198 protein-coding genes, 1 other RNA gene and 4 pseudogenes are annotated in these 203096 nt (G+C 60.6%); 81 read left to right on the top strand and 122 right to left on the bottom strand.

Annotation, left to right across the window (positions count from 1 at the left end; genetic code table 11):
• The first annotated feature begins 181 nt into the window (after positions 1 to 181).
• Positions 182 to 1096, top strand: a complete 915-nt coding sequence (locus tag CKW21_RS24105) for a LysR substrate-binding domain-containing protein (protein ID WP_095196393.1) — start codon at positions 182 to 184, stop codon at positions 1094 to 1096.
• Between the two features lie 111 nt (positions 1097 to 1207).
• Here the strand turns inward: CKW21_RS24105 and madM are convergent, their stop codons facing one another.
• The 11 genes from madM to CKW21_RS24055 form a co-directional block, all read right to left on the bottom strand.
• A complete protein-coding gene (gene madM, locus CKW21_RS24100) occupies positions 1208 to 1972 on the bottom strand; it encodes a malonate transporter subunit MadM (RefSeq protein ID WP_095196392.1) in 765 nt (254 codons plus the stop codon).
• 1 nt (position 1973) lies between these two features.
• Positions 1974 to 2390: a malonate transporter subunit MadL gene (madL, locus tag CKW21_RS24095; protein WP_095196391.1), complete on the bottom strand. Its 417-nt coding sequence runs from the start codon at positions 2388 to 2390 to the stop codon at positions 1974 to 1976.
• 65 nt (positions 2391 to 2455) lie between these two features.
• Positions 2456 to 3367 carry a malonate decarboxylase subunit epsilon gene (mdcH, locus tag CKW21_RS24090; protein ID WP_095196390.1) on the bottom strand — a complete coding sequence of 304 codons (912 nt, stop codon included), beginning with the start codon at positions 3365 to 3367 and terminating at the stop codon, positions 2456 to 2458.
• Complete coding sequence (locus tag CKW21_RS24085) at positions 3364 to 3984, bottom strand: malonate decarboxylase holo-ACP synthase (protein WP_095196389.1); 621 nt, start codon at positions 3982 to 3984, stop codon at positions 3364 to 3366. Before CKW21_RS24085 ends, mdcH begins: the two co-directional genes overlap by 4 nt.
• Positions 3978 to 4781 (bottom strand): biotin-independent malonate decarboxylase subunit gamma, encoded by an 804-nt coding sequence (gene mdcE / locus CKW21_RS24080; RefSeq protein WP_095196388.1) that lies wholly within the window; start codon positions 4779 to 4781, stop codon positions 3978 to 3980. Before mdcE ends, CKW21_RS24085 begins: the two co-directional genes overlap by 7 nt.
• Complete coding sequence (locus CKW21_RS24075; RefSeq protein ID WP_095196387.1) at positions 4778 to 5629, bottom strand: biotin-independent malonate decarboxylase subunit beta; 852 nt, start codon at positions 5627 to 5629, stop codon at positions 4778 to 4780. The genes mdcE and CKW21_RS24075 overlap by 4 nt, the downstream gene beginning before the upstream one ends.
• A complete protein-coding gene (locus CKW21_RS24070) occupies positions 5622 to 5921 on the bottom strand; it encodes a malonate decarboxylase subunit delta (RefSeq protein WP_077048439.1) in 300 nt (99 codons plus the stop codon). Before CKW21_RS24070 ends, CKW21_RS24075 begins: the two co-directional genes overlap by 8 nt.
• Positions 5921 to 6796, bottom strand: a complete 876-nt coding sequence (locus CKW21_RS24065; RefSeq protein WP_095196386.1) for a triphosphoribosyl-dephospho-CoA synthase — start codon at positions 6794 to 6796, stop codon at positions 5921 to 5923. The genes CKW21_RS24070 and CKW21_RS24065 overlap by 1 nt, the downstream gene beginning before the upstream one ends.
• Complete coding sequence (gene mdcA / locus CKW21_RS24060) at positions 6796 to 8466, bottom strand: malonate decarboxylase subunit alpha (protein WP_095196385.1); 1671 nt, start codon at positions 8464 to 8466, stop codon at positions 6796 to 6798. The genes CKW21_RS24065 and mdcA overlap by 1 nt, the downstream gene beginning before the upstream one ends.
• A gap of 220 nt (positions 8467 to 8686) precedes the next feature.
• Positions 8687 to 8824, bottom strand: coding sequence for a hypothetical protein (locus CKW21_RS31560; RefSeq protein WP_170948712.1), 138 nt, complete (start codon positions 8822 to 8824; stop codon positions 8687 to 8689).
• Positions 8787 to 9416 (bottom strand): nucleotidyltransferase domain-containing protein, encoded by a 630-nt coding sequence (locus tag CKW21_RS24055; protein ID WP_095196384.1) that lies wholly within the window; start codon positions 9414 to 9416, stop codon positions 8787 to 8789. The genes CKW21_RS31560 and CKW21_RS24055 overlap by 38 nt, the downstream gene beginning before the upstream one ends.
• A gap of 424 nt (positions 9417 to 9840) precedes the next feature.
• On the opposite strand from CKW21_RS24055, the gene CKW21_RS24050 reads away from it, so the two are divergent.
• Positions 9841 to 10200 (top strand): DUF6124 family protein, encoded by a 360-nt coding sequence (locus CKW21_RS24050; RefSeq protein WP_095196383.1) that lies wholly within the window; start codon positions 9841 to 9843, stop codon positions 10198 to 10200.
• Between the two features lie 104 nt (positions 10201 to 10304).
• Here the strand turns inward: CKW21_RS24050 and CKW21_RS24045 are convergent, their stop codons facing one another.
• The 6 genes from CKW21_RS24045 to pilG form a co-directional block, all read right to left on the bottom strand.
• Positions 10305 to 10772: a chemotaxis protein CheW gene (locus CKW21_RS24045; RefSeq protein WP_095196382.1), complete on the bottom strand. Its 468-nt coding sequence runs from the start codon at positions 10770 to 10772 to the stop codon at positions 10305 to 10307.
• Positions 10765 to 16794, bottom strand: coding sequence for an Hpt domain-containing protein (locus tag CKW21_RS24040; protein WP_095196381.1), 6030 nt, complete (start codon positions 16792 to 16794; stop codon positions 10765 to 10767). Before CKW21_RS24040 ends, CKW21_RS24045 begins: the two co-directional genes overlap by 8 nt.
• A 63-nt stretch (positions 16795 to 16857) precedes the next feature.
• The gene (locus CKW21_RS24035) at positions 16858 to 18918 is read right to left on the bottom strand and encodes a methyl-accepting chemotaxis protein (RefSeq protein ID WP_095196380.1); all 2061 of its coding nucleotides are present in this window, start codon (positions 18916 to 18918) and stop codon (positions 16858 to 16860) included.
• 143 nt (positions 18919 to 19061) lie between these two features.
• On the bottom strand, positions 19062 to 19616 hold the full coding sequence (locus CKW21_RS24030; RefSeq protein WP_095196379.1) for a chemotaxis protein CheW: 555 nt from the start codon (positions 19614 to 19616) through the stop codon (positions 19062 to 19064).
• A 10-nt stretch (positions 19617 to 19626) separates the two neighbouring features.
• Positions 19627 to 19992 (bottom strand): twitching motility response regulator PilH, encoded by a 366-nt coding sequence (gene pilH, locus CKW21_RS24025; protein WP_095196378.1) that lies wholly within the window; start codon positions 19990 to 19992, stop codon positions 19627 to 19629.
• Positions 19993 to 20049: 57 nt separating this feature from the next.
• Complete coding sequence (gene pilG / locus CKW21_RS24020; RefSeq protein ID WP_046053663.1) at positions 20050 to 20454, bottom strand: twitching motility response regulator PilG; 405 nt, start codon at positions 20452 to 20454, stop codon at positions 20050 to 20052.
• A 354-nt stretch (positions 20455 to 20808) separates the two neighbouring features.
• On the opposite strand from pilG, the gene gshB reads away from it, so the two are divergent.
• From gshB to CKW21_RS23985, 7 genes are all read left to right on the top strand, one after another.
• The gene (gshB, locus tag CKW21_RS24015) at positions 20809 to 21762 is read left to right on the top strand and encodes a glutathione synthase (protein ID WP_095196377.1); all 954 of its coding nucleotides are present in this window, start codon (positions 20809 to 20811) and stop codon (positions 21760 to 21762) included.
• Positions 21763 to 21826: 64 nt separating this feature from the next.
• A complete protein-coding gene (locus tag CKW21_RS24010; protein WP_095196376.1) occupies positions 21827 to 22726 on the top strand; it encodes an energy transducer TonB in 900 nt (299 codons plus the stop codon).
• A gap of 193 nt (positions 22727 to 22919) precedes the next feature.
• A complete protein-coding gene (locus CKW21_RS24005; protein WP_095196375.1) occupies positions 22920 to 23492 on the top strand; it encodes a YqgE/AlgH family protein in 573 nt (190 codons plus the stop codon).
• Complete coding sequence (gene ruvX, locus CKW21_RS24000) at positions 23492 to 23929, top strand: Holliday junction resolvase RuvX (protein ID WP_095196374.1); 438 nt, start codon at positions 23492 to 23494, stop codon at positions 23927 to 23929. Before CKW21_RS24005 ends, ruvX begins: the two co-directional genes overlap by 1 nt.
• A gap of 94 nt (positions 23930 to 24023) precedes the next feature.
• Entirely contained in the window at positions 24024 to 24527 is a 504-nt protein-coding gene (gene pyrR / locus CKW21_RS23995; protein WP_095196373.1) for a bifunctional pyr operon transcriptional regulator/uracil phosphoribosyltransferase PyrR, read from the top strand.
• Positions 24528 to 24554: 27 nt separating this feature from the next.
• Complete coding sequence (locus CKW21_RS23990; protein ID WP_095196372.1) at positions 24555 to 25559, top strand: aspartate carbamoyltransferase catalytic subunit; 1005 nt, start codon at positions 24555 to 24557, stop codon at positions 25557 to 25559.
• The gene (locus CKW21_RS23985; protein WP_095196371.1) at positions 25556 to 26827 is read left to right on the top strand and encodes a dihydroorotase; all 1272 of its coding nucleotides are present in this window, start codon (positions 25556 to 25558) and stop codon (positions 26825 to 26827) included. The genes CKW21_RS23990 and CKW21_RS23985 overlap by 4 nt, the downstream gene beginning before the upstream one ends.
• Before the next feature lie 120 nt (positions 26828 to 26947).
• Here the strand turns inward: CKW21_RS23985 and CKW21_RS23980 are convergent, their stop codons facing one another.
• Positions 26948 to 27367: a TM2 domain-containing protein gene (locus tag CKW21_RS23980; protein ID WP_095196370.1), complete on the bottom strand. Its 420-nt coding sequence runs from the start codon at positions 27365 to 27367 to the stop codon at positions 26948 to 26950.
• Positions 27368 to 27616: 249 nt separating this feature from the next.
• Here CKW21_RS23980 and CKW21_RS23975 point away from each other — a divergent pair, with 249 nt between their 5' ends.
• Positions 27617 to 28234, top strand: coding sequence for a C40 family peptidase (locus CKW21_RS23975; protein WP_095196369.1), 618 nt, complete (start codon positions 27617 to 27619; stop codon positions 28232 to 28234).
• A gap of 129 nt (positions 28235 to 28363) precedes the next feature.
• Here CKW21_RS23975 and CKW21_RS23970 read toward each other — a convergent pair whose 3' ends face one another.
• Positions 28364 to 29398, bottom strand: a complete 1035-nt coding sequence (locus tag CKW21_RS23970; protein WP_095196368.1) for a type IV pilus twitching motility protein PilT — start codon at positions 29396 to 29398, stop codon at positions 28364 to 28366.
• 57 nt (positions 29399 to 29455) lie between these two features.
• Between CKW21_RS23970 and CKW21_RS23965 the strand changes: the two genes are divergently transcribed.
• From CKW21_RS23965 to CKW21_RS23925, 9 genes are all read left to right on the top strand, one after another.
• Positions 29456 to 30142 (top strand): YggS family pyridoxal phosphate-dependent enzyme, encoded by a 687-nt coding sequence (locus CKW21_RS23965; protein WP_095196367.1) that lies wholly within the window; start codon positions 29456 to 29458, stop codon positions 30140 to 30142.
• Between the two features lie 24 nt (positions 30143 to 30166).
• Positions 30167 to 30985, top strand: coding sequence for a pyrroline-5-carboxylate reductase (gene proC / locus CKW21_RS23960; RefSeq protein WP_095196366.1), 819 nt, complete (start codon positions 30167 to 30169; stop codon positions 30983 to 30985).
• Positions 30986 to 31009: 24 nt separating this feature from the next.
• Positions 31010 to 31597: a YggT family protein gene (locus tag CKW21_RS23955; RefSeq protein ID WP_095196365.1), complete on the top strand. Its 588-nt coding sequence runs from the start codon at positions 31010 to 31012 to the stop codon at positions 31595 to 31597.
• A 177-nt stretch (positions 31598 to 31774) separates the two neighbouring features.
• Positions 31775 to 32914 carry a homoserine O-acetyltransferase gene (locus CKW21_RS23950; RefSeq protein WP_095196364.1) on the top strand — a complete coding sequence of 380 codons (1140 nt, stop codon included), beginning with the start codon at positions 31775 to 31777 and terminating at the stop codon, positions 32912 to 32914.
• Between the two features lie 7 nt (positions 32915 to 32921).
• Positions 32922 to 33542, top strand: coding sequence for a methionine biosynthesis protein MetW (gene metW, locus CKW21_RS23945; protein WP_060542415.1), 621 nt, complete (start codon positions 32922 to 32924; stop codon positions 33540 to 33542).
• A gap of 25 nt (positions 33543 to 33567) precedes the next feature.
• The gene (locus tag CKW21_RS23940) at positions 33568 to 34002 is read left to right on the top strand and encodes a DUF4426 domain-containing protein (RefSeq protein ID WP_095196363.1); all 435 of its coding nucleotides are present in this window, start codon (positions 33568 to 33570) and stop codon (positions 34000 to 34002) included.
• The gene (rdgB, locus tag CKW21_RS23935) at positions 33999 to 34595 is read left to right on the top strand and encodes an RdgB/HAM1 family non-canonical purine NTP pyrophosphatase (RefSeq protein ID WP_095196362.1); all 597 of its coding nucleotides are present in this window, start codon (positions 33999 to 34001) and stop codon (positions 34593 to 34595) included. The genes CKW21_RS23940 and rdgB overlap by 4 nt, the downstream gene beginning before the upstream one ends.
• Complete coding sequence (gene hemW / locus CKW21_RS23930) at positions 34592 to 35794, top strand: radical SAM family heme chaperone HemW (protein WP_095196361.1); 1203 nt, start codon at positions 34592 to 34594, stop codon at positions 35792 to 35794. Before rdgB ends, hemW begins: the two co-directional genes overlap by 4 nt.
• A gap of 9 nt (positions 35795 to 35803) precedes the next feature.
• Positions 35804 to 36127: a DUF3392 domain-containing protein gene (locus tag CKW21_RS23925; protein ID WP_075946317.1), complete on the top strand. Its 324-nt coding sequence runs from the start codon at positions 35804 to 35806 to the stop codon at positions 36125 to 36127.
• A gap of 117 nt (positions 36128 to 36244) precedes the next feature.
• Here the strand turns inward: CKW21_RS23925 and trmB are convergent, their stop codons facing one another.
• From trmB to CKW21_RS23905, 4 genes are all read right to left on the bottom strand, one after another.
• Positions 36245 to 36970 (bottom strand): tRNA (guanosine(46)-N7)-methyltransferase TrmB, encoded by a 726-nt coding sequence (gene trmB / locus CKW21_RS23920; RefSeq protein ID WP_095196360.1) that lies wholly within the window; start codon positions 36968 to 36970, stop codon positions 36245 to 36247.
• A 9-nt stretch (positions 36971 to 36979) separates the two neighbouring features.
• On the bottom strand, positions 36980 to 37774 hold the full coding sequence (locus CKW21_RS23915) for a thiazole synthase (protein WP_095196359.1): 795 nt from the start codon (positions 37772 to 37774) through the stop codon (positions 36980 to 36982).
• Positions 37775 to 37834: 60 nt separating this feature from the next.
• A complete protein-coding gene (thiS, locus tag CKW21_RS23910; RefSeq protein WP_007953386.1) occupies positions 37835 to 38035 on the bottom strand; it encodes a sulfur carrier protein ThiS in 201 nt (66 codons plus the stop codon).
• Between the two features lie 90 nt (positions 38036 to 38125).
• Entirely contained in the window at positions 38126 to 38497 is a 372-nt protein-coding gene (locus CKW21_RS23905) for a DUF423 domain-containing protein (protein ID WP_095196358.1), read from the bottom strand.
• Between the two features lie 74 nt (positions 38498 to 38571).
• Here CKW21_RS23905 and mtgA point away from each other — a divergent pair, with 74 nt between their 5' ends.
• Positions 38572 to 39294 carry a monofunctional biosynthetic peptidoglycan transglycosylase gene (mtgA, locus tag CKW21_RS23900; protein WP_095196357.1) on the top strand — a complete coding sequence of 241 codons (723 nt, stop codon included), beginning with the start codon at positions 38572 to 38574 and terminating at the stop codon, positions 39292 to 39294.
• A gap of 197 nt (positions 39295 to 39491) precedes the next feature.
• Here mtgA and rpoH read toward each other — a convergent pair whose 3' ends face one another.
• From rpoH to ftsY, 4 genes are all read right to left on the bottom strand, one after another.
• On the bottom strand, positions 39492 to 40346 hold the full coding sequence (rpoH, locus tag CKW21_RS23895) for an RNA polymerase sigma factor RpoH (protein WP_056853991.1): 855 nt from the start codon (positions 40344 to 40346) through the stop codon (positions 39492 to 39494).
• Between the two features lie 113 nt (positions 40347 to 40459).
• A complete protein-coding gene (ftsX, locus tag CKW21_RS23890) occupies positions 40460 to 41482 on the bottom strand; it encodes a permease-like cell division protein FtsX (protein WP_095196356.1) in 1023 nt (340 codons plus the stop codon).
• A complete protein-coding gene (gene ftsE, locus CKW21_RS23885; RefSeq protein ID WP_077046069.1) occupies positions 41479 to 42150 on the bottom strand; it encodes a cell division ATP-binding protein FtsE in 672 nt (223 codons plus the stop codon). The genes ftsX and ftsE overlap by 4 nt, the downstream gene beginning before the upstream one ends.
• On the bottom strand, positions 42147 to 43682 hold the full coding sequence (ftsY, locus tag CKW21_RS23880) for a signal recognition particle-docking protein FtsY (RefSeq protein WP_095196355.1): 1536 nt from the start codon (positions 43680 to 43682) through the stop codon (positions 42147 to 42149). Before ftsY ends, ftsE begins: the two co-directional genes overlap by 4 nt.
• A gap of 343 nt (positions 43683 to 44025) precedes the next feature.
• Between ftsY and CKW21_RS23875 the strand changes: the two genes are divergently transcribed.
• From CKW21_RS23875 to CKW21_RS23855, 5 genes are read left to right on the top strand one after another with little or no spacing between them, the layout of a single operon-like run.
• On the top strand, positions 44026 to 45381 hold the full coding sequence (locus CKW21_RS23875; protein WP_095196354.1) for a pitrilysin family protein: 1356 nt from the start codon (positions 44026 to 44028) through the stop codon (positions 45379 to 45381).
• Positions 45374 to 46864, top strand: a complete 1491-nt coding sequence (locus tag CKW21_RS23870) for a pitrilysin family protein (protein ID WP_095196353.1) — start codon at positions 45374 to 45376, stop codon at positions 46862 to 46864. The genes CKW21_RS23875 and CKW21_RS23870 overlap by 8 nt, the downstream gene beginning before the upstream one ends.
• Complete coding sequence (gene rsmD, locus CKW21_RS23865; RefSeq protein WP_095196352.1) at positions 46864 to 47478, top strand: 16S rRNA (guanine(966)-N(2))-methyltransferase RsmD; 615 nt, start codon at positions 46864 to 46866, stop codon at positions 47476 to 47478. Before CKW21_RS23870 ends, rsmD begins: the two co-directional genes overlap by 1 nt.
• A gap of 30 nt (positions 47479 to 47508) precedes the next feature.
• The gene (locus CKW21_RS23860) at positions 47509 to 48540 is read left to right on the top strand and encodes a hydrolase (RefSeq protein WP_371917543.1); all 1032 of its coding nucleotides are present in this window, start codon (positions 47509 to 47511) and stop codon (positions 48538 to 48540) included.
• A gap of 3 nt (positions 48541 to 48543) precedes the next feature.
• The gene (locus tag CKW21_RS23855; protein ID WP_095196350.1) at positions 48544 to 49389 is read left to right on the top strand and encodes an AraC family transcriptional regulator; all 846 of its coding nucleotides are present in this window, start codon (positions 48544 to 48546) and stop codon (positions 49387 to 49389) included.
• A gap of 103 nt (positions 49390 to 49492) precedes the next feature.
• Here the strand turns inward: CKW21_RS23855 and CKW21_RS23850 are convergent, their stop codons facing one another.
• Both CKW21_RS23850 and CKW21_RS23845 read right to left on the bottom strand, forming a co-directional pair.
• Complete coding sequence (locus CKW21_RS23850) at positions 49493 to 50347, bottom strand: sulfurtransferase (protein ID WP_095196349.1); 855 nt, start codon at positions 50345 to 50347, stop codon at positions 49493 to 49495.
• A gap of 59 nt (positions 50348 to 50406) precedes the next feature.
• Complete coding sequence (locus tag CKW21_RS23845; RefSeq protein ID WP_095196348.1) at positions 50407 to 51081, bottom strand: TetR/AcrR family transcriptional regulator; 675 nt, start codon at positions 51079 to 51081, stop codon at positions 50407 to 50409.
• 147 nt (positions 51082 to 51228) lie between these two features.
• On the opposite strand from CKW21_RS23845, the gene CKW21_RS23840 reads away from it, so the two are divergent.
• From CKW21_RS23840 to CKW21_RS23820, 5 genes are all read left to right on the top strand, one after another.
• Entirely contained in the window at positions 51229 to 52659 is a 1431-nt protein-coding gene (locus tag CKW21_RS23840) for a coniferyl aldehyde dehydrogenase (protein ID WP_095196347.1), read from the top strand.
• Positions 52660 to 52687: 28 nt separating this feature from the next.
• On the top strand, positions 52688 to 53233 hold the full coding sequence (locus CKW21_RS23835; RefSeq protein WP_095196346.1) for a twin-arginine translocation pathway signal protein: 546 nt from the start codon (positions 52688 to 52690) through the stop codon (positions 53231 to 53233).
• A 134-nt stretch (positions 53234 to 53367) separates the two neighbouring features.
• Positions 53368 to 54963 carry a GMC family oxidoreductase gene (locus CKW21_RS23830; RefSeq protein ID WP_095196345.1) on the top strand — a complete coding sequence of 532 codons (1596 nt, stop codon included), beginning with the start codon at positions 53368 to 53370 and terminating at the stop codon, positions 54961 to 54963.
• A 115-nt stretch (positions 54964 to 55078) separates the two neighbouring features.
• On the top strand, positions 55079 to 55558 hold the full coding sequence (gene coaD / locus CKW21_RS23825) for a pantetheine-phosphate adenylyltransferase (protein ID WP_040071510.1): 480 nt from the start codon (positions 55079 to 55081) through the stop codon (positions 55556 to 55558).
• Between the two features lie 181 nt (positions 55559 to 55739).
• Positions 55740 to 55991 carry a YfhL family 4Fe-4S dicluster ferredoxin gene (locus CKW21_RS23820; protein ID WP_003176712.1) on the top strand — a complete coding sequence of 84 codons (252 nt, stop codon included), beginning with the start codon at positions 55740 to 55742 and terminating at the stop codon, positions 55989 to 55991.
• Positions 55992 to 56143: 152 nt separating this feature from the next.
• Here CKW21_RS23820 and CKW21_RS23815 read toward each other — a convergent pair.
• From CKW21_RS23815 to CKW21_RS23805, 3 genes and pseudogenes are all read right to left on the bottom strand, one after another.
• Positions 56144 to 56242: pseudogene (locus tag CKW21_RS23815) on the bottom strand (multidrug transporter); the annotation flags it as partial.
• Between the two features lie 17 nt (positions 56243 to 56259).
• Positions 56260 to 57072, bottom strand: a complete 813-nt coding sequence (mutM, locus tag CKW21_RS23810) for a bifunctional DNA-formamidopyrimidine glycosylase/DNA-(apurinic or apyrimidinic site) lyase (RefSeq protein ID WP_095196344.1) — start codon at positions 57070 to 57072, stop codon at positions 56260 to 56262.
• Positions 57065 to 57874 carry an HDOD domain-containing protein gene (locus CKW21_RS23805; protein WP_170948715.1) on the bottom strand — a complete coding sequence of 270 codons (810 nt, stop codon included), beginning with the start codon at positions 57872 to 57874 and terminating at the stop codon, positions 57065 to 57067. Before CKW21_RS23805 ends, mutM begins: the two co-directional genes overlap by 8 nt.
• A gap of 232 nt (positions 57875 to 58106) precedes the next feature.
• Here CKW21_RS23805 and CKW21_RS23800 point away from each other — a divergent pair, with 232 nt between their 5' ends.
• From CKW21_RS23800 to ilvD, 3 genes are all read left to right on the top strand, one after another.
• Complete coding sequence (locus CKW21_RS23800) at positions 58107 to 59303, top strand: class I SAM-dependent rRNA methyltransferase (protein WP_008065056.1); 1197 nt, start codon at positions 58107 to 58109, stop codon at positions 59301 to 59303.
• Positions 59304 to 59478: 175 nt separating this feature from the next.
• Positions 59479 to 60690, top strand: coding sequence for a multidrug effflux MFS transporter (locus CKW21_RS23795; protein ID WP_095196342.1), 1212 nt, complete (start codon positions 59479 to 59481; stop codon positions 60688 to 60690).
• Positions 60691 to 60948: 258 nt separating this feature from the next.
• Positions 60949 to 62790, top strand: coding sequence for a dihydroxy-acid dehydratase (gene ilvD, locus CKW21_RS23790; RefSeq protein WP_095196341.1), 1842 nt, complete (start codon positions 60949 to 60951; stop codon positions 62788 to 62790).
• Between the two features lie 260 nt (positions 62791 to 63050).
• Here the strand turns inward: ilvD and CKW21_RS23785 are convergent, their stop codons facing one another.
• Entirely contained in the window at positions 63051 to 64106 is a 1056-nt protein-coding gene (locus tag CKW21_RS23785) for a phosphorylcholine phosphatase (RefSeq protein ID WP_095196340.1), read from the bottom strand.
• 239 nt (positions 64107 to 64345) lie between these two features.
• Between CKW21_RS23785 and CKW21_RS23780 the strand changes: the two genes are divergently transcribed.
• Positions 64346 to 65737 carry an L-cystine transporter gene (locus CKW21_RS23780; protein ID WP_095196339.1) on the top strand — a complete coding sequence of 464 codons (1392 nt, stop codon included), beginning with the start codon at positions 64346 to 64348 and terminating at the stop codon, positions 65735 to 65737.
• Positions 65738 to 65852: 115 nt separating this feature from the next.
• Here CKW21_RS23780 and CKW21_RS23775 read toward each other — a convergent pair whose 3' ends face one another.
• Complete coding sequence (locus tag CKW21_RS23775; protein WP_095196338.1) at positions 65853 to 66365, bottom strand: dihydrofolate reductase; 513 nt, start codon at positions 66363 to 66365, stop codon at positions 65853 to 65855.
• An 85-nt stretch (positions 66366 to 66450) separates the two neighbouring features.
• Here CKW21_RS23775 and CKW21_RS23770 point away from each other — a divergent pair, with 85 nt between their 5' ends.
• Together CKW21_RS23770 and CKW21_RS23765 are read left to right on the top strand one after the other, a co-directional pair.
• Positions 66451 to 67821, top strand: coding sequence for a DUF2868 domain-containing protein (locus CKW21_RS23770; RefSeq protein ID WP_095196337.1), 1371 nt, complete (start codon positions 66451 to 66453; stop codon positions 67819 to 67821).
• Entirely contained in the window at positions 67814 to 69190 is a 1377-nt protein-coding gene (locus tag CKW21_RS23765) for a GTPase/DUF3482 domain-containing protein (protein ID WP_095196336.1), read from the top strand. Before CKW21_RS23770 ends, CKW21_RS23765 begins: the two co-directional genes overlap by 8 nt.
• 117 nt (positions 69191 to 69307) lie before the next feature.
• Here the strand turns inward: CKW21_RS23765 and CKW21_RS23760 are convergent, their stop codons facing one another.
• The 7 genes from CKW21_RS23760 to CKW21_RS23730 all read right to left on the bottom strand — a co-directional run bounded on the left by CKW21_RS23760 (position 69308) and on the right by CKW21_RS23730 (position 77732).
• Complete coding sequence (locus CKW21_RS23760; RefSeq protein WP_095196335.1) at positions 69308 to 69730, bottom strand: hypothetical protein; 423 nt, start codon at positions 69728 to 69730, stop codon at positions 69308 to 69310.
• Positions 69731 to 69815: 85 nt separating this feature from the next.
• Positions 69816 to 70382: a phosphonate degradation HD-domain oxygenase gene (locus tag CKW21_RS23755; RefSeq protein WP_095196334.1), complete on the bottom strand. Its 567-nt coding sequence runs from the start codon at positions 70380 to 70382 to the stop codon at positions 69816 to 69818.
• A gap of 136 nt (positions 70383 to 70518) precedes the next feature.
• Complete coding sequence (locus tag CKW21_RS23750; RefSeq protein WP_095196333.1) at positions 70519 to 71544, bottom strand: putative 2-aminoethylphosphonate ABC transporter substrate-binding protein; 1026 nt, start codon at positions 71542 to 71544, stop codon at positions 70519 to 70521.
• Positions 71545 to 71583: 39 nt separating this feature from the next.
• Positions 71584 to 73308: a putative 2-aminoethylphosphonate ABC transporter permease subunit gene (locus tag CKW21_RS23745; protein WP_095196332.1), complete on the bottom strand. Its 1725-nt coding sequence runs from the start codon at positions 73306 to 73308 to the stop codon at positions 71584 to 71586.
• Positions 73308 to 74375: a putative 2-aminoethylphosphonate ABC transporter ATP-binding protein gene (locus CKW21_RS23740; protein WP_095196331.1), complete on the bottom strand. Its 1068-nt coding sequence runs from the start codon at positions 74373 to 74375 to the stop codon at positions 73308 to 73310. The genes CKW21_RS23745 and CKW21_RS23740 overlap by 1 nt, the downstream gene beginning before the upstream one ends.
• A 221-nt stretch (positions 74376 to 74596) precedes the next feature.
• The gene (locus CKW21_RS23735; protein ID WP_095196395.1) at positions 74597 to 75460 is read right to left on the bottom strand and encodes a LysR family transcriptional regulator; all 864 of its coding nucleotides are present in this window, start codon (positions 75458 to 75460) and stop codon (positions 74597 to 74599) included.
• Between the two features lie 16 nt (positions 75461 to 75476).
• The gene (locus tag CKW21_RS23730; RefSeq protein WP_095196330.1) at positions 75477 to 77732 is read right to left on the bottom strand and encodes a heavy metal translocating P-type ATPase; all 2256 of its coding nucleotides are present in this window, start codon (positions 77730 to 77732) and stop codon (positions 75477 to 75479) included.
• An 85-nt stretch (positions 77733 to 77817) separates the two neighbouring features.
• On the opposite strand from CKW21_RS23730, the gene cadR reads away from it, so the two are divergent.
• Positions 77818 to 78267: a Cd(II)/Pb(II)-responsive transcriptional regulator gene (cadR, locus tag CKW21_RS23725; protein ID WP_007987649.1), complete on the top strand. Its 450-nt coding sequence runs from the start codon at positions 77818 to 77820 to the stop codon at positions 78265 to 78267.
• A 124-nt stretch (positions 78268 to 78391) separates the two neighbouring features.
• On the opposite strand, the gene CKW21_RS23720 is transcribed toward cadR, so the two are convergent.
• From CKW21_RS23720 to CKW21_RS23710, 3 genes are all read right to left on the bottom strand, one after another.
• The gene (locus tag CKW21_RS23720) at positions 78392 to 79363 is read right to left on the bottom strand and encodes a thymidylate synthase (RefSeq protein ID WP_095196329.1); all 972 of its coding nucleotides are present in this window, start codon (positions 79361 to 79363) and stop codon (positions 78392 to 78394) included.
• Between the two features lie 48 nt (positions 79364 to 79411).
• Entirely contained in the window at positions 79412 to 80224 is an 813-nt protein-coding gene (lgt, locus tag CKW21_RS23715) for a prolipoprotein diacylglyceryl transferase (RefSeq protein ID WP_095196328.1), read from the bottom strand.
• Between the two features lie 96 nt (positions 80225 to 80320).
• Entirely contained in the window at positions 80321 to 81103 is a 783-nt protein-coding gene (locus CKW21_RS23710; RefSeq protein ID WP_095196327.1) for a sulfite exporter TauE/SafE family protein, read from the bottom strand.
• 123 nt (positions 81104 to 81226) lie between these two features.
• Between CKW21_RS23710 and CKW21_RS23705 the strand changes: the two genes are divergently transcribed.
• On the top strand, positions 81227 to 81973 hold the full coding sequence (locus CKW21_RS23705) for an NRDE family protein (protein ID WP_095196326.1): 747 nt from the start codon (positions 81227 to 81229) through the stop codon (positions 81971 to 81973).
• Between the two features lie 131 nt (positions 81974 to 82104).
• Here the strand turns inward: CKW21_RS23705 and ptsP are convergent, their stop codons facing one another.
• Both ptsP and CKW21_RS23695 read right to left on the bottom strand, forming a co-directional pair.
• The gene (gene ptsP, locus CKW21_RS23700) at positions 82105 to 84384 is read right to left on the bottom strand and encodes a phosphoenolpyruvate--protein phosphotransferase (protein WP_095196325.1); all 2280 of its coding nucleotides are present in this window, start codon (positions 84382 to 84384) and stop codon (positions 82105 to 82107) included.
• Positions 84385 to 84406: 22 nt separating this feature from the next.
• Positions 84407 to 84886, bottom strand: coding sequence for an RNA pyrophosphohydrolase (locus tag CKW21_RS23695; protein WP_008064982.1), 480 nt, complete (start codon positions 84884 to 84886; stop codon positions 84407 to 84409).
• A 143-nt stretch (positions 84887 to 85029) separates the two neighbouring features.
• On the opposite strand from CKW21_RS23695, the gene CKW21_RS23690 reads away from it, so the two are divergent.
• The gene (locus CKW21_RS23690; protein WP_095196324.1) at positions 85030 to 85686 is read left to right on the top strand and encodes an HAD family phosphatase; all 657 of its coding nucleotides are present in this window, start codon (positions 85030 to 85032) and stop codon (positions 85684 to 85686) included.
• A gap of 105 nt (positions 85687 to 85791) precedes the next feature.
• Here CKW21_RS23690 and CKW21_RS23685 read toward each other — a convergent pair whose 3' ends face one another.
• Together CKW21_RS23685 and ilvA are read right to left on the bottom strand one after the other, a co-directional pair.
• Complete coding sequence (locus CKW21_RS23685) at positions 85792 to 86217, bottom strand: DUF2269 domain-containing protein (RefSeq protein WP_095196323.1); 426 nt, start codon at positions 86215 to 86217, stop codon at positions 85792 to 85794.
• Between the two features lie 39 nt (positions 86218 to 86256).
• Entirely contained in the window at positions 86257 to 87771 is a 1515-nt protein-coding gene (gene ilvA / locus CKW21_RS23680) for a threonine ammonia-lyase, biosynthetic (protein ID WP_095196322.1), read from the bottom strand.
• A 328-nt stretch (positions 87772 to 88099) separates the two neighbouring features.
• Between ilvA and rpiA the strand changes: the two genes are divergently transcribed.
• Positions 88100 to 88774, top strand: a complete 675-nt coding sequence (gene rpiA, locus CKW21_RS23675) for a ribose-5-phosphate isomerase RpiA (RefSeq protein ID WP_095196321.1) — start codon at positions 88100 to 88102, stop codon at positions 88772 to 88774.
• 128 nt (positions 88775 to 88902) lie between these two features.
• Here rpiA and CKW21_RS23670 read toward each other — a convergent pair whose 3' ends face one another.
• The 4 genes from CKW21_RS23670 to CKW21_RS23655 form a co-directional block, all read right to left on the bottom strand.
• Complete coding sequence (locus CKW21_RS23670; RefSeq protein ID WP_095196320.1) at positions 88903 to 89829, bottom strand: SdiA-regulated domain-containing protein; 927 nt, start codon at positions 89827 to 89829, stop codon at positions 88903 to 88905.
• 116 nt (positions 89830 to 89945) lie between these two features.
• Positions 89946 to 90872 carry an SdiA-regulated domain-containing protein gene (locus CKW21_RS23665; RefSeq protein ID WP_095196319.1) on the bottom strand — a complete coding sequence of 309 codons (927 nt, stop codon included), beginning with the start codon at positions 90870 to 90872 and terminating at the stop codon, positions 89946 to 89948.
• Positions 90873 to 91136: 264 nt separating this feature from the next.
• On the bottom strand, positions 91137 to 91802 hold the full coding sequence (locus CKW21_RS23660; protein ID WP_095196318.1) for a fumarylacetoacetate hydrolase family protein: 666 nt from the start codon (positions 91800 to 91802) through the stop codon (positions 91137 to 91139).
• Between the two features lie 37 nt (positions 91803 to 91839).
• Positions 91840 to 93234, bottom strand: a complete 1395-nt coding sequence (locus CKW21_RS23655) for an FAD-binding oxidoreductase (RefSeq protein WP_095196317.1) — start codon at positions 93232 to 93234, stop codon at positions 91840 to 91842.
• A 204-nt stretch (positions 93235 to 93438) separates the two neighbouring features.
• Here CKW21_RS23655 and serA point away from each other — a divergent pair, with 204 nt between their 5' ends.
• A complete protein-coding gene (gene serA, locus CKW21_RS23645; RefSeq protein ID WP_095196316.1) occupies positions 93439 to 94668 on the top strand; it encodes a phosphoglycerate dehydrogenase in 1230 nt (409 codons plus the stop codon).
• A 64-nt stretch (positions 94669 to 94732) separates the two neighbouring features.
• Here serA and CKW21_RS23640 read toward each other — a convergent pair whose 3' ends face one another.
• Positions 94733 to 95158 carry a DUF4399 domain-containing protein gene (locus CKW21_RS23640; protein ID WP_095196315.1) on the bottom strand — a complete coding sequence of 142 codons (426 nt, stop codon included), beginning with the start codon at positions 95156 to 95158 and terminating at the stop codon, positions 94733 to 94735.
• 135 nt (positions 95159 to 95293) lie between these two features.
• Between CKW21_RS23640 and CKW21_RS23635 the strand changes: the two genes are divergently transcribed.
• On the top strand, positions 95294 to 95881 hold the full coding sequence (locus CKW21_RS23635) for a transporter substrate-binding domain-containing protein (protein ID WP_095196314.1): 588 nt from the start codon (positions 95294 to 95296) through the stop codon (positions 95879 to 95881).
• Positions 95882 to 96006: 125 nt separating this feature from the next.
• Here CKW21_RS23635 and CKW21_RS23630 read toward each other — a convergent pair whose 3' ends face one another.
• Both CKW21_RS23630 and CKW21_RS23625 read right to left on the bottom strand, forming a co-directional pair.
• Positions 96007 to 96492: a DUF523 domain-containing protein gene (locus CKW21_RS23630; RefSeq protein WP_095196313.1), complete on the bottom strand. Its 486-nt coding sequence runs from the start codon at positions 96490 to 96492 to the stop codon at positions 96007 to 96009.
• A 2-nt stretch (positions 96493 to 96494) separates the two neighbouring features.
• Complete coding sequence (locus CKW21_RS23625) at positions 96495 to 97127, bottom strand: 2OG-Fe(II) oxygenase (protein WP_095196312.1); 633 nt, start codon at positions 97125 to 97127, stop codon at positions 96495 to 96497.
• 108 nt (positions 97128 to 97235) lie between these two features.
• On the opposite strand from CKW21_RS23625, the gene CKW21_RS23620 reads away from it, so the two are divergent.
• Entirely contained in the window at positions 97236 to 97988 is a 753-nt protein-coding gene (locus CKW21_RS23620; protein WP_095196311.1) for a DUF2059 domain-containing protein, read from the top strand.
• 101 nt (positions 97989 to 98089) lie between these two features.
• Here CKW21_RS23620 and CKW21_RS23615 read toward each other — a convergent pair whose 3' ends face one another.
• Entirely contained in the window at positions 98090 to 99037 is a 948-nt protein-coding gene (locus CKW21_RS23615; RefSeq protein WP_095196310.1) for an alpha/beta hydrolase, read from the bottom strand.
• 96 nt (positions 99038 to 99133) lie between these two features.
• Here CKW21_RS23615 and CKW21_RS23610 point away from each other — a divergent pair, with 96 nt between their 5' ends.
• Together CKW21_RS23610 and CKW21_RS23605 are read left to right on the top strand one after the other, a co-directional pair.
• Complete coding sequence (locus CKW21_RS23610; protein ID WP_095196309.1) at positions 99134 to 99715, top strand: DUF6436 domain-containing protein; 582 nt, start codon at positions 99134 to 99136, stop codon at positions 99713 to 99715.
• A 110-nt stretch (positions 99716 to 99825) separates the two neighbouring features.
• Complete coding sequence (locus CKW21_RS23605; RefSeq protein ID WP_095196308.1) at positions 99826 to 102228, top strand: penicillin acylase family protein; 2403 nt, start codon at positions 99826 to 99828, stop codon at positions 102226 to 102228.
• Positions 102229 to 102373: 145 nt separating this feature from the next.
• Here CKW21_RS23605 and CKW21_RS23600 read toward each other — a convergent pair whose 3' ends face one another.
• A complete protein-coding gene (locus tag CKW21_RS23600; RefSeq protein ID WP_095196307.1) occupies positions 102374 to 103339 on the bottom strand; it encodes a GlxA family transcriptional regulator in 966 nt (321 codons plus the stop codon).
• Positions 103340 to 103617: 278 nt separating this feature from the next.
• Between CKW21_RS23600 and CKW21_RS23595 the strand changes: the two genes are divergently transcribed.
• The gene (locus CKW21_RS23595; protein ID WP_095196306.1) at positions 103618 to 104259 is read left to right on the top strand and encodes an HD domain-containing protein; all 642 of its coding nucleotides are present in this window, start codon (positions 103618 to 103620) and stop codon (positions 104257 to 104259) included.
• Between the two features lie 148 nt (positions 104260 to 104407).
• Here CKW21_RS23595 and CKW21_RS23590 read toward each other — a convergent pair whose 3' ends face one another.
• The 7 genes from CKW21_RS23590 to CKW21_RS23560 form a co-directional block, all read right to left on the bottom strand.
• Positions 104408 to 105298, bottom strand: coding sequence for an ABC transporter permease subunit (locus CKW21_RS23590; protein ID WP_095196305.1), 891 nt, complete (start codon positions 105296 to 105298; stop codon positions 104408 to 104410).
• Positions 105295 to 106215, bottom strand: coding sequence for an ABC transporter permease subunit (locus CKW21_RS23585; protein WP_095196304.1), 921 nt, complete (start codon positions 106213 to 106215; stop codon positions 105295 to 105297). Before CKW21_RS23585 ends, CKW21_RS23590 begins: the two co-directional genes overlap by 4 nt.
• Entirely contained in the window at positions 106212 to 107354 is a 1143-nt protein-coding gene (locus CKW21_RS23580) for an ABC transporter ATP-binding protein (RefSeq protein ID WP_095196303.1), read from the bottom strand. Before CKW21_RS23580 ends, CKW21_RS23585 begins: the two co-directional genes overlap by 4 nt.
• A 72-nt stretch (positions 107355 to 107426) precedes the next feature.
• Positions 107427 to 108524: a polyamine ABC transporter substrate-binding protein gene (locus CKW21_RS23575; RefSeq protein WP_095196302.1), complete on the bottom strand. Its 1098-nt coding sequence runs from the start codon at positions 108522 to 108524 to the stop codon at positions 107427 to 107429.
• A 241-nt stretch (positions 108525 to 108765) separates the two neighbouring features.
• Positions 108766 to 109878 carry a polyamine ABC transporter substrate-binding protein gene (locus CKW21_RS23570; RefSeq protein WP_095196301.1) on the bottom strand — a complete coding sequence of 371 codons (1113 nt, stop codon included), beginning with the start codon at positions 109876 to 109878 and terminating at the stop codon, positions 108766 to 108768.
• Between the two features lie 169 nt (positions 109879 to 110047).
• The gene (locus CKW21_RS23565; RefSeq protein WP_095196300.1) at positions 110048 to 111412 is read right to left on the bottom strand and encodes an aspartate aminotransferase family protein; all 1365 of its coding nucleotides are present in this window, start codon (positions 111410 to 111412) and stop codon (positions 110048 to 110050) included.
• Between the two features lie 60 nt (positions 111413 to 111472).
• Complete coding sequence (locus tag CKW21_RS23560; RefSeq protein WP_095196299.1) at positions 111473 to 112831, bottom strand: glutamine synthetase family protein; 1359 nt, start codon at positions 112829 to 112831, stop codon at positions 111473 to 111475.
• A 678-nt stretch (positions 112832 to 113509) separates the two neighbouring features.
• Here CKW21_RS23560 and CKW21_RS23550 point away from each other — a divergent pair.
• Positions 113510 to 114886, top strand: a complete 1377-nt coding sequence (locus tag CKW21_RS23550) for a glutamine synthetase family protein (RefSeq protein ID WP_095196298.1) — start codon at positions 113510 to 113512, stop codon at positions 114884 to 114886.
• A gap of 240 nt (positions 114887 to 115126) precedes the next feature.
• Entirely contained in the window at positions 115127 to 115762 is a 636-nt protein-coding gene (locus tag CKW21_RS23545; protein ID WP_095196297.1) for a TetR/AcrR family transcriptional regulator, read from the top strand.
• Here CKW21_RS23545 and CKW21_RS23540 read toward each other — a convergent pair.
• From CKW21_RS23540 to argE, 13 genes are all read right to left on the bottom strand, one after another.
• Complete coding sequence (locus CKW21_RS23540; RefSeq protein WP_095196296.1) at positions 115759 to 116982, bottom strand: type II toxin-antitoxin system HipA family toxin; 1224 nt, start codon at positions 116980 to 116982, stop codon at positions 115759 to 115761. The genes CKW21_RS23545 and CKW21_RS23540 overlap by 4 nt on opposite strands.
• Positions 116982 to 117296 carry an XRE family transcriptional regulator gene (locus tag CKW21_RS23535; protein ID WP_095196295.1) on the bottom strand — a complete coding sequence of 105 codons (315 nt, stop codon included), beginning with the start codon at positions 117294 to 117296 and terminating at the stop codon, positions 116982 to 116984. The genes CKW21_RS23540 and CKW21_RS23535 overlap by 1 nt, the downstream gene beginning before the upstream one ends.
• 195 nt (positions 117297 to 117491) lie before the next feature.
• The gene (locus tag CKW21_RS23530; protein WP_007967989.1) at positions 117492 to 117707 is read right to left on the bottom strand and encodes a molybdopterin-binding protein; all 216 of its coding nucleotides are present in this window, start codon (positions 117705 to 117707) and stop codon (positions 117492 to 117494) included.
• Between the two features lie 108 nt (positions 117708 to 117815).
• Complete coding sequence (gene ssuB / locus CKW21_RS23525; protein WP_095196294.1) at positions 117816 to 118622, bottom strand: aliphatic sulfonates ABC transporter ATP-binding protein; 807 nt, start codon at positions 118620 to 118622, stop codon at positions 117816 to 117818.
• Positions 118619 to 119401, bottom strand: coding sequence for an aliphatic sulfonate ABC transporter permease SsuC (gene ssuC / locus CKW21_RS23520; protein ID WP_095196293.1), 783 nt, complete (start codon positions 119399 to 119401; stop codon positions 118619 to 118621). Before ssuC ends, ssuB begins: the two co-directional genes overlap by 4 nt.
• Before the next feature lie 8 nt (positions 119402 to 119409).
• Positions 119410 to 120558 (bottom strand): FMNH2-dependent alkanesulfonate monooxygenase, encoded by a 1149-nt coding sequence (ssuD, locus tag CKW21_RS23515; RefSeq protein ID WP_008026018.1) that lies wholly within the window; start codon positions 120556 to 120558, stop codon positions 119410 to 119412.
• Between the two features lie 53 nt (positions 120559 to 120611).
• Positions 120612 to 121577: a sulfonate ABC transporter substrate-binding protein gene (locus tag CKW21_RS23510; RefSeq protein WP_095196292.1), complete on the bottom strand. Its 966-nt coding sequence runs from the start codon at positions 121575 to 121577 to the stop codon at positions 120612 to 120614.
• Between the two features lie 105 nt (positions 121578 to 121682).
• A complete protein-coding gene (gene ssuE, locus CKW21_RS23505) occupies positions 121683 to 122276 on the bottom strand; it encodes an NADPH-dependent FMN reductase (protein ID WP_095196291.1) in 594 nt (197 codons plus the stop codon).
• Positions 122277 to 122607: 331 nt separating this feature from the next.
• Positions 122608 to 123246, bottom strand: a complete 639-nt coding sequence (locus tag CKW21_RS23500) for a peroxiredoxin (RefSeq protein ID WP_095196290.1) — start codon at positions 123244 to 123246, stop codon at positions 122608 to 122610.
• Positions 123247 to 123627: 381 nt separating this feature from the next.
• On the bottom strand, positions 123628 to 124989 hold the full coding sequence (locus tag CKW21_RS23495) for an OprD family porin (RefSeq protein WP_095196289.1): 1362 nt from the start codon (positions 124987 to 124989) through the stop codon (positions 123628 to 123630).
• A 383-nt stretch (positions 124990 to 125372) separates the two neighbouring features.
• A complete protein-coding gene (locus CKW21_RS23490) occupies positions 125373 to 126701 on the bottom strand; it encodes an OprD family porin (RefSeq protein ID WP_095196288.1) in 1329 nt (442 codons plus the stop codon).
• A 550-nt stretch (positions 126702 to 127251) separates the two neighbouring features.
• Positions 127252 to 128550, bottom strand: a complete 1299-nt coding sequence (argA, locus tag CKW21_RS23485) for an amino-acid N-acetyltransferase (RefSeq protein ID WP_095196287.1) — start codon at positions 128548 to 128550, stop codon at positions 127252 to 127254.
• A 265-nt stretch (positions 128551 to 128815) separates the two neighbouring features.
• On the bottom strand, positions 128816 to 129985 hold the full coding sequence (gene argE / locus CKW21_RS23480; RefSeq protein ID WP_095196286.1) for an acetylornithine deacetylase: 1170 nt from the start codon (positions 129983 to 129985) through the stop codon (positions 128816 to 128818).
• A 156-nt stretch (positions 129986 to 130141) separates the two neighbouring features.
• Between argE and CKW21_RS23475 the strand changes: the two genes are divergently transcribed.
• Positions 130142 to 131509 (top strand): inorganic triphosphatase, encoded by a 1368-nt coding sequence (locus tag CKW21_RS23475; RefSeq protein ID WP_095196285.1) that lies wholly within the window; start codon positions 130142 to 130144, stop codon positions 131507 to 131509.
• 97 nt (positions 131510 to 131606) lie between these two features.
• Here the strand turns inward: CKW21_RS23475 and CKW21_RS23470 are convergent, their stop codons facing one another.
• Positions 131607 to 132071 (bottom strand): Lrp/AsnC family transcriptional regulator, encoded by a 465-nt coding sequence (locus tag CKW21_RS23470; protein ID WP_095196284.1) that lies wholly within the window; start codon positions 132069 to 132071, stop codon positions 131607 to 131609.
• A gap of 126 nt (positions 132072 to 132197) precedes the next feature.
• Between CKW21_RS23470 and CKW21_RS23465 the strand changes: the two genes are divergently transcribed.
• The 3 genes from CKW21_RS23465 (at position 132198) to CKW21_RS23455 (ending at position 134792) form a co-directional block, all read left to right on the top strand.
• Positions 132198 to 132527 (top strand): hypothetical protein, encoded by a 330-nt coding sequence (locus CKW21_RS23465; RefSeq protein WP_095196283.1) that lies wholly within the window; start codon positions 132198 to 132200, stop codon positions 132525 to 132527.
• A gap of 90 nt (positions 132528 to 132617) precedes the next feature.
• Positions 132618 to 134402 (top strand): GspE/PulE family protein, encoded by a 1785-nt coding sequence (locus tag CKW21_RS23460; protein ID WP_095196282.1) that lies wholly within the window; start codon positions 132618 to 132620, stop codon positions 134400 to 134402.
• 72 nt (positions 134403 to 134474) lie between these two features.
• On the top strand, positions 134475 to 134792 hold the full coding sequence (locus CKW21_RS23455) for a DUF2388 domain-containing protein (protein WP_095196281.1): 318 nt from the start codon (positions 134475 to 134477) through the stop codon (positions 134790 to 134792).
• Between the two features lie 177 nt (positions 134793 to 134969).
• Here the strand turns inward: CKW21_RS23455 and gcvP are convergent, their stop codons facing one another.
• From gcvP to CKW21_RS23405, 10 genes and pseudogenes are all read right to left on the bottom strand, one after another.
• Complete coding sequence (gene gcvP / locus CKW21_RS23450; RefSeq protein ID WP_095196280.1) at positions 134970 to 137843, bottom strand: aminomethyl-transferring glycine dehydrogenase; 2874 nt, start codon at positions 137841 to 137843, stop codon at positions 134970 to 134972.
• A gap of 267 nt (positions 137844 to 138110) precedes the next feature.
• Positions 138111 to 138494, bottom strand: coding sequence for a glycine cleavage system protein GcvH (gene gcvH, locus CKW21_RS23445; RefSeq protein ID WP_095196279.1), 384 nt, complete (start codon positions 138492 to 138494; stop codon positions 138111 to 138113).
• A gap of 49 nt (positions 138495 to 138543) precedes the next feature.
• Positions 138544 to 139626 (bottom strand): glycine cleavage system aminomethyltransferase GcvT, encoded by a 1083-nt coding sequence (gene gcvT / locus CKW21_RS23440; RefSeq protein WP_095196278.1) that lies wholly within the window; start codon positions 139624 to 139626, stop codon positions 138544 to 138546.
• 156 nt (positions 139627 to 139782) lie between these two features.
• Entirely contained in the window at positions 139783 to 141399 is a 1617-nt protein-coding gene (locus CKW21_RS23435; protein WP_095196277.1) for an iron ABC transporter permease, read from the bottom strand.
• A gap of 212 nt (positions 141400 to 141611) precedes the next feature.
• Positions 141612 to 142616 carry an extracellular solute-binding protein gene (locus tag CKW21_RS23430; protein ID WP_095196276.1) on the bottom strand — a complete coding sequence of 335 codons (1005 nt, stop codon included), beginning with the start codon at positions 142614 to 142616 and terminating at the stop codon, positions 141612 to 141614.
• A 221-nt stretch (positions 142617 to 142837) separates the two neighbouring features.
• A complete protein-coding gene (locus CKW21_RS23425) occupies positions 142838 to 144055 on the bottom strand; it encodes a 2-octaprenyl-3-methyl-6-methoxy-1,4-benzoquinol hydroxylase (RefSeq protein ID WP_170948713.1) in 1218 nt (405 codons plus the stop codon).
• Positions 144056 to 144064: 9 nt separating this feature from the next.
• A pseudogene (locus CKW21_RS23420) lies at positions 144065 to 144202 on the bottom strand (tetrameric acyl-CoA thioesterase); the annotation flags it as partial.
• A gap of 7 nt (positions 144203 to 144209) precedes the next feature.
• On the bottom strand, positions 144210 to 145397 hold the full coding sequence (gene ubiH / locus CKW21_RS23415) for a 2-octaprenyl-6-methoxyphenyl hydroxylase (RefSeq protein ID WP_095196274.1): 1188 nt from the start codon (positions 145395 to 145397) through the stop codon (positions 144210 to 144212).
• Positions 145394 to 146728, bottom strand: a complete 1335-nt coding sequence (gene pepP, locus CKW21_RS23410; protein WP_095196273.1) for a Xaa-Pro aminopeptidase — start codon at positions 146726 to 146728, stop codon at positions 145394 to 145396. The genes ubiH and pepP overlap by 4 nt, the downstream gene beginning before the upstream one ends.
• Positions 146729 to 146754: 26 nt before the next feature.
• The gene (locus tag CKW21_RS23405) at positions 146755 to 147315 is read right to left on the bottom strand and encodes a YecA family protein (protein WP_095196272.1); all 561 of its coding nucleotides are present in this window, start codon (positions 147313 to 147315) and stop codon (positions 146755 to 146757) included.
• Positions 147316 to 147509: 194 nt separating this feature from the next.
• Between CKW21_RS23405 and CKW21_RS23395 the strand changes: the two genes are divergently transcribed.
• The 4 genes from CKW21_RS23395 to CKW21_RS23380 all read left to right on the top strand — a co-directional run bounded on the left by CKW21_RS23395 (position 147510) and on the right by CKW21_RS23380 (position 148952).
• Positions 147510 to 147719 carry a TIGR02449 family protein gene (locus CKW21_RS23395; RefSeq protein ID WP_007982902.1) on the top strand — a complete coding sequence of 70 codons (210 nt, stop codon included), beginning with the start codon at positions 147510 to 147512 and terminating at the stop codon, positions 147717 to 147719.
• Complete coding sequence (locus CKW21_RS23390) at positions 147716 to 148033, top strand: cell division protein ZapA (protein ID WP_008055229.1); 318 nt, start codon at positions 147716 to 147718, stop codon at positions 148031 to 148033. The genes CKW21_RS23395 and CKW21_RS23390 overlap by 4 nt, the downstream gene beginning before the upstream one ends.
• A gap of 30 nt (positions 148034 to 148063) precedes the next feature.
• A non-coding RNA gene (ssrS, locus tag CKW21_RS23385) (6S RNA) lies at positions 148064 to 148242 on the top strand.
• A gap of 104 nt (positions 148243 to 148346) precedes the next feature.
• Complete coding sequence (locus CKW21_RS23380; protein WP_095196271.1) at positions 148347 to 148952, top strand: 5-formyltetrahydrofolate cyclo-ligase; 606 nt, start codon at positions 148347 to 148349, stop codon at positions 148950 to 148952.
• A 35-nt stretch (positions 148953 to 148987) separates the two neighbouring features.
• On the opposite strand, the gene CKW21_RS31555 is transcribed toward CKW21_RS23380, so the two are convergent.
• Positions 148988 to 149143 carry a hypothetical protein gene (locus tag CKW21_RS31555; protein ID WP_095196270.1) on the bottom strand — a complete coding sequence of 52 codons (156 nt, stop codon included), beginning with the start codon at positions 149141 to 149143 and terminating at the stop codon, positions 148988 to 148990.
• Positions 149144 to 149338: 195 nt separating this feature from the next.
• Between CKW21_RS31555 and CKW21_RS23370 the strand changes: the two genes are divergently transcribed.
• On the top strand, positions 149339 to 149791 hold the full coding sequence (locus CKW21_RS23370) for an EVE domain-containing protein (RefSeq protein ID WP_095196269.1): 453 nt from the start codon (positions 149339 to 149341) through the stop codon (positions 149789 to 149791).
• 114 nt (positions 149792 to 149905) lie between these two features.
• On the opposite strand, the gene CKW21_RS23365 is transcribed toward CKW21_RS23370, so the two are convergent.
• Positions 149906 to 150313: a flagellar basal body-associated protein FliL gene (locus CKW21_RS23365; RefSeq protein ID WP_095196268.1), complete on the bottom strand. Its 408-nt coding sequence runs from the start codon at positions 150311 to 150313 to the stop codon at positions 149906 to 149908.
• 150 nt (positions 150314 to 150463) lie between these two features.
• Here CKW21_RS23365 and CKW21_RS23360 point away from each other — a divergent pair, with 150 nt between their 5' ends.
• Positions 150464 to 151441, top strand: coding sequence for an NADPH:quinone oxidoreductase family protein (locus tag CKW21_RS23360; RefSeq protein ID WP_095196267.1), 978 nt, complete (start codon positions 150464 to 150466; stop codon positions 151439 to 151441).
• A 54-nt stretch (positions 151442 to 151495) separates the two neighbouring features.
• Here the strand turns inward: CKW21_RS23360 and CKW21_RS23355 are convergent, their stop codons facing one another.
• The gene (locus CKW21_RS23355) at positions 151496 to 152113 is read right to left on the bottom strand and encodes an energy transducer TonB (RefSeq protein WP_095196266.1); all 618 of its coding nucleotides are present in this window, start codon (positions 152111 to 152113) and stop codon (positions 151496 to 151498) included.
• Between the two features lie 329 nt (positions 152114 to 152442).
• Between CKW21_RS23355 and glpT the strand changes: the two genes are divergently transcribed.
• On the top strand, positions 152443 to 153792 hold the full coding sequence (gene glpT, locus CKW21_RS23350) for a glycerol-3-phosphate transporter (protein WP_095196265.1): 1350 nt from the start codon (positions 152443 to 152445) through the stop codon (positions 153790 to 153792).
• Here glpT and CKW21_RS23345 read toward each other — a convergent pair.
• The 6 genes from CKW21_RS23345 to CKW21_RS23320 all read right to left on the bottom strand — a co-directional run bounded on the left by CKW21_RS23345 (position 153768) and on the right by CKW21_RS23320 (position 159999).
• Positions 153768 to 154436 (bottom strand): gamma-glutamylcyclotransferase, encoded by a 669-nt coding sequence (locus CKW21_RS23345; RefSeq protein WP_095196264.1) that lies wholly within the window; start codon positions 154434 to 154436, stop codon positions 153768 to 153770. The genes glpT and CKW21_RS23345 overlap by 25 nt on opposite strands.
• A gap of 319 nt (positions 154437 to 154755) precedes the next feature.
• The gene (locus tag CKW21_RS23340; RefSeq protein ID WP_095196263.1) at positions 154756 to 155724 is read right to left on the bottom strand and encodes a CDP-6-deoxy-delta-3,4-glucoseen reductase; all 969 of its coding nucleotides are present in this window, start codon (positions 155722 to 155724) and stop codon (positions 154756 to 154758) included.
• Positions 155724 to 157190 carry a 4-hydroxy-3-polyprenylbenzoate decarboxylase gene (ubiD, locus tag CKW21_RS23335; RefSeq protein ID WP_095196262.1) on the bottom strand — a complete coding sequence of 489 codons (1467 nt, stop codon included), beginning with the start codon at positions 157188 to 157190 and terminating at the stop codon, positions 155724 to 155726. The genes CKW21_RS23340 and ubiD overlap by 1 nt, the downstream gene beginning before the upstream one ends.
• Before the next feature lie 142 nt (positions 157191 to 157332).
• Positions 157333 to 158592, bottom strand: coding sequence for a transcription termination factor Rho (gene rho, locus CKW21_RS23330; protein ID WP_003206716.1), 1260 nt, complete (start codon positions 158590 to 158592; stop codon positions 157333 to 157335).
• Between the two features lie 248 nt (positions 158593 to 158840).
• Complete coding sequence (trxA, locus tag CKW21_RS23325) at positions 158841 to 159170, bottom strand: thioredoxin TrxA (RefSeq protein ID WP_003206727.1); 330 nt, start codon at positions 159168 to 159170, stop codon at positions 158841 to 158843.
• 121 nt (positions 159171 to 159291) lie between these two features.
• Positions 159292 to 159999 carry a FadR/GntR family transcriptional regulator gene (locus tag CKW21_RS23320; protein ID WP_095196261.1) on the bottom strand — a complete coding sequence of 236 codons (708 nt, stop codon included), beginning with the start codon at positions 159997 to 159999 and terminating at the stop codon, positions 159292 to 159294.
• Positions 160000 to 160255: 256 nt separating this feature from the next.
• Between CKW21_RS23320 and CKW21_RS23315 the strand changes: the two genes are divergently transcribed.
• The 5 genes from CKW21_RS23315 (at position 160256) to ppx (ending at position 164820) form a co-directional block, all read left to right on the top strand.
• The gene (locus CKW21_RS23315; protein ID WP_095196260.1) at positions 160256 to 161041 is read left to right on the top strand and encodes a transporter substrate-binding domain-containing protein; all 786 of its coding nucleotides are present in this window, start codon (positions 160256 to 160258) and stop codon (positions 161039 to 161041) included.
• A gap of 22 nt (positions 161042 to 161063) precedes the next feature.
• The gene (locus CKW21_RS23310; RefSeq protein ID WP_095196259.1) at positions 161064 to 161732 is read left to right on the top strand and encodes an amino acid ABC transporter permease; all 669 of its coding nucleotides are present in this window, start codon (positions 161064 to 161066) and stop codon (positions 161730 to 161732) included.
• Positions 161729 to 162379: an amino acid ABC transporter permease gene (locus tag CKW21_RS23305; protein ID WP_095196258.1), complete on the top strand. Its 651-nt coding sequence runs from the start codon at positions 161729 to 161731 to the stop codon at positions 162377 to 162379. Before CKW21_RS23310 ends, CKW21_RS23305 begins: the two co-directional genes overlap by 4 nt.
• The gene (locus CKW21_RS23300; RefSeq protein ID WP_095196257.1) at positions 162366 to 163103 is read left to right on the top strand and encodes an amino acid ABC transporter ATP-binding protein; all 738 of its coding nucleotides are present in this window, start codon (positions 162366 to 162368) and stop codon (positions 163101 to 163103) included. Before CKW21_RS23305 ends, CKW21_RS23300 begins: the two co-directional genes overlap by 14 nt.
• A gap of 208 nt (positions 163104 to 163311) precedes the next feature.
• On the top strand, positions 163312 to 164820 hold the full coding sequence (ppx, locus tag CKW21_RS23295; RefSeq protein WP_095196256.1) for an exopolyphosphatase: 1509 nt from the start codon (positions 163312 to 163314) through the stop codon (positions 164818 to 164820).
• A gap of 149 nt (positions 164821 to 164969) precedes the next feature.
• Here ppx and ppk1 read toward each other — a convergent pair whose 3' ends face one another.
• Together ppk1 and hemB are read right to left on the bottom strand one after the other, a co-directional pair.
• Entirely contained in the window at positions 164970 to 167192 is a 2223-nt protein-coding gene (gene ppk1, locus CKW21_RS23290) for a polyphosphate kinase 1 (protein ID WP_095196255.1), read from the bottom strand.
• 18 nt (positions 167193 to 167210) lie between these two features.
• Complete coding sequence (gene hemB / locus CKW21_RS23285) at positions 167211 to 168224, bottom strand: porphobilinogen synthase (protein WP_095196254.1); 1014 nt, start codon at positions 168222 to 168224, stop codon at positions 167211 to 167213.
• 207 nt (positions 168225 to 168431) lie between these two features.
• Here hemB and CKW21_RS23280 point away from each other — a divergent pair, with 207 nt between their 5' ends.
• Positions 168432 to 169064, top strand: coding sequence for a DedA family protein (locus CKW21_RS23280; protein ID WP_095196253.1), 633 nt, complete (start codon positions 168432 to 168434; stop codon positions 169062 to 169064).
• Here CKW21_RS23280 and CKW21_RS23275 read toward each other — a convergent pair.
• On the bottom strand, positions 169045 to 170280 hold the full coding sequence (locus CKW21_RS23275) for a sterol desaturase family protein (RefSeq protein ID WP_095196252.1): 1236 nt from the start codon (positions 170278 to 170280) through the stop codon (positions 169045 to 169047). The genes CKW21_RS23280 and CKW21_RS23275 overlap by 20 nt on opposite strands.
• Positions 170281 to 170395: 115 nt before the next feature.
• Between CKW21_RS23275 and elbB the strand changes: the two genes are divergently transcribed.
• The gene (gene elbB / locus CKW21_RS23270) at positions 170396 to 171064 is read left to right on the top strand and encodes an isoprenoid biosynthesis glyoxalase ElbB (RefSeq protein WP_095196251.1); all 669 of its coding nucleotides are present in this window, start codon (positions 170396 to 170398) and stop codon (positions 171062 to 171064) included.
• A 169-nt stretch (positions 171065 to 171233) separates the two neighbouring features.
• Here elbB and CKW21_RS23265 read toward each other — a convergent pair whose 3' ends face one another.
• Both CKW21_RS23265 and CKW21_RS23260 read right to left on the bottom strand, forming a co-directional pair.
• On the bottom strand, positions 171234 to 171689 hold the full coding sequence (locus tag CKW21_RS23265) for a YaiI/YqxD family protein (protein ID WP_095196250.1): 456 nt from the start codon (positions 171687 to 171689) through the stop codon (positions 171234 to 171236).
• A 106-nt stretch (positions 171690 to 171795) separates the two neighbouring features.
• Positions 171796 to 173691 carry an FTR1 family protein gene (locus CKW21_RS23260; RefSeq protein ID WP_095196249.1) on the bottom strand — a complete coding sequence of 632 codons (1896 nt, stop codon included), beginning with the start codon at positions 173689 to 173691 and terminating at the stop codon, positions 171796 to 171798.
• A gap of 135 nt (positions 173692 to 173826) precedes the next feature.
• Between CKW21_RS23260 and CKW21_RS23255 the strand changes: the two are divergent.
• Positions 173827 to 173961 (top strand): annotated as a pseudogene (locus tag CKW21_RS23255) (integrase core domain-containing protein); the annotation flags it as partial.
• 46 nt (positions 173962 to 174007) lie between these two features.
• On the opposite strand, the gene CKW21_RS23250 reads toward CKW21_RS23255, so the two are convergent.
• From CKW21_RS23250 to CKW21_RS23240, 3 genes are all read right to left on the bottom strand, one after another.
• Positions 174008 to 174640, bottom strand: coding sequence for a LysE family transporter (locus tag CKW21_RS23250; RefSeq protein ID WP_095196248.1), 633 nt, complete (start codon positions 174638 to 174640; stop codon positions 174008 to 174010).
• Positions 174641 to 174849: 209 nt separating this feature from the next.
• Positions 174850 to 175431: a mechanosensitive ion channel family protein gene (locus CKW21_RS23245; RefSeq protein ID WP_095196247.1), complete on the bottom strand. Its 582-nt coding sequence runs from the start codon at positions 175429 to 175431 to the stop codon at positions 174850 to 174852.
• Positions 175431 to 177341, bottom strand: coding sequence for an ATP-binding cassette domain-containing protein (locus CKW21_RS23240; protein ID WP_095196246.1), 1911 nt, complete (start codon positions 177339 to 177341; stop codon positions 175431 to 175433). The genes CKW21_RS23245 and CKW21_RS23240 overlap by 1 nt, the downstream gene beginning before the upstream one ends.
• A gap of 50 nt (positions 177342 to 177391) precedes the next feature.
• On the opposite strand from CKW21_RS23240, the gene CKW21_RS23235 reads away from it, so the two are divergent.
• Positions 177392 to 177856, top strand: coding sequence for a TIGR02444 family protein (locus tag CKW21_RS23235; RefSeq protein WP_095196245.1), 465 nt, complete (start codon positions 177392 to 177394; stop codon positions 177854 to 177856).
• Here CKW21_RS23235 and CKW21_RS23230 read toward each other — a convergent pair.
• Positions 177853 to 179028 carry an AlgP family protein gene (locus tag CKW21_RS23230; protein ID WP_095196244.1) on the bottom strand — a complete coding sequence of 392 codons (1176 nt, stop codon included), beginning with the start codon at positions 179026 to 179028 and terminating at the stop codon, positions 177853 to 177855. The genes CKW21_RS23235 and CKW21_RS23230 overlap by 4 nt on opposite strands.
• Before the next feature lie 192 nt (positions 179029 to 179220).
• Here CKW21_RS23230 and CKW21_RS23225 point away from each other — a divergent pair, with 192 nt between their 5' ends.
• Positions 179221 to 179886 (top strand): FKBP-type peptidyl-prolyl cis-trans isomerase, encoded by a 666-nt coding sequence (locus CKW21_RS23225; RefSeq protein WP_095196243.1) that lies wholly within the window; start codon positions 179221 to 179223, stop codon positions 179884 to 179886.
• A 60-nt stretch (positions 179887 to 179946) separates the two neighbouring features.
• Here CKW21_RS23225 and rsd read toward each other — a convergent pair whose 3' ends face one another.
• The 8 genes and pseudogenes from rsd to CKW21_RS32365 form a co-directional block, all read right to left on the bottom strand.
• Positions 179947 to 180405 (bottom strand): sigma D regulator, encoded by a 459-nt coding sequence (rsd, locus tag CKW21_RS23220; protein ID WP_095196242.1) that lies wholly within the window; start codon positions 180403 to 180405, stop codon positions 179947 to 179949.
• 177 nt (positions 180406 to 180582) lie between these two features.
• The gene (locus CKW21_RS23215) at positions 180583 to 181134 is read right to left on the bottom strand and encodes a disulfide bond formation protein B (protein WP_095196241.1); all 552 of its coding nucleotides are present in this window, start codon (positions 181132 to 181134) and stop codon (positions 180583 to 180585) included.
• Between the two features lie 296 nt (positions 181135 to 181430).
• Positions 181431 to 182669 (bottom strand): heme biosynthesis protein HemY, encoded by a 1239-nt coding sequence (locus CKW21_RS23210; protein ID WP_095196240.1) that lies wholly within the window; start codon positions 182667 to 182669, stop codon positions 181431 to 181433.
• Entirely contained in the window at positions 182666 to 183826 is a 1161-nt protein-coding gene (locus CKW21_RS23205) for a uroporphyrinogen-III C-methyltransferase (RefSeq protein WP_095196239.1), read from the bottom strand. The genes CKW21_RS23210 and CKW21_RS23205 overlap by 4 nt, the downstream gene beginning before the upstream one ends.
• Before the next feature lie 16 nt (positions 183827 to 183842).
• Positions 183843 to 184610 carry a uroporphyrinogen-III synthase gene (locus CKW21_RS23200; protein WP_095196238.1) on the bottom strand — a complete coding sequence of 256 codons (768 nt, stop codon included), beginning with the start codon at positions 184608 to 184610 and terminating at the stop codon, positions 183843 to 183845.
• Entirely contained in the window at positions 184607 to 185548 is a 942-nt protein-coding gene (hemC, locus tag CKW21_RS23195; protein ID WP_095196237.1) for a hydroxymethylbilane synthase, read from the bottom strand. Before hemC ends, CKW21_RS23200 begins: the two co-directional genes overlap by 4 nt.
• 138 nt (positions 185549 to 185686) lie before the next feature.
• Positions 185687 to 186433 carry a LytTR family DNA-binding domain-containing protein gene (locus CKW21_RS23190; RefSeq protein WP_095196236.1) on the bottom strand — a complete coding sequence of 249 codons (747 nt, stop codon included), beginning with the start codon at positions 186431 to 186433 and terminating at the stop codon, positions 185687 to 185689.
• Positions 186430 to 186546: pseudogene (locus tag CKW21_RS32365) on the bottom strand (sensor histidine kinase); the annotation flags it as partial. The pseudogene CKW21_RS32365 and the gene CKW21_RS23190, both read right to left, overlap by 4 nt.
• Positions 186547 to 186774: 228 nt before the next feature.
• On the opposite strand from CKW21_RS32365, the gene CKW21_RS31610 reads away from it, so the two are divergent.
• Both CKW21_RS31610 and argH read left to right on the top strand, forming a co-directional pair.
• Positions 186775 to 186960 carry a hypothetical protein gene (locus CKW21_RS31610; protein WP_095196235.1) on the top strand — a complete coding sequence of 62 codons (186 nt, stop codon included), beginning with the start codon at positions 186775 to 186777 and terminating at the stop codon, positions 186958 to 186960.
• The gene (argH, locus tag CKW21_RS23180; protein WP_095196234.1) at positions 186957 to 188351 is read left to right on the top strand and encodes an argininosuccinate lyase; all 1395 of its coding nucleotides are present in this window, start codon (positions 186957 to 186959) and stop codon (positions 188349 to 188351) included. Before CKW21_RS31610 ends, argH begins: the two co-directional genes overlap by 4 nt.
• A 118-nt stretch (positions 188352 to 188469) precedes the next feature.
• Here argH and CKW21_RS23175 read toward each other — a convergent pair whose 3' ends face one another.
• Complete coding sequence (locus tag CKW21_RS23175; protein ID WP_095196233.1) at positions 188470 to 189129, bottom strand: glutathione S-transferase; 660 nt, start codon at positions 189127 to 189129, stop codon at positions 188470 to 188472.
• Between the two features lie 124 nt (positions 189130 to 189253).
• Between CKW21_RS23175 and CKW21_RS23170 the strand changes: the two genes are divergently transcribed.
• From CKW21_RS23170 to CKW21_RS23160, 3 genes are all read left to right on the top strand, one after another.
• Entirely contained in the window at positions 189254 to 189550 is a 297-nt protein-coding gene (locus CKW21_RS23170) for a hypothetical protein (protein ID WP_095196232.1), read from the top strand.
• A 244-nt stretch (positions 189551 to 189794) separates the two neighbouring features.
• Positions 189795 to 190040, top strand: coding sequence for a TIGR02647 family protein (locus tag CKW21_RS23165; protein WP_095196231.1), 246 nt, complete (start codon positions 189795 to 189797; stop codon positions 190038 to 190040).
• Positions 190041 to 190232: 192 nt separating this feature from the next.
• A complete protein-coding gene (locus CKW21_RS23160; RefSeq protein WP_095196230.1) occupies positions 190233 to 193079 on the top strand; it encodes a class I adenylate cyclase in 2847 nt (948 codons plus the stop codon).
• Positions 193080 to 193086: 7 nt separating this feature from the next.
• On the opposite strand, the gene rnk is transcribed toward CKW21_RS23160, so the two are convergent.
• From rnk to cyaY, 3 genes are all read right to left on the bottom strand, one after another.
• The gene (gene rnk, locus CKW21_RS23155) at positions 193087 to 193497 is read right to left on the bottom strand and encodes a nucleoside diphosphate kinase regulator (RefSeq protein WP_095196229.1); all 411 of its coding nucleotides are present in this window, start codon (positions 193495 to 193497) and stop codon (positions 193087 to 193089) included.
• A 281-nt stretch (positions 193498 to 193778) separates the two neighbouring features.
• On the bottom strand, positions 193779 to 193997 hold the full coding sequence (locus CKW21_RS23145) for a DUF1289 domain-containing protein (RefSeq protein WP_095196394.1): 219 nt from the start codon (positions 193995 to 193997) through the stop codon (positions 193779 to 193781).
• A gap of 4 nt (positions 193998 to 194001) precedes the next feature.
• Positions 194002 to 194334, bottom strand: coding sequence for an iron donor protein CyaY (gene cyaY / locus CKW21_RS23140; protein ID WP_095196227.1), 333 nt, complete (start codon positions 194332 to 194334; stop codon positions 194002 to 194004).
• Positions 194335 to 194629: 295 nt separating this feature from the next.
• Here cyaY and CKW21_RS23135 point away from each other — a divergent pair, with 295 nt between their 5' ends.
• Genes CKW21_RS23135 through CKW21_RS23110 form a run of 6 tightly spaced genes read left to right on the top strand, consistent with a single transcriptional unit; the run spans position 194630 to position 199243 of the window.
• Entirely contained in the window at positions 194630 to 194806 is a 177-nt protein-coding gene (locus CKW21_RS23135) for a lipoprotein (RefSeq protein ID WP_095196226.1), read from the top strand.
• 9 nt (positions 194807 to 194815) lie between these two features.
• Positions 194816 to 196063: a diaminopimelate decarboxylase gene (gene lysA / locus CKW21_RS23130; protein ID WP_095196225.1), complete on the top strand. Its 1248-nt coding sequence runs from the start codon at positions 194816 to 194818 to the stop codon at positions 196061 to 196063.
• Between the two features lie 4 nt (positions 196064 to 196067).
• Positions 196068 to 196898, top strand: coding sequence for a diaminopimelate epimerase (dapF, locus tag CKW21_RS23125; protein WP_095196224.1), 831 nt, complete (start codon positions 196068 to 196070; stop codon positions 196896 to 196898).
• Between the two features lie 13 nt (positions 196899 to 196911).
• Positions 196912 to 197637, top strand: coding sequence for a DUF484 family protein (locus tag CKW21_RS23120; protein ID WP_095196223.1), 726 nt, complete (start codon positions 196912 to 196914; stop codon positions 197635 to 197637).
• Positions 197638 to 197639: 2 nt separating this feature from the next.
• Positions 197640 to 198539 carry a tyrosine recombinase XerC gene (gene xerC, locus CKW21_RS23115; RefSeq protein WP_095196222.1) on the top strand — a complete coding sequence of 300 codons (900 nt, stop codon included), beginning with the start codon at positions 197640 to 197642 and terminating at the stop codon, positions 198537 to 198539.
• Positions 198536 to 199243, top strand: coding sequence for an HAD family hydrolase (locus CKW21_RS23110; RefSeq protein WP_095196221.1), 708 nt, complete (start codon positions 198536 to 198538; stop codon positions 199241 to 199243). The genes xerC and CKW21_RS23110 overlap by 4 nt, the downstream gene beginning before the upstream one ends.
• Before the next feature lie 186 nt (positions 199244 to 199429).
• Here CKW21_RS23110 and sutA read toward each other — a convergent pair whose 3' ends face one another.
• The 4 genes from sutA to glnK form a co-directional block, all read right to left on the bottom strand.
• Complete coding sequence (sutA, locus tag CKW21_RS23105) at positions 199430 to 199750, bottom strand: transcriptional regulator SutA (RefSeq protein ID WP_060542536.1); 321 nt, start codon at positions 199748 to 199750, stop codon at positions 199430 to 199432.
• A 101-nt stretch (positions 199751 to 199851) separates the two neighbouring features.
• Entirely contained in the window at positions 199852 to 200277 is a 426-nt protein-coding gene (locus tag CKW21_RS23100; RefSeq protein WP_008030499.1) for a secondary thiamine-phosphate synthase enzyme YjbQ, read from the bottom strand.
• Between the two features lie 215 nt (positions 200278 to 200492).
• Positions 200493 to 201830 (bottom strand): ammonium transporter, encoded by a 1338-nt coding sequence (locus CKW21_RS23095; protein WP_095196220.1) that lies wholly within the window; start codon positions 201828 to 201830, stop codon positions 200493 to 200495.
• Between the two features lie 35 nt (positions 201831 to 201865).
• A complete protein-coding gene (glnK, locus tag CKW21_RS23090) occupies positions 201866 to 202204 on the bottom strand; it encodes a P-II family nitrogen regulator (RefSeq protein WP_002555808.1) in 339 nt (112 codons plus the stop codon).
• Positions 202205 to 202624: 420 nt separating this feature from the next.
• Between glnK and CKW21_RS23085 the strand changes: the two genes are divergently transcribed.
• A complete protein-coding gene (locus tag CKW21_RS23085; protein ID WP_095196219.1) occupies positions 202625 to 202885 on the top strand; it encodes an accessory factor UbiK family protein in 261 nt (86 codons plus the stop codon).
• Positions 202886 to 203096 lie beyond the last annotated feature (211 nt).

Below are 203096 nucleotides of genomic sequence, written 5' to 3'. Positions count from 1 at the left end.
GGCCCCCAAACAGATCATCTGTGCAGCAATGCGCAAGCTCCTACATTTTGTCTACGCCGTTCTTAAATCGGGCCAGCCATTTGACCCGAATTTTGCGCTTGCCCGATGAGGGACAAGACGGTATCTACAAAGGTCAGCCAATACCGGGCACAATCAGGTCATTCCAATAAGAGTCCGCCCCATGCTGATCGACGAAGAGTTGACCCTTAAAAAACTCGAGGTGTTCCTGGCCTTCATGCGCACCGGCAATCTGGCCCGGGCCGCCGCCGAGTTACAGACCAGCAATGTCAGCGTGCATCGGGCGATCCACTCCCTGGAAAGCGCCCTGCGCTGTCCGTTGTTCAAGCACGAAGGCCGCAACCTGACACCGCTGGAAAGCGCCTACGTGCTTGAGGAGCGGGCACAGAAGCTGATTCAGGATGTACTCGAAAGCGTACGCCTGACCCGCGAAGCCGCCGGGTTTTCCGCCGAGCGCTTCAAGTTGGGCTCGCTGTATTCGCTGACGGTGAAGACCGTTCCACAGCTGATCATGGGCCTGAAAATCCGCCGTAGCGAACTCAACATTGATCTGATTCTCGGCTCGAACTTCGACCTGTTGTACAAGCTCAAGAACATGGAGGTCGATGCGATTCTGGTGTCTCTGGACGACAGCATCAACGATCCGGACCTGGAGCACATCCCGCTGTTTTCCGACGATATCTTCCTGGCCACGCCGGCGGACTCGAAATTTGCTCAACGCTCTGAAGTCGACCTGGCCGAAGTCCGCGACGAAACCTTCATCACCCTGACCCAGGGCTTCGCCACCCATCAGGACGGCAATCGGGTATTCAGCCAGGCGGGGTTCGAGCCGAAGGTGGCGATGCAGGTCAACGACATCTTCACCCTGCTGAGCATGGTCAGCTCGGGGGTAGGATATGCGTTGTTGCCGGGGCGGATTGCGGCGGTGTACGAGAACCGGGTGAAGCTGATCCCGTTGCAGGAAAAGTATCGATTGCAGCAGCACATTGGCGTGGTGTTTCTCAAGGCCAAGGAGCGCGATCCGAACCTGCTGGCGCTGCTGGCGGAGTGCCGGATGTATGCCAACCGCCAGGCCTGAAACCGAGTCACCCCATTCGCGAGCAGGCTCGCTCCCACATTGGACTGTAATCCCCTGTGGGAGCGAGCCTGCTCGCGAAGGCGTCGGAACTGTCAAAGATAATCCAGCGGTTTAACCGACAATCCCGCGAACAATGAAGTACAACAACGATGGCCCCAACAAGCACCCAAGCCCGGTATGGAAAGTCGCGGTCAACGCGCCATAAGGCACCAGCCGCCGATCCGTCGCCGCCAACCCTGCCGTCACCCCGCTGACCGTCCCGGCCAACCCGCCAAACACCATCGCCGAACGCGGATTGTCCAGGCCCATCCAGCGTGCTGCCATCGGCGTGCCGACCATCACCAGAATCGCCTTGATCAATCCGGTGGCAATCGACAACGCCATCACGTCCGAGGTCGCGCCAATCGCCGCGCCGGTCACCGGGCCGACGATGTAAGTCACCGCCCCCGCGCCAATGGTGGTCATGCTTACGGCATCGCGATAGCCGAACGCCCAGGCCATGCAGGCACCGACAATGAACGGCAGCACCGTGCCCAGCAGCAGCGCGATCACACCGATCAACCCGGCCTTTTTCGCTTCGGTAGCCTGCACTTCGAACGCCGTGGCGACGATGGCGAAGTCCCGCAGCATGGCGCCGCCCATCAGACCGATGCCGGAGAACAGCGTCAGGTCCGCCAGGCCTTTTTGTCCGCCGGTCATCGTGCCGCCGACCCAGGCCAGCACCAGGCCGATGACGATGGCAATCGCCGAGCCGTGAATTCGCCCGAAGGTCAGGCGCTTCGAAAGAATCACTGACACCCACATGATCACGCCAACGAACGCGAACGCGGTGATCAAGCCGTTATGTTCCAGGCCTTTCTCAATGAGATCCCACATATCAGCGACCTCCTGCCGGTGCGCCAACCGAGGTTATTTCGGTCGGTTCGTCGGGCAAGGGTTCGCCCTTGTGGGTCCGGCTGATCAAGGCAATGGTGCAGCCGCACACCACCACCGAACCGATGGCCGCGAGCACCGCCACCGGGCCGCCGTGCAGGGCCGTGACCACGTTTTGTTGCGCCGCCATGGCGACTACCACCGGAATGTACATGGCGCCCCAGAAGCCGACGCCCATTTCGCAATCCCGGGTCATGCCGCCGCGTTTTTGCATCCACAACCGCGCGCAGATCAGCAGGATCATCGCAATCCCGACCCCGCCGACGTTGGATTTCACGCCCAGCAACACGCCGAGCATGTCGCCCATGATCACCCCTGCCAGCGTACAGATCGCCAACAGCGCCACACCGTAAATAATCATTGTTGTCGTCCTCAAAGTGCATCGTCGAATGTTGTTTTTGTTGTTCGAAGGCCTGAGTCGCTGATCTAGGGTTGGCGGTTTCCCTCCTCACGCAACAGCGCCTGCAGGGTATCGAGCCGGGCACCGTCGAAAGCAATCACGGTGCCCTGTTCGAACACCCGGCGCGCCAGCCCGGTCAGCACCGCACCGGGCGGCAGTTCGATCTGTAGACGTACGCCGCGCTCATAGGCGCTTTGTACCGTGCCGCGCCAATCCACCACGCGGCACATGTTGAAAGCCAGGTCGTCGCGCAAGGCTTCGATGTGGGTGACGGGGCGGGCACGGCTGCCACTCAGGTAGCCGATTTTCGGGGTTTGCAGCTGGATTCTGGCGAACGCTTCGGCAAGGGTTTTAGCGGGTATTTCCAGCAGCGGACAGTGCGACGGCACACTCACTGACAGACGCTTGGCCAGGCCGGCACCACGTTCTTTCGCCAATCCGGCCACCGCTTTCATCGCGCCATCGCTGCCGGAAATCACCACCTGGTTATCGGCGTTGATGTTGGCCAGGTACACCGGCGAATCATCACTGTGGACCTGCGCCAGCAAGCCCTCCACCGTCGCCAGATCCAGACCGATGATCGCGGTCATGCCATAGCCCCGTGGATACGCCTGCTGCATCAATTCACCGCGCAGGCTGACCAGATGCAGCGCATCGCTGAAGCTCAAGGCCCCGGCCACCACCGCCGCCGGATAGGCACCGATGGATAACCCGGCGACGTAATCCGCCGGCAGCGCCAACTGCCGCGAAGCCGCCACGCCAGCGATCAACAGGCAGAGCTGCACCGCTCTTGTCGATTGCAACGCCTCGGCAGAATCCAACAGCGAAACGTCTTCGCCGAGCACATCGCTCGCCTCGCCGAGACACTCCCGTGGCACACGCTGGAGCATACCCGGCTGCTGCGCACCCTGACCGGGGAATACCAGCAAGCTGCTCATGCCGCTTGCTCCCGTGGGTTCCACGGATCGATGACCAGACAGGCTTGAGTGGCATTTTTGAGCAACACCCGGTTAGAAGATCCGGCCCATTCGCGCAAGGCGATGGCGCCAAACGGGGTCTGCAATTGCATGTCTACCACACACGCTGGCGCATCAAGCAGCATCATCAGCTCCCGCGCTTGAGTACGGGTCAACGGCTGTGGCGTGCGTAGAATCAGGTCGAGATCGCTGCTCTCGTGCAAGGCCGTAAATCCACTGGCCAGTTCAAATCCGGCGCTGCCGCTGATACCCCATGTCCAACCGCAGTCGTCGAGCAGCGGACGCAATTGCTTGAGTGCCCGAATGACCGGCAAGTCCCGATCGATATCGACATGGCAAAGTTGCTCCGGCTGCACCCGACGCGAAACCGAAGCGATCGCCATCGACGCCGCAAAACGCTGCTCACGCAAACGCCCACGCACGCCGACCGCCACCTGCCCCGCCGTCGATACCGCACGACGCACCACCACCGGCTGCCCGGCGCCGAGCGATGCAATCGCCCACGCGGGTGCATCCGCCGGCAGCTGCCCCGGGGTCATGCCCCAGAGCAGGTCGTGGGCCATGAACGCGTTCACCACTGTTCTCTCAGCAGCTGACGAACATGGCTCGATGCCGCGCGATTGCTCGCACCCAGACGGCTGCTCAGGCCACGACCTTTCTCGGCAACATCGCCGATGGCCTGAACCAGGCACTCGGTCACCCGGCTCACATCGGCGCTCGTGGGCTGTTCGATCTGTTCCACCGCCAGGGTTTTCCAGAGCAAACCAAGGCTGGCATAGCTGTCGATGTCATAGGCCATCGGCGGCACACTGGCGGCCAGGGCTTCCAGCTCTTCGACACTGCGCAGCGTCACCCGCGCCGCCGATGCCTTGCCCATGGCATGCACCATCACCCCCGGATCACGCAGGGCGATCAGCCGATTGGCCTGATAGCCGTGAGCGAGAAACGCCCCGGACATCGCCTTGCCCACCAGTAACCCGATCACCGCATGCCCGGCCAGGCGGGCGCGGGCATAACTGTCCGCCGCGCCGGCTAATGCTTGATGAATCCCAAGGGCTTCTTCGCGACGACCGTATGCCTGGCTCGGTACATCGACAATGGCGATCAGCGCGCGTTTGTGCGGCTTGTCCCGATCAGCCGTGATGACTTCATCCACAGCCTTGGCCAAACCCCAGCCTTCGAGCAAACCGACCTCGCCGTTACGGGCGCGGGCGAAACGGTTGTCGGGATCAGCCACCACGGCGATAAACCGCACGGGTTGCTCACCCACAAAGCCATCGGCCACTTTCAGTGAAGCCGGCAAACCACCCACCGGTTTGCCATCGACATTCAAGGCGTTGAACCAGTTCAAGCCCCTGAGGGAATACGCACTCATGAGCGCTCTCCTTGATACAAGTCGCGAACCGTGGCCGGCTCGATTTGCGGTTCGGCATCCAGGCGCGCTAGCCGTTGCAGGTACAGTTCGGCCTGGCCACTACGTTGCTGCGCCGGCAAACCTTGCTGGAGCAATTCACCGACCTGCTGGCGGATCTGTGCCACGTCATCTTCGGCGTAACGATCCACCAATCCCGTGGCAAAGCGCTGCTCGCCACCGGTCAGGCTCCAGATGAAGGGACGGTCGCGGGAGTCATATTCCTCAAGCCCGGCTTCCTGCTCGATCACCTGCGGACCGTTCAGGCCCAGCCGTGCTTCCTGAGTCACCAGCAAATAGCTGCACAACCCGGCGGCAATCGACATGCCGCCGAAGCAACCGACACTGCCGGCCACGACGCCGACCACCGGCTGGTACTGGCGCAGATCGACAATCGCCGCATGGATATCGGCAATCGCTGCCAGGCCAAGGTTGGCTTCCTGCAAACGTACACCGCCGGTCTCCAGCAGCAGCACGGCCCGGGTCGGGATGCCCTTGCGGTTATCTTCGGCCGCCAGTTCCAGTGCGCCGGCGATTTTCGCCCCACCGACTTCACCGAGACTGCCGCCCTGAAAGGCGCCCTCGATAGCGGCAATCACCACCGGCAAACCGTCGAGGCTGCCCTTGGCGATCACCACGCCGTCATCGGCTTGCGGCACCACGCCCTGCCGCGCCAGCCAAGGCGACATGACCCGCTGAAACGGATCGATCAATTCGCGGAAGGTGCCGGCATCGAGCAAGGCTTTCGCCCGTTGCCGCGCGCCGAGTTCGACGAAGCTGTGTTTGTTGAGAAGCGCGGCACTGTCAGTCATGGCCGATCTCCTCGAAGCCCTGTTCCAGACGCAGGCGCACCACGCCGGGAGTGGCGCCGAAATCGTGGATATCAATGTCCATCGCCGACGGTGTCTGGCCGTCGAACATCCGCGCAAACAGATGCTGCCAGCGCTGTTCGCTGCCGTTGACCGAGGTCTGCACGGTGATGGTCAGCTTGCCGGGTTGACCGGGCTGGATCAGCACCTCCAGATCGCCGGAGCCGACACAACCCACCAGCGTGCGACCGCGTGGTGGCTGCCCGGCGGGGAATTCAAAGGATAAGGTTTCCATCAAAAGGCTCCCTGGATGAGGCTTTCGCCCGACTCGATACGGTCGATGAACAGGCAGGCGGCGAGCAGGTCGGCAGCGCCACCGGGTGAGGCATTCAATGCGATCAGTTGTTGGTCCAGCTCATGCAAGCGACGACGGCCGGCGAGGCTGGCACTGCCGCCCGCGTCGAGCACCGCCTGCGCGCCGAGCTGCATGGTGTGCAGGCCCTCTTCCCCGGCGCGGTACAGCACGCAGGTGTCGGACAGGTCAGTCATGATCGCCAGCAGTGCATCGAGCCGGGCATTCTGCTCGCCATGGCCGGCAGCACGGCTGCGCAGGAGTTGCGGCAGCGCACGCTGGGTCACGGCCGGGAAGCCGAGTTGCGCTTCTTCACGGGCACCGCGCGCACCGTAGCGTTGGGCAACTTGCGCACCGTGGCTGAGCGGACGTGGCATATAGCGGTCATCCAGCAAGGCCAGGCGTGCGGCGCGCAACGTGATGGCCCCGGCAGCGCTGGATTCAGGTTCAAGGGCAACCGCAGCGACCAACAGGCCCAAAGCCCAGATGGCGCCACGGTGAGTGTTCACCCCGTTAGTGGTGGCGAGCATCGCTTGTTCGCCCTCACGACCGATCAGGCCAATGGCTTCACGCAGCGGCAAGCCGATCTCGCCGATTTCGATAGCGGCTTCAGCCATTTCCTTGAACGCCGGCCATAGGGCCAGCGCCGAGGCGTGCATCAGCCCAAGGTGCAGATCGGTGTGCGCGCCATTTCCGCGACGGTCGACCAGTGCCGGTTTCGGCGACAGGTCCGCTTCGTCGATCAGTGCGTCCACCGCCAGGTCCGCCAGGCGTTCGGCCAGGCTCAGGGGTTTGGGTTGCAGGTTGAATGCGTGCATTACCAGCTCCTGAATTTGGCGGGCGGGTTGTAGAGGCCACCGGACCACTCCACCAGATCGGCCACGCTTTTGGCGGCGAGCAGTTCGCGGGTGGCGTCGGTGCGGCGGATGCCGAGGTCTTCGGGCAAGGCGATCAAGCCTTCGCGGCGCATGCGCGCGGTGTCTTTCGGGTTGTGGCGCAGGCCTATGGCGGTCACCCCGGCCACGGCGGCAATCATCGCCTGACGCTCTTCCAGCGAACGCGCCTTGTACAGATAGGCGATGCCTTCTTCGGTCAGCAGGTGGGTGACGTCGTCGCCGTAGACCATGATCGGCGCGAGCGGCATGCCGCTTTTCTTCGCCACTTCGACGGCGTCGAGGGTTTCGACGAAGGTCGGTTTGCCACCCTCCTGGAAGGTCTCGACCATTTGCACCACAAGCTTTTTGCCGCGCTCGAGCATCGGTTCGGCCACGTCTGTGTGACGCATGTCGAGCCAGGCTGGCGTGCCGTGGCGACGACCGCGTGGGTCGTGCCCCATGTTCGGCGCCCCGCCGAAACCGGCCAGGCGCCCACGGGTCACGGTGGAGGAATGGCCGTCGCCATCGACTTGCAACGTGGCGCCGATGAACAGGTCCACCGCGTACTGCCCGGCGAGTTGGCTGAACATCCGATTGGAGCGCAAGGAGCCGTCACGCCCGGTGAAGAACACGTCAGGCCGGGCGGCGATGTAGTTTTCCATCCCCAGTTCGGTGCCGAAGCAATGCACGCTTTCGACCCAGCCGCTTTCAATCGCCGGGATCAGGGTGGGATGGGGGTTGAGGGTCCAGTTGCGGCAAATCTTGCCTTTCAGGCCGAGGGATTCGCCGTAGGTCGGCAGGATCAGTTCGATGGCGGCAGTGTTGAAGCCGATGCCGTGATTGAGCGACTGCACGTTGTGTTTTTCGTAGATTCCGCGAATCGCCATCATCGCCATCAGCACATGCACAGGCTTGATGTGCCGTGGGTCGCGGGTGAACAGCGGCTCGATGTAGAACGGCTTGTCCGCCACCACCACAAAATCGACCCAGGAGGCCGGGATATCGACGCGAGGCAAGTCGCTGACGTCATCCACCAACTGGTTGACCTGGACGATGACGATGCCGTCACTGAAAGCCGCCGGTTCGATCAATGCCGGGGTGTCTTCGGTGCTGGGTCCGGTGTAGATGTTACCGGCACGGTCGGCCATGAAACCGGCCGAGAGCACGACGTTGGGAATCAGGTCCACCACCAGCCGTGCATAGAGCTCGATGTAGGTGTGGATCGCGCCGATTTCCAGCAGGCCGTCTTCAAGCAACTGGCTGATGCGCAGGCTTTGGGTGCCGGCGAAGGAGAAGTCGAGCTTGCGGGCGATGCCGCGTTCGAACAAATCCAGATGCTCGGAACGGCCGACGCTGGGCATGATCATGTGCAGGTCATGCAACTTTGCCGGATCGGCCTTGGCCAGGGAGCGGGACAGGAAGTCCGCCTGCTTCTGGTTATTGCCCTCCAGCACCACACGATCGCCGGGCAGAATCAACGCCTCCAGCGCCGCCACGATCTTGTCGGTGGGCAACACCACACCGTCGGCCAGACTCGCCACCTGCGCCAGACGCCGCTGCTTCTCGCTGCGTCGCCGCGTCCATCGCGAGTCGGGGGATATTGTTGTAGTCATGACCACTCCACGGGTTCGATGTCGTGGAGCTACCTTAGGAGCGATGGGGACGGAGCATCAATCAAGCAGAGTGGTGGATTGTTACGCTCAGAGTAATGGTTGTTCAAGCCGACGCCTTCGCGAGCAGGCTCGCTCCCACATTTGAATGCATTCCCCTGTGGGAGCGAGCCTGCTCGCGAAGGGGCCAGAAAAAGGCTCCCAGAATTTGAGCCATGGAATATCACAGCTCGCCCATTTGCTCCTGTACCCGAACCAGAAGCTGCGCAGAGCTTTCCAGCAACTGAGCCAACAACGCTTCATCTTCGGCCTTCAATCCACCACTACGTAAAAGATTCTCCAGATTTTCGCTGCTGCCCATCCTTGGACTCCAAAGGGTTTTCACCCATCAGGTTGATCTTGTCCTGCTGCGCTACCCGCATGACGAAGTTGTTTGCGGCCGCCAGTTTTGCGGCCCAGTCTTCAGGGGCGTAGAGCGTCAGGTTGAGGGGGCGGCCCAAGTGCTCTTCCAGAGGCATGAGCCGCTCCATCACTTCACAGTAGTGCAGGCCTTCACCGATCAGCATGAGGTCAATGTCACTGGATGCGTTTGCCTGATCCTTGGCAATGGACCCGTAAACAAAGGCCCATGTGAGTTGTTCGGCTAAGGGTTGCAGCGCGTCGCGCAGAGGCTCGGCGATGCCGAAGGTTTTGCGGGTGATGCCCAGCAGTTCGGCATAGATCGGGCAGTCGGGATTGGCTTGGTAGTGGGTCTGATTACCCAGGCGAGTCATGATCAGGATTCCCGCCCGTTGCAGGCGATCCAATTCGCGCATGAGGCTGCCTTTGCCTACTTGCGCCCAGCGGGCAATCTCGTTGGCGTAGAAGCTTTGGTCGGGTTTACCAAACAAAAGGCCCAGCACCTTTTGCTGGGTGGCGGTGAACAAGGCTTCACTCAGCGATAGTTTATTCACGGCAACGACCTATCAGTCCCAAAAAGGGAACGATAGGTCCCTTTTTGGGACTCTTCAAGTTGAGGTTTTTGTTTAAAAGATTGTCCGTAGGGACGGTGTGAGGCTACGCAATCTGACGTCGCGACCTACAACAATGCCGGAGCCCGCTGACTGGTGGGGTTTTGCGGTGATCTTTATTGTTGTGGATGTCGCTGCAAATTCAGCGACCGGGACTGGAAACCCCGAGGAGTAGAGACGCAAAAGCGCCCTTCATAACGTATGCTTGCGCACCTTGAACTGTGTGCACTCCGTTATGGCGGCTGTGCGCGGGAGACCTTCGGGTCGACCGGGTTGCCGTCTCCCGGGTTTCCAGCCTGCGTACAGCTGCCACCCCTTCGTCTTGGAAACCGAATGGGCCAGCTCCAACCCTATACGGTGATTCACTATGTTCAAAGTTACTCCCAACCCCCCGGAATCCGACACCGATCCCCTCGAAGCCGAGAAACTCAAGGAAGCCGCCGACCGCGCCTTCTCCCACTACTTCCCGCCTCCCGACGAAAAGCCTGCCAAACGCCAAAAATTCCAGCTCTACACCGTTTCTCCCGATATCGGCACCGAAGCTCTGCTGGCCAACGCCTCCGAAGATCTGCTGTCCATCAGTGCCATTGCGGCCGATCTGGCGGACGATGTGGAAGGCTCGCGGCGCTCGGTAGCGTTGGCGCTCAGCAGGATGGCCGATGGGGTGCATTTGTTGGTGGAGCGGGCGCTGGATCAGTATGAGGTGATGGCCGAGGCTAAGGTTTAGCAGACAGGTCTGCGGTGAATTTAAGGCCGCCTTCGCGAGCAGGCTCGCTCCCACATTTGAAATGCATTCCCCTGTGGGAGCGAGCCTGCTCGCGAAGGGGCCCGTCAAACTAGCCCGGCATTCACCAACAACTCCTCCAGCGCTATCAAATCCGGCACCTTGGCCACCTGATCAGCCACCTGCACCGCCGCTTTTTCCAGCGAGCACAATGGCACGTCGACATAGCTCAGCTGGCTGTCGAGCTTGTACGAGCGCGGAATGCCCTGGACCAGCATCGCGATGAATTTCAGGTCGGGACGACCGCCCAGCGCATTGAGGATGATGATTCGCGCGCGCTCGCCGATGACGATTTTATTGCCGCACGCCGACTCGAAACTGAGCAAGGGAATCTGCCGGTTGCGCCAGGTGACGCGCCCCAGGTACCACGGCGGTGTATCGAGATCGAAGGCCGCGGGCTGGTAATCGATCAGCTCGGCGACGGCGACGTTGGGCAGGATCAGGTTGCGGTCGGCCAGGGGCAGCAGCAGGCCGGTGAGGTTGATGCTGCGCTGGTTGATGCGCTGCTCAAGCATGGGTTTTGCTCCATAGGGCAATGCTTTCGAGCAGTACCGATTCCTGGTACGGCTTGCCGAGGTAGTCGTTGACGCCGATGGCCATGGCCCGGTCGCGGTGTTTCTGGCCGGTGCGGGAGGTGATCATGATGATCGGCAGGTGCTGCAAACGTTCATCGTTGCGCACTTGTGTCGCCACTTCGAAGCCGTCCATGCGTGGCATTTCGATGTCCAGCAGCATGACATCCGGCATGTGTTCTTCGAGCAGCAGCATGGCGTCGACGCCGTCCTTGGCCGTCAGTACGTTCATACCGTGACGTTCGAGCAGACGGCTGGTGACCTTGCGCACGGTGACCGAATCGTCGACCACCATCACCAGCAACGGTCGTTGCGGCTCGATTTCAGTGTCGTGGCTTGGCGTGCGCTGCGGCACATGGGCTTGCAGGGCGCGAATCGGCGCCAGCAAATCGAGAATCAGCACCACCCGGCCATCCCCCAGAATCGTTGCCCCGGAGACGCCCTGCACCGCCGCGAACTGTGGGCCAAGACTCTTGACCACAATCTCTCGGGTGCCGGCCATGGCGTCGACCTGCACCGCGATGTGGCGCTCGTTGCATTGCACCAGCAGTACTGGCAACGGCAGGCTCTGGCCCAAGAGTTTTGGCCGGGGGCTGGTTTTCAGCAGCTCGCCCAGATAGCACAGCTCATAGCGTTGCCCGGCGTATTCATAGGTCGGCGGATCGAGACGGAAATGCCCTTCGAGCTCGTTGGGCAACACGCGGACGATCCCATCGATGGTGTTCAGCGGGATCGCATATTGATCCTCCCCGCATTGCACCATCAACGCCCGGTTGACCGACACGGTAAACGGCAGGCGGATACGGAAATGCACGCCCTGCCCGGCCACAGAGTCGATGCTCATGCTGCCGCCCAGTTGCCGTACCTCTTCGTGGACCACGTCCATGCCGACGCCACGCCCGGAGATCTGGGTGATTTTCTCGGCGGTGGAAAACCCCGGTTGCAGGATGAACTGCAACACGTCGCGGTCGCTGATTTCCGTGTCCGGGTCGAGCAAGCCACGCTTGATGGCCTTGCGTCGCACCGCGTCCAGCGGCACCCCGGCACCGTCATCGCGGATATCGAAAATGATGTCGCCGCCTTCGCGCGACAGATCAAGGGTGATGCGCCCCTGCGCCGGTTTACCCGCCGCGATGCGCGCCTCGGCGGACTCCAGACCATGGTCCACGGCGTTGCGCAGCATGTGCTCCAGCGGTGCCGCCATGCGTTCGAGCACGTTGCGATCCATTTCGCCTTCGGCGTTGCCGACGATGAACTCGACGTCTTTGCCCAACTCCTCGGACACCTGGCGAACAATGCGCTTCAAGCGCGGCAACATCCTTTCGAAGGGCACCATGCGCGTGCGCATCAGGCCTTCCTGCAACTCAGTGTTGATGCGCCCCTGTTGCTGCAGCAGGTTTTCCGCATCCTGGTTGCGCCGGTCGAGGGTTTCCTTGAGATCAAGCAAGTCGGAGGCGGATTCGAACAGGGCGCGGGACAGTTGCTGCAACTGCGAGTGCCGATCCATCTCCAACGGGTCGAACTCTTCGTACCCCAGGCGTTCGGCGTCGACTTGCTGGCGACTGAGGATCCGGCCCTGGGTTTCCGTGTCGAGGCGACGCAACTGATCGCGCATACGCTCGATGGTGGTTTCCATTTCGTTCAAGGCTGTTTGGGCATCGCTGACTTGCTGTTCGATCCGGCCGCGGAAGATCGACGTTTCGCCCGCCAGGTTGACCAGGTCGTCGAGCAGTTCCGCCGAGACCTTGACCATGTCCGCACCGGCGTCCTGTGGCAGCAGCGGCGTCTCGGCTTTTATCGCAGCAGGCAGCGCGACCGGTGCCGGGATTTCAGGGACCGTCGGATGGCTGAAATTCCTGATCGCATCGAGCAATCGGTCCGCCGGCGGCAACGGTTCCCCGGCACGGGCCGCGTCGAGCATTTGCGCCAGCCGGTCATGGCTGCGTTGCAGCAATTCAAACAACGTGGCCGTGGGTTTCAGTACGCCGGTGGATAAACCTTCGTAGAGGAATTCCAGCTCATGGGCCAGATCGCCGATCGGGGTGATTTCCACCATGCGCGCACCACCCTTGAGGGTGTGCAGGTCGCGCAGCAGGGTTTCCACGTCCTGGCGGTTCGAAGGCTCGGCCTGCCAGCGTACCAGTGCCGCGCCGGAACTCTCGATGATGTCGAAGCCTTCCTCGAGGAAGATATCCAGCAACTCGCTGTCATGATGAGTCGTGTCGTTGCCGGCCTCTGGCTCGATCACGTCGGTGTGGCCCGCGTGGCCCTGGCGAAAGGCGCGAATCGCTTCGACCAGTTCACCGGGATCGCCCAACGGCTGATGGCGCTGCAGCTGCTCAAGCATTTGTGCCAAGCGCTCATGGCTGTGCTGGAGCAACTGCGCCAGCACTTCGCTGTGGCTGTAGCGGCGGTCGACCAAACCTTCGTACAGGCTTTCCAGCTCATGGGCCAGGTCACCGACCGGCTCGACCTCGGCCATCCGCGCACCGCCCTTGAGGGTGTGCAAGTCGCGTTGCAGGGACGACAACGGTGCAGGGTTCTGCGGCTCGCCTAACCAGCGTTGCAACGCCTGGTTGGCGCTGTCGAGGATATCCACGGCTTCTTCGAGGAAGATCGCAACGATTTCATCATCGAGCTCGACTGCGCGATCCTTTGTGGGAGCGAGCCTGCTCGCGATGGACTCACTGGCACCGCGTTTATCCAATGACAACGCGTCATCGTTAACGTCCTTCGCGAGCAGGCTCGCTCCCACAGGGGAAAGTGTATTTTCAAGTTCCGCGGTGGCCTCACCGAGGTCACGGATGCTCAGGGTGCGGCTGCCGTCGCTGCGGATCAGGCCCATGGCCGATGGATCGAGACTCTGATCGAGCAAGCCGTGCAAGGCACGAATGCGCTCCGGGCGCGGGCTGACTTCCTGGCCGGCGGCCAGTTCGTCGAGCATGTTGATCAGTGCTTCGTGGGCACTTTGCGCCTCGTGGAAAAATGTCTCGCTGACGGCCAGGCTGCTTTCTTCCACGGCACCGTAGAGGTCGAGCAGGGCTTCGCAGAGTTCGTCCACCGGATGCAGGTCGGCCAGGTGCGCGCCCTCGCCAAGGGTGGTCAATTCGTCCAGCAGCGCGCTGAGCTCCTGACGCTCGCCGGGGTGTTGCTGCCAGCGCTGTAACAGACTTTCAGCGTCGAGCAGGATGTCCATGCCCTGGGCCAGGAAGTTGTTGATCAACTGCGGATCACGCTTGATCCGCGGACCGCTGCTGGGTCCATTCGAGAGACCTTGCAGACGCTCGACCAGCAACGCCCGGGCCTGTTCGATCAACGCAGGGGCGCTGGGGATTTCGGCCAGGGGATCGGTCTTGAGCTGGCGCAAGCCAAGGCGGAACAAGCCTTCGGCTTCCAGCAGCACATCAACTTCGTCCAGGTCCAGGGCGATCTGGTGCGCCTTGTATTCCCGGGCCAGTTGATCCAGCGGCGCGGCGAGCTCGACAATCGGCAAGACCCCGGCCATCGATGCGCTGCCCTTGAGGGTGTGCAAGGCGCGGAGCAACTCGTCACTGGCCTGCAAGGGCATGTGTTCGGCGGCCTGATCGAGAAAGCGGTTGAGGCTGGTCAAATGGGTTTCGGCTTCTTTGCGGAAGATCTCCAGCAACAACGGATCGAGCGCCGCGACGTCTTGCGTGTCTTCGTCGCAGGCCAGCTCACCACCTTTGGCCAAGGCATGGGCACGGGCGGCCAATTGATCGACATCGTTGCGCTGGCGTTGGGCATTATCGGCAAATTCGGTGACCAGTTCCGGCAACAGCGCTACTACATCACCCAGCAATTGCCGCACTGCGTCGCCCGGCGCCACGCTGTGTTCCAGTACACGGTTGAGCAGGTTTTCCACCGCCCACGCCAGCTCACCCAACACCAGCGCGCGGACCATCCGGCCACTGCCCTTGAGGGTGTGGAAAGCGCGACGCACCTCACCCAAAGCCGAGGTGTACTCAGGGTTGGCCGACCAGCGCGGCAAGTACTCCCGAAGGATTTCCAGCACCTCGTCGGTTTCTTCGAGGAACACTTCCCGCAGTTCGTCGTCCACCGGTTCCTCACCGGCGGGCGGCGGCAACAGGCTGCCCGGCGTGGTCAACGCGGGCGGATTGAGGGCGGATACCGGACTGGCCAGCACATCGGCCAGGGTCTGGACGACCGCCTGTGCATCCCGTTCCTGCATTTGTTGCATGACCTGCGCTTCGCTTGGGCTCAGCACATCCTCAAGCACCGGCACCTGCTGTCCGCTGGGCTTTTCGTTAGGAAAGAAGCCGAGGGATGCCAGGCTTTTTTCCGCGATGTCGAGCAACTGTTCACCGGGGGCTTCGGGGTCGTCGTTGAGACGTTCGAGGTAGTACTCAAGACTGGCGATGACGTCGGCCAGGCTGTCCAGTTCCTGCCATCCGGGCTGGCTAGGGTCGAGCATCAAATGTTCGCGGATGAAGTGGTTGCACGTTTCGACCAGGCCCGCCGCACGGTTCAACGGGATCATCGCCAGCGCGCCACGAACCTGGGTCAACAAGGCCGGCAGTGCCTGCAAATGCTGACGGTCCCAGTCGGCGTCGATGTAATCGACGATCATGTCCTTGGCCTCTTGCAGGCAGATGCGCGCTTCCTTGATCACGATCTGATGAATCTGCGTCAGGTCGGTGGTCGGCAGACGGCTTTCTTCCTGGCTCTCGGGCTCCACGGTGCCCACCATGCCGGCCAGGGTCGCTTCGACGTAGAGCAAAGCCCCGGCGACGTCCATGAGGGTCGCGTCATCGGGGGCGCGCTGGCCTTGGGCGAGGCTCAGTACCACGGCCAGTTGATCGATAATCACCTTGCGCGGCTGGCCGAATCCCAGCACCGCCAGGGTGTCGGCGATTTGCCGCAGCGGTGCCAGCAGGCTGTCGAGGTCCGAGGCGTGTTGCCGGTCGCTGCGCACGAACAGGTCCAGGCGCTCCTTGACTCGCACCAGCTCTTCACAGAGCGCCGCCAATACCGAGCGCATGGCGTCGCGGTCGGGGCCGGCCAGCCGCGCGCGTTCTTCATCGACCATCGCGCTGTCAGGCAGCGCGTCATCCAGTCCGTAGCGATCTTTCATGGTCAGCATCTGCCCGATGGGGTGTTCGGCTTTGGCAATGTAGAACAGCAAACTCTTGAGCAGCTCCGGCGGCGCCGGTTGATTGATCGCGGGCATCCCCTGTTCGAGCAGGCGCTTGAGTTCTTTGTCGGCGTCCTTGAACAGACTGCGCAAGGCCGGGCTGTTGGCGATCGCACCGCCACGCATGCCTTCGACCAGCGCCGAAGCGACCTGCCACAACGGGCTCAAGGGTGCGTTGCCGCACAAGCTTTCCAGGCGGGAAAACACCTTGGCCAGATATCCCAGGTGGGTGTCGTCATCCTGCTCGCGCAGCAAGCCGACCAGGGCCATTTGCAGCATCTGCCGCAACTTGCGCAGCACATTCGGCAGTTCCGCCGGCTCCAGCAATGCCAGGGACTCGGCGTCCAGAGGTGGCAGGTCCGGCCATTGCGGGCTGAACAGGCTGGTTTCCGACAGCAGGCTTTCACCACGGGCACTGCGCAGGTCGTTGATCAACGGCAGCACCACCAGCGGCAAGTCGCGACGGGCGCCTTGAACCCGGTCGAGGTAGATCGGCAGTTGCCCCAGGGCTTGCAACATCAGGTGCAGCGCTTCGTCACGGTGGCTGACGCGATTATGTTGCAAGGCGGCGGTCAATTGCTCCATTTCTTCGGCGAGCAGGGCCGCGCCGTAGAATTCGACCATCTGCAAACTACCGTGAACCTGATGGATGCACGCCAGGCAATCGCTCAGGGCGTGCGTCGCCTGCGGATCATCAAGCTGGGTTTCGATCGCGTGATGAGCCTGCTTCAGCGTTTCGGCAATCTCGCCTTTGACCCATTCGAGGGCCACATAGTCGTGCCGATCACCCATAACCACTCCAGTTTTCGCTTCAGTCACGTTGCATCAGTCAAATTGCAGGCGCCCGCAGGCGGTTCAAACTTTGTCGGTCACCTGTGTCTTGGTGGCCGGCAAGGTGAAACCGGACACCGACCGCCGCAGCTGACTGGCCATTTTTGCCAGGTTGCCGATGCTCTCGGCGGTGGCGGTGGAACCGGACGAGGTCTGCGTGGTGATCTGCTGGATCACGTTCATCGTCAGGGAAATCTGACCGGCAGACGACGTCTGTTGCTGTGCGGCGTTGGAAATGCTCTGGATCAGCGCCGCCAGGGTTTTGGAAACCCCTTCGATTTCCTCCAGGGCCACACCCGCATCCTGCGCCAGACGTGCGCCGCGCACCACTTCGGTGGTGGTCTGTTCCATGGAGATGACTGCTTCGTTGGTGTCGGTCTGGATCGCCCGCACCAGGGTTTCGATCTGCCGGGTGGCGGCCGAAGAGCGCTCGGCCAGCCGTTGCACCTCGTCGGCGACCACCGCGAAACCGCGCCCGGCATCCCCGGCCATGGACGCCTGGATCGCCGCATTGAGCGCGAGAATGTTGGTCTGATCGGCAATGTCATCGATCAGGCTGACAATGTCACCGATTTCCTGGGAAGACTCGCCAAGACGCTTGATCCGCTTGGCAGTGTCCTGAATCTGTTCGCGAATATTGTCCATGCCGTGGATGGTGTTGTGCACCACCTCGTTGCCCTTGTTGGCGATTTCCACCGAACGTTCGGCCACCGCCGAGGATTCAGCGGCGTTGGCTGACACCTGATCGATGGATTCGGCCATGTCGTTGATCGCGGTGGAGGCTTCGGAAATCTGCTGCGCCTGATGCTCCGAAGCCTGCGCCAGGTGCATGGCGGTGGCCTGCGTTTCCTGCACGGCGGCGGCGACCTGGCCGGCCGTCAGGTTAATGGTCGCCACGAGATCGCGCAGCTGGTCCACGGAATAGTTGATCGAGTCGGCAATGGTGCCGGTGAAGTCTTCGGTCACCGAGGCGGTCACGGTCAGGTCACCGTCGGCCAGGTCTTCGATTTCGTCGAGCAGTCGCATGATTGCGTTCTGATTGCGCTCGTTTTTCTCGGCGGTTTCCCGCAGCTGGCGATTGGTTTCGCGGACCATCACCAGACCGATGAGGATGATCGACATCAATGCCGCCAGACCCAGCACATAGCCGCCAATGGTGTCGGTGTTGCGCCCGCTGGCGAGGTTTTCGAAACCGCCGGCCAGGTGCGAGGCTTCGTCGAGCAGGGTCTGCGAGAGGCTGAAGATATTGGTGGCCGACTCGCGGACCTTGAACAGCTCCGGCGAGGTTTCGAGGATTTCATCCACCGAGCCGGAGACGAACTCGAACAGCTCGGAAATTTCCATCAGGCGCGCCCGCGCATCACGGTCTTCAACCTGGCTGACCCGCAGCGCTACATTGCCCTGGAGCATGCCGTTGAGTACCTGGCCGAACCGCGCCGCGTCGCGACCGAAGACGTCGGCCGCCTGCTGCGAGTTTTCGTCGCCGGACAGCACCGTGTTCACAGCGCCCAGAATGCGTTCGGCCAGCAGTGATTGACGCTGGGCCATCGCCACCTGGGCAGCCGGTGCGCCCCGCTGCAGGAGGATCTCCACCACTTTCTCGTATTCAACCTGCAACTGCGGCACGGTTTCGGCCAGGGTCGCGGCCACCTGATGCAGCGACAGCACGGTCTGCTCGCTGGAAAGAATGGCGTCGGTGTTTTTCAGCAGGCGCTCCCAGTCCATCTGCACCGCGCGCATTTCCGGGCGCACGACCGCTGGTGCCGGCGGCAGGCCGGTGGAAGGGTCGCCTTTTTTCAGATAGCTCCAGCGCTGGGCAAAATCATTGCGCGCATCGCTGAGCAGCTTGAACGCTGCGGCCTTGCCGGCGGCGGCTTCGGTGGCGTTCTTGGCAATGCGCTGGGACAAGACACGCAGCTCGCCGGCGTGACCGATGTACTGTTTGTCGTACGTCGCCTGGGTGTTGAGGTACGCGAAGTTGGCAAACAACAGCATGATGAAGATGATCAGCGCGATGAACAGCGCGATGATCTGCGAACGACTGCGCGACCCTTCCATTGGCTTGCCTGTTTTAGCTTTTATCATCGGTCTTCGCCTGTTAACCAACCATCTTCTAACCTGACGCGATCCCTGTGGGAGCTGGCTTGCCAGCGATAGCATTACCTCGGTTCAATGTGAGACCGAGTCGCCTGCATCGCGGGCAAGCCCGGCTCCCACAGGGTCCGCGTTTATAGCGCAATGTTCATGAATCCTTGGGACCTCGCCAGCGCAAACGGGCTGAACACCCGCCAGCTCTGCTCGCCTTCAAAGCAACCGTCGACAAACGCCGACATCGGCCCCGAGACGTCATCTGCCGGCACCGGCTTCAGGCTGTTGCGGGCAAAGTGCTGGAGGCCGAAGACCTCATCGACCATCAGCCCGGCGAACACCTCTTGATGCTCCACCACCAACACCCGCCGCTGCTTGCGCGGCGTCGAAAGCTCATGCCCGAACTCTTTACCCGAAAAGAAAGCACTCAAATCCATGATCGGCAGCAAGCGCCCACGCAGGTTGGCCACACCCTTGACCCAGGACTTGACGCCTGGCACCTGGGTAAAGCGCGGCTCATGCAGCACTTCACTGACTTCGCCCATGGGCGCGACGTACCAGTGCTCACCCAGGCGAAAGCCGATGCCGCTCCAGCTGTCCTGTCGGGTCGGCTGGGACGGCAAGTCCGCCGCCAGCAGACGACAGCGCTGGTCGATCTGCAGCAACAGCTCAAAGGCCGTCAGCGACTCGGTCATGGCCGGACAATCAACCCGGCAGCACGTTGTTCAGGGTTCTGATCAGGGTCTCTTCATCAACCGGCTTGGTCAGATAGTCCTTGGCACCCTGGCGCGTGCCCCAGACCTTGTCGGTTTCCTGATCCTTGGTGGTGATGATGATCACCGGGATGTGCCCGGTTTCCGGATCTTTGGTCAGCTGGCGGGTGGCCTGGAACCCGTTGAGGCCGGGCATGACGATGTCCATCAACACCGCATCGGGTTTTTCCAGGCGGGCCAGGGCCACGCCATCGGCGCCGTTTTCGGCTTTCAACACTTCATGACCGTGCTTTTCCAGCATGCCGGTCAGTTTGTACATTTCAGTCGGCGAATCATCGACGATCAGAATACGTGCCATGGTCTTCCCCATTCTTGTCGACACAAGGCCCGTTGGCCGAGCATCACTTCTGGTGTCTTACTGCGGCAAAACGGCGGCGAAGCCCGGAACATGGGCCTGGATCGCGTTCAGCAGTTCTTCCTTGCTGAAAGGCTTGGTCAAAAACTGGTCGGAGCCGACGATGCGCCCCTTGGCCTTGTCGAACAGCCCGTCCTTGGACGACAGCATAATCACTGGCGTGGACTTGAACGCACTGTTGTTCTTGATTAAAGCGCAGGTCTGATAGCCATCCAGACGCGGCATCATGATGTCGACGAAGATGATGCCGGGGTGATTGTCTGCAATCTTGGCCAGGGCATCGAAACCGTCGATGGCCGTGATGACCTCACACCCCACGTTCTTGAGCAGCGTTTCGGCGGTACGGCGAATCGTCTTCGAATCATCGATCACCATGACCTTCAAGGCGCTGGGTTGCTGTTCCATAATTGCTCTACCGTCGCCTTTACGAATCTATTTGTCCATTTGCAGTGGGTCGAGGGCCCGAAACCCTTGATGCTCAAGGGCCAGCACAACATGGCAGCCTTTTTAGCACAGTCTCCAATGCCAATCTATCGGCCGACCTTCGAGGTGGTTTTTCCTTGACCGCAAACCCACGCAGCGCCACTCTGACGCCACTTTTAAACGGTCCTTTTGGTCTGATCTTCTTACTGTGGGAGCGAGCCCGCTCGCGAATGCGGTGTGCCAGGCAACAACAATGTCACTGACACGCCCTCTTCGCGAGCAGGCTCGCTCCCACAGAAGATCGATACAGGCTCCCCAACTTCAGAGGAAACACCCATGAGCGTTCGCGTCGGGATTGTCATGGACCCTATCGCCAGCATCTCCTATAAAAAGGATAGCTCGCTGGCCATGCTGCTGGCCGCGCAGAAGCGTGGCTGGGAACTGTTCTATATGGAACAGCGCGACCTGTACCAGGCCGAAGGCCAGGCCCGGGCGCGGATGCGTCCGCTGAAAGTGTTTGCCAACCCGGAAAAATGGTTCGAGCTGGGCGCCGAAAACGACGCGCTGCTGAGCGATCTGGACGTGATCCTGATGCGCAAGGATCCGCCGTTCGACATGGAGTTCGTCTATTCCACGTATTTGCTGGAACAAGCCGAAAGTGCCGGCGTGCTGGTGGTCAACAAACCGCAGAGCCTGCGCGACTGCAACGAGAAACTGTTCGCCACGCTGTTCCCTCAGTGCACGCCGCCGACCATCGTCAGCCGCCGTCCGGATGTGCTGCGCGAATTCGCCGACCATCACGGTGACGTGATCCTCAAGCCGCTGGACGGCATGGGCGGCTCCTCGATCTTCCGCCACACCGCGGGTCACCCGAACCTGTCGGTGATTCTCGAAACACTGACGCTGCATGGTCAGCAGCAGATCATGATCCAGGGCTACCTGCCGGCCATCGTCGATGGCGACAAACGCATCCTGATGATCGACGGCGAGCCGGTGGACTACTGCCTGGCGCGCATTCCCGCCGCTGGCGAGACCCGTGGCAACCTCGCCGCCGGCGGCCGTGGCGAAGCGCGCCCGCTGACCGAGAAAGATCGCTGGATTGCCGCGCAAGTCGGTCCGACCCTGCGGGAAAAAGGCCTGCTGTTCGTCGGCCTCGACGTGATCGGCGAGCACCTGACGGAAATCAACGTCACCAGCCCGACCTGCATCCGCGAGATCGACAATGCGTTCGGCACTGACATCGGCGCAATGCTGATGGATGCCATCGATCAGAAGCTCAAGGCACGTTGATTAGCCAAACCAACATTGCGTTATCATGCGCGGCCTGTGAAAACGCGATGTTGGTTTCCTTGTCATGACCCTCCCGTCCGATCTGCCCCCCGAACTCGCCCATAGCGGCGTGCGCCCGGCCGATCGCCTCGGTTTTACCCTGTTTCTGGCGGCGCTGGTGCACCTGGCGTTGCTGTTGGGCGTCGGCTTTACGGTGGTCGAGCCCCAGCAAATCAGCAAAACCCTGGAAATCACCCTCGCCACGTTCAAAAGCGAAAAGAAGCCGGAAAAGGCCGATTTTCTTGCTCAAGAGAATCAGCAAGGCAGCGGCACCCTGGATAAAAAGGCCATTCCCAAGACCACCGAGGTCGCGCCTTTCCAGGACAACAAGGTGCAGAAAGTCACGCCACCACCGGCAGCCAAACCTGAAGTGCAGGAAGCGGCGCCCAAGGCGGCCGTGACCACCGTCGCGCCGAAGCCGAAAAAAGCCGCCACAAAAACCGAAGAACCCAAGCCCGTCACCAAACCTGCAGTGGCCGCGCCGACGTTCGATGCTGAACAGCTGTCGAGCGACATCGCCAGCCTGGAAGCGGAACTGGCCAACGAACAGCAGCTGTACGCCAAGCGCCCGCGCATCCACCGCTTGAGCGCCGCCTCGACCATGCGCGACAAGGGCGCCTGGTATAAAGACGAATGGCGCAAGAAGGTCGAGCGCATCGGCAACCTGAATTACCCCGACGAAGCCCGGCGCAAACAGATTTACGGCAACTTGCGCCTGATGGTGTCGATCAACCGTGACGGCTCGCTGTATGAGGTGCTGGTACTGGAATCCTCCGGGCAACCGCTGCTGGATCAGGCGGCCCAGCGCATCGTGCGTCTGGCGGCCCCGTTCGCTCCCTTTACCGGGGATTTGTCGGATATCGACCGCCTGGAAATCATCCGCACCTGGAAATTTGCGCGCGGGGATCGCCTCTCAAGTAATTGACCCCCCGCAAATGCCCCTTGTGGGAGCGAGCCTGCTCGCGAATGCGGTGTGTCAGGCAATACCAATGTCACTGACACTCCCTCTTCGCGAGCAGGCTCGCTCCCACAGTGGTCCGAGCCGTTATCAGGGTTTAGGCCATTTCCTGTGCATCCCCAGCTTGTCAGTTTGTCCCTCCGACGCCACACTAGCGCTCATGAAAAACGTCAGCCCCAGCTACCTCAAGCATCACTTCCTGATCGCCATGCCTCACATGGTCGACCCGAACTTTGCGCACACCTTGACCTACATCGTCGAGCACACGGCCAATGGTGCCATGGGGCTGGTGGTCAACCGCCCGCAGGACCTGAACCTGGCCGATATCCTCGAGCAATTGCGCCCCAATATCGAACCGCCGGTCCTCTGCCAGCATGTGCCGATCTTCATCGGCGGGCCGGTTCAGACCGATCGTGGCTTTGTTCTGCATCCGTCGGGCAAGACCTTTCAGGCGACCGTTGATCTGGAAGGTGACTTGTCCTTGTCGACCTCCCAGGACGTACTGTTCGCCATTGCCGATGGCGTCGGCCCGGCAAAAAGCCTGATTGCCCTCGGCTACGCCGGTTGGGAAGCCGGCCAGCTGGAAGCCGAACTGGCCCAGAACGCCTGGCTGACCTGCCCGTTCGACGCCGACATCCTGTTCAACACCAGCAGCGAACTGCGCCTGGAAGCGGCGGCCAAGCACCTGGGTGTCAACCTCAGCCTGCTCACCAGTCAGGCGGGGCACGCCTGATGGCCCTGCGGTTGATTCTGGGTTTTGACTACGGCACCAAACAGATCGGCGTCGCGGTCGGCCAGGTGATTACCGGCCAGGCCCGCGAGCTGTGTACCTTGAAAGCGCAGAACGGCATTCCCGACTGGGATCAGGTCGAAGCGCTGATCAAAGAATGGAAGCCCGATGCCGTCGTGGTCGGCCTGCCGCTGAACATGGATGGCACGCCCAGCGACATGTGCGTGCGTGCGGAAAAATTCGCCCGCCGCCTCAACGGCCGCTTCAACCTGCCCTTCTACACCCACGATGAGCGCCTGACCACCTTCGAAGCCAAGGGCGAACGCCTGGCCCGTGGCGGGCAGAAGGGCAGCTACCGCGACAACCCGGTCGACGCCATCGCCGCCGCCCTGCTGCTGCAAGGCTGGCTCGACGAAAACAGCGCGCTGTTCGAATCCTGACGTCACTAATCCTGAAGAGCCGCCAGCGTCTCTTTATAGCTGCAACCCGAGCCATCTCAAGCGACACCCGTCTCGGGCCCAAGAAGGAGCAACCATGAGCCTGCCAAATCCCGCCGAACTGATCAGCCAGATGGCGATCCGGCTTGAAGCCTACCTGGCCAAACGCGGCATCAGCGAACCGCGCTACATCGGTATCCGTACCGGCGGCGTCTGGGTCGCCCAGGCCTTGCTCAAAGAGATGGGCAACAATGAGCCCCTCGGCACGCTCGACGTTTCCTTTTACCGCGACGACTTCAGCCAGAACGGCCTGCACCCACAAGTGCGCCCCTCGGCCCTGCCGTTCGAAATCGAAGGCCAACACCTGGTGCTGATCGACGACGTGTTGATGAGCGGCCGGACCATCCGCGCCGCCATGAACGAACTCTTCGACTATGGCCGCCCGGCCAGCGTGACACTCGTGTGCCTGCTGGATCTGGACGCCGGCGAGCTGCCGATCCGCCCGAACGTACTGGGCGCGACCCTGTCCCTGGCGGCCCACGAACGGGTGAAGCTGTCCGGCCCGGAGCTTGCGCTCGAACTGCAAGACCTCGCCCTTTAATTCGCCCTATTGAGAGTCCCCCTTGCGATGACGCCTCTAGAAACCAAGCGCCCGCTGCAGCTCAATGACCAGGGCCAGCTGCGCCACTTCCTCTCGCTCGACGGTTTGCGCCGCGAGTTGCTGACGGAAATCCTCGACACCGCCGACTCCTTCCTTGAAGTCGGCGCCCGGGCAGTCAAAAAGGTCCCGTTGTTGCGCGGCAAAACCGTGTGCAACGTGTTCTTCGAGAACTCCACCCGCACCCGCACCACCTTCGAACTGGCGGCCCAGCGCCTGTCGGCGGACGTGATCACCCTGAACGTGTCGACATCGTCGGCAAGCAAGGGCGAAACGCTGCTCGACACCCTACGCAACCTGGAAGCCATGGCCGCCGACATGTTCGTCGTGCGCCACGGTGATTCCGGTGCCGCACACTTCATCGCCGAACACGTTTGCCCGCAAGTGGCGATCATCAACGGCGGCGACGGTCGTCACGCCCACCCGACCCAGGGCATGCTCGACATGCTGACCATTCGCCGGCACAAGGGCGGCTTCGAAAACCTTTCCGTGGCCATCGTCGGCGACATCCTGCATTCGCGGGTGGCGCGCTCGAACATGCTGGCGCTGAAAACCCTGGGGTGCCCGGACATCCGCGTCATCGCGCCGAAAACCCTGTTGCCGATCGGCATCGAGCAATACGGCGTGAAGGTCTACACCGACATGACCGAAGGCCTGAAAGACGTCGACGTGGTGATCATGCTGCGCCTGCAGCGTGAGCGCATGACCGGCGGCCTGTTGCCCAGCGAAGGCGAGTTCTACCGCCTGTTCGGCCTGACCACCGCGCGCCTGGCCGGCGCCAAGCCCGATGCCATCGTCATGCACCCTGGACCGATCAACCGTGGTGTGGAGATTGAGTCGGCGGTGGCCGACGGCCCGCACTCGGTGATCCTCAACCAGGTGACCTACGGCATCGCGATTCGCATGGCCGTTTTGTCCATGGCCATGAGCGGGCAGACTGCGCAGCGCCAATTCGAGCAGGAGAACCTTCAGTGAAGCTCAGCATCCTCGGCGCCCGCGTCATCGATCCGGCCAGCGGCCTGGATCAAGTCACCGATATCCATATTGAAGCCTGCAAGATCGTCGCCATCGGCGCCGCGCCCGCCGGTTTTGTCGCCGTCGACACCCTCGACGCCAAAGGCCTGGTGGCCGCCCCTGGCCTGGTCGACCTCAACGTCGCCCTGCGCGAACCGGGCTACAGCCGCAAAGGCTCGATCACCAGCGAAACCCGTGCCGCCGCGGCCGGGGGTATCACCAGCCTGTGCTGCCCGCCGAAAACCAAACCGGTCCTGGATACTTCGGCGGTGGCCGAATTGATCCTCGACCGCGCCCGCGAAGCCGGCAACACCAAAGTGTTCCCGATCGGCGCGCTGAGCAAAGGTCTGGACGGCGAACAGCTGGCCGAATTGGTCGCCCTGCGCGATGCCGGTTGCGTGGCCTTCGGCAACGGGCTGGAGAGTTTCCGCAACACCCGTACCCTGTGCCGGGCGCTGGACTACGCGGCCACCTTCGACTTGACGGTGATTTTCAACTCCCAGGATCACGACCTCGCTGAAGGCGGTCTGGCCCATGAAGGCCCGACCGCGAGTTTCCTCGGCCTGCCGGGCATTCCGGAAACCGCCGAAACCGTCGCCCTGGCCCGGGACCTGCTGCTGGTTGAACAAACCGGCGTGCGCGCGCACTTCAGTCAGCTCACCAGCGCACGCGGCGTGGCCCTGATCGCCCAGGCACAGGCCCGTGGCTTGAAGGTCACGGCCGACGTGGCGCTGTATCAGCTGATCCTCACCGACGAAGCCCTGATCGACTTCAGCAGCCTGTATCACGTCCAGCCGCCGTTGCGTACCCGCGCCGACCGCGACGGCCTGCGTGAAGCGGTGAAATCGGGCGTGGTCTCGGCCATCTCCAGCCATCACCAACCCCACGAGCGAGACGCCAAACTGGCGCCATTCGGTGCCACCGAGCCTGGGATCAGCAGCGTTGAATTGTTGCTGCCATTGGCGATGACGCTGGTGGAAGATGGTTTGTTGGACTTGCCAACGTTGCTGGCACGTTTGAGCGCCGGTCCTGCCGAGGCGTTGCGCCTGCCGGCCGGCAAACTGGCGGTGGGTGGGGCGGCGGATATCGTGCTGTTCGATCCTGCGGCTTCGACCGTGGCCGGTGAGACCTGGCTGTCCAAGGGCGAGAACTGCCCGTTCATAGGCCACACTCTGCCGGGCGTGGTGCGCTATACCCTGGTGGACGGCCGGATCAGCCACCAGGCGTAAGACCGCGTTGCTTGCATTCGCGAGCAGGCTCGCTCCCACAGGGTTATGTATTGACGCTGGACTAGCAGTCAACACACCCACTGTGGGAGCGAGCCTGCTCGCGAAGACTTACTAAAGGGCTCAGCGACGCTGAGCGTTACGCAGCGACACCTGATCATTCAGCGTCCAGAAGTCATACAACACTCCCAGGAAGAACAGCCCGCCGGTCAGCAGGTACACCAATCCGCTGATCCATTTCCCCTGATACATCCGGTGTATGCCGAATACCCCGAGAAACGTCAGCAGAATCCACGCAACGTTGTATTCGATCGGCCCGGCGGTGAACCGCAGGTCCGCTTCGCGGTCCATGGCCGGGATCAGGAACAAGTCGATCAACCAGCCAATCCCCAGCAATCCGAAGGTGAAGAACCAGATCGTCCCGGTCACCGGCTTGCCGTAATAGAAGCGGTGAGCACCGGTAAAACCGAAAATCCACAGCAAGTAACCGATCACTTTGCTGTGTGTGTCTTGGTGCGGGATGGGCGGTTGATAGGTGTTCATGAAGGACCTCGATTCACACGATAGATAAATATTCTTTAAATCTTTGTGACTTTTTTACGAGCAGCCGACGTATGGCAACTGCTACTGTCCCTTCCGCCAAACCCTTATGGCACCTGACTTCTGTCGGACAATTGCGTCAATTTACCGCTTATTTGGTTCCGTTAGACCCCGATGGAATCGACAAACGGCCTCGGAATGCCAAAAAAAGCTGTTATAAAGTTGCGCGCTAACCCATACGAGCCTTGCCTAATGCGTCCATTTTTCAAGACATGGCTAACCATTTGCCTATTATTGCCACTGGCCGCCCACGCCACCAATCGTGAGCAACGTCTTCCGAACGTTAATGGTTACACCCCAAAATCCCATGCTTCGGCTCCTTCGAGCAAAAGCAAGAAATCGCTCAAGAACGCTCCTCAGCTGATCAGCAAGAGCAGCCTGGTTCCGCCAATGGGGACCAAGGAAAGCAGCAACGTCCTGAGCCGCGCTGTCAACGTCCTCGGTACGCCTTACCGTTGGGGCGGCAGCAGCCCGAGCAAAGGCTTCGATTGCAGCGGCCTGGTGAAATACGCGTTCAATGACGCCTCGTTTGACCTGCCACGCACATCCAATGCCATGGCCAGCGGTCATGGCGAGAAAGTCGATCGCAAGGACCTCAAGCCGGGCGACCTGATTTTCTTCAACATCAAGAGCCGTCGAGTCAATCACGTTGCCATCTACTTGGGCAACGACCGCTTCATCCACGCACCTCGTCGTGGCAAGTCGGTGACCATCGACACCTTGAAGAAACCGTATTGGGAAAAGAACTACGTGGTTGCCAAAAGGGTTCTGCCGAAAGAACCCAAAGCGTTGCAGGTTGTTCAGCGCTGACTTCAGCGTCTTGAATCCTCTTCGGACATAACGCCCTCTTCGCGAGCAGGCTCGCTCCCACATTGGAATGCATTTCACTGTGGGAGCGAGCCTGCTCGCGAAGGCGTCCTTGAAACCAACGCAATTCCCTCAAAAATTATCCGGCGACCGCGCCTTCTCCCGCGCCTGCTCGCGACTGACCACCCCCCGGGCAACCAAATCCTTCAAGCCCATATCCAGCGTCTGCATCCCCAACGACCCGCCCGCCTGAATCGATGAGTACATCTGCGCCACCTTGTCTTCGCGGATCAGGTTACGGATGGCCGACGTACCCAGCATGATTTCGTGGGCAGCTATACGCCCGCCGCCGATTTTCTTCACCAGCGTCTGCGACACCACCGCCAGCAACGATTCGGAGAGCATCGAGCGCACCATGGGTTTCTCGTCCCCCGCAAACACGTCGACGATCCGGTCGATGGTTTTCGCCGCCGATGTGGTGTGCAGCGTACCGAATACCAGGTGACCGGTTTCGGCGGCGGTCAGGGCCAGGCGAATGGTCTCCAGGTCGCGCATCTCGCCCACCAGAATCACGTCCGGGTCTTCGCGCAGGGCCGAGCGCAGGGCGGTGGCGAAGCTGCGGGTGTCGCGGTGGACTTCGCGCTGATTGATCAGGCATTTGCGCGACTCGTGAACGAACTCGATCGGATCTTCGATGGTGAGGATGTGGTGATGACGATGGCTGTTCAGGTAGTCGATCATCGCCGCCAGCGTGGTGGACTTGCCTGAGCCGGTCGGCCCGGTCACCAGCACCAGGCCACGGGGCGCGTCGGTCATCTTGCGGAACACGTCGCCCATGCCCAGTTCATCCATGCTCAGGACCCTGGACGGGATCGTGCGAAACACCGCGCCGGCGCCGCGGCTCTGGTTGAACGCGTTGACCCGGAAACGCGCCACACCGGGCACGTCGAAGGAAAAGTCGGTTTCCAGGTGCTTTTCGAAGTCCACCCGCTGGGTATCGTTCATGATGTCGTAGATCAGTGCCTGCACTTCCTTGTGGTCCAGGGGCGGCAGATTGATACGCCGCACATCGCCGTCGACGCGGATCATCGGTGGCAGGCCAGCGGACAGGTGCAGGTCGGAAGCGCCTTGTCTGGCACTGAACGCCAACAACTCAGTGATATCCATAGCCCCCCTCAATTCCAGTAGAATGCCGCCAACCTCAGACCTGCTGGCGCCTCTTGAATGTCCACCATAGCAGACAACATTGAACTGGTTAGTTCGCGCATACATGCCGCAACACTCGCCGCCAATCGTGACGAAAACAGCGTTCAGCTGCTGGCCGTGAGCAAGACCAAACCCGCACAGGACCTGCGCGAAGCCTATGCCGCCGGCCTGCGCGACTTTGGTGAAAACTACCTGCAGGAGGCATTGGGCAAGCAGCTCGAATTGGCCGACCTGCCCTTGATCTGGCACTTCATCGGCCCCATTCAATCGAACAAGACTCGCGCCATCGCCGAGCACTTCGACTGGGTGCATTCCGTGGATCGCCTGAAAATTGCGCAACGCCTGTCCGAACAACGCCCGGCCGATCTACCGCCCTTGAACATCTGCATCCAGGTCAACGTCAGCGGCGAAGCCAGCAAATCCGGCTGCGCCCCGGCCGACCTGCCGGCCCTGGCCAACGCCATCAGTGCCCTGCCGCGCTTGAAATTGCGCGGGTTGATGGCCATTCCCGAGCCGACGGAAGATCGCGCCGCTCAAGATGCCGCTTTTGCCGCCGTACAAAACCTGCAAGCCAGCCTCAATCTACCGCTCGACACACTTTCCATGGGCATGAGCCACGATCTCGAATCGGCCATCGCCCAGGGCGCCACTTGGGTCCGTATCGGCACGGCTTTATTCGGTGCCCGTGACTACGGCCAGCCTTAAATACTTTCTTTATAAGGACCTGACATGAGCAAGACGCGTATTGCCTTTATCGGTGCCGGCAACATGGCTGCCAGCCTGATCGGCGGCCTGCGGGCCAAAGGTCTGGACGCCGCGCAGATCCGCGCCAGCGATCCGGGTGACGAAACCCGAGCCCGCGTGAGCGCCGAACACGGCATTGAAGTGTTCGCCGATAACGCCCAAGCCATTGAAGGCGCCGATGTGGTCGTGCTGGCGGTCAAACCCCAGGCGATGAAAGCCGTCTGTGAAGCCATCCGCCCAAGCCTGAAGCCTGGGCAACTGGTGGTTTCGATCGCGGCCGGCATCACCTGCGCCAGCATGAACAACTGGCTCGGCGCCCAGCCAATCGTGCGCTGCATGCCCAACACCCCCGCGCTGCTGCGCCAGGGTGTAAGCGGTTTGTTTGCCACCGCCGAGGTCTCCGTCGAACAACGTCAACAAGCGGAAGACCTGCTGTCAGCCGTTGGCATCGCGCTGTGGTTGAACGAAGAGCAGCAACTGGACGCGGTCACCGCCGTTTCCGGTTCCGGCCCTGCGTACTTCTTCCTGCTGATCGAAGCCATGACTGCCGCCGGCGTGAAGCTCGGCCTGCCGGCGGACATTGCCGCCCGACTGACCGTGCAAACCGCCCTGGGCGCCGCGCACATGGCCGTGGCCAGCGACGTCGACGCCGCTGAGTTACGTCGTCGCGTCACTTCGCCTGCGGGCACTACAGAAGCAGCCATCAAGTCGTTCCAGGCCGATGGCTTCGAAACACTGGTCGAAAAAGCACTCGGCGCCGCCGCGCACCGCTCCGCCGAGATGGCTGAGCAACTCGGTCGCTAATCAGCACTTAAAAAGGAATCAATAATGCTCGGACTCAATGACGCTGCCATTTTTGTGATTCAAACCCTGGGCAGCCTGTATCTGCTGATCGTGTTGCTGCGCTTCATCCTGCAATTGGTGCGGGCGAACTTCTACAACCCGCTCTGCCAGTTCGCCGTAAAGGCTACCCAACCACTGCTCAAGCCACTGCGCCGGGTCATCCCGAGCATGTTCGGCCTGGACATGTCCTCGTTGGTATTGGCGCTGCTGGTACAGATGGCACTGTTCGCGGTCATCCTGCTGCTCAGAGGCTACGACATTGATGTGCTGTTTCTGGCGCCTTGGGCACTGATCGGTATCTTCGCGCTGTTTTTGAAGATCCTGTTCTGGGCGATGATCATCAGCGTGATCCTGTCCTGGGTCGCTCCGGGTAGCCATAACCCGGGCGCGGAACTGGTCCAGCAGATTTCTGAGCCGGTACTCGCGCCGTTCCGCCGGATCATTCCGAACCTGGGCGGCCTCGACATCTCGCCGATCTTCGCGTTTATCGCCCTGCAATTGCTGCAAAGCTGGCTGATTCCGCGCCTGGCGTACTACGCGCTGATGCCGAAGGAACTGTTCGGCCTGATCTGATTCAGGCTAACCGCGTCATCGTTCTTCGCGAGCAGGCTCGCTCCCACATGGGAATGCATCCCCCTGCTCGCGAATGGCACACCTCGGTCTTCCCGGGAAAAAACAGGCCCGGCCTTTGCTTGCCGCTAACCCCAGCGGTCTTTAGACTTACGCCTCATTTCAACGAGAGCAGGGTCGATGCCAGCTGCCTTCCCCCCCGATTCTGTTGGTCTGGTGACGCCGCAAACGGCGCACTTCAGCGAACCCCTGGCGTTGGCCTGCGGTCGTTCGCTCGCGGCCTATGACCTGATTTACGAAACCTACGGCACGCTGAACGCCACGGCGAGCAATGCCGTGCTGATCTGCCACGCCTTGTCCGGCCACCACCACGCGGCCGGTTTCCACAGCCCCGCCGACCGCAAGCCCGGTTGGTGGGACAGCTGCATCGGCCCTGGCAAGCCCATCGACACCAACAAGTTCTTTGTCGTCAGCCTGAACAACCTCGGCGGCTGCAACGGCTCCACCGGCCCGAGCAGCACCAACCCGGAAACCGGCAAGCCATTCGGCGCCGACTTCCCGGTGCTGACCGTGGAAGACTGGGTGCACAGCCAGGCGCGCCTGGCGGACCGGCTCGGCATCGGCCAATGGGCCGCTGTCATCGGCGGCAGCCTGGGCGGCATGCAGGCGTTGCAGTGGACCATTACTTACCCGGACCGCGTGCGCCATTGCCTGGCCATCGCCTCGGCACCCAAGCTGTCGGCGCAGAACATCGCCTTCAACGAAGTGGCGCGCCAGGCGATCCTCACCGACCCCGAGTTCCACGGCGGTTCGTTCCAGGAGCAAGGCGTAATCCCCAAGCGCGGGCTGATGCTGGCGCGGATGGTCGGGCACATCACTTACCTGTCCGACGACTCCATGGGCGAGAAATTCGGTCGCGGCCTGAAAAGCGAGAAGCTCAACTACGACTTCCACAGTGTCGAGTTCCAGGTCGAAAGCTACCTGCGCTATCAGGGTGAAGAGTTCTCCGGGCGTTTCGACGCCAACACCTACCTGCTGATGACCAAGGCCCTGGACTATTTCGATCCGGCAGCCAGCTTCGACGATGACCTGGCCAAGACCTTCGCCAATGCCACCGCCAAGTTCTGCGTGATGTCGTTCACTACCGACTGGCGCTTCTCCCCGGCTCGTTCACGGGAACTGGTGGACGCGCTGATGGCTGCACGCAAGGACGTCTGCTACCTGGAAATCGACGCGCCGCAAGGCCACGACGCCTTCCTGATTCCGATCCCGCGCTACCTGCAGGCGTTCGGCAATTACATGAACCGCATTACGTTTTGAGGAAGACATGAGAGCCGATCTGGAAATCATCCAGGAATGGATCCCCGCCGGCAGCCGCGTGCTCGACCTCGGTTGCGGCGACGGCGAACTGCTGACCTGGCTGCGCGACAACAAGCAAGTCACCGGTTACGGCCTGGAAAACGACGCGGACAACATCGCCGAGTGCGTGGCCAAGGGCATCAACGTCATCGAGCAGGACCTGGACAAGGGCCTGGGCAACTTTGCCAGCAACAGCTTCGACATCGTGGTCATGACCCAGGCGCTGCAAGCGGTGCACTACCCGGACAAGATCCTCGACGAAATGCTTCGGGTCGGCCGCCAGTGCATCATCACGTTCCCGAATTTCGGTCACTGGCGCTGCCGCTGGTACCTGGCAAGCAAGGGCCGGATGCCGGTTTCCGAGTTCCTGCCGTACACCTGGTACAACACGCCGAACATCCACTTCTGCACCTTCGCCGACTTTGAAGCCTTGTGCCGCGAACGTGAAGCCAAGGTCATTGATCGGCTTGCCGTGGATCAACAGCATCGGCACGGGTGGGCCAGCAAGCTATGGCCTAATCTGTTAGGTGAGATCGGCATTTACCGCGTCAGCAGCCCGGGGCTTGCAGACCACAAGGTCGCGGTCTGAACACCTTATTTGGAGGAGAACGATCATGGGTCGTCTAGCGCTGTTTCTACTCACCGCCTGCCTGAGCGTCACGGTCATGGCCGCCGATGCGATCAAAGGTGATCGCAAGGAAGTCTTCGGCGACACGACGGTGCACTACAACACCTTCAACTCCACCTTCCTGACGCCGGACATCGCCAAGGCCGCGGAACTCACCCGCAGCAAGAATCAGGGCGTGATCAACATTTCGGTGCTCAAGGATGGCAAGCCGCAGATGGCCCAGGTCAGCGGCACAGTCAAAGACCTGACCAGCCAGAGCGTGAACCTGAAATTCAAACAGATCACCGAACAAGGCGCGATCTACTACATCGCACAATTTCCGGTACCCCAGCAGGAAACCCGCACCTTCGACATCAAGGTGCAGACCGGTGACAAAATCAACTCCATCAACTTCAACCAAGAGCTCTTTCCCGGCGAATGATCAACTTCACGCAACTCGTACTCGCCAGCCATAACGCCGGCAAACTCAAGGAACTCCAGGCCATGCTCGGCGAATCGGTGCAACTGCGCTCGATCGGCGAGTTCAGCAGCGTGGAGCCTGAAGAAACCGGCCTGTCGTTCGTCGAGAACGCCATCCTCAAGGCCCGCAATGCCGCGCGCATTTCCGGCCTGCCGGCACTGGCTGACGATTCGGGGTTGGCGGTGGACTTCCTGGGCGGCGCACCGGGCATCTACTCGGCGCGTTATGCCGACGGCAAGGGCGATGCAGCCAACAACGCCAAACTGCTCGATGTGTTGAAGGACGTCCCGCAAGCCGAACGCGGCGCGCAGTTCGTCTGCGTGCTGGCGCTGGTGCGGCATGCCGACGATCCACTGCCGATTCTCTGCGAAGGCCTGTGGCACGGGCGTATTCTGACCCAGGCCAGCGGCGAGCACGGTTTTGGCTACGACCCGTTGTTCTGGGTCCCGGAGCGTGATTGCTCCAGCGCCGAGCTAAGCCCTAGCGACAAGAACCAGATCAGTCACCGCGCCCGTGCAATGGATCTGCTGCGCCAGCGTCTGGGCTTGAAATGACCATTGAATCATCCGCGCCGCCGCTGATCTTCGGCGGCGCGCAAACGCCTCGGGCGGCCCTGCCAGTGCTGCCGCCCCTGGCGCTGTACATCCACATCCCGTGGTGCGTGCGCAAATGCCCTTATTGCGATTTCAACTCCCACACCGCCAGCCCGGTGCTGCCGGAAGAAGAGTACGTGGACGCGCTGTTGGCCGACCTCGATCTGGACCTGCACGCCGTCTACGGTCGCGAGCTGAGTTCGATCTTCTTCGGTGGCGGCACGCCTAGTCTGTTCAGTGCCGAGGCATTGGGCCGTTTGCTCAAGGGTGTCGAGCAGCGCATCCGCTTTGCCAGCGACATCGAAATCACCCTGGAAGCCAATCCGGGGACCTTCGAACAAGAGAAATTCGTCGCCTACCGTGCGCTGGGGATCAATCGCCTGTCGATCGGCATCCAGAGCTTTCAGCAAGAGAAACTCAAGGCACTGGGACGGATTCACAATGGCGACGAAGCGGTGCGAGCCGCCGGCATGGCGCGCCAGGCCGGGTTCGACAACTTCAACCTGGACCTGATGCACGGTTTGCCCGATCAATCCCTGGACGATGCGCTGAGCGATCTGCGCCAGGCCATCGCCCTGAAGCCGACCCATTTGTCCTGGTACCAGTTGACCCTGGAGCCGAACACGGTGTTCTGGAACCAGCCGCCGACGCTGCCGGAAGACGACATGCTGTGGGACATTCAGGAAGCGGGTCAGGCGTTGCTCGCCGAACACGGTTACGCCCAGTATGAGGTCTCGGCCTATGCCCAGCCCGGTCGCCCGGCACGGCATAACCTCAATTACTGGAGCTTTGGCGATTTCATCGGCATCGGCGCCGGCGCCCACGGCAAGCTCAGCCATCCGGATGGACGCATCATCCGCACTTGGAAAACCCGCCTGCCGAAAGACTACCTGAACCCGGCAAAACGCTTTCAGGCCGGCGAGAAAACGCTGACCAATGACGAAATGCCGTTCGAGTTCCTGATGAACGCCCTGCGCCTGACCGCGGGTGTCGAATCGCGCTTGTACCCGGAACGTACCGGGATGCCCCTGGAAAGCCTTGCCCAAGGCCGCCGTGAAGCCGAACAAAGTGGCCTGTTGCAGGTCGAACCGTCACGTCTGGCGGCCACCGAGCGCGGACAGCTATTCCTCAACGACTTGCTGCAGAATTTTCTGACATAAGGAAATCGAATGGACTTGGTACTCGACCTGCTCGCCACCGTCTCTCGCTGGAGCCGCAGCAACCTCTCGGAAATTGCCCTGGCCCTGGTGGGCTGCCTGCTGGTGCTGTTCGGCGCGGACTTCAAAGGCTGGGTCGAGCAACGCCTGGGCAGCATCGCCGGCGCCTTGCGCGTCCCGCTGATGGCCCTGCTGTGCATGATCGGCAGCGGCGCGGCGTTGATCTATGCCACACCGTGGATCGTCAAGGGTTTGAGCCAGTTCAACAACTACAGCCTGGCGCCGGTGTTGTTGGTGGTGTTGGTATTGATTGGCGTAGTCGCAGACCGCCGCTGATCGTTGGCAACATCCAAAGCCACTGTGGGAGCGAGCCTGCTCGCGAATGCGGTACATCAGACAACATTTATGTCGCCTGACACTCCCTCTTCGCGAGCAGGCTCGCTCCCACAGGTTTTACGCCAGTTTTTCGAACTTCAGGTCCCACACCCCATGCCCAAGCCGTTCGCCACGGCGTTCGAACTTGGTGATCGGGCGCTCGGCCGGGCGTGGCACGCACTTGCCGTCTTCGGCCAGGTTGCGATAACCCGGTGCGACGTTCATCACTTCCAGCATGTATTCGGCATACGGTTCCCAGTCGGTGGCCATGTGCAGAATGCCGCCGACCTTCAACTTACTGCGCACCAACTCAGCGAACGACGCCTGAACGATGCGACGCTTGTGGTGACGGCTCTTGTGCCAAGGGTCCGGGAAAAACAGCATCAGGCGATCGAGGCTGTTGTCGGCCACGCAACGATTGAGCACTTCGATCGCATCGCAATCGTAGACCCGCAGGTTGGTCAGGCCCTGGGTCAGTACGCCATTGAGCAGCGCACCAACACCCGGACGGTGCACTTCCACGCCAATGAAATCCTGCTCCGGCGAAGCGGCAGCCATTTCCAGCAGCGAATGGCCCATGCCGAAACCGATTTCCAGCGAGCGCGGTGCCGAGCGGCCGAATACCTGGTCGAAGTCCACCGGCGCGTCGGCCAGGGGCAACACGAACAACGGAGCGCCCTGCTCCAGGCCACGTTGCTGGCCTTCGGTCATGCGCCCGGCGCGCATCACGAAACTCTTGATGCGGCGGTGTTGGCGCTCGTCGCCTTCTTCCGTCTGGATAGGCGTGTCTTTCGATTCAGTCATCAATGGCTCTTACTTGATCAGACCATCCAGCGGCGAAGAGGCGCTGGCATAGAGTTTTTTCGGCATACGACCGGCGAGGTACGCCAGGCGACCGGCAACGATGGCGTGCTTCATGGCTTCGGCCATCATGATCGGTTGCTGCGCGTGAGCGATGGCCGAGTTCATCAGCACCGCGTCACAGCCCAGCTCCATGGAGATGGTGGCGTCGGAAGCGGTGCCGACACCGGCATCCACCAGCACCGGGATTTTCGCTTCTTCGAGGATGATCTGCAGGTTGTACGGGTTGCAGATCCCCAGGCCCGAGCCAATCAGTCCGGCCAGTGGCATCACGGCGATGCAGCCGATTTCCGCCAGTTGCCGGGCGATGATCGGGTCATCGCTGGTGTAGACCATCACGTCGAAGCCTTCCTTGACCAGCGATTCGGCGGCCTTGAGGGTTTCGATCACGTTGGGGAACAGGGTTTTCTGGTCCGCCAGCACTTCCAGCTTCACCAGATTGTGGCCATCGAGCAGCTCACGGGCCAGGCGGCAGGTGCGCACGGCTTCGATGGCGTCGTAGCAACCGGCAGTGTTCGGCAGGAAGGTGTAGCGATCCGGCGAGAGGAAATCCAGCAGGTTCGGTTCGCCCTGGTTCTGGCCGAGGTTGGTACGGCGCACGGCAAACGTGACAATCTCGGCACCCGAGGCTTCGATGGCCAGGCGGGTTTCTTCCATGTCGCGGTACTTGCCGGTACCTACCAGCAAACGCGACTGGTAAGTACGACCGGCCAGGACGAAAGGCTTGTCGTTACGAACGATGCTCATGGGAAATCCTCTGTAGGAGTGAGGGTCTTGCAGAATTCTCGGCCCATGCGGGCCTGACGGCTAGCCGCCGCCGATGGCGTGCACGACTTCGACGTTATCGCCGTCATTGAGCGTGGTATCGGCATGCTGGCTGCGTGGGACGATATCCAGATTGAGTTCGACCGCCACCCGGCGTCCGGTCAGGTCCAGACGGGTCAGCAGGGCCGCAACGGTTTCACCGTCGGGCAGTTCAAAGGATTCGCCGTTCAACTGAATGCGCATGCCGGATGCCGCCATCATTTTTAGGGGCTGGCATTCTAGCCCGATCAGTCAGGCCGACCCAAGCCATTCGTCATGAAATGGACCGCGTGGTCAGCTCAACCGCCAGGCGGCAAGCCCCAAACAGAGCCAGCCCACCAGAAACGCCAGACCGCCGAAGGGCGTGATGATGCCGAGCTTGCTGATGCCCGTCAGCGTAAGCACGTACAGGCTGCCGGAGAACAACAGGATGCCGATGGCAAAGGACGCGCCGGCCCAGGTGACCAGCCGACCGGGAATCTGTGTGGCCAGCAGCGCCACACCCAACAGCGCCAGGGTGTGCACCAGCTGATAAGTGACGCCGGTATGAAAAATCGCCAGATATTCAGGCGTCAGACGGCTTTTCAGTCCGTGGGCGGCAAAGGCCCCAAGACCTACACCGGTGAAGCCAAAGAAAGCGGCCAGCATCAGAAAGCCACGCAGCATGAAGAACTCCAGTCAGACGCGATCAACAGGGTCTGTATAATGGCCCGCTCAACGGGTTCGGCCAAGCCATCTCTATGCTGCGTTTATATTTCCGTCGTTTCACGAAGGCCGTGCTCTGGTTCATGGGCGGCAGCGTATTGCTGGTGCTGATCTTTCGCGTGGTGCCACCACCGGGGACGGCGCTGATGGTCGAGCGCAAGATCGAATCCTGGTTCAACGGCGAGCCCATCGACCTGCAACGCACCTGGAAGCCCTGGGAGGAAATCTCCGACGACCTGAAAGTCGCGGTGATTGCCGGCGAGGACCAGAAATTCCCCGAACACTGGGGGTTCGACGTCAATGCGATCAAGGCGGCACTGGCCCACAACGAACTTGGCGGCTCGATTCGCGGCGCCAGCACCCTCAGCCAGCAGGTTTCGAAAAACCTGTTCCTGTGGTCCGGCCGCAGCTGGTTGCGCAAAGGCCTGGAAGCCTGGTTTACCGCATTGATCGAAGTATTCTGGCCCAAGCAGCGGATTCTCGAGGTGTACCTCAACAGCGTCGAGTGGGATGAAGGGGTGTTTGGCGCGGAAGCGGCGGCCAGGCATCACTTCGGCGTAAGCGCGGGCAAACTGTCCCGCCAGCAGGCCAGCTTGCTGGCGGCAGTGCTGCCGAACCCGCGAGTGTGGAGCGCCAGCCATCCGACCTCTTACGTTGCGCGGCGTGCAGGCTGGATACGGCGGCAGATGAGTCAGCTCGGTGGTGACAGCTATCTGGCGGGGCTCAATGATTCGCGTCGGGCGCCGTGGTCTCAATAGTCGATCACGAATTTCCAGACACTGAAGATCCCCTGTGGGAGCGAGCCTGCTCGCGAAAGCGATTGTTTCATCAACACTTATAGCGACTGACCTGGCGCATTCGCGAGCAGGCTCGCTCCCACATTGGTTTTGTGAGAGGCCAGAAACAAAAACGCCCCGATCCATGACCGGGGCGTTTTTTATTGCCTTCGCGCAGGTTATGCGGCGATCGACACCTTGAGCTTGTTCATCGCGCTCTTTTCAAGCTGACGAATACGCTCGGCCGACACGTTGTACTTCTGCGCCAGGTCGTGCAGCGTGGCCTTTTCTTCTGCCAGCCAGCGCTGATAGAGGATGTCACGGCTGCGGTCGTCCAGCACTTCCAGCGCTTCATGCAGGTTGTGGTTGGAGTTGTCGCTCCAGTCGGCGTCTTCCAGTTGACGGGCCGGGTCATACCGGTGGTCTTCCAGATAGTTGGCCGGCGATTGGAAAGCGCTGTCGTCGTCGGCTTCGGCAGCCGGGTCGAAGGCCATGTCATGGCCGGTCAGGCGACTTTCCATCTCGCGCACTTCCCGCGGCTCCACGCCGAGGCTTTCCGCCACGCGATGGACTTCCTCGTTGTTCAGCCAGGCCAGGCGTTTCTTCTGGCTGCGCAGGTTGAAGAACAGCTTGCGCTGCGCCTTGGTGGTCGCGACTTTCACGATCCGCCAGTTACGCAGGATGAACTCGTGGATTTCAGCCTTGATCCAGTGCACGGCAAAGGACACCAGGCGTACGCCCATTTCCGGGTTGAAGCGCTTCACGGCCTTCATCAGACCGACGTTGCCTTCCTGGATCAGGTCAGCCTGAGCCAGACCGTAGCCGGAATAGCTACGGGCGATATGTACGACAAAACGCAGGTGGGCAAGCACCATCTGCCGAGCTGCCTCAAGATCCTGCTCATAATAGAGACTCTCGGCCAGTTCACGCTCCTGCTCCGGCGTCAGCAATGGAATGCTGTTCACCGTGTGCACATAGGCCTCCAGGTTCGCACCCGGGACCAGAGCATATGCAGGCTGCAAAGAATTGGTCATACGAAAAAACCTCCGACTTACATAACTCGTGCAGTTCAGCACTGCGAAAATTGACCGGAAACCGTAGGACAAGTTCCCATAAACGCTGAAAGGTCAATACGAGCAAAATGATATTACTTTGGCGCAAGCTCCCTCAGGTGGCGTGCGACTGCAATCCATGCACCGATATACCCCAACAGCACCGCGCCAAGCAAGAGAGACAGACCATCGGCTGACGGCACGCCGGCCAGCGCAAAATCGCTGCCGTACAAACCGGCCAGCCCGACCACCGCGTCGTTCAGCCAGTTCAGGCCGAACGCCAGCACGCCCCAGGAAAGAATCCCCGCACCAAAGCCATAAAGCGCGCCCATATAAAGGAAGGGCCTGCGCACATAACTGTCAGTGCCGCCTACGAGTTTAATCACTTCTATCTCTGTGCGGCGGTTTTCAATATGAAGACGAATGGTATTGCCTATCACCAAAAGTAATGCAGAAACCAGAAGCACGGTCAGACCGAAGACGAAACGGTCACCCAGCTTGAGGATCGCTGCCAGACGCTCGACCCAGACTAGATCAAGCTGCGCCTGTTGTACCCTGGGCAACTCGGAAAGTTTTTGTCTTAATGCTTCAAGCGTCGACTTGTCGACTTCCTTCGGCGTCACCAGCACTACGCCGGGCAGCGGGTTTTCCGGCAACTCCTTGAGCGCCTCCCCCAGACCGGACTGCTGCTGGAACTCTTCCAGCGCCTGATCGCGACCGACGTACTCGGCATCCGCCACACCGGGCATGCCCTTGATCTGCTCGCGCAACGCCTCGCCGTCGGCCGGGCTGGCTTCGAGCTGCAGGTACAGGGAAATCTGCGCCGCACGCTGCCAGGAACCACCCAGGCGCTCGACGTTACTTAGCAAAAGTGACAGCCCCATGGGCAAGCTCAGGGCCACCGCCATCACCATGCAGGTGAAAAAACTGCCGATAGGTTGCTTGCCCAGTCGACGCAAGCTGTCCAGCAGGCTGGCGCGATGGCTTTCGACCCAGGCACGGAACAGCGTGGCAAAGTCCGGTCCATCGTCATCGTCGTGTTTTTTCTTTTGCGGCTGCGGATCGGCAGCTTTTGGAGCCACGCGTTCGGAAACCTTTGGACTGCGTGTCGCACTCATACGCCGGCCTCCCCGTCGCCGATCAATCGACCGCGTTGCAAGGTCAGCATGCGGTGACGCATGCGCGCGATCAGGGCCAGGTCGTGACTGGCGATCAGCACGCTGGTGCCCAGGCGGTTGATGTCTTCGAACACACCCATGATTTCCGCGGCCAGGCGCGGGTCGAGGTTACCGGTCGGTTCGTCCGCCAACAGCAAGGCCGGGCGGTGAACGATGGCGCGGGCGATGCCGACGCGCTGTTGCTGACCGGTGGACAAATCACCGGGATACAAATCGGTCTTGTCCGACAGCGCCACACGCTCCAGGGCCGAATCCACACGCTTGGCGACCTCGGCCTTGGACAGACCAAGAATTTGCAACGGCAGTGCGACGTTGTTGAATACGGTGCGATCGAACAGCAACTGGTGGTTCTGGAACACCACGCCGATCTGTCGGCGCAAAAACGGAATCTGCGCGTTGCTGATGGTGCTCAGGTCTTGCCCGGCGAGCAGCAGCTTGCCGCTGGTTGGGCGCTCCATGGCCAGCAACAGCCGCAACAAGGTGCTTTTACCGGCGCCGGAATGGCCGGTGACAAACAGAAACTCGCCACGACGGACTCGAAAGCTCAGCTCATGCAAGCCGACGTGACCGTTCGGGTAGCGTTTACCGACCTGTTCGAAACGAATCATGAACGCTCCCGCTCGGCAAACAGTGCCTGGACAAAGGGTTCAGCTTCAAAAGTGCGCAAATCGTCGATGCCTTCACCGACGCCGATATAGCGAATCGGCAGGCCAAACTGCTTGGCCAGGGCGAAAATCACCCCGCCCTTGGCGGTGCCATCGAGCTTGGTCAGCGCCAGGCCGGTCAGTTCGACGGTCTGGTTGAATTGCTTGGCCTGGTTGATGGCGTTCTGGCCGGTGCCGGCGTCGAGCACCAGCAGCACCTCGTGCGGCGCGTCGGCGTCGAGCTTGGCGATCACCCGGCGAACCTTTTTCAGCTCTTCCATCAGGTTGTCTTTGGTGTGCAGTCGTCCGGCAGTGTCGGCGATCAACACATCGATGCCACGGGCCTTGGCAGCCTGCACGGCGTCAAAGATCACCGAAGCCGAGTCGGCGCCGGTGTGCTGGGCAATGACCGGGATCTTGTTGCGCTCGCCCCAGACCTGCAGTTGCTCGACTGCCGCCGCGCGGAAGGTGTCACCCGCCGCGAGCATGACTTTCTTGCCTTCCAGTTGCAGCTTCTTCGCCAGCTTGCCGATGGTGGTGGTCTTGCCGGCCCCGTTGACGCCGACGACGAGAATCACGAACGGTTTGTTCTGCGAGACGATTTTCAGCGGTTGCTCGACGGGTTTGAGCATCGCCGACAGCTCGCCCTGCAAGGACTTGTACAGCGCATCGGAATCGGCCAGTTCTTTACGTGCGACCTTCTGGGTCAGGCGCTGGATGATCACCGAAGTGGCCTCCACACCGACATCGGCGGTCAGCAGACGGGTTTCGAGGTCATCGAGCAACTCGTCATCGATGGCCTTCTTGCCCAGGAACAGGCTGGCCATGCCTTCGCCGATACTGGCGCTGGTCTTGGACAGGCCTTGCTTGAGACGGGCGAAGAAACCGGCCTTGGTTTCTTCGGTGCGCACAGGCTCGGGCAAGGTTTCGACGGGAGCTGCAGGCACAACGGCCACAGGAGCGGCGATAGGTGCAGGTGCAGGTGCAGGTGCAGGTGCAGGTGCAGGTGCAGGTGCAGGCTCTGGCGCCTGAACGATCGGCGCAACCGGCGGAACGAATGCAGGCGCGGCAGGTTCAGGCGTCGCCAGCGCGACCGGCGCAATAACCGGCTCAACCACGGGTACCTGAACCGGCTCGGAAACCTGCGCAGCCGGCGCAGGAATCGGCGGCGTCACATGTGGCGCCTGCTCATCTTCAACCAGGGCAACCGCTTCTTCCGCCACCGGCAAGGTCAGCCAGGGTTCGGCGACCGGGGTCAGCGGCAACTCGGCGGCGACGTCGTTTACAGGCTCGGCGGCCGGCTGCTGCACCGGCTCGGCGATCGGCGGCACAACCGGCGCAGGCGTTGCTTCCATGACCGGCGCGGGCGTTGGCTCAGGAAGTGACTGTGGCTGTTCGACGACGGGTTCCTGCGGCTTTTTGCGCAGCCATCCGAACAGGCTTTTTTTCTCGCCAGCCGCAGCTGGGGTCTTCTTGTCGTCGTTGGAACCAAACATGGAGGACGGCTATCTCACGGTAGCGACGCGCCAACGGGCGCCCCGGCAAATAAATATTCGATGCAGAACAGACTGCGATTGACCCAGCTTGTTCACGCGCAACATTTTGTCGAGGTGCGGACGGCACCTGACGGAAACGATTTCACGAAGGACTAAAGCGGCAAAATCGGCGAAAAAGCAGAGTTTAGTTGATAAACCAAAGCTTTCTGCCGCAAACCCATACAACCTGATCAAACGTAATGGCCTGATAGGCGTGGCCGCCAGTAAAACGGATCAGTATCCTAGCACCTCCTCGCCCGCCTAGGCTAAGACCAAGCGGGCAGCCCAACAGGTTTAAAAACGAATGAATGCTCTAGCCCGCCGCGCCGCAGGCCTGCTGCTCGGCACAGTTTGTCTGCCCCTCTCGGCCCTGGCTGCCGATCCACAACCCACCCACGAATTCACCCTCGACAATGGCTTGAAGGTCGTCGTGCGCGAAGATCATCGCGCGCCCGTGGTGGTTTCCCAGGTCTGGTACAAAGTGGGTTCCAGTTACGAGACGCCGGGGCAGACCGGTTTGTCCCACGCCCTGGAACACATGATGTTCAAGGGCAGCGAAAAAGTCGGCCCCGGCGAAGCGTCGCTGATCCTGCGCGACCTGGGCGCCGAAGAGAACGCCTTCACCAGCGACGATTTCACCGCCTATTACCAGGTGCTGGCCCGCGACCGCCTGGGTGTCGCCTTCGAGCTGGAAGCCGACCGCATGGCCAGCCTGCGCCTGCCACCCGACGAATTCGCCCGCGAGATTGAAGTCATCAAGGAAGAACGTCGCCTGCGTACCGACGACAAACCGATGGCCAAGGCTTACGAACGCTTCAAGGCCATGGCTTACCCCGCCAGCGGCTACCACACGCCGACCATCGGCTGGATGGCCGATCTTGACCGCATGAAGGTCGAAGAGCTGCGTCGCTGGTATGAATCCTGGTACGTACCGAACAACGCTACCCTGGTGGTCGTCGGCGACGTGTCCCCGGACGAAGTCAAAACCCTGGCCCAGCGCTACTTCGGCCCGATCGCCAAGCGTGACGTACCGTCGGCGAAGATTCCGCTGGAACTGGCCGAGCCCGGCGAGCGCAAGATCACTTTGCACGTGAAGACCCAATTGCCCAGCCTGATGCTGGCGTTCAACGTGCCGAGCATCGCCACCGCCGAAGACAAGCGCTCGGTGAATGCCTTGCGCCTGATCTCGGCCCTGCTTGACGGCGGCTACAGCGCACGCATCCCGACGCAACTGGAGCGCGGCGAAGAACTGGTGTCTGGCGGCTCGTCGAGTTACGACGCCTACACCCGTGGCGATAGCCTGTTCACTCTGTCGGCAACGCCCAACAGCCAGAAAAACAAAACCATTGACCAGGCTGAAGCCGGTTTGTGGAAGCTGCTCGAACAACTGAAAACCACTGCGCCGTCCACTGAAGAACTGGAACGCGTGCGCGCACAGGTCATCGCCGGACTGGTTTACGAGCGCGACTCGATCACCAGCCAGGCCACCGCCATCGGCCAACTGGAGACCGTCGGCCTGTCCTGGAAGCTGATGGACAGCGAACTCGCCGAGCTGGAAAGCGTGACCCCGGAAGACATCCAGAAAGCCGCCAAGCTGTATTTCACCCGCGAACGTCTCAGCGTCGCCCATGTACTGCCGGAGGAGACGACTCATGAGTGAACATAAAAAACCGCGCCTGGCCCTGCTAGGCCTGATCGCTGTGGCCCTGATCGGCTCAACTGCGTTCTATTTCTCCAGGACCGATGAGTCCGCTGCCAGTGAAGCACTGGACAAGGCCAAGGCCAGCCAGAAGCTGCAATCGCTGACTGAACTCAACGGCAAGGCGCCGAGCCACCGCAAACTCGACGTGCAGACCTGGAGCACCACCGAAGGCGCCAAGGTGCTGTTCGTCGAAGCCCGTGAGCTGCCGATGTTCGACATGCGCCTGATCTTCGCCGCCGGCAGCAGCCAGGACGGCGACGCCCCTGGCTTGGCGCTGCTGACCAACGCCATGCTCAACGAAGGCGTGGCCGGTAAAGATGTCAGCGCCATCGCCCAGGGCTTCGAAGGCCTGGGCGCGGACTTCGGCAACGGTGCCTACAAAGACATGGCCGTTGCGTCCCTGCGCAGCCTCAGCGCCGCGGACAAGCGTGAACCGGCCTTGAAGCTGTTCGCCGAAGTCGTCGGCAAACCGACCTTCCCCGCCGACTCGTTTACCCGTATCAAAAACCAGATGCTGGCCGGCTTCGAATACCAGAAACAGAACCCCGGCAAACTGGCCAGCCTTGAACTGATGAACCGCTTGTATGGCGATCATCCGTACGCCCATGCCAGCGATGGCACGGCGAAAACCGTTCCCGCCGTCACCCTCGCCCAGCTGCGTGCGTTCCATGAGAAAGCCTATGCGGCGGGCAACGTGGTGATCGCCCTGGTCGGCGACTTGTCCCGTGCCGAAGCCGAAGCCATTGCCGCGCAGGTATCCACCGCCCTGCCGAAGGGGCCGGCCCTGCCGAAAATCGCGCAACCAGGCGAACCCAAGGCCAGCATTGGCCATATCGAGTTCCCGTCCAAGCAGACCAACCTGATGCTCGCGCAATTGGGTATCGACCGGGATGACCCGGACTACGCGGCACTGTCCATGGGTAACCAGATCCTCGGTGGAGGTGGTTTCGGTACCCGACTGATGAGCGAAGTGCGCGAGAAGCGTGGCCTGGCCTACGGCGTGTATTCGGGCTTCTCCCCGATGCAGGCGCGCGGCCCGTTCATGATCAACCTGCAGACCCGCGCCGAAATGAGCGAAGGCACCTTGAAGCTGGTGCAGGACGTCCTCGCCGATTACCTCAAGACCGGCCCGACGCAAAAAGAGCTGGACGATGCCAAGCGCGAACTGGCCGGCAGCTTCCCGCTGTCCACCGCCAGCAACGCTGATATCGTCGGTCAGTTGGGTGCGATTGGCTTCTATAATCTGCCGTTGAGCCATCTGGAAGACTTCATGCAGCAGTCCCAGGACCTGACCGTCGAGCAAGTCAGGGCCGCACTGAACAAACACCTGAGCACGGACAAAATGGTCATCGTCAGCGCTGGCCCGACCGTGCCGCAAAAGCCGTTACCGGCCCCTACTGATAAACCTGCCGAGCAACCGCTCGGGGTTCCGGAGCATTAATGGCCACTTCCCGCCCGAAAAAACCTGTCCACAACGTGCATAACGGCGTGAACCAACTGCGCATCATCGGCGGCGAATGGCGCAGCCGAAAGCTGAGCTTCCCCGATGCCCCGGGCCTGCGCCCGACGCCGGACCGGGTGCGTGAAACCCTGTTCAACTGGCTCGCGCCTTACGTACCCGGTGCCAAGGTGTTCGATCCGTTCACCGGTAGCGGCGCACTGTTTCTCGAAGCCTTGTCCCGTGGCGCCGCCATGGGCCAGGCGCTGGACGCCAGCAGCCTTGCGGTGTCCAGCCTCAAGGAGCACCTGGGCACGCTGCGCTGCACCACTGGCCAGGTGCAGACCGCCGACGCCCTGCGTTATCTGGAAACCCAGACGGCAACGGCTTATGACCTGGTGTTCCTCGACCCGCCGTTCAACCAGAACCTGCTGCCGGCCGTTTGCAAGTTGCTCGAAGAGCGCCAGTGGCTGGCCGAAGATGCCTGGGTCTACACCGAGAGCGAAACCGCGCCGTCGACACTCGGCCTGCCGGGCAACTGGCGCCTGCACCGGGAGCAAAAATCCGGCCGGGTCTACTATTCTTTGTGGCAACGCATGGCAGAGATCGCTGGTTAATCGACCAGCCTGAACAAGGCGCATACCTCCATGCAGATATGCGCCACTGCTTCGAGAGCAATCGTGCACCCTCCGTCAGAACGCTTTACCCCCGCCCTCGGCCTCGGCAATCCGCACTTGCAAACCTTGTGGGGACCGCTGTGGCGCAAAACCACCCACATCGAGCGCGAGCGTGAACGCTTGTGGCTTGAGGACGGTGATTTCCTCGATCTCGACTGGCATGGCCCGCACAGCGTCGATGCGCCGTTGGTGCTGGTCTTGCACGGGCTGACCGGTTCGTCTAATTCGCCTTACGTGGCCGGGATGCAAAAAACGCTGGGCAACCAGGGCTGGGCCAGCGTCGCGCTGAACTGGCGCGGCTGTTCCGGCGAACCGAATCTGTTGCCACGCAGCTACCATTCCGGCGCCAGCGAAGACCTGGCCGAAACCATCAGGCACCTGCGGGCCAAACGGCCTCTCGCACCGCTGTATGCGGTGGGTTATTCCCTGGGCGGCAATGTGCTGCTCAAGCACTTGGGCGAGACCGGCAGTAGCAGCGGCGTGCTCGGCGCGGTGGCGGTGTCCGTGCCGTTTCGCCTGGATCAATGCGCCGACCGGATCGGCCAGGGCTTCTCCAAGGTCTATCAGGCGCATTTCATGCGCGAGATGCTGGCCTACATCAAGAACAAGCAGCGCCAATTCCAGCATGACGGGCGCGAGGATGGCCTGGCGGCACTGGCGGCGCTGGGCTCGCTGGAAAACATGCGCACGTTCTGGGATTTCGATGGCCGGGTGACCGCGCCGCTGAACGGATTCGCCGATGCCGAGGATTACTATCGTCGCGCGTCGAGCCGTTACTTCCTCGGGGAAATTCGCACGCCGACCCTGGTTATTCAGGCAGCTGACGATCCCTTTGTCTTTCCCCACAGCCTGCCGCAGGCGGATGAGTTGTCTGCTTGCACTCAGTTCGAATTGCAGGCCAAAGGCGGACATGTCGGGTTTGTCGACGGTTCGGTCAGGCAGCCGGGTTACTACCTGGAACGGCGTATTCCCCAATGGCTGGCCACTGTGGGGCGCGAGTAATACATGGACGTCGATCAGGGCGAATCGATCCACTTCTGGCAAACAGCGCCGTTGGCCGGAGTCGAATTGTTGTCGGCACGCTACATCGAACACCGTTTCGCACCCCATGTGCACGACGGCTTTGTGATCGGCATGATCATGGCCGGCGCCCAGCGTTACCGCTATCGCGGCGCTGAACATCTGGCGGGCAGCGGCACGCTGGTGTTGATCAATCCCGACGAACTGCACACCGGCCACAAGGGCACGGAGGACGGTTGGCTGTATCGAGCGTTTTATCCGGACAGCGGACAAATTTTGTCACTGTTGGCCGAACTCGAACTGCCAACCCACACCCTGCCTGCGTTCGGCGCCACGCTGTACCGCGATCCGGACTTGGTGAACGGCTTCTGCCAATTGCATCGTTTGCTGGAAAGCCCTTCCACCGCCCTGCAACAGCAGACGGCCTGGCGAGAGCTGATGCTATCGCTGTTGCAGCGTCATGCAGCCGTTGCGGATGCCGGACAACCGGGCAAGGAACACCGGGCGGTGACGCTGGCCAAGGAGTTGCTGCACGCGCGGCTGGCGGCGCCGCCTTCGCTGGAAGAACTGGCGGCGGCAGTCAATCTGTCACCCTTTCATTTCGCCCGAGTGTTCCGCCGCGCCACCGGCATGCCGCCGCACACCTGGCTGATGCAGCAGCGCATCGCCCGGGCGCGGGCGTTGTTGCAAGGCGGGTGTTTACCGCTGGAAGTGGCGACGCAACTGGGATTTGCCGACCAGAGCCATTTGAGCCGGCAGTTCAAGCAGGTGTACGGGGTGGGGCCGGGGGCGTATCGCAGTGCGCGGCAATCATTGACTACACATCTCTAATGCAGGAGCGAGCCTGCTCGTGAATACGGTATGTCAGTCAACATCTCGGTTGACTGGGTACTCCGTCTTCGCGAGCAGGCTCGCTCCCACAGGGGATCAGTGTTTACTCGCCGGTGGCGATGCCCCGCGCGGGATCATTGATCCACTCACTCCACGAGCCGGCATACAGCGAACCCAACGGATAACCCGCCAGGCACAGGGCAAACAGGTTATGGCACGCCGTTACGCCGGACCCGCAATACGCCACCAGATCATCCGGTGAACGATCACCCAGTTTCGCGGCAAATCGCTGTTTGAGCTGATCGGCCGGCAGGAAACGCCCGTCACTGCCCAGGTTGTCGGTGAACGCCGCGCATTGCGCACCGGGAATGTGCCCGGCCACAGGGTCGATGGGCTCCACTTCACCTTTGAAGCGCGGCAAGGCGCGGGCGTCGAGCAAGGCCAGCTCGGGCTTGCCGAGGCGTTTGAGCAGCTGCTCGGCGCTGAGCAACAACGAGGCATCCGGGGTGCCGGTAAAGGTGCCGCGAGTGATTGACGGCGGATCAAGGCTCAAGGGCAGACCGGCCGCATGCCAGGCCTTGAGCCCGCCATCGAGGATGAACACACCCTCACGCTTGCCCAGCCAGGCCAGCAACCACCAGGCCCGTGCCGCGTAGGCACCCGGGCCGTCGTCGTACAAAACAACTTCACTGTCGCCGTTGACGCCCCAGGCTTGCAGGCGCTCGATCAGGTCGGCCGGCTCGGGCAACGGATGACGCCCGGTCACGCCCTTTTCAACTTTCCCGCTGAGATCACGCTCAAGATCGGCAAAGCTCGACCCGGCGATGTGGCCTTCGGCATAGCTGCGTTGACCGTAATCCGGGTCTTCGAGGGCAAAACGACAATCCAGAATCACCAGCCCCGGCTGCTCCTTTTTCAGGTCCAACGCTTGCGGGCTGATTAGTTGCGCAATGGGCATAACGGGCTCCTGTGAATAAACCGGGGTTCGATCCTACTGCACTTTTCAATTCACGTCGGTTAACTCGCAGATTCTTCCAACGCCTGGGCCAGCGGCACGTAAAACTCTTCGAACAACGCGTTGACCGCCTCGCGCGCCTGATCCGTGACGAACCCGGCTTCCAGCACCAGCACCTGATAGACACCGCGCTTGATCGCCTGCTCGCTGAGGTAGCTGGAGTTTTCCCGCGTAGTGCACAAAAAGCGCACCCAGGACGTGAGGATGATCCAGGCGTTGATCGTCAGGGATTCGATCTGCACCCGATCCATCTTCAGGATGCCAGCTTCGACGAAGCCTTCGTAGATATGTGTGCCCTGGATCACGCAGCGCTGGGAAAACCGTCGATAGCGGGCGGCCAGTTCCGGATCGCTGTCGAGCAAATGCTCAAGATCGCGATGCAAGAAACGGTATCGCCACATCGCCGACAGCAGCTCCTTGAGGTAGAAGCGCTTGTCTTCCACCGTGGCGGCGCGGCCCTGGGGCGGGCGCAGGAAGCTGTCCACCAGGCTTTCATACTCGCTGAACAATACGGAGATGATCGCCTGCTTGTTGGGGAAGTGGTAGTACAGGTTGCCCGGGGAAATTTCCATGTGGGCAGCAATGTGGTTGGTACTGACGCTGCGCTCGCCCTGCTGATTGAACAGCTCGAGGCTGTTCTGCACGATGCGCTCGCTGGTTTTTATCCGTGGGGCCATGGCTTGAGCTTAAATTCAGAGTGCGTTGACGGGGCATCTTACGACCTATCCGGATAGGGATAAAACAAAGCCGTGCAAGGATGCCATTTGACTTTATAGAGTATAGACTCTAAAAAGTGCCTCATTACAATAAAGCCGGTGCCGACCATGACTGCCGAAATTTCCTACCTGCAAGATCTGCAGCGTCCTCTGGATGAACTCCAGGCCTTGTTTGACGCCCAGCGCGCCGCCTATGCCGGCAACCCCATGCCGCCTGCCGCCCAGCGCCAACAATGGCTCAAGGCGCTGCGTGATTTGTTGAATAGCGAGCGTCAGGCTCTGATCGAAGCGATCAGCCAGGACTTCAGCCACCGCAGCGCCGATGAAACCCTGCTCGCCGAGTTGATGCCCAGCCTGCACGGCATCCATTACGCCAGTCGGCACCTCAAGGGCTGGATGCGTCCATCGCGACGCAAGGTCGGCGTGGCTTTCCAGCCGGCCTCGGCCAAAGTGGTTTACCAGCCGCTGGGCGTGGTCGGGGTGATCGTGCCGTGGAACTACCCGCTGTACCTGGCCATCGGACCTTTGGTCGGTGCGTTATCGGCGGGCAATCGGGTGATGCTCAAGCTCAGCGAATCGACCCCCGCCACCGGTATGCTGCTCAAGGAACTGTTGGGGCGAATCTTTCCCGAAGACCTGGTTTGCGTGGTGCTGGGCGAGGCTGATATCGGCGTGGCGTTTTCGAGGCTGCGTTTCGATCACTTGCTGTTCACCGGTGCCACCAGCATCGGCAAACACGTCATGCGCGCGGCGGCGGAAAACCTGACGCCGGTCACCCTGGAACTGGGCGGCAAGTCCCCCGCCATCGTATCCGCCGATGTTCCACTCAAGGATGCCGCCGAGCGCATCGCGTTCGGCAAGACCCTCAACGCCGGGCAAACCTGCGTGGCCCCGGACTATGTGCTGGTGCCGGAAGATCGCGTCGGCGCGTTCGTCGAGGCTTATCGTCAGGCGGTGTGCGGCTTTTATCCGACGCTGGCTGACAACCCGGACTACACCGCGATCATCAATGACCGGCAGCTGGCACGACTCAACGGCTACCTCAGCGACGCCACCAGCAAGGGCGCGCTGCTGATCCCGCTGTTCGATAAAGGCCAGGGACGCCGCATGGGACATAGCCTGCTGCTCAACGTCAGCGACGAGATGACCGTGATGCAGGACGAAATCTTCGGTCCGCTGCTGCCGATCGTGCCGTACAAGGACCTGGATCAGGCCTTTGCCTACATCAATCAGCGCCCTCGCCCACTGGCGCTGTATTACTTCGGCTACGACAAGCGCGAGCAAAACCGCGTGCTGCACGAAACCCATTCCGGGGGTGTATGCCTCAACGACACCCTGCTGCACGTCGCCCAGGATGACATGCCCTTCGGTGGCATCGGCGCCTCGGGCATGGGCCATTACCATGGCCACGAGGGTTTCCTGACTTTCAGCAAGGCCAAGGGCGTGCTGATCAAACAGCGCTTCAACGCGGCGAAACTGATTTACCCGCCGTACGGCAAATCCATTCAGAAACTGATCCAGAAGCTGTTCATCCGCTAACGCTCAACGCCATCGGGTAAAAACAATAATGAGCCCAAGCCTGTCCGATTCTCCCGCGCTGTCACGGCGCGGCCTGCTCAAATTCAGCCTGGGCGCCAGCGCCTTCCTCGCCACTGCCGGGTTGGGGGCCAGTCTCAGCGGCTGTTCGTCGAACATTGCGGCCAGTGGTTTTGCGGCGCTGCGCAGTGGCGACCTGCTGTTTTTGCGCGCACTGATTCCGGTGATGCTCGACGGTGCCATGGCCATTGAACAGATGCCCAGCGCTGTCGAAGGCACCTTGAAAAGCCTGGATTTCAGTCTCGATCACTTGTCGCCGGAAATGCTCAAGCTGACCCGTCAGCTGTTCGATGTGCTGGGCATGGCCGTGACTCGGGGACCGCTGACCGGCATTTGGGGCAGTTGGGAAAACGCCAGCAGTGATGAGATCCGGCATTTTCTCGATCGATGGGAAAACAGCTCGCTGAGCCTGCTGCGCATGGGCCACAGCTCATTGCTGCAACTGGTGATGATGGCCTGGTATGGGCGCAAGGCGTCTTGGGCGCATTGCGGGTATCCCGGACCGCCCACCGTTTAAAACCGTGTCGCCCCCTTCGCGAGCAGGCTCGCTCCCACAAAGAGCGATGTGATCCATTGTGGGAGCGAGCCTGCTCGCGAAGGGGGCCGAATGAGCACCGCTGATTCAAACCATAACAACAAGAGAACCTGAAGATGCCCGTACCCGACCCGTTCCGCGAAGGCATGGCCCGTGGCTGGAAAACCCATGACGGCTCCCGACTGACCCAGGACCTGACCCTCGAAGCGGATGTGGCAATCATCGGCAGCGGCGCCGGCGGCGGGACCACCGCTGAAATCCTCAGCGCAGCCGGCTACAAAGTACTGCTGATCGAAGAAGGCCCGCTCAAGACCAGTAGCGACTTCAAGCTGCTCGAAGATCAGGCCTACGCCAACCTCTATCAGGAAGGCATCGGGCGCATGAGCAAGGACGGCGCGATCACCATCCTCCAGGGGCGGGCGGTGGGCGGTACCACGTTGATCAACTGGACCTCCAGCTTCCGCACGCCCGAGTCGACCCTGGAGCACTGGGCCCAAGAGCACAATGTGAAGGGTCACAGTACGGCTGAAATGGCCCCGTGGTTCGAGAAAATGGAACAACGCCTGGGCATCGCGCCGTGGATGGTTCCACCCAACGCTAACAACGATGTGATCCGCAAGGGCTGTGAAAAACTCGGTTACAGCTGGCACGTGATCCCGCGCAATGTGCGCGGCTGCTGGAACATCGGTTACTGCGGCATGGGCTGCCCGACCAACGCCAAGCAATCGATGCTGGTCACCACCATTCCCGCCACCCTGGAAAAGGGTGGCGAGCTGCTGTACCTGGCCCGTGCCGAAAAACTTCTTATCAGCGGTGACAAGGTCACTGGACTGCAATGCGTGGCGATGGATGAGCGCTGCGTCGAGCCCACCGGTCACCGCATTACGGTCAAGGCCCGGCATTACGTGCTGGCCGGCGGCGGGATCAACAGCCCGGCACTGCTGTTGCGCTCCAACGCGCCTGATCCGCACCAACGGCTGGGCAAACGGACCTTTCTGCATGTGGTGAACATGTCCGCGGGGCTGTTCGACGAGGTGATCAACCCGTTTTACGGGGCGCCGCAGTCGATCTATTCCGACCACTTCCAATGGCTGGACGGCACCACCGGCAAGATGGGCTACAAATTGGAGGTTCCGCCGCTGCACCCGGCGTTGGCAGCGACACTGCTCGGCGGTTTCGGCCAGGAGAATGCGCAACACATGGCCAACCTGCCGCACACCCACGCCATGCTCGCGTTGCTGCGCGATGGTTTCCACCCGGACAGCCCCGGCGGCAGTGTCGAACTGCGGGGGGACGGTACGCCGGTACTCGATTACCAGGTTTCACCCTATGTCTGGGAGGGTTTGCGCCGGGCGTTCCACAGCATGGCCGAGATCCAGTTCGCCGGTGGCGCCAAAGCCGTGATGCCGATGCACGCTGATGCGCACTATGTAAAAAGCCTTGGCGAAGCGCGCAAATTGATAGACGGCCTCAGCCTGGAGCTGTTTCGCACGCGGCTGGGCAGCGCCCATGTGATGGGCGGTTGTGCCATGGGCGAAGACCCGAAAACCGCCGTGACCGACAGCCTCGGCCGGCATCATCAGCTGGGCAATCTGTCGATCCACGACGGCTCGATGTTCCCCACCAGCATTGGCGCAAACCCGCAATTGTCGGTCTACGGCCTGACGGCACAGCTGGCGACTTCTCTCGCTGAACGTTTAAAAAACCCATGAAAACGACGAACATTCTCATCGTCTATAGTGCTTTCTTACCCAACAGGCGACTTGGCCGACCGGTAATGCTGCGATACCATCCGACTCCCCAACGCACTCCCGCCAGGACGACGCGATGAACCGAGTGTTGTACCCAGGTACCTTCGACCCTATTACCAAGGGCCATGGCGATCTGGTCGAACGCGCCGCGCGCCTGTTCGATCACGTGATCATTGCTGTCGCCGCCAGCCCGAAGAAAAACCCGTTGTTTCCTCTGGAACAGCGTGTGGAGCTGGCCCGCGAGGTCACCAAACATTTGCCGAACGTTGAAGTCGTCGGCTTCTCCACACTGCTGGCGCATTTCGCCAAAGAGCAGAACGCCAACGTGTTCCTGCGTGGTTTGCGCGCGGTCTCGGACTTCGAGTACGAGTTCCAGCTGGCCAACATGAACCGGCAACTGGCCCCGGATGTGGAAAGTCTGTTTCTAACCCCTTCCGAGCGTTATTCGTTCATTTCCTCGACGCTGGTCCGTGAAATTGCAGCGTTGGGCGGTGATATCACCAAGTTCGTGCACCCTGCGGTGGCGGATGCCCTGACCCTGCGATTCAAGAAGTAATTCTTCTGTAACTGTGGGAGCGAGCCTGCTCGCGAAGGACGTTAACGGTAACGAGGGCCGCCTGGAAGAACGGGGCGCCCTCTCGTTCATCGCCAGCATGCTGGCTCCTGCAGCGCCAATGCGGCACAATTACACGCATTGATTTATTGCGCCCGGGCCTGCCGCCCTGGCTGGAGTTAGCATGTCCCTGATCATCACCGACGATTGCATCAACTGCGACGTCTGCGAACCCGAGTGCCCGAACGCCGCCATTTCCCAAGGCGAGGAGATCTACGTGATCGACCCGAACCTGTGCACACAGTGCGTCGGCCACTACGATGAACCGCAGTGCCAACAGGTCTGCCCGGTGGATTGCATTCCGCTGGACGAAGCCCATCCGGAGACTCAAGAGCAGTTGATGGAGAAGTACCGGAAGATTACCGGAAAGGCGTGAGACCTCAATTGTCTGTGCCGACGCTTTCGCGAGCAGGCTCGCTCCCACATTTGATCTGTGTTTTTAATCAAAAGTGAAAACACCCTGGATCTACTATGGGAGCGAGCCTGCTCGCGAAGGCGTCATCAGCTTCACCCAAGATGTAACTGACTTTACTCCCGCTGCTCAAACCCCTCCCCGATACACCCCAGGCACCGCGCGAACGCCGCTTTCGCCGGGTCGACCACCAATGCTGGCCCTGCGCCCCCCACCCTAGACCGTCGGCGTTTCAGCTCTGGCAGCGCGGGCAAAAGACGCTGGCGCGCTGCCCGAGCTTCACTTCGCGCAATTGCGTACCACAGACTTTGCAGTGCTCGGCACCCCGGCCGTACACGAACAGCTCCTGCTGGAAGTAGCCCGGCTGACCGTCACCCCCGATAAAGTCCCGCAGCGTGGTACCGCCGCGCTCGATGGCGGCGGCCAGGATGCGTTTGATTTCGATCGCCAGCTTCAGGTAGCGCGCACGGGAAATGCTCTTGGCCTCCCGCCGCGGGTCGATACCAGCGGCGAACAGCGCTTCCGTCGCGTAGATATTGCCGACGCCGACCACCACCGCGTTGTCCATGATGAACGGCTTGACCGCCATCGAACGCCCGCGAGACAGCTGGAACAAGCGTTCGCCGTCGAACAGGTCGGTCAGCGGCTCCGGCCCCAGGCGAATCAACAGTTCATGATTGAGCGGGTCGAGACTCCAGAGCATCGCGCCAAACCGGCGTGGGTCTGTGTATCGCAGGGCCAGGCCCGACTCCAGTTCGATGTCCACATGCTCGTGCTTGGCCGCGGGCAGGCCGACTTCCACCAGACGCAAATTCCCCGACATGCCCAAATGGCTGATCAAGGTGCCGACTTCAGCATTGATCAGCAGGTACTTGGCGCGCCGCTCCACCAGCACGATGCGCTGGCCGGACAGGCGCACATCAAGATCTTCGGGAATCGGCCAGCGCAGGCGGCGATCACGCACGATCACCCGGCTGACGCGCTGTCCTTCCAGGTGCGGGGCAATGCCACGGCGGGTGGTTTCGACTTCTGGCAGTTCAGGCATGGAGGTCGCGGATCGTCTGTTTGAGGGTCTCGAAATCGTAGTCCGAGAGGCCGACGTAATCGAGCACCAGATGCGCGATGCTGTTCCACTCATGGTCTTCGGTCTGGTTGCCCAGCACCCGGTAGGACGCACAAATGTGCTCGGCCATCTTCAGGATCGCCAGCAGGTTCTTCAGCGAGCTGTTGCGCGACGACTCATCGCTGAAGATCGCCAGGGCATTGTGGTGATTGGCGATTGCAGCCGTGACGTGGTCCGGCAGACGCCAGGATTTGGCCGTGTAATAGCCGACCACCGCGTGGTTGGTGTTGAACGCCTGGTTCTCGGTGTCGACCACCCGGCAATCGGGACCGGCGTTGGCGTAGGCCTGTTCCAGCACCGTCATGTATTCGGGAAAACGCTGGAGCATCAGCGGAACGCCACAGTCGTGGAACAGACCCAGGGCGTACGCTTCGTCGCCGGACTGGACCCCGATGCGCTTGGCCAGGGTCAGGCAGGTCATCGCGACGTCCTGCGCGGTGTCCCAGAAACGGTTCAAGGTAACGATGGTTTCGTCGTTCATCTCACCCTTGATCGACTGCGCGTTGATCAGGTTGATGATCGAGCGGCTGCCCAGCAGATTCACCGCGCGCTGGATCGAGGCGATCTTGTTGGTCAAACCGTAATACGGCGAGTTGACGATTTTCAGCAAGGCACCGGAGAGACCCGGGTCCTGGGAAATCAGCTTCGCGATCACGTCCAGATCCGGGTCGGGCATGTACTGCTCCATCTGCAGATCCACCATGATCTGCGGTTGGGCCGGCACGCTGATGCCTTGCAGGGATTGCTGGATTTGTTCGGGAGTCAACTCTTGGGACATAAGTACACACTCTGGGCCAGGCGCAGATTCTAGCTTCTAAACGTTGGATCCGACACCTTGGCCGGTCCATCGGCTAAAGTTTCATCTAACGCTGAACCTGACTCACCGCATGTCTATCCACAACGCCGTGGCCTTGCGCAACACGCTATACTCCCGCTCTTTTTTCCGGAGCGACGTCATGTCCCTGCCTAGCCTGCGCCTCAAAGCCAACGCCGACCGCCGTCTGCGCAACGGTCATTTGTGGGTCTATAGCAACGAAATCGATGTAGCGGCGACCCCTTTGCACGGTTTCAAGGCCGGCGATCAGGCGATCCTCGAAGCCGCCGGCGGCAAGCCGCTGGGCATCGTCGCCATGAGCCCGAACAACCTCATCTGCGCCCGCCTGCTGTCGCGCGACATCAAGTTACCGCTGGACAAGTCGCTGCTGGTGCATCGCCTGAACGTGGCCCTGTCGCTGCGCGATCGCCTGTTCGACAAGCCGTTCTATCGCCTGGTCTACGGCGATTCCGATCTGCTGCCGGGTCTGGTGGTCGACCGCTTCGGCGACATCCTGGTGGTGCAGATCGCTTCGGCGACCATGGAAGCCCACAAGGACGACGTGATCGCGGCGCTGACCCAGGTGCTCAAGCCGAGCGGCATTCTGTTCAAGAACGACTCCGCCGCCCGTGACGCCGAAGGCCTGAACCGCTACGTCGAAACCGTGTTCGGCCTGGTGCCGGAATGGGTAGCACTGGAAGAGAATGGCGTGAAGTTCGAAGCACCGGTCATTCAGGGCCAGAAAACCGGCTGGTTCTACGATCACCGCATGAACCGCGCACGCCTTGCACCGTATGCCAAGGGCAAGCGCGTACTGGACCTGTACAGCTACATCGGCGGCTGGGGCGTGCAAGCGGCGGCGTTCGGCGCCAGCGAAGTGTTCTGTGTCGACGCATCGGCCTTCGCCCTCGACGGCGTCGAGCGCAACGCCGCGCTGAATGGCTTCGCCGAGAAAATGACCTGCATCGAAGGCGATGTATTCGAAGCCCTCAAAGAACTGAAAGCCAGCGAAGAACGCTTTGACGTAATCGTGGCCGACCCGCCGGCGTTCATCAAACGCAAGAAAGACATGAAAAACGGCGAAGGCGCCTACCGCCGCCTGAACGAGCAAGCCATGCGCCTGCTGACCAAGGACGGCATCCTGTTCAGCGCCTCCTGCTCGATGCACCTGCCGGAAGACGACCTGCAGAACATCCTGCTGACCAGCGCCCGCCACCTGGATCGCAACATCCAGATGCTGGAACGCGGCGGTCAGGGTCCGGACCATCCGGTGCATCCTGCCATCCCTGAAACCCGCTACATCAAGAGCATTACCTGCCGGTTGCTGCCAAACAGCTAAACCGTACGCCGCGCCCATCGTGGAATGCCTTCCAAAATGGGCGCGGATTGCAGTGAACAACACGGACAAGAACATTCCGACAGCTGATCAGGATCGTTCCTACCTCCCCCCCGTTGACTTTTCCTGTCGTCAAATCGACGCTCGATCACCTCTCACGGATCGAGCTGCCTGACCGATGACGCACTCCGCAACGCCCAAGAAAAAAGCACCCGCCGTTATCTTGCTGATGACCATGACGATGCTCGGCGTGTTCGGCCTCGACGTGCTACTCCCCTCTTTCCCCGCATTAGCCCGTCACTTTCGGACCACGCCCGAAGATATCGCGCTGTCCATCAGCCTGTTCGCGGTCGGGATCTCATTGTCACAATTGTTCATCGGCCCCCTGTCGGATGCGATGGGGCGTAAAAAGCTGTTGCTGGCGGGATTAGCGATTTCGATCATCGGGGCGATGGGTTGCGTTCTGTCCAGCGAGTACAGCTGGTTCCTGACATTCCGTGTGGTCCAGGCCCTCGGCTGCGGTTGTTTCATACTCGCACAGGCGCTGGTTCAGGATTTGTTCGAAGGCGTGGAGCGTGATCGCCTCAGGATCCTCATGGTGATGTCCACCGGAATTTTCATTTCCGTCTCGCCATTGGCCGGTGCCGTGTTGCAAGAGCTGCTGGATTGGCCGGGCAGTTTCATGGTGTTTTCGGCACTTGCCGCCGGGGTGTTCCTCTGTGCCTGCTTCAGCCTGGAAAAGACCCACGGAGGTGCAACGGGCGGCCCCCCTGAGTTCATTCGATCCTATCGACGGGTCTACAGCGACTTCGAGTTTGTGAGTTATTGGTTGATTTCGGCTTTTGCCTTCGCCTGCCATTTTTCTTTCATCGTCATTTCACCGCTGATTTTCATGGAGCGGCTTCAACTCTCGCCCCACGCCTTCTCGCTGACCCTGCTGATCTACGGAGTGGCCTATCTGGTCGGGGGAGCCATCGCGACCCTGTTGAGCCGCCGTATCGGAAATGACCATCAGATCATCATCGGGTTGAGCCTCATCCTGCTGTCGGGTTTGAGCATGCTCTACATCTCGGGCCGGTTTGCCCTGTCGCCCTCGACCGTGCTGATTCCTATGATTATCTGCACCGCTGGCACCACCATAGCGCGGCCGGCCGCCACCTCTCGGGCCATGGCCCTTTTTCCGGAGAGCGCCGGGACCGCCTCGGCGGCCGGCAGCATGCTGGTCTTCATCTGCGGCGGGCTGATCAGCGCGCTCGTCAGTCTGAGCCCCGGCTCCGTTCACGATACGCTCGGCTACAGCTTCATCGCCCTGAGCACGCTGGCGCTAGTCTTGAGCTATCGCATCAACAGCCGTTGCAAAAGCGCGCTCCTCAGCCCGGACAGCCAATAACGGCAGCCAGTCGTCACCCCGCACGCTTCGTCAACACTGGATCAACACTTCCCGGCATTCCCTCCAGCCGCCAGCCGTGTAGAATCGCGACATTCATCGCCAGTCATCCCCCGGCGGGTTTATGAGCTCAAGCTGAAGCGCGCGGCGATCCCGCAAAGTTATCGGCAGCTTCCGGACACACGGCCATTTCCGGGTGATCCAGACGTCAATAGAAGCTCACTTCCCTTTTGATACCTGATTAGCCGCCCGGAGTGCTTCATGCCTGATTACCGCTCGAAAACATCCACCCATGGCCGCAACATGGCCGGCGCCCGCGCACTGTGGCGCGCGACGGGGATGAAAGATGACGACTTCAAAAAGCCGATCATCGCCATTGCCAACTCCTTCACCCAGTTCGTACCGGGCCACGTCCACCTCAAGGACCTGGGTCAACTGGTCGCCCGCGAGATCGAACGCGCCGGCGGTGTGGCAAAAGAATTCAACACCATCGCGGTCGATGACGGCATCGCCATGGGCCATGACGGCATGCTCTATTCGCTGCCGAGCCGCGAGATCATCGCCGACTCCGTCGAGTACATGGTCAACGCCCATTGCGCCGACGCCATTGTCTGCATCTCCAACTGCGACAAGATCACCCCGGGCATGCTGATGGCTGCCCTGCGCCTGAACATCCCGGTGATCTTCGTATCCGGCGGCCCGATGGAAGCCGGCAAGACCAAACTGGCCAGCCACGGTCTGGATCTGGTTGACGCCATGGTGATCGCCGCCGACTCCAGCGCTTCTGACGAGAAGGTTGCCGAGTACGAGCGCAGCGCCTGCCCGACCTGCGGTTCGTGTTCCGGCATGTTCACCGCCAACTCGATGAACTGCCTGGTCGAAGCCCTGGGCCTGGCCTTGCCGGGCAACGGTTCGACCCTGGCCACCCACAGCGACCGTGAGCAGCTGTTCCTGCAGGCCGGTCGCACCATCGTCGAGCTGTGCAAGCGTTACTACGGCGAGAACGATCAGTCGGTGCTGCCGCGCAACATCGCCAACTTCCAGGCCTTCGAAAACGCCATGACCCTGGACATCGCCATGGGCGGTTCCACCAACACCATCCTGCACTTGCTGGCCGCCGCCCAGGAAGCCGAGATCGATTTCGACCTGCGCGACATCGACCGCCTTTCGCGCAACGTGCCGCAACTGTGCAAGGTCGCGCCGAACATCCAGAAGTACCACATGGAAGACGTGCACCGTGCCGGCGGGATCTTCAGCATCCTCGGCTCCCTGGCCCGTGGCGGCCTGCTGCACACGCAGTTGCCGACCGTGCACAGCCGCAGCATGGAAGAAGCCATCGCCAAGTGGGACATCACCCAGACCGACGACGAAGCGGTGCATCACTTCTTCAAGGCCGGCCCTGCGGGCATCCCGACGCAAACCGCGTTCAGCCAGTCGACCCGTTGGGAAACCCTGGACGACGACCGTGAAAACGGCTGCATCCGCAGTGTCGAGCACGCCTATTCGAAAGAGGGCGGCCTGGCCGTGCTGTACGGCAACATCGCGCTGGACGGTTGCGTGGTGAAAACCGCTGGCGTCGACGAGTCGATCCACGTGTTCGAAGGCAACGCCAAGATCTTCGAAAGCCAGGACAGCGCCGTGCGCGGGATCCTCGCCGACGAAGTGAAGGAAGGTGACATCGTCATCATTCGCTACGAAGGTCCGAAAGGCGGCCCGGGCATGCAGGAAATGCTCTACCCGACCTCCTACCTGAAATCCAAGGGCCTGGGCAAAGCCTGTGCCCTGCTCACCGACGGTCGTTTCTCCGGCGGCACCTCGGGCCTGTCCATCGGCCACGCTTCGCCTGAAGCCGCAGCCGGTGGCGCGATTGGCCTGGTGCAGGACGGCGACAAAGTGCTGATCGACATTCCGAACCGCTCGATCAACCTGTTGGTCAGCGACGAAGAACTGGCTGCGCGCCGCGTCGAGCAGGACAAGAAAGGCTGGAAGCCGGTGGAAGTGCGTCCACGTAAAGTGACCACTGCCCTGAAAGCCTACGCGCTGCTGGCGACCAGTGCCGACAAGGGTGCAGTGCGGAACAAGGCGATGCTTGACGGGCTGTAAGCGTCGATAGGCAGAAATTAAAAGGCCCCGCCAAAGTGCGGGGCATTTTTTTGCCTGACCAAAATATCTCAAACACTGGAGATCAACTGTGGGAGCTGGCTTGCCAGCGAAGAGGCCGGCACATCCAGCATTGATGTTGATTGACACACTGCATTCGCGGGCAAGCCCGCTCCCACAGGGATCGTCGGAGTTCACACAATTTGTGTTTCAACCGAAACCTTTGCGGGAGCGAGCGTGCTCGCGGTGGGAGCACCTCGGTCTTACTGAATTTCCTCAGGCTTCACGATCACCCAGTTCTTGTCCGCCGTCACCGGCAGCCCTTCCTTGGCCTGGGCCGCGGCGTTCTTGGCCATCATGCCGTTGATCTGGGTCATGTACTTGTCCTTGCGGTTGACCCACAGGTGGATGCCGCCCTTGGCCACGTCGACACCGTGGAACAGCATGTAGCCGTCGCTGGTCGGGGTGTCGCCGCCGACGAGGACCGGTTTTTTCCATTCATCGATGTAGGTCAGGATCGCGGCATGCTTGCCGGCCATCCAGGTCGCCGGAGTCCACAGGTACGGGGTCAGTTCCAGGCCGAGGTTGGCCTTCTCGTCATACTTGCCGGCGGTGATCTGCTTGCGCGCGGTGGTCAGTTCGCCCGTCTTTTGGTCCTTGAGCAGCAATGACACGCCGATCACGTTCTGCGGTTTGACGTTGTAGCCGTACTTCGGATCGGCCGCGACCATGCGCACCAGTTCTTCGGAGGCGGCGGTCATCACATAGACCTCGATGCCGTTCTCCATCAGCTTGTTGTACAGCTCTTGCTGGCCAGTGAAGATTTTCGGTGGGTTGACGTCGAGCTTCTTGACCACATCGCCTTCGTAGTAAGTGGCCGGCACCGGTTTACCGGAAGCCATCAACTCATCGACATAGCCCTTGAGTTCCTTGAGCGTGAAGCCCGAAAACACCTGGGCGACCCATGGATAGCAAACCATGTCGTCGAGTTCGCAAAGGCGGTAGTAGTAGCTGAACAGGCTTTCCTTGTGGTCGACGGTGTCCTTGAACGGCATCAGTTTCAGGGAGGGGTCGAGTTTGTCGCGGGTGATCAGGCCCTTGTTCTCCATGAACGGCAGCAACGACTCTTCGAGATCGTAGCGGTAACTGGTGTTGTCCATGTCGAACACCGCGTAGTTACCTTTGTTGGCGTTGGCGGCGATCATCGCGTCCAGCGCCTTGGCCTGATCGGCAGGCCAGTGTTTCAGATCCGTGGCGAGTACCTGGCCGGCAAGGCCCAGGCAAAGAGCTGCAGCCAGTAATTTCGGTGCTAACTTCATCGACTTTCTCCCTGAGTGAAAGACATCGACGCTAACAAATAAGTGTGACAGTCCTCGTCCGTCAGCGACCGCCAACGTGCCTATCGCGCCAGCCGTATTCCCAAAAGCGACACACGCTTATTCCAAAAACGACAGTTTCAAGACGTTTTTGATATTAATTCATTGGAAATCAAGCTGTTAGGCTTGCCGGTTCGCAGCTGCCCCGGAAGGCAGTTGGCACATGTCTAATGGGAGTTCCAATGAATCTGCCGCTGATTCTCAACCTGCTGGTGTTCCTCGCTTTGCTCTTCGTCCTGGCGCAAACCCGTCACACGACGTGGAGCCTGGCAAAAAAGGTCCTGCTCGCACTGGTGCTGGGCGTGGTGTTCGGTGTGTCGCTGCACACTGTTTACGGCACCGGCAATCCGGTGCTGAAAGCCTCGATCGGCTGGTTCGATCTGGTGGGTAACGGTTATGTGCAACTGCTGCAAATGATCGTCATCCCGCTGGTGTTCGCCTCGATCCTCAGTGCCGTGGCGCGTCTGCACAACGCTTCGTCGCTGGGCAAGATCAGTTTCCTGACCATCGGCACGCTGCTGTTTACGACTGCCATCGCGGCGCTGATCGGCATCGGCCTGACCAACCTGTTCGGCCTGACCGCCGAAGGTCTGGTGGCCGGCACCCAGGAAATGGCGCGTCTGCAAACCATTCAGACTGACTATGCGGGCAAGGTCGCTGATCTGAATGTGCCGCAATTGCTGCTGTCGTTCATTCCGCAAAACCCGTTCGCCGACCTGGCGCGGGCCAAACCGACGTCGATCATCAGCGTGGTGATCTTCGCCGCCTTCCTCGGCGTCGCGGCGCTGCAACTGCTGAAAGATGACGTGGAAAAAGGTCAGAAAGTGATCAACGCCATCGACACCCTGCAGGCCTGGGTGATGCGTCTGGTGCGCCTGGTGATGAAGCTGACCCCCTACGGCGTACTGGCGCTGATGACCAAAGTCGTCGCCGGTTCCAACCTGCAGGACATCATCAAGCTCGGCAGTTTCGTGGTGGTTTCCTACATCGGCCTGGGCCTGATGTTTGTCGTCCATGGCCTGCTGGTGTCGGCGGCCGGGATCAATCCGCTGCGCTTCTTCCGCAAGATCTGGCCGGTGCTGACGTTTGCTTTCACCAGCCGGTCGAGCGCGGCGACGATCCCGTTGAGCATTGAAGCGCAGACCAGCCGTTTGGGTATTCCGCAGTCCGTCGCCAGCTTCGCCGCATCGTTCGGCGCGACCATTGGCCAGAATGGCTGTGCCGGTCTGTACCCGGCGATGTTGGCAGTGATGGTGGCGCCGACCGTGGGCATCGATCCGCTGGACCCGCTGTGGATCGCGACATCGGTGGCGATTGTGACCTTGAGTTCGGCGGGTGTGGCCGGGGTAGGCGGCGGCGCGACCTTCGCCGCGCTGATCGTGTTGCCGGCCATGGGTTTGCCGGTGTCACTGGTGGCGCTACTGATCTCCGTCGAGCCGTTGATCGATATGGGGCGTACGGCGCTGAACGTCAGTGGTTCGATCACGGCCGGTGCGATTACCAGCCAGGTGATGCAGCAGACGGATAAAAAATTGCTGGATGCGGATGAGCATTCGGCGTTGGCGCACGCTTGAACGGCGCCTGACAGACCACTATCGCTGGCAAGCCAGCTCCCACAGGGATTGCAGGTGTTCACACAATTTGTGGTTCACCTTGGTCACTGTGGGAGCTGGCTTGCCAGCGATGCTCTCAGGCCTTTTCCCAAACCTCGAAGTTGTACGCCGGTTTGTCATCTACTGCCGGATTTTCGATGTTGGAAACCAATTTCCACTGCTTCAAATCAAACTCCGGAAACCACGCATCCCCTTCCGGACTCAGGGCCACGCGCGTCAAATACAACCGATCAGCCTGCGCCAACCCCTGCGCATACAACTGCGCCCCGCCAATCAGCATCAGCTCATCGACGCCCTGCTCTTTCGCCCATTGCTCGGCGCGAACCACGGCGGCTTCCAGCGACGGATAAACCTCCGCGCCGTCCAGCACCAGATCTGTCTGACGGCTGACTACGATGTTCAAGCGCCCCGGCAACGGACGACCGAGGGAATCCCAGGTCTTGCGACCCATGATGATCGGCTTGCCCAGGGTAGTGGCCTTGAAGTATTTGAAGTCCCCCGGCAAGTGCCAGGGCATGCTGTTGTCGATGCCGATCACACGGTTTTCACCGAGGGCTGCGATCAGGCTGAGGGGGAGTGATTTAGTCATGCCGGCGAGGATACCAGAGCCTCGCTTTCCCCGATAAGCGCCACAGCGGTTATGCTCACAGCTCAATTAAGCGACGGGATGCCGCGTGACTGAACTGAATAACCTCTGGCTGACAGAAACCATCCGCCTGCGCGAAGAACATGCAGGTCCCCTGGAAGACCTGGAAGCCAATCGCCTGGCCCGCAGCGCGGGCGGCGACCTGCCGACACGCATTCAACGCCGAGCCCTGTGGCTGGCCGAACGGGATGGCTTGGGCGCTGCGCTCAAGCATTGGCTTCAAGGGGCACGACTGGCGTTGATCGTACTGGCGGTGCTGGCCGTGGTCAGTGGCGCCGGCCTGGCATTTGCTGCACTGGGTGACGGCCAGACGCCGGTGAATGTGTTCTGGGCTTTGGGCAGTCTGCTCGGGCTCAATCTGATTCTGCTGCTGAGCTGGGCGATCGGTCTGGTGTTTGCCGGCGAGCACGGCGCCAGCCTTGGACGTCTGTGGTTATGGCTCAGCGAAAAGCTCGCCCGCGACGCCAAGGCCGCACAACTGGCACCTGCCCTGCTCTTGTTGCTGCAACGGCAGAAACTCAATCGCTGGGCCATCGGCGTGCTGGTCAACGGCCTGTGGTTACTGGCGATGCTCTGTGCACTGGTGATGCTGCTGACGCTCATGGCCACCCGGCGCTACGGTTTTGTCTGGGAAACCACCATCCTCGGCGCGGACACCTTTATCACCATGACCCAAGGCCTCGGCGCCCTGCCGGCCCTGCTCGGTTTCAGCGTCCCGACCGTGGAAATGATCCGCGCCAGTGGCGATGCCGCGCTGAACATCGAAAGCGCCCGCCAGGCCTGGGCCGCCTGGCTGGTCGGTATGCTGCTGGCCTACGGCGTCATACCTCGACTGCTGCTGGCGTTGTTTTGCCTGTGGCGCTGGAAAACCGGCCAAGCGGCGCTACGTCTGGATTTAAACCTGCCTGGCTATGCGCAACTGCGCGAACGCCTGATGCCCACCAGCGAACGCCTGGGCATCAGCGATGAAGCGCCTGCGCAACTGCATCGGGTCCAAAGCGGTGTCAGCGAAGCACAAAGCGACGGCGCGCTGCTGGTGGCCATCGAGCTGGATGACCAACGCCCGTGGCCACCGCAATTGCCGAAGAATGTGAGCAACGCCGGTATTCTCGACAGCCGTGAATCGCGACACAAACTCCTCGAACAGCTCAGCCGCTTCCCCCCGGCCCGCCTGGCCATCGCTTGCGATCCACAGCGTTCGCCGGATCGCGGCAGCCTGGCGCTGATCGCCGAACTGGCCCGCAGCGCCAGCGCCACTCGCGTATGGCTGCTGCAACCGCCGCCCGGCGAAGCGCTGGATGCCGACCGCCTTGGTGATTGGCATGCAGCACTGCAACAGTTGGAGCTGCCGTTTGCCGATTGTGCGCCGCTGAATTGGCTGGAGACGGGTCATGACTAATATCAGAAGCGGGCCTCTCAAACTCGCCGTGGTCGGCCACACCAACGTCGGCAAAACCTCGTTGCTGCGAACCCTGACCCGCGATGTCGGCTTCGGCGAAGTCTCCCATCGCCCCAGCACCACGCGCCATGTCGAGGGTGCGCGCTTGTCGGTGGACGGCGAACCCTTGCTCGACTTGTTCGACACACCCGGCCTGGAAGACGCCATCGCCCTGCTCGATTACCTCGAACGCCTGGAGCGCCCCGGCGAACGCCTCGACGGCCCGGCGCGACTGACGCGGTTCCTGGAAGGCAGCGAAGCGCGGCAGCGTTTCGAACAGGAAGCCAAGGTGCTGCGGCAACTGCTGACCTGCGATGCCGGGCTCTACGTGATCGACGCCCGCGAACCGGTGCTGGCCAAGTACCGTGACGAACTGGAAGTGCTGGCTGGGTGTGGCAAGCCGCTGCTGCCGGTGCTGAATTTCGTCAGCAGCGCCAATCACCGCGAACCGGCGTGGCGTGAAGCACTGGCGCGCCTGGGCCTGCATGCGTTGGTGCGATTCGACAGCGTCGCGCCGCCGGAGGATGGCGAGCGCCGACTCTATGAAAGCCTCGCACTCCTGCTGGAACATGCTCGTCCGCAACTTGAGCGGTTGATTGCCGATCAACAGGCTCAACGCCTTGCCCGCCAACAAAGTGCGGCGCGTCTGATAGCCGAATTATTGATCGATTGCGCCGCCTGCCGCCGCAGCGTGGTCAGCGATGCCGAACAGGAACAGCAAGCCATCGGCGAACTGCGCAAAGCCGTTCGCCAACGGGAACAGCGTTGCGTCGAAGCCCTGCTCAAGCTCTATGCCTTCCGCCCACAAGACGCGGCGGCCAGCGACTTGCCGCTGCTCGACGGCCGTTGGGGCGATGACCTGTTCAATCCCGAAACCCTCAAGCAATTGGGCGTGCGGGTCGGCGGCGGGATCGCAGCCGGCGCGGCCGCCGGTGCCGGGGTCGACTTGCTGGTGGGTGGAATTACCCTCGGCGCTGCAGCACTGGCCGGGGCCATCGCCGGTGGCGCCCTGCAAACCGCGCGCAGTTATGGCAGCCGGCTGTTGGGCAAGATCAAAGGCCAGCGTGAACTGACTGTCGATGATCAAGTGCTGCGGCTGCTGGCCCTGCGCCAGCGGCAACTGCTGCAAGCGCTGGACGCCCGTGGTCACGCGGCGATGGACAGCATCCAGGTGGCCACGCCCCAGGACAAATCCTGGCGCGAAGGCAAGTTGCCCGAAGCCCTGAACAAGGCGCGGGCACATCCGCAGTGGTCGTCGCTCAATACACATGCGAAGTTGAATCAGGCGGAGCGGCAGGAGCAGGTTGAAACATTGGCGCAGCAACTGTAAGAGCTGCGGTGTATGGACCGGCCCCTTCGCGAGCAGGCTCGCTCCCACAGTTGACCGCATTCCCCTGTGGGAGCGAGCCTGCTCGCGAAGTGCACACCTCAAATCGAGAGCCGAAAACTACCACCCGATCTTCAGAAACTCTCGTACCAACGCATTGACCCGAGTCCGATCCGTGCGATCAGCGTGGCCGTCGTTATCCACATCGGAGCACAGCACGATCTCGAACGCGCCATCGTTGTCGAGATCATGAACCGCTGCCTTGTAGGCGATGATCGGGCCTTCATGGAAATGCAATCGCACCGACTCCGGTGAGCCATCGCCAGTAGGGTTCAGCGAGAACATTCGCAGATGCCGCTCCTCGCCTTCACCGGCGTTGAACCATCTGCATTTCAAGTAGTTAGTGCCAAAGGTACTCAGCCGCCGAATTTCGTCGTCCGTCGCGTCACGCTTCCATTGTTCATCTTCAAAAAACTGAAACCGAAGCGTATCTGCCGCCCCACCGTCGCTTCGATCCTGAGCGATCACTTTTAGATAGCGCATCCATTTTCCTCCTTGTGAAAAGCTCAGCTTGAGCCCTGCCAACAAGGCGATCCATGCAACGCTTCGTCAATTAACGTAGGACCGTTCAGCAAACCTCGCGTGACAAGACGCCGACCGCCTTGCGCTTCAGCATATCGAGATCAATCAGCGGCACATGCATCTCCTTGGCCTGCTCATCCCACTGCCGCATGCGCAGACTGACGTCGCACAGCGGGTCCTGCTCGAAGGCCGCAGCTTCGGCAGCCGTCATCACCCCACCCTGATACGCCAACGTCCGGCGGCTGGCCTCGCTCAAACGCTCGTAATACCCCGGCTCCTTGAGCGTCAGGTAGCGCTTGGCCTGAACGTGATACTCCACCAAACGCGCCATGCGCTCGCTGAAACCAGCGCTGCGCAGGTAATCGGCGCCCAGCCGTTCATGGCTGACAACACCAAAACCGCCCATGTTTTCGGCGCCTTCGGCGCAGATATGCCCGATGTCGTGGAAAAACGCGGCGAGCACCACTTCGTCATCGAAGCCTTCGGCCATTGCACACTGCGCGGCCTGGGACATGTGTTCGATCTGCGATACCGGCTCGCCGATGTAATCGCTGTCGCCGAAGCGTTCGTACAGGGCGAACACCTTGGCGACTACCTGTTCGTTGTGGTTCATCAGAAATCTCTCGATGAAGTGGGATTTGCGTTGAATGGTAGACCGCTTTCGCGAGCAGGCTCGCTCCCACAGGTGACCACATCCCACTGTGGGAGCGAGCCTGCTCGCGAAGAGGCCCTGTCAAACGATGAAGATCTTACTTGGCCGCCACTTTCTCGGACTTGCCGTCATAGCGCTTGCGCCACTCGGTCAGGATTTCGTCTCGGTTCTTCGACGCCCAGGCAAAGTCGTTCTTGATCAAACGCTGCTCATAGTCAGCCGGCAATTCGGTCTGCGGCTTGGCGATACCCGGTTGGGCGAGTACGGCGAAGTTCTCTTTGTACAACTCCATCGCCTCAGGACTGGCCGAGAAGTCCGCGAGTTTCTTTGCCGCGTCTTCATGTGGCGTGCCCTTGATCACGGCAGTCGCTTCGATCTCCCAGCCCAGCCCTTCTTTCGGCAGGATGATGTCCAACGGCGCACCCTGGCGCTTCAGTTGCACAGCCGGATACTCGAAGGAAATACCGATCGGGAATTCACCCGCCGCTGCCAGTTTGCAGGGCTTGGAGCCGGAGTGAACGTACTGGCCGATGTTCTGGTGCAGGTCGTCCATGTACTGCCAGCCCTGCTTCTCGCCGAAGGTCTGCAACCAGGCGCTGACGTCGAGGAAACCGGTACCGGACGAAGCCGGGTTAGGCATGACGATCTTGCCCTTGTACTCAGGCTTGGTCAGGTCTTGCCAGCTCACCGGTTTGGTCAGGCCTTGCTTCTCGGCTTCGACGGTATTGAAGCAAATGGTCGCGGCCCAGACGTCCATGCCGACCCACGCTGGCGGGTTGGCGGCATCGCGGTAGTTGCCGCCGATTTTGCCCAGGTCCTTCGGCGCATAGCTTTGCAGCATGCCTTGCTGGTCGAGGATGGCCAGGCTCGAAGCGGCCAGGCCCCAGACCGCGTCAGCCTGAGGGCGGGCCTTTTCCGCCAGCAGCTTGGCGGTGATGATGCCGGTGGAATCACGTACCCATTTGATTTCTACGTCCGGGTTGGCCTTTTCGAACGCTTGCTTGTAGGTCTTCAGTTGTTCGGCTTCGAGGGCGGTGTACACCGTCAACTCGGTTTTCGCCGCAAAGGCGTTCAGGCTGAAAGCGGTGAGGACAGCGGCGGCCAGGGCCATAGGCTTGAACATGATCTTTTCCTGTTTTTGAGTTGAGGGGTGTGTACGGAGTCAATGACCGGGCGTGGTCTGCCGCCAGGCCTGCGAACGGCGCAGCAAGCCGCGCGAAGCCCAGGCCAGCAGCAGGGACACGCCTGCCGAGGTGAACAGAATCAGGGTCGACATCGCCGCCGCGCCGCCGACGTTGCCGGCGTCGTCCATGTTCAGTACCGCCACCGCCGCGAGGATGGTGTCGGGGCTGTAAAGGAAGATCGCTGCCGAGACGGTGGTCATGGCTGAAACGAACAGGTAGCGCACGATGTCCAGCAGCGCTGGCAGGCAAATCGGCACGGTGACCCGCAGGTAATGCCGGTACAGCGGCGCCTTGAGCGACAGTGCGGCCGCTTCGAACTCAGCGTCGAGCTGGCGCAATGCGGTGGTCGCAGTCATTTGTGCGGTGGTCAAATAGTGAGCAATGGTGCAGACCACCAGCAGGGTCATGGTCCCGTAGAGCACGTGCAGCGGATTGCCGGTGAGGTTGAAGAAGAAGACATAACCCAGGCCAAGCACCAGACCCGGTACCGCCATCGGTACGAAACTGAGCATGCGCAGGGTCAGATTCAGTCCGCGCTGGCCCTTGGTTTTTTCCATCAGGTAGGCACCGGTGAAGATCAGCACGCTGCCGATCAGCGCCGTGCACAACGCCATCTTCACGCTGTTGCCGTAGGCCAGCCAGCCACCGCCCGCCGTGTCGTTGAACTGGTAGTGGTTCAAAGACAACGACAGGTTGTATGGCCAGAATTTCACAAGCGACGAGAACACTGCCATGCCAAACACCAGCAGCAACGCAGCGCAAATCAGCAGCACGATGGCGAGGTAACAGCCGTCGCGCAGCTTCGACGGCGCCGGCTTGAAGACTTGGGCGCGGCCACTCATGGAGTCGCCATGACGCCGACGCAACCAGGCATCGACACCAAAGCTGAACAGCGCCGGCAACAGCAACACCATGCCGATCAAGGCACCGCGACCGAACTGCTGTTGACCGACCACGGCTTTGTAGGCTTCCAGCGCCAGCACTTGATAGTCGCCACCGACCACCACGGGCACGCCGAAGTCGGTAATGGTCAAGGTGAACACCAGGCAGAACGCGGCGAATACCGCCTGGCGCGTCGCCGGCCAAGTGATGCTGCGAAACGCTTTAGCCGGACCGGCGCCCATGCTGGACGCGGCATCGAACAGACGCGCATCCGCCAGGGACAGGGCTGACAGCAGAATCATCAAGGCGTGTGGGAAGGTGTAGATGACCTCCCCCAGCACAATGCCCCAGAAGCCGTAGATATTGTCCGAGAGTAAACCGCGCAGCATGCCCTGATTGCCAAACAGATAAACCAGTGCGATGCCCGGCAGCATCGATGGCGCCATCAGTGGCAGCAACGAGATCCCGCGCCAGATGCCTTTGCCCGCAATCAGCGTGCGTTGCAGGGCGTAGGCAAACAGATAGGCCAGCGGTACGACAATGGCCGCGACGCTGAGGGATACCTTGAGGCTGTTGCCCAGCAGCCAGTGAAAGTTGGCACTGGTCATCAATTCCCGCGCCGCCAGCCAGCCACCGCCCTGCCCGGCTTCGGAACTGAAACCGCGCCAGAAAATGGCCAGCAACGGCATCAATACAGCGACGCCGAGCAACACCAGCAACAGGACTTTGCCGCCAACCACAAACAGCCGATCACCGATCTCGGCACGAGAGACTGGCCGCACCTGCTTGCGCGGTAGCGGCAGCGCGATGTTCGCGCTCATCAGGCAAACACCTGCAGGCTGCGCGGTGGCAAGGCAACCATGATCTGCTGCGCACCGAGACGTGGCATGGCGTCCGGTGCCAGTTCGGCCAGTAAAGCGTGACCCGGCAGTTGATCGAGCTCGAAGCTCATGCGGCAGCGGTTGCCGAGAAAGGTGATTTCGCGAACCTTGGCCGGGAACAGGTTTTCTTCGTGCACCACGGGGTTGACGTTGATGGCTTCGGGGCGGCAGAACAAACGGCCCGAGGCGGTCTTGGCGCTGCCCTCGGCCAGGCGCAGGTTCATCCCGCCGACCCGGGCGTGACTGTCGCTGCCGCTGTGGAACGGCAACCAGTTGCCCTGGCCGACGAACTCCGCCACGAATGGCGTGGCCGGGCGGTTGTAGATGTCCTGCGGCGTGGCGTACTGCTCGACCTTGCCGTTGTTCATCACGGCGATGCGGTCAGCCATCAGCATGGCCTCGTCCTGATTGTGGGTGACCATCAGGGTGGTAACGCCGAGCTCCCGTTGCAGTTGACGCAGTTCGGTACACAGGTGCTCGCGGACACGGGCGTCGAGGGCCGACATCGGTTCATCCAGCAGCAACAACGACGGCGCCGGTGCCAAGGCCCGAGCCAGCGCGACCCGTTGCTGCTGACCACCGGACAATTGGCCCGGGTACTTTTTCTCACTGCCACTCAGGCCGACCAGTTCGAGCATCTGCCCGACACGCTGACGCACTTCATCGCGACCACTGCCGGCCAGGCCGTAGGCGATGTTCGCTTCGACGGTGAGATTGGGAAACAGCGCGTAGGACTGAAACAGAATGCCGTAGTCCCGAGCCTGCGGGGCCAGGTGGGAAACGTCACGGTCGCCCAGGTACAACTCGCCGCGGTCCTGCCGTTCAAGACCGGCGATGCAACGCAATAAGGTGGTTTTGCCACAACCGGACGGCCCGAGCAGACAGACCAACTCACCGGCCGCCACGTCGAGGGAAACGTTGTCCAGTGCAGTGAAGGCGCCAAAACGCTTGTGCACGCCGCGCACTTTCATGGGTGCGCCGGGATTGGTCAGGATCGAATTGTTCATGGACGGACCTCATCTAACAGATGAAGGCCATCCTAGAGTTGTAATGCGTCCGTCATGTGGCAGTGAGGCAAAATCGGCCGATAGTGGTATTCGGGATTTTTGGTTCAAGTTTTGTGTTGTCTGATCTGCCGCCATCGCTGGCAAGCCAGCTCCCACAAGTCGTGCACAATCCTGTGGGAGCTGGCTTGCCAGCGATGAGGCCAGCATAGGCAATCGAAATCTCAGGCCGGAGACATTTCCTGCGCCACCCCGAGAAACGCCGCCGGTAACCGCGCGTTTTTGCGCTCCTTGAGGCAATACAAATACTCCGGCAGCAAGGGCGCATTCTCGATGCTCAGCACCCGCAACTGTGGATCGTGGGGCACTTCCTGGCGGGCGATGAGGCTGATGCCGATGTTGCGCAACACCGCTTCGCGGATCGACTCGCGGCTGCCGATCTCCAGCAACGGCCCGACACCCACTCCGGCGCCGGCCAGCAACTCTTCGGTCATGCGCCGGGTAGTCGAGCCCGGTTCGCGCATCAACAATGTGTGTCCGGCCAGCGCGCTGAGCGGTACATGGTCGTGGACCGCCAACGGATGATTGCGATGCACCGCCAGCACCAGCGGATCGCTGCCGAGCACCCGCCGGATCAACCGCGCATCCTCCAGCAACTGCGACGACGCCGCGACATCGACCCGGTATTCCTCCAGCGCTTCGAGTACCTGCTGGGAGTTGCCGATTTCCACCGACACCTCCACCTGCGGCAAGCGCTCGCGAAAGGTCTTCACCAGATCGAGGATGTAATACGGCGCCGTGGCGGCGATGCGCAATGTGCCTTGACCCTGGCCGCTGTTACGCAGGAAAAACTCGATGTCGGCTTCCTGCTGCATCAACGCCTTGACCATCGGCAGCAGGCGCGCCCCTTCGTCGCTGACGCTGAGACGGCGCCCGCCACGGTAGAACAGTTCCACCGAGTACTGGCTTTCGAGGTTGCGAATCTGAGTCGTCACCGTCGGCTGGCTCAGGCCGAGCTTTTTCGCTGCCAGGGTAATGCTGCCCAGGCGGGCAACCATGTAAAACGCCTTCAGCTCGGCACTCAGCACAACCATCCCTCTTCTTCTATTTGCGCAGCAGGCGCAAACCGTTGAACACCACCAACAGGCTCACGCCCATGTCGGCAAACACTGCCATCCACATGGTAGCGAGCCCGGCGAAGGTTACCCCAAGAAAGATCGCCTTGATGACCAATGCCAGGGCGATGTTCTGTTTGAGGATGCTCGATGTCTGCCGCGACAGACGGATGAAGGCTGGGATTTTGCGCAGATCGTCGTCCATCAGGGCGACATCGGCGGTCTCGATGGCGGTATCGGTGCCGGCGGCGGCCATGGCGAAACCAATTTCCGAACGCGCCAGCGCCGGGGCGTCGTTGATGCCGTCGCCGACCATGCCGACGTGGTGGCCTTGTGCATAAAGCGCTTCGATGGCTTGCAGCTTATCGGTCGGGAGCAGGTCACCCTGTGCCTGATCGATGCCGACCTGCGCGGCAATCGCCTGGGCGGTGTGGACGTTATCGCCGGTCAACATCAGGGTTTTGACGCCCAGCTCGTGCAGTTGCCGGATCGCTTCGCGGCTGGACGCCTTCACCGTGTCAGCCACGGCAAACAGCGCCAACGGGCCGGACTGATCGAGCAACAGCACCACCGACTTGCCCTGTTTCTCCAGGGCGAACAGCTTGTCTTCCAGCGCCGGCGAGCACAGGCCCAGATCTTCGACCAAGCGATGGTTGCCCAAATGGTAGAGCTTGCCGTTGATCTCGCCGCGCACCCCGCGCCCGCCCAGGGCCTCGAAGTTATCCACAGCCAGCGGCGCCGATTGTTTATCCACAACCTCGTTGGCGATGGCCCGCGACACCGGGTGATCCGAACGACCGGCCAACGCCGCGGCAATCACCGGGGCCGATGCATCGGCGTTGGGATCGAGCGAGAGGTAATCGGTCTGCACCGGTTTGCCATGGGTGAGGGTGCCGGTCTTGTCCAGGGCCAGATAATCGAGCTTGTAGCCGCCTTCCAGATAAACGCCGCCCTTTACCAGAATGCCCTTGCGTGCCGCTGCCGCGAGGCCGCTGACGATGGTCACCGGAGTGGAGATCACCAAGGCACAAGGACAGGCGACGACCAACAACACCAGAGCGCGGTAGATCCAGTCAAACCACAGAGCATTCATGAACAGCGGCGGAATCACCGCCACCGCCAGGGCCAGGATAAACACCGCAGGGGTGTAGATTTTCGAGAAGCTGTCGACGAATCGCTGGGTCGGCGCTCGCGCGCCCTGGGCTTGTTCAACGGCGTGGATGATCCGCGCCAGGGTCGAATGGTTCGCCGCGGCGGTCACGGCATATTCCAGTGAGCCGGCCTGATTGATCGTGCCGGCGAACACTTTGTCGCCAACCGTTTTCTCCACCGGCAGGCTTTCACCGGTAATCGGCGCCTGATCGATGGTCGAATTGCCCGCCAACACCTCGCCATCCAGACCGATACGCTCGCCGGGCCGCACCCGTACCCGCGCACCAAGGTCGATGGTTTTCACGTCTTGCGCGGCCCAACTACCGTCGGCCTGCAACACCGTCGCCTGTTCCGGGGTCATCTGCATCAGGCCGCTGATGGCGTTACGTGCGCGATCCAGGGATTTGGCTTCAATCAACTCGGCCACGGTGAACAGGAACATCACCATCGCCGCTTCCGGCCACTGCCCGATCAGGATCGCGCCCGTCACGGCGATGCTCATCAGTGCGTTGATGTTCAGGTTGAGGTTCTTCAGGGCGATCCAGCCCTTTTTATAGGTGCCAAGGCCGCCACTGAGGATTGAGATCAATGCGATAACCGCGACTACCCAGTTCGGCGCGGCACTGGTGAAGTGGATCACTTCCGCCACCAGAGCACCGACACCGGACAGCGCCAACGGCCACCAGGGCTTTTTCCCCGGTGTCGTTGCCGGTGCTTCGGTGCCCTGATCCAGCGGCTCGGCCTGCATGCCAAGGGACTTGATGGCGTCGATGATCGGCGCGGTACTCGTCAGGTTGTGCGTGACACCCAGCACCCGATTAATCAGATTGAACTCCAGCTGCTGCACGCCAGTCAGTTTTCCTAACTTGTTCTGAATCAGCGTTTGCTCGGTGGGGCAGTCCATCGCTTCGATGCGAAAACTGCTCAGCCGCGCATCGGCACTGGGCGCCTCGCTCAACTGGATCAGCGCGGGCGTTGCGACTTTCGACGAACAGCAAGTATCACCATGGCCACCCTGTACATGAGGCTTCACGGGTTTGAATGTGCTGCAGCAAGCATCTTCGGGTTTGTGGGAGTGCAGGGAATCGCTCATGGGTTTCGTCCATAAAAGTGCCTGTTGCCAAGTAAAGACCCTGTAGCCACTATAGGGTCAAGCACCCTTTTTGGAGATCGTCGTCATGAAGATCGGAGAGCTGGCGAAACTCACGGATTGTGCAGTTGAAACAATCCGCTATTACGAACGCGAAAACCTGCTGCCGGAACCGGCACGCAGCGACGGCAACTATCGTGTCTACACCCAGGCCCACGCCGAGCGCCTGACCTTCATCCGCAACTGCCGCACCCTCGACATGACCCTCGAAGAAATCCGCAGCCTGCTGGCCTTTCGCGACAGCCCGCAGGACCAGTGCGAAAGCGTCAACGCGCTGATCGACGAGCACATCCACCACGTCAAGGCGCGGATCGATGGGTTGCTGGCGCTCCAGACACAACTGCTCGACCTGCGCCAACGCTGCAGCGAAGGGCCGGATATCGATCAATGCGGGATTTTGCAGCGGCTGGAGGTAAGTGGCGGGGTCGTTGCGACCGAGGTGGAGCATTCCCATGTGGGCCGCAGTCATGGCCACTGAGAACACTATAAAACCACTGTGGGAGCGAGCCTGCTCGCGAAAGCGATCAGCCATTCAACATTAACGTTGACTGATCCACCGCTTTCGCGAGCAGGCTCGCTCCCACAGGTTTTACGATTTGTCTTTATACCGCCATTGGCGCCGTCATCGGCGCATGGTGCTCGTAGCCTTCCAGCGAAAAATCGCCCGGCTCGACCAATTCCAGCCACTCAGGCTGATAAACACCCGTCTTGGCAAACTCCGGCACGCGGTCGGAGATCTTCAGTTTCGGCATCGGGAACGGCTCGCGCTTTAGCTGTTCGTTGAGCATGTCCAGGTGGTTTTCATAGACGTGGGCGTCGCCGATGAAATAGGTGAACCAGCGCGGCGTGTAACCGGTCAGGCGACCTATCAGGCTCAACAGCGCGGCGCCTTCAGTGAGGTTGAACGGCGTGCCCAGGCCCAAGTCGTTGGAGCGGATGTAGAGCGTCAAAGAGATCTCTTTGGTCTCGACATTCGGGTGGAACTGGTACAGCAAGTGGCACGGCGGCAGGGCCATTTCATCGAGTTGGGCGACGTTCCAGCCGTGGAACAGGATGCGGCGGCTGCCCGGGTCCTTGATGATGGTGTCGACGCACTGGCGAACCTGATCGATGGCCTTGTACAGCACCACGTAGGCCAGGCCGTCTTCCTCACCTTCGGCGATCTGACGGTAGCCTTGCTTCAGGGTCTGCTCGATGGCGGCCGGGTTGCTGACCGGGATCTGCTTGTACGCCGGCCATTTGCGCCATTGCACGCCGTAGATTTCGCCGAGGTCGTCTTCGCCCTGACGGAACGGGTTGGCCAGCCACTGGGCGTTTTCGTTGGCGTTCTGGTCCCAGACCTTGCAGCCCAGCGCACGGAACTCGGCGGCGTTGTTCACGCCACGCAGAAAACCGCACATCTCGCCGATGGCCGATTTGAAGGCCATCTTGCGCGTGGTGATCGCCGGGAAACCTTCCTGCAGGTCATAACGCAGCATCGCGCCGGGAAAGCTGATGGTATTCACGCCGGTGCGGTTGGCCTGTTTGGTGCCGTTCTTGATGACGTGGGCGACCAGTTCGAGATATTGCTTCATGAGTTACCTGTGTCCTTGAACCCGCAGCCATCGCTGCGGGGTTCGAATTTATACGGCTGCCGCTGGAGTGGCCGGAGCACGGTGATACGCCAGCCAGATCAGGAACAGACCACCGACGATCATCGGCACGCACAAGACCTGACCCATGGTCAGCCAGTTCCAGGCCAGATAGCCCAGTTGCGCGTCCGGCACGCGGACGAATTCGACGATGAAACGGAAAATGCCATAGAACAGCGCGAACATGCCCGACACCGCCATGGTTGGCCGCGGTTTGCGCGAGAACAACCACAGGATCAGGAACAGCGCCACGCCTTCCAGTGCAAACTGATACAACTGCGACGGGTGACGCGGCAACTGCGCCGGGTCGCTGAACGGTGGGAAAATCATCGCCCATGGCACATCGGTCGCCTTGCCCCACAGCTCTGCATTGATAAAGTTGCCGATGCGCCCGGCACCCAGGCCGATCGGCACCATCGGTGCAACGAAGTCCATCAGCTGGAAGAACGACTTGTTGTTCTTCTTGCCGAACCACAGCGCCGCCAGCATCACGCCGATGAAGCCACCGTGGAACGACATGCCGCCCTTCCACACTTCAAATATCAGCGTCGGGTTGGCCAGGTAGGCATGCAGATCGTAGAACAGCACATAACCCAGGCGCCCGCCGACGATTACCCCCATCGACATCCAGAACACCATGTCGGAGAGTTTCTCCTTGGTCCAGGTCGGGTCGAAGCGGTTCAACCGGCGTGACGCCAGCCACCAGGCGCCGCCGATGCCGATCAGGTACATCAACCCGTACCAGTGAATTTTCAGCGGACCAATGGCCAGGGCCACCGGGTCGATCTGCGGGTAAGGCAGCATTGCGACTCCTTATTAGCGTTCAAATCTTCAAATTCCCGGGCGACGCTGTCACCTCAGGATTAAGCCAGGATTGCGCTGCGCGTCAGAACAGATGCTTCAGACTAGAAAGTTCAGACCAACGCAGAACAGCAAAGCGGCAAACAGTCTTTTCAGCAACTTTGGCGACAGATTGTGTGCCAGTCGCGCACCGAAGCGGGCAAAGACCATGCTGGTCAGGGCAATGCCCAGCACTGCCGGCAAATAAACAAAACCGAGACTATGGGCCGGCAACAGGGGATCGTGCCAGCCCAGAATCATGAAACTTAATGCACTTGCCAACGCGATCGGCAGGCCGCACGCCGACGAGGTCGCCACCGCCTGTTGCATCGGCACGCTGCGCCAGGTCAGGAACGGCACGGTCAGCGAACCACCGCCAATCCCGAAAATCGCCGAGGCCCAACCGATTACGCTACCGGCCACAGTCAGCCCGACTTTACCCGGCACGGTTCGACTGGCCTTGGGTTTGAGGTCCAGCGCCAGCTGCGCGGCGATCACCAGGGCGAACACACCGATGATCTTTTGCAGGTTGGGTCCGGAGATCGCTTCGGCGGTCAGGGCGCCGAATCCGGCACCGAGCAGAATGCCGACGGTCATCCACACGAAGATCGGCCAACGCACGGCGCCACGGCGATGGTGCTCGCGCACGGCGTTGACCGAAGTAAAGATGATCGTCGCCAGCGATGTACCGACCGCGAGGTGCGTCAGGATCGACGGATCGAAACCTTGCGCCTTGAAACTGAACACCAGCACCGGGACGATAATGATCCCGCCACCGACCCCGAACAACCCGGCCAGCACGCCTGCGCAGGCGCCTAGCGCCAGATAGAGCAGAAATTCCATGGTGCATCCCCAAAACCGGAGCGGCATGGTAACGGATGCATGGCCTCGGGCTCCACTGGATGGCGATGGATACCCGCACCCTGACTGCGTAGAGTGGGTAAAAAAACACACAAGGACCACCTTATGTGCCTGATTGTTTTCGCCTGGCGACCGGGTCATGCCCAGCCGCTGATCGTGGCGGCCAACCGCGACGAGTTCTATGCCCGCCCCAGCCTGCCGCTGGCGCCATGGCCCGAAGCACCACAGGTGCACGCCGGCCGCGACCTGGAGGCCGGGGGCACCTGGCTCGGCGTCAGCGCCAAAGGGCGGTTTGCCGCACTGACCAACATCCGCGATCCCCATAGACCACCAGGGCGCAAGTCCCGAGGTGAGCTGGTGGCACGCTTCCTCGCTGGCGAAATGCCGATCGATGACTATTTAGCCGACGTTGTCGCACGTTCACCGGAATACGGCGGTTTTAACCTGCTGGTTGGCAATCCCCATGAGCTCTGGCACTTCAATGCCCGGGAATCGGAAGCCGTGATGCTGCCTCCCGGGGTTTATGGGCTGTCGAACGCCGGGCTGGATACGCCCTGGCCGAAACTGCTCAAAGCCAAGGCTGCATTGAACGAAGTGCTGGACGATCCGCAACCTCAGGCACTGCTGGCGTTGCTCAGCGATGCCCAGCAAGCACCCTTTGCCGATCTGCCGGATACGGGCGTTGGGCTGGCCACCGAGACGCTGCTGTCGAGCGTGTTCATTGCCAGCCAGAGTTATGGGACTCGGGCGAGTACGGCGTTGATTGTGCGGGCGGACGGCACGCGGCACATGGTCGAACGGAGTTTCGGGCCGTATGGCGGGCATCTTGGGGAAGTGGAGATTCTGCTTTAGATCGTTGCTGTCAGCTCGGACCTCTTCGCGAGCAGGCTCGCTCCCACAGGGATCTTCGGTGAACACAGGATTTGTGAACATTGAAGATCAAGTGTGGGAGCGAGCCTGCTCGCGAAGGGGGCGCCGCGGATTCAGTGGGGCTTGATCGCCGCCGGATTGATCATCCGCGCCAACCCGAGGTTCTTCAGCGCCAGTTGCAGCGAGCTGTGGATCACTTGCGGGTTGTCGATGGTCATCAGCTCAGCCAGTAATTCCCTGGCCTTGCTCAGGTTGATCTGGCGCAACATCCACTTCACTTTCGGCAAGTTGGTGGCGTTCATCGACAAGCTGTCGAAACCCATCGCCATCAACAGCACGGCCGCCGCCGGATCACCGGCCATCTCGCCGCAGATACTCACCGGCTTGCCTTCGGCATGGGCGTCACGCACCACGGTTTGCAGGGCTTGCAGCACCGCCGGGTGCAGGTAGTCGTAGAGGTCGGCCACCCGCGGGTTGTTTCGGTCCACGGCCAGCAGATACTGGGTCAGGTCGTTGGAGCCGACCGACAGGAAGTCCACCTGCCGCGCCAGTTCCTTGGTCTGGTACACCGCCGCCGGAATCTCGATCATCACGCCAACCGGCGGCATCGGCACGTCGCAGCCTTCGTCGCGCACTTCACCCCAAGCCCGGTGGATCAGGTGCAAGGCCTCTTCCAGTTCATGGGTGCCGGAGATCATCGGCAGCAGAATCCGCAGGTTGTTCAGGCCTTCACTGGCCTTGAGCATGGCACGGGTCTGCACCAGGAAGATTTCCGGGTGGTCCAGGGTCACGCGTATGCCGCGCCAGCCGAGGAACGGGTTGTCTTCCTTGATCGGGAAGTACGACAGCGACTTGTCGCCGCCGATGTCCAGGGTACGCATGGTCACCGGTTGCGGGTGGAACGCGGCGAGCTGCTCGCGGTAGATCGCCAGCTGTTCCTTTTCACTCGGGAAACGCTGGTTGATCATGAACGGCACTTCGGTACGGTACAGGCCGACACCTTCGGCGCCGCGCTTCTGTGCCCGCGCCACGTCCGCCAGCAGGCCGGTGTTGACCCACAACGGCATGCGATGCCCATCGACCGTGATGCAGGGCAGATCGCGCAGCGCATCGAGCCCCAGGGCCAGTTGTTTTTCTTCCTCGACGATTTCGGCGAACTGCTTGCGCAGCACGTCGCTCGGGTTGGTATAGACCTCGCCGTGGTAGCCGTCGACGATCATCTGGATGCCGTCGACCTTGGAGTACGGCAGGTCGACCAGGCCCATCACCGTCGGGATGCCCATGGCGCGTGCCAGGATCGCCACGTGGGAGTTGCCGGAGCCGAGTACTGAAACCAGACCGGCCAGCTTGCCCTCCGGGACCTCGCCGAGCATCGCCGGCGTCAGCTCTTCGCTGACCAGAATGGTGTTGTCGGGGTAGACCAGGGTTTGCTGACGCTCTTCCTGCAAGTACGCGAGCAGGCGACGCCCCAGGTCCTTGACGTCCGATGCACGCTCACGCAGGTAAGCGTCGTCCATCAGCTCGAAACGGTTGACGTGATCGGTGACCACCTGGCGCAAGGCGCCCTGGGCCCACTGCCCGGTCTTGATCACGGTGGTCACTTCGCTGCCCAACGCCTCGTCGGCGAGCATCATCAGGTAGACGTCGAACAGCGCGCGCTCTTCAGGGCGCAACTGCGTGGCGAGCTTGGCGGACAGGGTGCGCATGTCAGCGCGCACACCTTCGATCGCGGTCTTGAACAACCCGAGTTCGGCTTCAATGTCGCTGATGGTCTTGTCGGGAACCACATCCAGGTCGGCCGGTGGCAGCATGACCACCGCGGTGCCGACCGCCGCACCTGGTGAGCCCGGCACGCCGACGAACTTGGCTTCCTGAATCCCTTTGCCCTGACGGCCCAGGCCACGGATCGAACCGGTGGCCTCGGCGTGGGCGATAACCCCGGCGAGTTGCGCGCTCATGGTCACGAGGAAGGCTTCTTCACCTTCATCGAACTGGCGGCGTTCTTTCTGCTGAATGACCAACACGCCGACGACGCGACGGTGGTGGATGATCGGCGCCCCGAGGAACGAGGCGTAGCGCTCCTCGCCGGTTTCGGCAAAGTAGCGGTAGCGCGGGTGATCCGCGGCGTTTTCGAGGTTCAGGGGTTCTTCACGCGTGCCGACCAGGCCGACCAGACCTTCATTGGGGGCCATGCTGACCTTGCCGATCGAGCGCTTGTTCAAGCCCTCGGTGGCCATCAGCACGAAACGGTTGGTCTCGGGATCGAGCAGGTAGACCGAGCAGACCTGGCTGCCCATGGCCTCTTTGACGCGCAACACAATAATCCCCAACGCCGCCTTGAGATCCTTGGCGGAGTTAACTTCCTGGACGATCTTGCGCAGCGTATTGAGCATGGCTCGGGGTCGAACTCCGTCGTCAGTCGCGCGCTAAAAGGCGCGGGGCAAGCTCTTTGAGAGCGCGGCGATATACCTCGCGCTTGAATGTCACCACCTGGCCCAACGGATACCAATAGCTGACCCAACGCCAGCCATCGAATTCCGGTTTACCGGTCAAATCCATCCGCACCCGCTGCTCGTTGGAGACCAGGCGCAGGAGAAACCATTTCTGTTTCTGGCCGATGCACAGCGGTTGGCTGTGGGTCCTGACCAGACGTTGCGGCAAACGATAACGCAACCAGCCCCGGGTGCAGGCGAGTATTTCAACATCTTCGCGCTCCAGGCCCACTTCTTCGTTCAACTCGCGGTACAAGGCGTCTTCCGGCGTCTCCTGGGGGTTGATCCCGCCTTGAGGAAACTGCCAGGCATCTTGATTGATACGGCGAGCCCATAGCACCTGGCCGGCATCATTCGTAAGAATGATCCCGACATTAGGACGGAAACCATCGGGGTCGATCACGGCAACAACCTCGCAAACGCATGTCGCCGCATTGTTCCACAAAGGTTGTGAGGGCAGCAACGCGCCGGACTACGTTATGTGCACTCTTGTGAAAAGTCCGTATTCTGGACGCCTTTCTACAGACTTTTCAGCGAGTAACTGCAATGCGGCTGGCTTTATTCGACTTGGACAACACGCTTCTGGGCGGCGACAGCGACCACGCCTGGGGCGACTACCTTTGTGAGCGCGGCCTCCTCGACGCCGTTGCCTACAAGACACGCAACGACGAGTTCTATCAGGATTACCTGGCGGGCAAGCTGGATAACGACGCCTACCTGAACTTCTGCCTGGAAGTCCTCGGCCGCACCGAAATGGCCACGCTGGATCTATGGCACCGCGACTACATGCGCGATTGCATCGAACCGATCGTGCTGCCCAAGGCCATCGAACTGTTGGCCAAACACCGCGATGCCGGCGACAAACTGGTGATCATCACCGCCACCAACCGCTTCGTCACAGGCCCCATTGCGCAGCGCCTGGGTGTCGAAACCCTGATCGCCACCGAATGTGAAATGCTCGATGGTCGCTATACCGGGCGCAGCACTGATGTGCCGTGTTTCCGTGAAGGCAAGGTGACGCGGTTGAATCGTTGGCTGGAAGAGACCGGGCATAACCTGGAGAACAGCTACTTCTACAGCGATTCGATGAATGATCTGCCGTTGCTGGAGCAGGTGACGAATCCGATTGCGGTCGATCCGGATCCCAACTTGCGCGCCGAAGCCGAGAAGCGCGGCTGGCCGGTGATTTCGTTGCGCGATTGAAATCGCTTTCGCGAGCAGGCTCGCTCCCACAGTGGATGTGTGACCAGCACAAACTTCCCTGTGGGAGCGAGCCTGCTCGCGAATGGGACAACTCGGTTTGCAGGGTTAAACTGGTTTAGCGCCCATCAAGCCCGCAATCGCGACAAAGCAAACAAAACTGAACAACGCCAGGGCAAAGGTAAACTTGCCCACGGCACCCGGCGTCTTGCGCACTTTGTTCAGTCGCACCAGCAACCAGAACCACGCCAGCGCCGCCACGGTGTAGAGCACGCTCGACGCCAGCAGCCAGGTCTGCCCCAACGGCCAGCCCACCAGGTGCACCATCCACCAGCCTGTAAACGGCATGCTCAGCAGCGTGAGCCCCATCAACAGCCAGATGAACACGCGCGGCCGTTGCAGCGTGCGGCTTGCCGCCGTTGCATCGCCATTACGCCGGGTCCGCCAGACCCAGATCCCCAGACCCAGCGCACACAACAGCACCACCACCGTGGCCACCATGTGCGCCGCTTTCAGGGCCGTTAACGTTTCCATGATTCGATTTCCTTAAGCCATGCCCATCAGCGTAGCCGTTCAGCCAAGAAACAGTTGATAGGCCGGGTTGTCGCTTTCATCCCAGTACGGGTAGCCGATTTCCTCCAGCGCCGCCGGCACTAGGTGGCGTTCATCGTGAGGCACCTGCAGCCCCGCGACCACGCGGCCATCCGCCGCACCATGATTGCGGTAGTGGAACATCGAGATGTTCCAGCGCCCACCCAGCTTGTTGAGGAAGTTGAACAGCGCTCCCGGACGCTCCGGGAATTCGAAACGCAGAATCACCTCATCCACCACATGCGCCGCGCGACCGCCGACCATGTGACGGATGTGCAACTTGGCCAGTTCGTTGTCGGTCAGGTCGACCACCGGGAAGCCCTGATCACCGAGACTGGTGATCAATGCACTGCGGGGGTCGGTGTCGGGGTGCGTCTGCACGCCAACGAAGATGTGCGCTTCGCTGCCGGTGTTGTAGCGGTAGTTGAATTCAGTGATCTGGCGCTTGCCGATGGCTTCGCAGAACGCCTTGAAGCTGCCCGGTTTTTCGGGGATGGTCACGGCGATGATGGCTTCGCGGCCCTCGCCCAGTTCGGCGCGCTCGGCCACGTGGCGCAGGCGATCGAAGTTGACGTTGGCACCGGAGTCGATGGCCACCAACGTGTGCCCGGTGATGCCGTGCTGTTCGACATACTTTTTGATCCCGGCCACGCCCAGGGCGCCGGCAGGTTCGGTGATCGAGCGGGTATCGTCGTAGATGTCCTTGATCGCCGCGCAGATTTCGTCGGTGCTTACAGTGATGATTTCATCGACATGATCCTTGCAGATATCAAACGTGTGTTGGCCGATCTGGGCCACCGCCACGCCGTCGGCAAAGATGCCCACGGTCGGCAGCACCACGCGCTCGCCCGCGGCCATGGCGGCCTGCAGGCAATTGGAGTCGTCCGGCTCGACGCCGATGATCTTGATATCCGGACGCAGGTATTTAACGTACGCCGCGATGCCGGCAATCAAGCCGCCGCCGCCCACCGGGACGAAAATCGCGTCCAGGCGTCCCGGATGCTGACGCAAAATCTCCATGGCCACCGTGCCCTGCCCGGCAATGGTATGGGGATCGTCATAGGGGTGAATGTAGACGTAGCCTTTTTCGTCGACCAGTTTCAGCGAGTAGGCCAGGGCTTCGGGGAACGAATCACCGTGCAGCACCACTTTGCCACCACGCGAACGCACGCCTTCGACCTTGATCTCGGGGGTGGTCTTGGGCATGACGATGGTCGCCTTCACGCCCAATACCTTCGCCGCCAGGGCCAGGCCTTGCGCGTGGTTGCCGGCTGAAGCCGTAACCACGCCACGGGCGCGCTCTTCATCGCTCAATTGGGTCAGCTTGTTGTAGGCGCCGCGAATCTTGAACGAGAACACCGGCTGCAAGTCTTCACGCTTGAGCCAAATCTCGTTGCCCAGCCGCTCGGAAAGCTGACGGGCAGTCTGCAATGGGGTTTCTACGGCAACGTCATAAACGCGCGAGGTGAGGATCTTTTTGACGTACTGTTCAAGCATCGGAAAGCATCACTGAGCGGGTTGGGCAGGACCACGGAGTCTAACCCGGCTTTTGTCCGCACGACCACACTAAACAGGTGGTTTTACAGCCTGACACTTTCCTGTGGCGAGGGAGCTTGCTCCCGCTGGAGTGCGTAGCGCTCCCCCCCTGCATTCTTTCGGATGTACCGTGCACACAGTTTTTACGACTGCTGCGCAGCCGAGCGGGAGCAAGCTCCCTCGCCACAAAAGCCAATAAAAGCCGCCCGCCAATCGGGCAATGACCTTCACCGCCCCGAGGCCTATAATGCCGGCCTTTCGTTCCCCTCTTCGGCACCTCGGAGCCCGCATGACCCAGGATCAACTCAAACAGGCAGTGGCTCAGGCCGCCGTCGACTTCATCCTTCCGAAACTCGACGACAAGAGCATCGTCGGGGTCGGCACCGGCTCCACCGCCAACTGTTTCATCGATGCCCTGGCGCAACACAAGGGTGCCTTCGATGGCGCGGTCGCCAGTTCCGAGGCCACCGCTGCCCGCCTCAAGGGCCATGGCATTCCGGTGTACGAGCTCAACACGGTCAGCGACCTGGAGTTCTATGTCGATGGCGCCGATGAAAGCGACGAGCACCTGAACCTGATCAAGGGCGGTGGCGCGGCCCTGACCCGCGAGAAGATTGTCGCGGCCGTGGCCAAGACCTTCATCTGCATCGCCGACGCCAGCAAACTGGTACCGGTACTCGGCGCGTTCCCGCTGCCGGTGGAAGTGATCCCGATGGCCCGCAGTCACGTGGCCCGCCAACTGGTGAAGCTTGGCGGCGACCCGGTCTACCGTGAAGGCGTGCTGACCGACAACGGCAACATCATCCTTGATGTGTTCAACCTGCAGATCACCAATCCAGTAGAACTGGAGACGCAGATCAATGCGATCGTGGGCGTGGTCACCAACGGCCTGTTCGCGGCCCGTCCGGCGGATCTGCTGCTGCTGGGGACCAGTGAAGGTGTGAAAACCCTGCGCGCCGAGTAAGCCAGGCACGCCGATAAACCTGTGGGAGCGAGCCTGCTCGCGAATGGGTCCTGTCAGTCGATAGAGATGTTGACTGGCAGACCGCTTTCGCGAGCAGGCTCGCTCCCACAGTTGTTTTTGGGTGCTTGTCAGGGTTGTGCCGGTTTCTTGAAGACGTAGAACAGATTCGGCTCACTCACCAGGTACATCGTGCCGTCGTCATCCATGGCGATCCCTTCCGCTTGCGGCACGGTCTTTTGCAGCCCCTGACGCCCCTTGATCAACGACATGGTGCTCAGCGGTCGCCCGTCCACATCCAGCTCCAGAATCAGCCTCGACTCATCGGACAGCGCCATCAAGTGGCCGCTGCGTTCGTCGTATTGCAGGCTCGACAGATCGCGCACGAACATCCCGGCGTCCCGCTTCGGATTGTTGACGACGTGTACCGCGTAGGATTTTTCTGGATTGAAATGCGGAAAGCCGTGCACTTCGTAGATCAGCATCGGGTCGCGCTCCTTGGCGACAAACAGGCGCTTGCCCGCCGAATCGTAAGCCAGACCTTCAAAACCCTTGTTGCCAGCCATGTGCACGCCGAGGGTCATCTGTTCGGCATCGGCGGAATCGAGAAAAGTGGTGTCCGGCTCCAGATGAATTTTGATCAGTCGCTGTTCGCGCTCATCCGTAATCACGTAGGTATCGGCACTGATGAATTCCACCGCTTCCGGATCGCCAAAACCGACCAGCGCGATGCGGCGCACAATCTTGCCATCAAGGGAAAGCTCGATCAGCTCGGCGTTCTTGTTGGTGACGGTAAACAGGCTTTTGCGCACCGGGTCGTAAGTCAGCGCTGAAACATCGTCGTCCAGCCCTTCAATGACCTGCCCCTCCAGCACTACCCGATATTGGTCCAGGCCAATGGATTGAGTACTCATCGGCTGCCAGAACGTGCGCAGGTTGAACCAGCCACGCTCGAACAGACGCAGGTGTTGGCCGAACGCGATCAACACAATCAATGCGATCAACGCGATCATCGAGACGATGAGAATCAGCGGTTTGGGGCGGGCAAATCGGCGCATTGGGGGCAGGCTCGGAATCAAAACAGGCGGATGAAATATCACGACTGGCTGAATTAAAGCTTAATGGCCAGTTGCCCGCTCCTACAATCGAGCGCCGAAAGTCCTACAAGATCGGTTCAGCGCTGTTTTTCGAAACGATAAAACAGGTTTGGCTCGCTCACGATGTAGAGTGTACCGGCTTCGTCCAGGGCCACGCCTTCTGCACGGGGAATGGTCTTTTTCAGGCCATTGAAGCCTCGCAGCAGGGTCATGAAACTGACTTGCTCGCCCTTTTCGTCCAACTCCAGCAGCAAATGGGAATCGGCGGACAGGACCAGTGTGTGGCCGGTTCGAGGGTCGATCGCCAGGGCTGACAGATTGCGCAAGTCCAGCTCGTTACTGGCGAGCTTCTGTTTATCGCCAATCAGCTTCTGACCGTCACTCTTCCAGGTAAACAACGCCGGTGGACGCTCCTCACCCAGCAACAACTGTTGATTGCGCGAGTCCCAGGCGATGGCTTCGAACGCCTTGTTCTGGTTTTTCGAAGTCCCCAGGTCGTACTTCGGGAAATTGGCGACGTTCAGTTCACGGGTATCGGCCTCGACCTTGACGACAGTGAGCAAGTGGTCACGCTCATCGACAATCGCCAGCAGACCGTTGCCCAGCACGGTGACCCCTTCAGGGTTGCTCCAGCCCACCAGAGGAATCTTGCGCAGCACATCGCCCTGCAATGTCAGCTCGACCAGAAACGGTTTATTGCCCATCACCGAATACAGGGTTTTGCTCTGAGGATCGTAGGCCAGGTCAGACGCTTCATCTTTTTCCATGCCCGGCAGCGGTTTGGCATCGATCACCACCTGATAGTCCGGCAGCCAGACACTCTCCTGGCGCTCAGAGGGACTTTCAAAACTCTCTTGCAGCCATAGTGCGCCACGGTCGTCCCAATGCATGGCAAACGCGAGTCCGTAGGCAGCGGCAACCGCCAGCAAAAGCCAGACATACCAACGCAGGGCAAAGCGCGAGCGGCGAGCGGTTTCAAGCGAAGGTAGCGGTTGGGTGGCCATCGGCGAATGCATCCAGAAATTCAGGCTATGGGTAATAGCACAATTGGGATCGGCTCAGACGCCGAAAGCCCGGGAATTATCCAGATGGGATGTGAAAAAAACGGGAAATGGCGGGAAAGCCCTTTGGGAGCAATCGCACGCCCTTAATGTAGGAGCGAGCTCTGCTCGCGAAGGTCGTCAACGAAAACGCTGGAAACCAGACACCCCGCGTCGTTCTCAGGTCCATCGCGAGCAAGCTCGCTCCTACAAAGGGTTTGCGTTGTCTTAGCGGACGCTGCTGGTGAAACTGCTGGCGCCTGGGAGTTCCAGGACAATTTCATCACCAACGTTCAGCGGGCCGACGCCAACTGGCGTACCGGTAAGGATCACATCTCCGGCCTGTAGCGAGAAGCAGCCGGCCATGTGCTGGATCATTGGCACGATCGGGTTGAGCATGGCGCTGCTGTTGCCATCCTGGCGAACTTCGCCGTTGATGGTCAGGCGGATGCCGATGTCGGTCAGGTCGGCGAATGTGCTGCCGGACACGAATGGGGCAATCACCGCCGCGCCGTCGAAGGACTTGGCGATTTCCCAGGGCAGGCCCTTGGATTTCAGTTCGGCCTGCTTGTCGCGCAGGGTCAGATCCAAAGCCGGGGCGAAACCGGAGATGGCGTCGAGCACTTCCTCACGACTCGGCCGGGTCGACAATGGCTTGCCGATCAGCACCGCGATTTCCGCTTCGTAATGCACCGAACCACGCTCGGTTGGAATGCTGAAACCACCCTCCAGCGGCACGACGCAACTGCCCGGCTTGATGAACAGCAACGGCTCGGTAGGCACCGGATTGTCCAGTTCCTTGGCGTGTTCGGCGTAGTTACGGCCGATGCACACCACTTTCCCCAGCGGGAAGTGAATACGCGTGCCGTCGACATACTGGTGCTGATAGCTCATGGACCGACTCCTGGTTCGTCACTCTTAAATTCGAAAGTCAAACAGCAAAAATCTTGCCCGGGTTCATGATGCCGTTCGGGTCGAACACCGCTTTGACCGCTTTCATGTACTCGATCTCAACCGGGGAACGGCTGTAGGTCAAGTAATCACGCTTGGTCATGCCCACGCCGTGTTCGGCGGAAATCGAACCGTTGTACTTCTCGACGGTTTCGAACACCCACTTGTTGACGGTGGCGCACTTGGCGAAGAACTCATCCTTGCTCAGGTTATCCGGCTTGAGGATGTTCAAGTGCAGGTTGCCGTCGCCGATGTGGCCGAACCAGACGATTTCGAAGTCCGGGTAGTGTTCGCCGACGATCGCGTCGATTTCCTTGAGGAACGCCGGCACTTTCGACACGGTGACAGAGATGTCGTTCTTGTACGGCGTCCAGTGGGAAATGGTTTCGGAGATGTATTCGCGCAGCTTCCACAGGTTCTGCAGCTGGGTCTCACTTTGGCTCATCACGCCATCCAGCACCCAGCCTTGCTCTACACAGTGTTCGAAAGTTTCAAGGGCGTGATTGGCCACGTCTTCGGTGGTCGCTTCGAATTCCAAGAGCGCGTAGAACGGGCAATCGGTTTCGAACGGTGCCGGCACGTCGCCGCGCGCCATGACCTTGGCCAAGGCTTTGTCGGAGAAAAATTCGAAGGCGGTCAGGTCGAGCTTGCCCTGGAACGCGTGCAACACCGGCATGATCGAGTCGAAATCGGCAGTACCCAGAACCATCGCGGTGAGGTTTTTCGGGGCGCGATCCAGACGCATGGTTGCTTCAACCACAAAGCCGAGGGTGCCTTCGGCGCCAATGAACAGCTGACGCATGTCGTAGCCGGTGGCGTTCTTGATCAGGTCGCGGTTCAGCTCCAGCACGTCGCCCTTGCCGGTGACCACTTTCATGCCGGCAACCCAGTTGCGGGTCATGCCGTAGCGAATGACCTTGATCCCGCCGGCATTGGTGCCGATATTGCCACCAATCTGGCTCGATCCTGCCGAAGCGAAGTCCACCGGGTAGTACAGGCCCTTTTCCTCGGCCACGTTCTGCAAATGCTCGGTGACCACGCCTGGCTGACAAACGGCAGTGCGGTCAGTCAGGTTCACGTCGAGGATCTGATTCATGTAGTCGAAGGACACGACCACTTCACCATTGGCTGCCACTGCGGCGGCCGATAGCCCGGTACGACCGCCCGACGGTACCAGCGCTACCTTGTGTTTATTGGCCCACAGGACAATGGCCTGGACCTGTTCGGTGGTCTTCGGAAACACAATGGCGGTCGGAGCCGGGGCGAAATGCTTGGTCCAATCCTTACCGTAAGCATTCAGGGAGTCGGCATCGGTCAGCACCTTGCCAGGCTCAACCAAGGTCTTCAGCTCATCAATCAGGGCAGGATTGGTCATCGACAGAACTCTCGAACAATTCATGGTCATCCTGAGAACGCTTCACGTCGCAGGAATGAGTGTTTAGCGGGGCGCATATGCTAGCATACCGACCCCGCAGCATAGTGCCCAACGGCTATTCTGCGGCGACGGCTGTCACGCCGCTCGGGTCAGCGTCTGTTGACCATTTCCTGCCATTTTTCTCCGGGATACAGGTTTACGCAGATGAGCAAGACTTCTCTCGATAAGAGCAAGATCAAGTTCCTTCTTCTCGAAGGCGTCCACCAATCGGCTGTCGACGTCCTCAAGGCGGCGGGCTACACCAGCATCGAGTACCTCACAGGTTCTCTGCCGGAAGCCCAGCTCAAGGAAAAGATCGCTGATGCTCACTTCATCGGCATTCGTTCGCGCACTCAACTGACCGAAGAGATCTTCGATCACGCGAAGAAGCTGGTGGCTGTCGGTTGTTTCTGCATCGGCACCAACCAGGTCGACCTGGACGCGGCACGCGAGCGCGGTATCGCCGTGTTCAACGCCCCGTACTCCAACACCCGCTCCGTTGCCGAGCTGGTGCTGGCCGAGGCGATCCTGTTGCTGCGCGGCATCCCTGAGAAGAACGCTTCCTGCCACCGTGGCGGCTGGATCAAGAGCGCGGCCAATTCCTTCGAAATCCGCGGTAAGAAGCTGGGCATCGTCGGTTACGGCTCCATCGGCACTCAATTGTCGGTCCTGGCTGAAGGCCTGGGCATGCAGGTTTACTTCTACGACACCGTGACCAAGCTGCCACTGGGTAACGCCACCCAGGTCGGTAACCTGCACGAACTGCTCGGCATGTCCGACATCGTGACCCTGCACGTTCCGGAAACCGCTGCCACCCAGTGGATGATCGGCGAGAAGGAAATCCGCGCCATCAAGAAGGGCGGCATCCTGATCAACGCCGCGCGCGGCACCGTGGTCGAGCTGGACCATCTGGCGGCTGCCATCAAGGACAAACACCTGATCGGCGCGGCCATCGACGTATTCCCGGTGGAGCCACGCTCCAACGACGAAGAATTCGAAAGCCCGCTGCGTGGCCTGGACAACGTGATCCTGACCCCGCACATCGGTGGTTCCACCGCCGAGGCGCAAGCCAACATCGGTCTGGAAGTGGCCGAGAAACTGGTCAAGTACAGCGACAACGGTACGTCGGTATCGTCCGTCAACTTCCCGGAAGTGGCCCTGCCGGCTCACCCTGGCAAGCACCGTCTGCTGCACATCCACGAGAACATCCCGGGTGTGATGAGCGAGATCAACAAGGTCTTCGCCGAAAACGGCATCAACATCTCCGGTCAGTTCCTGCAGACCAACGAGAAAGTCGGCTACGTAGTGATCGACGTAGACGCCGAATACTCGGACCTGGCGCAACAGAAGCTGCAACACGTCAACGGCACCATCCGTAGTCGCGTACTGTTCTAAGAACAGCTACAGGCGGCAAGCGGCAAGCGGCAAGTAAAAAGGGAGCCCCTCGGGGCTCCCTTTTTTATTTCACGTTGACCGTGATTTTCTCGGAAACAATCGGTGGATCGAACACGGTATGATTTTTGTCACCCAGTATCAGCTGTAGCGTGTGCTTGCCCGGTGTCAGTGTGACTTCAGCCTGGGTTTGTGCCTTGCCGAAGTGCACGTGATTGGCATCGGTCGGGATCGTCTGCCCGGCGGCAGGCAACTCGTCAACGTCGATCAGCAAATGATGATGCCCGGTATTCTTTGTGACATCCCCCGCGGGTGCCAGCGCAATATTCTCGACAGCGAATTTGACCACGAAGGTCTGCGGAACCGTGCCGCCGTCCTTGGGAGAAACGATGGACACTTCAGCACCCTTGGGTGCTGGCGTAGCCGCACTGGCCAATACCGAAACACCCATCAGCAAGCCAGCCAAAGCAGCACGTGACATAAAGGTTTTCATTCTCTTCTCCAGTTTTTCCGTAAAATTCGCGTGACCATCACAACTTCATGGTCAATCGTTGTCGAAGGCACTCGACAACCATAGCAAAGCGAGCCTGAACCAGAGCATCGCAAATAATGAATTCAAGGAGTGACCATGCGCTTTCTGCCTGGCCTGATCTGCCTGCTACCCCTTCTGAGCCCTTTGGCCCATGCCGAACTGATTGACGACGTAAACGACCGCGGCGAATTGCGCATTGCCCTTGAGGCTAATACCCCACCGTTCAATTTCAAGGAAGACGGCAATCTTGCAGGCTTCGAAGTCGAATTGGGTCAGATGCTGGCCAACGAACTGGATGTGCGCGCCGACTTTGTCATCACTGACGCCACCGATCTGCTGACCGGTGTCGAAAGCGGCAAATACGACATCGCCATCAATCACATTGCAGAGACCCCGGCGCTTCAGGATCGTTTCGACTTCAGCGAACCTTACATTCGTACCGATGCGCAATTGATCGCGCAGAAAGACGAAGAGCCGCGTTCAATTCTGCTGGTGCAGTCGCTGACGGAAGAAAAGCCGAAAGCCGCCACGACGGTGAACCTGGCGATTCCGTTTCAGAAGGGTAACCCGGCGTTTCATGTCAGCCTTGAAAACGCGTTGCAGCGGATCAAGGCGGATGGGCGACTTGAGGCGCTGGAAAAGAAGTGGTTCGGGGCGGATTCGGGTTTGGCACCAAAACCCTGAAGGCAAGGGAGATCAAATGTGGGAGCGGGCCAACTCGCGAAAGCGGTGGGTCAGCAGGCATCAATGTTGACTGACACTCCGCATTCGCGAGCAGGCTCGCTCCCACAGTGGTTTTGTGTGGGTTGTTAACTGAGTGCTGCCAGCGCCTGAACCGCATCCGCAAGTTCCAGTTCGCTGAAGACTTGCACACCATTGCGCTTGAGCAACGCCGCCGTCACCCCTTCGCCACTGACCTTCACCCCGCTGAACGTACCGTCATAGGTCAGCAGGTTGCCGCACGACGGGCTGTTGGCCTTGAGTATGGCAATGCGGATGCCGTGCTGTTGCACCAGTTCCAGCGCTTGATAAGCCCCGGACAGAAACTGCGCACTGACATCCTCGCCCTCGGCCGTCATGACCGACGCCTTACCCTCCAGCACTTGCGCGCCCTGCCCGCCCGGAATTTCCGCAGCCGCCCGGGGCGTCGGCAAACCACCGGCGACTTCCGGGCACAGCGGCACGACCCGACCCTCGTCAAGCCACAGCTGAAGCTGGTCGAATGGCCCGCTGGCGCCGCCGTCGTAGCGTACGCGGTGGCCCAGCAGGCAGCGGCTTACCAGAATTTTCTGCATGATCAGAACGGCTCATTGCCCCGACGCCGGAACCAGCCTGTCAATGACAGCCGCTCACGGGTCGCGGGCAGGACTTCATGGGGGACCTCGCCCGACAGGAACACCACCAGGCATCCACCGGTCGGTACCACATCGTATTGCGCGTCTTCATCCAGGTACATGCGCAACTGACCACCGTGCTCGGGCAGCCATGCGTCATTGAGGTAGACCACCGCTGACACCATGCGCCGATCGTCGTCGCGGAATCGGTCGACATGCTTGAGGTAGAACGCACCGGGCGGGTACAGCGCGAAATGGCTTTCGAAATCCTCCAGGCCCAGAAACAGACCCCGGTTCATCGCCTCGCGCAGACTGTCCATCAATCGCAGATAGCTGTCGCACGCCTCGGCCTGGCCGGGTTCGATCCACTGGATATGATCGCCGCGAATCCCCTCGCGAATCTCCGAGGAAGGCCCGCGCCCTACCGCTGCCGGAGCCAGTTCGCCCTCGGCAGCACGTTTACGGCACTCAGCCGCCAGTGCCCGGGTCAAATCCAGAGGCAGGAAAATATTTTGCTGCGACCAGCCGTTGGTAGCCAGGTCATCGACGATTCGTAACAGCAGTGGGTGATCAGAAGATATTCGCATGGCGCGCATAGTATTCCTGCGCCTGGAAATCCGACAGAGCCACGCAGCGGGCTGATACGAATTCTCGACAAGACCGTATGCCACACGGAGAATAGTCGCCTGCTGACAGGAGTCCCTATGCGCCGTTTGCTTTTCTCCCTGCTGATGTTCTGCGTTTTGCCCGCCTGGGCAGACGGCCACGACCAGTTGTACAAGGTCGCCGGCTGGCCGGAACAACGCGCGCATTTCAATGACGCCCTTTCGGCCGCGCAAAAACGCTACGAAAGCAGCCTGCCACCGGCGGTGTTCCAGGCCCTGGTCAACAACAGCAACCAGCGTTTTGACCCCAAGGCTGTAGACCAACGCGCCGAAGCACAATTGCGCAAGAATCTCGCTGATCCAAAACCTGCCCTGGCGTTCTTTCAATCCCCGCTGGGCAAGAAAATCGTCGCCGCCGAATTGCTCGCGACCCGTCGCGATCAACTGGCGAAAAACGCCAAGGGTTTGCCGAAGATGCAAGCCAGCGACAGCCGCCTGCTGATCATCGGCCACCTGGCCCAGGCGCTGCCTGCGCGCGAGGCCGGCGCCGAAGTCAGCCTAGCGATTGCCGGCGTCGCCGCCGACAGCCTGAGTTCGATGATCCCCGGCCTGCTCGGTGCGGGCCAGGCCCAGGGCATGCTGAACGGGCAGCGTCAGCGCTTGATGGACCAGATCGGCAGCGACCTGAACAACACCTTGCTGTACGTCTATCGCGACCTGTCGGATGAAGAGCTGGAAGAATTCGCCACCTTTGCCGAGTCGGCCGAGGGCAAGGCGTATTACCAGGCGGCGCTGGCGGCGATTCGGGCGGGGTTGGCGGTGGGGCAGAGTACTTCGAGCCTCACCCAGTAATGTGTCGTCTGATAAATCGCTTTCGCGAGCAGGCTCGCTCCCACAGTTGACCGCATACGCCTGTGGGAGCGAGCCTGCTCGCGAAGGGGCCGGCAGAGTCGCTAGAGATTCCTGCCCTTGATCCGCTTGCTCAAAAACCCGAAATACTCCCCCCGCAACGCCAATGCCTCATTCGCCAGGTGATGCCGCGCCTCGGGCAGCATCAAGACCTGAGGCCGGTCGAATTTCGCACGCAGCACCTCAAGGTTGTGCTGCCAATCCACGGTCATGTCCGCCTGCCCCTGCACAATCAACGGTCGCCGAGGGCTGGCCGGTGCGGCTTCGACGCGCTTGATCCAGCGCGCCAACGCTCCCACCCACGCCGTCGGCAATCGTAGCGGCTGCAATGGATCGGCTTGCAGGAACGGCAGAAAGTCCGGGTCGCTGGAGTTTTCGCTGAAGCGTCGGGCGATGGCTTTGACGAAGGGCTTGAGCAGGTAGTAGCTCAGTTGCGACCAGCCCCACGCCCGCGGCCGCACCAGCGGTGCCAACAGAATCACCTGGCCCTGGGCCGGACTGCTCGCTCCCGCATTGAGCACATGGTCGATCACGATTGCACCTCCGGTACTCTGCCCGCACAGGTGCCACGGCTGCGGCAGATCGAGGGACCGCGCTTCGGCAAACAGCCCTTGCAAGGTGTCCTGATACTCGGCGAAATCCTTGATGCTCGCGCGCTCGCCGCTGGACAGTCCATGCCCCGGCAAGTCACAGGCAATCACAGCAAAGCCCTGCTCAAGCGCCCACTCGATGACATGTCGGTAGAGTCCGGTGTGATCGTAGAAGCCGTGGAAGACAAACAACGTCGCCTTCACCCGTTCCGGCCACCAGACCTGGCTGACCACTTCATAACCGTCGACCTGAAAACGCCCCAGGCCACTGCGTACGTTGCGCGAAGAAAAATCCAGCCCGTAAAACCGCTGATAGGCCTGTGCCTCCACTGACAGCGGCTGCCCTTCGGCCAATGGCCGCAGACTGGCGCGCAGATGATCAGGGTTGAAGGTGACAGACATGGGCGATTCCAGAGCGTTAAACCGACTTAATGGACCTGCGATATTCATCTGTCGCGGCAAGCATGGCAAGCTAGCCGCCCTTCGAGGATTGAACCCATGCGATCACCCTTGCGCGCCACCCTGTTTGCCAGCCTGCTCGCCCTGATGTGCGCCGGCGTGCTGTGGGCGGCTTACGACTGGTTCCAGGGCCGCTACCTGCGAGCATTCAGCGAACATACGGCCGTGTTCTCCGGTGACCCGCTGCGCCTGCCCGATACGCATGCCGGTCCCGGCGCCATCCGTCTCGTCCACTTCTGGGACCCCGCCTGCCCTTGCAATGTCGGCAATCAGCAACACCTCAGTGAGCTGGTCGAGCAGTACGAACCGCTGGGTGTCGAGTTCTACTCGGTGCAAAAACCTGGTAGCCACGGCCAGTTGCCGAGCACCTTGAGCAACCTGAAAACCCTCAGCGTCCTGCCCGGTTCCGAGCAGATCCCTGCCAGCCCTGCCGTGGCGATCTGGGATCGCAGCGGCAAACTGGCGTACTTCGGCCCGTACAGCGAAGGCCTGACCTGCAATTCCAGCAACAGTTTTATCGAACCGATCCTGCACGCATTAAACGAAGGTCGCTCGGTGAGTGCCACGCACACACTGGCGGTGGGGTGTTACTGCCCGTGGCCTGTCGACCCTGCGAAGTAGTAAAAACGCTGCAATACGAATCCCTCCTACGGGCGATGGGCCAATTCGGTGAGCCGTGTTAAACAGTGGCACCAGGGAACTGAAGCCGCTCATTACAACAAGGAGTCACCATGAAACGTAGCCTGACCGCTCTCGGCTCGCTGATCGTCACCCTCGCCGCCGTTGGCGGCTGGTACGTCTACAGCAAGCAGCCGACACGCCAGGGCATGGTGGAACTGCAACATCTGCAAGGCTCGGTCACCGTGCGCTACGACGAGCGCGGCATCCCGCACATCCGCGCCGAAAACGAACCCGACCTGTACCGCGCCCTCGGCTACGTCCACGCCCAGGACCGGCTGTTCCAGATGGAAGTGCTGCGTCGCCTGGCCCGTGGCGAACTGGCCGAGGTGCTCGGCCCCAAACTGCTGGACACCGACAAGCTGATGCGCAGCCTGCGCATTCGCGAACGCGCCGAAACCTATCTGGCAAATCTGGACAAACAATCGCCCGCCTTCATCGCCATGCATGCTTATCTGGATGGCATCAACCAGTATCAGGACAGCCACGCAAGACCGGTGGAGTTCGATGTGCTGGGCATTCAGAAGCGCCCGTTCACCGCCCAGGACACCATCAGCATCGCCGGCTATATGGCCTACAGTTTTGCCGCAGCGTTTCGTACCGAACCGTTGCTGACCTTCGTGCGTGATCAACTGGGTGTCGACTACCTGAACGTGTTCGATCTCGACTGGCAACCCAAGGGCGTGCTGACGGACCGCACGGCACCGGCGCTGGCCAGCGCCGACTGGAAGGACCTCAACGCCCTCGCCCGCCTGAGCGAACAGGCATTGGCCGACAACGGCCTGCCACAGTTCGAGGGCAGCAACGCCTGGGCCGTTTCCGGCAGCCGTACCAAAAGTGGCAAGCCACTGTTGGCGGGTGACCCGCACATTCGCTTCTCCGCGCCCTCGGTGTGGTATGAGGCACAGCTCTCGGCACCGGGCTTCGAACTCTACGGTCACTATCAGGCCTTGATGCCGTTCGCCTCGCTGGGCATGAACCGTGACTTCGGCTGGAGCATCACCATGTTCCAGAACGATGACCTCGACCTGATTGCCGAGAAGGTCAACCCGGACAATCCGAATCAGGTCTGGTACCGGGGCAAGTGGGTGGACATGGTGAGCAGCGAGCAGCAGATCGCGGTCAAGGGCCAGGCTCCCGTCACCCTGGTGCTGCGTCAGTCGCCCCACGGCCCGATCGTCAACGATGCGCTGGGCAACAGCGTCGGCAAAACGCCGATTGCCATGTGGTGGGGTTTTCTCGAAAGCCAGAACCCGATACTTGAAGGCTTCTACCAGCTCAACCGCGCCGACACCCTGGCCAAGGCGCGCAGTGCTGCCGCGAAAGTCCAGGCGCCCGGCCTGAACATCGTCTGGGCCAACGCCAAGGGCGACATCGGCTGGTGGGCCGCGGCGCAATTGCCGAAGCGTCCTGCCGGTGTACGTCCGTGGTTCATACTGGACGGCTGCAGCGCCGAAGCGGACAAGGACGGCTTCTACCCCTTCAGCGCCAACCCCCAGGAAGAGAACCCGGCACGGGGTTATATCGTCTCGGCCAACTTCCAGCCTGTGTCGTCGGCGGGTATAGAGATTCCCGGCTATTACAACCTGGCCGACCGTGGCCAGCAGCTCGATCATCAGCTCGGCGACAAGAGCATCAAGTGGGATCTGGAATCCAGCCAGAAGCTGCAACTGGGCACCACCACCGCCTACGGCCCGCGCCTGTTGGCGCCGCTGCTGCCGGTGTTACGCAGCGTGGTGAGCGATCCTGCCGAGCTGAAACTGGTGGAACAACTGGCCCAGTGGAAAGGCGATTACCCCCTCGATTCCACCAGCGCCACGGTGTTCAACCAGTTGTTGTTCAACCTGGCTGAAGCAGCGATGCGCGATGAATTGGGCAACGATTTCTTCGAGACACTGCTCTCGACCCGGGTGATTGATGCAGCGCTGCCGCGCCTGGCGGCAAATGCCGATTCACCGTGGTGGGACAACCGCAGTACCCTCGCCAGGGAAACCCGCGCCGATACGGTCAAGGTGGCATGGCAAGCCAGCATCGCCCACCTCAAGGCCACCCTCGGTGCGGACTTCGCACAATGGCAGTGGGGCAAGGCGCACACCCTGACCCACGGTCATCCACTGGGCCAGCAGAAGCCGCTGGATCGTCTCTTCAACGTCGGCCCGTTCGCCGCCCCCGGCACTCATGAAGTGCCGAACAACCTGTCGGCCAAGATCGGCCCCGCACCCTGGCCAGTGACTTACGGCCCGTCGACCCGGCGCCTGATCGACTTCGCCGACCCGGCCCACAGCCTGACCGTCAACCCGGTCGGCCAGAGCGGCGTGCTGTTCGACCGTCACTATGACGATCAGGCCGAAGCGTACATCGAAGGGGTTTACTACCAGGCGCATCTCAATGATGAAGAGGTGACGGCGAATACGCGCAATACGTTGAAGTTGTTGCCTGCTCGCTCAGGACAATAAATCTCTGCTGTCTGTGAGGGTCTCATCGCGGGCAAGCCCGCTCCCACAGTGATCGGTGTGAATACACAATTTTGTGATCAGGCCGAAACCTGTGGGAGCGGGCTTGCCCGCGATGAGGCCCGCAAAAACAACGCATATTCAGGGCTCAAACCATCGCCGCAAAATTCAGCCGGAACTGCTGCGGCGTCACCCCCAGCCTGCGGTTGAACACGCTGCGCATATGCTGGGCATCACGGAAACCGCATTGGTACGCCACCGTCTTGAGCGGCACGCTGGTGCTTTCCAGCAGTACTCGCGCCGCATCCACCCTCGCCCGTTCGACGAACTCGGCCGGGGTGATTTTCGCTTCCTTGGCGAACACCCGGGAAAAGTTGCGCGCGCTCATGTTGGCGGCGTTGGCCAGGTCGGCGATGGTCAGGTCGCCGGTCAGGTTGGCCAACACGTAGTGCTGGACCATCGCCACGGCCGAAGTCGGCTCGGCGTGGGGCGTGAGGAACGGGCTGAACTGTGACTGGCCACCCGAGCGCTGGGTGAACACCACCAGCCGCTTGGCCACGCTCAACGCCACGTCCGGACCGTGATCGCGACCCAACAGGTACAACGACAGGTCGATCCCTGCCGTGACCCCGGCCGAGGTGTAGAGCTCGACATCCTGCACATACAAGCGATCAGCCTCGACCTGCGTTGACGGGCATAACGCCGCCAACGCCGCCGCATCGCCCCAATGGGTGGTCACCGTCCGCCCCTGCAGTAATCCCGCACGGGCGAGCATGAATGCGCCATTGCAGATCGAACCAAAACGTTGCGCCCGCCCACAGGCATCACGCAGCCAGACATAGAACGGACCGCCGAAATCCATGAACGGCAACTGCGGCCCGCCGGCGACCAGCAGGAGGTCATAGGCCTGCAAGGCATCGCTGTAATGCCGATGGGCGTTCAGCGCCAGGCCGTTGGAGCACGCCATCACCCCGTGCTCCACACCAATCACTTCCAGCCGATAGTGGTCCTCGGGCGCAAGGAAGCGATTGGCTTCGGAAAACACATCCATGGGACCGGTGACATCCAGCGACTGGACGCCGGCGAACACCACGATGGCGACGGTTTTGTGCATGGTTCGAAATGCCTCAACGGATCTGGATCAACACTTTCCTGTGGGAGCGAGCCTGCTCGCGAAGAACGATGACGCGAACTGTGCAGAAAACCGTGTTGCTCCTTTCGCGAGCAGGCTCGCTCCCACACCGTAGCCAATATGCACGGTGGAAGCGAGGCTGGCGCGATATGCATGCTCATTGGCCGGGATCGCAGCCATGGATCGATTGTCCGGTCTGGGGTGCACGAACAGACTGGATACTTCAGCGCCGCCACGGCGTTCACCCCGAGGAAACTCCCATGAGCACCACCATCGCCGGTATCAAAATCCCCGACAGCGCATTGGCCAGGGCCACCACTGAATACATCCGCGACATCGAATCCGACCTGCTCTACCACCACTCGCGCCGAGTGTTTCTGTTCGGTGCGTTGAGCGGTTTACGCAAGCAACTGGCCTACAACCCGGAGCTGCTGTACGTCGGTGCGATGTTCCATGACCTGGGCCTGGTGGAAGGTCACCGCAGCGACAACGAGCGTTTCGAAGTCGATGGCGCCAACGCAGCGGCGGCGTTCCTCAAGCCTTACGGGTTGAGCGATGACGATATTGAGCAGGTCTGGCTGTCAATTGCCCTGCACACCACGCCGGGTGTACCGCAGCACTTGCGGCCGACCGTGGCGCTGGTAACCGCCGGTGTCGAGATGGATGTGCTGGGCATGGACTACGCGGCGTTTTCCACCGTGCAGCGCGAAGCGGTGGTGCATGCGCATCCACGGGGTGAAGGGTTCAAGGAGTGCATCATCTGCGCCTTCGCCGATGGCTTGCGTCATCGTCCGCAGACCACGTTCGGCAACGTGAAGACCGATGTATTGATGGATCAGGAGCCGGGGTTCAAGCCGATGAACTTTGTCGAGGTCATCCGCCAATCGCCCTGGATTGCCTGACGTCACAATAACCTGTGGGAGCGAGCCTGCTCGCGAAGAGGGAGTGTCAGTCGACATCAACGTTGACTGACACTCCGCTTTCGCGAGCAGGCTCGCTCCCACAGTGGATTTGGGTTGGCCACGCAATGGTGGTCAACCCGATTTCAGATCAAGCCGCTTCCGGCGCCTGCGCGCGACGCACGTCCGGTTGTTTCCAGGAGTCGGCGGCGCTTTCTTCGATGGCTTGCTGGATCGCACGCTTGCGCGCTTCTTCGGCGCGGCGGCTGAAGAACCAGACCAGGAAGGTCATCAGCGACACGGCCAGCAGAATCAGACTGGCCACAGCGTTGATCTCCGGCTTCACGCCCAGGCGCACCGCCGAGAACACTTCCATCGGCAGGGTCGTGGAACCCGGACCCGACACGAAGCTGGCCAATACCAGGTCATCCAGGGACAGCGCAAAGGACATCATGGCGCCGGCCCCCAGGGATGGCGCGATCATCGGGATGGTAATCAGGAAGAACACCTTCCACGGCTTCGCACCCAGATCCATGGCCGCTTCTTCGATCGACAGGTCCAGCTCACGCAAGCGCGCCGACACCACCACCGCCACATACGCTGCACAGAACGTGGTGTGAGCGATCCAGATCGTCACGATGCCGCGCTCCTGCGGCCAGCCGATCATCTGCGCCATGGCCACGAAGAGCAGCAACAGCGACAGACCGGTGATCACTTCCGGCATCACCAATGGCGCGGTGACCAGGCCACCGAACAGCGTACGGCCCTTGAAGTGGGTGATGCGGGTCAGGACGAACGCGGCCAGGGTGCCCAGCGCCACGGCGGCCACCGCCGTGTAGCAGGCGATTTCCAGCGAGCGCACCACCGAACCCATCAGCTGCGTGTTGTCCATCAGGCCGACGTACCACTTGATCGACCAGCCGCCCCAGACCGTCACCAGTTTCGAGGCGTTGAACGAGTAGATCACCAGGATCAGCATCGGCAGATAGATAAACAGCAGACCCAATACCAGCATCAGGCTGGAGAAACGGAAGCGCTTCATTCTTTACCCTCCATTTCCTTGGCCTGACTGCGGTTGAACAGGATGATCGGCACAATCAGGATCGCCAGCATCACTACCGCCAGGGCAGACGCCACCGGCCAGTCACGGTTGTTGAAGAACTCTTGCCAGAGCACTTTACCGATCATCAGGGTTTCCGGACCGCCCAACAGTTCAGGAATCACGAACTCACCCACCACCGGGATGAACACCAGCATGCAGCCGGCGATGATGCCGTTTTTCGACAGCGGCACAGTGATTTTCCAGAAGCTGTTGAAGGTGCTCGAACCCAGGTCCGATGCGGCTTCCAGCAGGCTGGTGTCGTGTTTCACCAGGTTGGCGTACAGCGGCAGGATCATGAACGGCAGGTACGAATACACCACGCCGATATACACGGCGAGGTTAGTGTTGAGGATCTGCAGCGGCTCGCTGATCCAGCCCATGGTCATCAGGAAGCCATTGAGCAGGCCGTTGTTGCTGAGGATGCCCATCCACGCGTAGACGCGGATCAGGATCGCGGTCCAGGTCGGCATCATGATCAGCAACACCAGCACCGTTTGCAGTTCCTTGCGGGCGCTGGCGATGGCATAGGCCATCGGGTAGCCGATCAGCAGGCAGAGGACGGTGCTGAAAAACGCCATCTTCAACGAGCCCAGGTAAGCGGCGATGTACAGCTCATCGTCGCCCAGCATCGCGTAGTTGCCCAGGTTCAGCAGCACCTGCAGTTTCTGCTCGGCGTAGCTGTAGATTTCGGTGTACGGCGGAATGGCCACGTCGGCTTCGGCGAAGCTGATCTTCAGGACGATGAAGAACGGCAACATGAAGAACAGGAACAGCCAGATGAAAGGAACCCCGATGACCAGCTGACGGCCACCGGGAATTATTCGATTGAGGCGGCGTTTGAATTTGCGCATGTTCATGAGCGAAGCACCACGCCGCTATCGTCTTCCCACCACACGTAGACCTGGTCACCCCAGGTCGGACGCGCGCCACGGCGTTCGGCGTTGGCGACAAAGGACTGGACGATCTTGCCGCTCGGCAGTTCGACGTAGAACACTGAGTGACCGCCCAGGTAGGCGATGTCGTGCACCTTGCCGCTGGACCAGTTGTATTCGCAGGTCGGCATGTCCGGCGTCACCAGCAGTTTTTCCGGGCGGATCGCATAGGTTACGGACTTGTCCTGCACCGAGGTGCTGATGCCGTGACCCACATAGATCTGGCGGTCCAGGTCTTTGCAGGTGATGATCGCGTGGCCTTCGGCATCGTCGATCACTTCGCCGTCGAAGATGTTGACGTTGCCGATGAATTCGCAGACCAGGCGGCTGGTCGGGGTTTCGTAGATGTCGATCGGGCTGCCGATCTGGGCAATCCAGCCCAGGTGCATGATCGCGATGCGCTCGGCCATGGTCATGGCCTCTTCCTGGTCGTGGGTCACCATCACGCAGGTCACACCCACGCGCTCGATGATCTCCACCAGCTCCAGTTGCATCTGCGAGCGCAGTTTCTTGTCCAGCGCGCCCATCGGCTCATCAAGCAGCAGCAGCTTCGGTCGCTTGGCCAGCGAACGGGCCAGGGCCACACGCTGACGCTGACCGCCGGACAACTGATGCGGTTTGCGCTTGGCGTACTGACTCATCTGCACCAGCTTGAGCATATCGGCCACCCGCGCATCGATTTCAGCGGCGGGCAGCTTGTCCTGCTTGAGGCCGAAGGCGATGTTCTGCGCCACGGTCATGTGCGGGAACAAGGCGTAGGACTGGAACATCATGTTGATCGGCCGCTCGTAGGGCGGCATGTCGGTGATGTCTACGCCATCAAGGAAGATCCGTCCTTCGGTCGGTCGTTCGAAGCCGGCGAGCATGCGCAGCAAGGTGGATTTGCCCGATCCCGAACCGCCGAGCAGGGCGAAAATCTCGCCCTTCTTGATTTCCAGGGACACATCGTCCACGGCAATCGTCTCGTCGAACTTCTTCGTGACCCGGTCGATTTTGACCAGCACCTGTTTAGGTGACTGGTCGCCCTCGAGGGCTTTCTTATAGGCGCCGGAGGCAACTGCCATTTACGAAACTCCCAAAAAAAAGAGTGCAGTTCGCTCAAGGTGAGCCAACCTTGGATAGTTTGAGCCTTGAAGCTATTTACCCGACTTGACCTTGGTCCAGCTGCGGGTCATCAAGCGTTGTATGTTGGGTGGCAGCTCGATGGACACGTAAGTCTTGTCGAGCACGGCTTGCGGTGGATAAACCGCTTCGTCGGTGCGAATGGACTGTTCCATCAGTGAGTCCGACCCGGGGTTAGGGTTGGCGTAGCCGACGTAATCACTGACCTGGGCGATCACCTCAGGTTTCAGCAAATAGTTGATGAACGCGTGCGCCTCTTTCACGTTGGCCGAGTCCTTTGGAATCGCCAGCATGTCGAACCACAGCGCACCGCCTTCCTTGGGAATCGAATAGGCAATTTCCACGCCTTTCTTCGCTTCAGCCGCGCGGTTGCGGGCCTGGAACATGTCGCCGGAGAAACCGATGGCCACGCAGATATCGCCGTTGGCCAGATCCGCGATGTATTTGGAAGAGTGGAAGTAGGTCACGTAAGGCCGCACCGCCAGCAACTTGGCTTCGGCCTTTTTGTAGTCTTCAGGATTCGTGCTGTTGGCGTTCAGGCCCATGTAGTTGAGGACCGTGGGCATCATTTCATCGGCGGAATCGAGGAACGCCACGCCGCAACTCTGCAGCTTCTTGATGTTTTCCGGTTCAAATACCACTGCCCAGGAGTCGATCTTGTCGACGCCCAGTACAGCCTTGACCTTCTCGACGTTGTAACCGATGCCGTTGGTGCCCCACAGGTACGGCACGGCGTACAGGTTGCCCGGATCGTTCTGTTCCAGACGCTTGAGCAGTACAGGGTCGAGATTTTTGTAGTTCGGCAATTGAGACTTGTCGAGCTTCTGGAAAGCACCGGCCTTGATCTGTTTGCCAAGGAAGTGGTTGGACGGCACGACCACGTCGTAACCGGTACGCCCGGCCAGCAACTTGCCTTCCAGGGTTTCGTTGGAATCGAACACGTCATAGACCGGCTTGATACCGGTCTCTTTCTGGAAGTCGGCCAGGGTGGTCTCGCCGATGTAATCGGACCAGTTATAAATATGCACGGTGCCGGCGGCCTGGACACTGGCGGCAAGCGTCAGTCCGGCACCGAGCAACATGGCATTGCGCAACAAAGAAGAAATAGGCAAGTGGAGGTCCTCTAAAATTAGTTGGGCCCAAGTTGCCCCGCGTTACATGACAGCCATGGCTGCCTGGCAACAAAACCGGCGCGCAACTTACCCTCGAAAAACCGTTCCAGCAAACTTTATAAAGACCCTTGTGGGAGCGAGCCTGCTCGCGATGGCCGTCAACGATAACGCGTGGTGCCTGACACCCCCGCGGCGTTCCGATTTTTTTCGCGAGCAGGCTCGCTCCCACAGGGTTTACTACTTACTTACCGGATTTGATCTTGGTCCAGCTGCGAGTCAGGATCCGCTGGGTCGCGGCCGGCAAGTCGGCAATCGCGTACAGCTTGGCCAGCACGTCCGCCGGCGGATAGATGCCTGGATCATCAGTGATTTCTTTTTCGACCAGAGGCGTGGCCGCCGCGTTACCGTTCGGGAAGCGTACGGCGTTGGTGATTTCAGCCATGATTTCCGGCTTCTGCAGGAAGGTCATGAACTTGTAGGCGCCTTCGACGTTTTCGGCATCTTTAGGGATGGCGACCATGTCGTAGAAGCTGCCGGCACCTTCTTTCGGAATGTTGTAGCTGACTTTCACCTTGTCACCGGCTTCGGCGGCACGCGCCTTGGCCTGGTAGATGTCACCGGAGTAACCCACGGCCACGCAGATGTTGCCGTTGGCCAGGTCGGAGATGTACTTGGACGAGTGGAAGTAGCCAACCGAAGGACGGATTTTCAGGAACAGCGCTTCGGCTTCGGCCAGTTGTTTCTTGTCCTGGCTGTCGGTTGGATAGCCCAGGTAGTGCAACGCCACCGGAATCATCTCGGTTGGCGAATCGAGGAAACTGATACCGCACGATTTCAACTTCGCGGCGTTTTCAGGTTTGAACAGCAGGTCCCAGGAATTGGTCGGTGCATCGGCACCCAGTGCAGCCTTGACCTTCTCGGCGTTGAAACCAATGCCGATCGAACCCCACATGTACGGGAACGCGTGCTCGTTGCCCGGGTCGCTGACCGATACGGCCTTGAGCAGGTCGGTGTTCAGGTTTTTCCAGTTAGGCAACTTGGACTTGTCCAGCTTCTGGTAGACGCCGGCCTTGATCTGCTTGGCCAGGAAGTTGTTCGACGGTACAACGATGTCATAACCGGACTTGCCTGCCAGCAACTTGGCTTCAAGGGTTTCGTTACTGTCGAAGACGTCGTAGACAACTTTGATGCCCGATTCGGTTTCGAATTTCTTGATGGTGTCCGGAGCGATGTAGTCGGACCAGTTATAGACGTGCAACACCTTGTCGTCCGCCTGAACCGCACCCGCCATAATGCCCATCAGGGACATGGCGAGGAGTGTCTTGCCAGCAAGCTTTTTTCCTAATGCCTTCATGCGTTAATGCTCCAAATTTTTCTTTTTTGAACCACTTTGTTCAGCGGCCGAACCCGGACAACTGGAACCGCGGCTAGTCTGGCAAGATCCGAGGCGGTCTTTCAAGGAAAGGCCGCCCTTTATGACTGAGCCGAGCGAAAGTTTCATGCTTCCGCTCAGAGCCTAGCACTTAGCCCTTCAATGCACTGAGCGTCAGGTCCAGGCACTTGCGTGCCTTGGTCACCAGCTCATCGATTTCCGCCGGAGTAATCACCAGCGGTGGCGCGATGATCATGGTGTCCCCCACGGCACGCATGATCAGCCCGTTATCGAAGCAGAACTGCCGGCAGATCATGCCGACGCCCTTGCCTTCGTAGCGCTTGCGTGTGGCCTTGTCCTGAACCAGTTCAATGGCCCCCAACAGACCCACCCCACGAACTTCGCCCACCAACGGGTGATCGTTCAGTTCCCGCAGGCGTTTCTGCAAATACGGTGCCGTTTCTGCCTTGACGCGCTCGACAATTTTTTCCTCGCGCAGGATACGGATGTTTTCCAGGCCTACAGCCGCCGCCACCGGGTGGCCGGAGTAGGTGAAACCGTGGTTGAAGTCACCGCCTTCGTTGAGCACGTCGACCACTTCATCACGCACGATCAGGCCACCCATCGGGATGTAGCCGGAGGTCAGGCCTTTGGCGATGGTCATCATGTCGGGCTTGAGGTCGTAGAAATCGGTACCGAACCACTCACCGGTACGACCGAAACCACAAATCACTTCGTCAGCCACGAACAGGATGTCGTACTTGGCGAGGATTTCCTTGATGCGCGGCCAGTAGCTGTCTGGCGGAATGATCACGCCACCGGCACCCTGGATCGGCTCGGCAATAAAGGCACCGACGTTATCGACGCCGATTTCCAGAATTTTCTCTTCCAGCTGATTGGCCGCCCAGATACCGAATTCTTCCGGGGTCATTTTGCCGCCTTCGGCGAACCAATAAGGCTGGGCAATGTGGACGATGCCCGGGATCGGCAAGTCGCCCTGTTCGTGCATGTAGGTCATACCGCCCAGACTCGCGCCGGCCACGGTGGAACCGTGATAGCCGTTCTTGCGGCTGATGATGACTTTCTTCTTCGGCTGGCCCTTGATCGCCCAGTAGTGACGAACCATACGCAGCATGGTGTCGTTGCCTTCGGAACCGGAACCGGTGAAGAACACGTGATTCATGCCTTCTGGCGCGATGTCGGCGATGGCCTTGGCCAGTTCCAGCACCGGCGGGTGGGCGGTCTGGAAGAACAGGTTGTAATACGGCAGTTCGCGCATTTGCTTGCTGGCGGCATCGGCCAGTTCATCACGACCGTAACCGATCGCCACACACCACAGGCCGGCCATACCGTCGAGGATCTTGTTGCCTTCGCTGTCCCACAGGTAGACACCCTTGGCGTTGGTGATGATCCGCGGGCCTTTCTCTTTCAGCTGCTTGAAGTCGCTGAACGGGGCCAGGTGGTGATCGCTGCTCAGGGTTTGCCATTCACGGGTTTGCGGATTGTTGCTGGTCATTACCAATCTCCTAAAAAATCCAGGTGAGAGCGCCGCTCGACAGCGGCAGCGCCCGGCGCATCAGACGGCAAACAGCAGGAATTCCCGTTCCCACGAACTGATGACGCGCTTGAAGTTTTCATGCTCGGCCCGCTTGACCGCGACGTAGCCAGTGATGAAATTTTTGCCCAGGTACTTCTCGATGGTGGCGCTGTTTTCCATGCGTTCCAGCGCATCCTCGATGGTCAGTGGCAGGCGCAGGTTGCGGCGTTCATAGCCACGCCCCACCACCGGCGCACTCGGGTTCAGGCCTTCGACCATACCGATGTAACCGCAGAGCAGGCTCGCGGCGATCGCCAGGTACGGGTTGGCATCGGCACCCGGCAGGCGGTTTTCCACCCGACGGTTTTGCGGTCCGGCATCCGGCACCCGCAAGCCCACGGTACGGTTTTCTTCGCCCCATTCCACGTTCACCGGGGCCGAGGTGTCCGGCAGGAAGCGGCGAAACGAGTTGACGTTGGGCGCAAACAGCGGCAACAGCTCGGGAATCAGTTTCTGCAGACCACCGATGTGCTGCAGGAACAACTGGCTCATGGTCCCGTCTTCATTGGAGAAGATGTTCTTGCCGGTTTCGATGTCGATGATGCTCTGGTGCAAGTGCATCGCACTGCCCGGCTCGCCGGTCATGGGCTTGGCCATGAAGGTCGCCGCCACGTCGTGCTTGAGCGCGGCTTCGCGCATGGTGCGCTTGAACACCAGAATCTGGTCGGCCAGGGACAGGGCATCACCGTGACGGAAGTTGATTTCCATCTGTGCCGTGCCGTCCTCGTGGATCAGCGTGTCGAGGTCCAGCTCCTGCAATTCGCACCAGTCGTAGACGTCTTCGAACAGCGGATCGAATTCGTTCGCCGCTTCGATGGAGAACGACTGTCGACCGATTTCCGGGCGCCCGGAACGGCCGATCGGTGGTTGCAGCGGATAGTCCGGGTCGTCACTGCGTTTGGTCAGGTAGAACTCCATTTCCGGCGCCACGATCGGCTGCCAGCCTTTGTCGGCATAGAGTTTCAGGACCTTCTTGAGCACGTTGCGCGGCGACAGCTCGATCGGGTTGCCTTGCTTGTCGTAGGTATCGTGGATGACGATGGCGGTCGGTTCGATGGCCCATGGCACCGGGTACACCGCGTTCTGGTCGGGACGGCAGATCATGTCGATGTCGGCCGGGTCGAGCAGTTCGTAATAGATGTCGTCTTCGACGTAATCGCCGGTTACGGTCTGCAACAGCACGCTTTCTGGCAGACGCATGCCTTTTTCGGCGATGAATTTGTTGGTCGGCGAAATCTTGCCCCGGGTAATCCCGGTCAAGTCGGCGATCATGCATTCGACTTCTGTGATCTTGTGGTCTTTCAACCAATCGGTGAGCTGGTCGAGGTTGTTACTCATAAATGCCTCTAGGCTTTGAGTTTCCCGACCCTTGCGAGTCAGGCGATGTTTGACGCATCGGCGTCGCGTTGAAATACGTATCTGGCACAGGCTATCGTGATTTCCTGGCCACCCCGGTAAACATGGGGCGTGCAGAATCACGAGCGGTACCCTGCACGATGGCCGAGCCGCTATTGTGAATAGGTTCTATATTGAATGGAGTAACCGTAATGGGTGTGCCATCGAGGCCGTCCAGAATAACGGACGGGGATGGTCGATCCGCCAGGGAAGCGAGGATCACCGACAGGTCCGAAGCCTCTGGAGCCTCAACGCTCAAGCAGATATCGCCACTGATGTGATAAGCATGCAGACCGTTCTGCCTGGAGCAGTCGGTGACGCCGATTAACGGCAGGCGAGACATGAAGCACCCCGGTATTATTGCTGTTATGGGTTTGATTCGAGCTTAGCCTTGTTCATTTTTTTACACAACACCCCCGTAAAAAATACAACACGGCCTGCTCAAACCTGCGGGTGTCGCGTCCCCCATGGATAAAAAAACGCCCCAAACTGCCCCATAAATGCCGTCACGGCGCTTTTTTAGGGCAAAAAAGGCCTCGCTTGACTTCGGCAGGCCGTTCGGGTTGACTGGAATCTGAAAAGATCAATGATTGATATTTTTAACAACAAAGGTGTTGCATCATGTCGGTACCCCCGCGTGCCGTTCAGCTTAACGAAGCGAACGCGTTCCTTAAGGAACATCCTGAGGTTCTGTACGTTGACCTTCTGATTGCGGATATGAATGGTGTGGTGCGCGGCAAGCGCATCGAACGCACCAGCCTCCACAAGGTTTACGAGAAAGGCATCAACCTGCCGGCCTCTCTATTTGCTCTGGATATCAACGGCTCGACGGTGGAAAGCACCGGCCTGGGCCTGGACATCGGTGATGCTGACCGAATCTGCTATCCAATCCCCGATACCCTGTGCAATGAACCCTGGCAGAAACGCCCGACCGCGCAACTGTTGATGACCATGCACGAACTCGAAGGCGAGCCGTTCTTCGCCGACCCGCGCGAAGTGCTGGCCAATGTCGTGCGCAAGTTCGACGAAATGGGCCTGACCATCTGCGCCGCATTCGAACTGGAGTTCTACCTGATCGACCAGGAGAACGTGAACGGTCGTCCGCAACCGCCTCGCTCGCCGGTTTCCGGTAAACGCCCGCACTCGACCCAGGTCTACCTGATCGACGACCTCGACGAATACGTCGACTGCCTCCAGGACATTCTGGAAGGCGCGAAAGAACAAGGCATCCCGGCCGACGCCATCGTCAAGGAAAGTGCCCCGGCGCAGTTCGAAGTGAACCTGCACCACGTGGCCGACCCGATCAAGGCCTGCGACTACGCGGTCCTGCTCAAGCGTCTGATCAAGAACATCGCCTACGACCATGAGATGGACACCACCTTCATGGCCAAGCCTTACCCGGGCCAGGCGGGTAACGGTCTGCACGTCCATATCTCGATTCTCGACAAAGACGGCAAGAATATTTTTGCCAGTGAGGATCCCGAGCAGAACGCCGCGCTGCGTCACGCGATCGGCGGTGTGCTCGAGACCCTACCCGCACAGATGGCTTTCCTCTGCCCGAACGTCAACTCCTACCGCCGCTTCGGCGCACAGTTCTACGTGCCGAACTCGCCGAGCTGGGGCCTGGACAACCGTACCGTGGCCCTGCGCGTACCGACCGGCTCCGCCGACGCGGTACGTCTGGAGCACCGTGTAGCCGGCGCCGATGCCAACCCTTACCTGCTCATGGCTTCGGTCCTGGCGGGCGTGCACCACGGCCTGGTCAACAAGATCGAACCGAGCGCGCCGGTGGAAGGCAACAGCTACGAGCAGAACGAGCAAAGCCTGCCGAACAACCTGCGCGATGCCTTGCGTGAGCTGGACGACAGCGAAGTCATGGCCAAGTACATCGATCCGAAATACATCGATATCTTCGTCGCGTGCAAAGAGAGTGAGCTGGAGGAGTTCGAACACTCCATCTCCGACCTTGAGTACAACTGGTACCTGCATACCGTTTAAGCGGTTGTAGCGAAAAAACGCCGCCGGCTGTTAAAAGCCGGCGGCGTTTTTTTATGGCCGCCTGCGGCGGATCGCTGGCAAGCCAGCTCCCACAGGGATCATCTGCGTACTCAAAATTTATATGCAACACACAACCCTGTGGGAGCGGGCTTGTCGAATCGTCGCACCGCCGCGATGGCGTCCTGGCAGACAACATAGAAGCCTGCTCGTACAATGCCCGCTGCCCCGCAGGAGACTCCAATGACGCGCACCGCCACCGTTCGCAAACCCCGTGCACGCAGCCAGGCCCGGATCGACTCGATACTCGATGCGGCGCGCACGCTGCTGGCGGCCGAGGGCGTGGCCAGTCTGTCGATCTACAGCGTCGCCGAGCGCGCCGAGATCCCGCCTTCTTCCGTCTACCACTTTTTTGCCAGCGTCCCGGCCCTGCTCGAAGCACTGACGGCCGATGTCCACGCGGCATTCCGTGCCTGCCTGCAAGCGCCCATCGACCATCACGCCTTGGGCGGCTGGCGTGATCTGTCGCGATTGGTGGAACAACGCATGCTGGCGATCTACAGCGAAGACGCCGCCGCCCGCCAACTGATCCTCGCCCAGCATGGCCTCACCGAAGTCACCCAGGCCGACCGCCAGCACGACATCGAACTGGGCGACCTGATGCACAAGCTGTTCGATCACCACTTCGAGCTACCTAAATTACCGAACGACGTCGATGTGTTTGCCCTGGCCATGGAACTTGGCGACCGCGTCTACGCGCGCTCGGTGCAGCAACACGGGCAGATCACGGCGCGCATGGCCGAGGAAGGGATGCGGGTGTTTGATGCGTATCTGGGGCTGTACCTGCCACCGTATTTGCCAAAACGAGTGACGACTTAAACGGTCACAGCCCGCATTCGCAATGAACCGATTGCAGCCAGGGCCAGTTCCAACTCGGCACCTTCCAGCATGTTTGCATAATGCTGGCGAAGGTCCGCTTCCCAACCAATCACTGCATCCATTTGATCAGCGGCCTGCTGGGGTGTAAGTGCAAAGTGCGTGCAATGACTCAGCAAGTTTTCCCGGCTGATGACTCTGCCCTGGCGTCCAACCGCCATCGAAAGATAGGGCGGGGACGAACCATCAAGCCCGGGCACCACGTCATACATCGGCGCCAAGCGCCACCGGCTTTCAAGCCAGAGAACCGCATGGTTCTTCGGGTGATCGTCGTCGTTGCCAACCAATGCGTTGAAGCACATGCGAACGAAGAGTTCATGCAGGTCCTCTTCCGGCACGCCACGACGCTTCATCTCGTTGGCCAGACCGGCATATGCCCAGGCACTGCGATCATTGGTTTTCCATTCCGCGTCCAGCAACGTCAAAGCGCTCAGCATGGGCAGGCGCCGCCCGGAATCCGCGGGAGGCTGACGATCGAAGCGTTTTACCAGCAGCGTCGAGGGTTCTGCGGCATACAGCCCGGTCCTTGCAACGTTCAATCCCTTGAGCGCGGCAAACGTCATGCAAGCGTGTTCCAGCGCCGGGACATCACAAGCGTCATAGCGATCACGCGGTTTGACCAGAATCAATACACCTTGGTCCTGTAATGTTCTCTTGGGCCTGGCGCCGCCGAGGGATGAACGCTGTTTGCGCAGTTTCAGCGTCTTGATTGCTTCATCATCGAGCTGATTATCAAAAATCGCTTCGGTCGCTTCGATGAAGGGGGCCAGGCCTTTGAGTGTCGGCAACATTTCCTGACCAATGCCTTCAGGTGGATGCCGTGATTGCCCGGCCATCAGATTCCCGGCGCGATCATTGTTGGGCGACTTGAGCAGGTAGTCGATCGTATCCAGGTCCGTTCGATGCAGGTCATGCAGCACACGCTCGCCCCAACCGTCGGGCATGGCATCGTTGATGAATCCGGGTACGCCGCGATTTTTCGTAATGCCCTGGAAAGGCTGTGCACGAAGCGGGTATCGGATGTGATCAGGCACCCAGCCCTTCGTGGCCACGTAATCAGGGTCATAGGTGAACTCGCCTACACCATTGCTGATGATCAATCGTCCAAGCGTAACCACCTGACCGGTTTCAGGATGCTCCATGTAGATGTAAGCCCTGGCCATCAAAAATCCCCCCTGGTTTTGGGAAGCCGCACGCGCTTGGCGCTCGAGGGTTCAAAGGTCTCAAGGGAGGTCGATGGGGTCTGGAGGTTTTGAAACACTTCCTGGATCAGCCCCAAATGCCACAGCACCAGCATGAAAGAGCGCAACTCCACCGAGGGATCGCCCGCTTCGATCTTCCTCAGGGTTCTCTCGGACATCGAAAGACTCATGGCGAGATCTTTCTGCCGCTGCTTATGTTGCAAGCGCCGGCGCCTGACCATAAGGCCTATGGCATAGAGACTATCGGCACATTCCAGAGGGAAAAAGTCGCTCATAAAGCGCATCCTGAAGCTGTTAAAACGCGTTAAGAAGCACTATAGCACCTCGTAAAAACGAATGACGGCATCAAAACCACCTACATAACAGGCGTTAGAACGCACCTTATAAGCTATGAAGCGCTTTATAAGCAGCCTTATATAAAAAACCCCGAAGGGCTCAAACCCTCCGGGGTTATGTGCACCGCACGCGCCTTACAACTTGGCGATCGACACCTCGGTGGATTTCACGAAGGCGATCACTTCACTGCCCACGGCCAATTCCAGCTCCTTTACCGAACGGGTGGTGATCACGGAGGTGACGATGCCGGAAGCGGTCTGCACATCGATTTCCGACAGCACGTCACCGAGAACGATTTCCTTGATGGAGCCTTTGAACTGGTTGCGCACGTTGATGGCTTTGATAGTCATATTTATTTCTCCTGAGGTCGAAATGAGCTGCAAGTTGCAAGCTTCAAGCTGCAAGAAAAAAGCGATTTGCCTCTTCTTGCAGCTTGTAGCTTGAAGCTTGCCGCTGCTCTACTGCGCCCAACGCAATTGCGTAGGCAAGGGTGAAACAGGTTCCGGTTCCGGCGGTTGTCCGGGCAGTGACAGCACGCGATTGAGGACTTCGGTTTCCAGCGCCGCCAGCCGATGGGAACCGCGGACCCGAGGGCGCGGCAGTTCCACGTGCAGGTCGAGGCCGACTTCGCCGTCTTCGATCAGGATCACCCGATCAGCGATCGCCACCGCTTCACTGACGTCGTGGGTCACCAGCAACACAGTGAAGCCGTGCTGCTGCCAGAGCCGTTCGATCAGTTGCTGCATTTCGATACGGGTCAGGGCATCCAGCGCGCCCAGGGGCTCATCGAGCAACAGCAGGCGCGGTTGATGGATCAACGCACGGGCCAGCGCCACACGCTGCTTCTGCCCTCCGGACAAGGCCGCCGGCCACTCGTTGGCACGGTCCGCCAGACCGACCGCTTCCAGGGCTTCCAGTGCCTTTGGCCGCCAGTTGCCCTTGAGCCCGAGGCCGACGTTATCGATGATCTTTTTCCACGGCAGCAGACGCGCTTCCTGGAACATCAACCGGGTGTCTTCCCGCGCCTCACTCAGCGGCGCGGAACCGGCCAGCAACTCACCGCCCGTAGGCTGATCGAGGCCGGCCAACAAGCGCAGCAAGGTGCTTTTGCCGCAACCGCTACGACCGACCACCGCGACGAATTGGCCCGCCGGAATATGCAGGTCGATCTCGCGCAACACCTGCCGCGAACCGAAGGTTTTTTGCAACTTGCGCACCGCCAGCGGTATCCCGCGCAGCAGGCGTGGAGGTTGTTGAGCCGTCATGCGGCACCTCCTTTAACGACTTGATAGGCCGGGTGCCAACGCAGCCACACACGCTCAAGTCCACGGGCCGCGAGATCAGCGAGCTTGCCGAGCACCGCGTACATCAGAATCGCCAGCACCACCACGTCGGTCTGCAAGAATTCACGGGCATTCATCGCCAGATAACCGATGCCGGAGCTTGCAGAGATGGTTTCCGCGACGATCAGCGTCAACCACATGAAGCCCAGGGCGAAGCGCACGCCGACCAGAATCGAAGGCAGCGCACCCGGCAGAATCACTTGGCGGAACAGACTGAAGCCGGACAAACCGTAACTGCGGGACATCTCCACCAGTGCCGGGTCGACGTTGCGGATGCCGTGATAGGTGTTGAGGTAGATCGGGAACAACGTGCCCAGCGCCACCAGGAAAATCTTCGCCGACTCATCGATGCCGAACCACAGGATCACCAGTGGAATCAGCGCCAGGTGCGGCACGTTGCGGATCATTTGCACCGAACTGTCGAGCAGGCGCTCGCCCCATTTCGACAAGCCGGTGATAAAGCCCAGGGTCAGGCCGAGGCCGCCGCCGATGGCGAAACCCAGCGCCGCCCGCCAGCCACTGATGGCCAGGTGTGTCCAGATCTCGCCGCTGCGCACCAGGCTTACACCGGCCTCGATCACGGCGATGGGCGCCGGCAGAATCCGCGTCGACAACCAGCCCGCCGACACAGACAACTGCCATACCGCCAACAGCAATACCGGCAACGCCCAGGGCGCGAGGCTGTGGATGATTTTCTTCATGGCGCGCCTCAGCTCTGGGACGCGGCTTTGGGAAGAATATCGTTGGCCACCATCTCGCCAAACGGGCTGACGTAGCCGGCGCTTTTCGGCAACTCGGGACGTTCGATATCCAGGTGCGGGAACAACAGCTCCGCGACGCGATATGACTCTTCCAGGTGTGGATAACCGGAGAAGATAAAGGTGTCGATGCCCAGGTCCGCGTATTCCTTCACGCGAGCGGCCACGGTCGGACCATCGCCCACCAGCGCCGTACCGGCACCGCCACGCACCAGACCGACACCGGCCCACAGGTTGGGGCTGACTTCCAGGTTGTCGCGACTGCCGCCGTGCAGCGCGGCCATGCGTTGCTGGCCGACCGAATCGAAACGCGCCAGCGAAGCCTGGGCGCGCGCAATGGTGTCGTCGTCCAGGTGGGAGATCAGGCGATCCGCCGCTTGCCAGGCTTCAGCATTGGTTTCACGAACGATCACATGCAGACGAATACCGAAGCGAACGGTGCGACCGAGCTTCGCGGCTTTGGCCCGCACCTGCTCGATTTTTTCCGCCACGGCCGCCGGTGGTTCGCCCCAGGTCAGGACCATTTCCACCTGCTCTGCCGCCAAGTCCTGCGCCGCTTCGGAGGAGCCACCGAAGTACAGCGGCGGACGCGGTTGCTGGATCGGCGGATAGAGCAGCTTGGCGCCCTTCACGCTGATGTGCTGACCGTCGTAATCGACGGTTTCGCCTTCCAGCACCCGACGCCAGATGCGGGTGAATTCCACCGAGGCCTGATAGCGCTCCTCATGGGTCAGGAACAGACCATCGCCTGCCAATTCTTCCGGATCACCACCCGTTACCAGGTTGAACAATGCTCGCCCGCCAGACAACCGATCCAGCGTCGCCGCCTGACGCGCGGCCACCGTCGGGGAAATGATCCCGGGGCGCAGGGCGACAAGGAATTTCAAACGCTGGGTCACCGGAATCAGCGATGCCGCTACCAGCCACGAGTCTTCGCAGGAACGACCGGTCGGAATCAGCACCCCGCCGAAACCCAGGCGATCAGCCGCTTGCGCGACCTGTTGCAGGTAACCGTGGTCGACGGCGCGAGCGCCTTCGGCGGTGCCAAGGTAATGGCCGTCGCCGTGGGTAGGCAGGAACCAGAAGATATTGAGGCTCATGGAGTGGTCTCCTTGGGGAATCGAGTGACTGGGCTTTGGTTACTGAGGCGTGGTTACTGAGCTTTGGCAACGGCCGCCGGCGGCGTCCAGATCACGTCTTTGATGCTCAACGGCTTCGGAATCAGCTTGAGTTGGTAGAAGCTGTCGGCGATTTTCTGTTGGGCGGCGACCACTTCCGGGGTGAGGAACAGCGCGCCGTAGCCCTGGCGTTTCACCGAGGTCAGGGTGATGTCCGCCGGCAAGCCGAGCAGTGGTGAAACCTGTTGGGTCACGTCTTCAGGATTGGCCTTGGACCATTCGCCAACCGCACGCACTTCTTCCACGAGGGTCTTGATCACCCCAGGATTTTTCTGTGCGTAAGGCTTGGTCGCCAGGTAGAACTGATGGTTGTCGACGATGCCCTGGCCATCGCGCAGGGTGCGCGCTTGCAGTTGCTGTTCGGCGGCAGCCTGGTACGGGTCCCAGATGACCCAGGCGTCGACGCTGCCACGTTCGAACGCGGCGCGGGCATCGGCCGGCGGCAGGAACACGGTCTGGATATCGGTGTATTTGAGGCCGGCGTCTTCCAGGGCGCGTACCAGCAGGTAGTGCACGTTGGAGCCTTTGTTCAGGACGACTTTCTTGCCCTTGAGCTCGGCCACCGATTTGATCGGTGAGCCTTTCGGCACCAGGATCGCTTCGCTGTGGGGTGCTGGTGGTTCGTAAGCGACGTAGAGCAGATCGGCACCTGCCGCTTGAGCGAACACTGGCGGTGTTTCGCCGGTCACACCGAAGTCGATGGAGCCGACGTTCAGGCCTTCGAGCAATTGCGGGCCGCCGGGGAATTCAGTCCATTGCACGTCCACCCCTTGGGCGGCGAGGCGTTTTTCCAGGGTGCCTTTGGCTTTGAGCAGCACCAGGGTGCCGTATTTCTGATAGCCGATTCGTAGCGTTTCAGCTTGAGCTTGAGTAATGGCGCCGAAGGTGACAGCCGCAGCAAACAGAGCGACCAGACCACGACGCAAAATGACAGGGCGCATGGCGCTCTCCTTTTTGCAGTTGGGTTTTGGCTGCACCTGCTTGCCCGTTGGCGGGCGAGTAAGGCCAGTACATCAATTTTGGGTGGGGCTAATTTTCGGTGAAACTCAAATGCTCCAACGAGCACTCAACAAACGATCATTCAACAGATTCGGATCGAGCGGCTTGGGCCGTCGCGCCATGGCACTGAAAAACAATTCCAGCGATTCATTCAGCCGCTCTTCCAGTTCGGGAGCCAACTGCGCCTGGGCGCTGCCTTCGCCATAAGCAATCTGGCTGTCGACCGCGAAAATCCCCTGTAGCAGTTCCTGGGCTTTCAACGCCGACAACACTGGCTTGAGTGCGTAATCCACCGCCAGCATGTGGGCGATGCTGCCTCCCGTCGCCATCGGTAGAACCACTTTGTGCGCCAGAGCGCGCTCGGGCAGCAGGTCCAGCACGGTTTTCAACGCACCGGAAAAAGAGGCTTTGTAGACCGGGGTGGCGATCAGCAGGCCATCGGCGTTTTCAATCTGTTGCAGGAGATCGATCACCTTCGGGCTGTCGAAGCGCGCGTGCAGCAAGTCTTCGGCCGGGAAGTCCCGCACCTGGTAACTCACCACTTCCACGCCTTGCCCTTGCAACCAACGTTGGGAGCGCTCCAGCAGCACCCCGGAACGGGAGCGTTGACTGGGACTGCCACCGAGTGAGACGACCAGCATTCAGACAATTCCTTGAACGGTGTTGGCGATTCGCGGTTTGCGATCTCGCTTCGATGGAGTGACCTTAACAGCTGATTAATATATCCATAAATCATATTTATTCATTTGGTTATGCGTTTAAGAGATATACCTGTCAGGTTTTCCCAGACAAAAAAAAGGCCGTCGAAACGGCCTGAAATCCCCTGCTTTATGGATTCAATTCACCTTGAAACTTGCGGCGCCTGGGCCATCGTCTTCGCGAGCAGGCTCGCTCCCACAGTTGACCGCGTACGACTGTGGGAGCGAGCCTGCTCGCGAAAGGGGCATTCGCCACACCACAAGGCTCAATGACTCAACGGTTTGGTTGCGGCGTCAGGCGCAAGTAAGGCTTCACCGCACGATACCCCTTGGGAAAGCGCTGCTTGATTTCCTCTTCATCCTTGAGCGAAGGCACGATGACCACCTCGTCACCGTCCTGCCAGTTGGCCGGGGTGGCCACCTTGTGGTTGTCGGTGAGCTGCAGCGAGTCGATCACCCGCAGGATTTCGTGGAAGTTGCGGCCGGTGCTCGCCGGGTAGGTGATGGTCAGCCGCACCTTCTTGTTCGGGTCGATCACGAACAGCGAGCGCACGGTCAGGGTGTCGTTGGCGTTGGGATGGATCAGGTCGTAGAGGTCCGAGACCTTGCGGTCGGCGTCGTCGAGGATCGGGAAATTAACGACGGTATTCTGGGTTTCGTTGATGTCTTCGATCCAGCGGTGGTGCGAATCCACCGGATCGACGGACAGTGCGATGGCCTTGACCCCACGCTTGGCGAATTCATCTTTCAATTTGGCCGTGAAGCCGAGTTCGGTGGTGCATACCGGCGTGAAGTCCGCCGGGTGGGAAAACAGCACGCCCCAGCTATCGCCCAGCCACTGATGGAACCGGATGGTGCCGGCGCTGGAATCCTGTTCGAAGTCGGGGGCGATATCGCCCAGTCTGATGCTCATGGTGCTGCTCCTTGATGAGTGCTGGTTGAGCTCAACTGTGCCTGCGTTTTTTATCTATTAAAAAGAATAAATATCGATTTATTTAGACCCAAAAGAAATATTAAAGATCTGTTCACTGGACGCGAGTTCATATCCCATTGAACATCGGCCACAAGGTTCGAGAAGGCCTTGAGTTGCTGTAAAAGAGGGAACTTCAAGGCGGGTTTACGGGGGTGAGCCCGGCTTGAAAACGTAAAAGCCCCGACCGGCGTGATGCCGGGCGGGGCTTTTTTTTGCATCGATTTCCCCACCGTGGGAGCGAGCCTGCTCGCGAAAGCGTCGTGTCAGCCGCACATCAGCGCAATGACACACCGCTTCGCGAGCAGGCTCGCTCCCACAGTATTACAACAGCGGGATCGAGTAGCTGACGATCAGGCGGTTTTCGTCCTGCGAGCGAGTGTTCGGCAGGTCGGTACGCCACATGGCGTTTCTCCACTGCAGGCCGAGGTTCTTCAGCGGGCCCGACTGGACGACGTAGCCTACGGTCAGGTCGCGTTCCCACTCGGAAGCACCCTTAGCCGCTTGTCCACCGGACGCGTTGACGGTATCGATGTCGTCGCCGCGCAGGTAAATCACGCCAGCCGTCAGGCCAGGTACGCCGACCTTGGCGAAGTCAAACGAGTAGCGTGCCTGCCAGGTGCGCTCGCCGGCACGGGCGAACTTCTGGATTTGCATGTCAGTAATGATGTAGGCCGACGAGCCATCACCCTGGTTCAGAAACGGGAAGTCGCTGCTGCCGTTGCTGACCTGATAACCACCACCGAAGGTGTGACCTTCAACGGTGTACAGGAACAGGCCGCTGTACAGGTTGTTGTCGACCTTGCCTTTACCATTAGGCGCGTTGTAGTCGCCCGAGGTGTAGTAGAACGGATCGTGACCGTTGGCACCGTCATCACGGCTGTTGAAGTAGCGCAGATCGGATTTCAGTACGCCTGGCCCGATTGCCCAGTTGTGTGTCAGACCCAGGAAGTGCTGTTTGTAGAAGTCTTCCAGATTGCCGTAATAGTACTGGGCAGTCAGGTCTTTGGTGATTTTATAGTCACCGCCACCGTAGATGAACTTGTTGCTGTCGCGACCAGCAGCCGTGCGACCGTTGGCACCGGCAATCGACAGCTCTTCATTGTTGCTGGAGTTACGACCCTTGGCGTGTTCGATCTGACCACCGATCAGTGTCAGGTCTTTGATATCGCCCGAGGTGATCTGGCCACCCTGGAAGGTTTGTGGCAGCAGACGACCGTCGTTGGTCACGATCACCGGCAGTTTCGGCTGCAAAGTACCGAGCTTCAGCTCAGTCTGGGAGATCTTGGCCTTGGCTGTCAGGCCCAGGCTGGAGAAGTTATCAACTGCTTCGCCGTTGGACTTGCTCGGGAACACAGTGCCGCCATAAGCGTTACCAGAGGTGCCATTGGCGTTAACGTTGCCATTAGTGCCGCCGCCCGAATCCAGACGCACACCCAGCAGGCCGATGGCGTCGATACCGAAGCCAACGGTGCCTTGGGTGTAGCCGGAAGTGAAACGCAGATCGAAACCTTGGCCCCATTCTTCGTTTTTGTTCGGCTCGGCACTCCCGTCACGGAAGTCCTGGTTGATGTAGAAGTTACGCAGCCCCAAAGTAGCCTTGCTGTCTTCGATGAAACCGGCGGCGCTTGCTTGCTGCGCCAGAACCCCTACGGCCACAGCCAGGGCCAGGGTGGACTTGTTCATGTGTTTCGCTCCTATCGTTTCTAATTTTTTATGTTGCTGGTCCGGGGTCGAACGCCCTGGATCCTTGAATTTGGGCCGCGCAGGATACCTCTTCATAAATCCAAAAAGAATCAGCGCATAGTTATTCATATCGCAATGGAATATGGATTGGCAGCAGTTGCCCGAGCCGGGACATCGGTATCGGCTCAAAAACCAATTCCTGAAGTGTTCTTCTTTGGAGGACTGAAGCAGGTAGTGCGGGGCCTGATGTGTCAGGTGGGCCTACTGTAGATGTTCACGATAAAATCTAAAAAGAATAAAAAATCATCAGCATCGCTATTTATGGAATATAAAAATCGACCCGAAAAAAAGCCTCGTCCGCGGACGAGGCTTTTCGCAACGGCTTACTTGAAGGCGTAGGTGTAGTTGAAGATCAGACGGGTCTGGTCCTTGTCGGGCAGGCCGGCTGCGTCGCCACGGTAGACGCCATGACGCACGGTTGCGCCCAGGCCTTTGAGCGTGCCCTGCTGGATGGTGTAGTCCACCCGCATGTCGCGTTCCCACTCGGATGCATCGCTACCGCCGGTAGCTGACTTGATGTTTTCACCCTTCAAGTACGCCACGGACGCTTTCAGACCTGGCACACCCGCAGCGGCGAAGTCGTAGGTGTACTGGCCGAAGGTGGTGTTTTCACCGGCACGAACGAAGCCGTTGATCATGGCATCGGTGAACAGGTAGAAGCTGGTACCACCGTTCCCTTCAGGGCGACCGTTGCTATCAACCACGTTGCCCTGGTTCAAATACACGAAGCCGCCGTCATCGTTGACGCGCTGATGACCGAGCAGGAAGGCGTTGCCACCCAGGGTGTAGGTGAACATGGCGCTCCAGGTCTTGTTATCGACCTCGCCCGGGGTCTTGGCGAAACCACCGTTGTTGTTGAAACGATAACCGGCGTCACCGTTCTTGCCGTCGGAACTGCTGTCGAAGTAACGAACATCGGTCTTGAAAGACTGATTGGCACTGATCGGGTAAACGTGCACCAGGCCGAGGAAGTTCTGCTTGTAGTAATCTTCCAGGTTCGCGTAGTAGTACTGCAGCATCAGGTCTTTGGTGACTTTCCAGTCAGCACCGGCGTAACGGAATTTGTTGCTCTCCTCGGTACCGCCAGCCACAGCCAGGCCAGTGGAGTTCGACGAGGCGCGACCGGCCGAATGCTCCAGCTGACCGACGTTGAAGGTGACGTTGTCGATTTCCTTGGAGGTGATGGTGCCGCCTTCAAAGGTCTGTGGCAGCAGACGGCTGTCGTTCGCTACCAGGATCGGCATGTTTGGCTGCAGAGCGCTACCGTAGTGGGCTTCGGTCTTCGAGAAGCGTGCCTTGACGTTCCCCCCCACACGGCTCCACTCGTGCACTGCCGAACCGTCAGTGTCGCTTGGGAAGAAGGTGTTGGCGTCCGGATGGTGGCCCTTGCCACCGTCCAGATGGATACCCACCAGTGCCTGGGCGTCGAAACCGAAACCGACGACACCCTGAGTGAATCCAGACAGGTAATCGAACTTGAAGCCCTGAGCGGTCTCGCGCTGATCGGAACCCCCGGTATCACGGTTATCGTCGTTGTAATACATGGTGCGCGAACTGATGGAAGCCTTGCTGTCTTCGATGAAACCCGCGGCGCCTGCCTGCTGCGCCAAAACCCCTACGGCCACGGCCAGGGCCAAGGTGGACTTGTTCATTGTTAAGCTCCTCTCGTCTCTAATTCTTGTAGTCCTGGTCCCGGGTCCATTGCCCGAAATCCTAAGATGCGCGATTAGCGCCGGACGGTGACTCACAAGTCAATCGTAACTATGTGTGTCTACGACCATAGTCTAATCCCCAGATTTTTGGTCCATGCAGGGTCATGAGTTCGTCATGAACCTGAAAAGAATGGGTGGATTCTTTTCTCATACCGTTTAGGAATTAAGCTCCCCGTCCTGCGACTGCTCAGAATAGAGCGGCGGCTGATCAGCTAATTCCTAAAGGGTATTCTCCAAACGATCTATAGATCGATCCGGCCTTGACACAATGCCGCAACAATTACTGTCGAAATGGCCAACGCCCTGCCGACCAAACGCGCACTATCCGGCCCATTTGTTACAGTTTATGTATCGGAGATTTTATTTTTCGCAGGACTTGCAGGAGCGAGCTTGCTCGCGATGGACGTCAACGATGACGAAGGCGTCCTGGATGAACGCGGTGCCTTCGAGTTCATCGCGAGCAAGCTCGCTCCTACAGTGAGTGGGGCGATCAGAGGGCTTTTTCGAAGATCTTCGAGTTACGCTGATAGTTGTACAACGACGCCCGCGCTGACGGCAGGCGTTCGACGCTGCTCGGCGCAAAACCACGCTCGCGGAACCAGTGGGCCGTGCGAGTAGTTAGGACGAACAAGGTTTTCAATCCCTGGGCCCGGGCGCGGGTTTCAATGCGCTCCAGCAGTTCATCGCCGCGACCGCCATGACGGTACTCCGGGTTCACCGCCAGACACGCCAGCTCACCGGCATCCGAATCGGCAATCTGATACAGCGCCGCGCAGGCGATGATCATGCCTTCACGCTCGACCACGCTGAACTGCTCGATCTCGCGCTCCAGCACTTCCCGGGAACGCCGCACCAAAATGCCCTGCTCTTCCAGCGGGCTGATCAAATCCAGCAATCCACCGACGTCTTCAATGGCCGCTTCGCGCACCACTTCGAACTGTTCCTGGGCCACCAGCGTACCGCCGCCGTCGCGGGTGAAGAGTTCGGTCAGCAGCGCGCCATCCTCGGCATAGCTGACGATGTGGCTGCGGGCCACGCCGCCCCGGCAGGCTTCAGCTGCGGCATCGAGCAGCTCCGCCTGGTAGTTGCTGCCCAGACGCTGCAGATGCGCCGGCACCTGTTGCGGACGCAACTCACGCACCAGTCGCCCGTGTTCATCGATCAAGCCTTCTTCAGCACCGAACAGCAGCAGTTTGTCCGCGCCCAGGTCGATGGCGGCGCGGGTGGCGACGTCTTCACAGGCGAGGTTGAAGATTTCGCCGGTCGGCGAGTAACCCAATGGCGACAGCAGCACGATGGAACGCTCGTCCAGCAGGCGGTTGATGCCCTTGCGGTCGACCCGGCGCACTTCGCCGGTGTGGTGATAGTCGACGCCTTCAAGCACACCGATCGGTCGTGCGGTCACCAGGTTTCCGCTGGCCACCCGCAGGCGCGAGCCCTGCATGGGTGAGGAAGCCATGTCCATCGACAGCCGTGCTTCGATGGCGATGCGCAGTTGGCCAACGGCGTCGATCACGCATTCCAGGGTCGCGGCATCGGTGATGCGCATACCGTGGTGGTAATGCGGGGTCAGGCCACGGGCGGCGAGGCGCGCTTCAATTTGCGGGCGGGAGCCATGCACCAGCACCAGCCGCACGCCCAGGCTGTGCAACAGCACCAGGTCGTGGACGATATTGCCGAAGTTGGAGTGCTCGACACCGTCGCCGGGAAGCATGACGACAAAGGTGCAATCGCGGTGGGCGTTGATGTAAGGCGAAGCGTGACGAAGCCAATTGACGTATTCGGGCATGAACCTGGGCCTGTAATAAATAGCAGCCTAAAAAAGGGCGAAACAGAAAACGCACAGCGGGCTGATGGTTATCGTCGGAACAGGCTTGGCGACACGCGCGCTCTCCTCATGAATACGGGTTGGGATACCGGCAATTTATACGGCCTTTCGGCCAAAACACAGACCTTGTGGGAGCGAGCCTGCTCGCGAAGGCGGTCTTTCAGTCGACATCGATGTGCCTGTCCCATCGCATTCGCGAGCAGGCTCGCTCCCACATTGATCGCATTTAACCCATTGGCACCGAAGTTTTGGCCGGTGTCAGGCAGTAATGTTCAATCAACTGACGTAATAGATGCACCGTAGGCTGCAAACGTGACATTTCGAGGAATTCCCCCGGCTGGTGGGCGCAGGCGATATCGCCAGGGCCGAGCACCAGTGTTTCACAGCCAAGTCGCTGAAGATAAGGCGCTTCGGTGCCGAACGCCACCGCTTCGGCACGATGGCCGGTCAGCTTTTCGGCGATTCGCACCAGCTCCGCGTCCTCGGCCTGCTCGAACGGCGGCACTTCGGGGAACAGCGGCGCGTAATCGATCTTGACCTGATGCCGCTCGGCGACCGGCCTGAGCCTCTGCAAAATCTCCGCACGTAGCGCCTTGGGGTCCATGCCCGGCAAGGGTCGCAGGTCGAATTCCAGCGAACACTGGCCGCAGATGCGGTTCGGGTTGTCGCCACCATGGATGCAACCGAGATTCAGGGTCGGGGTCGGCACGCTGAACTGCGGGTTGCGAAATTCACGCTGCCACAGCAGGCGCAAGCCGCGCAGTTCGCCGATGGCATCGTGCATGGCTTCCAGGGCGCTGTGGCCCAGGCGTGGGTCTGAGGAATGACCGCTCTGCCCAAGGATATCGATGCGCTCCATCATGATGCCCTTGTGCATGCGGATCGGTTTGAGTCCGGTCGGTTCGCCGATCACCGCTGCCCGTCCCAAAGGGCGCCCCGCTTCAGCCAGCGCCCGGGCACCGGACATCGAGCTTTCTTCATCACAGGTGGCAAGGATCAGCAGCGGCTGTTTGAACGGTTGATCGAGCAGCGGCTTCACCGCCTCGATGGCCAGGGCGAAAAAGCCCTTCATGTCGCAACTGCCCAGGCCGACCCAACGACCGTCGACTTCGGTGAGCTTCAGCGGATCGGTCTGCCACAGCGCGCCATCGAACGGCACCGTGTCGCTATGACCGGCGAGCACCAGGCCGCCGGGGCCGCTGCCGAAACTGGCCAGCAGATTGAATTTGCCGGGGCTGACCTGCTGGATGTCGCAGGCAAACCCGAGGTCACCGAGCCAGGCGGCCAGCAGGTCGATCACCGGACGATTGGATTGATCGAGACTCGCCTGGGTGCAACTGACGGACGGTGCAGCGATCAGTGCAGCGAACTGATCTTTCATGGATGGCAAAGGCATCGCTGGCTCCAACTCCCGAATTGAAGTCCATCATAGAGCCATCCAATGACAGGAATAAACCGTTGCGGCGCGTAGGTTGAACGAGTCCTGTACACTGCACGACCTTGGCAGCCACACATTCCCCCGGCTGCGCTCCCGATCCTGGATTTTCCGGCCATGCAGAAAGAAACCGAAATCAAACTCCGCGTCAGCCGCGAAACCCTCGCCGCCCTGCGCGAGCACCCGTTACTGAAAAAACGCAACAAAAGTGGCTGGGAAAGCCGTGAGTTGATGAACCAGTACTTCGACACGCCCGAGCGCGACCTGGCCCGCGCCAAGGTGGCCCTGCGCCTGCGCAAGGACGGCGATGCCGTGATTCAGACCCTCAAGACCCGCGGCCAGAGCGTCGCCGGTCTGTCGGAGCGTAACGAGTTCGAATGGCACCTGCCCAAAGCCAAGCTCGATGTGAAGAAACTCGACGGCGAATGCTGGCCCGAAGCGCTGGCCGAGCTGGACAAGAAAACCCTGAAGCCGATCTTCACCACCGATTTCGTGCGCGAATACGCCGAGATCGCCTGGGGTCGCGGCAAGTCCAAAGTGGTCATCGAAGCCGCGCTGGACCTGGGCCAGGTAATCGTTGGCAAGCAGAAAGAAGAAATCTGCGAACTGGAACTGGAGCTGCGCGAAGGTGAACCGGCCGCGCTGCTGGAATTGGCCGCTGAACTGGCCGCGACCCTGCCACTGATGCCCTGTGACATCAGCAAGGCCGAACGCGGTTATCGCTTGCACGACGCCAACAGCTATTCGTTGAGCTTGCCGGCACCACAACTCACTGCCGAAACACCGCTGGACGACGCCTTCGCCGCCCTGTGCTGGCATTTGCTGGCCAGCAGTCAGCGTCTGGCCGAGCAGTATCGCTTCAACGGCCACTGGCGATTGCTGCAAGACTGGGTGGAAAACCTCGCCGAGTTGCGTGCACTGGTCAGCAGCCTCGGCCAGGCCGCGCCGCGTCAATCGACCCACGACCTGCGCGCCGCACTGGATGCCTTGCTGGAAGACTGGCGCCCGCTGGTCCAGGCCGGCATGGACGATGAAGACGTGCGTAAAGCCGCGCCGGAACAGTTCCTCGAAGAACTCGAAGACCCGCGCTGGGGCCTGTTCTCCCTGAGTACTTCACGCTGGTTGCTGGCCCGCACCTGGACCGCCGACCGCAACACCCGTGGCAATCGCCAGGGCGCTGCGCAGTTGGGTAGTTGGTTGCCGCGACTGTTGGGCGAAGAAGCCAACTCGCTGCAATTGCAGCGCTACCAGCAACAACCGGAAGACCTGGCCGAGCAACTGCCGCGTATCGAACGTATCCAGGCCTGGCTGCACCACGCGCGCAACGTGCTGGAAATCCCGGAAATGGATCGCCTGTATGGCGAGCTGAACAAACTGGCGCAACTGGCCAACGAACCGATCACCGACGAAGCCCTGCATGCGCGCAAGCAGCAAGCGATTGCGGTGTATCAGAATCGGGCCTGGAAGACTTTGCTGCGTCTGTAATACCGCCTTCGCGAGCAGGCTCGCTCCCACATTGAAATGCGTTCTCCCGTGGGAGCGAGCCTGCTCGCGAAGAGGCAGCCACATCCCCCGCAAAACATCAGACCGGCAAACTCGTCGTGGACTTGATCTCTGACAAAGCCACGATCGAGTTGACCTCCTGAATCCCCGGCACCATCGACAGCTTCTCGAAGAAGAAGCGTTCATACGCCTCGATGTCCGCCGCGACGATCCGCAACATGAAATCCACCGCCCCCATCAATACGTAACACTCCAGCACCTCGGGAAACCCACGAATCGCCTCGGTGAATTCGGTGAAGTTCGAGCGTCCGTGGGCGTTGAGTTTGACCTGCGCGAAAATCTGCGTGTTCAGGCCGATTTTCTTGCGGTCGAGCAGGGTCACCTGGGCGCGAATGATCCCCTCCTCTTTCATCCGCTGGATCCGCCGCCAGCAGGGCGACTGCGAAAGTCCCACCTGTTCGGCGATCTGCGCACTGGAAAGCGAAGCGTCCTCCTGAAGCAACGCCAGGATCTTGCGGTCGTAGCCGTCCAGTTCGCTTTGCATAGAAAAACCTTTGAAAGATGATTTTATGAATCATACGATTCGATTGAACCGTGATTCAGCCCATCATAGATAAGAAATACCCGCCACCAAATGTAAAAATTTCTCCATTGATGATGGAGAACAACCATGCCGCACCTGGAAGCCGTGAACACCCGCGCCGATGTCTGGAATGTCAGTAACGTTCACTCCCGCGTGCGCTACCAATTACTGGCCGAAGCCGAGCCCGACCTGCTGTGCCGCGCGCTCAACCTGTTCGCCTTGCAGTGCTTGACGCCGGATGAGGTGCACGTGCAGCGCCAGGACGATTTGCTGGCCATCGAGGTGGTCATCGACGGACTGAGCTGGCACCGCGCCCAAGTGATCGCAGAAAAACTTCGCAACCTGATCAGCATCTGCTCGGTGGATCTGCAAAGTGCCGACCCTGCCTGGGTTGAAGCCGCTCAGGCAACCGGCTGAAAAAAACCGATACGGCTTCGTCGGGTAGTGGCCCAACGGTCTGTGGCGCCACGACTATCCTTTGCGCACTGTTGTTCAAAAGGAGCCCGCATGTCCGTTCAACTCGCCCTTCAGGACCGCTGGCTGGATCTCAATGATGTGCTGCGTGAGCTGGTCGCCCAGGGCTTCATCAGCCAGGACTCGGCCGAACAGGCGCTCAATGCCCGTCGCCGCCACGCCGCTCATGGCCAGATGCACCCCCTGGAGTTCATCGCCAGCCAACAGCTGAACGACCTCAGTCGTCCCGGCAAGCACCTGGACCTGGAAAACCTGACCCTGTGGCTGTCCCAACAGGCTGGTCAGCCTTACCTGCGTATCGACCCGCTGAAAATCAACGTCGCGGCCGTGACACCGCTGATGTCCTACGCCTTCGCCCAGCGCCACAAGATTCTCGCGGTCTCCATCGACCGCGACGCCGTGACGGTGGCGAGCGCCCAGCCCTACGTCAACGGCTGGGAAGCCGACTTGACGCACGTACTGAAACTGCCGATCAAGCGTGTAGTGGCCAACCCGGTGGATATCCAGCGTTTCAGCGTGGAGTTCTTCCGCCTGGCCAAATCGGTTACGGGGGCGAGCAACGCCGATCAGCAGACCAGCACCCTGGGCAATTTCGAACAGTTACTCAATCTCGGCGCCAGCGATCAGGAGCCGGATGCCAACGACGCGCATATCGTCAACATCGTCGACTGGCTGTTCCAGTACGCCTTCCAGCAGCGCGCCAGCGATATCCACATTGAACCCCGGCGCGAACAAGGCACGGTGCGCTTTCGCATCGACGGCGTGCTGCACAACGTCTACCAATTCCCGCCGCAAGTCACCATGGCCATCGTCAGCCGCCTGAAAAGCCTGGGGCGGATGAACGTCGCGGAGAAACGCAAACCCCAGGATGGCAGGGTCAAGACCAAGACCCCGGATGGCGGCGAAGTGGAGCTGCGGCTGTCGACCCTGCCGACTGCCTTCGGCGAAAAAATGGTCATGCGGATCTTCGACCCGGAGGTGTTGCTCAAGGACTTCGATCAGCTGGGGTTTTCAGCCGATGACCTGCGGCGCTGGCAGGACATGACCCGTCAACCCAACGGCATCATTCTGGTCACGGGGCCGACCGGTTCCGGCAAGACCACCACGCTGTACACCACACTGAAGAAACTGGCGACGCCGGAGGTCAACCTCTGCACCATCGAAGACCCGATTGAAATGGTCGAGCCGGCGTTCAACCAGATGCAGGTCCAGCACAACATCGACCTGACCTTCGCTTCCGGAGTGCGCGCACTGATGCGACAAGACCCCGACATCATCATGATTGGCGAGATCCGCGACCTCGAAACCGCCGAGATGGCGATCCAGGCCGCCCTCACCGGTCACCTGGTGCTGTCGACGCTGCACACCAACGATGCGCCGAGCGCCATCAGCCGCCTGCTGGAACTGGGCGTGCCGCATTACCTGATCAAGGCCACGGTGCTCGGGGTCATGGCCCAGCGGCTGGTGCGAACCTTGTGCCCGCATTGCAAGGCTCCGAACACCCTGGGGGAAGAAGACTGGCAAACACTGACCCGGCCCTGGCAAGCCCCCCTGCCCACCAACGCTCAACGCGCCATCGGCTGCCTGGAATGCCGCGACACCGGCTATCACGGCCGCGCCGGGGTGTACGAAATCATGCAATTGACCGACGGTCTGAAAGCGCTGATCAGTCCCGACACCGATTTACTGGCGGTGCGGCGTCAGGCATTCAAGGAAGGCATGCGCAGCTTGCGCCTGTCGGGCGCACAGAAGGTGGCGGCCGGCTTGACCACGGTCGAGGAGGTCCTGCGCGTGACGCCGCAGAGCGAGCAGAAGTAGGTAAGCGGCAATGGAACTCGATTGGGGGAATCGCTATCAAAGGCGGTAGTTTATCCAGTGGAGTTACCTTCTATGCGTCTCAAACTTGCTGTCGCTACCATCGCCCTGTTGTCCCTGCCTGTCGGCTCGGCGATGGCTGATAGCTTTTGGCGTAACGTTCTTACTTCCGGTGCAACCACCGGTTCGACCTACCTGACCTTCAAGGATCACAAGCTGATCGTCGCTGCCCAGGACGATGCCGGCAGTTTCGTCGCCAGTGACGGCGGCATCCGCGGCCCGTATCTCGAAGCTGCGATGCAGAAAGTCCGCGCCGACAACCCGGGCCTGCAGGCCACGGACATGGAACTGGCGAATGCGATCCTGGCGAAGAATGCCGTGGCTTCGGAATAACTTTGCAGCCAAACAGAAAATGCCGCTCACTTGAGCGGCATTTTTATTGGCATGCAGAAATCCCCTGTGGGAGCGAGCCTGCTCGCGAAGGCGATAGGTCAGTCGAAATCATCGTGACTGCTACACCGCTTTCGCGAGCAGGCTCGCTCCCACAGGGGTTATGCGTAGCCAGAAGTCTCAGCGGTACTCGTCCAGCGGCACACAGGCACAAAACAGATTCCGGTCGCCATACACATTGTCCACCCGGTTCACCGCCGGCCAGTACTTGTGGGCCTTGGTGTGAGCATCCGGCGTCACGCCTTGTTCGATGCTATAGGGACGTTCCCAAATCCCGGTGATATCGGCCAAGGTATGCGGCGCTCGTTTGAGCGGGTTGTCCTCGGCCGGCCAGTTGCCGTTCTGCACCTCGGTGATTTCCGCGCGGATGCTCAGCATTGCACCGATGAAGCGATCCAGTTCCGCTTTCGATTCACTTTCGGTCGGTTCGACCATCAACGTGCCCGGCACGGGGAACGACATGGTCGGTGCATGGAAGCCATAGTCCATCAGGCGCTTGGCGACGTCTTCCTCGCTGATGCCGGTCAACGTCTTGAGCGGTCGCAAATCGAGAATACATTCGTGGGCCACCCGCTCGTTGCGCCCGGTGTAGAGCACCGGGAACGCCCCGGACAAGTGCCGGGCCAGGTAATTCGCGGCGAGGATCGCCACTTCGCTGGCGTCGGCCAGTTGAGGGCCCATCATGGCGATGTACATCCAGCTGATCGGCAAGATGCTCGCGCTGCCCCAGGGCGCGGCACTGACGGCACCGTTCTGCGCCAGCGGCCCCTCGATCGGCACCACCGGGTGATTGGCCACGAACGGCGCCAGGTGCGCACGTACGCCAATCGGCCCCATGCCCGGCCCGCCACCGCCATGGGGAATGCAGAAGGTTTTGTGCAAGTTCATGTGGGACACATCGGCGCCAATGTCCGCCGGCCGCGCCAGCCCGACCTGGGCATTGAGGTTGGCGCCGTCCATGTAGACCTGGCCGCCATGGCTGTGGATAACTTCGCAGATCTCGCTGATGCCTTCCTCGTACACGCCGTGGGTCGACGGATAGGTGGCCATCAGGCAGGAGAGCTTGTCGCCGGCTTCGGCGGCCTTTTCTTTCAGGTCATCCAGGTCGACGTTGCCTGCTTCGTCACATTCGACAATCACCACACGCATCCCGGCCATCTGCGCCGAGGCCGGGTTGGTGCCGTGGGCCGAAGACGGGATCAGGCAGACATCCCGCCCGCCCTGCTGACGGCTCTCATGATATTTGCGGATCGCCAGCAGCCCCGCGTACTCGCCCTGGGCACCGGAATTGGGCTGCATGCAGATTGCATCGAAACCAGTGATCGCGCAGAGCCAGCGCTCCAGTTCTTCGATCATCAATGAATAACCGACCGCCTGCTCTTTCGGTGCGAATGGATGCAGATTGGCGAACTGCGGCCAGGTAATCGGGATCATCTCGCTGGTGGCATTGAGTTTCATGGTGCAAGAGCCCAGCGGGATCATCGACTGATTAAGTGCCAGGTCCTTGTTTTCCAGCTGCTTGAGGTAGCGCAGCATCTCGGTTTCGCTGTGGTGGGCGTTGAACACCGGATGGCGCAGATAGGGGGTGGTTCTTTGCAAAGGGCTCGGAATACCGGGAGCCAGCGCCTCGGCATCGAGTTCATCGACGCTCAGCCCATGATCGGCTCCCAGGAATACATCGAACAGCTTGGCTACGGTGGATTCGTCGCAGGTTTCGTCAAGGCTCAAGCCCAATTGCCCGCGTCCCAGAATGCGCAAATTGACCTGCGCGGCCTGGGCGCTCTCGATGATCGCGGTCTGGGTGCCGCCGACTTCCAGGGTCAGGGTGTCGAAGAAATGCCGGTTGAGGCGCGTGATGCCCTTGCGTTCAAGGCCCGCGGCGAGGATGCAGGTCAGTCGGTGCACGCGCTGGGCTATGCGCTTGAGCCCTTCCGGGCCGTGGTAGACCGCATAGAAACTGGCGATGTTGGCCAGCAGCACTTGCGCGGTACAGATGTTCGAGTTGGCTTTTTCACGGCGAATATGTTGCTCACGGGTTTGCAGGGCCATGCGCAGGGCAACGTTGCCGCGTGCATCTTTCGACACGCCGATGATCCGCCCGGGAATCGCCCGTTTGTACTCGTCGCGACTGGCAAAAAACGCCGCATGCGGCCCGCCATAGCCCATGGGCACGCCGAAGCGCTGGGAAGAACCGAACACCACATCTGCCCCCCACTCCCCAGGCGGCGTCAACAGCAGCAGGCTCAGCAGATCAGCCGCCACACAGGCCAGCGCCTGCTGGGCGTGCAGATGATCGATCAACGGACGCAGGTCGCGGATCTCGCCATGAGTGTCGGGATATTGCAGCAGCGCGCCGAACACCTGGTGCTGCTTCAAGTTATCCACAGCGTCGATGATCAACTCGAAGCCGAAGCCTTCGGCGCGGGTCTGCACCACGGAAATGGTCTGTGGATGGCAGTTTTCATCGACAAAGAACACATTGCTTTTCGACTTGGCCACCCGTTTGGCCAGGGCCATGGCTTCCGCCGCCGCGGTAGCTTCATCCAGCAGCGAGGCATTGGCCAGCTCCAGCCCGGTCAGGTCGATGGTCAATTGCTGGAAATTCAGTAGTGCTTCGAGCCGCCCCTGGGCGATTTCCGGTTGATAGGGTGTGTACGCGGTGTACCAACCGGGATTTTCCAGCACATTGCGCAGGATGACAGCCGGCGTGAGTGTGCCGTGATACCCCATGCCGATCAGGCTGGTCCAGACCTGGTTCTGTTCGGCGTAGCCTCGCAGCTTGGCCAACGCGGCCTCTTCGTCGAGGGCCGGCGGCAAATCCAGCGGCCGGTTCAGGCGAATCCCCGGTGGCACTGTCTGCTCGATCAGCTCGACCCGGCTACCGAGGCCGAGACTGTCGAGCATGGCCTGCTGCTCGGCGGTATCCGGCCCGAGGTGGCGGCGAAGAAAGGCATTGGGGTCGCGTAATTGGCTCAAGGACGGCAACTGGGACATGACGGGCTCTCTCTTGACTGGCGCTCAACGTCGATGCAACACGGTCAAACCAGCATAGCAGTCACTGCCAACAGCGAACCTGCAGGAAAACCTGATTCCCTTGTGGGAGCGAGCCTGCTCGCGAAAGCGGTGGGTCAGTCGAAATCAATGTCACATGTTAAGCCGTATTCGTCGGAACGCCGCCCGGAGCCGGCTCGCTCCCACAAGGGGGAACCGGGCAGACAAAAAAGCCCCGACAGGTCGGGGCTTTGGGATGACGCTTAAAGCTTATTCGCCGATGGCGGCCTTGTATCCGGCCGCATCGAGCAGCTTGTCCAGCTCAGCCTTGTCGCTTGGCTTGAGCTTGAAGATCCACGCGCCGTACGGGTCGCTGTTGAGCAGTTCCGGCGAAGCGCTCAAGTCTTCGTTGACCGCGATCACTTCACCGGACACCGGGGAATAGATGTCGGACGCCGCTTTAACCGACTCCACTACACCGGATTGATCGCCGGCAGCGAAGGTTTTACCCACTTCGGTCAGTTCGACGAACACCACATCACCCAGCGCTTCCTGCGCGTGATCGCTGATGCCCACGGTGACGGTGCCATCGGCTTCCAGGCGAGCCCATTCGTGACTTTCGGCAAAACGCAGGTCGGCAGGGATATCGCTCATGTTCTGTGTCCTCAAGGATATTGTCAGCGGTGATTGCCGCCAGAAAAGGTTAGATCAAGGTTTTGCCATGGCGTACGAAGGTCGGTTTGACCACTCGGACCGGGTACCACTTGCCACGGATTTCCACTTCCGCGCGGTCGGCAGTTGCCATCGGCACGCGCGCCAGTGCAATCGACTTGCTAAGCGTAGGAGAGAAACTACCACTGGTGATCTCTCCTTCGCCAACATCGGCGATACGGACCACTTGATGAGCGCGCAAAACCCCACGCTCCTCAAGGACCAGACCGACCAGTTTGTGCTGTACGCCAGCGCTGCGCTCGGCTTCCAGCGCGGTGCGCCCGATGAACTGGCGGGCGGCCGGTTCCCACGCAATGCTCCAGGCCATGTTGGATGCCAGCGGTGAAACGTCTTGATGAATATCCTGACCGTACAGGTTCATGCCGGCCTCGACCCGCAAGGTATCCCGCGCGCCCAGGCCGATCGGGGAGATACCCGCGCCCACCAGGTCGTTGAAAAACCCCGGCGCCTGATCGGCCGGCAGGATGATTTCCAGACCGTCTTCACCGGTGTAACCGGTGCGCGCGATGAACCAGTCACCGTCGGGCTGCCCTTCGAAGGGTTTGAGCAGCTGGATCAGGTTGCCGCGGGACTGGGTCACCAATTCAGCAACCTTTTGCCGGGCGTGAGGGCCTTGAATCGCCAGCATCGCCAACTCGGAGCGTTCGCTGAGCTGCACGTCGAAGCCGTCGAGATGGGCTTGCATCCATGCGATGTCCTGATCGCGGGTTGAAGCATTGACCACCAGACGATAACCATCGTCCAGGCGGTAGACGATCATGTCGTCGACGATGCCGCCGCGCTCGTTGAGCATGGTGCTGTACAACGCGCGGCCGGAGCTGTGCAGGCGCTCGACATCATTGGCCAGCAAATGCTGCAACCAGGCTTTGGCCTGGGGGCCGTCGACATCGATCACGGTCATGTGGGATACATCAAAAACACCGCAATCGCGGCGCACCTCATGGTGCTCCTCGACCTGCGATCCGTAATGCAGAGGCATATCCCAACCGCCAAAATCGACCATCTTCGCGCCGAGGGCGAGATGAAGGTCATACAGAGGCGTACGCTGTCCCATGGGTTTCTCCTTCCGGGCGTGGCGAAGGTGCGGGCGAGTGCTCTATCGAGTAAAAGCCTTGAAACAAAAGGCTTCCAGCCGACTTCTACTACCTTGTCTGTCAGACAGACCGCACCGAATGCCGCGCATTGTAGCCGCAAGGTGTAGGACTGACACCTAGCTGTTTCGATGCGCCGAACGTCGTATCAATCCGATGACCGGTAGCAGTCCGACCAAAACCAGGGTCAGTGCCGGCAAAGACGCCCTCGCCCACTCGCCCTCGCTGGTCATTTCGAAGATCCGCACGGCCAGTGTGTCCCAGCCAAACGGGCGCATCAGCAGGGTCGCGGGCATTTCCTTGAGCACATCGACGAACACCAGCAGCGCCGCGCTCAACGAACCAGGCAGCAACAACGGCAGATACACTTTGAAAAACAGTCGCGGCCCACTGACGCCAAGGCTACGTGCCGCTTCGGGCAAAGATGGCCGTATACGCGCCAGACTGCTTTCCAGCGGCCCGTAAGCCACGGCGATGAAGCGCACCAGGTAGGCCAGCAGCAACGCCGACAGACTGCCCAGCAGCAGTGGTTTGCCGGCGCCACCGAGCCAGCCGGAGAGCGGGATCACCAGTTCGCGGTCCAGGTAACTGAACGCCAGCATGATCGATACCGCCAGCACCGAGCCGGGAAAGGCGTAGCCAAGATTGGCCAGACTGACCCCGGCGCGGATCCCTTGGGTCGGCGCGAGGCGTTGGGCAAATGCCAATATCAGCGCGACACTGACGGTGATCAACGCGGCCAGCGCGCCCAGGTACAGGGTGTGGAGAATCAAACCGCTGTAACGCTCATCCAGATCGAAGCGCCCACGTTGCCAGAACCACACCAACAGTTGCAGCACCGGAATGACAAAGGCACAGGCGAACACCAGAGCGCACCACCCCGTGGCCAACAACGCTTTGATGCCATGCAAGTGGTACAACGCCTTGACCCGTGGCCGTTCATTGCTCGCCCGATTGGCCCCGCGCGCACGACGCTCGCCGTACAGCACCACCATCACCACCAGCAATAACAGGCTGGCCAGTTGTGCGGCGCTGGAAAGACTGAAAAACCCGTACCAGGTCTTGTAGATCGCGGTCGTGAATGTGTCGAAGTTGAACACCGACACCGCGCCAAAATCCGCCAGGGTTTCCATCAGCGCCAACGCCACGCCAGCGCCGATGGCGGGACGCGCCATGGGCATGGCCACCCGCCAGAATGCCTGCCATGGCGATTGCCCCAGCACCCGCGCGGCTTCCATCAGGCCTTTGCCCTGAGCGAGGAACGCGGTACGCGCCAGCAGGTAAACGTACGGATAAAACACCAGCACCAGAACCAGAATCACCCCGCCCGTGGAACGCACGCGCGGCAAACGCAGGCCCGTGCCGAACCACTCGCGCAGCAGGGTTTGCACGGGACCGGAAAAATCCAGCAGACCGACGAAAACGAAGGCCAGCACGTAGGCCGGAATTGCAAAAGGCAGCATCAAGGCCCAATCCAGCCAACGCCTGCCGGGGAATTCACAGAGGCTGGTGAGCCAGGCCAGGCTTACACCGAGGATCGTCACCCCGACACCGACGCCAAGCACCAGGGTCAGGGTGTTGCCCAGCAAACGCGGCATCTGTGTGTCCCACAGGTGGGACCAGATTTGTTGATCGATGGATTGCCAGGAAAGCAGCAACACACTCAGGGGCAGCAGGACCAGCGCAGCGATGGCGAAGACCAGGGGGTACCAGCGGCGTTGGGCGGGGTGGGCCAAGGAAGTTCTCTAGAAAATGTGAAGCCGACGCAAGTCTGCAGTCAGCTTCATTTTGTGGCGAGGGAGCTTGTCGGATCGCCGCATCGTCCCTCTCGGCTGCGAAGCAGCCGCAGAAGGGTATCAGATCATCTTGAATGAGCAGAAGCCAAAGGGCCGCTTCGCGGCCCAACGGGAGCAAGCTCCCTTGCCACAGACAAGCCGCGGGCCACAGGTCAGTTCCAGCCAGCCCGATCCATCATGCGAATCGCTTCGGCCTGGCGCTTGCCCGCGACTTCGACAGGCAGGGTATCGGCCACGAACTTGCCCCAGGCCGCGACTTCGGCGGAAGGTTGCACAGCCGGGTTGGCCGGGAACTCCTGATTCACGTCAGCGAAGATTTTCTGCGCTTCAGGCGTGGTCATCCATTCCACCAGGGCCTTGGCCGCTTCCGGGTGCGGAGCGTATTTGGTCAGGCCGATGCCCGACAGGTTGACGTGCACGCCACGATCCGCCTGGTTCGGCCAGAACAGCTTCACCGGCAGGTCAGGCTTCTGCTTGTGCAGGCGACCGTAGTAGTAGGTGTTGACGATGCCGACATCACACTGACCGGCACTGATGGCCTCCAGTACCGCAACGTCGTCGGAGAACACGTCAGTGGACAGGTTGTTGACCCAGCCCTTGAGGATCTTCTCGGTTTTTTCGGCGCCATGGACTTCGATCATGGTAGCGGTCAGGGACTGGTTGTAGACCTTCTTCGCCGTGCGCAGGCACAGGCGACCTTCCCAGTTCTTGTCGGCCAGCGCTTCGTAAGTGGTCAGCTCACCCGGCTTCACCCGATCAGTGGAGTAGGCAATGGTCCGCGCCCGCAGGCTCAGGCCGGTCCAGGCGTGAGAGGCGGCACGGTACTGCAGCGGGATGTTGGCATCGATGGTTTTCGAGGTGAAGGGCTGGAGGATGCCCATTTGCTCGGCTTGCCAGAGGTTACCGGCATCGACAGTCAGCAACAGGTCAGCGGTGGCGTTCTCGCCCTCGGCCTTGATCCGCTGCATCAGCGGCGCTTCCTTGTCGGTAATGAACTTCACCTTCACACCGGTTTTAGCGGTGTAGGCATCAAAGACCGGCTTGATCAACTCGTCGATACGCGAGGAGTAGACCACCACCTCGTCGGCGGCCTGGGCGGCGGTGCTGCCGATCAGAGTCAGGGCCAGTGCGGTCAGTAGACGCTTCGGTGCCAACATGGGAGCGCTCTCTCGATTGAAAAATTGAGGACAAATGATAAGGACTCACATTTGCCTTCTCAATCGAACAGTTCGTGGAGGCGTTACCAGATGTTGCACAGCCAGAGTTGGGTGGTGAATGTGCCGCCGCCTTCGCGCGCAGGCTCGCTCCCACAGTTGAAATGCATTCCATTGTGGGAGCGAGCCTGCTCGCGAAGAGGCCATCAGCCTCAAAGAAATTCTCAGGCCTTGGCGAGTGCCGGCAAATCCCCGGTCAACCCCAGCGCCTCGCGCACGAACAACGACTTGGCCTCGGGCATCCGGTCGACCATTTTCAATCCGGTATTACGCAACCAGCGCACCGGCAACGGATCAGCCTGGAACAAGCGCTCGAAACCTTCCATCGCCGCCATCAGTGCCAGGTTGTGAGGCATGCGTCGACGCTCGTAACGGCTGAGCACCTTCACATCCGCCAGGCGCTCACCGCGGGCGGCCGCTTGCTGCAGCACCTCGGCCAATACGGCGGCATCGAGGAACCCGAGATTCACGCCCTGCCCGGCCAACGGGTGAATGGTGTGCGCCGCGTCGCCGATCAGCGCCAGGCCTTCAGCCACGTAACGCTTGGCATGACGCTGACGCAGCGGCACACACAGGCGCGGGTCAGCGTTGAGTACGCTGCCCAGCTGGCCTTCGAAGGCTCGCTCCAGCTCGCGACAAAAACCTTCGTCATCCAGTGCCATCAGGCGTTCGGCTTCGCTTGGCGTGGTCGACCAGACGATCGAACACCAATCCTGCCGGCCATCCCGCTCCAGCGGCAGGAACGCCAACGGGCCGTTATCGGTAAAGCGTTGCCAGGCGGTCATTTGATGGGGTTTCGAGCAGCGCACGCTGGTGACGATGGCGTGGTGCAGATAATCCCACTCCCGTGTCGCGACGCCGGTCAGGCGCCGAACCGCCGAGTTGGCGCCATCCGCCGCGATCACCAGGGGCGCGCGCAAGGTGCGGCCATCGGCCAGGGTCAGCAGCCAGTCATCGCCGGAGCGGCGCATTTGTTCCAGGCGCGCGTTGGCGAGCAGGCCAAGATCGCAGTCGTGCAAGCGATCGAGCAAGGCATCCTGCACCACCCGATTCTCGACAATGTGGCCCAGTACATCGGCGTGGACGCTGCCCGCCGAAAAGTGGATCTGCCCGGTGCCGCTGCCATCCCAGACCTGCATGTCGCTGTAAGGACTGCTGCGTCGGTTGGCGATGCCGTCCCAGACACCCAGGCGTTCGAGAATCCGTTGACTGGCGATGGACAAGGCACTCACCCGGGGTTCAAACGGTGCCTGGGCATCAAACGGTTTGACGCTCAGGGGGCTGCCGTCCAGCAGCAGGACTTCCAGCCCGCTGTCCTGCAACGCCAGCGCCAGGGCGCTGCCGACCATTCCGGCCCCGACAATCAGCAGATCTGCGCGCATTTCCATGCTTTAAGCCTGTCTCGCTTGCGGCTTGAGCCGCACGTAAAGGGTTGTTCCGACGCGCGCCACCAGGTTGCCGGCGCCGTCGTGAATATCGACCTGCAATTGCGGCAGGTATTTTTGGCCATCGACCGTCTGCCGACGGATCGTCGGGCTAAACATCAGGACGCGTACCCAGCCCCATGGCCTGCCGGGCGAACCAGCGCTTGGCTGGCGGCAATAGATCGAGACCAAGCAGGCCGAGATTGCGCCCCAGCGAAACCAATGGCTGCGTGCTGCCGAACAAACGCGTGACCTGATCGGAAAAGCCGACGGTCAGGTTCTGATCCAGGCGCTGGTGTTCGCGATAGGCCTGCAAGGTCGCGAAGTCCCCCAGCGCCTGTTCGCTGGCGAGCAACGCATCGGCCAGCGCCTGGGCATCGCGCAGGGACAGGTTGAAACCCTGACCGGCAATCGGGTGCAGGCTGTGAGCGGCGTTGCCGAGAATCGCCAGGTGCGGTCGCACCTGCTCTTCGGCCTCCACCAGCGACAGCGGATACAGGTGCCGCGCACCGACCTGCTTCAACGTGCCGAGGCGATAGCCGAATACGCCCTGCAATTCACTGAGGAAATCGCGTTCATCGAGGGCGGCCAGGCGTTGTGCGTCCATTCCCAGGCGGGTCCAGACCAAGGCACAGCGGTTGTCCGGCAGCGGCAGCAAGGCCATCGGACCATCGTCGGTGAAACGCTCGAAGGCCATGCCGTTATGGGCTTCGCTCGGGGTGATGTTGGCGATCAGCGCGCTCTGGTTGTACGGACGCGTCTTGATGCCGACGCCCAGCTGCTCGCGCAGGCCGGAACGGCCACCGTCGGCGAGTACCGCCAGATCGCAATCCAGCGTGGTTTCGTCATTGAGCGTCAGGCGATAGCCGTCGGTGAGCGGCTCCATGCGCGTGACTTCCGCCGGGCAGCGCCAACTGATCACGTCCTTGTCCAGGCCTTGCCACAGGCATTGGCCAAGCCAGGCATTTTCCACCACGTAACCCAGCGCCGGGACGCCTTCTTCCATCGCCGACAGCCGCGCCGTGGAAAAACGTCCCCGGTCCGAGACATGAATCTGCTTGATCGGCTCGGCGCGGCGGGAAATTTCCTGCCAGACGCCCAACCGCTGATAAATCTGCCTCGCGCCAAAGGACAATGCCGTGGAACGCGCGTCGTAGCTCGGCTGGTACGTGTCGCCAGGTGCGAACGGCTCGATCAGCACGATCTTCCAGCCACGGGCCTTGGCCCCGGCCTGCAACGCCATCGCCAAGCTGGCGCCCACCAGGCCGCCGCCGATAATCGCCAGATTGACCCGATTCATGCCGCTTGTGTCCGTGCTTGCGCCATCAAGGCCTCGATCTCCGCGACTGTTTTCGGTACGCCTTTGGTGAGGATTTCACAACCGCTTTTGGTGACCACGACATCGTCCTCAATGCGCACACCAATGCCGCGCCATTTCTTCGCAACATGCTTGTTGTCCGGTGCAATGTAGATACCCGGCTCCACGGTCAGGGCCATGCCGACTTCCAGCACTCGCCATTCGCCGCCGACCTTGTACTCGCCCACGTCATGTACATCCATTCCCAACCAGTGCCCGGCGCGGTGCATGTAAAACGCTTTGTAGGCTTCGCCGGCGATCAACTCGTCGACGTCGCCTTGCAACAGACCCAACTCAACCAGACCGCGGGTTATCACCCGAACCGTGGCTTCGTGGGCCTGGTTCCAGTGTTTGTTCGGAGCGATTTCGGCAAATGCGGCTTCCTGGGCAGCCAGCACCAGTTCGTAGATCGCCTTCTGCTCCGCGGAATACTTGCCATTGACCGGCCAGGTACGGGTGATATCGCTGGCGTAACAGTCAATCTCGCAGCCGGCGTCGATCAACACCAGGTCCCCGTCCTTGAGCACGGCGTCATTCTGCTGGTAATGCAGGATGCAACTATTACGCCCCGCCGCGACGATCGAGCCATAGGCCGGCATCTTCGCCCCGCCCTTGCGGAACTCGTAATCGAGCTCGGCTTCCAGGCTGAACTCGTGCAAACCGGCACGGCTGGCCTGCATTGCGCGCACGTGGGCCTGGGCGGAAATCCGTGCGGCCTCGCGCATCACTTTCACTTCTGCCGCCGATTTATACAGGCGCATGTCGTGAAGCAGATGATCCAGGGCAACGAATTCGTTCGGTGGCTGGGCACCGAGGTTCGCCTTGGAGCGGATCACGTTGATCCAGTCCATCAGGTGGCGGTCGAATTCCGGGTTGCTGCCCATGGCCGAATAAACCCGGTCACGACCTTCGATCAAGCCGGGCAGGATGTCGTCGATGTCCGCGATCGGAAAAGCGTCGTCGGCGCCGAAATCGCGAATCGCGCCTTCCTGGCCGGCACGCAGGCCGTCCCACAGCTCCCGCTCGGCGTTGCGCTCGCGGCAGAACAGAATGTATTCGCCGTGCAGCCGCCCCGGCATCAAGACCAGCACGGCCTGTGGCTCGGGGAAACCACTGAGGTACTGGAAGTCACTGTCCTGACGGTAGACGTGCTCGACGTCACGGTTGCGAATGGCCACCGCGGCGGCGGGAAGGATAGCGATGCTGTTGGGTTCCATCTGCGCCATCAGGGCCTTGCGGCGACGGTTGTATTCCGCTTTCGGGATATGAATCATGGGCAGATGGCGTTCCCTGTCTTCGATTAGTGCAACGACGGTTTGGCAGCCGCCGGTTCGTCCGCTTTCCTGGTTTCGGAGAACAGCAGCAGCGGCGCGACGCGCAGATACTCCATGACTTCCATGTAGTCGGTTTCGCCGTCCTCGGACTCTTCCAGAGCGTCCTGGACCTGGGAAATGGCGGCCAGGTCCTGCAACACTTCGGTGGCCTCGGTGCTCAGCATGCTGCTGTCACGGCAGTTCAGACCGAAACCGCTAAGGAAGCCCTGGCACCATTGGCCCAGTGCCGCGGCGCGTTCGGCCAGCGGAGCGTCGTCGGTCGGCAGCAACAGAACGACGGTCACGTCTTCGCCGGTGAGTTCGCCCTTGACCATCTCTTGCAGGCCGATCAGGGCAGCGCGAACGTTGTCCTGCGGCTCGCTTTCGAGCAACTCGGCGGCGTCGATCAACCAGCCCTCGGCATCGAAACCGGCGCCGGCGCAGCTGCGGCCGAGCAACAGGCCGTGCAGTTCGGCAGGCGAGACAGGGTGGCCGCTGGAAGTCAGCAGGGTGGCGAAGGCTTGGTACGGAGAATTCTGAATGGGCATGGGCAGCTAGGCGCCAGACGGCGCTATGTCTAGAATGAAGGCCTTGTATCCTACATCGACTACCCCTGTAGGAGCGAGCTTGCTCGCGATGGTCGTCAACGATAACGCTGGGTACCTGACACCCCGCGGCGTTCTCGGGTTCATCGCGAGCAAGCTCGCTCCTACAGTCCGACCCCCATCAGACAGTGAAGACAATGGAAGACACCGACCTGCAAGCGCTGATGGCCAGACTCGAACTGCTGATTACGCGAGTCGAGCAACTTAAGAGCCAAAACGGACTCTTACTAGCTCAGGAAAAGACCTGGCGCGAGGAACGCGCTCACCTCATTGAAAAAAACGAAATCGCCCGGCGTAAGGTCGAATCGATGATTTCGCGCCTCAAGGCCCTGGAGCAAGACTCATGAGTTCAAGCAATAGCGTCACCGTGCAGATCCTCGACAAAGAATATTCGATCATCTGCCCCCAGGAAGAACGCAGCAACCTGGTGAGCGCCGCCCGTTACCTGGACGGCAAGATGCGCGAAATCCGCAGCAGCGGCAAAGTCATCGGCGCCGACCGCATCGCCGTCATGGCCGCGTTGAACATCACCCACGACTTGCTGCACAAGGAAGAACGCCCGGATATCCAGGCCAGCGGCTCGACCCGCGAGCAGGTACGCGACCTGCTCGATCGCGTCGATCTGGTGCTCGCCACCGATCCGGACGTCACCAAAGGCTGATTCGCGCTACCGCTTGCGGTATACTCTTTTCACTCCCTGGGGTGCTTGCCAGTTGACGACGTCCCTGAGCCGATTTGCTATACCCTGGAGGTCGCACGTTGGGCTGGTGTGCATGTCCGCTAGACGGAAAGCCTTAAAGCCTACTGCGTCTTCCACCTTGAACTCTCGGGTTCAAGGGCTAAGTCGACAGCGGCACATTCGGGGAGCCTGATTCCAGCCGATGCCGGTTTTTATACCGGCATCGGCTTTTTTATAGATTCGCTTTTCTACAGAAGATACGCTTCACGTACCTGTACTGCCGAAGCCGGAATTCATGAACGAACCTGCGCTGCTTCCCCGCCCGCAACTTCGACGCATGCTGCGCAAGGCCCGCCGCGCACTGACACCCAGTCAGCAGCGCCAGGCGGCTCGCGGGCTGTACAAGCAATTGGCCCAGCAACCGCTGTTCCGCCGCGCCAAACACATCTCTCTTTATCTGCCCACCGACGGCGAAATCGATCCGCGCCTGCTGCTGCGTGCCGCCCAGCGTCGGGGCAAGGCCACCTATCTGCCGGTGCTCAGCGCCTGGCCGCGGACCAAGATGGTGTTCCAGCGCATCCGGCCCGGCGAAAAACTCACGCCCAACCGTTTTCGCATTCTCGAACCCAGGCACAACCTCGCCCGGCAACGTAAAGTCTGGGCGTTGGATCTGGTGTTGTTACCCTTGGTGGGATTCGATGATGTCGGCGGGCGCCTGGGCATGGGCGGTGGTTTCTATGATCGAAGCCTGGCCTACCTGGCGCGCCGACATGACTGGCGCAAGCCGACGCTGCTGGGGCTGGCCCATGAATGTCAGAAGGTGGGGCGACTGGCTCAGGCGAGCTGGGATGTGCCGTTGCACGGAACGGTAACGGACAAGGCCTGGTACGGAGCACGCTAGACGCCACTACCCTCGGAGGCGTCGAAAAAACAGGATCAGCGCTTGAAGGCTGTCGACTGTTGCTGCAACGCCGAGACCTCGATTGGCGCATCAGTCTTGTTGCTCCACAGGCTTTGGGCATAGCCAGTGGTCACGACGCCAAGGCCGAACAAAATAACCAAAATCCATAGTAAATCCGGTTTGCGTTTCATCGATTGCCCCCCAAAGGCATATCAACACGATGACAGCAGCGGTTTCCGTTTGTAGGCCGTGCAGCAGCGTCAAGCTTTAAAGGCCGGCATTTTGCGACAACGTGAACCGGCACGCAAATGCTGGCGTCAACCGACTGTCGGTTTGTCATAAAATTGCCGGACAACCTGTCCACACACCTCGCAAGGAGCCAAACCATGGCCTATTGGCTGATGAAATCCGAGCCCGACGAACTCTCGATCAAAGCTCTGGAAAAACTCGGCAAAGCGCGCTGGGACGGGGTTCGCAACTATCAGGCGCGGAATTTTCTACGGTCCATGGCAGTGGGGGACGAGTTCTTCTTCTATCACTCCAGTTGCCCCGAACCGGGCATCGCCGGGATCGGCAAAATTGTCGAAGCCGCGTATCCGGACCCGACAGCGCTGGAGCCTGAAAGCCATTACTACGATCCGAAGGCTACCGCAGAGAAAAATGCCTGGAGCGCGATTGATGTCGCGCATGTGCAGACATTCTCCAGGGTATTGAAGCTGGACTATCTGAAGCAGCAGGTGGCGCTGGCGGAAATGCCCTTGGTGCAGAAGGGTTCGAGGCTGTCGGTGATGCCGGTGACGGCGGAGCAGTGGGCAGCCGTTATTGCGCTCAAGCCGTAAGGCTTGTGGCGACATACTAAATGCTTTCGCGAGCAGGCTCGCTCCCACAGGAAAACTCTTTCAAATGTGGGAGCGAGCCTGCTCGCGAAGAGCCCCGCCCGGACAGCGAACGACTTACTGGATGATGAGGTTGTTGAACAACAGATCCTCAACCACCGGTTTCCCGGTCTCATCATTCATGACCTGCTGGGTCTGCTTCAGTGCTTCCTGACGCAACTTTTCCTTGGCCTCGACGTTGTTCATCGTCTCGGTGGTCTGCTGGGCAAACAGCGCCACCAGCTGATTACGAATCAACGGCTCGTTGGCCTTGACCGCCTTGGTCGCCTCGTCGCCCGTCACACGCAACGCCACATCGGCCTTGTAGACCTTGAGTTTGGGCGTGCCGTCCAATCCGTAGTTACCCACGAACGGCGGACTCAGGGTGATGTAATTGACCTTCGGTGCCGCACCTTCTTTGGCTTCTTCGGCCACCGCTGCCACAGGCAGGGACAGGGCCAGCATCAACATGATCCACGCTTTCACAATTCACTCCTTATCCGGTTTGCGGCCTAGCATAACGACCCGTCGTTCAAGCACAAGCTTATGGCTGACTATCAGGGCGGGGCATGCTCGTTGACCCGTTGACTCACACACCTACACTTATCGGCCATCACTCCCAAAGGAATAGCCCTGATGAAAGCCGTGCTGTGCAAAGCCTTCGGCCCTGCCGAATCGCTGGTGCTGGAAGACGTCGCCAGTCCTGTCGCGAAGAAGAACGAAATCCTGCTGGACGTGCACGCCGCCGGGGTGAATTTCCCGGACACGCTGATCATCGAGGGCAAGTACCAGTTCAAACCGCCCTTCCCGTTTTCCCCGGGCGGCGAAGCGGCCGGCGTGGTCAGCGCAGTGGGCGAAAAGGTCAGCCACCTGAAAGTCGGCGACCGGGTCATGGCCCTGACGGGCTGGGGCAGCTTTGCCGAACAGGTCGCAGTGCCGGGCTACAACGTGCTGCCGATCCCGCCGTCCATGGACTTCAATACCGCCGCCGCCTTCAGCATGACCTACGGCACCTCGATGCACGCGCTCAAGCAGCGCGGCAACCTGCAACCCGGTGAAACCCTGCTGGTACTCGGCGCCTCGGGCGGTGTCGGCCTTGCAGCTGTGGAAATCGGCAAGGCCATGGGCGCCCGGGTGATCGCCGCCGCCAGCAGCGCCGAAAAACTGGCCGTGGCCAAGGCTGCCGGTGCCGATGAACTGATCAACTACAGCGAAACCAGCCTCAAGGATGAAATCAAGCGTCTGACCGATGGCCAGGGCGCCGACGTGATCTACGATCCGGTGGGCGGCGACCTGTTCGACCAGGCTATCCGTGCTATCGCCTGGAACGGCCGCCTGCTGGTGGTCGGCTTCGCCAGCGGTCGCATTCCCGAACTCCCGGTCAACCTCGCCCTGCTTAAAGGCGCAGCCGTACTCGGTGTGTTCTGGGGCTCGTTTGCCCAGCGTCAGCCACAGGACAACGCGGCGAACTTCCAGCAATTGTTTGGCTGGTTTGCCGAAGGCAAATTGAAGCCGCTGGTGTCGCAGGTGTATCCGCTGAGTGATGCCGCACAAGCCATCAATGATCTTGGCCAGCGCAAGGCGGTCGGTAAGGTGGTGGTGCAGGTTCGCTGACGACTCCCCAAAATCGGTCTGGACAGCCGCTGACACTGTCCAGACCGGACAACACTAAAGCAACTTGCGAATCTCCTCCGGCAAAAACCTCACATATCTGGAAACCGGGCTGTTCAGGCATTGCCTGACAATGATCGGGACTTTCCTGTTCATCCTGGCTATCAGCGCCAGGCGCCGCTCATTAGGCAACGTTGTCGTAGAAAAGGCGTTCGATAGATAGGCACGGGTGTAGTGGAACGCAGGGGTATCAGCCCAGGCGTGTTCCGGGGTGTTAACGGTGATTTCGTTGAGTTCGCGGCATTTCAACGCCTTGAGCCATTCATTGAGGTGAAGTGGCAGCGCTGAGTCGAACCCGAAGATCATCGGCGCAATCACTTCCTGCTCGGCTGGCTTGTCCCCCTCGATCGTCCAGGGCTTGAACCGCCACTGACCTACCGCAACCCGGGTCGCCTCGGCAAGATCAGGGTGGTCGCTTTGCAAAATGCTCACTTTGCTGACTGAACCATCGGCATGGACCACGAACCTGACCCGGACATTGCCGATGATCCCGGCCCGTTGCAGCGCTGGCGGGTAAATCGGCTTGGGGTTGTGCTCCGGTATCAGAAACACCTCGCCCGCTCTGCTTTCAACAGACAACACCAACAACAGCACCACACAAACCACCCACCGCATAACGCCTCCCCTTCGCACCTGAATTGCCAGACCTGGCAGCAGGACAAAGGGTAAAGATCGAAGGCTTTGGGCTGAAGGTCATGGCTTCCGGTAGCCATGCAGGACATTTCCCAAACACCTGCCCTACTCCGGAAGAATCAGGCGTCTCATTGCGGCACCAGGTAACCCTTCCTACACCGTCTTTCATTTATGTCTGAGCGACATGTTCATAAAGGAACGCTCGACTTCCAACATTTCCGCTATTTGGTCGATGAGACCCAGTGCTATTTTCGGTAACGAAACTGTAATATTCGCATCCGCAGTCAAAACAAGAAAACTGGAGCTTTTGAATGTTTGCTTTCTTTCGTCCTGCCGCACATCAGGCTCCACTGCCTGAAGAAAAAATAGACAGCACCTACCGACGCCTGCGCTGGCAGATCTTCGCCGGTATCTTCATCGGTTACGCCGGTTATTACCTGCTGCGCAAAAACTTCTCCCTGGCCATGCCTTACCTGATCGAAGAGGGTTACACCCGCGGTGAGCTGGGCGTGGCGTTGTCGGCGATTGCCATTGCCTACGGCTTGTCCAAGTTCCTGATGGGCATTGTTTCCGACCGTTCCAACCCGCGCTTCTTCCTGCCGTTCGGCCTGATGGTCTCGGCTGCAGTAATGTTCATTTTCGGTTTTACGCATTGGGCGACGTCCAGCGTGACCATCATGTTCGTCCTGCTGTTCATCAATGGCTGGGCGCAAGGCATGGGCTGGCCGCCGAGTGGGCGGACCATGGTGCACTGGTGGTCGCAGAAGGAACGCGGCGGCGTGGTGTCGCTGTGGAACGTGGCACACAACGTTGGCGGCGGCTTGATCGGCCCGCTGTTCCTGATCGGCATGGGCCTGTTCAACGACTGGCACGCGGCGTTCTACGTGCCGGCGGCGGTGGCCATGGCGGTGGCGGTGTTTGCCTTCATCACCATGCGCGACACCCCGCAATCGGTCGGCCTGCCGCCGATCGAGAAATACAAGAATGACTACCCGGAAGGCTACGACGCCAGCCACGAAGAAGAATTCAGCGCCAAGGAAATCTTCGTCAAATACGTGCTGCGCAACAAAATGCTCTGGTACATCGCCCTGGCCAACGTCTTTGTCTACCTTTTGCGCTATGGCGTACTGGACTGGGCACCGACCTACCTCAAGGAAGCCAAGGGCTTCACCGTGGACAAGACGTCGTGGGCGTACTTCTTCTACGAGTGGGCCGGTATTCCGGGCACGCTGCTGTGCGGCTGGATGTCGGACAAGATCTTCCGTGGCAACCGTGGCCTGACCGGCATGGTGTTCATGGCACTGGTGACCGTGGCGACGCTGGTGTACTGGCTCAACCCGGCCGGCAACCCGACGGTCGACATGATCGCGCTGGTTTCCATCGGCTTCCTGATCTATGGCCCGGTGATGCTGATCGGCCTGCAAGCGCTGGAACTGGCACCGAAGAAAGCCGCCGGTACGGCTGCCGGCTTCACCGGTCTGTTCGGATACCTGGGTGGTTCGGTCGCAGCCAGTGCAGCGATGGGCTACACCGTGGACCATTTCGGCTGGGACGGCGGTTTCGTTCTGTTGATCGGTGCCTGCCTGCTGGCAATGGCTTTCCTTGCGCCAACGCTGTGGCACAAGCAAGTCGCCAGTCAGAGCCGCGAAGCGATCGCCTGATCAACCTTTGATTTGCAGCGCTTGAGCCGCGCCTCCAGATTTCGGTCTGGCATGGCGTGGCTTCGCAGGGCGTGGGCGGTCTGCTCGACATAATCGCGAGTGGTGCCGTAACGCCCGCAAGCGTTTTCGAACACGTGGCTCAACACGTGATCCGGCAAGTTGCCTGCGTAGCTGGGCAGATGCCGCTCCAGAACAAATCCCAAGGCCTGAACCTGATTGCCGTCTTCAAGCCGGCAGTTGAGCCAGTGCGGGCGGTAGGATGGAAAAGGCATCTCGCGCTTCCACAGCGCATACAACGAAGCGTCCAGTTGTTCTTCCGGCAAGCGATAGGCGAATCCGCTGCAAGAGCCGCCGCGATCCAGGCCGAACACCAACCCGGGCATTTCCGGGGTGCCGCGATGTTCGTGGGACCACAGGTACAAACCGCGATGGTAGCCATGCACACGCCCGCGCACTCGCTCGACCGCTGTGCACTCCGGGCGCCAGATCAGCGATCCGTAAGCGAATAGCCACACCGGCCCGCCCTTGTGGCGCGCCATGGTCGATTGCATCGAGCTGAGCAATTGTTCATGGGTGAGCTGCGGCCCCAGGTCGAGCCGCGGCGGGTAAGCCAGGTTCAAAATCGAAGATTCAATGGCGCTCATGGCGAATAGCGTTCAGCTCCCCGCGAATAAACAATTACTAAATAGAACGCACCGCTGTAGCTATAAGGCACATATGTATTCAAGTAATTGAAGCGCATTGGCGCAACTCTTAATTAATCACTTGAACCAGATATAACCTACCGACATTTATAAGTTTTTATAAATACCGATGGGCTATATAGAGGGTTATAAACCCTGTAGGAGCGAGCTCTGCTCGCGATGGACTCAAGAACACCGCGGACAGCCAGATGCCCCGCGCAATCGTGACGACCATCGCGAGCAGAGCTCGCTCCTACAGGGATGGCGTCAGGATCTGGGATCAAGAGCGTGGCGCATACGCAAACACGTCGGCGCGCATCTGGTGCGCATCCATCCCCGCCTCGACCAGCGCATCCAGCGTGCCGTAGACCATCGCCGGCGAACCACTGGCATACACGTGCAAGGCCTTGAGGTCGGGAAAGTCTTCGCATACCGCTTCATGCAACATGCCGCAACGCCCCTGCCAACCGCAGTGATCGCTGACGACTTTGTGCAGGAACAGATTAGGTAGCTTCAGCCACTCATCCCAATGTTCGACTTCGTAGAAGTCTTCTGGACGACGCACGCCCCAATACAGATGAACCGGGTGCTTGAAGCCGGTCGCGCGGCAATGTTCGATCAGGCCATGAATCTGGCCCATGCCGGTGCCCGCGGCGATCAACACCAATGGACCGTCCGGCAACTCGGCCAGGTGTGCATCACCGAACGGCATGTCGATTCGCACCAGCGAGTCGCGCTGCAGCTGTTTGATCAAACTTTGTGCACTGGCCTCGCGCGCCAGCACGTGGATTTCCAGATCACGCCCGCCCGAAGGCGCCGAGGCCAGGGAAAAGGACGACTTTTCGCCGTTTTCCCGGTGGATCATCAGGTACTGCCCGGCGTGGTAGCGCGGCGGCTTGCCGGCCGGCGCCCGCAGCCGCACCCGCCAGGTATCACCACCGACCTCGGTGCAACTGGTGACCTGACACGACAGACTGCGCACCGGCAATTCTCCCAGCGCGAGCACGCCATCCCACAGCACGATGCAGTCTTCCAGCGGCTCTGCTATGCAAGTGTAGAACTCGCCATGGTCACGCACATGCCCGGCCTGTTCGACACTGCCTTCGACCAGCAGCGCCGCGCACACGTGGCAATTGCCGTTGCGACAGCTTTGCGGGCATTCATAGCCCAGACGCCGTGCGCCATCGAGAATCCGCTCGCCGGGCAAGATATCCAGCACTGCTCCGGAGGGCTGCAAGGTTACACGCATCAATCTATTCCTAACTGATTCCAGATGGCATCGATCCGCTGGGTCACGGCGTCGTCCTTGACGATCACCCGACCCCATTCACGCGTGGTTTCGCCTGGCCACTTATGCGTGGCATCGAGGCCCATCTTCGAACCCAGGCCGGAGACCGGCGAGGCGAAGTCGAGGTAGTCGATCGGCGTGTTCTCGATCATCACCGTGTCGCGCTTGGGGTCCATACGCGTGGTGATGGCCCAGATCACATCGTTCCAGTCCCGCGCGTTGATATCGTCGTCAGTGACGATAACGAACTTGGTGTACATGAACTGTCGCAAAAACGACCAGACACCAAGCATTACCCGCTTGGCATGCCCCGGATACGACTTCTTCATGGTCACGACGGCCATGCGGTACGAACAGCCTTCGGGCGGCAGGTAGAAGTCGGTGATTTCCGGAAACTGCTTCTGCAGGATAGGCACGAACACTTCGTTGAGCGCCACGCCGAGAATCGCCGGCTCATCCGGTGGTCGCCCCGTATAGGTGCTGTGATAAATCGGCTTGATGCGATGGGTAATGCGCTCGACCGTGAACACCGGGAAGCTGTCGACTTCGTTGTAGTAACCGGTGTGGTCGCCGTACGGCCCCTCATCGGCCATCTCGCCCGGATGGATCACACCTTCAAGGATGATTTCGGCGGTGGCCGGCACTTGCAGGTCGTTGCCGCGACACTTCACCAGTTCGGTGCGGTTACCACGCAGCAGACCGGCGAAGGCGTATTCGGAGAGGCTGTCCGGCACCGGCGTGACGGCGCCAAGAATGGTCGCGGGATCGGCACCCAGCGCCACGGAGACCGGGAACGGCTGGCCGGGGTGCTTCTCGCACCACTCGCGGTAATCCAGCGCGCCGCCACGATGGCTCAGCCAGCGCATGATGACTTTGTTGCGGCCAATCACCTGCTGCCGGTAGATACCGAGGTTCTGCCGGTCTTTGTTCGGACCCTTGGTGACGGTCAGACCCCAGGTGATCAGCGGTGCGACGTCGCCCGGCCAGCAGGTCTGCACCGGCAACTTCGCCAGATCGACGTCGTCGCCTTCGATGACCACTTCCTGACAGATCGCGTCTTTGACGACTTTAGGCGCCATCGAGATGATCTTGCGGAAGATCGGCAGCTTGGACCAGGCGTCTTTAAGGCCTTTCGGCGGCTCGGGCTCCTTGAGGAACGCCAGCAATTTGCCGATCTCGCGCAGCTCGCTGACCGCTTCGGCGCCCATGCCCAATGCAACGCGCTCGGGGGTACCGAACAGGTTGCCGAGCACGGGGATATCAAAACCGGTGGGTTTTTCGAAAAGCAGGGCCGGACCCTTGGCGCGCAAGGTGCGATCGCAGACCTCGGTCATTTCGAGTACTGGGGACACCGGAACCTGGATGCGCTTGAGTTCACCGCGCTTTTCCAGCCCGCTGATAAAGTCGCGCAAGTCGCGATACTGCATGCGTGAGCCTCGTGTTGGCCGTGGCGTTCGGGGGCAGGCAGTTTAGCGCCGAACCCCTCGGTTCAGAACAACGAACTGCCAGATCATCAAAATTCAGATAGCAAAAAGCCGGGTTTCCCCGGCTTCTGGCTGGACTATCGACTTACTTGCGCTTCATCGACAGGAAGAACTCATCGTTGGTCTTGGTCGTTTTCAGCTTGTCGACCAGGAATTCGATGGCCGCGACTTCGTCCATCGGGTGCAGCAGCTTGCGCAGGATCCACATGCGCTGCAACTCGTCGTCGGCAGTCAGCAACTCTTCACGGCGGGTGCCGGAACGGTTGATGTTGATGGCCGGGAAGACGCGTTTTTCAGCGATGCGGCGATCCAGAGGCAGCTCCATGTTGCCGGTGCCTTTGAATTCCTCGTAGATCACTTCGTCCATCTTCGAGCCGGTTTCAACCAGCGCGGTGGCGATGATGGTCAGCGAGCCGCCTTCTTCGATGTTCCGCGCGGCGCCGAAGAAACGCTTCGGTTTTTCCAGGGCGTGGGCATCGACACCACCGGTCAGTACCTTGCCGGAGCTCGGGATCACGGTGTTGTAGGCACGGGCCAGACGGGTGATGGAGTCGAGCAGGATCACCACGTCCTTCTTGTGTTCGACCAGGCGCTTGGCCTTCTCGATCACCATTTCGGCAACCTGCACGTGGCGGGTTGGCGGCTCGTCGAACGTCGAGGCAACCACTTCGCCGCGCACGGTGCGCTGCATTTCGGTTACTTCTTCCGGACGCTCGTCGATCAGCAGCACGATCAGATGAACTTCAGGGTTGTTACGCGCGATGTTCGCGGCGATGTTCTGCAGCATGATCGTCTTGCCCGCTTTCGGCGGTGCAACGATCAGACCGCGCTGGCCTTTGCCGATCGGGGCGCACAGGTCGATCACGCGACCGGTCAAGTCTTCGGTGGAACCGTTGCCGGCTTCCATCTTCATGCGCACGGTCGGGAACAGCGGGGTCAGGTTCTCGAAGAGAATCTTGTTTTTCGCGTTTTCCGGACGGTCGAAGTTGATCGTGTCGACCTTGAGCAGCGCGAAATAACGCTCGCCTTCCTTTGGAGGGCGGATCTTGCCAACGATGGTGTCACCGGTGCGCAAGTTGAAGCGGCGGATCTGGCTCGGCGAGACGTAGATATCGTCCGGGCCGGCGAGATAGGAAGCGTCAGCGGAGCGCAGGAAGCCGAAGCCGTCCTGGAGAATCTCCAGCACGCCATCACCGGAGATTTCCTCGCCGCTTTTCGCGTGCTTCTTGAGCAGGGAGAAAATCACGTCCTGCTTGCGCGAACGGGCCATATTTTCTATGCCCATCTGTTCGGCCAATTCGAGCAGTTCGGTAATCGGCTTTTGCTTGAGTTCAGTCAGATTCATATAGGAATGACGTAATCATTTATGGAGGGGGGAAATTAAGCTTTTGGCTTAATGAGGCCGCGCCGCGGAGAAGGCGACAGGATCGCGTACTTATTCGAAAAGGAGAGCGTCGGCGACGGCTAGCAGGGGGCAATGGAGAAACCAGTGCGGGGCCGAATGTATCACCTGAGTTTCGGAGCGTCTAGCCCTCAATAACGAAAAGGCCCCGCTATTTGCGGGGCCTTTTCGATGACAGGTTACAACGACGCTTAGATGTTGGCGTCGAGGAAAGCCGCCAGTTGCGACTTCGACAGTGCGCCGACCTTGGTCGCTTCAACGTTGCCGTTCTTGAACAGCATCAGGGTCGGGATACCACGCACGCCATGCTTGGCCGGGGTTTCCTGGTTTTCGTCGATGTTCAGTTTGGCAACGGTCAGCTTGCCTTTGTAGGTCTCGGCAATTTCGTCCAGAACAGGAGCGATCATTTTGCAAGGGCCGCACCACTCAGCCCAGTAGTCGACCAGTACAGCGCCTTCAGCCTTGAGTACGTCGGCCTCGAAGCTAGCGTCGCTAACGTGTTTGATAAGATCGCTGCTCATGGAATTCTCCAGGGTTGTAAGCAAAAAAACGTGGCCCATCATAGCTGCCCTTCCCGTGTTCAGGAAGCCGCAGTTGATTGAGTCTCGCTATGGTGGTCCATGAGTTTGGGTATAGCCCGGGTCACGCCGTGGCGGGAGCGACGAAGGCGATCCCGGTGCGCAGCGCCGCGTTGCGTACGTGTTCGTGCATGGCCTTCTGCGCAGCGCCAGAGGCCCGGCGAGCCAGCGCGCGAAGGATTTTGCGGTGTTCCTGCCACGTTTCCATGGCCCTTTCGGCCCGGATGAACGGTAGCTTCTGGCTTTCCAGGAAGATGTCGGCGCTGGCGGTCAGGATGCTCAACATCGCCTGATTGCCGCTGGCCAGCAGAATGCGCCGGTGGAATTCGAAGTCCAGGCGCGCCGCGGCTTCGAAGTCGCCAGCCTTCAGTTCGCCACGCATGGCGGCGACATTGTCTTCCAGCGCATCGAGCTCATCGGTACTCAACGTCACGGCGGCCAACCCCGCGGCAAACCCCTCCAGCGCGTAGCGCAACTGGAAAATATCCAATGGCGACGCCTGCGCCGCGAAAGGCCAACCGGGTGTCGCCTCGCCTCGCGGCAGATCCACCGGCGACTGCACGAATACACCTTTGCCCGGCTGGATGCTGATGACGCCCAGCGCACTGAGCGACGACAATGCCTCGCGCAACGACGCCCGACTGACCCCCAATTGCAGCGCCAGGTCCCGTTGCGAGGGCAAGGCATCGCCCGGGCCGAAGCCTTGCTCGGTGATCAGTTTGCGGATGGCTTGCAGCGCCACTTCAGGTACGGCGCGGGAGATCGAGTTCATGGTTTTCCAGACGAGCCAGGCCAATGTGCGGTCAGTTGTAAAGCTATTCGCGGCGTCCGGCAAGTCGTGCCCCATGGGGGTTCGGCCCTTGCTGCCGATGCGCTATCGAAGTGCGAAATCCTACTTGACTGTTCAGACCAGTAAGACCGAACAAACCCTTTGAAACCGGGGCCTGCCGAGCTCTTTCCCACAGATTGGCATGGCCCGTGCTCTGTCGAATCGCAGAAATCACTCCTCGCCGATTCGGAGATTTGCCATGACCCAGCGTTACAGCGCCCTCCTCGCTGCCCTGTTTGCCAGCCTGATGCTGATCCAGGCACCCGCCCACGCCGACGGCCTGGAGGATGTGGTCAAACGCGGCGTCCTCAAGGTCGCCGTGCCTCAGGACTTCCCGCCCTTCGGCTCGGTCGGTCCGGACATGAAGCCCCGTGGCCTGGACATCGACACCGCGAAACTGCTGGCCGACCAGCTCAAGGTCAAACTCGAACTGACCCCGGTCAACAGCACCAACCGCATCCCGTTCCTCACCACCGGTAAGGTCGACCTGGTGATTTCCAGCCTGGGCAAGAACCCCGAGCGGGAAAAAGTCATCGATTTCTCCCGGGCCTACGCACCGTTCTACCTCGCCGTGTTCGGCCCACCAGACGCCAACGTAAAAAGCCTGGACGACCTCAAGGGCAAAACCATCAGCGTCACTCGCGGCGCCATCGAAGACATCGAGCTGACCAAGGTCGCGCCCGAAGGCGTGACCATCAAGCGCTTCGAAGACAACAACTCGACCATCGCCGCCTACCTGGCCGGCCAGGTTGATCTGATCGCCAGCGGCAACGTGGTGATGGTCGCGATCAGCGAAAAGAGCCCCAAACGCGTGCCGGCGCTGAAAGTGAAGCTCAAGGATTCGCCGGTCTACGTGGGCGTGAACAAGAACGAGCCGGCGTTGCTGGACAAGGTCAACCAGATCCTCGTCAGCGCCAAAAGCGATGGCGCGCTGGAGAAAAATGCCCTGACCTGGTTGAAAGAACCGCTGCCGGCCGACCTTTGATTCGGCGCGCAGGAGACACGCTATGGCTTATCAGTTCGATTTCTTGCCCGTGGTGCACAACACCGACCTGCTGTTGCGCGGAGCGCTGTTCACCCTTGAGCTGACGGCCATCGGCGCAGTGCTGGGGGTGGGCCTGGGCATCGTCGGGGCGCTGGTGCGGGCGTGGAACATTCGCCCGTTCGCCGGAGTTTTCGCGGTGTACGTGGAATTGATCCGCAACACACCGTTTCTGGTGCAGTTGTTTTTCATCTTCTTCGGCCTGCCTTCCCTGGGCGTGCAGATCTCCGAATGGCAGGCAGCGGTGCTGGCAATGGTGATCAACCTGGGGGCTTATTCCACAGAAATCATCCGCGCCGGCATTCAGGCGATCCCCCGAGGCCAACTGGAAGCCGCCGCGGCCTTGGCGATGACGCGCTTCGAAGCCTTCCGCCATGTGGTGCTGCTGCCCGCGCTGAGCAAGGTCTGGCCGGCCCTGAGCAGCCAGATCATCATCGTCATGCTCGGCTCGGCGGTGTGTTCGCAGATCGCCACCGAAGAGCTGAGCTTCGCCGCCAACTTCATTCAATCGCGCAACTTCCGCGCCTTTGAAACCTACGCCCTGACCACGCTGCTCTACCTGTGCATGGCGCTGCTTATCCGTCAATTGCTGAACTGGATCGGCCAGCGCTTCATAGCGAGGAGCAGCCGATGAGCGATTTCACTTTCTGGGACATCGTGCGCAATTTGCTCACGGGCTTGCAGTGGACGCTGGCGCTGTCGTTGGTGGCATTCATTGGCGGCGGGCTGATCGGTTTGCTGATCATGGTCATGCGCATCTCGAAAAAATCCCTGCCACGCAGCTTCGCGCGCACTTACATCGAACTGTTCCAGGGCACGCCGTTGTTGATGCAGCTGTTCCTGGTGTTCTTTGGCGTGGCGCTGGCCGGGTTGGAAATTTCGCCGTGGATGGCGGCGGCGATCGCGTTGACGCTGTTCACCAGCGCTTATCTGGCGGAGATCTGGCGCGGTTGCGTCGAGTCGATCCCTAACGGCCAGTGGGAAGCCTCGTCGAGCCTGGCGCTGAACCCGTTGGAACAACTGCGCTACGTGATCCTGCCGCAGGCCTTGCGTATCGCGGTGGCGCCGACCGTAGGATTCTCGGTGCAAGTGGTCAAAGGCACCGCCGTGACCTCGATCATCGGCTTCACCGAATTGACCAAGACCGGCGGGATGCTCGCCAACGCGACGTTCGAACCCTTCATGGTCTACGGCCTCGTGGCCCTCGGTTACTTCCTGCTCTGTTATCCCCTATCCCTCAGTGCGCGCTACCTGGAAAGGAGACTGCATGCCTCTGCTTAGAATTTCCGCCCTGCATAAATACTACGGCGATCACCATGTGCTCAAAGGCATCGACCTGAGCGTCGAGGAAGGCCAGGTGGTAGCGATCATCGGACGCAGCGGCTCGGGCAAGTCGACCTTGCTGCGCACGCTCAACGGCCTGGAATCGATCAACGACGGCGTCATCGAGGTCGACGGCGAGTACCTCGACGCTGCCCGCGCCGACCTGCGCAGCCTGCGACAGAAAGTCGGGATGGTGTTCCAGCAGTTCAATCTGTTCCCGCACCTGACAGTGGGCGAGAACGTGATGCTCGCGCCACAAGTGGTGCAGAAAGTCCCGAAAGCCCAGGCCGCCGAACGGGCACGGCAGATGCTGGAGCGGGTTGGCCTGGGTGAGAAGTTCGATGCCTTCCCCGACCGACTGTCCGGTGGACAGCAACAGCGCGTGGCGATTGCCCGGGCCCTGGCAATGTCGCCGAAGGTGTTGCTGTGCGATGAAATCACCTCGGCCCTGGACCCGGAACTGGTCAACGAAGTGCTAAGCGTGGTTCGGCAACTGGCCAAGGAAGGCATGACATTGATCATGGTCACCCACGAAATGCGCTTTGCCCGGGAGGTTGGGGATAAGTTGGTGTTCATGCATCAAGGGCTGGTGCATGAGGTCGGGGATCCGAAAGTGTTGTTTGCCAACCCGCAGACGGCGGAGCTGGCGAACTTCATTGGAACGGTTGAGGCGACAACCTGAAAGAATTCAAGTGTCTGTGATATCCCCTTCGCGAGCAGGCTCGCTCCCACAGGATTGATGAGGTCCTTGTGGGAGCGAGCCTGCTCGCGAATGACCGCGCAGCGGTCACCCTCTTTTCTGCTCAGGATCAAGGCTTTGAACCGAACGCGTTGGCGCCAGCCTTTGATCGTGGCACGATGTCGAGGTTAACGACCGAGACCCCCTGACCATGCCGCAATCCCAAGCCAAGAATCTGTCCCTGATCGCCGCAATCGACCTGGGCTCCAACAGCTTTCACATGGTCGTGGCCAAGGCCCAGAACGGCGAAATCCGTATTCTCGAGCGTCTCGGGGAAAAGGTTCAGCTGGCCGCCGGCATCAACGAAGAGCGTCAGCTCAGCGAAGAATCCATGCAGCGCGGGCTTGATTGCCTGAAGCGCTTCGCCCAACTGATCAACGGTATGCCCCTGGGCGCCGTGCGGATCGTCGGCACCAACGCCCTGCGTGAAGCCCGCAACCGCGCCGAATTCATCCGCCGCGCCGAAGAAATCCTCGGGCACCCGGTGGAAGTCATCTCCGGCCGTGAAGAAGCGCGCCTGATCTACCTCGGTGTGTCCCACACCCTCGCCGACACCCCGGGCAAGCGCCTGGTGGCAGACATTGGCGGCGGCAGTACCGAGTTCATCATCGGCCAGCGCTTTGAACCCCTGCTGCGCGAAAGCCTGCAAATGGGCTGCGTGAGCTTCACCCAACGTTATTTCAAGGACGGCAAGATCACCCCGGCCCGCTATGCCCAGGCATACACGGCGGCCCGCCTGGAGATCATGAGCATCGAGCACGCCCTGCACCGCCTGACCTGGGATGAAGCCATTGGCTCCTCGGGCACCATTCGCGCCATCGGCCTGGCGCTGAAGGCCGGCGGTCATGGTGCCGGCGAAGTGAATGCCGAAGGGCTGGCCTGGCTCAAGCGCAAGCTGATCAAACTTGGCGATGTCGAAAAAATCGACTTCGAAGGCATCAAGCCTGACCGCCGGGCGATTTTCCCGGCGGGCCTGGCGATTCTCGAAGCCATCTTCGACTCCCTCGAACTGCAGCGCATGGACCACTGCGAAGGTGCATTGCGCGAAGGCGTGCTCTACGACCTGCTGGGCCGCCATCACCATGAAGACGTGCGCGAACGCACCCTCAGCTCGCTGATGGAGCGTTACCACGTCGACCTGGAACAAGCCGCCCGCGTGGAACGCAAAGCCCTGCATGCCTTCGATCAGGTGGCCAGCGATTGGGATCTGGAAGATGAAGACGGCGTCTGGCGCGAACGGCTGGGCTGGGCGGCCAAGGTCCATGAAGTGGGCCTGGACATCGCTCACTATCAGTACCACAAGCACGGTGCCTACCTGATCGAGCACTCGGACCTCGCCGGTTTCTCCCGTGAAGACCAACTGATGCTCGCGCTACTGGTGCGCGGCCACCGCCGCAACATTCCCAAGGACAAGTTCGCCGAATTCGACGAAGACGGCATCAAGCTGATTCGCCTGTGCGTGTTGCTGCGCTTCGCGATCCTGTTCCACCACATCCGCGGCACCCAGCAAATGCCTCAGGTGGAACTGAATGCCCATGGCAACAGCCTGGAAGTGGTGTTCCCGGAAAACTGGCTGGACGAGAACCAACTGACCCAGGCCGACTTCGCCAATGAAGCGGAATGGCTGACCCGCGTCGATATCGTGCTGAACGTGCGCTGAAACTGAAAAAGGCCTTCTGCGGAAGGCCTTTTTTGTGCGTGCAATTCATGTGGGAGCGAGCCTGCTCGCGCAGGCGGTCTGTCAGTCAACATCCATTTTGAATGTGCCGCCCCCTTCGCGAGCAGGCTCGCTCCCACAGGTTCCTGGCGTTAGCGAACGGTAAGGATCGGGCTACCCAACCGTTCCAGCAAAGTAGCCTGGGCACTGCGCGGGTTCTGGTTGCCGGTCGGCGTGTTGCGGATGTACCGACCGTCCGACTGCAGGCTCCAGCTGTGGGTGTTATCGGTGAGATACAGCTCCAGCTCCTTCTTGACCCGCATGATCAGCTTCTTGCCTTCCACCGGGAAGCAAGTCTCGACACGCTTGTCGAGGTTGCGCTCCATCCAGTCGGCGCTGGAAAGGAACATCTGCTCTTCGCCGCCATTGAGGAAGTAGAAGACCCGGGTGTGTTCCAGGAAGCGACCGATGATCGAACGCACGTGGATGTTGTGGGAAACCCCGGCAATGCCCGGTCGCAGGCAGCACATGCCACGCACCACGAGGTCGATGCGCACGCCTGACTGACTGGCCTTGTACAGCGCACGAATGATCTTCGGATCGGTCAGCGAGTTGAACTTGGCAATGATGTGCGCCGGTTTGCCGTCGAGGGCGAACTGGGTCTCGCGGGCAATCATGTCGAGCATGCCCTTCTTCAGGGTAAACGGCGCATGCAGCAGCTTCTTCATGCGCAGCGTCTTGCCCATGCCGATCAACTGGCTGAAGAGCTTTCCGACGTCTTCGCACAAGGCGTCGTCGGAAGTCAGCAGGCTGTAGTCGGTGTACAGGCGGGCGTTGCCGGCGTGGTAGTTGCCCGTACCCAAGTGCGCGTAACGCACAATCTCACCGGCCTCGCGACGCAGGATCAGCATCATCTTGGCGTGGGTCTTGAAGCCGACCACGCCGTAGATCACCACTGCACCGGCCGCTTGCAGACGGCTGGCCAGTTGCAGGTTGGACTCCTCATCGAACCGCGCGCGCAATTCGATCACCGCGGTGACTTCCTTGCCGTTTCGCGCCGCATCCACCAGCGCATCGACGATTTCCGAGTTGGCGCCGGAGCGGTACAAAGTTTGGCGCACCGCCAGAACGTGCGGGTCCTTGGCGGCCTGGCGCAGCAGGTCGACCACCGGGGTGAACGACTCGAACGGGTGCAGCAACAGAATGTCCTGCTTGCTGATCACGCTGAAAATGTTTTCGCTGTTCTGCAGCAGTTTCGGGATCTGCGGGGTAAACGGCGTGTATTGCAGCTCGCGCTGGCTGTCGAGACCGGTGATGCTGAACAGCCGCGTCAGGTTCACCGGGCCGTTGACCTGATACAGCTCGGTCTCGCTCAGGTTGAATTGCTTGAGCAGGTAATCGGACAAATGCTTCGGGCACGTATCGGCCACCTCCAGACGCACCGCGTCACCGTAGCGACGGGAGAACAACTCGCCGCGCAGGGCGCGGGCCAGGTCTTCGACGTCCTCGGAGTCCAGCGCCAGGTCGGCGTTTCGGGTCAGGCGGAATTGGTAGCAGCCTTTTACCTTCATGCCCTGGAACAGGTCGTCGGCGTGAGCGTGGATCATCGACGACAGGAACACGTAGTTGTCGCCAGGACCGCCGACCTCTTCCGGGACCTTGATGACCCGCGGCAGCAAGCGCGGCGCCGGTATAATCGCCAGACCGGAATCGCGACCGAAGGCGTCGATGCCCTCGAGTTCGACGATGAAGTTCAGGCTCTTGTTCACCAGCAGCGGGAACGGGTGCGTCGGGTCGAGGCCGATCGGGGTGATGATCGGGGCGATTTCATCGCGGAAATACCGGCGGACCCAGGTTTTGAGCTTGGTCGTCCAATGGCGGCGACGGATGAAGCGGACCTGATGTTTTTCCAGCTCCGGCAACAGAATATCGTTGAGGATCGCGTACTGACGGTCAACGTGACCGTGCACCAGTTCACTGATGCGGGCCAGCGCCTGGTGCGGTTGCAGGCCATCGGCGCCGGCCTGTTCACGGGCGAAGGTGATCTGCTTCTTGAGGCCGGCGACACGAATCTCGAAGAACTCGTCCAGGTTGCTGGAGAAAATCAGCAGGAACTTCAGGCGCTCCAGCAACGGGTAGGACTCGTCCAGCGCCTGTTCCAGCACGCGGATATTGAACTGCAGTTGCGAGAGCTCGCGATGGATGTACAGGCTGCTGTCATCCAGGCCGGGAATGGCAATCGCCGGCGCCGCCAGCGCGGGCTCGGTCACCACCACGGGTGGAGCAGGCTCCAGCTCCGGCGGGGTTTCGGCGATTTGCTCGACCACGGGTTGAGCGTCTTGTACGGCAACTTCAGTGAGTCCTTCGGTATTCATCGAATGTTCCTGGGAGGGCTATTTCTGCTCTCGTAACAATTGAGCTGCACGAACGGCAAAGTAGGTCAGGATGCCATCAGCGCCTGCACGTTTAAAAGCGGTCAGGGATTCGAGGATAACCCCTTCGCTCAACCAGCCATTCTGGATCGCCGCCATGTGCATGGCGTATTCGCCGCTGACTTGATAAACAAAAGTCGGCACTTTGAATTCTTCTTTGACCCGGCAGAGGATGTCCAGATACGGCATGCCTGGCTTGACCATGACCATGTCCGCACCTTCTGACAAGTCAGCCGCCACTTCGTGCAGGGCTTCGTTGCTGTTGGCCGGGTCCATCTGATAGGAGGCCTTGTTGGCCTTGCCCAGGTTCAGTGCCGAACCCACCGCATCGCGGAACGGGCCGTAATAGGCACTGGCGTACTTCGCCGAGTAAGCCATGATCCGCACGTTGACGTGACCGGCCAGTTCGAGGGCTTCACGGATCGCCTGGATGCGGCCATCCATCATGTCCGACGGCGCAACGACCTGAGCGCCGGCTTCGGCATGGGACAGGGCTTGTTTGACCAGCGCGTCGACGGTGATGTCGTTCTGCACATAGCCTTCTTCGTCGAGAATGCCGTCCTGTCCGTGAGTGGTGAACGGGTCCAGCGCGACGTCGGTGATCACACCCAACTCAGGAAATTGGGCGCGCAGGGCACGGGTGGCGCGTTGAGCAATACCCTCGGGGTTCCAGGCTTCGGCGGCGTCCAGCGACTTGAGCGCCGGCGGCGTCACCGGGAACAGCGCCAGCGCCGGAATCCCCAGCTCGACCCACTTGGCCGCTTCTTCCAGCAACAGATCGATGGTCAGGCGTTCGACACCCGGCATCGAGGCCACCGCTTCACGGCGGTTTTCACCGTCGAGCACGAACACCGGCAGGATCAGGTCATCGACAGTCAACACATTTTCACGGACCAGTCGACGCGAGAAATCGTCACGACGGTTGCGACGCAGACGGGTTGCAGGGAACAAACGGTGGGCAGGGGTAAAACTCACGGCAGACTCCTGAGCCCGCGCAGACGGGCGAGCGTGACAGTTATAAGCGGCCATTATGACGAACACATTACAGTTGTGCGCACCCTGTGACACGTAGCCGCATTCCATTGTCCTTGTAGGAAATGTTCACGTCGAGACACATTTGGACACTTTCCTGAATGTGTACGAAGGGTTAGGCTGCGCGTTCATTTCGCCAGCACCCAGACAATGCTCCAACAATTTCTGCATGACTTCGGCTACTTTGCCCTGTTTCTCGGCACGTTCTTCGAAGGCGAAACCATTCTGGTGCTCGCAGGCTTCCTCGCGTTCCGTGGATACATGGACATCAACCTGGTGGTGGTCGTGGCGTTCTTCGGCAGTTATGCCGGCGATCAGCTGTGGTACTTCCTGGGACGCAAGCACGGGCGCAAGCTGCTGGCGCGCAAACCCCGCTGGCAACTGATGGGTGACCGGGCGCTGGAACATATCCGCAAGCACCCGGACATCTGGGTCCTGAGCTTCCGCTTTGTCTATGGCCTGCGTACGGTAATGCCGGTGGCGATCGGCCTGTCAGGCTATCCACCGGGTCGTTATCTGCTGCTCAACGGCATTGGCGCGGCGATCTGGGCCACCGCGCTGGCGGCGGCGGCCTACCACTTCGGTGCGGTGCTCGAAGGCATGCTCGGCAGCATCAAGAAGTACGAGTTGTGGGTGCTCGGCGGCCTGCTGGTCCTGGGCCTGGGCCTGTGGCTGCGCCGACGCTTCAAGAATGCGCGCCTGGCCAAACAGGTCTATGCCGATGAACAGGCCCTGAAAGCTGAACGCGCCAGTACTGGCGATCCTAAGACGCCAGCCGAGTAAAACGGTTTCTACAGCAATAGAGACCGATACCACTGAGCAGGCTGTAACTGAGCAGGCCGACCCAGCCCACCGCGCTGGCCGGCCATAGCCCCACCACCGGCGCCAGCCACACGAGCGGCACATTCGCCGCCAGTCGCAGCAGCTCCAGCTTCAACGCCCACGGGCGATTCTCCAGGGCCACGCCCAGCACGAACAACCCCAGCGCCAACGCGCCCCAGCCCAGCACCAGCGCGGAAGTGGACAGCTGTGGTTCCAGATTCATCAAGTAGCTGCCCAACGCGATGTAAACGCAGAACTGCAACGCCACGTACCACAGCTGACGCCCATCCAGTGGCACTTCGAATTTGCGGAACTGGCTCAAGTCCGGTTTGCTCATCGGGTATTTGGCCGCCACATCCGCCGGTCGCCAGCCGGTGCGCATGAACCAGATCCGCAGCTTGTCCCAGGTGCTTTCGGCACGCCGCGCATCCGCCCACAACTGCGCGTAGAACTGCACGTTCGCCCATAACGGATTCCAGCTCGCCAGTGGGGTGGTCACGCCGAAAATCACCGGCTCGTTGTCGTCTTCTTCCTGGAACGAGCCGAACAGACGGTCCCAAATAATGAACACCCCGCCGTAGTTGCGATCCATGTAGAGAGTGTTCTGTGCATGGTGGGCCCGATGATTGGATGGCGTGACAAAGAACCACTCGAACCAGCCGAGCTTGGGAATGTGCCGGGTATGCACCCAGAACTGGTACAGCAGGTTCAGCGCGGCGACACTGATAAACACCGCCAATGGCACGCCGGCCACGGCCATGGGCAGGTAGAAGATCCAGCTCAACAGAAACCCGGTGCTGGTTTGGCGCAGGGCGGTGGAGAGGTTGTAATCCTCGCTCTGGTGATGCACCAAATGCGCGGCCCAGAGGATGTTGCGCTCGTGGCCCATGCGGTGCAGCCAGTAATAGCAAAAATCGTAAAAGACAAAGGCGAACACCCAGACCCACACGCTGTCAGCCGAGAGCTCGAACAGCGCCAGGTGCTTGAGGGCAAAGGCGTAGGTCACCAGACCCACCCCCTTGGTCAGCAGGCCCGTGGTGGTCGACAACACCCCGGTGCTGATGCTGTTGATCGCATCCGCCACTCGATAGTTGCTGACCCCGCGCCAACGGTCGGCCAGCAGCTCGACGGCAATCAGCACAAAGAAAAACGGCACCGCATACAAAATGAAGTCCATGACGCGCCCTGATCGGAATCTGTAGGACAGATCCTATGTTTAGCCGCGAATTAACCCTATGGCAACGAGTGACAAATTAGTGGACATTTAACGCCATGAATCTGGAGAAAAGCCCATGAGCAAAAAAGTTGCAGTGATCCTTTCCGGTTGTGGTGTGTACGACGGCGCCGAGATCTACGAAAGCGTGATTACCCTGCTGCGCCTGGACCAGCGTGGCGCTCAGGTGCAGTGTTTCGCACCGAATATCGCGCAGCTGCATGTGATCAATCACCTGACCGGCGAAGAAATGCCCGAGTCGCGCAACGTGTTGGTGGAGTCGGCGCGCATTGCCCGCGGCGAGATCAAGGACATCCGCGAAGCTGACGCTGAAGAATTCGATGCCCTGATCATTCCCGGCGGCTTCGGATCGGCCAAGAACCTCTCCAACTTCGCCATCGAAGGCACCGGCTGTACCGTGCAACCGGATGTCCTGGCCTTGACCGAAGCCTTTGCCGAGGCCGGCAAACCGGTCGGCCTGATCTGCATTTCGCCGGCCCTGGCGGCGAAGATCTACGGTCCGGGCGTGACCTGCACCATCGGCAATGACGCCGACACCGCAGCTGCGTTGAACAAGATGGGCGCCACTCACAAGGAATGTGCGGTGAGCGACATCGTCGAAGACAAGGCGCGCAAACTGGTGAGCACCCCGGCGTACATGCTGGCTCAATCGATCAGTGAAGCCGCGTCAGGCATCAACAAACTGGTCGACCGTGTGCTCGAATTGACCCACGAAAACGACGCTTGATGTGATCTGGCATCTGATTTCCTGTGGCGAGGGAGCTTGCTCCCGCTCGACTGCGCAGCAGTCGTAAAACCGGTTATTGCGGTCTGCCTGAAAAACCGTAGCGGATGGTTTTGGGGTTGCTCCGCAACCCAACGGGAGCAAGCTCCCTCGCCACAGGGGCAGCGTTCTCTCAGGATTTGCGTGTGAGCCGCGTCAACATCCGATCCAGCGCGTTGGCAAACGCCTGCTTCTCGCGCTCGCCAAACGGCGCCGGTCCACCGCTCATCTGCCCTTGCTCTCGCAAGTCGGTGAACAGGTTGCGCACCGCCAGCCGGTCGCCCATGTTCTGCGCATCGAACTCCTTGCCCCGGGGGTCCAGCGCCGCTACGCCCTTTTTCACCAGCCGGTCGGCCAGCGGCACATCGCTGCAGATCACCAGCTCACCGGGCACCGCGTGCTCGACCAGGTAGTCGTCGGCCGCATCCGGACCACTCGGCACCACGATCAGCTTTACCAGGGCCAGGCCCGGTTTGCTCTGCGGCTGGCCGGCCACCAGCACCACTTCGAACTGGCGCTTGAGGGCAAACTTCACCACCAGATCCTTGGCCGCCCGGGGGCAGGCGTCGGCGTCGATCCATACACGCATCAGGTTTTCCTCTTCTAAAAAGCTTCGCGAGCAGGCTCGCTCCCACAGGTTATACACAATCCTGTGGGAGCGAGCCTGCTCGCGAATGTGGGCGAAGCGAATGCTTTTAAGCCGTAACCCGCTGCTTCTCGGCCACACGACTGCGGCCATACAGCACAATGATCGCAAGGATCGCCACCGCCTGCGCACTCAGCGAATAAGCATCCGCATGAATCCCCAGCCAGTCGAAATCAAAGAACGGCACCGGTCGCGTTCCGAAGATCCCGGCTTCCTGCAGCGCCTTCACGCCATGCCCGGCGAACACCACCGACAATGCACACAGGAGACCGGCGTTGATGCTGAAGAACAACGTCAACGGCAATTTCGCCGAGCCGCGCAGGATCACCCACGCCAACCCCACCAACAGCACCAGCGCCGTCGCACCGCCGGCCAGCACTGCGTCGTGGCCCGCAGGACCCGCCTGCAACCACAGGGTTTCGTAGAACAGAATCACTTCGAACAGCTCGCGATACACCGAGAAGAACGCCAGGATCGCAAAGCCGAAACGCCCACCGCCGCCCACCAGGCTGCTCTTGATGTAATCCTGCCAGGCCGCGGCATGGCGACGGTCGTGCATCCACACGCCCAGCCACAGCACCATGACGCTGGCGAACAACGCCGTCGCGCCTTCCAGCAATTCGCGCTGTGAACCACTGACATCGATCACATAGGCCGCCAACGCCCAGGTTCCCAAGCCGGCCAACAGCGCCAGCCCCCAACCGACGTTGACACTGCGCACCGCCGATTGCTGGCCGGTGTTACGCAGGAAGGCGAGGATCGCCGCCAGCACCAGAATCGCTTCCAGCCCTTCGCGCAACAGAATCAGCAGCCCGGAAATGTAGCTCAGGGACCCGCTCAATCCGTCGCTGCCCAATAGACCGGCAGACGTCTTCAATTTAGCCTTGGCCGCCTCCAGACGCTGCTCGACCTGCTCCAGCGGCAAGCCATCCTGCAACGACTGACGGTAGGCCATCAGCGATTTTTCCGTGTCCTTGCGCACGTTGGCGTCGACGTTATCCAGGGAGCTTTCGACCAGTTCGAAGCCTTCCAGGTACGCCGCCACCGACAAGTCATACGCCTGATCGTGGTCACCGGAACGGTAGGCCGCGACGCTCTTGTCCAGGGTCGCCGCCGTGTAGTCGAGCAACTGCGCCGGGCCACGCTGGACCTGTGGCGGCTGCGCCCGTTGTGCGCGGAAGGTCGCCGCGCCTTGTGGGCCATCGGCGGCCTGTACTTCGGCCGGGGTCTGACGGGCCAGATCGGCAATGTTGTAGAGCTTGTCGCTGCTGGCGTTCGCCGGATCGGCGCTGAAGCTGGCGATGAAAGTGGCCAGGTCCCAACGCTGGCGATCGTCCAGCTGATCGGCGAAGGCTGGCATGTCGGTGCCTTCAACGCCGAGGCCCAGGGTGTTGTAGATCGCGTAGAGGCTCAGGTGATCCAGACGCGCGTGATCGCGCAGGTTGGCCGGAGGCGGTGTCAGACCGACGCCCGCCGGGCCATCACCCGCCCCGGCATCGCCGTGACACACTGAACAGTGCTGTGCGTACAGCGGTGCGCCTCGGGTCGGGTCCGGGGTAATGATCGGCGCCTGGCTGACTTCATAGGCCACGGCCAGTTTTGCACCCAGTTGCCGCGCCTGACGGGCAACATCTACGCCATCCTGACGCGCAGCGATCGCAATGCGCAGCGTGTTGATGCCCTTTTCCAGACCGGCCTTCTCAGGATTGGCCGGCATGGCAGCCACCATGCCTTGCAGCGCCTGGACGAACTCCAGTTGCTCGCGGTATTCGGACTCGTTGACGACCTTGCCTGCTTGCACAGCTTGCGGGTAATCCGCACCGATATAGTCGAGTAAATGCAGGGCTTGCGGAGCGCCTTCCACCGTGTCGGCCAGCAGATTGAAACTGCATAGGGCGAACACCGGCGCTATCAGCCAGGCCAGGAAACGGGACGGGGCAGTCATGAATGGATCTCAATTGGAAACAAGAAGTAACATATTGTTCCCTCCCAATGACTTTCACTCAAGCTTTGTTGTGGATTGCGTATCACTCCCGCCTTCCAGGCGAACCACCAAAGCGCCAGTGGAAAATCGAATTACGAGTTATCGCTGCATCGTCCCAAGGATTTTGATGCCATCCGGATGGTGGACGAGTCGGTGCAGATCTATAACCACGAGCGACCGCATCTGTCGCTGAAATACAAAACGCCCGATGCGGTGCATCGGGCGTTTTGAGAGTGAAACAGGCGTAAACCTGTTTCAGGATCAGACACTGAAGGTTTTACACGGCAACTTTGCGCAACGTCGCCATAAACGCCGCCGCGCCAATGAACAGCCCGGCAAACGTGCGGTTCATGCGTCTCTGCTGTTTGGGCGTGCGCAACATGCGCAGCACTTTGGACGCCAGGCCAGTGTAGCCAGCCATGACGATCAGATCGACGAAGATCATGGTCACACCAATGATCACGTACTGGATCAGCAGCGGCGCATGCGGGTCGATGAACTGCGGCAACACCGCGAGCATGAAGACCAGCGCCTTGGGGTTGCTGATATTGACCAGAAACCCCCGGAACACCAGGGCCATCGGCTTGCCGATCTGGCGGATGGCCGCGTCATCGCTCATGTCGCTGGGCAGCGCTCGCCATTGCTTGATCGCAAGATAGACCAGGTACGCCACACCGAACCATTTGATTGCATAGAAAGCTGTGGCCGACGCCGTAAGAATCGCCCCCACACCGGCACCGACAATCGCAATTTGCACTGCAAGGCCTAATTGCAGGCCCAACGCGTTCCAGTAACCACGCCAGAAACCGTATTGCAGACCGCTGGACATCGACGCAATGGCGCCGGCGCCAGGAGACAAACTGATCACCCAACAGGCGGCAAAGAACGCCAGCCATGTTTGAAGCTCCATCGCACACCTCGACTCAGACTCGTGACAGACATCTAAGCTAATGCGGCTTTGGGCTGATGACTACCGATTTTTTTGCCGGATGTTGCGGTTGCCGACCAGCGTTGCCGGCTTGAGGGTCTCTTCGCGAGCAGGCTCGCTTCCACAGGAGTACGCATTCCAAGGTGGGAGCGAGCCTGCTCGCGAAAGCGTTGTGCCAGACGACAGAAGGCTTACTTTTCGAACCCGCTCGAAGGAAACACATCAGTTCCACGCCAACGCCGAACCGAACGCTGGAAGAACAGGCTATTAGGCACCTGCACCATGGCGCTGCCGGTCCCGAGTTCTTCGGCCTCGATCAGCGTGGTGTACAGCAGATTGATCGCCACGACCCGGCCTTTGACGCCAGGCTTGTCGGTGGTGTCCACCAGTTCGACCACATCGCCGAGACGGAACGGGCCGACGGTAAAGATCAGGATCGCGCAGAGCAGATTGGAGAGCACGCTCCACATGGCGAAAAACGCCACCGCAGCGACCGCGACAAACCCGGACAATGCCGTCCAGAGCACCGTGGCTGACACTCCGAGGCGCTCCAGCACGAAAATCAGCGCGCTGCCCATGATCAGCCAGCGCAGACCGCCGCGCAGGGGCATCAGCAATTGCGGCGGGAACGGGTAGCGCTCGCCCAGTCGGGTCAGGCACTTGGCGACAAAACGCTGGGCAATGTAACCGGCCAGCAGAATCAGCAGGATTTGCACGCCGAGCCAGATCGGCTCGGCCCACATCGGCGGCAGCGGCAACTTGAAGGCGTCCATCAGGACAGCGCCTCCAACTCCGCCTGCATGCTTTCCAGCAGTTCCAGGGCTTCCATCCAGGCCTCTTCCAGTTCTGCCTCACGCACCTTCAACCTGGCCTGTTCGGCCAGCAGATCACGCAACTCGTTCTTGCGCGCCGGTTCGTAGATATCGCTGTCGCCGAGGCTGACATCGATTTTCGCCAGCTTCTCGTGCAGCTTGCCCAATTCGGCCTCAAGCTTTTCCGCTTCGCGCTTGTGGGGAGCCAGTTGCTGGCGCAGGGCAGCCGCGGCCTGACGCTGGGCCTTCTTGTCGGTCTTGTCCGGGTTGACCGGGGTGTTGCTGACCGGTGCATTGCGCTGACGGTAGTCCACCAGCCAACGGGTGTAGTCTTCGAGGTCGCCGTCGAACTCTTCGACCTTGCCGTCCGCCACCAGAAAGAAGTTATCGGTGGTGCTCTTGAGCAGGTGACGGTCGTGGGAGACCACCAGAACCGCACCGCTGAACTCCTGCAAGGCCATGGTCAGCGCCAGGCGCATTTCCAGGTCCAGGTGGTTGGTCGGTTCGTCGAGCAGCAACAGGTTCGGCCGGTCCCAGGCGATCAACGCCAGCGCCAGTCGCGCCTTCTCGCCACCGGAGAAATTCAACACCGGTTCGTCGATCCGCGCACCGCGGAAGTCGAAACCGCCGAGGAAGTCGCGCAGGGTCTGTTCGCGCTCGGTCGGCGCCAGTCGCTGCAAGTGCAGCAACGGGCTGGCTTTGGCATCCAGGGAGTCGAGCTGATGCTGGGCGAAGTAGCCCACCACGGTGTTCTCGCCACGGGTCAAACGGCCCGCCAGCGGCTCCAGCTCACCCGCAAGGTTCTTGATCAGGGTCGATTTACCGGCACCGTTGGGACCGAGCAAACCGATTCGCGCGCCGGGGGTCAGTTGCAGCTTGACCTTCTCCAGCACGGTTTTCTCGCCGTAGCCCAGGCGGGCGTCGGACAGGTCAATCAGCGGGCTGGAAATTTTCTGCGATTCGCGGAAGACGAAATCGAACGGCGAGTCGACGTGGGCCGCGGTCAGCTCTTCCATCCGCTCAAGCGCCTTGATCCGGCTCTGGGCCTGACGGGCCTTGGTCGCCTGGGCCTTGAAGCGGGCGATGTAGCTTTCCATGTGCGCACGTTGCGCCTGCTGCTTCTCGTAGGCCTGCTGTTGCTGGGCCAGGCGTTCGGCGCGGGCACGCTCGAAAGCGCTGTAGCCACCGCGATACAGGGTGATCTTGCGCTGATCGACGTGGGCCACGTGATCGACCACGGCATCGAGGAAATCGCGGTCGTGGGAGATCAGCATCAAGGTGCCGGGATAGCTCTTGAGCCATTCTTCGAGCCAGATGATGGCGTCGAGGTCCAAGTGGTTGGTCGGCTCATCGAGCAGCAGCAGGTCGGAGGGACACATCAAGGCTTGCGCCAGGTTCAGACGCATCCGCCAGCCACCGGAGAAATCCCCGACCTGGCGATCCATCTGCTCGTTGGTGAACCCCAGGCCGGCCAGCAGCTTGCGCGCACGCGCGTCAGCGGTATAGCCATCGGCGCTGTCGAGCTCCGAGTGCAGACGGGCCTGTGCGGCACCGTCATGGGCCGCTTCGGCAGCCGCCAGGTCGCGTTGCACCTGTCGCAGGCGCAGGTCGCCATCGAGCACGTAGTCGACCGCCAGGCGTTCGAGGGTGTCGACCTCCTGACGCATGTGGGCGATACGCCAGTCGGCCGGCAGGAAGCAATCGCCCGAATCCGGGTGAAGTTCACCCCGAAGCAAGGCGAACAGGCTCGATTTGCCGGCGCCGTTGGCACCGATAAGGCCGGCTTTCTGGCCGGCGTGCAGGGTCAGCTCGGCGTCTTCTAGCAGACGTTGCGGGCCACGCTGTAAAGTCAGGTTCTGAAGTCGAATCATAATGGCGGCGGAGTCTACCAGCTTCGCTCGCAACTGGCGCGAGTAGCACTATGTCCTCTGACCTGTGGAGCTTTTCCCTGGCCCTTTATGCCCGTCCGGGTGTCGAACAGGCGTGTCTGCACTTGCAGTCGGCGGGCGCCAATGTGTGCCTGCTGCTGTGCGGGGCATGGCTGGATCAGCGGGGAGTCGCCTGCAATGATCAACGCTTGCTGCAACTTCGCAGCCTGATTGAGCCTTGGGACGCCGATGTCGTGCAGCCGTTACGGGCTTTACGCACGCAATGGAAATCCGCTGCAACGAGCGATGCCGAGCTGCACTCGCTGCGCGAACAAGTGAAGGCCTTGGAACTAGAAGCCGAACGGCATCTGTTGTTGCGACTGGAGCGAGCGGCACAGGATTGGCCGCAACATGAAGTGACCGATCAATCGGCCTGGCTGGAAGGTATGGCAGTGGGCGCCACCCCAGCGGTCCGCGACGCGCTGCATGAGCTGCGCGTCGCGGTGACCGGCACTTAGGAAGCGCTGGTTGGGGTGGTGGCGGAGTTCGACGGAGCGACTGGCGTTGGCGCAGTGGTGGCTGTCGAAGTGGTTGCTGTTGGCGCAGGAGCAGCCGAAGCAGATGGCGCTGGCGTCGCTGGCTTGGCAGCAGGCGCTGGGGTCGGCTTGGCGGCAGCGGCCGGTTTTTTCACAGCAGGTTTTGCGGCTGGTTTTGCAGCCGGTTTTGCAGCGGCAGGTTTCGCTGCAGGTTTCGCTGCAGCAGGTTTTGCAGCAGTGGCTGGCTTGGCGGCTGGTTTCGCTGCGGCAGGTCTTGCGGCAGTGGCTGGCTTGGCAGCCGCAGGTTTTGCAGCAGCGGTTTTCGCAGTCGGTTTAGCAGCAGTTTTCGCAGCCGGTTTAGCGGCTGCTTTTGCAGCCGGCTTGGCAGCGGTTTTAGCTGCGACAGGTTTTGCGGCTGGCTTGGCTGCAGGTTTCGCAGCGGCAGTTTTAGCAGCCGGCTTTGCGGCTGGTTTGGCAGCGGTGGTTTTCGCCACGGCTGGTTTCGCAGCAGCAGTTCTGGCAGCCGGTTTTGCAGCAGCTGGTTTAGCTGCAGCTGGCTTGGCGGCAGGTTTGGCAGCGGCAGTTCTGGCAGCTGGTTTTGCAGCGCTGGCAGCAACCGGTTTTTTCGCCGCAGGTTTTGCTGCGGCTTTCACCGGTGCTTTGGCAACCGGTTTGGCGGCAGACTTGGCCGGAGCTTTTGCAGCAACCGGTTTGGCAGCGGCTTTCTTGGCAGGAGCCGCAGCAGGCTTGGCCGCACGCAGGGACAATGCCTTGCCGACAGCCTCTTGTACACGACCGACACCCTGGGCCAGTTTCAGGCTTTCTTGAGCGTCGCGCTTGAGTTGCAGGATGTAGGCGCGAGTGTCCGACTGACGCTCCTTGAGGGCATCAAGCAGGTCTTCGAGCTGCTTCACTCCGTCCTTGGCCTTGGCTTGTGCCTTGGCTTTTCCGGCGGCTGCAGCGTCCTGCAATTTGGTGCGGGATTTGTGCAATTTTTCCTGCGCTTTTCCGCGCTGCTTTTCCAGTTTGGCGAGCAGTTTTTCAGCATCAGCCAAGGCTTCGGAACAAGCGGTTTCCAGATGCTCGAGCAAGCTGCCCGAGAGTTGTTGGAGTAAGTGCAACGGGGTATTTACAGGCTTCTTGGTGGCCGACATGGTTTACCTCCTGGCTGACGTGGGTGCGGCTCATACTAGACCTCTGCTGCTACCGCCGCTAGGGCATCTTGACAGTATCCAAAGCGTTGCGTTGCAACGGATCGAAAATGTTCGGCGCTTGAACAAAAGCAGTTCACCGTTGAACGCATTCTCACTGGCATAATCGCCCGCATCTCAGGTCGGAGAGTGCCCATGTCGCGCTACCTTTTTTTATCGCTGTGCGTGATTTTTTCCGCGGCCCAGGCTGCTGAAAAAAACCAGGAAAATGACGCTCACGATCTCGCTTACAGCCTGGGTGCGAGCCTCGGTGAACGCTTGCGCCAGGAGGTTCCCGACCTTCAACTCAAAGCGCTGGTCGAAGGTCTACAGCAAGCTTATCAAGGCAAACCCCTGGCCCTGAAAGACGAGCAGATCGAACAGATCCTGACCGAGCACGAAGCCCGGGTTGCCATGCAAACACCGGCTCCGCAAAACGAACTCGCGCTGGAAAACGAGCAACGCTTTCTCGCCGGGGAAAAAGCCAGACCCGGTGTTCGTGAACTGGAGGACGGGATCCTGCTGACAGAGTTGGCACCGGGGACTGGCGCCAAGGCGGGACCGAACGGCAAGGTGCAGGTGCTTTATGTCGGACGCCTGCCCGACGGCACCGTATTCGACCAGAACAATCAGCCACAGTGGTTCAGTCTCGATAGCGTGATCAGTGGCTGGCGCAGCGCGCTGCAAAACATGCCGGTCGGTGCCAAGTGGCGCCTGGTGATTCCATCGGCACAAGCCTATGGCGCCGACGGTGCCGGCGACCTGATCGCGCCGTTCACGCCCCTGGTGTTTGAAGTCGAATTACGCGGCGCCACCAGCTGATCGCGCAAATGAAAAACGGCGCGCCTTGGCGCACCGTTTCGGGGTCTTGCGGTAAACGATTCAGGCCTGGACCGAATCGGTTTCCTTGTGAGCGGTGTGCAGCACTTCGATCAGGCAGTCTTCCAGTTCGAAGCGTTCGTGCAACAGGCCGCCAAGCTCCTTGAACTTCTCCGCGACACACTTTCCTTCATCGCATAGATCGTTGAACGCGAGGAGTTTCTCGGTGATGACGTCGATGCGCGGGTAGAGGGTCTCGGCGAGTTCAAGACCACGTTTGTCGTTGAAGGCCTTGGCCTCCCCCGTCAGCTGTTCATAGATTTCGAAGTGGCCGGCAGACACGTAATCCACCAGCACGCCGCAGAACTCCAGCAGAGGTTTGCGGTTATCACCCAGGGCCTCAGGCTTTGCGCCGAGTGCGTCATAGGCCCCGATCAGTTCTCGACGCTCCTGCAACCAGCGATCGATCAGCAGATGTACTCCACCCCAACGTTCCTGAGCATTCTGACAACTTTCGAGCATGGCGTTCTCTCTTCCCTTGTGGGTCATGCTGCTCTACATCCGTCGTACTCCTGATGATCAGGAGTCGCCCAGGCAGAGCGTCATCGAGCAACATAAATCCAATGACACGTGCGGGCCAGATTATGCCCGCACGACGGTGGCTTCAAGGTACGCAGGCGATAAAGTTCATACAAGTGTTTAATCACCCGCCAGGGCCCGGGGCGACGAGTCGCCGCCGAGCGGTCTATGCACGGTGATCCAGACAAGGCGCAACAGCTGATAAATACCCAGAATCGACATCGCAACGAAGAACAGCAAACTCCATTCCGGGATGCTCAGGTCGAACAGCGTCCAGGAGATCTGCCCGCAATCGATGGAACCCTGGAACATCTGCTGCACAACACAAATCCACGGCGTACTGGCGAACAGGTCAACCAGGTTGGGTGCGCAGGTTGATAGCTGATGTACTGGATCGCTTTGCAACAGCACTTGCCGCCACGCCGTGACCGTACCTGCCAGACTGCATAGCAGGCCGAGCAGCCAATAGAGCGCAGAACCGAGACGACCTGGCCCCTGCACGGCGGCCATCAGGCAGACACCTGTCAGCAGCGCCAGACAAATTCGCTGCAACAGGCATAAACCGCAAGGCTTAAGGCCGACCGAATATTCCAGATAGTAGGACACGCCCAGAACCAGGGCGCCCGCAACGAAAACCGTGAAGAACAAGGAGCGTGTGCAGGCCAACGACATGGCTTTTCCGTAACAATAAGGACCGACGGCTACGGTAGAGGAAAGCGCGCTGGCGTTTCAAGGCAGGCTGACAGGGACAGTTCAACAGGGGTGTAGGGAATTCCCGACAGCATCTGGAGGATCAGGCGTAGTCCTTTGTAGGATTCAGCTGAAGACGCAATCAAACGTAAAAAATACGACGTTGAAATGTATCTGTTGTGGCATTGGGGCCGCTTCGCGGCCCAGCGGGACGGTGCGGCGTTCCGACAAGCTCCCTCGCCACAAGGTCATTCTTCAGCCATTGAAGCCCGGCTCAATCAAGCGCGAATGGGCACCGGCAACGGCGCTGCCAGCAAGCGCTCATCGAGCAATCCCAATCCTTCCTGGAACAGTTGATTGCTACGCTCGGTGTCACCCATTTGCGCCAACAGCCGCGCCAGTTCGGCACAGGCTTCCGGGTTGCGCTGCACGCGCAGACTGCTTTCCAGATAGTCCCGGGCCTTGCCCCACAGGCTGCTTTGCAGGCACAGGCGCCCCAGCGTCAGCAACAAGCTCGGGTCGGCGGGATGATCCTTGAGCCAGCCTTCGGCGAGCTGCAACTGGCGAACCGGATCACTGCCACGCACCAGCCCGTAGAGACGCGCCAGGTGACTGTCGTAGTTGCGCTTGAGCGCAATGCGCAAGACCTCCTCGGCCTCGACCTGCGCCCCCAGTTGCCGCAGCTGCTCGGCATAGGCCAGCACCAGTTGCGGCTCCTGGCGTTGGGCCGAAGTCAGCTGCTCCCAGGCACGATTGAGCGACTGCAAACCGACGGTCCCGCCCTCTTCCTGATGCGCCGCCAAAGACAGATTCTTGCCCCAGGCACGGCGTTCCAGCTCGGCCAGTTCAGCCGGCGGCAGGACTTTGTCCTTGCGCAGCTCCGGCAGCAGGCGAATCACTGCCGACCAGTCGCCCCGTTGCTGGTGCAGGCGCTGCAACTGGCGCAGGGTCTGTGCATTACGAGGGTGGCGCTCGTGCATGGCTTGCAGAGTCGCCAGGGCACCTTCGGTATCGCCACGGTCGGTCTGCAATTGCGCGTGGTTCAGGGCGATCGCCAACTCGGCCTGGGGCTGACGCTCCAGCGCACGTTCCAGCAGGCTGTCGCTCTCTTCGTAATGCCCTTGTTCGTTCGCGGCACGGGCAGCGCCGAGGTAATAAAGCAGCGGCTGGCGCTCGGCTTCCGCAGCTCGATACAAATGACGCTGCGCACTGGCCCAGCGACCCTCGGCCAAGTCCAGCTGACCATGCTCGATCGCCACCTGTACCCGGCGACTGCGGTTGCGCCGTGACCATGGATTGACCACGCCGCCGGACGTCGTCACCAACTCGATCAACGCCTTGATGCCCCAGAACACCAGCCAGAGTACGGCGACCAGCGCCAGCGTCGCCCACAGGCTCGACTCGAAGCGGAAGCTTTTATAGGCAATCAACACGTAACCGGAATGCTCGGCAATCGCCAACCCCAGCGCCGCGGCGGCGGCAATGGCCAGAAACACGATCACATACAGGCGCTTCATGGCGTGGCCTCCTGCGAGGTGTTCGCGGCAGGCTTGGCCAGCGGTTTGATCGAGTCTTCGGCGTTGACATTGCGTCGCTCCAGATACCCTTGAACGGCGCTCAGCGTACCGGTCAGGTCCGGAGTCACCACGGTGACAGGCTGCTTGCTCAGTTCGGCCACCTGTTCAAGCATCACTTTGCTTTGCGGGTTGTCCGGGTTGAAGTTGCCCTTGAGCACGTCCCGTGCCTCGTCCAGCGCCTGGCTGTAAACCGCCGCCTGGCCATTGAGCGCGGCCCATTGCGCCTGCTCCAGTGCCAGGCTCAGTGCCAGACGCACTTGGCTCAGGCTCTGTCCGGCGAGCAACGGGCGGACATTTTTATCGGCGTTGAAATCGATACGGATGTAGCGCGAGATCTGATCCCACCATTGCGCCCAGCGGCTGGCGCCGTCGCCGTCGGCGGTCAGGCCCAGCAGGGATTCGCCACGGTCCTTGTACTCGGGGGCCAGCTCGGTGAGACCGACCACCTGATCACGCAGCGCACCCAGGCGCAGGAACAGCCCGGTGCGATCCGGCTGTTCGGTGCTGCGCAAGGCCACCAGGGTTTTCGCCACCTGTTCGCGCGCGGCGAAGGCACCGGGGTCATTTTGTTCGCGAAGAATTTCGTCGGCGCCCTGGACCAGGGCCTGGGCACTGCTGATGTCCTGCAACGCAGACAGGCGCAGGCTGGCCAGACGCAGCAAGTGCTCGGCTTCAGCCAGGCGCCAGTCCTTGCGACTGGCCCCGAGGACGGTTTCCAGACGCTGATTGAGTCGTTGCTGATCGCCCTGCAGTTGAATCACCAGACGACTGCGCTCCTCCAGCACATCTGCGCCGGGCAATTGCTCCAGGCGCGCGCTCAGGCGCTGCTCATTGAGTTTCAGGCTCTGCGCCTCGTCGCTCAACGCTTGCACCTGGCTCAAGTGCTGCTGATTGGTCGCTTGCAGATGACGCACCTGCCAGACACCCCAACCTCCTACCGCGACACCGGCAGCACCCAGCAGCAGCGCGACGATTGCCAGCCCATTGCCTCGGCGCTGCACGGCATCACGTGGCGGCGGCACTTCATCAACAGGAACATCGACTGGTGCATCGAGCACTGGCCGGACGTCATCTTTAGGCAAGGCTGTTTCGCTCACGTATCCATCCTTTGCATTAGAGAACGGGCACGGGATGCTCCCGTAACGCCGTCAGCAAAGCCGCGGCACTGGCGCCACGACAATCCACAACTGTCAGGGCCCCGGCGGCATGTGCCAGCTCGGCGACCCTGGGGCTTGGTACAAACAACGGCATCCGCGCCAACTGCGGCCAGGCATCGCCAGCCAGTTGATGCAGGTGCTCAAAACCCTGTCCACTGCTGACCACCAGCGCATTCAGGCGTTCCGCTTCGATCAGTTCCGACAGCGCTGCCGGCGGGTATGGCGGCAGCTCGCGGCGGTACAACTCCAGATACTCGACACTAGCACCTCGCTCTCGCAAGCGCTCAGCCAGCCACTCGCGACCACCCTCCCCACGCAGGATCAGCACACGCGGATCAGGCCGGGCGACAGCCTCGCGCAAATTCGCCAGCTCAAGCAAGGCTTCACTGTCATCGCCATCCTCCGGGAAGCTCACGTCCAGGCCGCGATCCTGAAGAATCTGCGCCGTCGCCGCGCCGACGCTGAACCATTTCACACGCGGTGTTTGCGAGCAAAACCGGTCGAGCAGTTCGATGCCGATCCGTGCGGCGGGCTTGCTGACCACGATCAATGCACAATAGCGATCCAGGCCTCGGATCACGTCACGCATTGTGTCAGAGGCCGGGATCGGCACGATGTCCAAAAGCGGCAAGCTGCTACTGAAAATCCCCTGTTCGGCCAGGAGACCACTCAGCACCGCCGACTCATCCGCCGGACGCGTCAGCAGCAGGCGCCAGCCAGTCACTCGTGACCTGCCTCGCCATAGACCGCTTTCAGAATGTCAGCGGCACCTTGGCTCAACAGGTCTTCGGCCACGCGCACACCCAGGGCTTCGGCATCGCCACGCGGCGCACGCGCCTGGGCGCTGAGCAACAGACCGCCACTCGGATCACCCACCAGGCCACGCAACCAGACCTGCTCGCCTTCAAGCACGGCGTAACAGGCGATCGGCACCTGGCAGCCGCCATTCAGGTGTTTGTTAAGGGCACGCTCGGCGGTCACACGGGTGGCGGTGTCCTGATGATGCAGTGGTGCCAGCAACGCGTGAATTTCGCTGTCAGCGCTGCGGCACTCGATCCCCACCGCGCCCTGGCCACCGGCCGGCAGACTGTCTTCGACACTGATGGCCGAGGTGATGCGATCCTCAAATCCCAGCCGGATCAAACCGGCGGACGCGAGGATAATAGCGTCGTATTCGCCGGCATCGAGCTTGGCCAGGCGCGTATTGACGTTGCCGCGCAGGAAACGGATTTCCAGGTCCGGACGACGAGTCAGCAACTGGGCCTGACGGCGCAGACTAGAGGTACCGACGATGCTGCCGGGCGGCAACGCCTCAAGGCTGGCATAGGTATTGGAGACAAATGCATCACGGGGGTCTTCGCGCTCGCAGATACAGAACAGGCCCAGGCCTTGCGGGAAGTCCATCGGCACGTCTTTCATGGAGTGCACGGCGATGTCGGCTTCGTTTTCCAGCAGCGCTGTTTCCAGCTCTTTGACGAACAGGCCCTTGCCGCCGATTTTCGACAACGGCGAGTCGAGCAGCTTGTCGCCGCGACTGACCATCGGAACCAGCGTCACGAGCAGGCCCGGATGGGCCTCTTCCAGACGGGCTTTGACGTATTCGGCCTGCCACAGGGCGAGAGCACTTTTGCGGGTGGCGATGCGGATCTGGCGAGAGGACATGGATCAATCCGTACTGAATAGATACGGCAGATAATAACAGCTCAGCCAAATCCACTTTGACTTGTATCAGAAACTACTCGGCCTCCCTGGCCCCGGATGTCCGGCAATCGGGTGTGAAATCCGCCTGTGATCAGCGAATCAAAGCTGCTGCATCATCTTCCGTACGCCGGCCACATGGCGCCGACTGACAATCAAAGCGTCGCCGTTCAGGCCTTTGAGGAACAGCTGGAAATGCCCCAGAGGCGTTCGTTGCAAGCGCTCGATGCGCTCGCGGGCGACCAGTGCATTGCGGTGGATGCGCACGAAACGGTCACCAAATTCGTCTTCGAGGGCCTTGAGCGGTTCATCGAGCAACACTTCGCCGGCTTCATGGCGCAAGGTCACGTATTTGTGATCGGCGATAAAGTAGACCACCTGATCCAGCGGAATCAGCTCGATCCCCTTTCGGGTGCGGGCGCTGATATGGCTGCGAGGGCCACTGCCACTTTCGGCGGCCGGACGGGTCAGGGCCGAGAGTTGGACACGATTGGGGCGTTCGGCTTTTTTTAATGCGTCATGTAAATGTTCAGTTCTCACCGGTTTCACCAGATAACCTACGGCGCTGGCCTGTAAGGCTTCCACGGCAAATTCATCGGAACCTGTGCAGAACACCACGGCCGGCGGGGTTTCGCGCTCGCACAATCGCGCGGCCACTTGCAGGCCGTCGAGACCTGGCATGCGGATATCGAGCAGAACGATATCCGGCTTGTGGCTGTCGATCAGTGCCAGTGCTTCTTCGCCGTTCGTGGCGCTTGGCTCCAGGACACTGTATCCCTCGAGTTCACCAACCATTCGGCTCAGGCGCTCGCGGGCAAGGGGGTCGTCATCAACGATCAGGACATTCATATTGCGCTGGATTCCTGCGTGAGTCTCGCACAAGGATAGCGTAGACAGGTGAAGTGACGTCCGTCACCGCGATCCACGCTAAGACTAGCGCGAGCGTCAAAAAGTGCCGCTGGTCCGACGGCTAAATTTTCATCTGCCGGGCGATTGGCGGCCCAGGCCCGCATTGGCGACACATCGCCACAGGGTTTGCTGATACGCAATATGAACACCCCTCTTCTTATAGTCAGCGTCTGCACCGAGAAGTGCGCTGATCCTACTGTCCAACTGTAGACGGTTGCCGGGACGTTATTGCTCAATTGAAAAATATCGTTGTGCTTATAGTGAAAACTGTAGGAGCGAGCATGCTCGCGATGGGCGTTAACGATAATGTGGGCTATCTGGATACGCGCGTCGCTCTCAGGTTCATCGCGAGCAAGCTCGCTCCTGCAAACCAGTCGACCAGTGTCAGCGACAGGCTTGGCAACCCTGTTATTATCCGCGGCAGCTTTAACGCCATCTTTCTTCAGCCGATACGAGCGAATTCATGAGCACTGACAAGACCAATCAGTCCTGGGGCGGCCGCTTCAGTGAACCCGTCGACGCCTTCGTCGCCCGCTTCACCGCCTCCGTCACCTTCGACCAGCGCCTGTATCGCCACGACATCATGGGCTCGATCGCCCACGCCACCATGCTGGCCAAGGTCGGCGTGCTGACCGATGCCGAGCGCGACAGCATCACCGATGGCCTGAAGACCATCCAGGGTGAAATCGAGGCCGGCCAGTTCGACTGGCGCGTCGACCTCGAAGATGTGCACATGAACATCGAGGCGCGCCTGACCGACCGCATCGGCGTGACCGGTAAAAAGCTGCACACCGGCCGCAGCCGCAACGACCAGGTCGCCACCGACATCCGTCTGTGGCTGCGCGACGAGATCGACCTGATCCTGGGCGAAATCACCCGCCTGCAAAAAGGCTTGCTGGAGCAGGCCGAGCGCGAAGCGGGCAGCATCATGCCTGGCTTCACCCACCTGCAAACCGCGCAGCCGGTGACCTTCGGGCACCACATGCTGGCCTGGTTCGAAATGCTCAGCCGCGACTACGAACGCCTGGTCGACTGCCGCAAGCGCACCAACCGCATGCCACTGGGCAGCGCTGCACTGGCCGGCACCACCTACCCGATCGACCGCGAATACACCGCCCAACTGCTGGGCTTCGACGCGGTCGGCGGCAACTCCCTGGACAACGTGTCCGATCGCGACTTCGCCATCGAATTCTGCTCGGCTGCGAGCATCGCGATGATGCACCTGTCGCGCTTCTCCGAAGAGCTGGTGCTTTGGACCAGTGCGCAGTTCCAGTTCATCGATCTGCCGGACCGCTTCTGCACCGGCAGCTCGATCATGCCGCAAAAGAAAAACCCGGACGTTCCGGAACTGGTGCGCGGCAAGACCGGTCGTGTGTTCGGTGCGCTGATGGGCCTGCTGACCCTGATGAAAGGCCAGCCGCTGGCCTACAACAAGGACAACCAGGAAGACAAGGAACCGCTGTTCGACGCCGCCGATACCCTGCGCGACTCGTTGCGGGCCTTTGCCGACATGATCCCGGCGATCAAGCCCAAGCACGCCATGATGCGCGAAGCGGCGCTGCGCGGTTTTTCCACCGCCACCGACTTGGCCGACTATCTGGTGCGCCGCGGCCTGCCATTCCGTGACTGCCACGAAATCGTCGGCCATGCCGTGAAGTATTGTGTGGAAACCGGCAAGGACCTGGCGGAAATGAGCCTGGAAGAACTGCGCAAGTTCAGCGACCAGATCGATCAGGACGTGTTCGCCGTGCTGACACTGGAAGGTTCGGTCAATGCCCGCAACCACATCGGCGGTACTGCTCCGGCGCAAGTGAAGGCTGCAGTAGCGCGCGGTCAGGCTCTGATCGCCAGCCGCTAAAAGTATCGCGGGCTAACCCGCTCCCACAGGTTTTCTGCCTGCCCCGGATATTGGGACAGTCGAAGATCCTTGTGGGAGCGGGCTTGCCCGCGATGACTGACTTCAGGACACTGAAAACCTACTTCTTGGACGCGACCATCGCCATGAACGCTGGCATCGCCGCTTCCCGATCCGCCGCAATCCGTTGGACATTTGGATTGTCCCCCAGACGATCCAGCAATTCCTTGGCTGCGGGCAGCTCCGCCAACAGATCGATTTCAAACAGCTTCTTCGCCACCCCGCAGGCCAGCGGCACGCTATACAGGAAGTACAGATCCGCCACGCTCAGATTGTTGCCCGCCACGTAGGGGCTGAACTTGCCGTGCCGACCCAGGGATGCAATCCCCAGCAGCAGCTCGGTTTTGGTTTTTTCCTTGATCGCATCCGGTAGCGTCATGCCGAAAAACGCTTCGGGATAACAGGCGCGAGCCGGCAGTTCGATATACAGCTCGATCTCCTTGGCCAGCGCCAACACCTGCGCCCGCTCAAAGGGATCACTCGGCAGCAGTGGTGTGCCTTTCTGGCTTTGCTCGATGTACTCGAGGATCACGCTGGTTTCATTGATGAAACCCTGCTCGACGCCCAGTACCGGTACTTTGCCACGGGGGCTGATAGCCAGCGCCTCGGGAGTCTGGCCGGCGTAAAACGGCACTTCTTCGAATGACAGTCCTTTTTCCAGTAACGCCAGCTTGACCATGTTGTAGTAGTTGCTGACGGAAAATCCATAAAGCTTGAGCATCACAAAGCCTCCAGGCCGTGCAGGGGTTGGCAGTGCCTGTTATAGAACGCCGGGGGCTTTCTCGCCAGCAGCATCACAGCCCTGAATGCAGGTAAACTGGCCACCTTTCCTAGAGGAGCCTGCCATGAGCGAGCCAACCCCCGGCACCAGCCAAGACGACATCGACGAAGAAGAGTTCGCCGAGAACACGCTGATCGAAGCCATCGAAAACCAGATCGAAAGCGAAAACCCGCCAGCGGCCAAGGCGACGTTCAACAAGCTGACACTGGTGGGTTATGAGCGCGAGGAAATCCTCAACTTGATGGCCCACGTATTAGCGGTAGAAATCGACGCGATCCTCGAAGAAGACCGCGCGTTCAATACCGAATGGTACGAAGCTGCGCTGCGCGCACTGCCAGAGTTGCCGCCGGAAAAGAAATAACCCCCGCCCTCCTGTAGGAGCGAGCTTGCTCGCGAAAAACCCGAAAGCGCCACTTGTGCAGCTGGTTTTACGCGTAATCGTTGAAGACCATCGCGAGCAGAGCTCGCTCCTACAGAAAAACCACCCCGATTCCGGGGAATGCATCCCTCGGCAAAAAAAGGCTGTCTCGAGCACTGGACATGCCGCACCGGCGGGTTCACCTTAGGGGCGCTGTCGTCCAATTCCTAGAAAGTCTGGAGTCCTTATGTCGCTTACCCCTGAGTTGGTTGCCGAACTGGAAATCCTCGCACTCTTCAACCTGGACAGTTCCCAGGAAGGCCTGAAAATTCATCAGACCGCTGCCCCGAAAGCCATTGCCGCCGCCCAACGCCTGTACGAAAAAGAACTGATTGACCAGCCCGATGGTGGTTATCTGACCAGCCTGGGGCGTGATGCCGCGCAAAGTGTGCAAACCGTGCTCACTATTTTGAAAGCCGAAGAAACAGCCTGAATTCCACTGCATCGCCCACGGAAACCCCTGCTGCGGGATTTCCGCGGGCAACCTCTGCTGTCCGGCGTCGCCTTGCGGTATAAATCTGACGCCAGAAAAACAAATTCAGCTTAAATGTCCCAGGACCGAGGCGCTAAACTGCCTTCATCCGAGAGCCCCACGTCCGAGCCCTGCGAGCCGGTTTGAGCTGACATGACCCGCCACCATGAAATCCGCCCCGATCTGGACGAGGGAATTGACCGCAAGGTTCTCAGCCAGCTGCGCGCACGTTTTCTCAAACTCAACGAAGGCCGCATGGCGCGCGCCCTGGAGGGTTTGTCGACCCGCCAGCAAGGGGTGCTCAACCTTCTGCCGTTGTTTTTCCACGTCAATCATCCGCTGTTGCCGGGTTATGTTTCAGGCAGCACACCGGCCGGACTGTCGAATTTCGAACCCGACGCCAACGTCCTCGCCGAAGCCCAACGCCTGACCCGCTCGTTTTCCTATAAGCCACGCCACGGCAGCAACCCGCCACGACCGATTCACGGCCTGTTCCTGATGGGCAGCCTCGGCACCCTCGCCCAGGCCGACCAGAGCGACATGGATGTGTGGGTGTGTCACAGCTCGGATTTGAGCGAGAACGAACTCGGCGAGCTGCGCAAGAAATGTCAGTTGCTGGAGGCCTGGGCTGCCAGCCAGGGCGCCGAGGCGCACTTCTTCCTGATCGACCCGGCCCGTTTCGTGAGAGGCGAGCGCGACAATCAACTCAGTTCCGAAAATTGCGGCACCACCCAGCACTACCTGCTGCTCGACGAGTTCTATCGCACCGCGATCTGGCTGGCCGGGCGTACGCCGATCTGGTGGCTGGTACCGGTCTATGAAGAAGCGAGTTACGACCGCTACATCCATACGCTGCTGTCAAAGCGTTTCATCCGCGCCGACGAAACCCTCGACCTGGGACCGCTGGCGTTCATTCCGCCCGGCGAGTTCATCGGCGCCGGTCTGTGGCAGCTGTTCAAGGGTATCGAGTCGCCTTACAAATCGGTCCTCAAGTTGCTGCTGACCGAGGTCTACGCCAGCGAACACCCGAGGGTCCAGTGCCTGAGCCTGCGCTTCAAGCAAGCCGTGTTTGCCAACCGGCTTGACCTCGATGAACTGGACCCCTACGTGGTGGTTTACCGGCGCATCGAGGAATACCTCATCGCCCGCAACGAGCCAGAACGTCTGGAGCTGGTGCGGCGCGCGCTGTATCTGAAGGTCAATCGCAAGCTCACCGGCAGCAGCGGCCGTTCCCAGGGCTGGCAGCGCTCGCTGCTCGAGCGCCTGGCCCACGAATGGCGATGGGACCAGCGCCAATTGGCCCTGCTCGACAGCCGTAGCCAGTGGAAAGTCCGTCAGGTCAGCTCCGAGCGCCGAGCCCTGGTCAACGAGCTGAATTACAGTTACCGCTTCCTGACCCAGTTCGCCCGCAACGAACAAACCGTCAGCCTCATCAACAAGCGCGACCTCAGCGTACTGGGCCGACGACTCTACGCGGCCTTCGAACGCAAGGCGGACAAGATCGAATTCATCAACCCGGGCATCGCCCCGGATCTGGCCGAAGACACCCTGACGCTGGTGCACGCGGTAAACAAGAAGGAACCGGGGCAGTCTCAGTGGGGCCTGTACAACGGCAGCCTGACCGCCCTTGAGTGGGAGCATTTCGCCCCGATCAAGCGCAGCCGCCAATTGCTCGAATTGCTGACCTGGTGCCACCGCAACGGTGTGATCGACAGCAGCACCCGCCTGGCCTTGCACCCCGGCGGCAGCGACCTCAGCGAATTCGAGCTGTTCAACCTGCTCGGCAGCCTGCAACAGACCATTGCCCTGCCTCTGCCGACCGTCGCCGAAGAGCCCTTGCTGCGGGCCAGCGTGCCCAGCGAAGTGCTGATTCTGGTGAACGTCGGTGTCGATCCGCTCAAGCATCACCGCGACCTGAACATCCTGATGACCACCGAGCGCACCGACTCCCTGAGTTACGCAGGGGTTCGGGAAAACCTGGTGCTGACCCTGGACCAGGTCACGCTCAACAGCTGGAACGAAGTATTGGTCAGCCGCTTCGACGGCCCTCACGCCCTGCTCGATTGCCTGCGCGATTACCTCAACAACCTGCCGCAAGACCGGCGACAACCCCGATTGCGCGTGCGCTGCTTCTGTCACAACCGCGCGCAGTTCATCGCCCAGCGTGTCGAGGACATCCTCGACACGGCGCAGAACCTGCTGCTTAGCAAACTCAATCATCGCTACCTGGTTCAGGTCCAGCAGCATTACCACGTACTGGAGCTGGTGCCCGGCCATGTCAGGCACGTCGCCCTCGCCACGCTGCCGGCGCTCTGCGATTACCTGAGCGAAGACCTGACCCGCTACAGCCCGCTGCACCTGGACTCGATGGCACTCGAAGACCACGACCTCGCGCTGCTCCTGCCCATGGGCCAGCCGGATTGCATTCAGGTGTTCTACCGGATCAACGAAGACCAGGCCGATCTGTACGTGCTGGATGAATTCAATGCCTTGTGGCAGCAACGCTTGCCATGGCACGACGAGCAAAGCCTGCTGGTGCCGCTGCAACGATTCCTGCTGTCGATCCAGTACCGGCGTGAGGCCTTGCTGCCGATGGACGCCACTCAGCCCCGGAGCTTGGAGAGCCTGTATTACCAGATCCTGCCTTCAAGTACAGGCCGGGCGCGCCGGGTCGAAGCCCGTCCGGCGCCGCAAACACCGGTCAACAAACCGTTCTATGACGTGCAGGCGATCGTAGGCAAAGCCGCGCCGGGCAAGGCGCACGTCACCTTGTACTGTAATCAGCGGGAGTTTTCAGAGCTGGAGCATGGCGACCAACTGTTCAGTGTGGTCGCCCGGGAGATCGTCGAGCAGCGCCGCGAGACCGAGCGCTACCGCTGCTACATCACCGATCTGGACCTGTCGGGCCTGCTCGGTGATGGTCATGGCTCAAGCAATCTGTATCTGCGTTACAAGGCCGATCTGGAGCGCGCATTGAACGAGGCGCTCGGGCAGGTCTGATCGGTCGTTACTCCGGAAAGTCACCACCGTTGGCCGGCTGCGATTCGACTTCTAGCAAGGTCAGTTTCAGGGTCTTTCCACCCGGTGCCGGCCAATCGATGTGCTGTCCGACCTTCAGGCCGAGCAACGCACTGCCCACTGGCGCCAGAATGGAAATCTTGCCTTCGTCGGCATTGGCATCCTTGGGGTAAACCAGGGTCAGGTGATAGTCCTTGCCGCTGATCTCTTCACGGCAGTGAACGCGGGAATTCATGGTCACGACATCGGCGGGCACTTCATCGTGGCCGACCAGCGTGTCGGCGCGATCCAGCTCGGTTTGCAGCGCAATAACGCCCGGCAGGGTTTCATCCAGGCTGTCGATCAGACGCTCCAGACGCTGGACGTCCAGACGGGTAAGGGTGATGGAAGGTGCGGTCATGATCAGGGCAGACTCCTTTCTTCTGCACGAAAAAAGCAAAACCCCGCCAGAAAAAGGCGGGGTTTTCACGAGCCTCGATGGGTTGAGGCTTATCTGGACACTATCACAGCTCAAAAAATATACAAGTCGAGGGCAGCCACGGTGCCGACAGGAGGGCGTTAGAAAGCGGCGTATAGAAAACACTGTGGGAGCGAGCCTGCTCGCGAATAGGGTGTATCAGTCGATAACTGCTTGACTGACACACCGTTTTCGCGAGCAGGCTCGCTCCCACAGGGATAGCGTCAGACGCAGGATTTGCGTTGAGCAGCCTGTGCGCAAATCACCCGTCGCCGCTCATCGTCCGCCGAGCGCCACTCACGGATATCTTCAACATGGCGGAAACAACCGAGACAGACTTTCTGTTCGTCCAGCCGGCACACACCGCTGCACGGCGATGGCACCGCCGGGCTGACATTACTGTACAGCGGCTTGGGCGGACGAGCAGGCGCAGGCTGGGTCACGGCCTCACAGACCTTCGAAATCGAGTTCAACATCAGCCTGTTGCTTGACGATGCGCTCAAGCATTTCACCCAACTGCTCTTCGCTCTTGTCGCACATCCAGCGTTCGCTCTCTTCGTCGTAATCGAAGTGGAAGCCGCCGGACACCGCCGCCAGCCACAACTGCCGCAACGGCTCCTGACGGCTGAAGATCAACTGAGTGCCGTTTTCGAACTTGACGGTCAGCACACCGGCCGAACTCTCCAGATCGATATCCAGGTCGCTTTCGTCAAAGATGTCCTCCAGGGTTTGCTGGGTGGCATCGACCAGATCGTGGAAACGGGCTTCGGACAAACTCATTACGGCAACCTCAAAAAGTGTCTGATCAGGCTCAAGCGCCGCAAGATACGGGCGCTGCTTGCCGAATGCAAAGGATTACGATTTGTGGGAGCGAGCCTGCTCGCGAAGAGGCCGGCACATCCACCAGCATAGTTGGTTGACCCACCGCCTTCGCCAGCAGGCTCGCTCCCACAGGGATTGCATGATACCGACAGGCATCTTGCAAGGCCCGCCGGACGGGAGCCGCATCGCATAGGCAAGCTGCCGGGTGGCCGGTATACTCCGGCGCAATTAATGCATTTTCAAGGATTTCGCCATGAAGCGCCTGATCTCTTCCCTTGCTGCGCTCGTCGCGGTTGCTTGCCTGGTGTCGGCCTGTGGTCAAAAAGGCCCGCTGTATCTGCCCGATCCCGACCAGGACCCTGCAGAGCAGGCCCAGTCCTCGCAAAAGCAGCCTGCTTCCAAGGCGCACAAGCACGACGTCTACCAATAAGGGAACCTCATGGACGCTTTTAACTACCGTGACGGTGAACTGTTCGCGGAAGGTGTTGCCCTGTCTGCCATCGCCGATCGCTTTGGTACACCGACCTATGTTTATTCCCGTGCCCACATCGAAGCCCAATACCTGGCTTACGCCGATGCGCTGGCCGGCATGCCGCACCTGGTCTGCTTCGCGGTCAAGGCCAACTCCAACCTCGGTGTACTGAATGTCCTGGCGCGTCTGGGCGCCGGTTTCGACATCGTGTCCCGTGGCGAACTGGAACGCGTACTGGCCGCTGGCGGCAGCGCCGACAAGATCGTGTTCTCCGGCGTCGGCAAGACCCGTGACGACATGCGTCGCGCCCTGGAAGTCGGCGTGCACTGCTTCAACGTCGAATCCACCGACGAACTGGAACGCCTGCAAGTGGTTGCTGCCGAGCTTGGCGTTCGCGCACCAATCTCGCTGCGCGTGAACCCGGACGTCGATGCCGGTACTCACCCGTACATTTCCACCGGTCTCAAAGAGAACAAGTTCGGCATCGCCATCGCCGACGCCGAAGACGTGTACGTGCGTGCCGCACAGCTGCCGAACCTGGAAGTGGTCGGCGTCGATTGCCATATCGGCTCGCAACTGACCACCCTGCCGCCGTTCATCGACGCCCTCGACCGCCTGCTGGGCCTGGTCGACCGCCTCGGCGATTGCGGCATCTACCTGCGTCACATCGACCTCGGTGGCGGTCTGGGCGTACGTTATCGCGATGAAGAGCCGCCATTGGCCGGCGACTACATCAAAGCCGTGCGCGAGCGTCTCGACGGTCGCGATCTGGCGCTGGTGTTCGAGCCGGGCCGCTTCATCGTGGCCAACGCCGGCGTGCTGCTGACGCAGGTCGAGTACCTCAAGCACACCGAACACAAAGACTTCGCCATCGTCGATGCGGCCATGAACGACCTGATCCGCCCGGCGCTGTATCAGGCCTGGATGGACGTCACCGCCGTGCGCCCGCGCAGCACCCCTGCCCGCGCCTACGACATCGTCGGCCCGATCTGCGAAACCGGCGACTTCCTGGCCAAAGAGCGTGAGCTGGCCCTGGAAGAAGGCGATCTGTTGGCCGTGCATTCGGCCGGCGCCTACGGGTTTGTCATGAGTTCCAACTACAACACCCGCGGCCGCGCCGCCGAAGTGTTGGTGGACGGTGATCAGGCATTTGAAGTGCGTCGCCGTGAGACGGTAGCCGAGTTGTTTGCTGGCGAAAGCCTGCTGCCGGAGTAAAACCATGCTGCTGCGTTTCACCAAGATGCACGGCCTGGGCAATGACTTCATGGTCCTCGACCTGGTCAGCCAGCACGCGCACATTCTGCCCAAGCACGCCAAGTTGTGGGGCGATCGGCATACCGGTATCGGTTTCGACCAGCTGCTGATCGTCGAAGCGCCAAGCAACCCGGACGTGGATTTCCGCTATCGGATCTTCAACTCCGATGGCTCTGAAGTGGAACAGTGCGGTAACGGTGCACGCTGCTTCGCCCGTTTTGTGCTCGACAAGCGCCTGACCGCAAAGCGGCAGATCCGTGTCGAGACCAAAAGTGGCATCATCGAACTGGATGTTCGCAACGACGGGCAGATCGGCGTCAATATGGGTGCCCCGCGCCTGGTGCCGGCGGATATTCCGTTCCAGGCGCCGGAGCAGGCCCTGAGCTATCAGGTCGACGTCGACGGTGCGCCGGTCGAGCTGGCCGCAGTGTCCATGGGCAACCCCCATGCCGTACTGCGGGTCAGCGACATCAACGCCGCACCGGTGCATGAACTGGGACCGAAAATCGAACATCACCCGCGCTTTCCGGCACGGGTCAATGTCGGTTTTCTCCAGGTCATCGACCGGGGCCGCGCGCAATTGCGCGTCTGGGAACGCGGAGCCGGGGAAACCCAGGCCTGCGGTACCGGCGCCTGCGCCGCCGCAGTGGCCGCGATCAGCCAGGGGTGGATGGATTCGCCGCTATTGATCGACCTGCCTGGCGGGCGCCTGTCCATTGAATGGGCAGGCCCTGGCCAACCGGTCATGATGACCGGCCCGGCAGTGCGCGTATACGAAGGACAAGTGCGTCTTTGAATGAGCCGAAGCCATGACCGATAAGCCTCAGGTACCCGCCCGACAGCCCGACGAATCAGCGTCCGAAAGCCTGGAGGCGGCGGCGATTGCCGCGTACCTGGAGGCTCATCCGGATTTCTTCGTCGAGCACGAAGAACTGCTGCCGGCCTTGCGCATTCCCCACCGACGCGGCGATACCGTGTCTCTGGTCGAACGGCAGATGACCATTCTGCGCGACCGCAATATCGAGTTGCGCCACCGCCTTTCGCACTTGATGGACGTGGCCCGTGACAACGACCGCCTCTTCGACAAGACCCGTCGCCTGATTCTCGCGCTGATGGACGCCAGCACCCTGGAAGACGTGGTGATGTGCGTCGAAGACAGCCTGCGCCAGGACTTCCAGGTGCCCTTCGTCAGCCTGATCCTGCTCGGCGACAACGCCATGCCGGTCGGCCGCTGGGTCACCCACGCTGAAGCACAAGTGGCCATTGGCGGCTTGTTGCAAGAAGACAAGAGCGTCAGCGGCAGCTTGCGCGAGCACGAACTGGACTTCCTGTTCGGCGAAGAACAGCGCAAGCAGATCGGCTCCACCGCCGTCGTCGCCATCACCCACCAGGGCATCCACGGCATCCTGGCCATCGCCAGCCGTGATCCGCAACACTACAAAAGCTCGGTGGGCACGCTGTTCCTGAGCTACATCGCCGAAGTCATGGGCCGCGTGCTGCCACGGATCAACAGCTCCCTGCGCTCGGTACGCTGATCATGGAACGGCAACTGGACGCTTACTGCGAACACCTGCGCAGTGAGCGGCAGGTGTCGCCGCACACGCTGTCGGCCTACCGCCGAGACCTGGACAAGGTGTTGAGTTGGTGCGTCAAACAGAACATCGGCAGCTGGGCCGCCCTGGACATCCAGCGCCTGCGCAGCCTGATCGCCCGCCTGCATGCCCAAGGCCAATCCTCCCGCAGCCTGGCGCGGCTACTGTCGGCGGTGCGCGGGCTCTATCATTATCTGAACCGCGAAGGACTGTGCGACCACGATCCGGCCAACGGCCTGGCGCCGCCCAAGGGTGAACGCCGCCTGCCGAAAACCCTCGACACCGACCGCGCACTGCAACTGCTTGAAGGTGGGGTCGAAGACGACTTCCTCGCTCGTCGGGATCAAGCGATTCTTGAACTCTTCTACTCCTCCGGGTTGAGGCTGTCGGAGCTGACCGGGCTGAATCTCGATCAGCTTGATTTGGCCGATGGCATGGTCCAGGTGCTCGGCAAAGGCAGCAAGACCCGACTGTTGCCGGTGGGCAAGAAGGCTCGCGAGGCGCTGGAATTGTGGCTGCCCTTGCGGGCAATGGCCAACCCGGCGGACGATGCGGTGTTCGTCAGCCAGCAAGGGCGACGCCTGGGGCCGCGGGCCATTCAGCTACGGGTCAAGGCGGCGGGCGAACGCGAACTGGGGCAAAACCTGCACCCGCACATGTTGCGGCACTCTTTTGCCAGCCATTTGCTGGAGTCCTCCCAAGACCTGCGGGCGGTGCAGGAACTGCTCGGGCACTCGGACATCAAGACCACGCAGATCTACACCCACCTGGACTTCCAGCACCTGGCCACGGTCTACGACAGCGCCCATCCACGGGCCAAACGCATTAAAGGCGATGATTCATGACGATCCAATTGATCACCTTCGACCTCGATGACACCCTGTGGGACACCGCCCCGGTGATCGTCAGTGCCGAAGCCGTATTGCGTGAATGGCTGACCGCAAATGCGCCCAACCTGGGCGCCGTTGCGGTGGAGCATCTGTGGAGTATTCGCGAACGCATCCTGAGCAACGAACCGAGCCTCAAGCACCGTATCAGCGCCCTGCGCCGGCGTGTGTTGTTCCACGCACTGGAAGAAGCCGGTTATACCCATGCCGAAGCATCGGACCTGGCCGACCAGAGTTTCGAAGTGTTCCTGCATGCCCGGCACCAGCTGGAAATCTTCCCGGAGGTGCAACCGACCCTGGAGGTGCTGGCCAACCACTACGCCCTGGGCGTGGTCACCAATGGCAATGCCGATGTACGGCGGCTGGGGCTGGCGGACTACTTCAAGTTTGCGTTGTGCGCCGAAGACATCGGCATCGCCAAACCCGATGCGCGACTGTTCCATGAGGCATTGCAACGCGGCGGTGCAACCCCTGAGACGGCGGTGCATATCGGTGATCATCCGGGTGACGATATTGCCGGCGCCCAACAAGCGGGGCTGCGGGCGATCTGGTTCAACCCCTCGGGCAAAAACTGGGAAGCCGAGCGCTTGCCGGATGCCGAGATCCGCAGTCTGACCGAGCTGCCGGCGTTATTGGCGTTGTGGAATGCATCGTCGGCCTGACACAGAACGAATGTGGGAGCGGGCTTGCCCGCGATAGCGATTCATCGGGCAACATCAATGTTGGATTTGATGACCCATCGCGGGCAAGCCCGCTCCCACAGGGGTCGCAGCAGATCCCGGCATTTTGTTCCAGGCATGAAAAAGCCCGCAGCGACGGCGGGCTTTTTCAGCAAGCGCGAAGCAGGCTCAGATAGGCCGGCTGCCGTACTTGTTGTCAGGCTTCTTGGGCGGATCGGCGACCACGTTGGCCTCCACTTCCTGCACCTTGCCGCCACGAGCCAGGAACTCTTCCATGGCCTTGGCCAGGGCGTCACGTTCCTTGTTCTTGGCTTCGACACTCGGCAGCTCATCGACCGATACCGCAGCCTTGGCCTTGCCTTTGGCGGTCGGAACGGGGGCATCACCGCCGTCGTCTTCAGCGACGTCTTCGGCCGCTGCTTCCAGACCTTCTTCGGTTTCGTCGTCGCCTACTTCGAGGTCGTCGTTTTCCAGATCATCGTCGCTCATGTTCTACCTCATGACTTGCGAAAAGCAGATTAGTTATAGCCCAGCTTTGCCCTCTGTCGAAGGCTGCCGGAAAAATTCAATAACCGCTGGTGACCAGCGGTTCATGCCTCTTCACCGTGCACGGTGGCGAGGACTTTACGGGCACCGCCAAAATCACGGTGCTCGCCCAGGTAAACGCCTTGCCAGGTCCCTAACGCCAGTCTGCCCGCCGAAATCGGCAAACTGAGCTGACAGCCAAGCACGCTGGCCTTGAAGTGCGCCGGGAGGTCGTCCAGGCCTTCGTCGTTATGCTCATAGCCGTCTGTTCCTTGTGGGATCAGACGATTGAAAAATCGTTCGAAGTCGCGACGTACCGCCGGATCGGCGTTCTCGTTGATGGTCAACGACGCCGAGGTATGCTGCAGCCACAAATGCAACAGACCAACCCGGCATGCCTTGAGTTCAGGCAAGCCGGCGAGTAACTCGTCCGTTACCAGATGAAAGCCCCGGGGCCTCGCCCGCAGGGTTATCAGAGTCTGTTGCCACATACAGTTCTCCGCACGTTCGGGGCGCATTCTAGCGCGCTCTGGGAAAAAACAAAGGCCCTGATCATCCTTCAATCGTGTAAGCCTTCGGCGGCACAAAAACACGCGTCGTAAACGTTCACAAAGCTGTCAGAAAAAACCTTTCAGCCGTCCTTTCAATGATAAATCGCGGACAAAAAAATGCCCGGCAAGCCGGGCAAATTTTTTCATGCGCGTGCTTACAAGTTGTAGCCGCGTTCGTTGTGAAGTGCCAGATCGATGCCGACCGATTCTTCTTCTTCGGTGATGCGCAGGCCCATGACCGCATCCAGGACCTTGAGGATGATGTAGGTGATGATCGCGGTGTAGATCACCGTGAAGCCTACGCCTTTGCACTGAATCCAGACTTGTGCGGCGATGTCGGTCACGGTGCCGAAGCCACCCAGGGACGGTGCAGCGAATGCACCGGTCAGGATCGCGCCGAGGATACCGCCGATGCCATGCACGCCGAAGGCGTCGAGGGAGTCGTCATAACCCATTTTGCGTTTCAGGGTGGTGGCGCAGAAGAAGCACACCACGCCTGCGGCCAGGCCGATCACAAGGGCGCCCATCGGGCCTACGGTGCCAGCGGCTGGCGTGATGGCGACCAGGCCGGCAACCACACCCGAGGCGATGCCCAGTGCGCTTGGTTTACCGTGAGTGATCCACTCGGCGAACATCCAGCCCAGTGCAGCGGCGGCAGTCGCGATCTGGGTGACCAGCATCGCCATGCCGGCAGTGCCGTTGGCGGCCGCGGCAGAGCCGGCGTTGAAGCCGAACCAGCCGATCCACAGCATGGCGGCGCCCATCAGGGTGTAACCAAGATTGTGTGGAGCCATCGGGGTGGTCGGGAAACCTTTACGCTTGCCCAGTACCAGGCAGGCGATCAGACCGGCCACACCGGCGTTGATGTGCACCACGGTGCCACCGGCGAAGTCCAGCACGCCCCAGTCCCACATCAGGCCGCCGTTGCCGGACCAGACCATGTGCGCAATCGGCGCATAAACCAGGGTGAACCAGATGCCCATGAACACCAGCATCGCGGAGAACTTCATGCGCTCGGCGAAGGCGCCGACGATCAGCGCCGGGGTGATGATGGCAAAGGTCATCTGGAAGGTGATGAACACCGCTTCAGGGAACAGCGCCGCCGGTCCGGTCAGGCTCGATGGCGTGACACCGGCCAGGAATGCCTTGCCCATGCCACCGAAGAAGGAGTTGAAGTTGACGACGCCCTGCTCCATGCCGGTGGTGTCGAACGCGATGCTGTAGCCATAAATAACCCACAGGACGCTGATCAGACCGGTAATGGCGAAGCATTGCATCATCACGGAAAGAATGTTTTTCGACCGAACCATGCCGCCGTAGAACAGCGCGAGGCCGGGAATGGTCATGAACAGCACGAGAGCTGTCGAGGTCAACATCCAGGCGGTATCGCCGGAGTTGAGGACTGGGGCCGCCACTTCGTCTGCCGCCATGGCCAGGCCGGGCATTACGAGGGACAACAGGGCTCCTAGCCCTGCGATTTTACGCAGAGTCATATTGTTTTCTCCTGGGGCGTTGGGTTTGTGGCGGCTTAGATTGCGTCGGTATCGGTTTCGCCGGTACGGATGCGAATCGCCTGTTCCAGATTGACCACGAAGATCTTGCCGTCACCGATCTTGCCGGTGTTGGCGGCCTTGGTTATCGCCTCGATAACCCGGTCGAGATCCTTGTCGTCAATGGCGACATCAATCTTCACCTTTGGCAGGAAATCGACCACGTACTCCGCGCCGCGATACAGCTCGGTGTGACCCTTCTGCCGACCGAAGCCTTTGACTTCAGTGACGGTAATGCCCTGCACGCCGATCTCGGACAACGACTCGCGCACGTCGTCCAACTTGAACGGCTTGATGATGGCAGTGACTAGCTTCATGAAAACTCTCTCCCGAATTGGTGGACTTGCCCCAGGAAAACAAACCCGTCTCAAGTCTAAGCGCAGTGCCTGGCTTTGTAACGCATCGTCGGCCTTATCCGCCCGTCCGACGCCAGCTAACCGCTCCTTGCCAAACGCTCCCCGCGTTTCGCTCGGCGCACTGCATTCGTCACGGTGACTGCATCAGTGCATGGGTCACTACCGTCTAAGCAGAAAGCTTGCCATCTCCACAAAACTCACTGTTTTCAAGCCTTTACCGGTTGATGGCCGCCACTTCGCCACAACACCCGGCACGTTACGCACAACAACGGTGCGACGCCGTCCATCCGCATGCGCGAAAAGCGTGCATCCCTTGCCCGCGAAATTGACTATAGACACTGCGTGATACACTGCCCGCCATTGTTACCAGGACCTTTCCCCATGCTCGCGCCCAAAGACTTCCTCGACGCCCTGACCGGCACCGCCTCCCGCCTCTTCAGCGGCGACACCCCACTGCCGAAAGCCGAAATCGAAAGCCAGTTCAAGGCCCTGCTGCAAAGCGCCTTCAGCAAACTGGACCTGGTGAGCCGGGAAGAATTCGATAGTCAGATGGTCGTTCTCGCCCGCACCCGCGCCCGCCTGGAGGCACTGGAGACGAAGGTGGCGGAAATGGAAGCGAAGCTGAACCCACCCACCGAGTAACACCGCATAGCCCACTTTGAAACCAATCCACTGTGGGAGCGAGCCTGCTCGCGAATAGGTCGGAACGACCTACAGATTCATCTGTAGATACCGTCTTGTCCCTCATCGGGCAAGCGCAAAATTCGGGTCAAATGGCTGGCCCGATTTAAGAACGGCGTAGACAAAATGTAGGAGCTTGCGCATTGCTGCACAGATGATCTGTTTGGGGGCC

Source organism: Pseudomonas sp. Irchel 3A7 (genome assembly GCF_900187565.1).
GTDB lineage: Bacteria > Pseudomonadota > Gammaproteobacteria > Pseudomonadales > Pseudomonadaceae > Aquipseudomonas.
Note: the sequence above shows the minus strand (reverse complement) of the source record. Positions and strands in the feature narration are given on the sequence as shown.

Coding starts and splice junctions, on each gene's coding strand:
- CKW21_RS24105 (WP_095196393.1), top strand. CDS start 182: ATGCTGATCGACGAAGAGTTGACCCTTAAAAAACTCGAGGTGTTCCTG.
- madM (WP_095196392.1), bottom strand. CDS start 1,972: ATGTGGGATCTCATTGAGAAAGGCCTGGAACATAACGGCTTGATCACC.
- madL (WP_095196391.1), bottom strand. CDS start 2,390: ATGATTATTTACGGTGTGGCGCTGTTGGCGATCTGTACGCTGGCAGGG.
- mdcH (WP_095196390.1), bottom strand. CDS start 3,367: ATGAGCAGCTTGCTGGTATTCCCCGGTCAGGGTGCGCAGCAGCCGGGT.
- mdcE (WP_095196388.1), bottom strand. CDS start 4,781: ATGAGTGCGTATTCCCTCAGGGGCTTGAACTGGTTCAACGCCTTGAAT.
- CKW21_RS24075 (WP_095196387.1), bottom strand. CDS start 5,629: ATGACTGACAGTGCCGCGCTTCTCAACAAACACAGCTTCGTCGAACTC.
- CKW21_RS24070 (WP_077048439.1), bottom strand. CDS start 5,921: ATGGAAACCTTATCCTTTGAATTCCCCGCCGGGCAGCCACCACGCGGT.
- CKW21_RS24065 (WP_095196386.1), bottom strand. CDS start 6,796: ATGCACGCATTCAACCTGCAACCCAAACCCCTGAGCCTGGCCGAACGC.
- mdcA (WP_095196385.1), bottom strand. CDS start 8,466: ATGACTACAACAATATCCCCCGACTCGCGATGGACGCGGCGACGCAGC.
- CKW21_RS31560 (WP_170948712.1), bottom strand. CDS start 8,824: ATGGGCAGCAGCGAAAATCTGGAGAATCTTTTACGTAGTGGTGGATTG.
- CKW21_RS24050 (WP_095196383.1), top strand. CDS start 9,841: ATGTTCAAAGTTACTCCCAACCCCCCGGAATCCGACACCGATCCCCTC.
- CKW21_RS24045 (WP_095196382.1), bottom strand. CDS start 10,772: ATGCTTGAGCAGCGCATCAACCAGCGCAGCATCAACCTCACCGGCCTG.
- CKW21_RS24040 (WP_095196381.1), bottom strand. CDS start 16,794: ATGGGTGATCGGCACGACTATGTGGCCCTCGAATGGGTCAAAGGCGAG.
- CKW21_RS24035 (WP_095196380.1), bottom strand. CDS start 18,918: ATGATAAAAGCTAAAACAGGCAAGCCAATGGAAGGGTCGCGCAGTCGT.
- CKW21_RS24030 (WP_095196379.1), bottom strand. CDS start 19,616: ATGACCGAGTCGCTGACGGCCTTTGAGCTGTTGCTGCAGATCGACCAG.
- pilH (WP_095196378.1), bottom strand. CDS start 19,992: ATGGCACGTATTCTGATCGTCGATGATTCGCCGACTGAAATGTACAAA.
- pilG (WP_046053663.1), bottom strand. CDS start 20,454: ATGGAACAGCAACCCAGCGCCTTGAAGGTCATGGTGATCGATGATTCG.
- gshB (WP_095196377.1), top strand. CDS start 20,809: ATGAGCGTTCGCGTCGGGATTGTCATGGACCCTATCGCCAGCATCTCC.
- CKW21_RS24010 (WP_095196376.1), top strand. CDS start 21,827: ATGACCCTCCCGTCCGATCTGCCCCCCGAACTCGCCCATAGCGGCGTG.
- CKW21_RS24005 (WP_095196375.1), top strand. CDS start 22,920: ATGAAAAACGTCAGCCCCAGCTACCTCAAGCATCACTTCCTGATCGCC.
- ruvX (WP_095196374.1), top strand. CDS start 23,492: ATGGCCCTGCGGTTGATTCTGGGTTTTGACTACGGCACCAAACAGATC.
- pyrR (WP_095196373.1), top strand. CDS start 24,024: ATGAGCCTGCCAAATCCCGCCGAACTGATCAGCCAGATGGCGATCCGG.
- CKW21_RS23990 (WP_095196372.1), top strand. CDS start 24,555: ATGACGCCTCTAGAAACCAAGCGCCCGCTGCAGCTCAATGACCAGGGC.
- CKW21_RS23980 (WP_095196370.1), bottom strand. CDS start 27,367: ATGAACACCTATCAACCGCCCATCCCGCACCAAGACACACACAGCAAA.
- CKW21_RS23975 (WP_095196369.1), top strand. CDS start 27,617: ATGCGTCCATTTTTCAAGACATGGCTAACCATTTGCCTATTATTGCCA.
- CKW21_RS23970 (WP_095196368.1), bottom strand. CDS start 29,398: ATGGATATCACTGAGTTGTTGGCGTTCAGTGCCAGACAAGGCGCTTCC.
- CKW21_RS23965 (WP_095196367.1), top strand. CDS start 29,456: ATGTCCACCATAGCAGACAACATTGAACTGGTTAGTTCGCGCATACAT.
- proC (WP_095196366.1), top strand. CDS start 30,167: ATGAGCAAGACGCGTATTGCCTTTATCGGTGCCGGCAACATGGCTGCC.
- CKW21_RS23955 (WP_095196365.1), top strand. CDS start 31,010: ATGCTCGGACTCAATGACGCTGCCATTTTTGTGATTCAAACCCTGGGC.
- CKW21_RS23950 (WP_095196364.1), top strand. CDS start 31,775: ATGCCAGCTGCCTTCCCCCCCGATTCTGTTGGTCTGGTGACGCCGCAA.
- metW (WP_060542415.1), top strand. CDS start 32,922: ATGAGAGCCGATCTGGAAATCATCCAGGAATGGATCCCCGCCGGCAGC.
- CKW21_RS23940 (WP_095196363.1), top strand. CDS start 33,568: ATGGGTCGTCTAGCGCTGTTTCTACTCACCGCCTGCCTGAGCGTCACG.
- rdgB (WP_095196362.1), top strand. CDS start 33,999: ATGATCAACTTCACGCAACTCGTACTCGCCAGCCATAACGCCGGCAAA.
- hemW (WP_095196361.1), top strand. CDS start 34,592: ATGACCATTGAATCATCCGCGCCGCCGCTGATCTTCGGCGGCGCGCAA.
- CKW21_RS23925 (WP_075946317.1), top strand. CDS start 35,804: ATGGACTTGGTACTCGACCTGCTCGCCACCGTCTCTCGCTGGAGCCGC.
- trmB (WP_095196360.1), bottom strand. CDS start 36,970: ATGACTGAATCGAAAGACACGCCTATCCAGACGGAAGAAGGCGACGAG.
- CKW21_RS23915 (WP_095196359.1), bottom strand. CDS start 37,774: ATGAGCATCGTTCGTAACGACAAGCCTTTCGTCCTGGCCGGTCGTACT.
- thiS (WP_007953386.1), bottom strand. CDS start 38,035: ATGCGCATTCAGTTGAACGGCGAATCCTTTGAACTGCCCGACGGTGAA.
- CKW21_RS23905 (WP_095196358.1), bottom strand. CDS start 38,497: ATGCTGCGTGGCTTTCTGATGCTGGCCGCTTTCTTTGGCTTCACCGGT.
- mtgA (WP_095196357.1), top strand. CDS start 38,572: ATGCTGCGTTTATATTTCCGTCGTTTCACGAAGGCCGTGCTCTGGTTC.
- rpoH (WP_056853991.1), bottom strand. CDS start 40,346: ATGACCAATTCTTTGCAGCCTGCATATGCTCTGGTCCCGGGTGCGAAC.
- ftsX (WP_095196356.1), bottom strand. CDS start 41,482: ATGAGTGCGACACGCAGTCCAAAGGTTTCCGAACGCGTGGCTCCAAAA.
- ftsE (WP_077046069.1), bottom strand. CDS start 42,150: ATGATTCGTTTCGAACAGGTCGGTAAACGCTACCCGAACGGTCACGTC.
- ftsY (WP_095196355.1), bottom strand. CDS start 43,682: ATGTTTGGTTCCAACGACGACAAGAAGACCCCAGCTGCGGCTGGCGAG.
- CKW21_RS23875 (WP_095196354.1), top strand. CDS start 44,026: ATGAATGCTCTAGCCCGCCGCGCCGCAGGCCTGCTGCTCGGCACAGTT.
- CKW21_RS23870 (WP_095196353.1), top strand. CDS start 45,374: ATGAGTGAACATAAAAAACCGCGCCTGGCCCTGCTAGGCCTGATCGCT.
- rsmD (WP_095196352.1), top strand. CDS start 46,864: ATGGCCACTTCCCGCCCGAAAAAACCTGTCCACAACGTGCATAACGGC.
- CKW21_RS23860 (WP_371917543.1), top strand. CDS start 47,509: ATGCAGATATGCGCCACTGCTTCGAGAGCAATCGTGCACCCTCCGTCA.
- CKW21_RS23855 (WP_095196350.1), top strand. CDS start 48,544: ATGGACGTCGATCAGGGCGAATCGATCCACTTCTGGCAAACAGCGCCG.
- CKW21_RS23850 (WP_095196349.1), bottom strand. CDS start 50,347: ATGCCCATTGCGCAACTAATCAGCCCGCAAGCGTTGGACCTGAAAAAG.
- CKW21_RS23845 (WP_095196348.1), bottom strand. CDS start 51,081: ATGGCCCCACGGATAAAAACCAGCGAGCGCATCGTGCAGAACAGCCTC.
- CKW21_RS23840 (WP_095196347.1), top strand. CDS start 51,229: ATGACTGCCGAAATTTCCTACCTGCAAGATCTGCAGCGTCCTCTGGAT.
- CKW21_RS23835 (WP_095196346.1), top strand. CDS start 52,688: ATGAGCCCAAGCCTGTCCGATTCTCCCGCGCTGTCACGGCGCGGCCTG.
- CKW21_RS23830 (WP_095196345.1), top strand. CDS start 53,368: ATGCCCGTACCCGACCCGTTCCGCGAAGGCATGGCCCGTGGCTGGAAA.
- coaD (WP_040071510.1), top strand. CDS start 55,079: ATGAACCGAGTGTTGTACCCAGGTACCTTCGACCCTATTACCAAGGGC.
- CKW21_RS23820 (WP_003176712.1), top strand. CDS start 55,740: ATGTCCCTGATCATCACCGACGATTGCATCAACTGCGACGTCTGCGAA.
- mutM (WP_095196344.1), bottom strand. CDS start 57,072: ATGCCTGAACTGCCAGAAGTCGAAACCACCCGCCGTGGCATTGCCCCG.
- CKW21_RS23800 (WP_008065056.1), top strand. CDS start 58,107: ATGTCCCTGCCTAGCCTGCGCCTCAAAGCCAACGCCGACCGCCGTCTG.
- CKW21_RS23795 (WP_095196342.1), top strand. CDS start 59,479: ATGACGCACTCCGCAACGCCCAAGAAAAAAGCACCCGCCGTTATCTTG.
- ilvD (WP_095196341.1), top strand. CDS start 60,949: ATGCCTGATTACCGCTCGAAAACATCCACCCATGGCCGCAACATGGCC.
- CKW21_RS23785 (WP_095196340.1), bottom strand. CDS start 64,106: ATGAAGTTAGCACCGAAATTACTGGCTGCAGCTCTTTGCCTGGGCCTT.
- CKW21_RS23780 (WP_095196339.1), top strand. CDS start 64,346: ATGAATCTGCCGCTGATTCTCAACCTGCTGGTGTTCCTCGCTTTGCTC.
- CKW21_RS23775 (WP_095196338.1), bottom strand. CDS start 66,365: ATGACTAAATCACTCCCCCTCAGCCTGATCGCAGCCCTCGGTGAAAAC.
- CKW21_RS23765 (WP_095196336.1), top strand. CDS start 67,814: ATGACTAATATCAGAAGCGGGCCTCTCAAACTCGCCGTGGTCGGCCAC.
- CKW21_RS23760 (WP_095196335.1), bottom strand. CDS start 69,730: ATGCGCTATCTAAAAGTGATCGCTCAGGATCGAAGCGACGGTGGGGCG.
- CKW21_RS23755 (WP_095196334.1), bottom strand. CDS start 70,382: ATGAACCACAACGAACAGGTAGTCGCCAAGGTGTTCGCCCTGTACGAA.
- CKW21_RS23750 (WP_095196333.1), bottom strand. CDS start 71,544: ATGTTCAAGCCTATGGCCCTGGCCGCCGCTGTCCTCACCGCTTTCAGC.
- CKW21_RS23745 (WP_095196332.1), bottom strand. CDS start 73,308: ATGAGCGCGAACATCGCGCTGCCGCTACCGCGCAAGCAGGTGCGGCCA.
- CKW21_RS23740 (WP_095196331.1), bottom strand. CDS start 74,375: ATGAACAATTCGATCCTGACCAATCCCGGCGCACCCATGAAAGTGCGC.
- CKW21_RS23730 (WP_095196330.1), bottom strand. CDS start 77,732: ATGAGCGATTCCCTGCACTCCCACAAACCCGAAGATGCTTGCTGCAGC.
- cadR (WP_007987649.1), top strand. CDS start 77,818: ATGAAGATCGGAGAGCTGGCGAAACTCACGGATTGTGCAGTTGAAACA.
- CKW21_RS23720 (WP_095196329.1), bottom strand. CDS start 79,363: ATGAAGCAATATCTCGAACTGGTCGCCCACGTCATCAAGAACGGCACC.
- lgt (WP_095196328.1), bottom strand. CDS start 80,224: ATGCTGCCTTACCCGCAGATCGACCCGGTGGCCCTGGCCATTGGTCCG.
- CKW21_RS23710 (WP_095196327.1), bottom strand. CDS start 81,103: ATGGAATTTCTGCTCTATCTGGCGCTAGGCGCCTGCGCAGGCGTGCTG.
- CKW21_RS23705 (WP_095196326.1), top strand. CDS start 81,227: ATGTGCCTGATTGTTTTCGCCTGGCGACCGGGTCATGCCCAGCCGCTG.
- ptsP (WP_095196325.1), bottom strand. CDS start 84,384: ATGCTCAATACGCTGCGCAAGATCGTCCAGGAAGTTAACTCCGCCAAG.
- CKW21_RS23690 (WP_095196324.1), top strand. CDS start 85,030: ATGCGGCTGGCTTTATTCGACTTGGACAACACGCTTCTGGGCGGCGAC.
- CKW21_RS23685 (WP_095196323.1), bottom strand. CDS start 86,217: ATGGAAACGTTAACGGCCCTGAAAGCGGCGCACATGGTGGCCACGGTG.
- ilvA (WP_095196322.1), bottom strand. CDS start 87,771: ATGCTTGAACAGTACGTCAAAAAGATCCTCACCTCGCGCGTTTATGAC.
- rpiA (WP_095196321.1), top strand. CDS start 88,100: ATGACCCAGGATCAACTCAAACAGGCAGTGGCTCAGGCCGCCGTCGAC.
- CKW21_RS23670 (WP_095196320.1), bottom strand. CDS start 89,829: ATGCGCCGATTTGCCCGCCCCAAACCGCTGATTCTCATCGTCTCGATG.
- CKW21_RS23665 (WP_095196319.1), bottom strand. CDS start 90,872: ATGGCCACCCAACCGCTACCTTCGCTTGAAACCGCTCGCCGCTCGCGC.
- CKW21_RS23660 (WP_095196318.1), bottom strand. CDS start 91,802: ATGAGCTATCAGCACCAGTATGTCGACGGCACGCGTATTCACTTCCCG.
- CKW21_RS23655 (WP_095196317.1), bottom strand. CDS start 93,234: ATGACCAATCCTGCCCTGATTGATGAGCTGAAGACCTTGGTTGAGCCT.
- serA (WP_095196316.1), top strand. CDS start 93,439: ATGAGCAAGACTTCTCTCGATAAGAGCAAGATCAAGTTCCTTCTTCTC.
- CKW21_RS23640 (WP_095196315.1), bottom strand. CDS start 95,158: ATGAAAACCTTTATGTCACGTGCTGCTTTGGCTGGCTTGCTGATGGGT.
- CKW21_RS23635 (WP_095196314.1), top strand. CDS start 95,294: ATGCGCTTTCTGCCTGGCCTGATCTGCCTGCTACCCCTTCTGAGCCCT.
- CKW21_RS23630 (WP_095196313.1), bottom strand. CDS start 96,492: ATGCAGAAAATTCTGGTAAGCCGCTGCCTGCTGGGCCACCGCGTACGC.
- CKW21_RS23625 (WP_095196312.1), bottom strand. CDS start 97,127: ATGCGCGCCATGCGAATATCTTCTGATCACCCACTGCTGTTACGAATC.
- CKW21_RS23620 (WP_095196311.1), top strand. CDS start 97,236: ATGCGCCGTTTGCTTTTCTCCCTGCTGATGTTCTGCGTTTTGCCCGCC.
- CKW21_RS23615 (WP_095196310.1), bottom strand. CDS start 99,037: ATGTCTGTCACCTTCAACCCTGATCATCTGCGCGCCAGTCTGCGGCCA.
- CKW21_RS23610 (WP_095196309.1), top strand. CDS start 99,134: ATGCGATCACCCTTGCGCGCCACCCTGTTTGCCAGCCTGCTCGCCCTG.
- CKW21_RS23605 (WP_095196308.1), top strand. CDS start 99,826: ATGAAACGTAGCCTGACCGCTCTCGGCTCGCTGATCGTCACCCTCGCC.
- CKW21_RS23600 (WP_095196307.1), bottom strand. CDS start 103,339: ATGCACAAAACCGTCGCCATCGTGGTGTTCGCCGGCGTCCAGTCGCTG.
- CKW21_RS23595 (WP_095196306.1), top strand. CDS start 103,618: ATGAGCACCACCATCGCCGGTATCAAAATCCCCGACAGCGCATTGGCC.
- CKW21_RS23590 (WP_095196305.1), bottom strand. CDS start 105,298: ATGAAGCGCTTCCGTTTCTCCAGCCTGATGCTGGTATTGGGTCTGCTG.
- CKW21_RS23585 (WP_095196304.1), bottom strand. CDS start 106,215: ATGAACATGCGCAAATTCAAACGCCGCCTCAATCGAATAATTCCCGGT.
- CKW21_RS23580 (WP_095196303.1), bottom strand. CDS start 107,354: ATGGCAGTTGCCTCCGGCGCCTATAAGAAAGCCCTCGAGGGCGACCAG.
- CKW21_RS23570 (WP_095196301.1), bottom strand. CDS start 109,878: ATGAAGGCATTAGGAAAAAAGCTTGCTGGCAAGACACTCCTCGCCATG.
- CKW21_RS23565 (WP_095196300.1), bottom strand. CDS start 111,412: ATGACCAGCAACAATCCGCAAACCCGTGAATGGCAAACCCTGAGCAGC.
- CKW21_RS23560 (WP_095196299.1), bottom strand. CDS start 112,831: ATGAGTAACAACCTCGACCAGCTCACCGATTGGTTGAAAGACCACAAG.
- CKW21_RS23550 (WP_095196298.1), top strand. CDS start 113,510: ATGTCGGTACCCCCGCGTGCCGTTCAGCTTAACGAAGCGAACGCGTTC.
- CKW21_RS23545 (WP_095196297.1), top strand. CDS start 115,127: ATGACGCGCACCGCCACCGTTCGCAAACCCCGTGCACGCAGCCAGGCC.
- CKW21_RS23540 (WP_095196296.1), bottom strand. CDS start 116,982: ATGGCCAGGGCTTACATCTACATGGAGCATCCTGAAACCGGTCAGGTG.
- CKW21_RS23535 (WP_095196295.1), bottom strand. CDS start 117,296: ATGAGCGACTTTTTCCCTCTGGAATGTGCCGATAGTCTCTATGCCATA.
- CKW21_RS23530 (WP_007967989.1), bottom strand. CDS start 117,707: ATGACTATCAAAGCCATCAACGTGCGCAACCAGTTCAAAGGCTCCATC.
- ssuB (WP_095196294.1), bottom strand. CDS start 118,622: ATGACGGCTCAACAACCTCCACGCCTGCTGCGCGGGATACCGCTGGCG.
- ssuC (WP_095196293.1), bottom strand. CDS start 119,401: ATGAAGAAAATCATCCACAGCCTCGCGCCCTGGGCGTTGCCGGTATTG.
- ssuD (WP_008026018.1), bottom strand. CDS start 120,558: ATGAGCCTCAATATCTTCTGGTTCCTGCCTACCCACGGCGACGGCCAT.
- CKW21_RS23510 (WP_095196292.1), bottom strand. CDS start 121,577: ATGCGCCCTGTCATTTTGCGTCGTGGTCTGGTCGCTCTGTTTGCTGCG.
- ssuE (WP_095196291.1), bottom strand. CDS start 122,276: ATGCTGGTCGTCTCACTCGGTGGCAGTCCCAGTCAACGCTCCCGTTCC.
- CKW21_RS23500 (WP_095196290.1), bottom strand. CDS start 123,246: ATGAGCATCAGACTGGGCGATATCGCCCCCGACTTCGAACAGGATTCC.
- CKW21_RS23495 (WP_095196289.1), bottom strand. CDS start 124,989: ATGAACAAGTCCACCCTGGCCCTGGCTGTGGCCGTAGGGGTTCTGGCG.
- CKW21_RS23490 (WP_095196288.1), bottom strand. CDS start 126,701: ATGAACAAGTCCACCTTGGCCCTGGCCGTGGCCGTAGGGGTTTTGGCG.
- argA (WP_095196287.1), bottom strand. CDS start 128,550: ATGCCCGAATACGTCAATTGGCTTCGTCACGCTTCGCCTTACATCAAC.
- argE (WP_095196286.1), bottom strand. CDS start 129,985: ATGCCTTTGCCATCCATGAAAGATCAGTTCGCTGCACTGATCGCTGCA.
- CKW21_RS23475 (WP_095196285.1), top strand. CDS start 130,142: ATGCAGAAAGAAACCGAAATCAAACTCCGCGTCAGCCGCGAAACCCTC.
- CKW21_RS23470 (WP_095196284.1), bottom strand. CDS start 132,071: ATGCAAAGCGAACTGGACGGCTACGACCGCAAGATCCTGGCGTTGCTT.
- CKW21_RS23465 (WP_095196283.1), top strand. CDS start 132,198: ATGCCGCACCTGGAAGCCGTGAACACCCGCGCCGATGTCTGGAATGTC.
- CKW21_RS23460 (WP_095196282.1), top strand. CDS start 132,618: ATGTCCGTTCAACTCGCCCTTCAGGACCGCTGGCTGGATCTCAATGAT.
- CKW21_RS23455 (WP_095196281.1), top strand. CDS start 134,475: ATGCGTCTCAAACTTGCTGTCGCTACCATCGCCCTGTTGTCCCTGCCT.
- gcvP (WP_095196280.1), bottom strand. CDS start 137,843: ATGTCCCAGTTGCCGTCCTTGAGCCAATTACGCGACCCCAATGCCTTT.
- gcvH (WP_095196279.1), bottom strand. CDS start 138,494: ATGAGCGATATCCCTGCCGACCTGCGTTTTGCCGAAAGTCACGAATGG.
- gcvT (WP_095196278.1), bottom strand. CDS start 139,626: ATGGGACAGCGTACGCCTCTGTATGACCTTCATCTCGCCCTCGGCGCG.
- CKW21_RS23430 (WP_095196276.1), bottom strand. CDS start 142,616: ATGTTGGCACCGAAGCGTCTACTGACCGCACTGGCCCTGACTCTGATC.
- CKW21_RS23425 (WP_170948713.1), bottom strand. CDS start 144,055: ATGCGCGCAGATCTGCTGATTGTCGGGGCCGGAATGGTCGGCAGCGCC.
- ubiH (WP_095196274.1), bottom strand. CDS start 145,397: ATGAATCGGGTCAATCTGGCGATTATCGGCGGCGGCCTGGTGGGCGCC.
- pepP (WP_095196273.1), bottom strand. CDS start 146,728: ATGATTCATATCCCGAAAGCGGAATACAACCGTCGCCGCAAGGCCCTG.
- CKW21_RS23405 (WP_095196272.1), bottom strand. CDS start 147,315: ATGCCCATTCAGAATTCTCCGTACCAAGCCTTCGCCACCCTGCTGACT.
- CKW21_RS23395 (WP_007982902.1), top strand. CDS start 147,510: ATGGAAGACACCGACCTGCAAGCGCTGATGGCCAGACTCGAACTGCTG.
- CKW21_RS23390 (WP_008055229.1), top strand. CDS start 147,716: ATGAGTTCAAGCAATAGCGTCACCGTGCAGATCCTCGACAAAGAATAT.
- CKW21_RS23380 (WP_095196271.1), top strand. CDS start 148,347: ATGAACGAACCTGCGCTGCTTCCCCGCCCGCAACTTCGACGCATGCTG.
- CKW21_RS31555 (WP_095196270.1), bottom strand. CDS start 149,143: ATGAAACGCAAACCGGATTTACTATGGATTTTGGTTATTTTGTTCGGC.
- CKW21_RS23370 (WP_095196269.1), top strand. CDS start 149,339: ATGGCCTATTGGCTGATGAAATCCGAGCCCGACGAACTCTCGATCAAA.
- CKW21_RS23360 (WP_095196267.1), top strand. CDS start 150,464: ATGAAAGCCGTGCTGTGCAAAGCCTTCGGCCCTGCCGAATCGCTGGTG.
- CKW21_RS23355 (WP_095196266.1), bottom strand. CDS start 152,113: ATGCGGTGGGTGGTTTGTGTGGTGCTGTTGTTGGTGTTGTCTGTTGAA.
- glpT (WP_095196265.1), top strand. CDS start 152,443: ATGTTTGCTTTCTTTCGTCCTGCCGCACATCAGGCTCCACTGCCTGAA.
- CKW21_RS23345 (WP_095196264.1), bottom strand. CDS start 154,436: ATGAGCGCCATTGAATCTTCGATTTTGAACCTGGCTTACCCGCCGCGG.
- CKW21_RS23340 (WP_095196263.1), bottom strand. CDS start 155,724: ATGCGTGTAACCTTGCAGCCCTCCGGAGCAGTGCTGGATATCTTGCCC.
- ubiD (WP_095196262.1), bottom strand. CDS start 157,190: ATGCAGTATCGCGACTTGCGCGACTTTATCAGCGGGCTGGAAAAGCGC.
- rho (WP_003206716.1), bottom strand. CDS start 158,592: ATGAATCTGACTGAACTCAAGCAAAAGCCGATTACCGAACTGCTCGAA.
- trxA (WP_003206727.1), bottom strand. CDS start 159,170: ATGAGCAGCGATCTTATCAAACACGTTAGCGACGCTAGCTTCGAGGCC.
- CKW21_RS23320 (WP_095196261.1), bottom strand. CDS start 159,999: ATGAACTCGATCTCCCGCGCCGTACCTGAAGTGGCGCTGCAAGCCATC.
- CKW21_RS23315 (WP_095196260.1), top strand. CDS start 160,256: ATGACCCAGCGTTACAGCGCCCTCCTCGCTGCCCTGTTTGCCAGCCTG.
- CKW21_RS23310 (WP_095196259.1), top strand. CDS start 161,064: ATGGCTTATCAGTTCGATTTCTTGCCCGTGGTGCACAACACCGACCTG.
- CKW21_RS23305 (WP_095196258.1), top strand. CDS start 161,729: ATGAGCGATTTCACTTTCTGGGACATCGTGCGCAATTTGCTCACGGGC.
- CKW21_RS23300 (WP_095196257.1), top strand. CDS start 162,366: ATGCCTCTGCTTAGAATTTCCGCCCTGCATAAATACTACGGCGATCAC.
- ppx (WP_095196256.1), top strand. CDS start 163,312: ATGCCGCAATCCCAAGCCAAGAATCTGTCCCTGATCGCCGCAATCGAC.
- ppk1 (WP_095196255.1), bottom strand. CDS start 167,192: ATGAATACCGAAGGACTCACTGAAGTTGCCGTACAAGACGCTCAACCC.
- CKW21_RS23280 (WP_095196253.1), top strand. CDS start 168,432: ATGCTCCAACAATTTCTGCATGACTTCGGCTACTTTGCCCTGTTTCTC.
- CKW21_RS23275 (WP_095196252.1), bottom strand. CDS start 170,280: ATGGACTTCATTTTGTATGCGGTGCCGTTTTTCTTTGTGCTGATTGCC.
- elbB (WP_095196251.1), top strand. CDS start 170,396: ATGAGCAAAAAAGTTGCAGTGATCCTTTCCGGTTGTGGTGTGTACGAC.
- CKW21_RS23265 (WP_095196250.1), bottom strand. CDS start 171,689: ATGCGTGTATGGATCGACGCCGACGCCTGCCCCCGGGCGGCCAAGGAT.
- CKW21_RS23260 (WP_095196249.1), bottom strand. CDS start 173,691: ATGACTGCCCCGTCCCGTTTCCTGGCCTGGCTGATAGCGCCGGTGTTC.
- CKW21_RS23250 (WP_095196248.1), bottom strand. CDS start 174,640: ATGGAGCTTCAAACATGGCTGGCGTTCTTTGCCGCCTGTTGGGTGATC.
- CKW21_RS23245 (WP_095196247.1), bottom strand. CDS start 175,431: ATGGACGCCTTCAAGTTGCCGCTGCCGCCGATGTGGGCCGAGCCGATC.
- CKW21_RS23240 (WP_095196246.1), bottom strand. CDS start 177,341: ATGATTCGACTTCAGAACCTGACTTTACAGCGTGGCCCGCAACGTCTG.
- CKW21_RS23235 (WP_095196245.1), top strand. CDS start 177,392: ATGTCCTCTGACCTGTGGAGCTTTTCCCTGGCCCTTTATGCCCGTCCG.
- CKW21_RS23230 (WP_095196244.1), bottom strand. CDS start 179,028: ATGTCGGCCACCAAGAAGCCTGTAAATACCCCGTTGCACTTACTCCAA.
- CKW21_RS23225 (WP_095196243.1), top strand. CDS start 179,221: ATGTCGCGCTACCTTTTTTTATCGCTGTGCGTGATTTTTTCCGCGGCC.
- rsd (WP_095196242.1), bottom strand. CDS start 180,405: ATGCTCGAAAGTTGTCAGAATGCTCAGGAACGTTGGGGTGGAGTACAT.
- CKW21_RS23215 (WP_095196241.1), bottom strand. CDS start 181,134: ATGTCGTTGGCCTGCACACGCTCCTTGTTCTTCACGGTTTTCGTTGCG.
- CKW21_RS23210 (WP_095196240.1), bottom strand. CDS start 182,669: ATGAAGCGCCTGTATGTGATCGTGTTTCTGGCCATTGCCGCCGCCGCG.
- hemC (WP_095196237.1), bottom strand. CDS start 185,548: ATGTCCTCTCGCCAGATCCGCATCGCCACCCGCAAAAGTGCTCTCGCC.
- CKW21_RS23190 (WP_095196236.1), bottom strand. CDS start 186,433: ATGAATGTCCTGATCGTTGATGACGACCCCCTTGCCCGCGAGCGCCTG.
- CKW21_RS31610 (WP_095196235.1), top strand. CDS start 186,775: ATGCTCGCGATGGGCGTTAACGATAATGTGGGCTATCTGGATACGCGC.
- argH (WP_095196234.1), top strand. CDS start 186,957: ATGAGCACTGACAAGACCAATCAGTCCTGGGGCGGCCGCTTCAGTGAA.
- CKW21_RS23175 (WP_095196233.1), bottom strand. CDS start 189,129: ATGCTCAAGCTTTATGGATTTTCCGTCAGCAACTACTACAACATGGTC.
- CKW21_RS23170 (WP_095196232.1), top strand. CDS start 189,254: ATGAGCGAGCCAACCCCCGGCACCAGCCAAGACGACATCGACGAAGAA.
- CKW21_RS23165 (WP_095196231.1), top strand. CDS start 189,795: ATGTCGCTTACCCCTGAGTTGGTTGCCGAACTGGAAATCCTCGCACTC.
- CKW21_RS23160 (WP_095196230.1), top strand. CDS start 190,233: ATGACCCGCCACCATGAAATCCGCCCCGATCTGGACGAGGGAATTGAC.
- rnk (WP_095196229.1), bottom strand. CDS start 193,497: ATGACCGCACCTTCCATCACCCTTACCCGTCTGGACGTCCAGCGTCTG.
- cyaY (WP_095196227.1), bottom strand. CDS start 194,334: ATGAGTTTGTCCGAAGCCCGTTTCCACGATCTGGTCGATGCCACCCAG.
- CKW21_RS23135 (WP_095196226.1), top strand. CDS start 194,630: ATGAAGCGCCTGATCTCTTCCCTTGCTGCGCTCGTCGCGGTTGCTTGC.
- lysA (WP_095196225.1), top strand. CDS start 194,816: ATGGACGCTTTTAACTACCGTGACGGTGAACTGTTCGCGGAAGGTGTT.
- dapF (WP_095196224.1), top strand. CDS start 196,068: ATGCTGCTGCGTTTCACCAAGATGCACGGCCTGGGCAATGACTTCATG.
- CKW21_RS23120 (WP_095196223.1), top strand. CDS start 196,912: ATGACCGATAAGCCTCAGGTACCCGCCCGACAGCCCGACGAATCAGCG.
- xerC (WP_095196222.1), top strand. CDS start 197,640: ATGGAACGGCAACTGGACGCTTACTGCGAACACCTGCGCAGTGAGCGG.
- CKW21_RS23110 (WP_095196221.1), top strand. CDS start 198,536: ATGACGATCCAATTGATCACCTTCGACCTCGATGACACCCTGTGGGAC.
- sutA (WP_060542536.1), bottom strand. CDS start 199,750: ATGAGCGACGATGATCTGGAAAACGACGACCTCGAAGTAGGCGACGAC.
- CKW21_RS23100 (WP_008030499.1), bottom strand. CDS start 200,277: ATGTGGCAACAGACTCTGATAACCCTGCGGGCGAGGCCCCGGGGCTTT.
- CKW21_RS23095 (WP_095196220.1), bottom strand. CDS start 201,830: ATGACTCTGCGTAAAATCGCAGGGCTAGGAGCCCTGTTGTCCCTCGTA.
- glnK (WP_002555808.1), bottom strand. CDS start 202,204: ATGAAGCTAGTCACTGCCATCATCAAGCCGTTCAAGTTGGACGACGTG.
- CKW21_RS23085 (WP_095196219.1), top strand. CDS start 202,625: ATGCTCGCGCCCAAAGACTTCCTCGACGCCCTGACCGGCACCGCCTCC.